We start from the raw sequence: 223294 nt of genomic DNA on the forward strand, positions 1-223294 counted from the left end.
GCCGCGCGAGGCCGGCTCGGGTGCGCTGTCGGACGTCACCTCAACCGGCAACTGCCCGCTGGCGTCGACGGCCGGCGCGAGCGTCTGCGGGTTGATCAGCTGCGACAGCGCCTGCACCGCAGCCTGCACGCCGCCGGCGAAGTCGCCGTTGCGAAAGCGCGGCGCCATCTCTCGGTCGATGATGCGCGCGGCCTGGATGTCGGTGACCGTGCCTTCCAGGCCGGTGCCCACCTCGATGCGCATCTTGCGGTCCTTCAGCGCCACCAGCAGCAGCACGCCGTCGTCCTCGCCCTTGCGCCCGAGCTTCCATTGCGCGAACACGCGGGTGGCGTACTGCTCGATGGTGTCTTCGCCCGTGGTCGGCACGATCAGCACCGCCAGCTGCGCCTGGGTGTCGGATTCGAGGGTGGCGATGTCGCCGCGCAACGCATCGGCTTCGTCCGCCTTCAGCGTGTTCGTGAGGTCGACCACGCGCGACTTCATGGCGGGCACCGGCACCTGCCTGGCCTGCGCGGGCACGGCCCACGCCAGCAGCGCCAGGCACAGGGACAGCCACACCAGTGCCGTTGCCGGCCATCGACGAGCATTCATTCGCATGTCTCTCCCTCTCTGTGCCTGGTTCTTTTCAGCGCCGCGCGCTCTTCGTGACCACGCCCGCGCCGCGCACCTCGATGCGGCGCTGGTCGGCCACCTTGCCGGTGGCGTCCACCAGCTCGATCACGTGCCGGCCCGGCCAGGGCAGCCACTGCGCGCTGTTGCCGCGCGCAAAGAACTTGCCGTCGATGCGCCACTGCACGCCGCGCCCTTCGGACTCGAAGCGCACGCGCTGGCGCAGCGGCGGAATGTCGGGGTCGACCGCGATGATGGTGCCGTCCGACGGCGCGGTGATGCGCGCGAAGCCGGCGTCCGCGGCCATGCCGGTGTCCAGCGCGAACAGCGGCTGCTCGGTGCCCTGCAGGAACCATTCGGCGCGCGCCGCTTCGAGCGGGGCACCGTCGGCGCCGGGGCCGAACTCGACGCGCGCCTCGACCAGGCCGGGCGGCGGCGCGGGCGCGCGGCTCGGTTCGCGCGCGTGCAGGAAGCGCATCACCTCGGCCCACACCGGCGCGGCGCCGCTGGTGCCGCTCACGTCCCACATCGATTCGCCGCTGGCGTTGCCCACCCACACGCCCACCGTGTAGCGCTGCGACCAGCCCACGGCCCAGTTGTCGCGCATGTCCTTGCTGGTGCCGGTCTTCACGGCCGTCCAGAAGCGGGTGGACAGAATGCTGTCGAGGCCGAAGGTGCGGGTGCGCGCGTTCGGGTCGGAGAGGATGTCGCCGACGATGAAGGCGGCGCGCGCATCGAGCAGCGGCGCCGCTGCGGCCTTGGTCTTGTCGGAGGGTGTGCTCGTGCGCACCGTCATGGTCGTTGTGCCGTAGCGCCCGCCATTGGCCAGCATGCGGTACGCGTTGGTGAGCGACAGCAGCGACACCTCGGCGCTGCCCAGTGCGAGGCTGTAGCCGTAGTAGTCGCCGCTTTCGCGCAGCGGCAGCCCGGCGGCGCGCAGCTCGCGCGCGAACGACTCGGGCGACACCATCACCAGCGTGCGCACCGCCGGCACGTTGAGCGAGGCGGCCAGCGCGGTGCGCGCCGACACCGGGCCCTTGAAGCGGCGGTCGTAGTTCTGCGGAATGTAGAGGCCGCTGGCGGTGCTGATCTGCGCCGACGAGTCCTCGATCAGCGAGGCCGCCGTGATGCGCCGCTCGGCAATGGCCTGCCCGTAGAGCAGCGGCTTGAGCGTGGAGCCCGGCTGGCGCAGCGCGGTCACGCCGTCGACCTCGGCCGCCTGGCTCAGCGGGCCCGAGGAGCCGACCCATGCGAGCACCTCGCCGGTGGCGTTGTCGAGCACGACCAGCGCGCCGTCTTCCACATGCCGCTCGCGCAGCTCGCGCAAGTGGCGCTGCAGCGTGTCGAGCGCAAAGCGTTGCAGCGGTGCGCGCAGGCTCGTTCTGACTGCGGCGTCCTTGTCTTTCTCTCTTCCCTTCTGGGGGAGCGCCGGGGTGGGGGCTGCCCCCGCATCCGCATCCCTTGTTTCCCGCAGCACCCGGCGCGCGGCATGCGGCGCAATCCCTTCATTCGCATCGAAGGCGCGCCGCTGCACCGCCGCGCTGGTGAACATGTCCAGCGCCTCGCAGTCGACCTTGTGCTGCGGCTCCATCACGCGCAGCACCTCGCAGGCGCGCTGCGCCACCACGGCGGGCTTGGCATTGGGCGCGCGCACCAGCGCCGACGCCACGGCCGCCTCGCGCGCATCGAGGCCGCTGGGCGCCTTGCCGAACAGCGTGCGCGAGAGCGCGTCGATGCCGACGATCTCGCCGCGGAACGGCACAGTGTTGAGGTAGGCCTCCAGGATCTGGTCCTTGCGCCAGCTGCGCTCCAGCTGCGCGGCCGCCACGGTCTGGCCGATCTTCTGGGTGAAGCTGCGCCCGCCCGAGTTGCGGCGCAGGTCGTCGTCGAGCAGGCCCGACAGCTGCATGGTGATGGTCGAGGCGCCGCGCGTGCGGGTGTTCCACAGGTTGCCCCACGCGGCGGCCGACACGGCGCGCCAGTCGATGCCGCTGTGTTCGTAGAAGCGCCGGTCCTCGCTCAGCACCATGGCCGTGCGCAACGCCGGGGACACGTCGGCCAATGCGGTCCACTGGCCGCGCCGCACGGTGGCGTCGGTGCGCACGCGTTGCAGCAGTTCGCCGTTGCGGTCGAGCACGGCGGTGTCGGACGAGCGGAACTCGCGCTTCACGTCCTCGAAGCTCACGAACGCCGCAATGGCCCAGGCCGGGTGCATGCAAACCGCGGCCAGCAGTGCCGAGGCGAGGATCTTGCGGGTAGGAAGGAAGGGCGCGAGCTGCATCGAGGAAAGGTGGATGTCCGGAGGTGGGGCCGTCGACATTCTCTGCGATGGGCCACGGGAACCGCGCCTACTCGGGGACGGGCCGAAGGCTGCCTCGGCGGGCGAAAACTTCACGCCAAAGTTCTCGCCAGGCCCCACAGACGGTAACGAACTTCACGCAAGGGCATTCATCCGGAAGCCTGATGCGTACCGGCGTGGCCTTCAATGCAATACCGGCTCGCAGGAGGCGATGCCCGGTTCCACAAACACTCCAAGGAGAACTCACATGACGAAGACTTTGGCAATCTTGCTGGCCGCATCGGCCTTCCTCGCAGGCTGCGTGGCCGTGCCTTACGACCGCCCGCCACCGCCGCGCGGCGGCTACGGCGACCGGGACCGCGACGGCGTGCCCAACCGTGCGGACCGGGACCGTGACGGAGACGGCGTTCCCAACCGCTACGACCGCAACCCGAACAATCCGAATCGCAACTGATCACTGCGCTCCTACTCAAAAGCCACGAAGCCAGGTGCTTCGTGGCTTTTTTGCTTTTTGGTTGTCTGTTTGCGGCGCTGCTGTTCGGGGCGCGTGCACAGGCCGCCCTGAACAGCGCTCTCCAACATCAACCCGCAGCAGTGCCAAAGCGCACGGCGTTGCGCGCCTTGGCCCGAGCAGCTTCGATCTCGCGGTCGCGCGGTTCAGCCGTGGTCACCAGCGACTCGAACAGCCGCGCGGCAACAGAGCTCACCTCGTCGACCGCGCGCTCGAAGGCTTCCTCGTTGGCGCGCGAGGGCACGCTGAAGCCGCTGAGCTTGCGCACGAACTGCAGGGCAGCCGCACGAATTTCCTGCTCGGTGGCAGGGGGCTCGAAGTTGTAGAGGGTCTTGATGCTGCGGCACATGGGCGCTCTCCGTTTCGACATGAAGCAGCGCGGCGCTGCACCGTCCAGTCTAGCCAAGCCGCTCCTGCAGCTGTTGCTTCACCTGCGGCCACTCGTCGTCGATGATGCTGAAGCGCACCGAGTTGCGCTTGCGGCCGTCCGGCATGATCCGCTCGTGCCGCACGATGCCTTCCTGCTTCGCGCCCAGCCGCAGGATCGCCGCACGCGACTTTGCGTTGATCTCGTCGGTGGTGAACTGCACCCGCACGCACCGCAGTTCTTCGAACGCATGGCGCAGCATCAGGAACTTGGCCTCCGTGTTCACGAAGGTCTTCTGCCACGACGCGGCGATCCAGGTGCTGCCGATTTCCAGCTTGCGGTTGATGCGGTCGATCTTCCAGAACCGCGTGGAGCCGATGACCTCGCCCGTTTCGCGCAGCACCGTGGCAAACGGCATCACCGTGCCCGCGTCTCGGCCCGCAAGGGCGTTGCCGATGTAGGCATCGACCGTGGCGGCCGAGGGCACGACGGTGAACGGCAGGTTCCAGAGCTCGCCGTCGGCGGCGGCATCCAGGAGTGCGGCCGCGTCGGACGCGAGCAGCGGGCGCAGCAGCAGGCGAGGGCCGGTGAGTGAAGGTTGCGCGAGGGACATGAAGCGGAAGATAGCCGATGGCGGCATGGCGCCGTCACCGGATACCGCCGGTCCCTCCTTGCGTCAGGCGGGCCGCACCACCCGCTCGGCGGCCAGCGCCACGGCGGCCAGGCGCGCATCGTCGCCGCGCACCGAAGACAGCATCAGCCCCACCGGCAGTTCGCCCGGCGCATGGCACGGCAGGCTGAACGCGCAGCCGTCGAACAGGTTGATCGCGAAGGTGTTGCGCAGCAGCAGGCCGTTGGCTTTGAAGAAGGCTGCGTCCTGCGCCAGCGCAGCGATGGGCGGCGCCACGATGGGCACGGTCGGGCACACGAGCGCGTCGAAGCCTTCGATGGCGCGCGCGACGCGGCCGGTCCAGTCGCGGCGGCGGTCCTGCATGGCGATGTAGTCGGCGGCGCGCACTTCGGTGCCCAGCGCAATGCGCGCGGCCACGCGGGCGTCGAAGCCGTCGCGTTTGCTTGCGAAACGCTCGCGGTGCACGGCCGATGCTTCCACGGGCGAGAAGCCGCCGGGCGCATTGACGGTCGCGATCTCCGCGAGTTCGGCCAGCGTGATGTCGACGACCTGCGCGCCGGCTGCGGAAAGCGACTGCAGCGCGCGGTCGAAGGCATGCGCCACGGCGGGCTCGATGTCGTCGAACATCAGCGTGCGCGGCACGGCCAGCCGCATGCCCTGCAGCGGTCGGCGGCGCACGGCGAGCGGTGCATCGGCAATCGCCGCGTCCGCTGTCAGGCAGTCTTCCACCGAGCGCGCCATGGCGCAGACGGTGTCGAGCGAGCGCGCCAGCTCGAAGGCGCCGGTGCGCGGCACGCGCGACTGCGTGCTCTTGAAGCCGACCAGGCCGCAGAGCGCGGCCGGAATGCGGATGGAGCCGCCCGTGTCCGAGCCCAGCCCGGCGACGGCCAGGCCCAGCGCCACCGACACGGCCGCGCCCGACGACGAGCCGCCCGGAATGCGCGGCGTGCCCGCATCCGCCGGGTTGTGCGGCGTGCCGTAGTGCGGGTTGATGCCCACGCCCGAGAACGCGAACTCGGTCATGTTGGTCTTGCCGACGATGGCCGCGCCCTGGGTGCGCAGCCGGGCCACGGCCACGGCGTCATGCAGGGCCGCCGGTTCGCCGACGCACACGGCGGAGCCTGCGAGCGTGGTCTCGCCGGCCACGTCGTAGAGGTCTTTCACCGTCACGGGCAGGCCGGCCAGCGCGCCGAGTTCGATGCCGGCCTTGCGTGCCGCGTCGGCATGGCGCGCCGCGGCGCGGGCACCGTCGGCGTAGAGCCGCGTGAACACATGCGCTGCGGCGGGCAGCGCTGCCGCGTCGAGCACCTGGTCGATCAGCGCTTCATGCGACAGCTCGCCGCGCGCGATGCGTGCGCGCAGGGCGCCAATGGTGAAGTCGTCGCCGTTCATCACGCCACCACCGGCAGTGCCTGCACCGCGTAGCGATGCACGATGCGCCGCTGCAGCTTCGGGTCGTGCAGCTCGATTTCCATCTGCGTGGCGGGGCGAATGCCTTCGCCCTTGGCGTTGGGCAAGGCGCCCAGCGTGCCGCAGGTCATGAACAGGCCCTCGGGTTCTGCGCCCATGCCGGGCATGCCGTCGCGCAGGGCGGCCAGCGGGCGGATCGATGCGAGCGTGCCGCGCTGGTAGTCGACCCAGCGGCCGTCTTCCAGGATGCGCGAGTGCAGCTCGATGGTGTCCTGGTGCGCCTGCACGTCGGCCCAGCGCCAGGCCGTGCCGGCCACGGGCTTGGCGCACATCTGCTTCGACACGGCCACCGAGTAGCTCTCGACCTTGCGGTCGGTGTGGTCGGAGCCCACGCTCAGCCACCACTCGCCCTGCGAGAAGAAGAACACGGGCTCGGCCTCGCCGGAGCTCTGGTCGCCCAGCGCCTCGATCTCGGGCGACTGCGTCAGCAACTGGGCGGCCACGCGGTAGTACAGCGGCACGCTGGACGGGCGCGGCACGCCGATGGCCGCGAGTTCCTCGATGTGGTGCTCGATGGCGGCCACGTCGCGGCCGGTCCAGCCCGCCACCACCAGCGCGCGGGGCGCCACGGTGTGCAGGGCGGTGGAGCGCGTGCCGTCGGCGGCAAGGCGCTCGCAGGCAAAGTTCAGTCGTTGCATGCTCATCTCAGGTCTCCAGCGGGCGCTTGGCGGTTTCGCGGGCCACCACCAGGGCGATCAGCGTCAGGCCCAGTGCGGCCACCACGTACAGCGACACGGCCAGCGTGCTGCCCCACGACTTGAACAGGCTCGCGATGATCAGCGGCGCGAAGCCGCCGCCCACGATGCCGGCCAGCGTGTAGGCCAGCGAAGCCCCCGCGTAGCGCACGCGGCCGGGGAACTGCTCGGTCACGAAGGCGGCTTGCGGGCCGTACATCATGGCGTGGATCAGCAGGCCGACCACCACCGCCGCGCAGATGGCGACCGGGTGCGCGCTGTCCATCAGCACGAAGAACACGAAGGCCCACACCATGCCCAGCAGCGCGCCGGCAATGTAGACCGGGCGGCGGCCGATGCGGTCGGACAGCCCGCCGAACCACGGCACCGCAATCGCGTTGCAGGCCGCGCCGATCATGGTGGCAGTGAGCGCCAGCGGACGCGACAGGTGCAGCACCGTCGTCACGTAGGTCAGCGTGAACACCACGACCAGCGCGTACAGCACGTCGGAGCCGATGCGCGAGCCGCCGGCCACCAGCAGGCTGCGCCAGTGCTGCGTGAACACTTCCTTGATGGGCGTCTTGGCAGTGGCCTTCTTCTGCTCCATCTCGAGGAACACGGGCGTCTCGTCCACGCCGCGGCGCAGCCACAGGCCGAACAGCACCAGCGCGACGCTGGAGATCAGCGGCAGGCGCCAGCCCCAGGCCTGGAATTCTTCCGGGCTCAGCCAGGCCGACACGATGGCGATGAAGCCGGTGCCGATCAGCGTGCCGCACGACGGGCCGACCTGCGTGAACGAGGCGTTGCGCCCGCGCTCGTCGGGCTTGCCGTGTTCCATCGACAGCAGCACCGCGCCGGCCCATTCGCCGCCGAGCGCCACGCCCTGCACGAAGCGCAGCGCCACCAGCGCCACGGGCGCCCAGATGCCCCATGTGGCATAGGTGGGCAGCAGACCCATCAGGCCGGTGGAAATGCCCATGATCACCAGCGTGGCCACCAGCACGAAGCGCCGGCCCAGCCGGTCGCCCAGGTGGCCGAACACCACGCCGCCCAGCGGTCGCGAGATGTAGCCGACCGCATAGGTCGAGAAGGCCAGGATGGTGCCGGTCAGCGGGTCGAACGACGGGAAGAACACCGCGTTGAAGACCAGCGCGGCCATGATGTTGTAGACCGTGAAGTCGTACCACTCGAGCGTGGTGCCGATGGAGCTGGCCATGGCCAGGCGGCCCATCTTGGGGGAGCCGGGGGCGCCGGGCTTGGCTGCCGGGGGCGCAGCGGGAAGAACATGTTCGGTCATTGGAAATACCTTTGTTCGGTGAAGTCGGAGGGACAAGGCGGAAGGGCGGAAAGGCGGAAAAAATCAGCGCAGCTCGGCCGCACCCAGCTTCCAGCCGAGCGCGAGCAGCCAGCCGGTGGCGGGGTCGGTGTCGAAGGCGGTGGCGGCCGTGGCACGCGCGGTGCGCGCGGCGGCGGCGTTGCTCGCCTCGATCACCAGCATCGGCTGCAGCACGCGGCCTTCGGTGGCTTCGCGCGGCAGCGGCGTGCTCAGCACGGTGTCGGGCACGAGCAGGTACGACTGCACGAAGCCTGCCTGCTCGGCCAGCGCCCGGCCCACGCGTGCGGCATGGGCAGCGAGCGCCTCGGCATCGGTGCTCAGGGGCAGCGGCAGCACGACCGCATGGCTGCCGCTGCCGAAGCCGGTGACGGCGCGCACGGCACACACGCGGCGGATCGGCTGGCGCATGCGATCGAGGTTGGCGATGGACCACGGCGTCTGCTTCTCGAACGCGGCGCGGTAGCCCGCCGAGCGGAACACCGCCAGCGATTCGGTGCGGTACAGGCCCAGGTACTTGCGCCCGCCCTCCAGCGACGAGTAGCGTGCGCCCGACAGGAAGCCCGGAATGCGCACGCGCTCTTCCACGTGTTCCCGGTCGTACCAGCGGTTGAAGTCGGCGTCGTCGGCGGCGTCGACGTCGGAGGCGACGAACAGCAGGCCGTTCACGGCCGCTGCGTCGATGTCGTTGTCAGGAAGGGAAGAAGCGTCGAGGTTGGAGACGGGTGTGGTCATGGCGGCGGAGGAGCGGGCGGGCCTTCGAAATTTGAAGGCGCGATCTTCCGTCGCAGGGTGCCGCTGTCACAAACGAGTTTTTGTGGGCGACAGGCACAAGAATTACTGGCCCCTTCGTGGGGCGGAAATGCACGATTTCGAGGGTTAACCCTCTGAAGTGCCGCTCCAGGTTGGTGCGATTGCCGAGGCCGTGAACTGGTCCGACGCCCGGCATGCCAGCTCGGCCACGAGGCGGATGGCATCGGAGTCGGCCGCCTCCAGGTGGCTCACCACCAGCCGCTGCGGCGAGATGAGCGCATCGCATTCGATGATGCGCACGTCGCCGCTGGCCACGTACTCGTACACCGGCGGCAGCGGCACCAGCGCGTTGCCGAAGCCCGACTTCACCAGCCGCGCCAGCGCGGAGATGGAGCTCACGCAGTGCACCTTGCCCAGCGGAATGCCCGCCGCGCGGTACAGGTTCTTCAGCGCCTCGTGCGGCTGCGAGCCGGGGCTCATGGTCAGCACGGGCTGGCGCAGCAGCTGGTCGACCGTCTGCGTCGCTTCGGCGCCCTGCGGCCCGACCCAGCCCATGGGCATCGGCAGGCACGGCGTGCTCACGATGCCCGCGCCGGCGATGTGGTCGGTCTGCAGCGCGATGTCGAGCGCCCCTTCGCGCAGGCCGCGGTGCAGGGCCAGCGTGGTCTCGGAGGTCAGCTGCACCTCGATGCCGGGGTAGGTGGAGCGCAGGTTGGTCAGAAAGCCGAGCAGCCAGGTGTGCACGACGGTCTCGATGGCGCCGATGCGCACCAGCCCCAGCAGGTCTTCGCGCGGGCGGCCGAGTGAGACGATCTCGCGGCGCAGCTCGAGCAGGCGCTCGCCGTAGTCCATGAGCCGCACGCCCACCGGCGTGAGCCGCAGTTCGCGCGCATCGCGTTCGAACAGGCGTGCGCCGATGTCTTCTTCGAGCGAGGCGACGCGGTTGGATACCGCCGCCTGCGTGATGTGCAGCCGGTCGCTGGCCGCGCGGAAGCTGCCCAGCCTGGCGGCCCAGAGAAAGGCTTCGACAAATCTTGTGTTCATGAGGGCACCTGCGGGGCATTTTGCCGGGGTTCGTGCCCGGGAGTGTGCCGTGGCGGGTGGGCCGGCCCCCGCGGTTGCCGCAACCGACGCCGCGCGCGCCGGTCTTCAGCCGCCCATCGAATAGAAGAACTCTTCGCGCACGATGGCCCCGTCCTTCACCGTGTACAGGCCCGCTTCTTCCATCGTGAAGCGCTGGCCCGTGGGCTTCATGGTCACGTCGAATTCGAAGCCGACGATGAAGCGGTCGTCGTGCGGCCACGGGCCGGTGATCTTGGCCGAGTGCACCTCGTGGTTGTCGGTCCACCACTTGCCCTTGGCCTCGATGGCCGCCAGGCCCACGGCCTCGCGCTGGCCGCCGGGCGGCGCGCCCGCCTCGACGCTCACGGCGTCGTCGGCGTAGAGCGCCCTGGCGTCCTGGAACTTTCCTTGCCGGCACAGCGCGACTAGCTGGTTCGCGATTTCCATCGTGGTCATGGCTTTCTCCTGAAGAAGAGGGGAGGGGCAGTTTAGGCCGATGCGTGCGCCGGAGGGCGTTCGACACTGCCTGCAGCGCGGTCAGCCGTAGAGAAAGCCGACCACCAGAAAGTAGATGACCAAGAGGACGCCGAGGATGCCCTTCACGTTCTTCATGGCGAGGCCGACGTAGTCAGCGATGGCTTCGTCGGTGAGCCGCGATTGCAGCGCATGTTGCCGAGGCAGGATCGCACGCAGCAGATAGCCGCCGAAGAGCACGACGGCAGCCAGGGGAAGCAAGAAAAGCAGGGGCAGCAGGTAGGCCATTGAGGGATCCTCGGGATCAACGGGACCGTGCCGGGCGCACCCAGCCCAGCGAGAACACATAGCGGCTGCCGCCCACCACCCGCGTCACGCTGTGCTCGCAGGCATCGGGCCTGAAGAGCTTGATGCGCCGCGTCTCGAAGATCGGGTCGGCGCACACGAACTCGCCGCCCGCGCGCGGCGACTTCAGCACGATGTTGAGCCGGTAGTGCCGCCCGGCCTGCACCGGGTCGGTGTGCGGCGGAATCTCCGAGCCTTCGGGGTAGCGCAGCAGGTAGCTGTCGAAGGGCAGCGGCCAGCGCGCGGTGGCCAGCAGCATCTTGTCGTAGCCCGTGCCCTGGCGACCGCGCTGCCAGCGGAAGGCCTGCGCGAAGTAGCTGTGCAATGACGCGAACCAGCGCATCGTCAGGCCGGGGCGGGCGCCTCGATGCCGAAGAGCGTGGCGGTGAACTCGCGGTCGTAGTCGCGGTCGCCGCCGAAGCTCAGCGCGATGCGCCCGGTCCAGGTGATGTCGAAGCGGGCGGTGCCCGCGATGCGTTCGAACCGGATGCGGTGGCGTGCCACCGCACCGTGGCTGAAGAGGTAGATGTGCAAGGCGTTGGTGCTCTGGTCCGTGGGCGGCGGGTCGTCCACGGTGGCTTCGAAACCGTCCAGGCTTTCGAGGCTGTAGCCGGCCACGGGCCCGACCGCGAAGCCGCGGTACCCGGGCCACTTCGTCGAGGAGATCGTGCAGCGGTGGTAGTTGGTCCACACGCCGGGGGCCTCCCAGTCCGAAGCGAAATCTTCGTCGTCGTCTTCTTCGTCTTCTTTGTCTTCTTCCTCGCCGGCCTCTTCGATCTCGCGCTCCGCGTCGCAGGCCGCGGTTTGCAGGTGCAGGTCGAACCACACCTGGCCGTCGCGCACGCTGGCCTTCCACTGGAACTCGTCGACCGCGTGGCCTTCGGGCCAGGGGTTGCCCGGGAAGAAGATGCGGTTGCGGGTCATGCGTCGCTCGGCTGGATCAGGTCCCACTTGTTGCCGCAGAGGTCCTGGAAGACGGCCACCGTGCCGTGCGGCTCATGGCGCGGCGCTTCGAGAAAGCGCACGCCATGCGACGTCATGTGGGCGTGGTCGCCGGCGAAGTCCGAGGTGTGGAGGAACAGGAAGACCCGGCCACCGGCCTGCTTGCCGATGCCGGCCGCCTGCTCGTCGGTCACGGCCTTGGCCAGCAGCAGCGCGGCGCCTGCGCCGTGCGTGGGTGCGACCACCACCCAGCGCTTGCCCGGTCCGCGTGGCGTGTCTTCGACAAGCTCGAAGCGCAGCGCCTCGGTGAAGAAGCGGATGGCTTCGTCGTAGTCGCGCACGAGCAGGGTGACGGTGGCCAGCCGGCGGGTCGTCATGGGGCGGGGCGCGCTCAGGAGAAGACGATGGCCGTCTTGTGCGCAATGCTCAGCCGCGCCATTTCATAAAGCAGCAGCCACGCGTCGTACTCGCGGTACAGCCCTTCGTCGCTCTCGCCTAGCGCGCCGATGCGCGCCGCTTCCGCGTCCGACAGCTGCCCGTCGGTCAGCGTGATGCCGAGCGCGGGCGCGACCTGCACGAGCTCGTCGCGCAACCGGTACGACGAGCCGAGCATGCCGCCGGTCAGCGCCTCGTCTTCCGACTCGGATTCGGAGAACAGCACCTCCTCGAAGTCGACCGGCACGTAGAAGCCTTCCGCGTCCGAGTGGCAGATCAGGTGGCTTTCCGCGATGTCGAGCGCTTCCTGCACGGCCGGGTCTTCCGACGGATCGTCACCTTCTTCCACCGGCGTCGCCGTCCAGCCGGGCGACACCACGCAATGCGCATAGGCGCGGCGCAGGTAGTGGATGAACGAGTACGGAAACCCGTCCAGCGAGGCCCGCGAATCCAGCGGCGGCAGCTCGCGCGGCTCGACGTGCGGCGGCAGGCCTGCTGCCGCCAGCACGGCGTTCACGATCTCGAAGTCGCCCTCGAACCACTCGGCGCCTTCGGGGTCGTTTTGCAGAAAGTCGGCAAGCGTGCCGACGCTGATGGCCAGTCCCATGTGGGTTCTCCCTTTTTTTCGTGTCGTGTCGTGTCGTGTCGTGTCGTGTGTGGCGTGCGGCTTACTTCGCCGCCTCCACCTTCACCCGCGCATTGGGCGTCTCGCCGAACATCTCCGGCGCGTACATCGCCTCGACGCGGCTGGGCGGCAGCGCGAAGTCGCCGACGTTGTTCAGGCGCACGGTGTATTCCATCTTCACCACGCCCTTGGGCAGGTACTCGTAGTAGCTGCGGAAGGCCTCGAAGCTGCGCTCCTCGAAAGCCGGCCAGCCCGCGCCCGACTTCTTCTCGCCCTGCGTGGCGATCTGCGAGTCGCGGCCCAGGCCGCCGCCCAGGATGGTGGCGCCGCCCGGAATCGGGTCGCTGATGACGACCCAGGTCATGTCGGCGCTGGCGTTCACCTCGATGGTCACGCGCAGCACGTCGCCGCGGGTGTACTTGCCCGCGGTGGCCTGCTCGACCGGAGTGATGGTCTTCTTGAGCGCGTAGCCGGCGGCGAACGGCGCCTTCAATTGCACGGCGGCAATCGACTGCAGCGTGAGCCACGGCTTGCCGGTGCCTTGCTGCGTCACCAGCAGCGTGTCGCGCACCGGGGCGCCCGAAGGGGACGCCGCCCACGGCAGGAACATCGTGTTGTTCTTCAGGTTGCCCGGCGAGGCGGGCGCGCCGAAGAAGGTGGTCTGGTTGGGTGCGCCGGCCGCGTCGCTGGTCTTCACGCGTTCGACGCGGCTCCAGTCGACCTGCGCCTTCACCGCGCCCAGCGTGGCGGCCGTGACGCCGGCCACCGGCGTGCTCTCGAACACCTTGCTGAACTTCTCCAGCGCCAGCCCGCCCCACAAGTTGGCGGTGGTGGTGTGCCAGGCGCCGTTCTGCTGGCGGCCGATGAAGCCGTTGGCCAGCTTGCCGATGTCGTCCTTCCAGGCCGGGTCGTCCATCACGCTGAGCAGCAGGCGGGCGGTGTTGACGTCGCCGTTGGTCATCAGCCACCACCAGTAGTCGTCCTGCTCGGTGCTGAAGATCAGCTTGGTGCCCTGGTACGACAGGCGCGCCTTCAGCACGTTGTTGGCCTCGTCCAGGCGCTGCTGGCGCTGTGGCACGTCGTTCACGCGCTTGAGGATGTTGAGCCAGTCGATCACCGCGCTGGTGGGCCACTGGTTCGGCGCGATGGTGATGCTGCCGAGCATGCTTCCCTTGGCCTTGCCGTAGCGCGAGAGCGCTTCGAGCGCTGCGAGCTTGCGCACGTCCAGGTCCTTGCGCGGGCTCCAGAACTCGCGCGTGATGCGGCCTTCGACGAAGGCGATCAGGCCCGACTCCATCGGCGCGCGCACGTCATCGGCGAGCGCGAAGGCCGGGTCGAGCGCGCTGGCTTCGCTGGTGGCCGCGAGCAGGTACGAGGTCAGGATGTCGCTGCCGCGGTTGGCCTCGCCGTCGCGCGGCGGGAAGTAGTTGGCCAGGCCGTCGCTGTCCAGGTAGGTGGGCAGCGTCGCCAGCACGCCCTGCCACATCTTCGCGTCGCGCAGGCCGACCGACTTGCTGGTCTTCTGTTCGAGGCAGATGAAGGGGTAGTTGGCGAACCAGTCGCGCACGCCCGGCAGGCCTTCGGCCAGCTTGGGTTGCAGCGACAGCTTCAAGCCGCCGCGGCCGGGGAGGGCGTCGGCGGGCGGGGCCACGTCGAGCGTGAAGGGGCCATCGACCTGCACCAGCGTCGCCTGCTGCACCGTGAGCGGCACCGAGGGCACGATGCGCTGGCGCACCTTGAGCGCATCGCGTGCGCCGCCCAGGGTGTCTTTCGCCTCGATCTCCCACAGGATGGCTTCGGCGCGCGTCTGCGCGAGCTGTGCGGGCGCGGTCACGGTCCATGCCACTTCACGCGCCTCGCCGGCCGGGATGTCCACGGTCTGCGGCTCCAGCGTGAGCAGGGTGGCGCGCGGCGTGGCTTCCACCTTCATCGGCTTTTGCGTGGTGTTGCGCAGCGTGATCTGGGCGCGGAACTGGTCGTCCTCGCGCACCAGCGGCGGCAGGCCGCTGATGATCTGCAGGTCTTGCGTGGCCTGGATGCTGGTCTGCCCGGTGCCGAACAGGCTGGTGCCCGAGTCGGCCACGGCCACGATCTTGAAGGTGGTGAGCGCGTCGTTCAGCGGCACCGTCACCACGGCCTGGCCGTTGGCGTCGAGCACCACCTTCGGGTTCCACACCAGCAGGGTGTCGAGCAGTTCACGCGTCTGGCCCTTGCCGCCGCCGCCGCCCGCGGGCACGGCCTTGCGCCCGTAGTGGCGCCGGCCGACGATTTCCATCTGCGCGGTGGAGGTGCTCACGCCCCAGCTGCGGCGTTGCAGCATGGCGTTGAGCAGGTTCCAGCTGTCGTTGGGCATCAGCTCCAGCAGGGCCTGGTCTACCGCGGCCAGCGCCACTTCGGCGCCAGCGGCCGGCTTGCCGTCGGGCAGCTTGGCGGTGATGGTGACCTGGGCCTTGCTGCGGATGGGGTAGCTGGGCTTGTCGCTGGTGACGGTCACGTCGAGCTGGTGGGCGCGCGTGCCGACGCGAATTTCAGCCATGCCGAGCCGGTAGGCCGGCTTGCTCAGGTCGACCATGGCGGTGGGCGCCACGTATTCCTTGCCTTCGTACCAGAAGGCCGTCCACCAGTCGCGCGGCGACTTGAAGCCCCAGGTGAAGAAGCTGTACCACGGCACTTCGCGCAGGCGCCCGCGCAGTGCGAGCACGCTGACGTAGGCGTTCGGGCCCCACTCAGGCTTGACCTGCAGGGTGACGGTCGGGTCCTTGCCGTCGAGCTGCACCACGTGCGTCTCGATGATGCCTTCGCGTTCCACCGCCACCAGCGCGGTGGCGAAGCGGAAGGGGCTGCGCACCTGGAACTTTGCGACCTCGCCGGGCTGGTAGCTCTTCTTCTCGGGCAGCACGTCGATGCGGTCGTTGTCCTCGCCGCCGAACCACAGCTCGCCCTGCTTGGTCACGTAGACCGAGCTCACGGCCTTGGCCTCGCGGCCTTCGCCGTCGGTGGCGCTGGCAATGAGCTCCACTTCGCCGGCTTCCTTCAGCTCCGACTCGCACAGCAGCAGGCCGCGCGCATCGCTCTTGCCGCTGCACACGGTGCCGATGTCTTTGGTCTCGGTCTTGTTGTCGTAGGTGTAGAAGCCGCCCACCATGCGCTTGCGGCTGGTGGTGGTGATGCGCGCCACGGCGCGCACGTTGAGCGTCACGCCGGCCTGGGGCTTGCCCGTGAGGTCGAGCGCGAGCGCCTGGAACTTCAGCTTCTGGCTGGTGGAGACCCAGCCTTCGGTCTTGATGCCGGCAATGACCGATGCGGGCCACAGCGTCTGCGTGCTGCGGATGGTCTGCACCTCGCCGTTCGGGTCGGCGTAGGTGGCTTCGAGCAGCAGTTCGCGCGCGGACTTGACCTTGGGCACCTTGTCGACGGTGACCTTGCCGGCGCCGTCCTTGTTCAGGGTGACGGGCAGCTTGTCGGCGATCACGCGGGTGTCGTTCACGCTGTTGAGGTCTTCCTCGCCGGTGTTCGAGTCCGACGCGGGCGCCGCGGCCTCGCTGCCGTCGCCCTGCGTGGCGCGCGGCGGGTTGAAGCTGAAGGCGTCGTAGTCGGAGAAGCTCAGGGCCTTGCCGCGCACCATGGCCGACACGCGCACCGGCAGGTTGGCCGCACCGCCGCCGGCCACGTAGTTGATCTGCACGTCGGTCGGCACGCTGGTCGCGGCGACCAGCGGCTTCTTCTCGGTGGGCGAGATGCGGCCTTCGAGCACGGGGAGGCGGAATTCCTCGACGCGGAACATGCCGGTGCTGAAGCTGCGGCTGTTGCCGCCATCTTCGCCGTCGCTGTCCCCGTCACCGTCGGCGTCCTTGCCGCCGCCGGTGCGCAGCATCACCTCGTACACGCCGAGCTTGGCGGCCGGCGGAATGGCAAAGCTGTTCTCCGCGCTCAGCCCGCCGGTGGCGGTCTTGCGCCAGGCGAGCGGCTGGGTGAAGCGCTGGCCGCTGCCGGTGTGGGTGATGACGAGCGTGTCGGGGCGCTGGTCCGGCAGGCCGAAGCCCTTGCTGGTCTGCGTGCGGATCAGGCTCTTCATCGACACCGTTTCGCCGGCGCGCAGCAGCGTGCGGTCGAAGACGGTGTGGGCGATGCGGTCGGGCTCGGGCTGCAGGTTGGTCGGCACGTTGAAGCGCCAGGGCTCGATGCCGCGCTGCCAGTCGCTCCAGGTGAAGGCGAGGTCTTCCACGCCCTTGTCGTCCTTGGCGCGGGCGCTGACGAACCAGGCGCCTTGCTCGTATTCGTTCGGGCCGTTGCATGACGGCGCCTGCGGCGAAACGCCGTTCAGCATCACGATGCCGTTCGCGTCGGTGGTGCCGGTGGCCACGGCCTTGCCGTCGCAGCTGGACACGCGCACTTCGGCGCCGGCCACGACCTTGCCCTTGTCCAGCGTGGTGACCCAGGCCATCGAGTTCTCGCGGCCCAGCTTGAAGTGCACGGCCAGGTTGGTGGCCAGCGCGGTGGTGCGCACGTACATCGTGCGACCGGCGTTGTAGCGCTCGTCGAGCAAGGCTTCACCGAGCTTCTGCGAGGCGATTTCCAGCACGTGGAAGCCGGGGGTCAGTGGAATGCCGATGACTTCGAAGGGGCGCGGGTCGCCGCCGTCCGACTTGGGCATGTCCAGCGCCTTCACGCCCGGCTGGCCGGCCAGCAGCGACAGCATGCGGGTCTGCAGCGAGGTGCGGTCGTCCTTGTCGATGACGGGGGGCAGCGGGCCCTTCACGTCCTTGCGCGCCTGTTCGCGCGAGATGCTGTAGCTGTCGTAGCGGCGCACCTTGCGGAACCACGCGACGATTTCCGCGTCGGTCTTCGGGTTCATGTCGCTCACCTTGCCGGGCGTGAGCGCCTGCACCATCAGCTGCGGCTCCACGCGGCGCACCGTCACCGGCATCATGGCCGGGGTGTCGGGCTCGGCCAGGCGCTCGACCACGCCGAAGGGCGAGGCGGCGAACTTGGCCAGCGGCGGCATCATGCCGGTCGCCACCTTCAGCGGAAAGCTGCCCGGCGAGGCCAGCGGGCGGCCCGAGGCGTCCTCGAACTTGGAGGGCAGCTCGATGCTGAACTGGGTGCTCTCGGCCAGCGGCGGGCCGAAGTACACGCCGTTGACCACGTCGTCGTCGCTCTGCGTGCCGCCGTCGTTTTCGAGCTGGGCCTTGACCGTCTTGTCGCCGCCCTTGAGCTGGATCTGCGAAGCCAGCTTGCGCGTGACCGGCGCGTTGAACGTCAGCTGCATCGGACGCAGCGGCAAACAGGCGGCCTGCGCGTTCTCGCGCTCGCAGGTGAACGACACCGCAAAGGGTTCGCGCACCTGGAACTCGAGGCGGCGCTCCACGTTGTTGGCCACACCCGAGGGCGTCGCGACGCCCTTGCCGTACACCACCTGCACCTTGGCGCCCGGCGTGAGCGTGCGGTTGCACTGCAGGGTGACGAAGCGAAGCGGGTCTTTCTCTGCGGCCTTGTCGCGGCCGAAGGCCTTGAGCAGGCCGGCGCGCTGGTCGCCGTCGAGCAGCTTGACCGGAATGCGCTCGCCCACGCCGTCGGCGGCGCACCAGATGTTCTGGCGCACGCTGTCCAGCGTGGCCGCACCGTTGAGCTCGAGCACGAACATCTGCTGTTCGTCGATGCGGCTGTAGCTGCCCGGCATGTAGCTGCGCACGAACGGGCCGCCGGTGTTGAACTGGTAGCGCTCCGGGCCGGTCAGCTCGCCGCCGGCGCTGGGCTTGAAGGTGGGAATGCGCGTGACCGTACAGCGCACGCCCGGGGGAAGGTCGTTCTCGAAGTCGTAGACCCAGGCCTTGGCGTCGGTCCAGCGGCCGGTGCCCTTGCCGGCCTGCGCGTCGGAGCAGCTCACCGAGAGCGGCGCGGGCGCCTTGGGGTCGCCGAAATTGACGGCGGCCTGGTCGAACTTGGCGACGATCTGCCGCACGCGCGCCACCTCGCCCTGCGGGCTCAGGCTGGTGATCTGAAGGGCAAAGCTCGGGCCGGCCAGCAGCACGCCGGCAGCAAAGAGCCATGTGGGAACGAAACGGGTCACGGGGAACTCCTCCTTGGGGCAGCGCGCAGCGTAGCCGATTTGCGCGTCAGTTCGGCAGTGCCAAGGGTCATATGTCGACCGGCTGCGGGCGGGGCTTACGCCACTCTTCTTACAATCGGGCGCTGTCTTGCGTGCGCCGCGCGGACCGCCACCAAGACCTTGCCGCCGACCGATGAAACGCTACTGGGAAATAGACGCCTTGCGCGGGCTGATGCTCGTGCTGATGACCGTCACCCACCTGCCCACGCGGCTGACCGACCCGCTGGGCCAGCCCTTCGGTTTCGTGTCGGCCGCCGAGGGCTTCGTGCTGCTGTCGGCCTTCGTGGCCGGGCTGGTGTACAGCCGCATCGGCTTTGCGCGCGGGGTGGACTCGATGCGCAAGGCCTTCTGGCGGCGCGTGGTGAAGGTCTATCTCTGCCAGGCGGCGATCCTGCTGTTCCTGTTCACGGTGATTGCCGCGGTGGGCCTGCACATCGACCAGCCGGCGGTGAAGAACCTGGTGTCCTACTACCTGGCCGAGCCGCGCGACGGCTTCCTGTACGGGCTGCTGCTGATCTACGAGCCGGCCCTGCTCGACATCCTGCCGATGTACATCTTTTTCATGCTTCTGAGCCCCTGGGTGCTGGCCTTTGCCATGCGCCATGGCTGGAACTGGGTGATGGTGGTGAGCGCCACCGTGTGGGCGGCGGCGCAGTTCGGCCTGAGCGAATGGGTCTACGGGCTGGCCGTGCATTACCTGGGCGTGCCGGTGCCGTTCCACGAGATGGGCGCGTTCAACACCTACGCCTGGCAGTTCCTGTGGTTCGCGGGGCTGTGCATCGGCGCCACCCGCAACGGCCCCGAGGCGAAGCCGCTGCGCTTTCCGTGGTGGCTGCTGGTGCTGGCCGCGGGCGTCGCGCTGTACGGGCTCTACTGGCGGCATCACGGCATCAACGGGCAGGCGCCGTTCGGCGGCGACGTCGAACTGAACCTGCTGTTCGACAAGTGGCAGCTGGGCCCGCTGCGGCTGGTGAACCTGCTGGCGCTGGGCATCCTGGCGGTGCGCTTCGGCCCCTGGCTGATGCGCCGCCTGCCGCGCATGCACTGGCTGGAGGCGATGGGCTCGGCCTCGCTGCCGGTGTTCTGCGCGCACCTGGTGGCGGTGCTGCTGGTGCTGGCCTTCTACGGCGACAGCCAGACCGCGCGGCCCTGGTGGGGCGACGGCCTGCTGCTGGTGGCGGTGTTCGCGGGGATGTACGGCGTGGCGCGCTTCACGCGCGGCGTCGACCTTCCGCCGCCGGCGGACGACATGCCGTCGCAGCCATCGGCCGCGTGATCCGGGGTTCTACGCTTCCTCGAACGAACCCGCGATGTGGTCGCGCCACTCGCTGCGCTGGACATCTTCCAGCGTCGCATCGGTGCTCTCGAAGTCGCTCAGTAGCGTGAGGAAGCCCTGGGCCACGTCGCCCAGGCCTTCGGGGTGCAGCCAGCCCCATTCACATTCCTCGCAATGCACGTACACGCGCTCGTTGGTGGTGTCGTTCTGGAACAGGAGACGGCCCTGGCGGCAGTTCGCGCAGGTGCTGGACCCATAGAGTTTTCTCATTTGACGGGGTAGGAAGTGATGATCTGGTTGGTGCCGGGCACGAGTTTCATCTCGACCCCGTAGAACATTTCGCCGCTGGCCGCGGCGCTGCCGCCCGCGCGTCCCACGATCTCGTTCATCGGCACCCTGAGCGTACCGTTGGGGAGGCGCTAAGCCGAAAGCGTGCGTTCAGGTGCGCAAGCGCATGGCGTGGCGCTTTGTCGAGGGGTCGGCGCGCCTCTAGATGCCTCGGAAGGCGTCCGAACGCGTCAGGGCGCCGTGGGAAGGTGCGAGGCGATCACCGAGTGCCACAACCGGTAGCCCTCGTCCGTCATGTGCAGCCTGTCGCCGCGAAACAGCTCCGGCCGCGGCCGGCCGTCGGCACCGAGCATCGGCGTGTAGATGTCGATGTACTCGCTGTTGGGCAGCAGGTTCAGGTAGGCCGAGATGATGTGGTTGGTCTCGCGGATCTGCGGCATGAGCTGCTCGCGCGACGGGCTGGGCTTGACCGACACGAAGCTGATGCGGGTGTCGGGCAACTCGGCGCGCACCGCGTTGGCAAAACGGGCAAAGCTGTCGAGCACCTGCAGCGGCGTGCGGCCTTCGGCCAGGTCGTTGTCGCCTGCATACACCACCACCTGGCGCGGCTTGTAGCGCACCACCAGGTCGCGCGCGAACAGGCTGCAGTCGTTCAGCGTGGAGCCGCCGAAGCCGCGGTTGACCACGCCGCCGGGCACGCGCGCAAAGTCCTGCTGAAGGCGCGTCCACATGCGCACCGTGGAGCTGCCGACGAACACCACGCCGCCAGCGGCCGGAAAGCGGTCCTGGTCGGCGCGCGCGAAGGCGGCCAGCTCGTTGTGCCAGCGCTCCTTGGCGGCCAGGTAGTCGCGGGCGGACGCAGCCTCGGCGGCGGCCGTCTCGGATTCCTGGGGAAAGAAGGAAGCGGACTGCGCATGCGCGCCCAGCGCCGCCACGAGCAGCACGGCCGCAGCCAACGCGGTTTTCATCGAAGTCATCGGGAAGACAGAGGACACAGCGGAGAAAAATCAGGTTTCTGGCATGGGACCGCGCGGCCGTTGTCGGCACGAGGCGGCTTGCAACCCTAGATTGTCTTCTCGATGAGGGCGCCCTTGAACACCACCGGGCCTTTGGGGCCGCTGCCCGCAGGCACGCCGCCCTTGGCCTCGAGGGTCACGGCCAGGGTCGGCACGGCATGCACGTCGGATTCCGAGGCGGCCAGGCGCAACGCCGGGGCCTTGTCCATCACGCCGAGCGAACGCGGCGCCGCACCGGGCGCCAGGGCCCACAGCTGCAGCGACTTGTCGGCGCCTTCGCTGTAGCTGCCCACGCGCTGCAGCGACAGCTGCTTCTTCCTGGGGTCGAAGGTCACGAGCATCGAGGCGGCGGACTGGTCGTCGGACAGCACGGCCACGTACTGCACCGTCGGCGCGTTCTGCAACTGGTCGCGCAGGTTGAGCCCCACCACCACGGCAAGCACGGTGGCCAGCGCGCCGGCCGCGGTGGCGCCGCGCCACAGCGCCAGGCTGCGCAGCCAGCCGCCGGGCTGCGGCCTGGCGGCGTCGCGGGCATTGGCCGCGTCGCGCTGGCGCTCGATGGCGGCCTTGGCCTGCTCGGCATCGATCATGTTGCGGATGCGGGTCCACACGGCGGGGTCGGGCACGACCGAGGGTTGCAGCTCGGTCATGCTGGCGAGCCGGCCTTGCCAGACCAGCGCGGCGGCGCGCACCGGCGCCTGTTCGCGGGCCAGGGCTTCGAAGCGGCGGCGGGCGCCGCCGCGCAGGGTGCCGAGCGCGTGGCTGGCGGCGAGGAGTTCGAGCAGTTCGGGGTGGGCAGTGAGTTTCATGGCAGGCCTGTCTTCTTCGTCGCGCTCAAGCGAAGCGTCCCATGCAGACGCGAAGTTTTTCCAGCCCGCGCCGGATCCATGTCTTGACCGTGCCCAGCGGCAGCTTGAGCTGCTCGGCCAGTTCGCCGTGGCTCATTTCGCGCAGGTAGGCCAGGCTGACCACCTCGCGCTGCTTGCCCTCGAGCTGGGCCAGGCACTGATGCAGCGCCCAGGCCTGCTCGCTGGCGTCGGCCGTGTCGACCGGGTTGGGCGCATCCGACTCCATCTGGTCGGCCATGAGCTCGTCGAATTCCTGGGTCAGCTGCGCCCGGTCGGCGGTGCGCCGGCGCAACAGGTCGAGGGCCCGGCTGCGCACGATCAGCCCCAGCCAGGCCAGCGGCGGGCTGAGCGACGAGCGATAGTCGCCGGCGACTCGCCAGACCGTCAAAAAAGCCTCCTGGATCACGTCCTCGGCCCATTCGCGTTGCCGCACGACGCGCATCGCCAGCCCCATGAGCTTGGGCGCGGTGCGGTCGTAGAGCTGCCGCAGGGCGGCTTCGTCGCGATGGCCGATCCTGTCGATCAGCGCCATCAGTTCGGCGTCGGGGCTGGGTGCAGTCATCCGCGGATTGTCGGGCATCGGTGCGCATGCCAGATATACGGGCGCTGCCGCCGGTCGGATTCAGGGCGTGCGGCGACCGTTCAGAAACATTTGCAAACACAAGTTGTAAACGTATACTGCGCCGCAAAACGAGTGGGGCGCACAGCGCGGGTGGAGAAGGAATGAAGCAAATTGCGATCGTCTTGGCGCTCTGCGTGGGCGCCTGGTATTTCTTTGTCGGCGGCCGCAAGCTCGACGAGCCGATGGTGCGCGACTACTACCGCAGCGAGGCGCGCGCCGTGGTCGAGCGCGACGCCGACCGGCTGTGCAAGCAGCTCAGCCGCAAGGTGGTGATAGAGACCAGGACGACGGTGATGGGGCGCACCGAGGAAAACACCCACGACCGCGACAGCGCCTGCCGCGGGGTGCACAAGACCTTCGAAAACCTGGCGCTGGTCGGCGAGCGCACCGGCAACATCCTGTCGGTGGACTACGACTATCACATCGACTCCGTCGAAGTCGCTCCCGACCGCAAGAGCGCGCTGGTCAAGGGCACCAGCGTGCTGAAGATGGGCGAATCGGCCCTCCAGCTCAAGACCAGCTTCAACCAGCGCCTGGAGCGCGAACTCGGCCAGATGCGCCTGGTGCACGCCGAGGACAGCACCGTGGTGCGCCTGGGCGGGCGCGGCGCCATGAGCCAGAGCGACTTCTTCCGCAAGTAACTCCCGACCCCCCGGAACCCACACAGAAAGCAGGCGCCGCCATGCTCGCCACCCGGGACTCGCTCCCGCCGCCTCCGCCGTTCTGGCATCGCCTGAACAGCTTCTTCGCCTTTCCGTTCCAGCTGCGGCCGCTGGCTTACGGGCTGGTGCTGTCGTTCTGCAGCCTGCTGTTCGAGGGCGTGTTCTTCCTGCCCGACATGCTGGCCCTGGCGCTGATCGAGATCGGCATCATGCTGGCGGCCAGCCGCTACGGCTTCAAGGTCATTGCGCTGGGCGCGCGCGGCATCCGCGACTCGGCCGACTTCGGCCGCGAGTCCAGCGACGAATGGACCTACCTGCCGTGGAAGCTGTTCGCCATTTCGCTGGTGCAGGCGCTGCTGATCGGCTGGCTCGCGTACTACGCGCCCATCTTGGGCACGGTCGGCCTCTTTGTCATGTCGTTCACCTTCCCGGCGGCGGTGATCGTGCTGGTGCAGTCGGGCAGCTTCTTCCAGGCCATGAACCCCGGCCACGTGATGGACGCGATGCGCACCATCGGCTGGCCGTACGCGCTGCTGTGCTTCTTCCTGTTCCTGCTGAGCACGGGCGCGCAGGTGGCGCTGCAGCTGGTGCTGCCGATGTTCGACGGGCGCATCGTGCTGCCGATCGTCAACTTCGCCTTCATCTACTTCGGCTGGGTGATGGCCAGCCTGCTGGGCTACGTGATGTTTCAGCACCACGAGGCTTTCGGCTTCGACGCCGTGCCGGGCAGCGAGCTCGACGGCGGCGGCCCGGTGGACCGCCGCACGCCCGAGCAGATCGCCGCGCAGCGCATCGACGCCGAGGTGGCGCAACTCGTCACCGAGGGCGACCTGCCCGCCGCGCTGGGCACCGCCTACGAGGCGCAGCGCACGGCCGCGTCGGACGACCTGGCGGCGCAGCGCCGCTACCACCGCGTGCTGGCGCTCATGCCCGACAAGAGCGCCACCATGCTCGACCACGCGCGGCGCTTCATTGCGCTGCTGATGCGGCGCGACCTGTCGTCCGAGGCGCTGAAGGTCTTCAAGGCCTGCAAGGAAAAGGACAAGGCCTTCGCGCTCGACGACGCGGCCCTGGTGATCGCCATGGCGCGCGCCGAGTGGCGCGGCCGCGATGCGCACGCCACGCTGGCGCTGATCTCGGGCTTCGACAAGCGCTTTCGCGGCCACGAGACCATTCCGCAGGCCTACGAGCTGGCCGCCCGCGCGCTGGTGCAGGGCCTGGGCCGCGCCGACATGGCGCAGCCCATCCTGGCCACGATGGAGGCGCGCTACCCGAACAGCGAGCAGACGCAGGAAGTGCGCTGGCTGCTGCGCCCGGCACCGGCCGCCGACGCTGCAACCACGGCGCCCTCGGCCTAGCTTTCCTTCCAGCCCCCGCCCAGCGCCTTGTAGATCGACAGCCGGTTGGTCTGCTCGGTGAGCTGCAGGCCGATCAGCGTCTGCTGCGCGGCGTAGTACGCGCGCTGCGCGTCGAGCACGTCGAGGTAGTTGCTCGCGCCGCTGCGAAACAGCGACTGCGACAGCGCGAAGCTGCGCGAGGTGGCGCCCAGCAGCGAGCGCTGCGCGGCCAGCCGTTCGGCCAGCGTGCGCCGCTCGGCCAGTGCATCGGCCACTTCGCGGAAGGCCGTCTGCACCGCCTTTTCGTACGTGGCGATCTCGATCTTCTGCTGCGCCTGCGCCACGCGCAGGTTCGCGCGGTTGGCACCGCCGTCGAAGATCGGCACGCTGACCGAAGGCGCGAAGCTCCAGGCCTTGCTGCCGCCCGAGAACAGGCCCGACAGCGTGCTGCTCGCCGTGCCCGCCGACGCGGTGAGCGCGATGCGCGGAAAGAACGCGGCGCGCGCGGCGCCGATGTCGGCGTTGCTCGCGCGCAGGGCATGTTCGGCGGCCAGCACGTCGGGGCGCTGCTGCAGCACGCTCGAAGGCAGGCCGGGCGGCGGCACCAGAAGTTGCGCAGCCGCGGCGGGTTCCGCCGTGTCGGACGCGGGCGGCACCGGCAGCAACTCGGCCGGCGGTGTGGCGCCGACCAGCAGCGTGAGCGCATTGCGCGCCTGCTCGACCTGGCTGTCGAAGGCCGCCGCGTCGGCGCGCGCGGCGTCGACCGTGCTCTGCGCCTGCGCGAGCGCCAGGCCCGACTGCGCGCCCAGCCGGTGGCTGCGCTCGATCAGGTCGAAGGACTTGCGCTGGCTGTCCAGCGTGTTGCGCGCCAGCTGCAGGCGCTGTTCGTCGGCGGCCAGTTGCAGCCACGCGGTGGCCACGGCAGCGACCAGGCTGATCTGCGTGCTGCGTTGCGTGGCCTCGGTCTGGAAGTAGCTCTGCAGCGCCGCCTCGCTCAGGTTGCGCACGCGCCCGAACAGGTCGATCTCGTAGTTCGTCAGGCCCAGGTCGGCGCTGTACTGCGAGGCGATGCGCGGCTCGCCGCTGTTCGACAGGCTGCCCGGCGTGCGCGAGCGGCTGCCGCCCGCGCCGGCGTCCACCGTGGGGAACAGGCCGGCGCGCGCAATGCCGTACTGGGCCCGCGCGCGCTCGATGTTGAGAGCGGCCACGCGCAGGTCGCGGTTGTTGGCCAGCGCGAGTTCGATCGTGCCCTGCAGCTTCGGCTCGACGAAGAAGCTGCGCCAGCCGACGTCGATCGGCGTCGGGGCCCCCACGCCGTCTATGCCGTCCACGCCGGAGGAGGGCAGGGCCTGCGGTACGGGCAAGGCCGGCGCCGCATATTCAGGTGCGAGGTTCACGCAGCCCGCGAGCACGGCGCACGCCAAGGCCGCGAGCGCGACCGAGCGAAGGGGGAAGGCGCGCTTCATCAGTGGCCTCCCTGTTCGGCTGTGGTGCCTGCAGTGGCCTCGGGCTTCGGCTGCGGCTTGCGACGCCCCTCCAACCAGCCCCGAATCAGCGCAAAGAACAGCGGCACGAAGAAGATGCCCAGCGCCGTGCCCACCACCATGCCGCCCAGCACCGCGGTACCGATCGACTGGCGCCCGCCCGCGCCCGCGCCGGTGCCCAGCGCCAGCGGCAGCACGCCGAAGCCGAAGGCCAGCGAGGTCATCAGGATGGGGCGCAGCCGCAGGCGCACCGCCTGCAGCGTGGCCTCGACCACGCCCTTGCCCTGCTCCTGCAGCTGCTTGGCGAACTCGACGATCAGGATGGCGTTCTTCGACGACAGCCCCACCGTGGTCAGCAGGCCGACCTGGAAGTACACGTCGTTGCTCAGTCCCCGGAAGCTCGTGAACAGCAGCGCCCCCACGATGCCCAGCGGCACCACCAGGATCACCGAGAACGGCACCGACCAGCTCTCGTACAGCGCGGCCAGGCACAGGAACACGAACAGGATCGAAATGGCGTAGAGCATGGGCGCCTGCGCGCCCGACAGGCGTTCCTGGAACGACGCGCCGGTCCATTCGTAGCCGATGCCAGGCGGCATCTGCTTCATCACCTCGTCCACCGCGGCCATGGCGTCGCCGGAACTCACACCGGCGGCCGCGTCGCCCACGAACTCGTAGCTCGGGCTGCCGTTGTAGCGCTGCAGCTGCGGCGAGCCGTAGCTCCAGCGCGAGCTGGAGAACGCGGGGAACGGCACCATCTGGCCCAGGCTGTTGCGCACGCTCCAGCGGTCGATGTCGGCGGGCAGCATGCGGAAGTCGGTGTCGCCCTGCATGTACACGCGCTTCACGCGGCCCTTGTCGAGAAAGTCGTTGATGTAGGTGCCGCCCATGGCGCTCGACAGCGTGCTGTCGATGTCCGACGTGGCCAGGCTCAGTGCGCCGGCGCGCGCGTCGTCGATGTCCACCGCGAACTCGGGCGTGTCGTCCAGGTTGTTGCTGCGCACATTCGCCACCTCGGGGCGCTTGCCCAGCAGCTCGACGGCCTGGTCGCGCGCCTTCACCAGCGCGTCGTGGCCCAGGCCGTTGATGTCCTTCAGGTGAAAGTTGAAGCCCGCATTGGCGCCCAGCCCGCGCACCGCCGGCGGCAGCAGCACGAACACGCGCGCATCGCGGATGGTCGACAGCTCCTTGTTGGCGCGCCGCGTCAATTTGGCCGCCGACTGGCCGGTGCCTGTGCGCTCGCCCCAGTCCTTGAGCTTGACGAAGGCGCGCGCCGAGCTCTGGTCGCCGTTCTGCCCGGTGATGACGTTCACGCTCAGCACCTCGGCCTGCTTGCTGAAATATTGCTGCACCTGCTCGACCACCGGCTGCAGCCGTGCATTCGACGCGCCCGGCGGCAAGCTCACCTGCACCTGCAGGAAGGCCTGGTCTTCGTCGGGCAGGAAGGAGGTGGGCAGCCGCAGGAACAGCAGCGCCATCACGCCCGCGATCAGCAGGTACACCACCATGCTGCGCTTGCCGCGCCGCACGATGCCGCCCACGATGCCTTCGTAGCGGTCGGCGCTCCGGTCGAAGCCGCGGTTGAAGGCCGCAAAGAAGCGGTCGACCCGGCCCAGCAGGCCGCGGCGCGGCACCGCATGCTCACCCTTCTTCACCGGCTTGAGCAGCGTGGCGCACAGCGCCGGCGTGAGCGTGAGCGCCACGAACACCGACAGCGCCATCGCCGAGACGATGGTGATCGAGAACTGGCGGTAGATCACGCCCGTGGAGCCGCCGAAGAAGGCCATCGGGATGAACACCGCCGACAGCACCAGCGCAATGCCGACCAGCGCCGGCGTGATCTCGGCCATCGACTTGCGCGTGGCCTCCTTGGGCGACAGGCCCTCTTCGTGCATCACGCGCTCGACGTTCTCCACCACCACGATGGCGTCGTCCACCAGCAGGCCGATGGCCAGCACCATGCCGAACATGGTGAGCGTGTTGATCGAGTAGCCCGCGATGGACAGCACGCCGAAGGTGCCCAGCAGCACCACCGGCACCGCAATCGCCGGGATCAGCGTGGCGCGCATGTTCTGCAAAAACACATACATCACCAGCACCACCAGCAGCATGGCCTCCAGCAGCGCCTTGACCACCTCGTCGATGGACGCGCTCACGAAAGGCGTGGTGTCGTAGCTCACGAAGGTCTGCAGCTGGTTGGGGAACAGGGGCTTGAGCTCCTCGACCTTGGCCTTCACGGCCTCGGCCACCTGCACCGCGTTGGCACCGTCGGCCAGCACCACGCCCAGGCCCGCGCCGGGCCGGCCGTCGAGCAGCGAGCGCACCGTGAGGTTTTCCGCGCCGAGCTCCACGCGGGCGACGTCCTTCAGGCGCACCACGGCGCCGTCGGGGGTGACGCGCAGCACCACGTTCTCGAACTGCTCCGCCGTCTTCAGCTTGCTGCGCGCCGTGATGGTGGCGGTGAGCTGCTGCTGCGCATTGGCCGGCAGCGCGCCCAGCTGGCCGGCCGAGACCTGCGCGTTCTGCGCGGTGATGGCGCTGTTCACGTCCGAGGGCATCAGCGCGTACTTGCGCAGCTTGTCGGGGTCCAGCCACAGGCGCATGGCGTAGCCGGTGCCCAGCGTCTGCACTTCACCCACGCCGTCGATGCGGCTGATGATGTCCACCAGGTTGCTGGAGATGTAGTCGCCCACGTCCACCGCCGAGGCGCTGCCGTCGCCGGAGTACATCGACACGATCATCAGGAAGTCGTTGCCGCCCTTGGTCACGGTGACGCCGCGGCTCTGCACCTGCTGCGGCAGGCGCGACATGGCCTGCTGCAGCTTGTTCTGCACCTGCATCTGGGCCACGTCGATGCTGGTGCCCGCATTGAAGGTGAGCGACAGGCGCGCCACGCCCGACGAGTTGCTGGTCGACTGCATGTACAGCAGGTTGTCCAGCCCCTTGAGCTGCTGCTCGATGACCTGCGTGACCGAGTCTTCCACCGTCTTGGCGGAGGCGCCCGTGTAGGTGGCGTTGATGGACACGCGCGGCGGCGCGATGTCGGGATACTGCTCCAGCGGCAGCGTGCGGATGGCCATCAGCCCCGCGAGCATGACGACGATGGAAAGCACCCACGCGAAGATGGGACGGTCGATGAAGAACTGCGCCATGTGGGTCGGTCCTCAGCGCGTCACGGGGGAGGTGGCGGCGTCGGCCGCGTCGGGTTGCGCGCTGGCCACGGGGCCGGGCGCGGCCTTGCTGCCCAGGTCGACCACCTTCACCTTGTCGCCCACCTTCACGCGCTGCGAGCCTTCGGTCATCACGCGGTCGCCCGCGGCCAGGCCGTCGAGCACCTGCCAGCGCGTGCCGACCGCGCGCCCGACGTGGATGGCGCGCTTGGCGACCTTGCTCTCCCCGTCGATCACCAGCGTGGAGGCGCTGCCGTCGGGCGCGCGCGTCACGGCCTGTTGCGGCACCAGCAGGGCGGTGGCGTTCACGCCTTCCTGCAGCACGGCGCGCACGTACATGCCGGGCATCAGCAGCCTGTCGGGGTTGGGCACCACCGCGCGCAGCGTGACGCTGCCGGTGCCGGCATCGACGGTGACGCCGCTGAACGTCAGGCGGCCGGGGTGCGGGTACTTGCTGCCGTCTTCCAGCACCAGCTGGATGCGGGCCTCGGCATCGCTCGCGCGCTGCAGGCGGCCGCTGGCGAGTTCGCGCTTCAGGCGCAGCAGCTCGCTGCTCGACTGCGTGACGTGCACGTGAATGGGGTCGAGCTGCTGCACGGTGGTCATCACCGCGGCCTGGTTGGCCGTGACCAGCGCACCGGGCGTGACGCTCGACAGCTCGGCCCAGCCCGTGATCGGCGAGGTGATGCGCGTGTAGCCCAGCTGGATGCGCGCGGTCTGCTCGGCGGCGCGCGCCACGGCGAGGTCGGCCTCGGCCTGCTGCTCGGCGGCCTGCGACTCGTCGAACACCTGGCGGCTGATGGCGTCGATCTTCACCAGCTCGGCGTTGCGGCGGGCCACGGTGCGCGAGGTGGCCAGGGCCGAATCGGCCTTGCGCACGCTGGCCTGCGCGCTGGCGTGGGCCGCCTGCAACGGCGCCGGGTCGAGCTGGTAGAGCACCTGGCCGGCCTTGACCTGCGAGCCTTCTGTAAAGAGCCGCTCCTTCAGGATGCCGCCGACCTGCGGCCGGATCTCGGCGATCACCGGGGCCATGGTGCGCCCGGGCAGTTCGGTGCTCAGCGCCAGCGTCTCGTGCTTCAGGGTGACGGTGCCGACCTCCTTTTCTGGTGCGGCGGCGGCTTTGGCCGTGCCTGGCGTCTCCACGCTGGTGCGCGAGCAAGCTGCGAGCGCGGCGATGGCCAGGGCCGTGAACAGCAGGGCGAAGCGGGAAGGGGTTTGGTCAGGCATCAGACAGGTTATGGAGGTAAGGAAGCGGGGATTGCCCCGGATGGAGCGAGTGAGCGCCCTCAAGTTCAACGAGGCATGGGGGGCGGGGGCGGCTTTACACGCTGTTTACTGCAATTGCAGTGCCATGGCGTGGAGATCGCGTGACAGCCATGTGAGGTGACGGCCGCAGCCGTCTGCCCATCTGCGTGTCTGCCCGTTTGCGCGTGGCCTTCAGGCGCGCTGCAGTGCGCGCGTGACCATGTCGTTGGGCGCGAGCCGCAGCAGGTGCGGCAGCAGCCCGACGGCCTTGTCGCGCTGGCCCGCATGCAGCAGGCCGTTGGCGCACACCGAGAGCGTGTCGGCCAGCTCGGGATGCTCGGGCGCGGTCTTCAGCAGGATGGCGCACAGCCGGTCGGCGTCGTCGAACTGGCGGATGCGCGAAAAGCGGCGCGCCAGGCGGGCCATGTCGTCGGGCTTCAGGCGCGCGCCGGGCTTGGCCTGGTCGAGGTAGGTCTTGTAGCTGGCGTGCTGCAGGGCGAGCGTGTCCGGCTCGGTCGCCGGCAGGCGGAAGATGCGGCGCGCGGCGTGGTGGAAGTCGTCGCTCGCGGGCTGCAGGCGGGCCGTGTGGAACCAGGCGCGCAGCGTGTCGGTGTCGCCGGGGCGCAGCGCGGCGGCGGCGCGCCACTCGGCGCAGGCCTTGTCGAAATTCATGGCCGCGCCGTACTTCTGGGCCGCGGCCACGTGCGCGTCGAAGCGGTCGGGCTCGGGGGCGGCGGCGGTCTCGGGGGCCTGCACGCGGCGCAGCATCAGGGCGCCTGCCATCAGCGCCGCGCCTGTCAGCAGGCCGCCCAGGTGGGCCATGTAGGCGATGCCCTGGCCGCCCAGCCAGTGCTGCATCAGCTCGTTGACGATCCATGCCGGCAGCAGCAGCAGGGCCGGTGCGGTGACGTAGTTGAAATAGAAGAACAGCTGGTAGAAGAAGCGGATGCGCTTCAGGCGGTACATCACCGCGTACATGCCCATCAGCGCCGAGATGGCGCCCGAGGCGCCCAGTCCGTAGGTGCCCTTGCCGGCATAGGCCCAGCCGGCCAGCAGCGAGGCACCGACGGCGCCCAGCAGGTAGAACGCCAGGTAGGTGCCGCGTCCCAGCGCCAGCTCGACCGAGAAGCCGAACAGGAAGAGGAACAGCATGTTGCCCAGCAGGTGGCCGGTGCTGCCGTGCAGGAAGGCGGCGGTGATCCAGGTCCAGGGCTTGAACTCGGCGTCGGCGGCGTAGCTCTGCGACCAGCGCTCGGTGAAGGGCGCGGGCAGCATGGCCTCGTACTGGCGGCGGTCACGCTTCCACTCGGTGTACTGCGGGTTCGCGGGCGTGACGACTTCGTCGGCCTGCAGCTTGCGCAGGAACTTGCTGTCGTTCTGCAGGCCTTCGAGCAGCCTGGGGTAGGCCTCCTCGTGCGGCAGCATGCGACGGGCCGCCTTGCCGCGCTTCGGGTCGGTCTTTTCGAGCCATTCCACGAACGGCGGCAGCTCCAGCTGGGGCAGCACGCTGTTCACGTAGTACTGGGCGGCACGCTCGCGCCCGTTGTCTTCGCTGCGCTGCGGCCCCCAGAACACGATCATGTTCAGGAGGATCAGCAGCACCGTCATCCACGGCGGGTTGCGCCAGCTCGGTCTGTTTTCGAGCGGGATGGCATAGAACACGGTGCGGCTGCCGTCGAGGCGTTCAGCCCAGGCGCGCGCGGTGGCGGGCCACTTGCGCCTTCACCTGCGCCGGGGCGGTGCCGCCCAGGATGTTGCGTGCGTTCAGCGAGCCGCGCAGGCTCAGCACGTCGTACACGTCCTTCTCGATGCTCGGGTTGAACTGCTGCAGCACGGCCAGCGGCAGCTCCGCCAGGTCGACCTTGTGCGAGGTGGCGGCCTTCACGGCATGGGCCACGGTTTCGTGCGCGTCGCGGAAGGGCAGGCCCTTCTTCACCAGGTAGTCGGCCAGGTCGGTGGCGGTGGCGTAGCCGCGCAGCGCGGCGGCCTCCATGGCCTCGGGCTTCACGGTGATGCCGCCGATCATCTCGGCAAAGATGCGCAGGGTGTCCTTGAGCGTGTCGACAGTGTCGAACAGCGGCTCCTTGTCTTCCTGGTTGTCCTTGTTGTACGCCAGCGGCTGGCCCTTCATGAGCGTGATCAGCGCCATCAGGTGGCCGACCACGCGGCCGGTCTTGCCGCGCGCCAGTTCGGGCACGTCGGGGTTCTTCTTCTGCGGCATGATCGACGAGCCGGTCGTGAAGCGGTCGGCGATCTGGATGAAGCCGAAGTTCTGGCTCATCCACAGGATGAGTTCTTCGCTCATGCGGCTGATGTGCACCATGCACAGGCTGGCCGCGGCGGTGAATTCGATGGCGAAGTCGCGGTCGCTCACGGCGTCCAGGCTGTTCTGGCACACGCCGTCCATGTTCAGCGTCTTTGCCACCAGCTCGCGGTCCAGCGGGTAGCTGGTGCCGGCCAGCGCGGCGGCGCCCAGCGGCAGGCGGTTCACGCGGCGGCGCACTTCGCCCATGCGCTCGGCGTCGCGGCTGAACATTTCCACGTAGGCCAGCATGTGGTGGCCGAAGCTCACGGGCTGGGCCACCTGCAGGTGGGTGAAGCCGGGCAGGATCACCTCGACGTTCTTCTCGGCGATGTCCACCAGGGCCTTCTGCAGTTCGACCAGCAGGTCGCCGATGAGGTCGATTTCGCCGCGCAGCCAGAGGCGCACGTCGGTGGCGACCTGGTCGTTGCGACTGCGCCCGGTGTGCAGGCGCTTGCCGGCGTCGCCGACCAGCTGGGTCAGGCGGGCCTCGATGTTCAGGTGCACGTCTTCGAGGTCGAGCTTCCATTCGAAGGCGCCGGATTCGATTTCGGCGCGAATCTGCGCCATCCCGCGTTCGATCGAGGCGTGGTCCTGCACGCCGATGATCCCCTGCGCGGCGAGCATGCCGGCATGGGCCAGCGAGCCCTCGATGTCGGCCTGCCACAGGCGCTTGTCGAAGAAGACGCTGGAGGTGTAGCGCTTCACGAGGTCGCTCATGGGTTCGGAGAACAGGGCCGACCAGGCTTCGGATTTCTTGTCGAGTTGGTTTTGGGTCATGGGAGCCGTCCAGGAGGCAATAATGGGTTGGTCACCCGATGGATCAGATGTCTGCGATGCGCAACCCGGCGATTTTATCGGCCAACGCCATGCCCACCCCCCCGTCCTCGCCGTCTTCGGAAAAGACGCGTGCGCCCTTGCGCGCCGAGCCTTCGATCTTCGACGCCTGCCAGATCGGGGTCGTGCTGCGCACCGTGGTGTTCGTCGAGGCGGTGGTTGCGATTGCCACGCTTTTCGGCGTGTCCGGCCCCGGCGAATGGCTGGTGCAGACGGCCACCGTCACCGGCGGGGCCTTGCCTGCGACGCTGCTGTGGCTGGTGGCGGCCTGCGGGCTCAAGAAGCCCTTGCGCCGCCTGCCCAAGCAATGGCAATACACGGCCGGTGCCGTGCTGGGCGCGTTGGCTGCGCTGTACGGCTGCGGCCTGCTGCGCCTCACGGGCGTGCTCTCCAGCGCGCCATGGCTGGCCAGCGCGCTGGCCGGCGCCCTGTTCGCGGGGCTGGTGATGGCCGCGATGGTGCTGCGTGCCCGCGGCCAGACGCCCGCGGCGACCACGGCCCGGCTCGAGGAGCTGCAGTCGCGCATCCGCCCGCACTTCCTGTTCAACACGCTCAACAGCGCCATTGCGCTGGTTCGCGAGGAGCCGGCCAAGGCCGAGACCATGCTCGAAGACCTGGCCGAACTGTTCCGCCAGGCGCTGGCCGACCCGAGCGAGTCGGGCACGCTGGCCGACGAGATCGCGCTGGCCGAGCGCTACCTGGCCATCGAGCAGGTGCGCTTCGGCAGCCGCCTGCGCATTCGCTGGGACCTGGACGCCGCCGCGAGCAGCGCGCGCCTGCCGCCGCTGCTGCTGCAGCCGCTGGTGGAGAACGCCATCAAGCACGGCGTGGAACCCAGCCCCGAGGGCGCCAAGCTGCGCATTCGCACCGAGCGGCGCGGCAGCATGGTGGTGATCGAGGTGGTCAACAGCCTGCCGCCGCTGCGCTGGGCCGACGAGCCGCTGCCGCGCGGCCACGGCATCGCGCTGGCCAATGTGCGCGACCGGCTGCGCCTGTTGCACGACATGCAGATGCAGTTCAGCGCCGGCATGGACCAGAAAAACTACCGGGTGCGCATCGCCATCCCCGCTGAATCATGACCCTGAGGACACTGATCGTTGACGACGAAGCCCTGGCGCGCTCCCGCCTGCGCACCCTGCTGCGCGACTGCAGCTCGCCCGCCGCCGAGGTGGTGGCCGAGGCCTCGCAGGGCGCCGAGGCGCAGCAGCACCTGGCCACGATGGCGCTCGACCTGGTGCTGCTCGATGTGCACATGCCTGGCGTCGACGGCATCGAGGTGGCGCGCGCGCTGCGCAGCCGCGCCGACGCGCCGGCGGTGGTGTTCGTCACCGCGCATGCCACGCACGCGGTGACGGCCTTCGAACTCGACGCGGTCGACTACCTCACCAAGCCCGTGCGCGCCGAGCGCCTGCAGCAGGCGCTGCAGAAGGCCGAGCGCTTCCTGAAGGAGCGCCGCGCGCTGCAGGACTCGCCGGCCGCGCCTGCCGCGCCGGAAACCGTGCTCATCCAGGACCGCGGCCGCGCCGAGCGTGTGCCGCTGTCCGAGGTGCTCTACCTCAAGTCCGAATACAAGTACCTCACCGTGCGCACCGCCACGCGCAGCCACATCCTGGACGGCTCGCTCAACGAGTTCGAGGAGCGCTACCCGCACCGCTTCCTGCGCGTGCACCGCAACGCGCTGGTCGCGCGCTCGGCCATCCGTGCGCTGGAGAAATACGACGACGGCGAGGACGCGGAGGGCTGGGCCCTGCGGCTCGACGCCATTCCCGAACCTGTGGCCGTGTCGCGTCGGCAGCTCGCCGCCGTGCGCGAAGTGCTGAAGGATGCGCGATGACCGACGACAAGAAAGACGGCAGCTCCGCCGACGTGCCGCAGCCCCACGCCGAGGGAGGCGAGCCGCCGGCTGCCGAGCCGCACCAGGCCGCCGCGGAAGAACCCGCCCCCGTGCCTGTGCCTGAACCCGAGGTGCTGGCGCCCGAGCCGCCCAGCCCCGAGCGTGAACGCATGCTGCTGCACATGCCGGTCGATGTGCGCAGCGCCTCGCTGGTGGTGCTCGCCGTGCTGGCCAGCGTGTTTGCGCTGCAGTGGGGCCAGGCCGTGTTCATTCCGCTGATGCTGAGCCTGCTGCTGACCTATGCGCTGTCGCCGCTGGTCGACATGCTGCATCGCTGGCGCACGCCGCGCTGGATCGGCGCGGCGGTCATTCTGGTGGGCCTGTTCGGCGGACTCGGCTGGACCGGCTATTCGCTGTCGGGCAATGCCTTGCAGTTGCTCGATGCGCTGCCCGTGGCCGCGCAGAAGCTCGGGCTGGCCATGCGCCGCGACAAGGGCGCCAGCGCCACGCCGCTCGAAAGCGTGCAGCAGGCCGCCGCGCAGCTCGAGAAGGCGGCCGAGGAAAACTCCGCCCGCGTGGCCTCGCGCCGCGGCGTGGCGCGCGTCATCATCGAGCGGCCCGGCTTCAATGTGCGCGACTACCTGCTCACCGGCACCGTCGGCCTGCTCAGCGCCATGGGTCAGCTCACGCTGGTGGCCTTTCTCACGTACTTCGCGCTGTGTTCGGGCGACACCTTCCGGCGCAAGCTCATCAAGATCACCGGGTCGAGCCTGCAGAAGAAGAAGGTCACGGTGCACGTGCTGGACGACATCACCCGCAACATCGAGCGCTATCTGCTGGTCCAGATTCTGGTGAGCGTCGTTGTGGGCGTGGCGACGGGGCTGGCGTTCTGGGTCATCGGGGTGGAGAACGCGGCCGTGTGGGGAATCATCGCGGCCGTGACCAACCTCATTCCGTACATCGGCTCGGTCATCGTGCTGGTGGCCGCGGGGCTGGTGGCCTTCCTGCAGTTCAACAGCCTGCAGATGGGCGTGGTGGTGGGCGGCGTGTCGCTGGCCATTCACACGCTCATCGGCAACCTGCTGATGCCCTGGCTCACCAGCCGCACCAGCCGCATGAACCCGGTGGCGGTGTTCGTGGGCGTGATCTTCTGGGGCTGGCTGTGGGGCATCTGGGGCCTGCTGCTGGGCATTCCGATCACCATGGTGATCAAGGCGATCTGCGACCGGGTGGAAGACCTGCAGCCGATCGGGGAGCTGCTGGGCGAGTAGCTCGCGCCGGGCGCGTGATAGAAATGCGCCGCGCCTGAATTCTTTTTCTGTTCCGGGGTAGTTCAGTGGCAGAACACTCGGCTGACCCGAGAAGGCGCTGGTTCAACCCCAGCCCCCGGACCCACTCATTTCGCATGGCCATGGACGACGATTCGACCTCGACCGATTCGCCCGGTGGTTACGCGGGCTTCCAGCTGGCCCGTGCGCTGGCCGCGAGCGGGCATCCCGACGCATCGGTGCGTGCGGGCGCCGCGAAGAGGCTGCGCCAATGGGCCGCTGTGATTCTTGGTCGCGGCGACGGCTCGATCCGCACGGGCTCGCGCACGCCGGTGAAAGACACACCCGCCTGGGCCACGCTCGAGGTGGTGACCGGCGGCTTTGCCACCGGTGCGCTGCTGGCGGGCGGACCGCTCAAGCCGCATGAGCGCGCATGGCGGGACGAACTCGCGCCCGGCGCGTCCGACGCGCAAGCGCGGCTCGCGCTGAACACTTTCTTTCTGACGGACACGGGGCTCGAGAAGCTCCAGGCGTTGCTGGCGTCCGGCTGCTTCGACGTCGAGGTGCCGGAAGAGGGCGCGTTGCTCGTGGTGGCCTGGCTCGTGCAGGCCGGGCAGGCCGACGATGCGTGGGCGCTGGTCGAGCAACTCTCTCCCTGGTTCTCGAAGCTGCGCTTCTATCCGGCCGAACTGCCGGAGGCACCCAGCTTCGGTGCGCAACTGTGGGTGGACGACGTGGCGACGGCCATGCAGCGCCTGCGCGCAGTGAAACCCAACGCGCAGATCCTGGCGCAGAAGGAAGCCGTCGACGTCTGGGCACCGCTCCACGACCGGATGGTCGCGCTGCTGCTCGACACCGTGACCGGTGAGGCGCCTGTTGCGCTTCGCACGGCCGACGGCGCCTGGCTGCGCACCGAGAGCGGCAAATTCACCGTGACCGGGGGCTGGCCCTGCGCGCACTATCCCCCGGGCTGGCGCGAACGCGCGTCGGCGCTGCTCGCGCAGTGCCGGCAGGCGCGGGCCGCACACACGCGGTGCGCGCGGCCCGAGCGCGAAGGCGACAGCTTCGCCACGCTGCGCGCGGGCCTGCAGCTTTGCGTCGACGCACCCGAGTCGTTGACGGGCAAGCAGGTGGGGCGCATGCGCCTCGTCCTTGCGCGCTACATCGCAAAGTGCGGGCCGCCGGCGTCGGCCGGGCGCGCGGCATGGCGGCAGCAGCAGCGCAGCCATGCCAGCGCCGCCACCTTCGAGCAGATCGCGCGGCAGGTTGCCGTGCGGCTCGAAGCCTTCCCGTCCCATGAAGGGCTGGAGGACATCGAGCCCGTCATCCGGCCCATCGATGCGAGCGAAGCTGCCGCAAGCGGCTTGCGCGAGGGGACGCGGTTGCCGCCCACGCTGCAGCGCAAGGTCGGCCGCGCCCGCAAGGGAACGGCGGCCGAATTGATCGAACGCGGCACCATCCCTTCGGGCGAGGTGCTGGCCAGGGTGCTGCCCCTGTGGAGCGCCGCGTTGCGCGCTGCGGATGTGCCCGACCCGATGCTGCGCCGGCTCCACGCCGCCATTGACCGCGCGTTCCGGCGCAGGCGCTCGCTGCTGCTCGTCGATCTGCAGAAACAGGTGCAGTTCGAAGAGCTGCCGTGGGTTGCCGCCATCGTGCGCTTCCGCGCGAACGACCAGGCCGCGCGCCGTGCCGCGCTGCAGGCATTGACGGAGGCATCGCAACTGGCACTGGTCGCGTTCCCTCAAACCATCGTTCCGAACAAGCTGCTGCAGGAACTGCGCACCCTGGGCGATGCAGCCGATTTGAAACTGCCGCTGGTCGAAGAGGTGGCGGCCGACATCTTCATGGGCCGTTTCTCACCCAGGTTCCTGGCGGCCGCGAAAGTGGCGGCGGGCCTCCTGCAGGGCAAGCTGTACGCGAGGTACTACGGCATCGACTGCGCTGCGCTCGCCGCCATGCCCGTGCCGCGCGAGGACGCGGGTGATCAGCCCGATGCGCTGGCTCGCCTGTGTGCGGCGCGCGCGGGCGTGCAACCGCGCGGTGGGGGCACGGCGCGCAACGGCATGGTGATCGAGCAGGCGCAGATTCTTACCACCCACAACCTCGCCGTGCTGTTCGCCGAGCTCGGGCTGGGCGAGCGCCTTGCGGCGCAGTTGCCCGACATGGCGCGCCGGTGCTTCACGCAGGTGTGCGCGCAGTTGCAGATTCGCGTCGACCACCGGCATGCGCGGCTCGTCCAGATCAAGAACTCGGCCTATGCCTGGCGGCAGATGGTCTTCTTTCTCTCGCAGTGTGGCGTGCAGGAGGTCGGTGCGTTCCTCGCCTGGGCGGCGGCGCACCTGGAAGCGCAGGGCCCAGACTTCCGGCGCGTCTTTGCGCCGGCGTTGACAGGCCTGGCGGTTGCCGCGCAGGGACACGGCCAGCAGGCACAGCCCTTCGTCGGCTGGAGCCAGGACACGCACTGGCTGATGCCGGACGACCTGGCGGCGCGTTAGCCGGGACTGGCTTTCGAGGCCGCCTTGGCGGCCGGCCGGGTCGCGGCCTTTGCCGGCAGCTTCTTCACGAAGGTCAGGTCCGCATCCAGCGGCTGCCCGTCGCGCGTGCGCAGCGCGATCTTGGGCACCGGCTTGCCGCTGTCGCGCTCCACCAGCACCGAATGCGGCTCGCCCTTGGCGTACAGGTGCGCCTCGCCCCATTGGCGCAGCCCGACCACCACCGGGAACAGGCCCTTGCCCTTGGCCGACAGCACGTACGCCTGGTACAGCGAGCCTTCTGCGGCGGGCACCACGTCGAGCACGCCTTCCTGCACCAGCCATTTCAGCCGCTCCGCCAGGATGTTCTTCGCCATGCCCAGGCTTTGCTGGAACTCGCCGAAGCGCTTCATGCCGTCGAAGGCATCGCGAACGATGAGCAGCGACCACTGGTCGCCGACGATGTCGAGCGCGCGGGCCATCGGGCACGCGTCGTTCTTCAGGCTTTTTCTCTGGGCCATGGCTTTTCCTTCGATGGGCGAGTGTAGACCGTGAATGCAGTTTGGTTGCAAAGTAAAACTGAAATGGCTAGCATCGATCTGGTTTTAAATTGAAACCTGAAAGCCCGATCTCCATGAAGCCACCCGTGTCCCAGCCATCCACCGTCGCCAGCAGCCCCGACGCCATCCCGGGCTTGCGCGCCAGCCCCGTGCGCGTGGCCGTCGTGCAGTTCGATCCGCAGGTCGGCGTGGAGAATCTCGAGCGCAATGCGCAGGCCGTGCAGCAACGCCTGACGGCCGCCGTCGAGAGCGGCGCCCGGCTCATCGTGCTGCCCGAGCTCGCCACCACCGGCTACTGCTTCAGCGGCCGGGAGGAGGCCTATGCGCATTCGCAACCGGTGCCCGGCGGGCCGACCGTGCAAGGCTGGGTGTCGTTCGCGGCGCAGCACAAGGTCTACATCGTCGGCTGCCTGGTCGAGCAGGATGGCCCGCAGCTGTTCGACACTGCCGTGCTCGTCGGTCCCGAGGGCTACATCGGCCGCTACCGCAAGACGCACCTCTGGAACAACGAGAAGCTCTGGTTCACGCCGGGCAACGAGGGCTACCCGGTGTTCGAAACGAAGATCGGGCGCATCGGCCTGCTCGTGTGCTGGGACATCTGGTTTCCCGAGGCGTCGCGCATCGTCGCGCAGCTGGGCGCCGACATCATCTGCATACCGACCGGCTGGGTGTGGACGCCGCCGCCGCTGTACGACGCGAGCGGCACCTGCATGCCGGCGTACCTGACGATCGCCGCCGCGCACCAGAACAACGTGTTCATCGCCACGGCGGACCGCGTGGGGCAGGAACGCGGCGCGGGTTTCATGGGCAACTCGTTGATTGCCGGCACCAATGGCTGGCCCGTGGGCCGCATCGCCGGGCCCGAAGAAGACACCATCCTCTACGCCGACGTGGACCTTGGCGCCGCGCGCAGCGCGCCGATCTGGAACCAGTTCAACGACCTGCACCGCGACCGGCGCACCGACCTGTACGACGCGATGCTGGGTTACCGTGGCGGCCAGGCCCTTCCCAGATAGCGCAGCCACACCAGGAGTCTTGCGACATGCCCTACCTTCAACTCGACGTGAACGGCCAGCACCCGGTGGCCGACAAGAAGCGCCTCGCGAAGCAGCTCAGCGAAACCTACGCACGGCTGATGAGCGTGGACATCCGCCGCATCAGCATCGCCATCCGCGAAACGGGCGAGGGCGGCGTATGGCGCATGGTCGACGGCGAACCCGAAGCGGTGTCGGTGCTGATGTGCGACATCCGCCGCGGCCGTTCCGCCGAGCTGCGGCTCGAGGTGGCCAAGGCGCTGTGCCGCGATTGCATCGACATCCTCGGGCTGCGCGAAGACCGGCTCAATGTCGAGTTCACGCAGCATTCGGGCGATGAGATGTACCACCCGACGCTCGGGGGCTACAGCCCCGAGTGGTCGGACAACGAGGCTCAGTGAGCCAGCGCGCGCTGCATCAGCACCGTGTCCACCCACTGCCCGAACTTGAAACCCACGTCGCGCAGCACGCCGACCCGTTCGAACCCCAGGCTGCGGTGCAACCCCTGCGAGCCCGCGTTGGCGCTGTTGCCCACGCACGCCACCATCTGCGTGAAGCCGCTGTCGGTGCAGCGCCGGATCACGCCCTGCAGCAGCGCCCGGCCGATGCCGTGGCCGTGCATGCCCTGCGCGACATAGACCGAGTCTTCCACCGTGTGCCGGTAGGCGGAACGGGCACGGTACGCGGTGGCATAGGCGTAGCCGACCACCTCGCCGTTTCTCGTTGCCACAAGGTAGGGCATGCCGCGCGCCGTCACTTCGTCGCGGCGCGCCTGCATCTGTTCGACCGTGGGCACCTGTTCCTCGAAGGAGCACAGGTCGTGCAGCACGTAGTGGCTGTAGATGGCCTGCACGGCGGCCATGTGGCGGGGCTCGGCGTCGGCGATCTCGACGTCGGTGGAGGCAGGAGGCTGGAGGCTTGGTGATGACATGGCCCCGATCTTGACCATCCCCCTTTGATAAGTGAAGCTTCGCTCACCTATACGCCGCATAAGAAATACTTTGGAAAAGACACTCAACCTCGACCAGCTCCGCACCTTCGGGCTGGTCATCGAAACGGGCAGCTTCTCGGCCGCGGCCGACCGGCTCGGCCTGTCGCAACCGGCGGTGAGCCTGCAGGTGCGCCAGCTGGAGCGGCGGCTGTCGGTGCGGCTGATCGAGCGGGTCGGCAAGCGCGCCAAGGCCACGCCTGCGGGCATGGAGTTGCTGCGCCATGTGCCGCACATCGACAGCGCGGTGGAGAACGCCATCGATGCGCTGGCCGACCATGCGAGCGGCGTCACCGGCCGCGTGCGGCTGGGCACGGGCGCGACGGCCTGCCTGCACTTCCTGCCGGGTGTGCTGCGCACGCTGCGCGAGCAGTTTCCGGGGCTGGGCGTGGTGGTGAGCACCGGCAACACCGAGGACCAGGCGCGCAAGGTGGAAGAGAACAGCCTCGACCTCGCGCTGGTCACGCTGCCGGCGGCGGGGCGTTCGTTGACGGCGATGCCGGTGCTCGATGACGAGTTCGTCGCCATCAGCTCGCTGGAGCGCGCACCGCTCAAGGCCAGGGTCGCGCCGGGCGACCTGGCCGGCGTGCCGCTGGTGCTCTTCGAGCCCGCAGCCAACACGCGCAAGCTGGTCGACCGCTGGTTCGCCGCCGACGGCCTTCAGCCGCAGCCGGTGATGGAACTGGGGAGCGTGGAGGCGATGAAGGAGATGGTGGCCGCGGGGCTCGGCTGCGCCATCGTGCCCGGCATGTCGATGGCGGGCCGCGGCGCCCACCCGGGGCTGAAGACCAGCCGCCTGAACCCGCGCATGCACCGCACGCTGGCGGTGGTGATCCGGTGCGACAAGCCGGTCAACAAGGCCTTGCGCGTGGTGCTCGACGCGATCGTGGCGGCCGGCAAGCCCGGCCGCCGCTGACCCGTCACCGAGCGGTCATTCCGGAATCACGCCCACCGGTGCGCGGCCGCGCGCGCGGCCCAGCGTGCCGACGATCAGCGCTGCGATCAGCACCAGCACGCCGCTGAGCACCATCGTGCTGGAGATGCCGAAGCTGTCGACCGTCACGCCGCCGATCAGTGCGCCGGAAGCAATCGCCACCTGGAAGCCGCTCACCAGCAGGGCCTGGCCGGCTTCGGGGGCATCGGGCACGGCTTCCATCATCCAGCCGGTGAGCGCCACCGGGATCAGGCCGAAGGCCACGCCCCAGATCACGACCACCACGGCGCCCGGCACGAAGCCGGTGCCGATCAGCGTGGACAGCAGCAGCGCCGTGGCCAGCATCAGCGCCGCCAGCAGGGTGGTGCCGCGCACGCTGCGCGCCACCAGGCTGCCGCCGAGGAAGGTGCCCACGAAGCCCACCGCGCCGTAGACCAGCAGCAGCGTCGACACCGCGTTCGGCGCCAGGCCGAACACCTGCTGCAGCAGCGGCTTGAGGTAGGTGTAGGCCGCGAAGTGGCCGGCAATGAAGAACAGCACCGCGAGCAGGCCCACCTGCGCCATGCGGCGCGTGAGCGGCGTGAGCAGGTCGCGTGCGCCGATGGCGCGCGCCGGCGGCATCGCGGGCAGCAGCCACAGCTGCACCAGCAGCACCACCGCGGCCAGCGCGCCGGTCACGGCGAACGACGCGCGCCAGCCGAACAGCGTGCCCAGGAACGAGCCGGCCGGCACCCCCAGCACGGTGGCGGCCGACACGCCGGCCAGCACGTACGACATGGCGCGCGCCTGCGAGGCGTGCGGCACCAGCTGCGTGGCGGCCGCCGGCGCAAAGGTCCAGAAGCCGCCCACGCACAGGCCCAGCAGCAGGCGCGCGACCAGCATGGTGGCGAAGTTGGGCGCGAACGCGGCCAGCACGTTCGACGCGATGAGCAAGGTGGTGAGCGCGATCAGCACGGTGCGCCGGTCGAGCCGGCCCGACGCCACGATGAGCGCGGGGCCGGCAAAGGCCGCCAGCACGCCGGGCATGGTGACCATCAGGCCGGCCGTGCCGTCGGACACGTTGAGCCCGCGCGCGATGTCGGTCAGCAGGCCGATGGGCATGAACTCGGTGGAGACCATCGCGAAGGTGCCGACGGCGATGGAGCCGACGGCGAGCCAGGCGGAGCGCGTGGCCGGCGACGGCGTGGCGTCCGGCGAGGCCACCGCCAGGTCGTCGGCGCACGGGTTGCTGCTGGGTGAATTCATCATGGGACTGTCCTGAAGGGCGTCGGCGATGCATGTGCACGCCGATGCCGGTGAAAGGGCATTGGAGTGTGCGAGCCGTCGCCTTGGCGACAAAGGGGTCCGCCAGCAGTAGTCAGTTTCCCTGCTGCGAACAATCGGGGCTTTGTTCCCCTTTTCCGTCGGTATTGAATGGCGATGGCCGTCAAAGCACCTGGCCGTCGGCGATGAAGGCCTCGCCGATCAGCACGCGAAATTGCGCGCCCTGCGCAAACTTCGGCTGTGCCACCGCCGGGGAGAGGAACTCCACGTCCAGCACGGCGGGCTTGCCGCGCTCCAGCGCCTCGCCCAAAGGCACCACCCAGCGCGCCGAGAAGCCTTCCTTGTCGACCACCAGCGCGCAGCGGTATTCGCCCGGGGCGATCGGCACGTCCTGCGAGGGCAGGCCCGGCTTGCGGAAGGTGAGCGCCACGCGCGCATGCGGCGTGAAGGCGCCGGCCGTGTCGAAGCTCGGCGGCGCGACGGCCGCCGCGCGCGGTGCACGGCGCGGGCGCTTGCTGACGAGCCAGGCGATGACGTTGCCGATGATCGGCACCCACAGCACCATCAGCAGCGTGGCGATGTCGCGCGTGGTGGTGCCGGGCGTGGCGTAGTGCCGCACGACGCCGCCGCCGACGGCCACGCACAGCAGGACGATGACGATGACCTTGCGGCGGAACTGGATCTTGGTGCTCATGAATGGAGGTTCGCGCTCCGCGCTGCGGTGCGAGCTTGCTGGGGCGGGTGGGGTTGCGAGTCTAGGGCCAGCCCGCTCCCCGCGGCCCGCACCTCTCATCCCACCCGCAGCACGGCATCGGCCGGCAGCGTCTGCCAGTCGATCCACTCGCCCACCGCCAGGTGGTGCGTCGGCGCGGCGGCGCCTTCCACGCGGCCCCACTGCAGCGTGAGCTGGCGCGCACCGAGCCGCAGCGCGATCTCGAAGCCCGGCCAGTGCGCGGGCACGCGTGGGGTCAGCGAGAGCTGGCGGCCCTTCACGGCCAGGCCCAGCAGGGTCTCGACCGCCGCGCGGTGCAGCCACGCGGCCGAGCCGGTGTACCAGCTCCAGCCGCCGCGGCCCACATAGGGCGCGGCGCCGTAGACGTCGCCCGCCATCACGTAGGGCTCCAGCTCGTAGACCGGCCCGCGCTCGGGGTGCCGGGCGCGGTGCGCGGGGCTCAGTCCTTCGAAGCTCTGCCACGCCGCGTCATGGTCGCCCTGCAGCGCCTGGGCCATCAGCGCCCACACCGCGCCGTGCGAGTATTGCCCGCCGTTCTCGCGCACGCCGGGCGGGTAGGCCTGGATGTAGCCGGGGTTGTTCGTCGAGTTGGCGAACGGCGGCGTCAGCAGCCGCAGAAGGCCGGCCGGTTCGTCGTGCAGCAGCTTCTTCACCGACGCCATCGCCGGGCCGGTGTGGGCATCGTCCGAGGCGCCCGACAGCACCGACCACGCCTGCGCGATCAGGTCGATGCGGCATTCGTCGTTGGCCGACGAGCCCAGCGGCGCGCCGTTGTCGAAGAAGGCACGGCGGAACCATTCGCCGTCCCAGCCGGCGTCGTGCAGTGCGGCGATCCAGCCGGCGCGCGCGGCCGTCCAGCGCGCCACGCGCTCGTGTTCACCTCGCGCCTGCGCCAGCGGCGCGAACTGCGCGACCACGCTGCACAAGAACCAGGCGAGCCACACCGATTCGCCGCGGCCTTCGTTGCCCACGCGGTTCATGCCGTCGTTCCAGTCGCCGGTGCCCATCAGCGGCAGGCCGTGCACGCCAGTCTTCAGGCTGCGGTCGATGGCGCGCGCGCCGTGCTCGAACACGTTGGCCATCTGGCCGCTGCGCTGCGGCGCGTAGTAGGCGTCCTCCGCGCCGTCGGGAATGGCCGGGCCTTCGATGAAGCCCGCCATCTCGTCGAGCAGCGAGGCGTCGCCCGTCACCTCGACGTAGTGCGCCACGGCATACGGCAGCCACAGCAGGTCGTCGGAGAAATGCGTGCGCACGCCGGCGCCGCCGGGCATGTGCCACCAGTGCTGCACGTCGCCTTCGGGGAACTGCCGCGCCGCATTGACCAGGATCTGATCGCGCAGCCGGGCCGGGTCGGTGAGGGCGAAAGCCATCGCGTCCTGCAACTGGTCGCGAAAGCCGAAGGCGCCGCCGGCCTGGTAGAAGCCGGCCTTCGACCAGAGCCGGCAGGCCAGCGTCTGGTACACGAGCCAGCGGTTGACCAGCGCATTGAACAGCGGGTCGGGCGTGCGCACCTGCAGGCGGCCGAGCAGTTCGTCCCAGAAGCCGCGCACCTGCGCCAGCGCCGCGGGCACGTCGCGCTGGCGCCAGCGCTGCGCGAGGTCCAGCGCGGCCTCGGTGCTGTCCGCGTGGCCCAGCATGAAGGTGAAGCTGGCGGTGTCGCCGGCCGCCACGACGAACTCGCCGCCGATGGCCGCGCAGGCGTCCAGCCCGCTGCCGGCGCGGCGCGCGAGCGTGTCGGGCACTTCGACGCCGCCGCGCCCGCCGAAGAATTCATTGCGGTCGCAGGTCCATTGCGTGGCGCCGGTGGTGGCGCCCTGCAGGCCCGCCAGCAGCAGGAAGGCCGTGGTTCCGCCGAAGCCCGCGCCTGATTCGCGCTGTTCGCCGAACACGGCCGGCTGGTCTTCCGGCTTCCAGCAGCGCACGGTGCGCCGCGTGCCGCGCGCGTCGCCGAGCTGCCATTCGGCCATGGCCAGTGCGCGCAGGCGGCGCGCGCCCGCGCCCTGGTTGTGTACGCGCACATGCACCAGCTTGACGGCCTCGTCGCGGTCCGCGAAGAAGGTGGTTTCCAGCGCGAGCGCGCCCGCCTGGTGCTCGAACACGGTGTAGCCCTGCCCGTGGCGCACGCGGTGGCGCGCGCCGGCGGTGGTGCCGCCCGCGGGGGTCAGCGGCAGCATCTCGCGCGACGCCAGGTCCTGCAGCAGGTAGTGCTCGAAGGCCGGGTCCTGCACCGGGTCGTTGGACCACGGCGTGACCTGGTGCATGCGGCTGTTGCCGGCCCAGGTGAAGCCGGTGCCCCATTCGGACACCTGGAAGCCGAAAGCCGCGTTGGCGATGACGTTGATCCAGGGCCGCGGCGTGCGCCGGTCCATGCCGACCTCGAAGCGGTACTCGCCGGTCTCTGCGTCGAAGTCGCCTTCGGGTGCGCTGTTCGGCGGCGTCGCGGCGGCACGCGGCAGCAGGGGAACGCCCCTCGGCGTGGCCGCCTCCTCGGCGGCCGGCGCGGCGTCGTTGCGGGCCTCGTGCAGCGCAGCCACCTGCACTTCGAGCGGGCGCCCGTCGGCCGTGAACACCGCGCGCGCCAGGCTGGAGAGCGCGGCCTTCTCCGAGGGCACCACGTCCTGGTCGCGCAGCAGGTAGAAGCCGGCCGTGTCGTTGCGCGGAAAGCTGTTCTGCGTCTGCTGCGTGACGCGTGCGCGCAGCACTTCGATTTCGCGCTGCAGCGGCATCAGGTACGAGTTGGGCTCGCTGTTGAGCACCACCAGGTCGCACGCCACGCCGCCGAAGCCCCACCAGGGCTGGGCGCGCAGCAGCGTGTTGATCAGCCCCATGCCGTTCATCGAATGGATGTGCACCAGCACGATGGGCTTGTCGCCCGAGATGCCGAAGCGCCAGATCTGCCGCAGGTCGATCAGCCCGCGGTCGCTCATGACGCGCGGCGTGGTGTACGTGAGGATGGTCGTCAGGTCCTGCAGCGCCAGGTTCTGCGCGGGCGCAATGCTCAGGTCGCGCAGGCGCACCTGCGCCAGCGTGGCGGCCATGCGGGTGGCGCGCTCCACGTGCATCGGCTGCATGTAGCGGTCGATGCCGGGCATCAGCGCCTCGATGTTGTCGTCGGCCGCCGTGGCAAAGCTCAGCCGTGCGGTGGTGCCCGGCGCAATCGACAGCCGCACGCGCAGGCAGGCGATGGGGTCGAGCCCGTTGACCTGCTTGCCCCGGGCGGTGAGCGGCTGGGCGTCGAGCGCGGGGTTGGCCAGCGTGCGGTTGCGCCCGATGAAGGCGCGCCGGTCGGTCATGCAGTCGATCGACAGCACGGTGGCGTCCGCGGAGGCCAGGAAGTGCGCGGCGGCCACCACCGCGTCGCCGTGCAGGCGCGGCTTGCGCGACAGCAGCAGCGCGCGCCATGCGGGTTCCCAGCGCGACTCCACGAACAGGTTGGCGAAGGCCGGGTGTGCCTCGTCGGCCTTGGGGTTCGACAGCACCGGCTCGAAGTACGACACCAGCTCCAGCGTGCGCGTCTGTTCGCCCGAGTTGTGCAGCGTGATGTTGCGCAGCTCGGTGTCGTCCTCGGGGCTGATGAGCACCGTGGTGCGCACCTGCAGGCCGGGGCCGGTGGCGTCGAACTGCACCTGGTCGGCCAGGAAGCGCGTTCGGTAGCGCCAGTCGGCGCCCGGCGCGGGCAGGGCGGTGAGCGAGGTGAAGGCCTGGGCCTCGCCTTCGGTCCTGACGTCGCGCACGAAGAAGAAGGTGCCGTAGCTGTCGCGCAGCGGGTCGTCGCGCCAGCGCGTCACGTTGAACGAATGCCAGCGGCTCACGCCGGCCCCGTTGGCGCGCAGGGCCACGGTGTAGCGGCCGTTCGACAGCAGGTGCGTGGGCTGGAAGCCCGCCGCCATCGGGTCGACCGTGCGGGGCTGGAACAGCGGCGCCAGTTCGGCCTGGCTGGGCTCGGGCGGCGTGCGCGGGTCGGCGCTGCCGATGATCTGGCGCGGCGTGCGCTCGTGCAGCAGCGTCTCGTGCGCCTGCACCAGCGCGGCACTGGCGAACCAGCGGCGCGGCGCGTCGGCGCACAGCACGTTGCACAGCGCCACCAGCGACATGCCCTGGTGGTGCGCCATGAAGTTGCGCACCACGGTGAATTCCTGGCCCTCGATCTGGCGCGACGCGGTGAAGTCCACCGCGTCGTGAAAGCCGAACTCGCCGCGCGCGCCGAGCGCTTCGAGCCGCTCCAGGTTGGCCACCGCCGCCACGGGGCCGAACGGCGCGGCCATGGCGCTGGCATAGGGCGCCACCACGCGGTCGGTGGGCGGCGTGCGCCGCAGCGCGAGACGCGGCACGCCGAAGGGCGAGTACTGGTAGGCCAGCGAGTGGTCCTGCGCGAAGTAGGCCGATTCGGACACGCCCCACGGCAGGTTCTGCGCGCGGCCGAAGGCCTGCTGCTCTGCGATGGCGGCGGTGTTGGCCACCTGCAGCAGGCCGTTGGTGGGCTCGGACATCACCAGCGCGGGCATCACGTACTCGAACATCGAGCCCGACCACGACTTCAGGCTGGGCTCGAAGCCGACCAGCAGGAAGGGCCGGCCCAGCGCCATCCAGTGGCGGCGGGGCACGTCGCCCTTGGCGATGGCCAGGAAGCTCAGCAGGCGCGACTCGGAGGCCAGCAGGTCGTAGTAGCTGGCGTCGAGCACGTTCTCCTCGACCCGCAGGCCGATGTGGAACAGGTGGCGCTTGGGGTCGTACAGGCCGCTGAAGTCCATGCCGTCGTGCAGCGCGTCGCAGCGTTGCGCCAGGGTCTCGAGCGCGGGCGCCTCGTGCGGCTCGCATCCTTGTGCGGCGAAGGCGCGGCAGGCCTGTGCCACGGCCACCAGGTGGCCCGCGAAGTTGCCGCTGTCCACGCTGGACACGTAGTCGGGCGGCAGCGGCTTCAGTGTCTGCGTGTCGTACCAGTTGAACAGGTGGCCCTGGTGCTTTTGCATGCGGTCCACGCTGTCGAGCGTGGCCGTGATGCGCGCGAGCAATGCGTCGGTGCCGATCCAGCCGAACTCGCGTGCGCAGCAGGTCGCCAGCAGGTACATGCCGATGTTGGTCGGCGAGGTGCGGTGCGCAATGGTGGGCTGCGGCTCCAGCTGCAGGTTGTCGGGCGGCAGGTGGTTGTCGTCGGAGCCCACCACGTGCTCGAAGAAGCGCCAGGTGTCGTGCGCAACGGTTTCCAGGTAGGTGCGCTGCGCGGTGCTCAGCGGCTCGGGCAGCTTCGCCTCGACGCGGCTGCTCCACCAGGCCGCGACCGGTGCCAGCGCCCACAGCACGAACAGCAGCGCGCCGATGACCGGGTACGCGCTCCAGTGCGCCGCCACGGCGAGCGCCAGGCACAGCACGCTGCTGGCAGCGGCGTTGCGCAGGAAGGGCAACAGGCGCTGGCTCGATTGCGCCTGCGCCTGCGCCGCGGTGGTCCATTCGAGCAGGTGGCGTCGGCTCACGACCAGCCGCCACGTCGCGCGAAACCAGGCGTCGAGCAGCAGCCGCGACTGCGCCGCGAGCTGCACGAACTGCCAGGCCGCGCCGGCCATGGCGCGCAGCAGCTCGACCGCGCCCACGTCGAAGAAATGGCGCAGCTCGATGGCGCGCCGCGTGGGCACCAGCCCGGCCAGCGCGCCGAGCATGGGCCCGAGCGTGAGGGCCGAGGCCACGGCCGCCAGCGCCCAGCCCAGCGGCATGGCCTGCGTGAAGATCACCAGCACCAGCAGCGCGAAAGAAGCCGGCGCCACCAGCGAGCGGCGCAGGTTGTCGGCCATCTTCCACAGGCCCAGCGCGTCGAGGCCGAAGCGGCGCGCGCGCCACATCAGCGGCAGCAGCTGCCAGTCGCCGCGCACCCAGCGGTGCACGCGCGAGGCCGACACGCCGGCGTGGTGCGGATGGTCTTCGACCAGCACCACGTCGCTCACCATCGCGCAGCGCGCGACAGTGCCTTCGAGCAGGTCGTGGCTGAGCACCGCGCCGTCGGGCAGGCGGCGGTCGAGCGTGGCGTGCAGCGCGCGCACGTTCAGCAGGCCCTTGCCGGTGAAGGAGCCGCTGCCGAACACGTCCTGGTAGATGTCGGACGCGCCGCTGCCGTAGGGGTCGAGGCCGCACTGGCCGGCGAATACCCAATGGAAGAACGAGCGCTCGTCCTGCATGGGAAACGGTGTGACGATGCGCGGCTGCAGGATGCCGAAGCCGGCGACCACGCGCCGGCTTTGCAGGTCGATCTCGGGTGCGTTGAGCGGGTGCGCGGCAATGGCCACCAGGTCGCGCAGGACGCCGGGCGGCAGGCCGGTGTCGCTGTCGAGCGTCAACACATAGGGCGTGCGGCCGGCGGCCAGGCGCAGGCCGTCTGCCAGCGGCAAAAAGCCGCTGCCATCGCCGGACGCGAGCAGGCGCACCAGCATTTCGAGCTTGCCGCGCTTGCGTTCCCAGCCCATCCAGCGCTGCTCGGTGTCGCTCCAGCTGCGCGGGCGGTGCAGCAGCAAGAAGCGCGGCGCGGCACCCGGTGCCACCGGGTACTTCGCGTTGAGCGCGGCTATGCGCAGCAGCGCATCGTCGAGCAGCGGCCCGTCGGCGGGCAGCGAGGCCTGCGCGGCGTCGGCCCAGTCGGTCAGCAGCGCGAACTGCGCATGCTCTTCGCGGTTGGCGAGCCAGTGCAGTTCGAGCCGGTGCACCAGCTGCGCGTTGTTTGCCACCGAAGCCAGCAGCGTGGGCATGACCACCAGCGCGCGGTGCCGCTCGGGGATGCCGTTCGCAAAGTCCAGCCGCGGCAGCGCCTGCACGCGCACCGACTCGGCCATGATGCGTTGGGCCAGCGAGAGCAGGGCTTCCGACGCGGGCCATGCGAGCAGGGCCATCGCCAGCACGGTGGTCCAGTCGCCGCGGTGCGGCAGGCCGTGCACCACGGCGGCCAGCAGCAGCGCGGTGCCCAGCGCCACGGAGCCGATGTAGACCGGCAGGCGCCAGCCGCGGTGGCTGCGGACCTGGCGCACGGGCGTCGCGCGCACGGTGCGGCCCGCACGGACCGCGCTCTGCCTGGCCTGCAGCGCCGCGACGAGCGCGGTGCGGCCCTGGCCGAAGAGGTAGTAGCCGGCGGTGCCGTCGGGGCGGTCGGTTTCGGCGCCGGCTTCGTCGGCGGGCGCGCCGGAGGCCAGTTGCACCACGGCCTGCGCCACTTCGCGCTCGGGCCGTTCGCTGGTGCGCGCCACCTGCTCCATGGCGTGCGTGATCTGCTGGCGCGTGAGTTCGCTCTCGTTGGCGAAGCTGGGCAGTTCGCGCAGCACGCGCAGCGAGCGGCTCACGGGCTCGATCAGGTCGCTCCATTCGACCTGGCCGATCATGCGCAGCGTGGTGATGATGTTGCCGACCGTGAGGTTGGCCGCGGCCTGCGCGTTCTGCGCGTCGCCGATCAGCGCCGGGCCGTTGGGGCAGTGCTGCTCGGTCCAGCGCACCAGCGCGGGCATGTCGCCGCCGTGCTCCACGGGCAGGCGCTGCCACAACTGCGTGAGGTAGCTGCCCTGCAGGCCGTGGCTCTGCAGCGCGCGGTAGAGCACGTCGAGGTCCTGCGACGACAGGTGCGGCGCGGCGTCCCAGGCGGCGTGCGCGATTTCGCGCGCCACCTTGTTCTCGGCAATGCTCTCTGCCACGCGGCGCAGGTTTTCCAGCAGCACCACGCGCAGGGTGGTGGGCAGGGCCCACAGTTCGCCCAGCGTGAGCTCGTCGACGTCCTGGTAGGCGTTCAGGAAGGCGGTGAACAGCGTCTTGTTGAGCACGCTGTCGGTGTGGGCCACGTAGGCCCAGGCAATGCCGTACACGCGCGGCAGGCCCGCCAGCGGCGGCGCCACCAGCTTGGGCAGGCGCGCGTAGTAACTGCGCGGCACACCGTCGTGAATCTGCTGGAGCTGTGCCTCCACCAGGTGGAAGTTGTCGAGCAGCCACTCGGCCGCGGGCGACACATAGCGCCCGCTGAGCGAGATCAGCGCGATGTAGTCGAAGGCGTTGCGCAGCGACTCGAGGTTCTCGTCCACCCGCGGGAAGAAGGGCGCGCCTTCGCGTGCGTGGTGCGTGTCGTCTTTCTCGACCACCTGGGCACGGGCGAGGCTGTGCCCGTGCTGCTCGAAGCGTTGGATGCCGAACAATTCGGCGCGAATCGGAGGGGCTACGGGGTCATGGGGACCCAGAAGCAGCGCCCGGGCGTAAGAACTCAGCCCCTGGAGGCGGTCGACGGCGGCTGCGGCGCTCAAGCGATGGCGAACAGGCCGATGCCCAGCACCATGGCCACGCAGGCCATCGTGACGATGCGGCCCGCCGCAAGTGCGCGCACCCGTTGCATGTGGCTTCGCAGCGAGAACCATCGCCCGTGGGCGCGTGCGCAGTGGCGCATGTGCGAGGCGAGCGCCTCGACGTCGTTACCGACGAAATCGATCTGCGAATGGGTGAGTGACTGCGGGACTGGCATGGCAACGGGCTCCTTGTAACAACTTCGAGCTGCCGCGCGATTGCGAGAACTGTTGTGAACGTGACCGACCGTACCCTTTTAATTGACCTTACGGGTTCCTCATTGCGGACAGAACATGTAGGAAAGGACGCACAAGGCGTCCTTTGGCTGCTGGAGTTGACGCAGATCAGCCCGTGTTGCGAAGCCCCGCGGCCACCCCGTTGATGGAAATATGGATGCCGCGCTGCAGCCGCTCGCCGCCGTCGCCCGCGCGGTAGCGGCGCATCAGTTCGACCTGCAGGTGGTGCAGCGGGTCGATGTACGGAAAGCGGTGGCGCACCGAGCGCTGCATCTCGGCATTGCCTTCGAGACGCTGCTTGGCGCCGGTGATGAGCGTGAGCGCGTCCGACGTGCGGTGCCATTCGGCGTCGATCATCGAGAACACCTTCTGGCGCAGCTTGCGGTCGGTCACCAGCTCTGCATAGCGCGAGGCCAGCGCGAGGTCGCTCTTGGCCAGCACCATGTCCATGTTCGACAGCAGCGTGCGAAAGAACGGCCATTGCTCGTACATGCGCTGCAGCAGCGCCACGCGTTCCTTCTTGCCCGCGGCGGTGCCGGCGGCGGCCAGGAACTGCTCCACGCCCGAGCCGAAGCCGAACCAGCCCGGAATGGTCAGGCGGCACTGGCCCCAGCTGAAGCTCCAGGGCACGGCGCGCAGGTCGTCGATCTTGTGGCTGGGGTTGCGCGACGCGGGGCGTGAGCCGATGTTGAGCTCGGCGATCTCGCGGATCGGCGTGGAGCCGAAGAAGTAGTCGCCGAAGCCCGGTGTCTCGTACACCAGCTTGCGGTACGCCGCCATGCTGGCGGTCGACAGCTCGCCCGCAGCCGACAGGAACGCGGCCGGCGCCGACTTGCCCTGCGGCAGCAGCGTGGCTTCGAGCGTGGCGGCCACCAGCGTCTCGAGGTTGCGCCGCCCGATCTCGCGGTTGGCGTACTTGGAGCCGATGACCTCGCCCTGTTCGGTCAGGCGGATCTGCCCGCGCACCGTGCCCGGCGGCTGCGCCAGGATGGCCTGGTAGCTCGGGCCGCCGCCGCGTCCCACGGTGCCGCCGCGGCCATGGAACATGCGCAGGCGAATCGGGTTGGCCTTCTTCTTGTTGAGCTCGTCGAACAGCGCCACCAGCGCGATGCCCGCGCGGTACAGCTCCCAGTTGCTGGTGAAGATGCCGCCGTCCTTGTTGCTGTCGCTGTAGCCGAGCATCACGTCCTGCTCGCCGCCCGAGCGTTCGATGAGTGCCTGGATGTTCGGCAGCGCATAGAAGGCGCGCACGATGGGCGCGGCATTGCGCAGGTCTTCGATGGTCTCGAACAGCGGCACCACGATGAGGTCGCAGGTCGCGTTGCTGTCCATCGCGCCGCGCAGCAGGCCCACTTCCTTCTGCAGCAGCAGGGCCTCCAGCAGGTCGCTCACCGTTTCGGTGTGGCTGATGATGTAGTGGCGGATGGCCGCCGCGCCGTAGCGCGCACGCGAGGCGCGCGCGGCGGCGAAGATGGCGAGCTCGCTCCTGGCGAGCGGGGAGTAGTCGGCGTCGGGCACGCGCAGCGGGCGGGCGTCGTCGAGCAGCCGCAACAGCAGCGTCTGCTTGGCGTCTTCGGCCAGCGAGGCGTACGAGGGCTCGATGCGCGCGGTGGCCAGCAGCTCGGCGATCACGGCTTCGTGCTTGTCGGAGCTCTGGCGCAGGTCGACGGTGGCCAGGTGGAAGCCGAACACTTCGACCGCGCGGATCAGCGGCAGCAGGCGCGGCGCGGCGAGCACGTTGCCGTGCTTTTCCTCGAGCGACTCGGCCACGGTGCGCAGGTCGGCAAGAAAGTCTTCGGCCTTGGCGTACGGGTTCTGGGGCGCGACGGCATGGCGCGCGGCCTCGCCGCCGGTGAGCTCGCGCAGCGTGGCGGCCAGGCGCGCGTACACGCCGGTGAGCGCGCGGCGGTAGGGCTCGTCCTTGCGGTGCTCGCTGGTGTCGGGCGAGCGCTCGGCCAGCGCCTGCATCTCGACCGACACGTCGACCAGCGTGGCCGAGAGCGACAGCTCGCCGCCCAGGTAGTGCACTTCGGTGAGGTAGTGGCGCAGCGCCAGCTCGCACTGGCGGCCCAGGGCGTATTCGAGCGTTTCGGCGGTGACGTTGGGGTTGCCGTCGCGGTCGCCGCCGATCCACTGGCCCATGCGCAGGAAGGGCGCGACCGACGGCGCGTGGCCGCCTTGCGCAAGGGCCTTCTCAAGGTCGGCGTACACGCGCGGAATCTCGCGCAGGAAGGTGGCTTCGTAGTAGCTCAGCGCGTTCTCGATCTCGTCGGCCACGGTGAGCTTGGAGAAGCGCAAAAGGCGCGTCTGCCAGATCTGCGTGACGCGCGTGCGCATCTGCGTTTCGTTGTCGGCGAACTCGATCGGGGTGAGTGTGTCCTTTCCGCCGGCATAGGCGCCCTGGCGCAGCCGGATCTCGTCGCGCACGGTCAGCAGTTGCGCGATGACGCGCTCGGCGTCCAGGATGCTCTTGCGCTGCACTTCGGTCGGGTGCGCGGTGAGCACGGGCGACACGTAGCTGTGGGCCAGCGAGGCGACGATGTCATCGGGCTTCACGCCCGCCTTGCGGATGCGGGTCAGCGCGGTCTGCAGGTCGCCGTCGACGCTTTCGCCGGCGCGTTCGGTCTCGGTGCGGCGGCGGATCAGGTGGCGGTCTTCCGCCAGGTTGGCCAAGTGGCTGAAGTAGGTGAAGGCGCGGATCACGCGCACCGTTTCCGCAGCGCTCAGGCCCTTGAGCAGGTTCTTCAGCGCACGATCGGCGGCATGGTCTGCATCGCGGCGGAAGGCCACCGACAGCGTGCGGATCTTCTCGACCAGCGCATAGGTCTCGTCGCCCTCCTGCTCCCGGATCACATCGCCGAGGATCCGGCCCAACAGCCGGATGTCGTCGATCAGTGGCTGGTCTTCGGCCTGGCGGCGCTTGGGTGGGGCAGGGGTCTTGCTGGCTTTCATTCGATGTTTGTCCTGGACTTCTTGAATGGATGCGCCGTCTGCGTTGCTGCGGCGCAACATGCTAGCATTCCTGCGGTTTGTAAACATGTACTTTTCGGGAACGGTCTTGAGCAATATCGTGATCGCCACGCGCGAAAGCCGGCTGGCCCTTTGGCAGGCCGAACACGTGCAGGCGCTTCTGCAGGAACGAGGCCACACGGTCAGCCTGCTGGGCCTCACGACCACCGGCGACCAGATCCTCGACCGCTCGCTCAGCAAGGTGGGCGGCAAGGGGCTCTTCGTGAAAGAACTGGAACTCGCGCTCGAAGAAGGGCGCGCCGACATCGCCGTCCATTCGCTGAAGGACGTGCCGATGGACCTGCCCGAAGGCTTCGCGCTGGCCTGCGTGCTGGAACGCGAAGACCCGCGCGACGCGCTCGTGTCCAACCGCTATGCCTCGCTCGACGAACTGCCGCAGGGCGCGGTGGTCGGCACCTCCAGCCTGCGCCGCGTGGTGCTGCTGCGCGCGCTGCGGCCCGACCTGCGCATCGAACCGCTGCGCGGCAACCTCGACACCCGGCTGCGCAAGCTCGACGAAGGGCAGTACGACGCCATCGTGCTGGCCGCGGCCGGGCTCAAGCGGCTGGGCCTGGAGAGCCGCATCCGCGTGGCCTTCGACCCCGACACCATGCTGCCCGCCGCGGGGCAGGGCGCATTGGGCGTCGAGGTGCGCGCGGACCGCACCGAGCTCATCGAACTGCTGCGCTCGCTGGCCCACCAGGGCGACTGGCTGTCCACCTCGGCCGAGCGCGCGGTGAGCCGCGCGATGGGCGGCAGCTGCTCGATGCCGCTGGCTGCGCACGCACGCTGGCAGGCCGATGGCGTGCTGCGCATCGATGCGGCCTGGGGCGACCCCGAAGGCGTCGCACCGCTGGTGAAGGTGCACGCGCTGGCACCGGCCGGCGACTTCGCCCAGGCCGATGCGCTCGGCGAGCGCGCCGCCGTGCTGCTGCGCGACGCCGGGGCGCACTGAACAGCCGTGGTCATCGCATGACCGCCCGCCCCGTCATCGTCACGCGGCCGGCACGCGAGGCGCAGCAATGGGTCAGCGACCTGCGCGCGGCTGGGGTGGATGCGGTGGCCTTGCCGCTCATCGCGATCGCGCCGGTCGCGGATGCCGAGCCCTTGCGCAGGGCATGGCGCCATCTCGCCGACCATGCGGCGCTGATGTTCGTGAGCGCCACCGCCGTCGAGCATTTCTTCCAGCACAGGGATGCTGCTGTTTCATTGATGGGCCGCCGCTTCTGGGCCACAGGCCCGGGCACCACGCGTGCCTTGCTTCGCGCCGGCGTGCCGCCCGAATCCGTCGATGCACCGCCGCCCGAGGCCACGCGCTTCGACTCCGAGGCGCTGTGGGAGCGCGTGCAGGCCCAGGTGTCGGCCGGCGTGCGCGTGCTGATCGTGCGTGGCGGCGACGAAGCCGGGCGCCCGACGGGGCGCGACTGGCTCGCGAACGAAATCGAGGCCGCGGGCGGCCTGCGCGACACCGTGGTCGCCTACCGCCGGCTGCCGCCGTTGCTGGACGCCGCGCAACGCCGGCTCGCCGTCGACGGCGCCGAAGGCCGTGCGATCTGGCTGTTCAGCAGCTCCGAGGCCATCGGCAATCTGCAGCGCGCGATGCCCGGCACCGACTGGCGTGCCGCCAGTGCCGTCGCCACCCACGTACGCATCGGCGAAGCCGCGCGGGCCGCGGGTTTCGGGGCGTTGCGTGTATGCACACCGCTGCAGGATGCACTGGTCGCGTCGATAGAATCCCTCGCATGAGCGCCGCGTCCCCGTCAGACGATCTTTCTTCTTCCGCCACCGCCGCCAACGCGCCGGTACCGGCCACCGTGGCACCGCACCAGACCCCGGCCGCCAAGGCCGCCGGCGCCTTGCTGCTCTCGCGCCTCGGCCTCGGCCTGATCGCACTCGTGGCCGTGGTGGCCCTGCTGATGGCCATCGCGCTGTGGCAGCGGGTCAGCGGCATGAAGGAGCAACTGGCGCGCCAGAGCGCCGATGCCCTGGCCCAGTCGATGGAAGCCCGCACGCTGGCACGCCAGGCCAGCGACACGGTGCGCGACGCCTCGGCCCGCGTGGCGCTGGTCGAAACGCGCGTGGCCGAAGTCGCGCTGCAGCGCTCGCAGCTCGAGGAACTCATTCAAAGCCTCTCGCGTTCGCGCGACGAGAACCTGGTGGTCGACATCGAGTCGGCCGTGCGCCTGGCATTGCAGCAGGCGCAGGTCACGGGCAGCGTCGAGCCGCTGCTGGCCGCGCTGAAAGCCGGCGACGTGCGCATCTCGCGCGCCGCCCAGCCCCGGCTGGCACCGCTGCAGCGCGCCATGCAGCGCGACGCTGACCGCCTGCGCAGCAGCGCCAGCACCGACAACGCCGAGGCGCTGCAAAAGCTCGACGAGCTCATGCGCGGCGTGGACGACCTGCCCACGCTCAACGCGGTGGCCGTGCGCGGCACCGGCACCAATGCCTGGCAGGTCGAGCCGATTCCCGCCGATGCGCCCTGGTGGCGCCGTGTGCTGCTGACCATCCGTGGCGAGGCGCGCTCGCTGGTGCGCGTGGGCCGCATCCAGAGCCCCGAGGCCATCCTGCTGGCGCCCGAGCAGTCTTACTTCCTGCGCGAGAACCTCAAGCTCAAGCTGCTCAATGCGCGGCTGTCGCTGCTGTCGCGGCAGATGGACGCCACGCGCAGCGAACTTGCGCAGGTGACGGCATCGCTCAACCGCTATTTCGACCCCGCATCGCGCCGCACCCAGGCCGCAGCCACGCTGCTGCAGCAGCTGCAGGCGCAGGTGAAGACGACCGAGGCGGTGCGCATCGACGACACGCTCGCCGCGCTGGCCACCGCCGCTGCAGGACGCTGACCACGAATGCGCGCAGCAATCTGGCTCCTTGCCCTGTTCGCCGTCGCCGCGGCAGTCGCCCTGTTCGCAGGCAACAACCAGGGCACGATCACCGTGTTCTGGCCGCCTTGGCGGGTCGATCTGTCGCTGAATCTGGTGCTGGTGATCCTGCTGGTGGCCTTCGTGCTGCTGCACACGGCGCTGCGCGCGCTGGCGGCGTTGTTCTCGCTGCCCAAGCAGGCCCGCCAATGGCGGCTGCAGCAGAAGGAGCGCACGCTGCACGCGGCATTGCTCGATGCGATGGTGCAGCTCGTTTCGGGCCGCTTCTCGCGCGCGCGCAAGGCGGCGCAAGCCGCGCTCACGCAGGAAAAGACCCTGGCCGCGCTCGGCGCCAGCCTGCCGCAGGCGCAGCAGGTGCGGGTGCTGTCGCACCTGCTGGCGGCCGAGAGTGCGCAGGCCCTGCAGGACAAGCCGGCGCGCGACGCGCATCTGCAGCAGGCCCTGAACGAAAGCGCCGACCGCGCCGTGCTCGCCAGCCCCGAAACGCGCGAAGGCGTGCAGTTGCGCGCTGCCCGCTGGGCGCTCGAAGACCGCGACGCCGCCGCGGCGCTGGCAAGGCTCGAAGAACTGCCGCAGGGCGCCCAGCGCCGCACGCTGGCCCTGCGCCTGCGGCTCAAGGCGGCGCGCCTGGACCGGCGCACGCTCGAAGCCCTCGAAACCGCGCGCCTGCTGGCCAAGCACCGTGCGTTCTCCGAGGCCGCCGCACAGAGCATCGTGCGCGGCCTTGCAACCGAGCTGCTGTCGGGCGCGCACGACCCGGCGCAGCTGCAGCGTGCCTGGACCGAGCTCGACGCCAACGAGCGCGGGATGCCCGAGGTGGCGATCCATGCCGCGCAACGCATGGTCGCGCTGCGTGGCGACCTGGCGCTGGCGCGCGGCTGGCTGCTGCCGGCGTGGGAGCGCATGGTGGCCAACCCGCGCGGCCTGGGCGACGCCCTGCGCGTGAAGCTGGCGCGCGCGCTCGAGGCGGGGCTCGATTCGGTGGACGCCGACTGGCTCGCCCGCATCGAGAGCGCGCAACGCAACAATCCGCGCGACCCCAACCTGCAGTACCTCGCGGGCATGGCGTGCATGAAGCGCCAGCTGTGGGGCAAGGCGCAGCAGTTGCTGACGCAGGCCGGCCTGGGCCTGCAGGACACCGAGCTCTACCGTCGCGCCTGGCTGGCACTGGCCCAGCTGGCCGAAGACCGCGACGACACCGCGCAGGCCGCCGAGGCCTGGAAGCGCGCGGCGCAGGTCGAGAACAGCTGAGCGGCTTCAGGGGCACGCGGGCCCCCGGGTCTTTTCGCCCGATGGCTGCGATGGGTGTGTCACCGACGGCTTGCCACTGCCGAAGATCAGCCAGCTGAGGCCGGCCAGCACCCAGACGCCGACACCCCCGTAGAGCATCACCCACCCGAAGCTGTGCACCAGCGCCGCATGCACCACGGCGCCGGACGGGTCCGCCTGCGGCAGCGCCGGAAAAGCTTCGGCGAGCGAGGCGAAGCTGCCCGCCGCGATCTTCTGCGCCAGCGCGTGCAGTTGCTGCGCATCGAGCGACGCCGACAAGGCGCCGCGCAGATGCGCATGAATGCCTTCGAGCAGGACGAAGCCCATCAGCGCGATGTTGACGGCCAGCGTGATCAGCCGCGCGCTCATGTCCATGCCCGAGGCCATGCCCGCGCGTGCACCCGGCACCGAGCCGGTGGTGGTGTTGGTCACGGGCGTGTTGGTCAGGCCCAGCCCGATGCCGGCCAGCAGGCAGCCCGGCAGCAGCGTCATCCAGCTCGCGCTGGCCATGCCGGCGCCGTGGCGCATGGCCATGAAGCCGAGCCCGATGACGAACAGGCCCAGGGGAATCACCACGCCGGGCCGGTAGCGCAGCGACAGCCGCTCCGCCAGCGGCGGCAGCACGAGCGTGGGCAGCGTGTAGGCCAGCAGCGCGGCGCCCGTCGTGACCGCGTCGTAGCCGAGCGCGCCCTGGAAGTAGATCGGCAGGTAGATCATGAACGGCCAGAAGCTGAAGTTCATGCCGATGGAGCCGACGAGCGAGCCCGAGAAGTTGCGGATGCGAAAGACCGAGAAATCGAACATCGGGTGCGGGTGGGTCTTCTCCACCCACACGAAGAGGGCGAAGCTCGCAGCCGACGCGGCCAGCACGCCGATGGACGTCGGGCTGGCAAAGCCGAGTGCCGGGCCTTGGGTGATGAAGCAGGTCAGGCCGAGCACCGCGAGCGACAGCGTGACCATGCCGGCGAGGTCGAGCTTCTGCGCGTCGGGGTCGCTGGACTCGTTCACGCTGCCCAGCACCATGGCCAGTGCGACCGCCGCCAGCGGCAGGTGGACCAGGAACACCCAGGGCCAATCGGTCAGCGCCGCGATCGCGCCGCCGACGATCGGCCCGAACCCCAGCCCCATGCCGAAGACAACGCCCCAGATGGCGAAGGCCCGGCTGCGCGCCGTGCCGCCGGGGAACCGGTGCGAAAGCACGGCGAGCTGGCAGATCAGCATGGTGCCGCCCGCCAGGCCCTGGAGGAAGCGGCTGGCGATCAGCACCTGCGCGCTCTGAGCCAGCCCGCAGGTGAGCGAGGTCAGGCCGAACAGCGCCACGGACGCGACCAGCACGCGCTTGCGGCCGTAGCGGTCGGCCAGCGTGCCGGCGGCCATCAGCACCGTGGTGCAGGCGACGGTGTAGGCGTTCATGACCCACTGCATGTCGCTGAAGTCGGCGTGCAATGCGGTTTCGAGCGTGGGAAGAATGACCGGCACGCTGGAGATTTCCAGTCCGAACATCAGGGCGATGAGGCAGATCGCGGCGAGCGCGATGCGGCTCTTGCCGGCGGGGGACAAAGACATGGGAAGGGCTTTCAGAATCGGTTTCGGGCGATTCTGTGGAAACCCTCTTCATGATGGAAATGATTTGATTTCCTAGAATTCATTAGGAAACATCATTTATCTATGGCCATGGACTTCGACCCCTCGCTTCTGCGCGCCTTCGTGGCCGTCAAGGAAACCGGTGGCTTCACGCGCGCTGCGGAGAAGCTGCACCTGACGCAGTCCGCCATCAGCCACCAGATCCGCAAGCTCGAGGCGCAGGTGGGCCGGCCGCTGCTGCATCGCACGACGCGCCGCCTGACCGTGACCGAGGACGGCGAAGACTTTCTTCGCTATGCGCGGCAGATCCTCGACACGCTCGACGCCATGACGCTGCGCTTTCAGCCGTCGCCGATCTCGGGCGTGGTGCGCTTCGGCGTACCTGACAACTTCATGGGCGACCGGCTCGCGCCCCTGCTCTCGCAGTTCGCCCGCGCATTCCCTGCCACGCGCATGGAGGTGAGCGTGAGCATGCACCTCGACCTGCGCGCGATGATCCGCACGGGCGAACTCGACCTGGCGGTGGTGATGTCGCCGCCCGGTTGCACGGAAGGCACGCGAATTCGGCGCACGCAGCTGGTGTGGGCGGCGGCCGGGACTTTCGAAGTGCCTGCCGGTGCATCGCTGCCGCTGGCCTTTTTTCCGAAGCCCTGCGTCCACCGGGAGGTGGCGGCTGCGGCGCTGGACGCCGCCGCAGCAGACTGGCATGTGGTCTTCACTTCGGCCAGCCAGCACGGCATTCGCGCCGCTGTGCTGGCGGGGCTGGCCGTGACGGTGCTCACGCGCGAGGAGGTGGAGCCCTGGATGAAGATCGTCGACGGCCGCCACGGCCTGCCGAGCTTGCCGAGCGTGGATTTCTCGCTGATCTGGAGCGAAGCCGGCAAGACGGAATGCGCCTGCCGCTTCGGCCAGCTGATCCTGGAAATGCCGGACCTGCCGGCCCACGGCAAGGCATAAAAAAAACGGCGCCGAGTGGCGCCGTTTTTCAGTTGCGAGCGTGTGCTGCTCAGAGCGTGCGTTGCTGCTCCGCCCCAGCGGCGGGTTGCTCGAACGGCAGCGACATCGCACCGAGGTCGCGGCGGGTTTCGACCAGCACCAGCGGGCCTTCGTCGAGCGTCACCACGGGCGGACGTTCGCGCGGCACATGCACGGGCTTGGGCTCGGCGGCGATCGCGGCACGCGCCTGCGCGATGCGCTCGGCGTCCGAGTTGACCCATTGCAGGCCCGAGCTCTCCGCGATCTGTGCGAGTTCGCCCAGCGGCAGTTCGAAGGACTGGACCTTCGGCAGCGCGCGGCCATTGGCGACCGAGGGAGCGGCTGCGGGCGCGGCGGCGGCAGGTGCCTTGGCGCTTTCGACCGCGATCGGCGCTGCAACAGGCGCTTGCACCGGTGCGGGTGCAGGGCGTTCGGCGCGAGGCTGCTGCGGTGCGGGTTCGCGCACTTGCGGCGCTGCGACGGCAGCCGCTTCTGCGCGTTCCGACACCTGCTGCACGGGCTCCTGGCGGGCGACCGGTGCTTGCTGCGTTTCGACGGCTTCCGCCGCGATGACGCCGAGCACGCCTTCCGCGACCGGTGCGTTGGCCGCGCCGGCTTCGCTCTCGTCGCGCGGACCGCGTTCGCGGCGGTCACGGCCGTAACGGTCACGCGAACGGCCGCGGCGCTCGTCGCCTTCGCGGCGCGGTGCCTGGTCGTTGTTGCCGTTGGCGGCGTCGTTGCCTTGATCGACATCGGCTGCCGCGGCTTCGGCGCCACGGGCGTCGGCTTCGGCTTGCGGTGCCTCGTCGCGGCGTTCGCGGCGGCCGTCGTTGCGGTCGCTGCGTTCGCCACGCGGTGCGCGCGGCTCGTCGCGGCCGTTGCGCGGCGCACGTTCGCCCTGCGCGGCGCCTTCGCCGGCTTCGGCGCTGCGTTCGCGCGGCGCACTGCTGTCGCCGTTGCGTTCGCCGCCACGTTCTGCGCGGTCGCCGCGCTCGCCACGTTCACGGCGGGCACGGGGTGCGCGCTCGGTCACGTTGCCTTCTTCGCCTGCGCCGGGAGCCAGTTGCTGGGCTTCGGGGTTCACGTTGCCGTCGAGTGCTTCCGCCGGCAGGTTGCGGCCTTCACGGCCTTCGCCTTCGCGGCGCTCGCCGCGACCACCGCGGCGTTGCTCGCCTTCGCGCGATTCACGCGGTGCGCGCGCTTCACGCGGCTCGCGGGGTTCGCGTTGCTCGCGTTGTTCACGCGGTGCGCTGGTGCCGTCGGCGCGCAGTTCTGCGGTGCGGCCTTCGCGACCCTCACGACCTTCACGGCGCTCGCCGCCGCGTCCGCCACGGCGTTCGCCGTCGCGACCGCCCGAACGTGCGCCGTTCTCGCCACGACCTTCACCGCCGCGGCTCTCGCCGCCGCGGCCTTCGCCGCGTCCGCCACGGCGCTGTTCGCCGTCACGTGCGCCGCGTGCTTCGCCATCGCGGCCCGGGCGACCGTCGCGGCGGGGCTTGGGCGGCTCGACCGGAATCACCGCCGGCGCCGGTGCCGGGGCAGGTGCCGGCGTGCCGCCGAACAGGCTCTTGATCCAGCCCATGAAGCCGGTCTGTGCCGGCACCGGTGCGCTCACCACGGGCGGCGCGACCACCGGTGCGGGTGCGGCTGCGACAGGCGCGCGCACGGCTTCCGGCTTGGGCGGCACCACGGGCGCGGGTGCGTCGGGCAGCACGCCCTTGATGACCGGCGTCTGCTTGTTGGTGGGTTCCTGCGAGCGGCGCGTGACGGCCGTCGGGTCTTCGATCTCGTCAGCCATCTTGTAGCTGGCTTCGATGTGGTCGAGGCGAGGATCGTCGTGCTTCAGGCGCTCGAGCTTGTAGTTCGGCGTTTCGAGCGTCTTGTTGGGCACCATCAGCACGGTGACGCGCTGCTTGAGCTCGATCTTGGCGATCTCGGGGCGCTTTTCGTTCAGCAGGAACGACGCCACCTCGACCGGCACCTGGACGTGCACGGCGGCCGTGTTGTCCTTCAGGCACTCTTCCTGAATGATGCGCAGGATCTGCAGCGCGCTCGATTCGGTGTCGCGGATGTGGCCCGAGCCGCCGCAACGGGGGCAGGGGATCGACGAACCTTCGCTCAGCGCCGGCTTCAGGCGCTGGCGGCTCATTTCCATCAGGCCGAACTTGCTGATCGAGCCGAACTGCACGCGGGCGCGGTCCTGGCGCAGCGCGTCGCGCAGGCGGCTTTCGACTTCGCGGCGGTTCTTCGACTCGTCCATGTCGATGAAGTCGATGACGATCAGGCCGCCCAGGTCGCGCAGGCGCATCTGGCGGGCCACTTCGTCGGCGGCTTCGAGGTTGGTGCGGGTCGCGGTTTCCTCGATGTCGCCGCCCTTGATGGCGCGGGCCGAGTTCACGTCGACCGAGACCAGTGCTTCGGTGTGGTCGATCACGATGGCGCCGCCCGAGGGCAGCTGCACGGTGCGGGCGTAGGCCGACTCGATCTGGTGCTCGATCTGGAAGCGGCTGAACAGCGCCGCGTCGTCGCGGTAGCGCTTCACGCGGGCGGCATGCTCGGGCATGACGTGCGCCATGAACTGCTGCGCCTGTTCGTAGATGTCGTCGGTGTCGATCAGGATGTCGCCGATGTCGTGATTGAAGTAGTCACGAATGGCACGGATGACGAGCGACGATTCCTGGTAGATCAGGAACGCGCCCTTGCCGCCCTTGCCCGCGCCGTCGATGGCGCCCCAGAGCTTGAGCAGGTAATTCAGGTCCCACTGGAGTTCGGGCGCCGAGCGGCCGATGCCGGCGGTGCGCGCGATGATGCTCATGCCCTTCGGGTATTCGAGCTGGTCCATCGCCTCCTTGAGGTCGGCACGGTCTTCGCCCTCGATGCGGCGCGAAACGCCGCCGCCGCGCGGGTTGTTGGGCATCAGCACCACATAGCGGCCGGCCAGCGAGATGAACGTGGTGAGGGCCGCGCCCTTGTTGCCGCGTTCTTCCTTTTCGACCTGGACGGTGAGTTCCTGGCCTTCGCGGATCGCGTCCTGGATGCGGGCCTGGCTGGCCGACACGCCTTCGGCGAAGTACTGCTTGGAGATTTCCTTGAACGGCAGGAAGCCGTGGCGGTCTTCGCCGTAGTCGACGAAACAGGCTTCGAGCGAAGGCTCGACGCGGGTCACGACCGCTTTGTAGATGTTGCCCTTGCGCTGTTCGCGCCCTTCGATTTCGATTTCGTAGTCGAGCAGTTTCTGCCCGTCGACGATGGCCAGGCGCCGCTCTTCGGCTTGCGTGGCATTGATCAGCATCCGCTTCATGATGCGTTGTCCTTATATGTATCGTTCTACCGGCCCGTGAAGGGCCAACGATGCACGGACGACGCCCGCGAAACCAGGGAATTGCCGCTTGGGCCCCGGATGCTGTCACTGCCGCGCCAGGCGCGAGCAGGCCTCTCGAGCGTTAACTCAAGAAGACAGCCGGGGTGGGGGCGCGTGGATGGGCGCGAGCCAGGTTCGGTGTTGAGTAGCTATCTTTTTGATAGCCGGTTGCGCAAGGGTGGCGCGCGCTACCGATAGTTCAATGCCTGAGGCCGCTGGTCGAAACCAGGCGGGCCAGCGCAGGCAAATTTGAATCAGCAGCATCAACACAACAAGGGACTCGCTTCGATCCGCCTGCAGCTGGATCAGCTGCAGGCTGGTATTCCGTATCGGTGTTTCGTGGGTGTCGGCTTGACTTGGGCGCCTGCTCTGCCACTTTGCGCAATTGCGCGGGGTTTGCAGCTGGGCGCCGAAGCGGCATCGACCTCACAGCGTGGTCCTGGGTGTTTGATGGCAGTGGACTAAACTTCTGTCTAATCAAGCACTTACATGACCGCGCTGGTGAAAAACATTATAGGTGCGAAGCAGGGCCCCACGGCTGCTCCAAATCCCGCAGACCGAAAAGCCCCGGATGACGCCGCAGCGCCCGCTTCGGCCATCAAATTCCTCACGGTCGACGCCGAATCCGCCGGGCAGCGGCTCGACAACTTCCTGTTCCGCCATCTGAAAGGCGTGCCGAAGACGCACGTCTACCGGATCATCCGCTCGGGCGAGGTGCGCATCAACAAGGGCCGGGTGCAGGCCGACACCCGCATCGAGGCCGGCGACGTGCTGCGGCTGCCGCCGATCCGGATTTCGGCGCGCGCGGAAGAGGGCGCCACCCCGCCAGCGCCGGCGCGCGAGTTCCCCGTGTTGCTGGAAGACGATGCCGTGCTGGCCCTCGACAAGCCCGCCGGCGTGGCCGTGCATGGCGGCAGCGGTGTGAGCTTTGGCGTGATCGAGCAGCTGCGCACCGCACGCCCGGGCGCCAGGTTCTTGGAACTGGTGCACCGGCTGGACCGCGAAACCTCCGGCATCCTGCTGGTCGCCAAGAAGCGCAGCGCGCTGGTCGCGTTGCAGGAGCAGTTTCGCGAGCGCGAGACCGGCAAGACCTATCTGGCGCTGGTCGAGGGCGCCTGGCCCGCCAACAAGAAGGTGCTCGACGCGCCGCTCGCCAAGTATTTGCTGCCCGACGGTTCCGGTGCGGGCGCCGGCGAGCGCCGCGTGCGCGTGGTCGCCAAGGACCACCCGGACGCCATGCGCGCCATCACGCTGGTGCGGGTGCTGGCGCGGCTCACGCTGGCGGGCGATGCCACGCCGCTGTCATTGCTGGCAGTCACGATCAAGACTGGCCGCACGCACCAGATCCGCGTTCACCTCGCGTCGGCCGGCCATCCGATTGCCGGCGACGACAAGTACGGCGAGTTCGAGCGCCAGCGCGCGCTGCAAAAGCTCGGGCTCAAACGCATGTTCCTGCACGCCTGGCGGCTGCAGTTCAACCATCCTGCCGGCGGTAACCGGGTGGCGCTGCAGGCCGACCTGCCGCCCGAGCTGCACGCGCTGATGCCGCCCGCCGCCCTCGAGGCGCTGGCCCAACACCCCACTTCCACGGCCCATGACTGAATCTTTAAGACCTCTTCGCTTCGACCTGATCGCCTTCGACTGGGACGGCACCCTCTACGACTCCACGCGCCTGATCGTGCGCTGCATCCAGGCCGCGGTGGTCGATGTCGGCGGCGCCAAGCCGAGCGAGAACGACGCCGCCTGGGTCATCGGCCTGGGCCTGGCCGAGGCGCTCGCGCGCGCGGCGCCTGATGTGCCGAAGGAAAAATACCCTGAGCTCGGCGCGCGCTACCGCTATCACTACCTGCAGCATCAGGACGACCTCGTGCTGTTCGACGGCGTGCTGCAGATGCTCGATGCCTTGCGCGCGCGAGGCCACAAGCTGGCGGTGGCCACGGGCAAGTCGCGCCGCGGGCTCAATGAAGCGCTCAAGTCGGTGGCGCTGCGCGACCGCTTCGAGGCCTCGCGCACGGCCGACGAAACCTTCGGCAAGCCGCATCCGCGCATGCTGCTGGAGCTGATGGAAGAACTCGACGTGACCGCGGAACGCACGCTGATGATTGGCGACACCACGCACGACCTGCAGCTCGCACAGAACGCCGGCGCCGCCAGCGTGGGCGTGAGCTACGGTGCCCATGAGCCCGCCAGCTTCGACGAATTCAAGCCGCTGCATGTCGCGCATTCGATTGCCGACCTTCAGGCGTGGCTCCTCGACAACGCCTGAGAATTGCGTCATGAGCGAAGAACGCATCCCGCTGTGCAATGCCGCGGACCTGGTCGAAGGCGGCCGGGCCGTGCCTTTCGATGTGGTCCACGGCGGCGAAACCTGCCGCGCCTTCGCGGTGCGTTTCGAGGGGCAGCCGCATGCGTTTCTCAATCGGTGCAGCCATGTCGCGATGGAGATGGACTTCCAACCCGACCGCTTCTTCGACGACACGGGGCAATGGCTGCTGTGCGCCACGCACGGCGCGGTCTACAGGCCCGACACCGGCGAATGCGCGGGCGGCCCGTGTCGCGGCGGCCTGGTGAAGATCGCCTTGAGCGAGCATGACGGCGTGGTGCACTGGCATACTGACTGGAACCTCCACCCCCTGAGCTTCTGACATGACCGACCCGACCCGAACAGAACCCGAAGGGTTCGAACCATTTGAGCCGGTGCCCCCCAAGAACATGGCCAAAGATCCCACGCAGCGCCCCGGATGGGAGCGCGCCACGCTCGAAAAGCTGGCCTTCGCCGCACTGAACGAACAGAAGGCCTCGCGCCGCTGGAAGACCTTCGTGCGGGTGTCCTGGCTCGCCTTCTTCATCTTCCTGGCCTGGCTCGCGCTGTCGCGCAGCGCGCCGAGCACGGCCAAGACCACGGCCCACACGGCTGTCGTCGAGATCAAGGGCGAAATTGCCAATGGCGGGGACGCGAGCGCCGAGTTCGTGGTGGCCGCCATGAAGACGGCCTTCGAGGACGAGGGCGCCAAGGGCGTGATCCTGCTGATCAACTCGCCCGGCGGCAGCCCGGTGCAGGCCGGCATCATCAACGATGAAATCAAGCGCCTGAAGGCCAAGTACAAGAAGCCGGTCTACGCGGTGGTCGAAGAAACCTGCGCCTCGGCGGCCTATTACATTGCCGCTTCTGCCGACAAGATCTTCGTCGACAAGGCCAGCATCGTCGGCAGCATCGGCGTGCTGATGGACGGCTTCGGCTTCACCGGCGTGATGGAAAAGGTCGGCGTCGAGCGCCGCCTGCTGACGGCCGGCGAGAACAAGGGCTTTCTCGACCCGTTCAGCCCCATGAGCGACGCACAGCGTGCCCATGCGCAGACGATGCTCAACCAGATCCACGCGCAGTTCATCAACGTGGTGAAGACCGGCCGCGGCGACCGCCTGAAGCTGGACACGCCCGGCCTGTTCAGCGGCCTGTTCTGGAGCGGCGAGCAAGCAGTTGAATACGGCCTGGCCGACCAACTGGGCAATGTCGACTACGTGGCCCGCGAAGTGATCAAGGCCGAAGAGGTGATCGACTACACGCGGCGCGACAACGTGGCCGAGAAGCTGGCCAAGAAGTTCGGCGCCGCCATGGCCGAGACCACGGTGCGCCTGATGCACACCGAGCCCGCCCTGCGCTGATCGCTTACTACTTGTTTTCGCCGCTGGCGGTGTAGCGCGCGGAGGCTGCCAGCGCCGCGGCGAAGACCACGACCACATAGAGCGCGGCGGTCAACGAGGTCGCCCGCGCAAGCAGCCCGATCACCGCCGGGCCTGCCATGAAGCCCACATAGGCCACGGCCGACACGGAAGCGATGCCCCGCGCCGGCGCCACGCCCGGTACCTTCGCTGAGGCCGAGAACAGGATCGGCACCACGTTCGCGAACCCCACGCCCACGCCCGCGAAGCCGACCAGCGCCAGCCAGGGCAGGTCGGTGTTCAGCACCAGCGTCATGGCAGCGGCCGCCAGCAGGCCGCTGCCGAGCAGCAGCGAGGTCGGTGCGAAGCGCGCGCGCATGGCGTCGCCGCCGAAGCGCGCCGCCGCCATCGCCGCCGAGAAGCTCGCGTAGGCCAGCGCGGCCTGCTGCTGCGGGCTGCCGACTTCCTGCTGCATGTAGAGCACGCTCCAGTCGTAGATGGCGCCTTCGGCGATCAGCCCCAGCGCGGCGAGCACGCCCAGCACGGCGAGCACGCCGCGCGGCACCAGAAAGCCATGGTTGGCTTCGGTGGCGCCGCTGGTGGCCGGCCGGGGCAGCATGCGCGTCGAGGCGACAGCCACCACGAGCACCATCACCGCGGAGACGATCAGCAGGTGCGCCTGCGCGCCGAGCCCGGCGGCGAGCGCCGCGCTGCCGCTCGCCGCGCCGGCCATGCCGCCCAGGCTGAACATGCCGTGCATGCCGCTCATCAGCGGGGTGCCACCGTGCAGTTCGAGCTGCGCCGCCTCGGTGTTGATCGACACGTCGAAGACGCTGGTCACGAGTCCGAAGGCGGCCAGCAGGCCGAGCAGGGCGGCGTAGCCGGGCATCGCGATCAGGCCGGCCAGCAGCAGTGCGTAGATGCAGCCGCACAGGCCGGCCACGCGGCGTGGCCCGTAGCGGCCGAGCCAGCGGCCCGCGCTGGTCAGCCCGATCATCGCGCCCGCGCCGGCCGCGAGCATCGCCAGGCCGAGCTGCGCCTCGTCGATGCCGTAGTGCGCCTTGACCGTGGGCACGTGCACGCCCCAGGTGGCGAAGATGAAGCCGGCGGAAAAGAACTGCGCGCGCGACGCCCAGCGCGTGCTTGCGGTGACGGCCAGCATGTTCAGCGGCCGATCGCGAACACGGCGGGCAGGCGCTCGTCTGTGGTGCCTTGCGGCTTGGCGCGCCAGGATTTCACGGTCTCGCTGCGCACGTGGGCGCTCGAGAGCGTCAGTCCGCGCGCCACCGCGAGCCGGGTGTTGTGCTGCAAGGTCTGCACGAGCGCTTGGAGCAGCGCCGCGTTGCGATAGGGGGTTTCGATGAACAGCTGCGTCTGGCCCGACTTGAGCGCAAGCGCCTCGAGCTCGCGGATGCGCGTCTGGCGCTCGACCGCGTCCTGCGGCAAGTAGCCGACGAAAGCGAAGTTCTGGCCGTTCAATCCGCTGGCGGCCAGCGCCAGCAGCAGAGAGACCGGGCCGGTCAGCGGCACCACCTCGATGCCCAGTTCATGCGCGGCGCGTGCCACCGACGAGCCCGGGTCGGCCACCGCCGGCATGCCGGCTTCGCTGAGCAGGCCGATGTCGTGGCCTTCGAGCGCGGCGGCCATCAAGGGGCGGGCGTCGAACTGGCCGGCGTGGTCGCCTTTTTTGTGCACTTCGCGCGGCAGTTCCTGGATGGTCTGCGCCTGCAGGGGGGCGGCCAGCGGCGCGACGGCGTCGATGCGCTTCAGATAGGCGCGCGCGGACTTCGCGTTCTCGCAGATCCAATGCGTGATGCTGGCGGCCGTTTGCAGCGTGCCCAGCGGCAGGGCGTCCTGCAGCGGGGCCTGCACGTCGCAGCCGAAATCGAGCGGCGCGGGCACGAGGTAGAGCTTGCCTTTGGCTTGTGTCACAGCAGGTCGACTCCCGCGGCGCGCAGCATCCGGCAGGTGCGGATCAACGGCAGGCCGACCAGCGCGGTCGGGTCGTCGCTGTCGATGGCGCTCAACAGCGCGATGCCTAGGCCTTCGCTCTTGGCGCTGCCGGCGCAGTCGTAGGGTTGTTCGGCTTGCAGATAGTGTTCGATGGCGGCGTCGGTCAGGTCGCGGAACACCACGCGCACGGGAGCGATGTCGCGCTGGACAAAGCCTGTGGCATGGCACACGACGGCCACGGCCGTCTGGAAGACCAGCGTCTGGCCGCGCATCCGGCGCAGTTGGGCGGTGGCGCGGGCATGGTCGCCGGGTTTGCCGAGCGCCTCGCCGGCCAGGTCGGCCACCTGGTCGGAGCCGATGACCACGGCTTGCGGAAAGCGGGCGGCCACGGCGTTGGCCTTTTCCAGCGCCAGACGCACGGCCAGGTCGTGCGGCGTTTCGCCGGGCAGGGGTGTTTCGTCGACTTCCGGCGACTGCACGTCGAAGGGCAGTCGCAGTCGGGTCAGCAGTTCGCGACGATAGCGCGAGGTCGAGGCGAGGATCACAGTGCATTGCATGGCCACGATTGTGCGTGAGCCCGCCTGGCCCCTCTGGCTTGTCCCGAACCAGTGAGGCGGCAGGCGCGATAGACTGGCGCGGATGAAGAGAGAATTTGCCCCCGAACGGCTCAATGTGCCCGGCTTCACCGCCGCCGCAGCCACCCTGGAAGCCGCCGACCCGGTTCCCAACTATGCACGCCTGGTCGCTGAACTGGCGGCTCCGGCGCCCGATGCCGTGGTCCGCTGGACGGCCAGCGGGGAAGAGCGCCCCGGCGCGGACGGCAAGCCCGTGGCCTGGATGCACGTGGAGGCCGAAGCTGTGGTGCCGCTGGTCTGCCAGCGCTGCCTGTCACCGGTCGACACCGAGATCTTCGCGGACCGCTGGTTCCGTTTCGTGGCGGACGAGGCCACTGCGGAGGCGGAAGACGATGATTCCGATGAAGATTTGCTCGTGCTGAGCCGGGATTTCGACCTCCACACGCTGATCGAGGACGAACTGCTGATGGAAATACCCGTCATGCCTGTTCATGACGTCTGCCCCGTCCCGGTCCAGCTCTCGTCCAGCGACGAAGACTTCAAGGCCGCCGAAGAAGCCAAGCCGAACCCCTTTGCGGTGCTCGGCGGATTGCGCGCCCGCAAGCCGGAAGATGGTTCGAAAGAGGGCAAGTAGCCCTTTCGCTCAGGCTGGGCTATAATCATGGGCTTCGCGCGCGCCGCCGTGAGCAGCAATGCAGGCAAGGACATTCCATACATGTCGCTGCATTGCCACCGCTTGAGCCCGCATCCTTTCACTCACATCACAGTCCAGGAGCCATCATGGCCGTCCAGCAAAACAAGAAGTCGCCTTCCAAGCGCGGCATGCACCGTTCCCACAATGCGCTGGTCGTGCCCGGCATCGCCGTGGAACCGACCACCGGCGAAACGCATCTGCGTCACCACATCAGCCCCAACGGTTTCTACCGTGGCCGTCAGGTGCTCAAGAACAAGTCCGAAGCCTGATCTCGCATCCCAAGGCCAAGGCCCGAAGCTACTTCTGCCGTAGCGTCGGGCCTTTGTTTTGATGGCTACGCCTTCTTCCCCCGAAAACACTGCTGCGCCTTCCGCAATCACGCTCGCCGTGGATTGCATGGGGGGCGACCATGGGCCGCGCGTCACGCTCGCGGCCTGCCGCGCATTTCTTGAGCGGCACAGCGAGGCCTCGTTGTTGCTGGTCGGTGCGCCGGCCGCACTGGCGGGCTTTGCCGCGCATCCGCGTGCCCGCATCGTCGCTGCCAGCGAAGTGGTGGGCATGGACGACCCGATCGAGATCGCGCTGCGCAAGAAGAAAGACTCTTCGATGCGCGTCGCGATCCAGCAGGTCAAGGATGGCGCCGCTCAAGCCGCCATCTCGGCCGGCAACACCGGTGCGCTCATGGCGATTGCGCGCTACTTGCTCAAAACGCTCGACGGCATCGATCGCCCCGCGATTGCCCCGCAGCTCCCCAACGCCAAGGGCGGGGCGACGACCGTGCTCGACCTGGGTGCGAACGTCGATTGCGACGCGGAAGACCTGCTTCAGTTTGCTGTGCTCGGCTCGGCGCTGGTCTCGGCGTTGACGGGCAATGAGTCGCCGTCGGTCGGTTTGCTCAATATTGGCGAAGAGGCCATCAAGGGCAGTGAAACGATCAAAAAAGCGAGTCAACTGCTGCGTACAGCTGCCAACTCCAAGGATCTCAACTTCTTCGGCAATGTGGAAGGCAATGACATCTTCAAGGGAACGACCGACATCGTCGTCTGCGACGGCTTCGTGGGAAATGTGGCACTGAAGGCCAGCGAAGGCGTTGCTTCGATGATTGGTGAGTTCATTCGCGTTGAGTTTTCGCGAAATATCTTCACCAAAGCGGCGGCAATTGTGGCTTATCCGGTGTTAAAAGCCTTTAAAAGCCGTCTGGATCACCGTCGCTACAACGGCGCGGCGCTGTTGGGACTGCGCGGCCTGGTGTTCAAGAGCCATGGTTCTGCGGACGAAGTGGCTTTTGGGCACGCGCTGGATCGCGCTTATGATGCCGCTCGCAACAACCTGCTCGATCGCGTGCGGGCCCGCATCGCCCACGCCGCGCCTTTGCTCGCGCGGCAGGAACCGGCGGCGCCGGTCGACGCGACGGCCCTTCACGTTTGATGACTCCTTATTCACGCATTACCGGCACCGGCAGCTATTTGCCCCCACGCCGCGTGACCAACGACGACCTCGCCAAGGAATTGGCGACGCGCGGCATCGAGACCTCCGATCAGTGGATCATCGAGCGCACTGGCATCCACGCACGGCACTTCGCCGCGCCGGACGTCACCAGCAGCGATCTCGGCTTCGAGGCTGCCAGGCATGCCCTGGAGTCCGCTGGCCGCAAGGCCAGTGACATCGACCTGATCATCGTCGCGACCTCGACGCCCGATATGGTGTTTCCGTCGTCGGCCGCGATTCTTCAGCACAAGCTCGGTATCGCGGGGTGCCCGGCGTTCGACGTCCAGGCGGTCTGCAGCGGTTTCGTCTATGCGTTGACCGTCGCCGACGCGATGATCCGCACCGGCACCGCGCGCTGTGCCCTTGTGGTCGGCGCCGAAGTGTTCTCCCGCATCCTCGACTTCAACGACCGCACGACCTGCGTGCTGTTCGGTGACGGCGCGGGCGCGGTGGTGCTTGAGGCCAGCGAGCAGCCCGGCATCCTGGCCAGCGACCTGCATGCGGACGGCAAGCACGTTGGCATTCTTTGTGTGCCCGGCCATGTGTCCGGCGGCAACGTGCTGGGCACGCCGCTGCTGCACATGGACGGCCAAGCCGTCTTCAAGCTCGCGGTTCGCGTGCTCGAAGAGGCCGCGCGTGCCACGCTGGCGAAGGCCGGCAAGACCGAGGCCGACATCGACTGGCTCATTCCTCACCAGGCCAACATCCGCATCATGGAAGGCACGGCCAGAAAGCTGAAGCTGCCGCGCGAGAAGCTGATCGTCACGGTCAACGAGCACGGCAACACCTCGGCCGCCTCGATTCCGCTGGCGCTCGACGAAGCCGTGCGTTCCGGCAAGGTGAAGAAAGGCGAAACCCTCATGCTCGAAGGCGTGGGCGGCGGCTTCACCTGGGGCGCGGTGCTCCTGAATCTGTAGTGTGCTGCGGCGGCCCGAAGGGGCGGCTGCATTCCAGACGACACATCCAAAATGAAATCCTTTGCTTTTGTCTTTCCGGGTCAAGGCTCGCAAGCGGTCGGCATGCTCGACGCCTGGGGCGATCACCCCGCCGTGGCCGAAACGCTGCGTGAAGCCTCCGATGCGCTGGATGAAGACATCGGCGCGCTGATCAAGAACGGCCCCAAGGAAGAGCTGGCGCTCACGACCAACACCCAGCCCGTGATGCTGGTGGCAGGCGTCGCCGCGTGGCGCGCCTGGCTCGCCGAAGGCGGGGCGACGCCTTCTGTCGTGGCCGGTCATTCGCTCGGCGAATACTCGGCGTTGGTGGCTTCGGGCGTGCTGACGCTCTCGCAGGCGGCGCCGCTTGTGCGTTTCCGCGCGCAAGCGATGCAACAGGCTGTGCCTGTGGGTGTCGGTGCGATGGCTGCGGTGCTCGGCATGGAGTCGGGCAAGGTGGTGGCGGGGTGTGCCGAAGCCACGGCCAGCTTTGGTGCAGGCAGCGTCGAAATCGTCGAGGCCGTGAATTTCAACGACCCGATGCAAACCGTGATCGCCGGCAGCAAGGCCGCGGTCGACAAGGCGTGCGAACTGCTCAAGGCCAATGGTGCCAAGCGTGCGCTGTTGTTGCCGGTGTCGGCGCCTTTCCATTCGAGCCTCATGAAGCCCGCGGCGCAAGCGCTGCGCGAAAAATTGGCCTCGATCGCGCTGGCCGCGCCTCGAATTCCCGTGCTGAACAACATCGACGTCACTGTCGAGACCGATGCGGATCGCATCCGCGACGCCCTGGTGCGCCAGGCGGCCGGCCCGGTTCGTTGGGTCGAGAGCGTGCAGGCCTTGAAACTGCGCGGTGTAGCCTCCATCATCGAGTGCGGCCCCGGCAAGGTGCTGGCCGGCATGGTGAAGCGCATCGCCCCCGATCTGGAGGCCGCGTCGGTATACGACCCGGCCACGCTCGCGGACACCCGACAATCGCTCGCCGGCTGAACGGCGCCAAGGCCTCGACACTTTTTTCTTTATGAGCATTCCCAAATTCGAAGGGCAAGTCGCCCTGGTCACCGGCGCAACGCGCGGGATCGGTGCGGCCATTGCGCTGGAACTGGCCCAGCGCGGCCTCAAGGTCGTGGGCACCGGCACCACCGACGATGGCGCCGCCAAGATCACTTCGGCACTCAGCGCCTTTGACGGACGCGGCCGTGCGCTCGACGTGAACGACGGCGCCGCCGTCGAAGCCCTGATCGACGAGATCGTGAAGGCCTACGGCGCAATCCACGTGCTGGTCAACAACGCCGGCATCACGCGCGACACCCTCGCCATGCGCATGAAGGACAGTGACTGGGATTCGGTGCTCGACACCAACCTCAAGGCGGTCTTTTGCCTCTCGCGCGCCGTGATCCGTCCGATGATGAAGCAGCGCTATGGCCGCATCATCAGCATCACCAGCGTTGTCGGTGCATCCGGCAATGCCGGGCAGGCCAATTACGCCGCCGCCAAGGCCGGTGTCGCGGGCATGACCCGTGCGCTGGCCCGCGAGCTCGGCAGCCGCAACATCACGGTCAACTGCGTCGCACCCGGCTTCATCGAGACGGACATGACGGCCAGCCTTCCCGAAGCCCAGCAACAGGCGCTGCTCCAGCAGATCCCGCTGGGGCACCTCGGCAAGCCGGCGGACATCGCGCACGCAGTGGCCTATCTCGCATCGCCCCAGGCGTCCTACGTCACGGGGCAGGAGCTGCACGTCAACGGCGGCATGCACATGTAGCCGCAAGGCGCAATCTTTTCCCGCACCGGGTGCACGGCAAATGCCACAATGCGCCCGGCTAAAATCCACAGATTACCTACAACCCTCAGAGGGAACCAAATGAGCGATATCGAAGCACGTGTCAAGAAAATCATCGCCGAGCAACTCGGCGTGGAAGAGTCTCAAGTGACGAATGAAAAGGCCTTCGTGGCCGACCTCGGCGCTGACTCGCTCGACACGGTCGAACTCGTGATGGCACTCGAAGACGAGTTCGGCATCGAGATCCCCGACGAAGACGCCGAGAAGATCACCACGGTGCAAAACGCCGTCGACTACGCCACCAAGAATCAAAAGGCCTGACAGGCCAGCTGACCACACTGCAACTGCGGCCGGCGGCTTTTCTTTAAACCGCTCGCGCCGACAGGCAACTGTTCAGCGCTTCCAGAAAGGTTTGCCGGCATGACCAAACGCCGCGTCGTCGTGACCGGGCTCGGTTGCATCGCTCCTGTCGGAAACACCGCAACCGAATCCTGGGCCAACCTGTTGGCCGGGAAGTCGGGCATTGCGAACATCACCGCGTTCGATGCAAGCGCCTTCGCCTGCAAGTTCGCAGGTGAGGTCAAGGGTTTCGACATCACCCAATACATCTCGGAGAAGGAAGCGCGTCACATGGACCGCTTCATTCATCTGGGTCTCGCCGCCGCCATCCAGGCGGTGCAGGACAGCGGACTGCCTACCGGCGAAGCGCTGCCCTATGAAAAAGCCGTGCGCATCGGCTGCAACATCGGCTCGGGCATCGGCGGTCTGCCAATGATCGAACAGACGCACGGCGAACTGGTTGCTCGCGGCCCGCGCCGCGTGTCGCCGTTCTTCGTGCCGGCGTCGATCATCAACATGATCTCCGGCCATGTCTCGATCAAGTACGGCTTCAAGGGCCCGAACATCGCGGTCGTCACGGCCTGCACCACGGGCCTTCATGCCATCGGCACGTCGGCTCGCATGATCGAGTACGGCGACGCCGACGTCATGATCGCCGGCGGTGCCGAGTCGACGATTTCTCCGCTCGGCATCGGCGGCTTCACCGCGCCTCGCGCGTTGAGCACCCGCAACGACGATCCCGCCACGGCTTCGCGTCCCTGGGACAAGGACCGCGACGGTTTCGTGCTCGGCGAGGGCGCCGGCGTGCTGGTGCTCGAAGAGTACGAACACGCCAAGGCGCGCGGCGCCAAGATCTACGCGGAAGTCGCGGGCTTCGGCCTGACCGGCGATGCGTATCACATGACTGCGCCTGACGTCGACGGCCCCCGCCGTTCGATGGCCATGGCGCTGTCCAACGCCGGCGTCAATGCCGACGAGGTTCAGTACCTCAACGCGCACGGCACTTCCACGCAGATCGGCGACCTCAACGAGACCAATGCGGTCAAGCTGGCGTTCGGCGATCACGCGAAGAAGCTCGTCGTGAATTCGACCAAGTCCATGACCGGCCACCTGCTGGGCGGCGCGGGCGGCATCGAATCGGTGTTCACGGTGCTTGCGCTGCACGAGCAGAAGAGCCCGCCGACCATCAACATCTTCAACCAGGATCCGGAGTGCGATCTCGACTACTGCGCCAACGAGGCGCGCGATCTGAAGATCGATGTCGCGGTCAAGAACAACTTCGGCTTCGGCGGCACCAACGGCACGCTGGTGTTCAAGCGCGCTTGAGCATTGCTTTTTCATGCACAGCGCACCGTCGGTGACTTATCCGGTGGGGCGCTCGCGAGGCGCAACCCGGATTCTCCTTGTCCTTTGGGCCCTGGGCGCTTGCTGCGCGGGCGCGTCCTGCTATCTGATTGATAGCGGCGGATGGCGCCAGCTGCTGCTGGTTTTCAGTGTCGTTTTCTCCGGCGTTGCCGCAGGCTTCGGGTTGCGGCGTGATGGCGTGGGCGTGCTGCATTTCGACGGGCTGCACTGGTCGCTGACGGGGGCTCATGCGTCCCGGGGCGTGCATGCCGCCCGGGTGCTGGTGGCGCTCGATTTCCAGTCCTTGATGCTGCTTCGGCTCAGCGAGCCAGGGCGTGCGCGTCGTTGGGTCTGGGCCGAACAGCGTGCCCTGCCCGAGCGCTGGCGCGATGTGCGCCGTGCGGTATATTCGCGCCCCCCGTCCGCCGCGCCTGCGGGCGACACCTGGCGCGCGACGGCCCCCGCCGACGCGCCCTGAACTTTCGTCGATGACCACTTCTCCGCCGCCCGTGCCGCCGGATTCCGGCCTGACCGAGGCGCCCGAAGGGGCGCCGCGCCCGGGCGAGGTCGACTTTCAACTGGTCCAGCGCACTGTCGCAGGTGATCAGAAGGCGTTCGAACTGCTGGTCATCAAGTACCAGCGCCGCATCGAGCGCCTGATCGGGCGGATGGTGCGCGATGTCGACCTGATCGAAGACATCGCCCAGGAAACCTTCATTCGCGCCTACCGCGCGCTGCACCAGTTTCGCGGCGATGCGCAGTTCTACACCTGGCTTTATCGGATCGCCGTCAACACGGCCAAGAAGGCGCTCGTGGACATGAAGCGCGATCCGACTGTCTCCGAAGCGGCATTGAGGCCGTCTTCTGATGACGACGATGAAACTTACCGTCCTGGAAACGAACCAACCACCGACGAAACCCCTGAATCCATCCTGGCGGCGAATGAAATCGCCAGCGCCGTCGAGGCTGCCATGGACGCCCTGCCTGCCGAATTGCGGCAAGCGGTGACGCTGCGTGAAATCGAGGGCATGAGTTACGAAGAGATCGCCGAGGTCATGAATTGTCCGATCGGCACGGTGCGTTCGCGTATTTTCCGCGCGCGTGAGGCCATTTCGGCCAGGGTCAAACCGATGTTGGACAACCAGTCCGGCAAGCGTTGGTAAGCAAGCAGGTGAATGAAATGAATCAGACGATGACGGTTCGTGAACAGGTGTCCGCACTTGCGGATGGTCATTTGCAGGGCGAGGCGTTCGCGCAGGCGATCGAATCGGTCTGTGCCGATGGCGAGGCGCGCGCGGCATGGCTGGCGTACCACGTGGCAGGCGACGTGCTGCGCTCGGGTTCCCACGCGCCGTGCAGCGACAGCTCGGCGTTTCTCGCGCGTTTCCAGCAGCGGCTGGCGGCGGAGCCTGTGGTGTCCGCGCCCGCGGCGGTGCCGGTTGTCACGCCACTGGCGCTGCCGGTTCAGCGCAGGGCGGAAGCGGCGAACGAACCGGTGTTCCGCTGGAAGCTGGTGGCTGGCGCCGCGTCGCTGATGGCCGTGGCCGCCATCAGCTGGACGCTGGTCGGCAACGGTGCCGCCGTGCCGCAAGTCGGTGCCCAGGTGGCGTCGGTGCAGCAACAACAGCAACCGGCGGTGAATTCGGTGCTGGCTGCGGCGGCCTTCGGGAGCGACCAGCCCGCTGCCAACACACTCACTCCGACCCGCGTGATCGTCGGCAACGGCAACCCGCAGGTCATGCTGCGCGACCCGCGCCTGGACCAGTTGCTCGAGGCGCACCAGCAAGCCGGCGGTGCATCGCAGATGCCTTCCGGTTTCCTGCGCAACGCGACCTTCGAGGGGCCGACGCGCTGACCGCGCGCGCCCGCAGCCACCCGCAATGACCGTTCAGATGCCGATCTCCGCACGTGCCTGCGTGCTCGTGTTTGCTGCCTTGTGCCTGGCGCAGGCCTCGACCGCGCAAACCCGCTCTGGTTCTGTGAATGCGAAGAGCCCGGCGGCAACGACCCAGACCGACGAGCCGCCGGCAATGAGCGTGACCGAGTGGCTTCAGCGCATGCATGCGGGCGCTCGCCAGCGCAATTACATCGGCACCTTCGTGGTGTCGGCGCCGGGCGGTGACCTGTCGAGCGCGCGGATCTGGCATGTGCGTGACGGCGAGCACCAGATCGAGCGCATCGAGGCCCTGTCGGGGCCGCAGCGCTCTACCTTCCGGCGCAATCGCAGCGTCATGACCTTCCTGCCGGAAGCGAAGGTCGTCAAGGTCGAGAAGCGCGAGAACCTCGATCTGTTCCCCAATCTGCCGGACAAGCCCGATCTGTCGATCGGCGACTTCTACGACGTGCGCGCCGTCGGCAAGGATCGCGTGGCGGGCTTCGACGCCGACGTGGTGCAGCTCGTACCGCACGACGGGCTGCGTTTCGGCTATCGCATCTGGAGCGAGCGCCGTTCGGGTCTCGTGGTGAAGCTGCAGACCCTCGACAGCGATTCGCGCGTGGTGGAACAGTCGGCGTTCTCCGAGCTGCAGCTCGACGCACCCGTCAAGGCGCAGGCGCTCTCGCAGATGATGGCCAACACCTCGGGCTACCGCGTCGAAAAGCTGGAGCTCGAGCGCAGCAATGCACAGGACGAGGGCTGGATGCTCAAGGCGCCCGTGGCGGGGTTCAAGCCCCGCAGCTTCTTCCGCCGACCGACGGCGGCCGGCGACAGCAGTGACAAGCCCAAGCAGGATGCGACCACCGTCCAGTGGACCTTCTCCGATGGCCTGGCCTCGGTGTCGCTCTTCATCGAGCGGTACGACGCGGCGCGCGCCCCGCGCGACGGCGTGCTGACGATCGGCGCGACGAATGCCATCCGCCGGCGCCTGCCCGAGCCGGCCAGCGACTGGTGGCTGACGGCCGTCGGTGAAGTGCCGCAGCAGACGCTCAACGCATTCGCCCAGAGTCTTGCGCGCACGCGTTGATGGCGGCAGGCTTGCGGACAGGCGCCCGTTCAGCACCCATGGCCGATTGCGCTGAACCAAGCACGCGACGCAGACTCACAACCATTGTTTCCAGCTGCTCTGTTCTTTTGAAAGAAAACCGATGATCTTCAAAGTCGAGGGACACAAGCTTCGTTCCGGTCTGCTGGCTGTCGCACTCGCGCTGACAGCGAGCGCGAGTTTCCTTCCGGTGGAATCGGCCCAGGCGCAGACGCGCACGCTGCCCGATTTCACCGACCTGGTCGATCAGGTCGGCCCGTCCGTGGTCAACATCCGCACCGTCGAGAAGGTCGCGCAGCGTGGCGGCAACGGCGAGATGGACGAGGAAATGCAGGAGTTCTTCCGCCGCTTCTTCGGCCAGCCCATTCCAGGCCAGCCGGGGCAGCCACGCCCGGGCCCGAAGCCGAACAAGCCCGCGCAGCCGCAGGAAGAGGAGCGCCCGCGCGGGGTCGGCTCCGGTTTCATCCTGACGGCAGATGGGTATGTGATGACCAATGCGCACGTCGTGGAAGACGCCTCCGAGGTGATGGTCACGCTGCCGGACAAGCGCGAGTTCAAGGCCAAGATCGTCGGTGCCGACAAGCGCACCGACGTGGCGGTGGTGAAGATCGAGGCCACGGGCCTGCCTGCGGTGAAGGTCGGTGACATCTCCAAGCTGCGCGTCGGCGAGTGGGTGATGGCCATCGGTTCGCCGTTCGGCCTCGAGAACACCGTCACGGCCGGCATCGTGAGCGCCAAGCAGCGCGACACCGGCGAGTACCTGCCGTTCATCCAGACCGACGTGGCCATCAATCCCGGCAACTCTGGCGGGCCGCTGATCAACATGCGCGGCGAGGTGGTGGGCATCAACAGCCAGATCTATTCGCGCTCGGGTGGCTTCATGGGCATCTCGTTCTCGATCCCGATCGACGAGGCGATCCGCGTAAGCGACCAGTTGCGCACCTCGGGACGTGTTTCGCGCGGGCGCATCGGCGTGCAGATCGACCAGGTCACCAAGGATGTGGCCGAGGCCATTGGCCTGGGCAAGGCGCAGGGCGCGCTGGTGCGCGGTGTCGAAGCGGGTTCGCCGGGCGAGAAGGCCGGCGTGGAGCCGGGCGACGTGATCACCAAGTTCGACGGCAAGGCCATCGAGAAGCCGAGCGACCTGCCGCGCCTGGTGGGTAACACCAAGCCGGGCACCAAGAGCACGCTCACGGTGTTCCGACGCGGCGCCTCGCGCGACCTGAGCGTGACCATCGCCGAGATAGAAGCCGACAAGCCTGCCAAGCGCGCGAGCGATCGCGATGAACCGGCTCCCAAGCCGCCGGCGTCTGCCGCAGCGAAGTCGCTGGGTCTGGCGGTGAGCGACCTGACCGATGCGCAGAAGAAGGAGCTCAAGATCAAGGGCGGTGTGAAGGTCGATGCCGCCAACGAAGCCGCAGCCCGTGCTGGTCTGCGCGAGGGCGACATCATCCTGGCCGTGGGCAACGCCGAGGTGTCGAACGCGCGGGACTTCGAGTCCGTGGTCGGCAAGGCGGACAAGAGCAAGGCGCTCAGCGTGTTGTTCCGGCGAGGCGATTGGGCGCAGTACGCACTGATCAGGCCTGCACGCTGATCTGGCGCTCGCGTCAAGTGGCCCCACCCGGCAGTCGGGTTTTGGGGCCGTTTTTTTGAGGTGTTTACGACGTTCTGCGGCAGCCCGTTAAAAAAATCTTGGGCACTGAAAGCACTGGCAAGTGTTAGTGAAAGCTAACTTATAAACTGGCTAAGGACGGATTTTGGTAGAATAGGGTGCTCGCGAAGGTCGGTCAGCGCATAAGGAGCGCCCTGACCTTCACGATGCGAGATGTTAGACAGCAGTCCACCGGTGCTCCACAGATCGCCCACAAGTTGTTCAGCAAGTGCTCCACCGATCCTGTTGATAACCTGTCTATATCTTTGATGTTGTGGACCTGCAACGACCCCTTTGGACCCTGTTCCCGGATGTACGCGTCTCCCTTTTTGCCTACAATGAAGTTCCAACTACTGCAGTTGCCATTGCTTGTTGGTTCAGGGCGCGTCTCCAGAAGACGCGCCCTTTTTTCTTGCCCGTCGCACTCTGCGGCTGAGCCAATTCAAGTACTTAAACGTTCCCGTTGATGAATCACATCAGAAATTTTTCGATCATTGCGCACATCGACCACGGCAAGTCGACGCTCGCAGACCGTTTGATCCAGCGTTGCGGCGGCCTCGCGGAACGCGACATGGAAGCGCAGGTGCTCGATTCGATGGACATCGAAAAAGAGCGTGGGATAACCATCAAGGCGCAGACCGCCGCACTGCACTACAAGGCACTCGATGGGCAGGTCTACAACCTCAATCTGATCGATACGCCGGGCCATGTCGACTTCTCGTATGAAGTGAGTCGTTCGCTGTCTGCATGCGAGGGCGCGCTGCTCGTCGTCGACGCATCGCAAGGCGTCGAAGCGCAGACGGTCGCCAACTGCTACACCGCGCTCGACCTCGGCGTCGAGGTGGTTCCGGTGCTCAACAAGATCGATTTGCCGAATGCGGATCTCGACAACGCGCGCACCGAAATCGAAGACGTGATCGGCATCGACGCGACCGACGCGATTCCTTGCTCGGCGAAGACCGGCGTCGGCATCGACGAGATTCTCGAAGCCATCATTGCCCGCATGCCCGCGCCGCGCGGCAACCCCGACGGTCCGCTGCGCGCGATGATCGTCGACAGCTGGTTCGACGCGTACGTCGGCGTCGTCATGCTGGTGCGCGTGGTCGACGGACGGCTCGTCAAGGGCGAGCGCATCAAGATGATGGCGTCCGGCGCGATGTACAACGCCGACAGCATCGGCGTGTTCACTCCCGGCAACGAACCGCGCCCTTCGCTCGAGGCCGGCGAGGTGGGCTACATCATCGCGGGCATCAAGGAGTTGCAGGCGGCCAAGGTCGGGGACACCGTCACGCTGATCAGGCCCGGCACCGGTGGCGCAGCGGCCACGGCCACCGAGGCGTTGCCCGGCTTCAAGGAAATCCAGCCGCAGGTGTTCGCGGGCCTGTACCCGACCGAAGCGAGCGAGTACGACTCGCTGCGCGACGCGCTCGAAAAGCTCAAGCTCAACGATTCGTCGCTGCGCTACGAGCCCGAGGTGAGCCAGGCGCTGGGCTTCGGCTTTCGCTGCGGCTTCCTCGGCCTGCTGCACATGGAAATCGTGCAGGAGCGCCTGGAGCGTGAGTTCGACCAGGACCTCATCACCACCGCCCCGAGCGTGGTCTACCAGGTGGTCCGCAACGACGGCGAAGTGATCATGGTCGAGAACCCGTCCAAGATGCCCGACGTCGGCCGCATGAGCGAGATCCGCGAGCCCATCGTCACCGTGCATCTCTACATGCCGCAGGAATACGTTGGCTCCGTCATGACGCTGGCCAACCAGAAGCGCGGCGTGCAGATGAACATGGCCTACCACGGCCGCCAGGTCATGCTGACCTACGAGATGCCGCTGGGCGAGATCGTGCTCGACTTCTTCGACAAGCTGAAGTCGGTGAGCCGCGGCTACGCCTCGATGGACTACGAATTCAAGGAGTACCGCGCGTCCGACGTGGTCAAGGTCGACATCCTGCTGAATGGCGAGAAGGTCGATGCGCTGTCCATCATCGTGCACCGCAGCCAGTCGCAGTACCGCGGCCGGGCCGTGGTGGCGAAGATGCGCGAGATCATTTCACGCCAGATGTACGACGTGGCAATCCAGGCGGCCATTGGGGTCACCATCATTGCGCGTGAGACAATCAAGGCGCTTCGCAAGAACGTGCTGGCCAAGTGCTACGGCGGCGACATCTCCCGCAAGAAGAAGCTGCTCGAGAAGCAGAAGGCGGGCAAGAAAAGAATGAAGCAGATCGGCTCCGTCGAGGTCCCGCAAGAGGCCTTCCTCGCGATTCTGCAAGTCGAAGACTGATCAAAAAATGGCACTCATCACCTCCCTGGTCCTTGCGGCTTTCGCTGCCTATGTCGGTTCGTGGTATTTCGGCGCGATCGAAGGCAACTTCGCATTGCTGCTGTTCCTGGCCACCGTGATCACCGGCCTCTACTGGGTGGCCGAGCGCTTCTATTTCCTGCCGAAGCGGCTGCAAGCGGCCGCCAAGCTGGAAGCCTCTCTGGCCGAGCGCAACGCGCGCCTGGCCGGGCAGGGCATCAAGCAGGTCGACACCGCCGATGCGAAGGCCAGCGAACGGCTGCTGATGCAGCCCTGGTGGCTCGACTGGACAGCCGGGCTGTTCCCCGTGATCCTGGTGGTGTTCCTGCTGCGCTCGTTCCTGTACGAGCCCTTCAAGATCCCGTCGGGCTCGATGATGCCCACGCTGCTGACCGGCGACCTGATCCTGGTCAACAAGTTCACCTACGGCCTGCGCCTGCCGGTCATCAACACCAAGATCACCGACGGTACGCCGCTGGCGCACGGCGACGTGGTGGTGTTCCGCTACCCGCCCAAGCCGAGCATGGACTACATCAAGCGCGTGGTCGGCCTTCCCGGAGACGAGGTCGCCTACCTGAACAAGAAGCTCACCATCAACGGCCAGCCGGTGTCCAAGCAGCCCGATGCCGATTACCTCGACAGCGAATCGATGCGTCTGCTCAAGCAGTTCGACGAGAAGCTGGGCGAGAAGCAGCACAAGATCCTGAACGACGACGCCGCACCATCCTTCGTGCCCGGCGCCAGCGATTTCCCGGGCCGCGAGAACTGCCGCTATTCGGTGGAGGGCGTGGTCTGCAAGGTGCCCGCAGGAAGCTATTTCATGATGGGCGACAACCGCGATAATTCGGCCGACTCGCGTTTCTGGGGTTTCGTGCCGGACGGCAACATCGTCGGCAGGGCGTTCTTTGTCTGGATGAACTTCGGCGATCTGGGTCGCATCGGTCCGTTTCAATAAACAATCATCAGCATTGTTCGAGGGGTAAGAGGGCATGAGAACACATCGGTCAGTTTGCAGCAGGGCTGCGCAGCAGCGCGGCATTTCGTTCATCGGGTTGGTGTTCGTCGCGGTGGTGCTCGCATGCGTGGGCGTCGTCGTCGCGCAGGTCATTCCAACGCTGATCGAATGGCAGGCGATCGACAAGGCCGCCAACAAGGCCAAGGAAGGCACGACCGTGCCCGAAGTGCGCGCCATCTTCGACCGGGCCCAGGCCATCGACGACTTCAAGTCGGTCAGCGGCAAGGACCTCGACATCAAGAAGGTCGGCGACAAGGTCGTCGTTTCGTACGCGTACGAGCGCGAGATTCCCCTGTTCGGCCCGGCCTACCTGACCCTCAAGTACAAGGGCGCGTCCCGCTGAACGCGGCGCTTAAAAAGGTGGACGGCAGCCTCGTCGCGCTGCAGGCGCGTCTCCAGCACACCTTCTCCGACCCGCGGCTGCTCCAGCTCGCGCTCACGCACCGCAGCTTTTCGTCCGACCACAACGAGCGCCTCGAGTTTCTCGGCGACTCGGTGCTGAACCTGGCGGTATCGCACCTGCTCTATATCCGGCTCTCGGCCTTGCCCGAGGGAGACCTGTCTCGCGTCCGGGCCAACCTGGTCAAGCAGGACACCCTGCACCGCCTGGCGGTCGGGCTGGCGCTGTCGCCGCTGCTGAAACTCGGCGAAGGCGAGGCACGCTCAGGCGGGCCCAGCCGTCCGTCGATCCTGGCCGATGCGCTCGAGGCGTTGATCGGCGCGGTCTACCTCGACGCCGGCTTCACGGCCGCCGAGGCGCTGGTTCGCCGGCTCTACGAGGCGGTCGAGATCAACCCGCGCATGGACGCGGCGGCCAAGGACCCCAAGACCGAATTGCAGGAATGGCTGCAGGGTCACAAAATGAAGCTGCCGTTGTACCGCGTGGCCGCCACACTGGGCGCCGCGCACAAGCAGACTTTCGATGTCGAGTGCGAAGTGTCCGAGTTGGGCCTTCGCGAACGCGGCATTGGCGGGTCACGCCGCGCTGGCGAGCAGGCGGCAGCCGCCGCCATGTTGATCCGCATCAAGGCACGCGGCGCCGCGTGAAATCAGAATGAACGATGCTATTAATCCCGTAGCGGGACCCGAAGACACCGCCGGCGATACAGCCGCAAACGGCCCTCAACATTGCGGCCTCATCGCCATCGTCGGCAAGCCCAATGTGGGCAAGTCGACGCTGCTCAATGCGCTGGTCGGCCAGAAGATCAGCATCACCTCGCGCAAGGCGCAGACCACGCGTCACCGCATCACCGGCATGCGCACGCGCGGCGCCACGCAGTTCGTGTTCGTCGACACGCCGGGCTTCCAGACCCTGCATGCCAACGCCCTGAACAAGTCGCTCAACAAGACCGTGCAGGGCGCGGTCGGCGACGTGGACCTGATCCTGTTCGTGGTCGAGGCCGGCAGCTTCACGCCGGCCGACGAACGCGTGCTCAAGCTGCTCGGCAAGGGCATTCCGACGGTGCTGTTGGCCAACAAGCTGGACAACGTGCACCGCCGCGGCGACATCGCGCCCTGGCTGCAGACCATGCAGGAGAAGCACGCCTTCGCCGAGTTCGTGCCGATGTCCGCCAAGAACGCCAAGGACGTCGAGCGCGTGTTCGGCATCTGCGAGAAGTACCTGCCCGAGCAGCCCTGGTTCTATGCCGAGGACGAACTCACCGACCGCAGCGAGAAGTTCCTCGCCGGCGAACTGGTGCGCGAGAAGCTGTTCCGCCTGACCGGCGACGAACTTCCCTACACCTCGACTGTCATCATCGACAAGTTCGAGGAAGAGCCGCCCCAGAAGAAGGGCCACAAGCGCCTGCTGCGCATTGCCGCCACCATCGTGGTGGAGCGCGACAGCCACAAGGCCATGGTGATCGGCGACAAGGGCGAGCGCATCAAGCGCATCGGCATGGAAACCCGTGTCGAGCTCGAGAAGCTGGCCGACGCCAAGGTGTTCCTCGAACTGTGGGTGAAGGTGCGCTCCGGCTGGGCGGACGACGAGGCCCGCGTGCGCTCCTTCGGCTACGAATGAAGTGGCCGCCGCCCACCGCGTTTCGCACGAACCGGCCTATGTGCTCCATCGCTACGACTGGAGCGAGTCGAGCCTGATCCTGGAGGTCTTCACCCGCCACCACGGGCGCATCGCGCTGGTGGCCAAGGGGGCGAAGCGGCCGAGTTCCAACTTCCGCCCGGTGCTGCTGCCGCTGCAGCCCTTACAGCTCAACTACGGCGGCGACGCCGAGATCCGCACGCTCAAGGGCGCCGAATGGATGGGTGGGCATGTCATGCCGACCGGCGAGGCGCTGCTGTCGGGCTACTACGTCAACGAATTGCTGCTGCGCCTGCTGGCGCGCGACGATGCGCACGAGGCGCTGTTCGACGCCTATGCGGGCGTCGTGCAGGTGCTGGCGGGCGACCATGCCGGCGCCCAGGCGGCCACGCAGGCGGCCGCGCTGCGGGCTTTCGAGCTGCTGCTGCTTCGCGGCGTGGGCCTGCTGCCGTCGCTCGACGTGCAGACCCTGACGCTGGAGCCGCTCGACGCCGCCACGCGCTACAGCCTCGTGCCCGAGGCCGGCTTGCGCCAGGCGGTCGACGGCGAACCCGCGCTGGCCGGCGCCGACTGGCAGGCGCTGCAGGACGTGCTTGACGACCGTGCGCCCTTCACCGCCACGCTGCGTGAAATTGCCGTCATGAACGCCGGCAGCAACAGCGCCCTGCGCAACCAGCTGCGCGCCTTGCTCAACTACCATTGCGGCGTGTCCACGCTGCGCACGCGGCAAATGATGAGAGATCTGCAAGCACTATGAGCACTTCAGGCCACGCTGGCACCACCACCGCACTGTCCGTCAACCTCAACAAGGTCGCCCTGGTGCGCAACACGCGCCACCTGGGCATTCCGAGCGTGGTGAAGGCCGCCCAGGCCTGCCTGGCGGCCGGCGCGCAGGGCATCACCGTGCACCCGCGCCCCGACGCGCGCCACATCCGCGCGCACGACGTGAGCGACCTCTCGGCGCTGCTCGCCACCGACTGGCCGGCCGTCGAGTTCAACATCGAGGGCAACCCCTTCCAGAACCTGATGGACTTCGTGCGCGCGCTCAAGCCGCACCAGGCCACCTTCGTGCCCGACAGCGAAACCCAGTCGACCAGCGACCACGGCTGGACCTTCCCCGACGACGCCGAGCGCCTGCGCCCGCTGATCGCCGAAGCCAGGGCACTGGGCGTGCGCGTCAGCCTGTTCATGGACCCTGTCCCCGAGATGATGGCCGCGGCCAAGGCCGTGGGCGCCGACCGCGTCGAGCTCTACACCGAAGGCTACGCCGCCTCGCGCGGCACGCCGAACGAGCAGGCCGTGCTGGCGCGCTACGCCGAAACCGCGCGCGCGGCGCTGGCCGCGGGCCTGGGCGTCAACGCCGGGCACGACCTGAGCCGCGACAACCTCACCGCGTTCCTGCGCGCTGTGCCCGGTGTGCAGGAGGTCTCGATCGGCCACGCCTTCGTGGCCGATGCGCTCGAGCTGGGCTATACGGGCGCCACGCGCGACTACCTGCGTTGCATCAGCGAGGCGCAGTGAAAGCCGGCGCCGCATGATCTACGGCATTGGCACCGACATCTGCGACCTGCGTCGCATCGCCGCCACCTTCGAGCGCCAGGGCGAACGCTTTGCCCGCAAGGTGCTGAGCGACGCCGAATTTGCCGTCTGGCAGACCCGCAGCGCGCGCTGGCCCAAGCGCGGCCTGAGCTACCTCGCCACCCGCTTTTCCGCCAAGGAGGCCTTCAGCAAGGCCATCGGCATGGGCATGCGCATGCCGATGAGCTGGCGCCTGTGCGAAATCGCCAACCTGCGCAGCGGCAAGCCCGTCATCGTGCTGCATGGCGAGCTGAAGGCGTGGTTCGAGGCGCAGGGGCTCACCGCCCACGTCACCGTGACCGACGAAACCGAATACGCCGCGAGCTTCGTGGTGGTGGAGAAGCTATGACCCCCGGGCTCGACCGCCCCCAGACCCTGCATTCGCCGCTGATCATCGACGTGGCAGGCACGGAACTCGACGCTGCCGACCGCCGGCGCCTCGCGAACCCATGGGTGGGCGGCGTGATCCATTTCGCCCGCAACTGGCGGGACCGCGCGCAGATGACCGCGCTCAACGCCGAGATCAAGGCGATCCGGCCCGATCTGCTGATCTGCGTCGACCATGAAGGCGGGCGCGTGCAGCGCTTTCGCACCGACGGCTTCACGCATCTGCCGTCGATGCGCGCACTGGGCGAACTCTGGATGCGCGATGCCATGCGTGCCACCCAGGCCGCGACGGCCGCCGGACAGGTGCTTGCCGGCGAGCTGCGCGCCTGCGGCGTCGACTTCAGCTTTGCGCCGGTGCTCGACCTCGACTACGGCGGCAGCAGCGTCATCGGCAACCGCAGCTTTCACCGCGACCCGCGCGTGGTGGCGCTGCTGGCCAAGAGCGTCATGCACGGCATGCTGCAGATGGGCATGCGCAACTGCGGCAAGCACTTTCCGGGGCACGGCTTCGTCACCGCCGACTCGCATGTGGAAATTCCGGTCGACAAGCGCGCGCTCAAGGACATCCTGGCCGACGACGCGCGGCCGTACGACTGGCTCGCCGGCACGCTCACCGCGGTGATGCCGGCGCATGTGATCTACCCGAAGGTCGACAAGCGGCCCGCGGGGTTTTCGCCGAAGTGGCTCCAGGCGATCCTGCGGCAGCGTCTTGCGTTCGACGGCGCGGTGTTCAGCGACGACCTGAGCATGGAGGCAGGGCGCTACATCGACGGTGAATTGCTCAGCTATACCGATGCGGCGCTGGCCGCGCTCGAAGCGGGCTGCGACCTGGCCATGCTGTGCAACCAGAGCATCGGGCAGGGGCTTGCGCTCGACGAGTTCCTCGATGGTTTCGACGCGGCGGCGCATGCCGGACGGTGGGTGCCGCACGCGGTCAGCGAGTTGCGTCGCCAGGCGCTGCTGCCGCGGGATGTTGCAACCGATTGGTCGTCGCTTGTCGCTTCGCGCGCCTATCGCGATGCCAGGCGAACGATGGACATCTGAGGCGCCTGTGCCGACCCGGCTATGGCCGGGGAGGGCGTTCAGGTGGCTCGATGCCTGAGCTTGCTGCAGTCCAGAGGCGCTCACCGCCCGTGTTCAGGTGGGTCAGGTACAGCCGCAGATCGAACTCGAACTGCGAGTAGTCCGGCTCCATGTGCGAGCACAGTGCATAGAACGCCTTGTCGTGGTCGCGCTCCTTCATGTGCGCGAGCTCGTGCACCACGATCATCCGCAGCCACGCCAGCGGCACGCCCTTGAACAGGCTGGCCACGCGGATCTCCCGCTTGGCCTTGAGCTTGCCGCCCTGCACGCGCGACACCGTGGTGTGCGTACCCAGCGCGTTGCGGATCACGTGCAGCTTGTTGTCGAACATCACCTTGGACAGCGGCTCGGCCTTGCGCATGAACTCGCTCTTGAGTTCGCTCACGTACTCGTAGAGCGCGCGGTCCGTCTGGATGCTGTGCGGACCGTCGGGGTAGCGCCGGGTCAGCAGCGCCGCGAGCTTGTCTTCGGCCACCAGCTGGCGGACCTGGTCCAGCAGGGACGCCGGATAGCCCGCCAGGTACTTCATGTACGGCGCTGCGTGCGGGCCGCGCAGGCCAGGCCGGTGGCCACGCCGCCGAACAGGTCGCCCTCGACCAGGTTCACGCCGACGAAGCTCTTGCGCAGCGCGTGCTGGAAGGGCCGCAGCGCGGACGAACCACCGGTGAGGTAGATGGCGTCGAGGTCGCCGCTGCGCAGACCCGCGCGCTTGACACAGGCGTGCGCGCAGGCGATCACGTTCTCCAGCGGGGTGGCCAGTTGCTGCGCCATGTCGGCGGGTGAGAGCGACGCCACGAGGCCGGCTTCCGCGCAAGAGAGGTCGATGGACGTTTCCGCGTCGCTCACCGAAGCATCGATCTTGGCCGCTTCCACCGCGCTCGCGATGCGATGCCCGTGCCGTTCCTCGAGCACGGCCATCAGCCGGTCATGCAGCCGCGTGTCGCTGTAGCTCGTGCGCAGGTCCTTCGCCTGGCGCACCGCCTTGGCGGCGTAGAGCCAGTTGATCAGGTGCCAGGAAGAGAGCTCGAAGAACACCTTGCTCGGCACCTCGCGCCCCTGCGGGCCGTGGTGGCGAAAGCCGAAGTGCGGCATCACGCGCTCGAGGTTCAGGCGCTGGTCGAAGTCGGTGCCGCCGATGTGCACGCCGCTGGTGGCCAGCACGTCGTCGCTGCGGTCGTCGCGCGCGGCACGCTCGGGCCCCACGCGCACGACGGTGAAGTCGGAGGTGCCGCCGCCGATGTCGACGATGAGCACGATCGATTCCTTGACGATGCGCTGCTCGTAGTCGAAGGCCGCGGCAATCGGTTCGAGCTGGAAGGCGATCTCGCGAAAGCCCGCCGCGCGCGCCGCGATGCGCAGGCTTTCTTCGGCCCGCTCGTCGCGTTTGGAGTCGTCGTCCACGAAGTGCACGGGCCGCCCGATCACCACGCGCTCGGGCAACTGGCCGAGCTCGCGGCCGGCGCGCACGGCCAGTTCGCGCAGGAAGCGCGCGATGATGTCCTCGAAGCTCACCAAGCCGTCATAGACGGCCGTCTTCTCCTGCATCAGCGCGCTGCCCAGCAGGCTCTTGAGCGAACGCATCAGCCGGCCTTCGGTGCCCGACAGGTACTGGGCGACGGCATCGCGGCCGAAATGCGTGGTGCGGTCTTCGGCGTTGAAGAAGATCGCGGTGGGCAGCGTGGTGGCCGCGCCTTCGATGGGCAGCAAGCGGGCCACGCCGTCGACCCGGCAGGCCACGGCGGAATTGGAGGTGCCGAAGTCGATGCCGATCGTCGGCAGCGACGACGGTGACGGCATGCTCAAGATTCCCTGCGCAGCGCGGGGAACAGGATCACGTCGCGAATGCTCGGCGAGTCGGTCAGCAGCATCATCAGGCGGTCGATGCCGATGCCGCAGCCGCCGGTGGGCGGCATGCCGTATTCGAGCGCGCGCACGAAGTCGTGGTCGTAGAACATGGCTTCGTCGTCGCCGCTGTCCTTGGCGGCCACCTGCGCGTTGAAGCGCGCGGCCTGGTCTTCGGCGTCGTTCAGCTCGCTGAAGCCGTTGCCGAACTCGCGGCCGGTGATGTAGAGCTCGAAGCGCTCGGTGACTTCGGGGCGCTCGTCGTTGGCGCGCGCCAGCGGCGAGATCTCGGTCGGGTGTTCCATGATGAAGGTCGGCTGCCAGAGCTTTTCTTCCACGGTTTCCTCGAAGTACATCACCTGCAGGCTGGCCAGGCTGCGCTGCGAGAGCTTGTCCTTTTCTTCGCTCAGGCCGATCTTGCGCAGGGCGCTGATGAGCCAGGCGCTGTCGTCGACACCCTCGCCGGCGTCGGTGTACTTCAGGATGGCCTCGCGGATCGTCAGGCGCTCGAAGGGCTGGGTCAGGTCGACGGGCTTGCCGCCGTAGGTGAGCTGCTGCGTGCCCACGGCCTTGTCGGCGATGGTGCGGATCAGCGTCTCGGTGAAGTCCATCAGGTCGCGGTAGTTCCAGTAGGCCGCGTAGAACTCCATCATCGTGAACTCGGGGTTGTGCCGCACCGAGATGCCCTCGTTGCGGTAGCTCCGGTTGATTTCGAACACCCGCTCGAAGCCGCCGACGATCAGGCGCTTCAGGTACAGCTCGGGCGCGATGCGCAGGAACATTTCCTGGTCGAGCGCGTTGTGGTGCGTCTTGAAGGGCTTGGCGTTCGCGCCGCCCGGAATCGGGTGCAGCATGGGCGTTTCGACTTCGAGGAAGTCGTTGGCCACCATGAACTCGCGCAGCGCGCTCACGGCCTTGCTGCGGGCGGTGAAGCGCACGCGGGCCGACTCGTCGGTGATCAGGTCGACATAGCGCTGGCGGTACTTCTGCTCCTGGTCGGCCATGCCGTAGAAGTCGCCGGGCAGGGGGCGCAGGCTCTTGGTGAGCAGGCGCAGCTTCGTGACCTTGACCGACAGTTCGCCCGTCTTCGTCTTCATCAGCGTGCCTTCGGCACCAAGGATGTCGCCGAGGTCCCAGCGCTTGAATTCGGCATAGGCCTCTTCGCCCACCGCGTCGCGGGTGACGTAGAGCTGGATGCGGCCCGTGGCGTCCTGCAGCGTCGCGAAGCTGGCCTTGCCCATCACGCGCTTGAGCATCATGCGGCCCGCCACGCTGACGGCAACGGCCTGCGCCTCGAGCGCTTCGGCCTCGGTGGCGGCGTGTGCTTCGCCGAGCGCGGCGGCGCGATGGCCCGGCTTGAAGTCGTTGGGGAACGCGACGCCCTTGCCCTCGGCCTGCGCGGTGCGCAGCAGCTTGAGCTTCTCGCGGCGTTCGGCGATGAGCTTGTTGTCGTCGACGGCAGGCACGGTGGATGCCGGTGCCGCTGCGGGCGTGGGGATGTGGGGGGTCAGGTGATCGGACATGGGAGGCGGGTGGCGCATGGCGCGCAACAGGGAGCGTGCGCGGGGCTGGGCATTTTAGCCCATCGAATTTGAATAAAAGCGGCCCCTAGCGCCCGTCCATCCTGCGCCACATGCTACAAAAAACGTAGCAAGCTATTCAGTGATGCCCGTGCGTGCCAGCAGATCGCTGACCAGCTCCAGCCGCATCAACGGGCTGTCGAGCGCCATCATGCGCTGGCGCAGTTCGGCCTGCATCGGCACCAGCTCGCACCAGCGGTTGGCCACCCAGCCGCAATCGTCGAGCCGGTAGGGCGCTTCGATGGGCAGCCGCACCGACTCGCCTTGTGCGTGGCGCCGCTCCTCCAGCGTGTCGATCAGGCGCCGCAGCGCGGTGGCGGTGTGCTTCAGGTCGTCGGGGATTTCGAGCGCGATGTCGTCGGGCACGGCCTCGACCTCGGCGACCCACAGGCCATGCTTCTGCAGCTCGGTGGTGCGGATGCGAAAGCGTTGCGTGCCCACGCACTCGATCTGCAGCAGGCCGCTCTGCGGCGACTCGAACTCGCGAATCTGAGCCAGCGTGCCGACGGAGGCAAAACGCTCGGCTTCAGCGCCGGCCTTGCGCACTTCGGCTCCGCTGGTGAGGGTGACCACGCCGAAGGGCGCGTCGGCCTTGCGGCACTTGCCGATCATGTCGAGGTAGCGGACCTCGAAGATGCGCAACGGAAGAAGGCCACCCGGGAACAGGACCGTTCCGAGCGGGAACAATGGCAGTGAATGCAAAAGGGGTTGAGTCGTCATCGAAGAGCCTTGCGTCGCTATCATCGCATTCCGTTCACGGCTGCGCCTCATGCTCTATCAGATTCCCTCGTTCCTCCTCGACGTGATCGTCGGACTGCTCGGCGGCGCCTGCCTGCTGCGCCTCTACATGCAGTACCACCGGGTGCCTTTCGGCAACCCGCTCGGGCGCTTCATCTTCGCCATCAGCGACTGGATCGTGCTGCCGCTGCGGCGCATCGTGCCGTCGGTGAAGCGCTGGGACCTGGCCAGCCTGATCGCTGCCTGGCTGCTGGTGATGGTGAAGTTCCTGCTCCTGTGGCTGCTGATCGGCAACCTGGGTCACATCGCCACGCTGCCGCTGGTGTCGCTGGTCGGGCTGATGCAGCTGGCCGTGTCCGGCCTGACCGCGCTGCTGGTGGTTTACGCGGTGCTCTCCTGGATTCCGAACGCCTCGCCGATGCTGCTCGACCTGATCGCGCGCCTGGCCGAGCCGCTGGTGCGGCCGTTTCGCCGCTTCATTCCACTGATCGGCGGGGTCGACCTGTCGCCGCTGGCGGCGATCGTCGTGCTGCAGATCGTTGCGATCGTGCTGAGCAACCTGCTGGTGTTCGCCTACCAACTGACGTTCTGAGTCTGAACGCACAAGCAAAAGGGCCCGGGTGCAATGCACCCGGGCCCTTTTGCGTTGGCTTGCAGCCCGTTTCGCTCAGCTGACCGCGTCGGCCGGCTGGCGCAGCAGCATGGCCAGCGTGCTGGCGATGGTCTTGCGCAGCTCGCGGCGGTCGCTGATGAAGTCGATGGCGCCCTTGGTCTGCAGGAACTCGGCGCGCTGGAAGCCTTCGGGCAGCGTCACGCGCACCGTCGATTCGATCACGCGCGGGCCGGCAAAGCCGATCAGCGCCTTGGGCTCGGCGATCACCACGTCGCCCACGAACGCGAAGCCGGCCGACACGCCACCCATGGTCGGGTCGGTCAGCACGCTGATGTAGGGCAGGCCCTTCTTCGCCAGGCGCGTGAGCGCGGCGTTGGTCTTGGCCATCTGCATCAGCGAGAGCAGGCCTTCCTGCATGCGCGCGCCGCCGGTGGCGGTGAAGCAGATGAAGGGCACCTTCTGTTCGATGGCGGTCTCGACGCCGCGCACGAAGCGCTCGCCGACCACGCTGCCCATGCTGCCGCCCATGAATTCGAACTCGAAGCAGGCCACGACCACGTTGATGCTGTGGACCGAGCCGCCCAGCACGACCAGCGCGTCGGTCTCACCGGTGTTTTCCAGGGCTTCCTTCAGCCGCTCGGGGTACTTGCGGCTGTCCTTGAACTTCAGCGCATCGACCGGGAGCACTTCCTGGCCGAGTTCGTAGCGGCCCTCGGGGTCGAGGAACGCGTCGAGCCGCGCGCGCGCGCCGATGCGGTGGTGGTGGCTGCAGCTGGGGCAGACGTTCTGGTTGTGCTCGAGGTCGGTCTTGTACAGAACGGTCTCGCAGGCGGGGCATTTGATCCACAGGCCCTCGGGCACCTGGCGGCGCTCGGACGGGTCGGTTTGTGCGATCTTGGCGGGTAGCAGTTTTTCAAGCCAGCTCATGGGCAATCCTTGGTTCTCGCGACAGGCGGACCTTCGCGACGATTAGCTCCCCTGTGCCGCGTGCGGGACGCGGCACAGGGGCCGGAGGCAACAGCGATTATCGGCCAGCCGCGTTCTTGGCGGTAGCCGCGGGCAGGGCGTCGAGCGCCTCGCGGATGCCCGCCAGGAATTCGCGCACCGCCGGCACCACGCGTTCGCGCGGCTGGTCTTCGACGAGTTGAATGATCTTCGTGCCGATCACGACCGCATCGGCGGCCGAGCCGACCGCCTGCGCTGTGCGCGCGTCGCGGATGCCGAAGCCCACGCCCACCGGAATGCTCACATGCTGGCGAATGCGCGGAATCATGCGGCCGACCGCCTCGGTGTCGAGGTGGCCGGCGCCGGTCACGCCCTTGAGCGACACGTAGTACACGTAGCCGCTGGCAATGCGCGCCACCTGGGCCATGCGCTCGTCGGTGCTGGTCGGGGCCAGCAGGAAGATCAGGTCGATGCCCGCTTCCTTCAACTCGGCGGCGAAGGCCTCGCATTCCTCGGGCGGATAGTCGACCACCAGCAGCCCGTCGACACCGGCCGCGGCCGCGTCACGGATGAAGGCCTTCTTGCCGTGCACGAGGTCGTAGCGCTCGACCGGGTTGGCATAGCCCATCAGCACCACGGGCGTGGTCGTGTCCTTCTGGCGGAAGGCGGCCACCATGGCCAGCACCTGCGTCATGCCCACACCCAGCGCCAGCGCGGCCTCGCCGGCCTTCTGGATCACGGGGCCGTCGGCCATGGGGTCGGAGAAGGGCACACCCAGTTCGATCACGTCGGCACCGGCCTCGACCATGCCGTGCATCAGCTCGGGCGTGATGTCGGCGAAGGGGAAGCCGGCGGTGACGTACGGAATGAGGGCGCGGCGGCCGTCGTTTTTCAGCGCGGCGAAAGTTGCGGCAATGCGGCTCATCACTTGCCTCCCTTCACGCTCAGGCCGCGCATCGAGGGGCGGTCGTAGAAATCGACCCCCGACAGGTCGGCCACGGTGCCGATGTCCTTGTCGCCGCGGCCCGAGAGGTTGACCAATATCGATTGGTCGGGACGCATGGTCTTGGCGAGCTTCATGGCATAGGCCACGGCGTGGCTGGATTCGAGCGCGGGAATGATGCCCTCGGTTCGGCACAGATAGTGGAAGGCCTCGAGCGCCTCCACGTCGGTGACGCCGACGTACTCGGCGCGGCCGATGTCGGCCAGGTACGCATGCTCGGGGCCCACGCCCGGGTAGTCGAGGCCGGCGCTGATGCTGTGGGTCTCGGTGATCTGGCCGTCTTCGTTCTGCAGCAGGTAGGTGCGATTGCCGTGGAGCACGCCGGGGCTGCCCCGCAGGATCGAGGCCGAGTGCTTGCCGCTGTCCAGGCCTTCGCCCGCCGCCTCCACGCCGATCAGGCGCGTGCCCGCGAACGGAATGTAGGGGTGGAAGATGCCCATCGCGTTGCTGCCACCGCCCACGCAGGCCACCACCACGTCGGGCTGCTTTCCTTCTGCCTCGCCCGTGATCCCGTCGGCCGCGAGCATGGCCGGCATCTGCGCGATGCACTCGGTGCCGATCACGCTCTGGAAGTCGCGCACCATGGTCGGGTAGGGGTGCGGGCCGGCGACGGTGCCGATGATGTAGAAGGTGTCCTCCACATTGGTGACCCAGTCGCGCATGGCTTCGTTCAGAGCGTCCTTCAGCGTCTTGCTGCCGGATTCCACCGGCACCACGGTCGCGCCGAGCAGGTTCATGCGGTAGACGTTGGGGCTCTGGCGCTTCACGTCCTGGCTGCCCATGTAGACCACGCATTCGAGGCCGTAGCGCGCGCAGATGGTGGCGGTCGCCACGCCATGCTGGCCGGCGCCGGTCTCGGCAATGACGCGGGGCTTGCCCATGCGGCGCGCGAGCATCGCCTGGCCGATCACGTTGTTGATCTTGTGCGCGCCGGTGTGGTTCAGGTCTTCGCGCTTCAGGTAGATCTGCGCGCCGCCCATCTCGCGGCTGGTGCGCGCAGCGTGGTAGACCGGCGAGGGGCGCCCTACGAAGTGCTTCAGTTCGTAGTGGAATTCGGCCAGAAACGCCGGATCGTCCTTGAACCTGGCATACGCATCGCGCAGTTCGTTGATGGCGTGGGTGAGCGTTTCGCTCGCGAAGGTGCCGCCGTAGTTGCCGAAGTGGCCGGTGGCATCGGGTTGCTGGTAGTTGCTTTGCATGGTTCTCGATCGGTGGGCCGCAGCCCGACCAACGATCGGGGTGCGGCGGCTAACTGGAGAAGGACGCGTCGGCTGCTCTGACTGCTGCGACGAACTGCCGGATCTTTCCGGCGTCCTTGAGGCCCTTGTTCCCGGGACCGTCGATTTCGACGCCCGAGCTCACATCAACGGACAGCGACTTGCAGCGCGTCCGCAGGATGCGAATGCCATCGCTCACGTTTGCAGGTGTGAGCCCACCACTCAAGACGAGGTGAGCGTCGACGGCGGGTGGAAGAAGTGACCAATCGAAAGCCTTGCCGCCACCGCCATAACCTTCGACATGGGCGTCGAGCAGGATGGCCTGGGCGTGGGAGTAATCGGACGCGTATTTTACGAGGTCGAAGCCGGCTCCGGCAGCCCCCAGTGGAATGCGCGCGGCACGCAGGTAACGAAAGCGTCCGGGTCCGCTGGCTTCTTCGCACTGTGCGGGCGATTCTTCGCCATGAAATTGAGCGATGGCGCCCTTCACACGTGCGAGTGCTGCTATTGTTTTGGGAGCATCCTCGTTCACGAACAGCAGCACGGGCGTGACAAAGGGCGGCAGGCGCGCGGCCAGCTCGGCGGCGCGTTCGGCCGTTACGGCGCGGGGGCTTTTCGGGTACAGCACGAAGCCGATGGCATCCGCGCCGGCATCGACCGCCGCATCGACGTCGGCCTCACGCGTCAGGCCACAGATCTTGATGCGGGTGCGGGGGAGGGTGGGCGCGGTCATGGCGGGCCATCATACGGAGCCCCGCCGGCCTGCAGCGCGGCTTCCGCCGGCAGACCCCACTTGGCGTCGTACAACGGGCCCAGGAAGTACAGGCCGTCCGCGGAGAAGGTGGGAGCCGCCACCTTGCGGCTGCGTGCCGCGAGCACCTCGGAGATCCATTCGACGCGCTCGTCGCCCCGGCCGATACGCACGAGGCAGCCCATCAGGTTGCGGATCATGTGGTGCAGAAAGGCGTCGGCCTCGAACTCGAAATTCCAGCGGCAACGTTCGCCGTCGCCGACGCGCGTGATCGCTATGCGCCGCAGGTCCTTGACCGGCGAGCGCGCCTGGCAGGCCGAGGCGCGGAACGAGCTGAAGTCGTGCCGGCCGACAAGCAGCGCGGCGGCTGCGCGCATGGCGTCGCCGTCGAGCGCATGCATGGACCAGCCCACCCGGCCCGTATCGAGGCTGGGCCGCACGGGCGATTGCGAGAGCACGTAGAGGTAGCGGCGCGCCAGGGCGCTGGCGCGGCAGTGGAATTCGTCGGGCACCCGCTGGGCCCACTGCACCGCGATGTCGTCGGGCAGGAAGCGGTTGGTGCCGCGCATCCAGGAGAAAGGGTCGCGCTCGATGAGGGTGTCGAAGTGCACCACCTGCATCAGCCCGTGCACGCCGGCATCGGTGCGGCCGGCGCACAGCGTGCTGATGGTGCCCGGGGGCTGCGCGGTGAATTTCGCGAGGGCCGCTTCGAGCTTGTCCTGCACCGTGCGGCCCGAGCGCTGGCTCTGCCAGCCCTCGTACGCCTGGCCGTTGTAGCGGATGCCGAGCGCCAGCCTCACGAATTCAGGAACAGGGACAGCAACAACCGCTCAGCGCAGCTCGGCGAGCAGTTGACGCGCCTGCGTCTTGAGCTCGCCGGCGCTTTCGGCTTCGACTTCTTCGACCAGCGAACGGGCGCCTTCGACGTCGCCGATGGCCTGCAGTTCGCGTGCGAGCGAGAGCTTGACGGCATGCGGGCTCTCGTCGCCGTTGTCGTCGTCGTGGGCGATCGGCGAGGGACGCGTCGTCTCGGCCGAGCGCGTCGCAGGCAGGCCGGCCAGTGCACTCATGTCGAACTCGATGAAGCCCGAGTCGGCCGGCAGCGCATTGCGCAGCATGGCAGGGCGGGTGTTGTCCACGTCGCTCAACGAACCGGGCAGGGTGTTGGCAGTGAGTGCGCCGGGAGCGGTGTCGAAATCGTTCTCGAGATCGACAGGCGTTTCAAGGTGGCCGTTCGACAGCGAGGCGGCGGGACGTGCCGTGGTCGGTGCGGGTGCGTAGGCCGACTTCGGCAGGCTGGCGCCGACCGGTGCGTGGTTCTGGAGCGGGGCCGGCGCGGGCGCGGGGGGCGGCGGAGCGATCAGGTCGAGGTCGAAGTCCAGCGGGGCGACCGACGGCACGAACGCAGGCGGTGCCGAAGCGGCCGGCGGCGTGGCGGGCGGTGCGGCGACCGGCTTGGCCGCTGCGGCCAGCGCGCCTGCGAAGGCGGCCGTTTCGGCGGCGCTGGCGCCACCGCTGCTGCGGGGTGCGCCCGATTCGTACAGCGGGTTGCCTGGATCGAGGTCCTTGCCCATGTCGACCACGCGGTTCCAGTCGGAGCCGGAGCCGCCGGTCAGCTTGTGCACTTCCGTGGCGAGGCTTTCGAAGGCGCGCACGTCGCGGCGTTTGGCGTGGATTTCGAGCAGCTTCAGGTGAATGGCGGTGCGGTCCGGGTTCAGGCGCAAGGCTTCACGCAGGATTTCCTCGGCCTGCAGGTCGCGGCCGTAGGCCAGGTAGACGTCGGCTTCGGCCACGGGGTCTACATCGCCCGCGTCGAGCTGGCTCGGCGAGTACGACAGCGACGAGACGGTGGAGTCGCCGCGGTTCTTGGTGTCGACCGATTCGCCACCGCTGGCGCCGAAGAACGAATCCTTGGGAATGCGGCTCTCGAGGAACACGCTTTCGCTCATTTCCTCGCGCCGGCGACCCAGCACGCGGTACAGCAGGAAACCGATCAGCAGCGCGATCAGCGCGCCGCCGGCGAGCATCAACGGGTTGTCGAGCAGTTCTTCGAGGAAAGTGGGCTCCGGCGGGGGCGGCGGCGCTGCGACGACCTTCTTGGCGGCCGGTGCAGGTGTCACAGGTGCGGCGGCTGCGGCGCTGGCTGCAGCCGTTGCTGGCACGGCAGCGGCGTCGGCGGCCGATGGCGTTGCGGCGACCGCGGCGGCAGCGGCCCCAGGCGCAGCGGCTGTCGCTTCAGGCGTGGGCGCGGCGGGTGCCACCGCAGGGGCTGCCGGTGCAGCCGCAACGGGTGCCGGGCTGGCGGGTGCGGATGCGGTCGTCGCGCTGGTGGAGGGCGCTGGCACCGGAATGCCCGGGGCGGTCGACGGGGTCGACGCCGCGGCAGGTGCCGACGAGCCCGTGCCCGAACCTGCGCCTGTGGCGGCCTTGAGCTTGTTCAGGTCCTCGATGTTCTTCGACAGTTCCGCCACGCGGTTGCTGCTGTCTTGCGCCTGGCGTGCCTGCGCGACCTTTTCGTCGGCGGCGCGGGCGGCGCCGCCGCCTTGGGAGATGGTGAGCTTGTCGGGTGCACTGGCTGCGGCATTGCGGTCTTCGACATTGGCTTGCAGCTTGCCCGAGGCGTTGCGGCTGGCAGCCGCAACGTTCGCGGTCGGTGCGTTCTCTGCCAGGCGTTGGCGGTACGACCCGAAGTCGCGGCTTTGCGCGGTGACCGTGCGGCGCGCTTCGGCAGGCGTCACGGCCGAGGCTTCGGCGGCGCTGGGAAGGTCGAGCACGGCGCCTGCGCGCATGCGGTTGACATTGCCGCCGACGAATGCGTCGGGGTTGGCCAGCAGGAGTGCCACCAGCATCTGGTCGAGCGACACGTCGGCCGGCTTGTGGGCGCCAGCAATCTTGCTTGCGGTGTCGCCGCGCTGCACGGTGACCTGCTCGCCACCACCGCCGCCGGCACGGGCCGGTGCGGCTGCGGTCACGGGTGCGGGGGCCGCGGCAGGCGCCGAGGGCGCCGTCGCAACCGGCGGTGCGGCGCGCTCACGTCGAACACGCGGCGCGGGGGCTGCGCGCTCGACGGGCGTGGCAATCTGGGGTGCGATGGGCGCGGCCGGCGTGCTCGTGGCCGCCTGGCGCGTGGCCGGCGGATCGAGCAGCACGGTGTAGTCGCGCACGATGCGGCCCGACGAGCCGTTGGCTTCCAGCAGCAGATCGATGAACGGGTCGTTCAGCGGGCGGTTGCCGTTCAGGCGCACCACGTACTGGCCGCCGGCGCGACGTTGCAGCGTCGCCTTGACGTCGCTGAGTGCCGCGTTGTATGGAACGCCGGCGCTCTTGAAGGCTTCGGCGGTCGCGATATTGATCTTCAGACCCTCCGCCTCGTTGGCGGCCATTTCGGTCACGTCGATCTCCGCGCGCAACGGCTCGCCCAGCGCCGATTGCACCTTCAGCTGACCCAGCGTGAAGGCGCTGGCGTCGGCGCTGGCGATTCCCAGCGCCACGGCTGCCGCCGCGCCCAAGAGGGAAAGGCGCCAGCCATTCGATGGCAGGGGCAGGTGAACGGCCGAAGGGCTGGCCGCGGGCAACAGATGTCTTGTCATGCTGATAGGGGGCGGCTCAGGCCCAGAATTTGTAAGAGGACGTTAGCATCATCACTGGACACTGACAAGGCACTGCGCCCGTTCTACCCAGTGCGCGCATACTTACGATCACATGGAGCGTTGCCATTTGGCAACGATTCATGTTTCAAAAGGCGCTGAGCACCCCATATCAGGCTTCGAGCAGGATGCGCAGCATGCGGCGCAGCGGTTCTGCGGCACCCCACAGCAGCTGGTCGCCGATGGTGAAAGCGCCGACATACTCCGGGCCCATTGCCAGCTTGCGGATGCGGCCGACCGGAATGTTCATGGTGCCCGTCACCGCCACCGGCGTCAGGTCCTTCACGGTCGCTTCGCGGGTGTTCGGCACGACCTTCGCCCACGGGTTGTCGGCGGCGATCAGCGCTTCGATGTCGGCGACCGGCACATCCTTCTTGAGCTTGAAGGTCAGCGCCTGGCTGTGGCAGCGCATCGCGCCGATGCGCACGCAGAAGCCGTCGACCGGCACGGCGGCGGTGCCGAAGCCCGCGCCCTGGCCCAGGATCTTGTTGGTTTCGGCGCCGGCCTTCCATTCTTCCTTGGACATTCCGTCGCCCAGGTCCTTGTCGATCCAGGGGATCAGCGAGCCGCCCAGCGGTGCGCCGAAGTTCGCCGTTTCAGCGGCGCTCAGGTTCTGCTGCTTGTGCAGCACCTTGCGGTCGATTTCGAGGATGGCCGACTTCGGGTCGTCCAGCAGGGCGCGCACTTCGGTGTTCAGGGTGCCGAACTGGGTCAGCAGCTCACGCATGTGCTGCGCGCCGCCGCCCGAGGCTGCCTGGTAGGTCATGCTGGTCATCCATTCGACCAGGCCGGCCTTGTAGAGGGCGCCCACGCCCATGAGCATGCAGCTCACGGTGCAGTTGCCGCCGATCCAGTTCTTGCCGCCGTTGGTGAGCGCGTTCTGGATCACCGGCAGGTTGACGGGGTCCAGCACGATGACCGCGTCGTCCTGCATGCGCAGGGTGGAGGCGGCGTCGATCCAGTGGCCGTTCCAGCCGGCGGCGCGCAGCTTGGGGAACACCTCGCTGGTGTAGTCGCCGCCCTGGCAGGTAATGACGATGTCGCACTTCTTCAGTGCGTCGATGTCGTTCGCATCCTTCAGCGCGGTTTCGTTCTTGGCCATCGCCGGGGCCTTGCCGCCGGCGTTGGAAGTCGAGAAGAAGACCGGTTCGATGAGACCGAAGTCGCCTTCGGCCTGCATGCGGTCCATCAGGACCGAGCCGACCATGCCGCGCCAGCCCACGAGGCCGACCAGAGGTTGTTGGGATGCGTTCGCCATTTCAGTTTGCCCTTGTGAAAAAAGAAAGAAGTTGTCTTTTTTTGCCCCCGACTCGTCGAGCCGGGGAGGGGCGTGACGAAGCGGGCTGCGGTTAGCCGGTAATCGTCTTTTTGGTGATTGCTGCTACGACCGCGTCGCCCATTTCGCGGGTGCCGACGCGCTTCGTGCCTTCCGACCAGATGTCGCCCGTGCGCAGCCCGGAGGCAAGCACGTGCTTCACCGCCGACTCGATTCGGTCGGCAGCCTCGGGTTGGTTGAGTGAGAAGCGGAGCATCATGGCAGCGGACAGGATTGTAGCCAAAGGATTGGCAACCCCTTTGCCGGCAATGTCGGGCGCGCTGCCATGGCTGGGCTCGTACAGGCCCTGGTTGCTCGAATTGAGCGACGCCGAGGGCAGCATGCCGATGGAGCCGGTGAGCATCGCGGCCTCGTCCGAGAGGATGTCGCCGAACATGTTGCCGGTGACCACCACGTCGAATTTCTTGGGTGCCTTCACGAGTTGCATGGCCGCGTTGTCGACCAGCATGTGGTCGAGTTCGACGTCCGGATACTCCTTCGCGATGTCGAGCATCACGTCTTTCCACAGCTGCGAGGTTTCCAGCACGTTGTTCTTGTCCACGCTGGTCACGCGCTTGCTGCGCTTGCGGGCGGCCTCGAAGGCCACGCGGGCGATGCGTTCGATCTCGGGGCGCGAGTAGCGCATCGTGTCGAAGGCCTCTTCGGCGCCCGGGAAGTGCCCGTCCGTCGCGATGCGGCGGCCGCGCGGCTGGCCGAAGTAGATGTCACCGGTCAGCTCGCGAATGATCAGGATGTCGAGGCCCGCGATCAGCTCGGGCTTCAGGCTCGAGGCGTCCACCAGCTCTTCGTAGCAGATCGCCGGACGGAAATTGGCGAACAGCCCGAGGTTCTTGCGCAGCCCCAGGATAGCCTGCTCGGGCCGCAGCGGCCGGTCGAGCTTGTCGTACTTCCAGTCGCCGACGGCGCCGAACAGCACCGCGTCGGATTCCTTGGCGAGCTTGAGCGTCGCTTCGGGCAGCGGATGGCCGTGCGCCTCGTAGGCCGCGCCGCCGACCAGCGCCGATTCCATCTCGAACTTCAGGTCGAGCACCTCGAGCACCTTGACGGCTTCCGCCACGATTTCGGTGCCGATGCCGTCACCCGGGAGAACTGCGATTTTCATTTTTGTCGTGTGTTGAAGAGAAAAATCAGAGACGCGCTCAGGCGTTGGCGAGCATCGTATGCGCGAGCCACGGCTTCTGCGCCAGGCGCTCGGCTTCGAAAGCCTTGATCTTGTCCTTGTGGCGCAGCGTGAGGCCGATGTCGTCCAGGCCGTTGATCAGGCAGTACTTGCGGAACGCCTGCACGTCGAACGCCAGCTCGCCGCCGTCCGGCTTCACCACCACCTGGCGTTCCAGGTCGATGGTCAGGGTGTAGCCCGGGAACGCGAAGGCTTCGTCGAACAGCTGCGCCACCTGGGCTTCGGGCAGCACGATCGGCAGCAGGCCGTTCTTGAAGCTGTTGTTGAAGAAGATGTCGGCGTAGCTCGGCGCGATGATCGCGCGAAAGCCGTACTGGTCGAGCGCCCACGGCGCATGTTCGCGCGACGAGCCGCAGCCGAAGTTCTTGCGCGCCAGCAGCACCGAGGCGCCCGCGTAGCGCGGCTGGTTCAGCACGAAGTCGGGGTTCGGCTTGCGACTGGCCGGGTCCTGGCCCGGAAAGCCGGCGTCCAGGTAGCGCCATTCGTCGAACAGGTTCACGCCGAAGCCGGTCTTCTTGATCGACTTGAGGAACTGCTTCGGAATGATTGCGTCGGTGTCGACGTTCTCGCGGTCCATCGGGGCCACGAGGCCCTTGTGCACGGTGAATTTCTGCATGTGAATCTCTTGTGTGTTCAGGCGAACGTACGGACGTCGACGAAGTGGCCGTGCACCGCGGCGGCGGCGGCCATGGCCGGGCTCACGAGATGGGTGCGCCCGCCGGCGCCCTGGCGGCCTTCGAAGTTGCGGTTGCTGGTGGAGGCGCAGCGCTCGCCCGGCTCGAGCCGGTCGGCGTTCATCGCCAGGCACATCGAGCAGCCGGGCTCGCGCCATTCGAAGCCTGCGGCCTTGAAGATCACGTCGAGGCCTTCGCGCTCGGCCTGTTCCTTCACCATGCCCGAGCCGGGCACGACCATCGCGAGCTTCACGTTCTTCGCCACCTTCTGGCCGAGCTTCTTCACCACGGCAGCGGCTTCGCGCATGTCCTCGATGCGGCTGTTGGTGCACGAGCCGATGAACACCTTGTCGATGAAGATGTCGTTCATGGCCTTGTTGGGTTCCAGGCCCATGTAGACCAGTGCGCGCTCGATGGCGCCGCGCTTGCTGGCGTCCTTTTCCTTGTCCGGATCGGGCACGCGCCCGTTGATGTCGACCACCATTTCGGGCGAGGTGCCCCAGGTCACTTGCGGCGGGATCTGCGTGGCGTCGAGCTCGACAACGGCGTCGAATGCGGCGCCCGGGTCGGACTGCAGCGTGCGCCAGTAGGCGGCTGCCTGCTCCCATTCCACGCCGGTGGGCGCGAGCGGGCGGCCCTTGACGTAGGTGATGGTCTTTTCATCGACCGCCACCAGCCCGGCGCGCGCGCCGGCCTCGATGGCCATGTTGCAGACCGTCATGCGGCCTTCCATGCTCAGGTCGCGAATGGCCGAGCCTGCGAACTCGATGGTGTAGCCCGTGCCGCCGGCCGTGCCGATCTTGCCGATGATGGCCAGCACGATGTCTTTCGCCGTGCAGCCCAGGGGCAGCTTGCCCTCGACCTTCACGAGCATGTTCTTCGCCTTCTTGCCCAGCAGCGTCTGGGTGGCCATCACGTGCTCGACCTCGCTGGTGCCGATGCCGTGCGCCAGCGCGCCGAACGCGCCGTGCGTGGAGGTGTGCGAGTCGCCGCACACGACAGTCATGCCCGGCAGCGTTGCGCCGCTCTCGGGGCCGATCACGTGCACGATGCCTTGGCGCTTGCTCAGGAACGGAAAGAACGCGGCGGCGCCGAATTCCGCGATGTTGTTGTCCAGCGTGGTGACCTGTTCCTTGCTGGTCGGATCGGCGATGCCCGCATAGCCGCGCTCCCAGCCGGTGGTCGGCGTGTTGTGGTCGGCCGTGGCCACGACCGAGCTGATGCGCCACAGCTTGCGGCCGGCTTCGCGCAGGCCTTCGAAGGCCTGCGGGCTGGTCACTTCGTGCACCAGGTGGCGGTCGATGTAGAGGATCGCGGTGCCGTCTTCCTCGGTGTGGACGACGTGTTCGTCCCAGATCTTGTCGTAGAGCGTGCGTGCCATGTCGGTCTCTTTGTCTTTCGTGGGGAAATGGATTGTCTTGTCTGCGCAGCTTCGAATTCGTTTCAAGCCGCAAGTTGTTCCGTGCCGTCCGCCGCGGCGTGCAGGTGGTTCACCAGCGAGCGCGCCGCCACCGGCAGCGTGGAGAAGTCGCGGGCCACCAGGCGGATTTCGCGCGCGGCCCAGGCGTCATTGAGTGCCACGCTCACGAGGCCGCGGCCGATGCCGTTGCGCATGAGCTCGAAGGCGCGCTGCGGCATCACGCCGATGCCCAGGCCGTTCTCGATCATCCTGCACATGGCGTCCAGGCCGGTGACGTGGATGCGCAACTTGACGCTGCGGCCCGCGTTCAGTGCGGCCTCGTGCATCGCGACGTAGATCGAGCTGTTGGTGTGCAGGCCGACGTGGTCGAAGGCCAGCGAGTCGATGAAGTCGATCGCGCCCTGCGCGGCCAGCACATGGCCTGTGGGCACGATCAGCGCGAGGCGGTCGTGCCGGTACGACAGGCTCTGCAGCTCGCCCGCGCCGCCGGCCACGTGGCACACGCCGAGGTCGGCCGCGCCCTCCTGCACCGCGCGGATCACCTCGCTGCTGAGGTGCTCTTCCAGGTCGATCTTGATGGCCTCATGCGCCCGCGTGAACACGCCCAGGTCTTCCGGCAGGAACTGCACGATGGCCGAGATGTTCGCGTGCACCCGCACGTGGCCGCGCACGCCGTCCGCGTATTCGCTGAGCTCGCCCTGCATCTTTTCGAGGCTGTAGAGCACCGAGCGCGCATGGTGCAGCAGGCTTTCGCCGGCCGGTGTCAGGTCGACGCCGCGCGCATGGCGGTAGAGCAGCGTGGTGCCCAGCGTGGCTTCGAGGTCCGACAGCCGCTTGCTGATGGCCGACGCCGCGATGAACTCGCGCTCCGCCGCGCGGCCGATGCTGCCCAGCTCGCAGACGGCCACGAACAGCTGCAGCGACGTGAGGTCGATGCGGCGGGCAAAGTTGCGTTCGGACGTGCTCATGGGGCTGGATCGAGGCTTGGGCATCGCGTCTGGCGATGAGTTGGCTATTTTCTTACTGTTTTCATGTCATTGCCATCGTGATCTGAGATGGCATTGCTGCCCGCTGGCGAAGAGGGGCCTGCCGAACGGGCAATAAAAAAGCTGCCCGGAGGCAGCTTTCTTGGGGGTGCGAAAGGTTAGCGAATCGATCAGCGGGCCGAGATCGGCTTCACATCACGCTTGGGCGAGCCTTCGAACAGCTGGCGCGGGCGGCCGATCTTGTACTCGGGGTCGCCGATCATCTCGTTCAGCTGGGCGATCCAGCCGACCGTGCGGGCCAGCGCGAAGATCGCGGTGAACAGCGGCACCGGGATGCCGATGGCGCGCTGCACGATGCCCGAGTAGAAGTCGACGTTCGGGTACAGCTTGCGCGACACGAAGTACTCGTCTTCCAGGGCGATCTTTTCCAGTTCCTTGGCGAGCTTGAACAGCGGGTCTTGTTCCAGGCCCAGCTCGGTCAGCACTTCGTTGCAGGTTTCCTGCATCAGCTTGGCGCGCGGGTCGTAGTTCTTGTACACGCGGTGGCCGAAGCCCATCAGCTTGACGTTCGAGTTCTTGTCCTTGACCTTCTTGATGAACTCGCCGATCTTCTCGACGCCGCCTTCCTTCTGGATGTCGTACAGCATGTTGAGTGCTGCTTCGTTGGCGCCGCCGTGGGCCGGGCCCCAGAGGCAGGCCACGCCGGCTGCAATGGCCGCGAAGGGGTTCGTGCCCGACGAGCCGCACAGGCGCACCGTCGAGGTCGAGGCGTTCTGCTCGTGGTCCGCGTGCAGGATGAAGATGCGGTCGAGCGCGCGCTCGAGCACCGGGTTCACCTTGTACTCTTCGCACGGCGTGGCGAACATCATGTGCAGGAAGTTGCCTGCATAGCTCAGGTCGTTCTTCGGGTACATGTACGGCTGGCCGATCGTGTACTTGTAGGCCATGGCCACCAGCGTGGGCATCTTCGCGATGAGGCGGATCGCGGCGATCTCGCGGTGCTCCGGATTGTTGATGTCCGTGCTGTCGTGATAGAAGGCCGACAGGGCGCCCACGAGGCCGGTCATGATGGCCATCGGGTGGGCATCACGGCGGAAGCCGCGCAGGAAGAACTGCATCTGCTCGTTCACCATGGTGTGGTTCGTCACGACCTTGGTGAAGTCTTCCTTCTTGGCCTGGTCCGGCAGTTCACCGTACAGCAGCAGGTGACAGGTCTCGAGGAAGTCGCAGTTGGTCGCGAGCTGCTCGATGGGGTAGCCGCGGTACAGCAGCTCGCCCTTGTCGCCGTCGATGTACGTGATGGCCGACTGGCAGGCAGCGGTCGACATGAAGCCCGGGTCGTACGTGAACATGCCGGTCTGTGCGTACAGCTTGCGGATGTCGATCACGTCGGGGCCCACGGTGCCCTTGTAGATCGGCAGGTCGACGCTGTCGCCGCCGTTGCTGAACGACAGCGTGGCCTTGGTATCGGATGCTTTCATTTCGGTTTACTTTCAGAGGTGGATTCAGGACGAAGGAGAGATGACGGGGCGCTGCGCGCCGTCGGTGCGCATCAGCTGCAGCAATGCGACCACCTCGGCCCCGGCCCATTCGGGCTCGGGCTCCTTTCTACGGAGAAGGAGGTCGAGGAGGTCGTTGTCCGACAGGTCCATCAGTGTCTCCATCGCTCCCGCCTGACCGTTGGTCATGTGGGATTCGTGCCGCTCGAAGAAGCGGGCGATGAACAGGTCGTTCTCGAGCAGTCCGCGCCGGCAGCGCCATTTCAGCTTGCTCAGCGCACGTTCGCTGAGCGGCTGGTCGGGGTCGGCGGCGGTTTGCATGGTGGCGTCTCTAGGCAATGAGTCAGGGCTTAGATGGCGCGGCGCACCATCAATTCCTTGATCTTGCCGATGGCCTTGGTCGGATTCAGGTTCTTCGGGCACACGTCCACGCAGTTCATGATCGTGTGGCAGCGGAACAGGCGGTACGGGTCTTCCAGGTTGTCCAGGCGCTCGGCGGTGGCTTCGTCGCGGCTGTCGGCGATGAAGCGGTAGGCCTGCAGCAGGCCGGCCGGGCCCACGAACTTGTCGGGGTTCCACCAGAAGCTCGGGCAGCTCGTGGAGCAGCTCGCGCACAGGATGCACTCGTACAGGCCGTCGAGCTCTTCGCGCTCTTCGGGCGACTGCAGGCGTTCCTTCTCGGGCGGCACGCTGTCGTTCTGCAGGTACGGCTTGATCGAGTTGTACTGCTTGAAGAACTGCGTCATGTCCACGATCAGGTCGCGAATGACGGGCAGGCCCGGCAGCGGCTTGAGCACGACCGTGCCCTTGAGCGTGTTCATGTTGGTCAGGCAGGCCAGACCGTTCTTGCCGTTGATGTTCATCGCGTCGGAACCGCAGACGCCTTCACGGCACGAGCGGCGGAACGACAGCGTCGGGTCCTGCGCCTTGAGCTTCATGAGCGCGTCGAGCAGCATGCGTTCGTGGCCGTCGAGTTCGACCTCGATGGTCTGCATGTAAGGCTTGGCGTCCTTGTCCGGGTCGTAGCGGTAGATCTGGAATGTGCGCTTCATCGTGGTGACCTTGTGATGCTTTTACTTGGCTGACGGTTAGCCGTGGCTTAGAACGTGCGGACCTTCGGGGGAATCGAGGCCACGGTGAGTGGCTGCAGCTTGACCGGCTTGTACGAGAGGCGGTTGTCCTGGCTGTACCAGAGCGTGTGCTTCATCCAGTTGGCGTCGTCGCGGCCCAGCGGTGCGACCGGATCGTCCGAGGGGCGCTCGTAGTCTTCCACCGTGTGGGCGCCGCGGCACTCCTTGCGGGCAGCCGCCGAGACCATGGTGGCCTGCGCCACTTCGATCAGGTTGTCGACTTCCAGCGCTTCGATGCGGGCGGTGTTGAACACCTTGGACTTGTCCTTCAGGCCGATCGCCTTGACGCGCTCGCGCACGGCGGCGATCTTGACCACGCCTTCGTCCATCGACGCCTGCTTGCGGAACACGGCGGCGTGCTGCTGCATGACGGCGCGGATCTCGCCCGCCACGTCCTGCGCGTATTCGCCGCCGGTGCTGGCTTCGAGTTCGTTCAGGCGTTGCAGCGTGCGGTCGGCGGCGTCGGCCGGCAGCGCCTTGTGTTCCTTGAGCTTGTCGTTGAACTGGACGATGTGGTTGCCCGCCGCGCGGCCGAACACCAGCAGGTCGAGCAGCGAGTTGGTGCCCAGGCGGTTGGCGCCGTGCACGCTCACGCAGGAGCATTCGCCCACGGCGTAGAGGCCGTTCACCACGGCGCTGTTGTCTTCACCCTGCTGGATGACGACCTGGCCGTTGATGTTGGTCGGAATGCCGCCCATCTGGTAATGGATGGTGGGCACCACCGGGATCGGCTCCTTGGTGACGTCGACGTTCGCGAAGTTGATGCCGATCTCGTAGACCGACGGCAGCCGCTTGTGGATGGTGTCGGCGCCGAGGTGGTCCAGCTTCATGTGGATGTAGTCCTTGTTGGGACCGCAGCCGCGACCTTCCTTGATTTCCTGGTCCATCGAGCGCGACACGAAGTCGCGCGGTGCCAGGTCCTTCAGGGTGGGAGCGTAGCGCTCCATGAAGCGTTCGCCGTTGCTGTTCAGCAGGATGGCACCTTCGCCGCGGCAGCCTTCGGTCAGCAGCACGCCCGCGCCGGCCACGCCGGTGGGGTGGAACTGCCAGAACTCCATGTCCTGCAGCGGAATGCCCGAGCGGGCCGCCATGCCCAAGCCGTCGCCGGTGTTGATGAAGGCATTGGTGGACGCGCCGAAGATGCGGCCTGCACCGCCCGTGGCCAGCAGCACGGTCTTGGCCTGCAGGATGTGCAGGTCGCCGGTTTCCATTTCGAGCGCGGTCACGCCGACCACGTCGCCTTCGTCGTCGCGGATGAGGTCGAGCGCCATCCATTCGACGAAGAACTGCGTGCGGGCTTCGACGTTCTTCTGGTAGAGCGTGTGCAGCATCGCGTGGCCGGTGCGGTCGGCCGCGGCGCAGGCGCGTTGCACGGGCTTCTCGCCGTAGTTGGCCGTGTGGCCGCCGAACGGACGCTGGTAGATGGTGCCGTCGGGGTTGCGGTCGAACGGCATGCCGAAGTGTTCGAGCTCGTACACGACCTTCGGGGCTTCACGGCACATGAACTCGATCGCGTCCTGGTCGCCGAGCCAGTCGGAACCCTTGATCGTGTCGTAGAAGTGGTAGTGCCAGTTGTCCTCGCTCATGTTGCCCAGCGATGCGCCCACGCCGCCTTGCGCAGCGACGGTGTGCGAACGGGTGGGGAACACCTTGGAGAGCACGGCCACGTTGAGGCCGGCGCGTGCGAGCTGCAGCGAGGCGCGCATGCCGGAGCCGCCGGCACCGACGATCACGACGTCGAACTTGCGCTTGGTGATTTGTTCTTTTGTATAGGTCATGGTGGGGATGTCAGGTCAGATCTTCCAGAGCACTTGAATGGCCCAACCCGCACAACCGACCAGCCAGACGATCGTGAAGATTTGCAGCACGAGACGGATGCCGACAGGCTGGACGTAGTCCATCCACACGTCGCGCATGCCGACCCACACGTGATAGAGCAGGGCGACGATGACGGAGAAGGTCAGCACCTTCATCCACTGGGCGGCGAAGATGCCGGCCCACAGGTCGTAGCCGATGGGGCCGCGGGTGAAGATCAGTTGCGCGAGCAGGATGATCGTGAAGAGCGCCATCAGGCCGCCCGTGATGCGCTGGCTGAGCCAGTCGCGCAAACCGTAATGCGCGCCGACGACGATGCGCTTGGAGCCGTAATTCACAGACATGGGGTGGCTCCTTCTCAGTACAGGCCGAACAACTTGGCGCCGAGCACCACGGTGAGCAGGATGCTCAGGGACAGCGTGACCAGGGCGGAGCTGTGACCGAATTCCTTGGTGACCGCGGCGTGGCTCACGTCCATCCAGAGGTGGCGCAGCCCGGCGATGAAGTGATGCAGGTACGCCCAGATGAGTGCCAGCGCAACCAGCTTGAAGAACCACCCCGGAGCGAAACCGATGCCTGCGTTGAATGCGCCCTTGAACCTGGCGAACGAGTAGTCGGATGACAGCGAGGTGTCGAACATCCAGATGATGAACGGCAGCAGCAGGAACATGATCACGCCGCTGACGCGGTGCAGGATCGACACGATGCCGGCCGGCGGGAGCCGGTAGGTCCTGAGATCGGTGAAGGCGTTGATGTTGCGGAATTCGCGGCGCGGCGGCCTGGGGGGAGTTGCAAGCTCTGTCATGGGGGGAAGTGCTTTCGTGGCTTGGAGACTTGTTGGCTTGTTCTGAGAGCGAACGCTTTTGTTTCTTATGCGGAAATGCAAACAACGCAAAATTCTATTGCAATGCACCATCGGACAGCGGACGCGCCCAAGTCAGCGCACCGTTGCAGTCGGATGCTATTGACTTCGTAGCACGCTGCACAGCTTGTGTGCGCAAGTCGGCGTGCCGGATTCCGGCCTTCTTCTTCTGCATCGGCTCAGCCCAGCTGGTTCCTGTAGTGGCGCGTGTCGGTGCGATAGAGCCCGCGGCGCAGTTCCATCGGCATGTCATGGTAGGTGTGTGCGACGCGCTCCACACTCAGCAGGGGCATCTGCAGCGTCACGTCGAGCAGCGCGGCCTGTTCGGTATCGGGCAGCACGGCTCGGATTTTTTCTTCGGCCCGCACCATGCGCACGCCGAACTCTGTTTCGAACAGCGCGTACATCGGCCCCGGCCATGCGCGCAGCCGCTCGGCCGTGAGTCCCTTGAAGGGCGTGCCGGGCAGCCAGAGGTCTTCGAGGATGGTCGGCACGCCGGCATAGGCCAGCACGCGGCGCACCTGCAGCACCGCATCGCCGGTTCGCAGGCCCAGGGCGCGCGCCACGTCGGCCGAGGCGCGCAGGCGCTTGCAGTCGACGATGGTGCGCACCGCGGGGCCTTCGGTGCTCGGGTCGCCCGCGTCGGGCACGAGCTTCAGGAACCGGTACTGCACGTGCTGTTCGGCATGCGTGGCGACGAAGGTGCCCTTGCCCTGGCGGCGCACCACCAGGTTTTCGGCCGCGAGTTCGTCGATGGCCTTGCGCACGGTGCCCTGGCTCACGCGGTAGCGCGCCGCCAGGTCCATCTCGCTCGGGATGGGCTCGCCCGGCTTCCACTCGCCCGCCTGCAGGCTCTGCAGGATCAATGTCTTGATCTGCTGGTAGAGCGGGCTGAAGGACGGCGTCGTGGGCTCGTCGAGGGTGGTGGGCGTGTTCATGGCAGCGGTGGGGTGCGCCTTTGCGGGCCCGTGGAGGATATCTTATATAAGACATAAGACGGCCCTCATTGAATCGGCTTAAAATATTGCGGGTCTCGCGCTGCGGGAAGGTATTTCGTCCCGCAGGACCCCTGGCGCCCCACGAGAGCGCCAACACCGTTTTCATTACCTTCTGGAGTCTTCCCATGAGCAAAAAGCCCGTTCGCGTTGCCGTCACCGGTGCCGCCGGTCAAATCGGTTACGCCCTGTTGTTCCGTATCGCTTCCGGCGAAATGCTCGGCAAAGACCAGCCGGTCATCCTGCAACTGCTCGAAATCCCCGACGAGAAGGCCCAGAAGGCGCTCAAGGGCGTGATGATGGAGCTCGACGACTGCGCCTTCCCGCTGCTGGCCGGCATGGAAGCCCACGGCGACCCGATGACCGCCTTCAAGGACGCCGACTACGCCCTCTTGGTCGGTTCGCGCCCCCGCGGCCCCGGCATGGAACGCGCCGAGCTGCTGGCCGTCAACGGCGCCATCTTCACCGCGCAAGGCAAGGCCCTGAACGCCGTCGCCAGCCGCAACGTCAAGGTGCTGGTGGTCGGCAACCCGGCCAACACCAACGCCTACATCGCGATGAAGAGCGCGCCTGACCTGCCGCGCAAGAACTTCACCGCCATGCTGCGCCTGGACCACAACCGTGCCGCCAGCCAGATCGCCGCCAAGACCGGCAAGGCCGTGGCCGACATCGAAAAGCTCACCGTGTGGGGCAACCACTCGCCCACGATGTACGCCGACTACCGTTTCGCCACCATCAACGGCGAAAGCGTCGCCAAGATGATCAACGACCAAGAATGGAACGCCAACACGTTCCTGCCGACCGTCGGCAAGCGCGGCGCGGCCATCATCGAGGCACGCGGCCTGTCGTCGGCTGCTTCGGCTGCCAATGCCGCCATCGACCACATGCGCGACTGGGCCCTGGGCACCAACGGCAAGTGGGTCACCATGGGCATCCCGTCGGACGGCCAGTACGGCATTCCGAAGGACACCATGTTCGGCTTCCCCGTCACCTGCGAAAACGGTGAGTACAAGCTGGTCGAAGGCCTCGAGATCGACGCATTCAGCCAGGAACGCATCAACAAGACGCTGGAAGAGCTGCAAGGCGAGCAAGCCGGCGTCGCTCACCTGATCTGAGCGAATCCGACCGCATGCTCGACTGGAATCCCGCGCTCTACCGTCGCTACGAGGACGAGCGCACCCGGCCCGCACAGGAACTCCTGGCGCGGGTGCCGCTCACCGGGGCGGCCCGCGTGGTCGACCTGGGCTGCGGACCGGGCAATTCCACCGAGCTGCTGGTCAGGCGGTTCCCGGCGGCGCAAGCCGTCGGGACCGACAACTCCGAGGCCATGCTGGCCAGCGCGCGCGAGCGGCTGCCGCAGGCGACCTTCGAGTTGAGCGATATCGCGACCTGGGCGCCGCGTTCCAAGGAAGAAGCGCCCGATCTCATTTACGCCAACGCGTCCCTGCAATGGGTGCCCGATCACGCAACGCTGATCCCGCGCCTGTTCGACGCGCTGGCCCCGGGTGGCGTGCTCGCCATCCAGATGCCCGACAACCGCCAGGAGCCCACGCACCGGCTGATGCGCGCGGTGGCCGCCGAAGCCCCCTGGGCCGAGGCCATCGGCGATGCCGACCGGCTGCGCACCCTGTTGCTCGACCTGGGTGGCTACTACGACCTGCTGGCGCCGCGCGCGGCCCACGTGGACGTCTGGCACACCATCTACCAGCACCGCATGGCGGATGCCGCATCCATCGTCGAATGGGTGCGCGGCACGGGGCTGAAGCCCTTCGTCGACCGCCTGCCGGCAGACCTGCAGGCCAGCTACCTGGCCGAGTACCTGCGCCGCGTGGACGAGGCCTACCCGCCCCGGGCCGACGGCAAGCGGCTGCTAGCCTTTCCGCGCATGTTCATCGTGGCGCAAAAGGGCGACAAGGCATGACGAACGCAGTCCATCCCGCCCAGGTGCTGCTCGGTGCGCAGGCCGGCGCGGTGACGCTGCCCGTGTGCGACCACTACAGCGGCGTCGAAGCGCGCATGAGGAAGAGTCTCGCGCTCCAGGCCGAAATGGCCGAGGAGTTCGGCGCCTGCGTGTTCGACGTCACCCTCGACTGCGAAGACGGCGCCCCCGTGGGCGGCGAGGCCGAGCATGCCGCGCTCGTCACCGAACTGGCGCTGGCCGCCGCGCCCGGCATGCGTGTCGGCGTGCGCGTGCACCCGGTCGACCACCCGGCGTTCGTCGGCGACGTGATCACCATCGCCGGGCGTGCCGCCGAGCGCCTGAGCCACCTGATGGTGCCGAAGGTCGAGTCGGTGGCCGACGTGTTGCAGGCCGTCGCGGCGCTCGACGCGGCCGATGCCGGCACGCTGCCGCTGCATGTCCTCATCGAATCGCCGCTGGCCGTTCACAACGCCTTCGACATCGCCGCCCACCCGCGCGTGCAGTCGCTGAGCTTCGGCCTGATGGATTTCGTGTCGGCCCACGCCGGCGCCATTCCGGCCGACGGCATGGGCGCGGCGGGACAGTTCAGCCACCCGCTGGTGGTGCGCGCCAAGCTGGCCATCGCGTCGGCGGCGCATGCCTGGGGCAAGGTGCCGTCGCACTGCGTGGTCACCGAGTTCAACGACACCGATGCCATGCGCATCGCGGCCCGCAGGGCGGCGACCGAATTCGGCTATACGCGCATGTGGAGCATCCACCCCAGCCAGATCCGCCCGATCCTCGAGGCTTTCGCGCCCGACGAGGCTCAGATTCAAATTGCCACAAAAATCCTTGTAAAGGCGGCAGCGGCGGATTGGGCGCCGACACAAATTGATGGCACATTGCACGACCGCGCGAGTTATCGCCATTTCTGGCAAGTTCTGACGCGCGCCCACGCAACAGGGCGCGCATTGCCCTCCGAGGCGAAAGCCTGGTTTGCATTCGCGGCCTCCTGAAACCATCCAAACCCAGCCTCAAGGAAACCCACACATGAAGAAAATTGCCCTGATCGCCGCTGTTGCGCTGGCGTTGCCGTTCGCCGCCATGGCGCAGAACGCCACCCCGGCCGCAAAGCCTGCCGCCAAGACCGCAAAGGCCGACGCCAAGAAGGCGCCTCCCAAGCGCCAGGTCACCCGCAAGGCTGCCAAGGCTGTCGAGGAAGTCACCCCCATCGCCGACGAGACCAACATCGTGCTCACCGACGCCGACCTGGCCGTCGCCCAGCGCGTGTCCATCGGCAAGGCCCAGTGCGAACTCGGCGCCGACGTGACCGTGACGCCCGACGAGAAGAAGCCCGGCTTCTTCAACATCACCACCAAGGGCCTGAAGTACCGCATGCACCCGGTCGAAAGCCGCACCGGTGCCATCCGCCTCGAAGACCCGCGCGCCGGCGCCATGTGGCTCCAGCTGGGCAACAAGTCGATGCTGATGAACCAGAAGGCCGGCCTGCGCATTGCCGATGAATGCCAGACCGACGCGCAAGTCGCGTTCGCCGCCGAAATGAAGAAGAACCCGCCGAAGGCCCTTTTTGAAGGTGCGGACGGCGCGAAGTAAGCGTACCGACCAAAACGGGGTGCGGCGCGGCTCTTGCTTGACCGCTGGAGCCGCCTCGCTCGCCCGTCAGACCAGTTTCCGGAGAAAAAAAGATGTTGCAAGCCTACGTTGACCATGTTGCCGAACGCGCCGCGCTCGGTATCCCGCCGCTGCCCTTGAGCGCGAAGCAGACCTCTGAAGCCATCGAGCTCCTCAAGAGCGCGAACGCCAAAGACGGCGCCTTCCTGCTCGATCTGCTCACCCATCGCGTGCCCGCCGGTGTCGACGACGCCGCCAAGGTCAAGGCGAGCTACCTCGCGGCCGTGGCCCACGGCACCGAGAAGAGCGAGTTCATTTCGCGCGCCCGCGCCACCGAACTGCTCGGCACCATGCTCGGCGGCTACAACATCAGCCCCATGATCGACCTGCTCGACGACGCCGAAGTCGGCGCCGTGGCAGCAGAAGGCCTGAAGAAAACCCTGTTGATGTTCGACCAGTTCCACGACGTCAAGGAAAAGGCCGACAAGGGCAACGTGCACGCCAAGGGCGTGCTGCAAAGCTGGGCCGACGCCGAGTGGTTCACCAGCCGCCCCGAAGTGCCCGAAAGCATCACCGTCAGCATCTTCAAGGTGGCTGGCGAAATCAACACCGACGACCTGTCGCCCGCGCCCGACGCGACCACGCGTCCCGACATTCCGATGCACGCCCTGGCGATGCACAAGAACGCGCGCCCCGGCATCGTCCCTGAAGAAGACGGCAAGCGCGGCCCGGTGAAGTTCATCGAAGACCTGCGCGCGCGCGGCCACCTCGTGGCCTACGCCGGCGACGTGGTCGGCACGGGTTCGTCGCGCAAGAGCGCCACCAATTCGGTGCTGTGGTTCACCGGCGAAGACATTCCCTTCGTTCCCAACAAGCGCTTCGGCGGCGTCTGCCTGGGCGGCAAGATCGCCCCCATCTTCTACAACACCATGGAAGACTCGGGCGCACTGCCCATCGAGCTCGACGTGGCGCAGATGAACATGGGTGACGTGGTCGAACTGCGCCCCTACGAAGGCAAGGCGCTGAAGGACGGCAAGGTCATCGCCGAATTCACCGTCAAGAGCGACGTGCTGTTCGACGAAGTGCGCGCCGGCGGCCGCATTCCGCTGATCATCGGCCGCGGCCTCACCACCAAGGCGCGTGAAGCGCTGGGCCTGCCCGTGTCGACCCTGTTCCGCCTGCCGACCAGCCCGGTCGACACCAAGAAGGGCTTTTCGCTCGCACAGAAGATGGTCGGTCGCGCCTGCGGCCTGCCCGAAGGCCAGGGCGTTCGCCCGGGCACGTATTGCGAACCCAAGATGACCTCGGTCGGCTCGCAGGACACCACCGGTCCGATGACGCGCGACGAGCTGAAGGACCTGGCCTGCCTGGGCTTCTCGGCCGACCTCGTGATGCAGTCGTTCTGCCACACGGCGGCGTACCCGAAGAAGGTCGACGTCAAGATGCACCACGAACTCCCCGAGTTCATGGCCAACCGCGGCGGCGTGTCGCTGCGACCGGGCGACGGCGTGATCCACTCGTGGCTCAACCGCCTGCTGACGCCCGACACCGTCGGCACCGGCGGCGACAGCCACACCCGTTTCCCCATCGGCATCAGCTTCCCCGCAGGTTCCGGCCTGGTCGCCTTCGCGGCCGCCACCGGCGTGATGCCGCTGGACATGCCTGAATCGGTGCTCGTGCGCTTCAAGGGCAAGATGCAGCCCGGCGTGACGCTGCGCGACCTGGTCAACGCCATTCCGCTGTACGCCATCAAGGCGGGCCTGCTGACCGTGGCCAAGCAAGGCAAGAAGAACATCTTCTCGGGCCGCATCCTCGAGATCGAAGGCCTGCCCGACCTGAAGGTGGAACAAGCCTTCGAGCTGAGCGATGCTTCGGCCGAACGTTCGGCCGCCGGTTGCACGGTGCACCTGAACAAGGAGCCGATCGCCGAGTACATCAACAGCAACATCACGCTGATGAAGTGGATGATTGCCGAAGGCTACGCCGACGCGCGCACGCTCACACGCCGCATCGCCGCCCAGGAAGCCTGGCTGGCCGACCAGCAACTGCTTCAGGGCGATGCCGACGCCGAGTACGCTGCCGTCATCGAGATCGACCTGGCCGAGATCCACGAACCCATCGTGGCCTGCCCGAACGACCCCGACGACGTGAAGACGCTCAGCGACGTGGCCGGTGCCGTGATCGACGAAGTGTTCATCGGTTCGTGCATGACCAACATCGGCCACTTCCGCGCAGCCTCCAAGCTGCTCGAAGGCAAGCGCGACATCCCGGTCAAGCTGTGGATCGCGCCGCCGACCAAGATGGACGCGCAGCAACTCACCGAAGAAGGCCACTACGGCGTGTTCGGCAATGCCGGTGCCCGCACCGAAATGCCGGGCTGCTCGCTGTGCATGGGCAACCAGGCCCAGGTGCGCGAAGGTGCCACGGTGATGTCGACCAGCACGCGCAACTTCCCCAACCGCCTGGGCAAGAACACCAACGTGTACCTCGGCTCGGCCGAGCTGGCCGCCATCTGCTCGCGCCTGGGTCGCATCCCGACCAGGGAAGAGTACATGGCCGCCACGGGCGTGCTCGATGCCTCCAGCGCGCAGATCTACCAGTACCTGAACTTCGACAAGATCGACGACTACAAGGTGAGCGAAACCGCAGCGGCCTGCTGATCCGCCCGGTGCCTTTGCCAAGAAAAAGCCCCGCTTTGCGGGGCTTTTTCTTGGGCGCAAGCCTGTGCCGGCGCCTCAGGCCGGCGGGTCGTTGGACTTCAGGTACTCCTGGCCCTTGAGCACCATGGAGGCCCCGACCGGGCCGCCCACCGCATGCGGCAGCGAGGCCACCAGGGAGCTGGCGAAGTCGCCCCCGTAGAGCTTGGAGCCCTGGTGCGTCAGGTTCGAGTTGGCATCGATGTACACCGACTCGCTCAGCCCCGACCACAGGCGGCAGAACCCATAGTCTTCCGAGAGGTAGCGCCGCGTCTGCGGATCGACCATGACGTCGAAGAAGCGGTAGTGCAGGCCCAGGTCGGCGTCGCCGATGCCGTCGGGCACGTAGCGCAGGTCGGGGTAGCTCGCCATGAGCCTTTCGAACATGCCGCGCTTGATGGCCATGAAGCCGGTCGGCGCCTCGGTCATCTTCATGAAGCCGTCGGGCTGCACGTCGAGCTCGACCTTCGCGCTGGTCTCCGACGCCTTTGCATTGACCGTGTAGCGCGTGAACGTGGCTTCGAACTGCTGGCGCGTGGTGCCCGCGGCCACGCCCTCGGCGGGCCAGTTTTCCCGCTTCAGCGGGTACACGCCGGCGGCGATGTCGTAGTCGGCCAGCAGCAGCCGGAACGCCGCCTGCGCCGAGAACCCGATGTCGGCGTCGATCCAGAACAGATGGGTCCAGTGCGGGTTGGCCAGGAACTGCGCCACGCAGTTGTTGCGCGCCCGGGTCACCAGGCTTTCGCCCTGGTGAAAGAGCACCTGCAGGCGCATGCCGGCGCGCTCGGCCTCGATGGCGAAGTTCATCATCGATACGACGTAGTTCTGGAAGAACTTGCCGTCGTGGCTCGGCGTGACGACCACGGGAAAGAACTGGGCGAGCGCGGCGGGTTCAAGCATGAAAAGGTCCGGTTAGCGGGCGGGGCGCTGCAAGAGGGCGAGCAGCAGGGCGTTGTAGAGCTCGGTGGCTGCCGGGTTGCCGGGCAGGTAGCGTGCGATCAGGCCGCGCTGGCGTTCGCGGTAGGCCAGGGCCTGCGCATCGTGCGTGTCGATGGCTTCGAGCAGGCGCGCGCAGCCCCCGGCCACGTCGTTGTCGGCGTAGTAGTAGCCCAAGTCCGCGCACAGGTGTGCGTTGTGCACCAGCGCATAGCCCTGCCAGCAGGTTTCCAGGTAGAAGTAGTTCAGCGGGTTCTCCCACTGGTGCGAGACCACGATGTCGGTGTTCTGCGCCAGGAAAACGGGCGTCTCGTGCCGTCCCAGGAACACCGCCTTGTGCTGGCGCACCAGGTCGAGCTGGTTCATCAGCGAGATGAATTCCATGTTGCCTGTTGCCATGCGTTCGGTGTTGGTGACCTGCAGCAGTTCGATGGCCTCGGGCCGCGCGCGATACGCCAGTTCGGCGATGAGCACCGGGTAGAGGCAGAACTTCACCACGTCGATGTTGGGCTCCATGACGCTGAGCCTGCGCGGGCCGCTGCGCGGCTGGTAGACGCCGGCGCCGGGCAGGGTGCGGGCGCGTTCGTCCAGGAACACCGGGCTCCAGACGAAGGGCACGGCGCGTGCCTGGGCGCGGCGCAGCACCTCGAAGTAGGGCTGGCTGATGTGCGCCACCTGCGGAACCATCCAGATGTCGTCGTAGCGCTGGTTCACGAAGAGGTTGGAACCCCAGAGGGGCCGGTCGAACAGCATGGACTCCATCGCATGCACGTACTCGAAGCCGCAGCAGTAAGACACCAGCCGCGCACCGCGGCGCTTGAGGTGGTCGGTTTGCGCTGCATCGATCTGGCCGCCGAGCTCGATCAGCACGTCCACGCTGTCCTTGGCCGATTCGAAGCTCAGGGTGGGCCAGCGTGCCTGGTCCCAGGGCAGGGCGGGGGTGATGGGGGTTGCGGTGGTGTTGACCAGAACCACGGACTCGACAGCGGGACAATGCTTCAGCGCTTCTGCCAGGAACACGGCGTTCTGCTTGATGCCGTTGTTCCACAGGGTTTCGGCTTCGTGGTGGAGGCCGATGGTGACGCCGACTCGAAGCCTGGCTGCGGAATTCATCTCTTTGCCTTGCAATTGTTAATTGATGGCGGCGATGGCGGCGATGGCGCGGCTTGAATTGAAACGGTGGAAATTCACTTCCCGGCAGCCGGCGAATTCTTGGATCTGCAAGCTGCAATGCCTGCCCGCGCCTGCAAAAGTGTAGGCGCAGCAGCAGGTGGGCGAAATCTGTTTCTTCGGGAGAAATTGGCGGAACGAGCTGCCGCTTCCATCGGCGAACTCAATCCTCGGCATGCATTGCCGAATTGCGCGCGACTCTTTTTTGGGTACACACTGCGCGACCATGCGAATTGGCATCTCGGTCCTCACCCACGCCGGCCAGAACATCTGGGAAAACGGCATGGGCCAGAACGTGCTGTTCCTGGCCGAGTTGCTGCAGCGCATCGAATTCGTCGAATCGGTGACCTTGGTCGACGCCGGTGATCAGCCGAACATGCCGCCCCAGGTCGACCTGGCCGCGAGGGGGCTGGCTTTAGGGCGCGCCCGGGAGCTGACCGACGCGTTGGACGTGGTCATCGAAATGGCCGGCGCGCTCAACGTGCAATGGCTGTCCTACTTCCGCGCCTGCGGCGGCCGTGTCGTTTTCCACTGTGTGGGCCAGCCCTTCGTGGCGCTCGCAGAGCCCATCGTGTTCACCGACAAGGGCCACTTCAGCCGGCCCGACCGCTGCGACGAGGTGTGGCTGCTGCCCAAGGACGAGGTGTTCACGCCGATGATGCGCACGCTGCACCGGTGTCCCGTGTTCGAGGTGCCCTACCTCTGGTCGTCCCAGTTCCTGGCCCAGCGCATCGCGGAGGTCGAGACCGCGGGATGGCGCTTCGGCTATACGCCGCGCACACCCGCGCAGCCCGGGTTTCGGGTGGCGATCTTCGAGCCCAACATCTCGGTGGTGAAGTCCAGCAGCATCCCCATGCTGGTCTGCGACGGTGCCTACCGGGCCGAGCCGGCCGCAGTGACGTCGATGCAGGTGCTCAACACCCTGCACATCAAGGACCACCCGACCATGCTGTACCTGGCGAACTCGCTGGACCTCGTGCGCGCGCACAAGGCGGTCTTCCACGGCCGCAACGACTTCGCAGGCTTCATGGTGCAGTATGCCGACGCGGTGGTCTCGCACCAGTGGCAGAACGAGCAGAACTACAGCTATCTCGATGCGCTGTACGGCGACTACCCGCTGGTGCACAACTCGCCCTGGCTGCGCGACGCGGGCTACTACTACCCGGACTTCGACATCGCCGCCGGTGCGCAGCAATTGCTGCAGGCCGTGCGCACGCACGACGCGCAACTCGACGACTACCGCGCGCGCTCGCGGCGCGTGTTCGCGTCGGTCGACCCGCTCAGCCCCGCGAACGTCGACGGCTATGCGCAGCGCCTGCTGCACCTCGTGGGCGGCAATGCCGCGTTCCGCGCCGACAAGGCGAGCGCGGCATGAGCGAAACGGCACGCACCGCCATGCCGGCCAGGCTCAAGGTCGGCGTTTCGATCTTCATCCGCAAGGGCGAGCAGAGCCTGTGGGAGAACGGCGTCTACCAGAACTGCCTGTTCCTCGTGATGCTGCTGCTGCGTTCGCCGCGCGTGCAGAGCGCCGTGCTGGTGGCCGGCGGCGGCGACGGCGGGCCCGCGGACGCCACCGGCTTCCTGGCCGATTCGCCGGTGCCCATCATCGACATGGCCACCGCCGCCCAGGAACTCGACCTGATGATCGAGATGAGCGCGCAACTGGCGCGCGAATGGTCGGTGGCGTTCCGCGGCAAGGGCGGCAAGATCGTCTCGATGCGCGTGGGCAACGACTACGTGATCGACATCGAACGCATGATCTTCGACAAGCCGCACGGCCTGCTGATCTCCGGTGCGCCGTACGACGAGGTCTGGACCATTCCCGAGTACGAAAGCTCGTGCAAGCCCTACTTCGAGGCCACCTTCCGCGCGCCGGTGCGGCTGATGCCGCACCTGTGGAGCCCGATGGTGCTGGAGCGTGCCATGGCCCGTGCGCCCGAGGGCGCGGCCTTCGCCTACGAGCCCGGACGCCAGCAGTGGCGCGTGGCCATCTTCGAGCCCAACATCTGCCTGGTGAAGACCAGCTTCATTCCCATGCTCGGCTGCGAGGCGGCGCACCGCGCGCAGCCGCGGCTGATCGAAAAGATGTGGGTCTACAACAGCTTCCACCTGAAGGAGAAGCCGCTGTTCGTCGGTTTTGCGCAGAGCCTGGACATCGTGCAGCACGGGCTGGCGACCTTCGAGGGGCGCTATCCGGTGTACCAGGTCATGCCGGGCAAGATCGACGCGGTGTTTGCGCACCACTGGGAGAACGCGCAGAACTACCTCTGCTACGAAGCCCTGTACGGCGGCTACCCGCTGGTCCACAACTCGCACCTCATCGGCGGCTGCGGCTACCGCTATCACGGCTTCGACTGCGAAGAGGGTGGGCGGGCGCTGCAGCGCGCCTTTGCCGAGCACGACGCCGACCTGCCGGCCTACCGTGAGCGCGCACGCCGGTTCATTGCCACGCTGGCCCCCGAGGGCGAGGAGAACGTGCGCGTCTACACGGCCGCCATCGAGAACCTCTACGCGCAAGGATCGCAATGAAACCCACCCAGACATTGCAGCGACTGCTGTCCGCCGTTCTCGCGGGGGTCGCCGCCGGCGCCGCGCTTGCGCAGGGCGTGCTCGTGCCGCAGGCGCCCCCGGCGGCGGCGCAGGACACGCTCACGCGCGCCGCCACCAGCGTGGGTGTCAAGCGCTGCCTGCCTGCCATCTCCCGGCTGTCCGCGCTCACGGTGCAGGGCAGCCGAAGCCACGACGTGCTGCTCGACTGGGACCGCAGGCGCCCGGATGCGGGGCCGATGTTCTCGCTCATCGGCATCCAGTACCCGAACGCCGGCGTGGCGGCGTCGATCACGGCGATTCCCGACGACAGCGGCAACTGCACCGTGTCGGCGGAGCGCATCTCGGTGGCGCCCTTCACTTGCGAGAGCGTTGCGCAGCAGGAACTGGCCGGCTACCGCATGACCCGGCTGCTGCCCAACTTCGCCGTGTACACCGACGACCGGGAGCCCACTTCGTCGGTCTCGCTGATCGACTCGCCGCCGGGCTGCCTGGTCATCCGGCGCTATGTGGAGTACGGCTGGAAAGACCCCGGCACGGTGCCGGCTGCGGCCACCGCGGCCCCTTCCGCCCCCCAGACGGGGCAGACGCCCAGGAAGCGCTGATCGCGCCTGTCCGACACGCAGGGACGTCCTTGACCGGCCCGCGGGGCCGGTAACAAGTCCCAACAATGATGACAATCCGCGCGCCTTGCCGCGGAAGGAGACGCACCATGCTTCTGGCGACACTCATCGGTCGATGGGCCATGCAGCCATTTTCCAAGGCGCTCCCGCCGCTGGGCGACACCGAGCGTGCGGCGCTCGAGGCCGGCACCGTCGGTTTCGAAGGGCGGCTCTTCTCAGGCAATCCCGACTTCGACGTGCTGGCCGAGATGGGACCGAACCAGCTCACCGGCCGAGAGCAGGCCTTTCTGGAGCGCGAGGTGCGCGAACTCTGCCGCATGCTCGACGACCATGCCATCGACCAGGCGCGCGACCTGCCGCCCGAGGTGTGGCGCTACCTGCGAGAGAAGCGCTTCTTCGGAATGATCATTCCCGAAGACTTCGGCGGGCTGGGCTTCAGCCATTTCGCGCATGCCACCGTGGTCACGCGCATCGCCACCGTCAACACGGCCACTGCCGTCACGGTGATGGTGCCCAACTCGCTCGGCCCCGCGGAGCTGCTGCTGCGCTACGGCACCGACGCGCAGAAGGACCACTACCTGCCACGCCTGGCGGACGGCCGGGAGTTGCCGTGCTTCGGCCTGACCTCGCCCTATGCGGGCTCCGACGCGGCATCGATTCCCGACCGCGGCGTGGTGGTCGAGCGCGAGTTCAATGGGCGCATGACGCGCGGCTTTCTGGTCGATTTCGACAAGCGCTACATCACCCTGGCCCCGGTCGCCACCGTGGTCGGCCTGGCCTTCCATGCGGTCGACGAAAGCAGGCCCGAGGGCAAGCGCGAACTCGGCATCACCTGCGCGCTGATTCCCGTGCCGCATGAAGGCATGGAGATCGGCCGGCGCCACCGCCCGATGGACAGCGCCTTCATGAACGGCCCCATCCGCGGCCGGCAGGTGTTCGTGCCGATGGAATGGATCATCGGCGGCGAGAAGCAGGTCGGCCAGGGCTGGCGCATGCTGATGGAGTGCCTGGCCGCGGGCCGCGCCATTTCACTGCCCGCGCTGGGCTCGGCCATGCAGCAGACCGCGCTGTACGTGAGCAACGGCTACGGCCAGATCCGCGAGCAGTTCGGCATGCCGGTGGGCAGGTTCCATGCCATTGCGGGGCTCGTCGCGCGGATGTCCGCCGAGCTGTATGCGACCGATGCCGCCCGGCGCTTCACCGCCGCCGCGCTCGACAAGGGCGAGCAGCCCAGCGTGGCCAGTGCCATCCTGAAGGTGCAGCTGACCGAGGCGGGGCGACGCGCGGTCAACCACGGCATGGACATCCTCGGGGGCAAGGGCATCATCGCCGGCCCTTCGAACCTGCTGGGCGTGTCGTACCGGCAGGCGCCCATCGCCATCACGGTGGAGGGCGCGAACATCCTCACGCGCGCGCTCATCGTGTTCGGGCAGGGCGCGGTGCGCTGCCACCCGCATGTGCTCGACGAAATGGCCGCGGTGCAGGCCCATGACGAGGCCGCGCTGGGCCAGGCGCTGATCGCGCACGGCAAGCACGTGGCGGCGAACCTGTGGCACAGCCTGTTCGGCGCGCCGGTGCTCGGCGAGCCGCCCGAAGACCTGATGCACGAGGCGAAGCTGCTGGCGCGCATGAGCGCGAAGTACGCGTTCACGGCCGACCTGGCCATGGGCATGCTCGGCGGCAAGCTCAAGCGCATGGAGCTGCTGTCCGCACGGCTGGGCGACGTGCTGGCGCACCTCTACCTGGCCAGTTCCTGCATCTGGCGCTACCGCGTGGACGCGGCGCCCGAGATGCTGCCTTTCGCGCGGGCCGCCATCCGCCTGCAGCTGGACGAGGCCGGCAAGATTCTGCGCGACCTGTATGCCAACCTGCCGACGGCCGGCCGGCGCGTGATGGGCGCGCTGGTGCTGCGCGGCACCGCGCACCTGGCGCCGCTGCGCGATGTGCAACTGCTCGAACTGGCCGAGCTGCTGCGCAAGAACCCGCGCACCATGGCGCGCCTGGCGCCCGACCTCAGCGAGCCCGCCCCGGGCGGACTGCGCGACCTGATGCATGCGATGGAACTCGGCGAGCAACTCGGCGACACGACGGCCGCGCTCAACAAGGTGCTGCGCCGCACGAACTCGCTCGAAGCGGCGGCCCGCTCGGCGCCCGACCCGGCGCTGGCACTGGCCTACCTGAAGGCGGCCGACAAGGTGATCCAGGTGGACGACTTCGAGGGCCCCGCGCAGCAGCGTGCGGAACTCAGCCGTTCGACTGCGCCGCCAGTGCCGTCAGCGCCGCCGCCGTCCGTTCGTCCGCCGGAAAGAACGACTCCACCGCCAGTTCCTGCAATGTGACGTCCACCGGCGTGCCGAAGATGGTGATGGTGCTGATGAAGCTCAGCACCCCGTTCGGCGTGACCAGCTGGAACGGCACCGCCACGGCCGACAGCGCCGTGTCGATGGCTGGCGCGTCGTGGCTCACCTTGGGCGCGGGGTAGGCCGCCAGTTCGTCGTGCAGCGCCTGAAGCGTGGCGTCGCCCGTGGCGGCAATCTGCTGCTGCAGCCGCTCGAGCAGGTGGGTGCGCCATTGCGCGAGGTTGGCGATGCGCGGTGCCACGCCATCGGGGTGCAGGCTCAGGCGCAGCACGTTGATGGGCGCGCGCAGCAACTCGGGCGCGGCGCCTTCCATCAGCATCGGCACCAGCGCGTTGTGCGCCACCAGGTTCCAGTGGCGGTCCACGGCCAGCGCGGGGAAGGGTTCGTGGCCCTTGAGCACCAGGTCGACCGCGCGGCGCGCGGCCGCCATGGCCGGGTCGTCCAGCGAGCGCTGGCGGTACATCGGCGCGAAGCCGGCCGCCACCAGCAGCGCATTGCGTTCGCGCAGCGGCACCTCCAGCCGCTCGGCCAGGCGCAGCACCATCTCGCGGCTGGGCGCGGCGCGCCCGGTTTCCACGTAGCTCAGGTGCCGGGTCGACACGTCCGCCTCCTGCGCCAGGTCGAGCTGGCTCAGGCGACGGTGCGTGCGCCAATGGCGCAGGTGCGCGCCGAACGGATCGCGCGCGCCGGGCAGGCCGGGCTTGGTCGGGTGGGGGCGGGGGGTGTTCATGAGGCTGCATTCTGTCGCGGCGGCGGCGCGCCGCCATGACCTCCCAGGTCATCGACGACATACCCGGCGGCCGGAATCATTGGCTCCAACGCGGCAGGACTGGCTTGCGGCGTATCCACCCGGTGACCACCCCCAGGAGATTCACATGTCCGTCTTTGCTTCCCCCCGCTTCCTGCCCCACGTGATGTGGGCCGACGCCGCCTCCTGCGCCGTGACCGGCGCGCTGCAGGTGGCCTTCACCGGCGCGCTGGCCGCGCTCACCGGCCTGCCGGCGCCGCTGCTCATGGGCACGGGCGTCTTCCTGCTGGTGTATGCGGCCGCCGCCGCGTTCATGGCCGGCCGCCGCACGCCGCCGCGCACGCTGATCGGCCTGGTGGTCTTCGGCAACATCGGCTGGGCGGCGGCCTGCATCGCGCTGCTGGTGAGCGGCATGTTCGCGGTCACCGCCGTGGGCGTGGCCTGGGTGCTGGCACAGGCGGTGTGCGTGATCGTGCTCGCCGAGCTGCAATGGACCGGCCTTCGCCGCGCCCGCAGCCGCGCCGGCATGGCGCTGGCCTGAACGCAGGCGACGCGAGAGGTGCCGGCAACGCCCGTCTACCCGGCATTTCTCGCTATGAGGAACATGGCGCGGAGGGAGCGCGAGAGGGAAGACCGACTACAACAGCTGACATTGTTCCCCGCTATCCTTGAGGAGCTTCCACGAACAAACAGGAGTTCCTCTATGGCCAAAGCACCGGCTCACGCCTTTGCGTCCACCCTCAAGACCTTCAAGACCGCATCGGGCAAGTCCGGCAAGTACTGGTCCCTGAAGGAGCTGGCCAAGCAATACCCGACCATCGAGCGCCTGCCGGTCTCCATTCGCATCGTGCTCGAATCCGTGCTGCGCAACTGCGACGGGCAGAAGGTCTTGCCCAAGCACGTCGAAGAGCTGGCGCACTGGGCCCCCAATGCAGAACGCACCGACGAAATTCCCTTCGTCGTCACCCGCGTGGTGCTGCAGGACTTCACCGGCGTGCCACTGCTGGCCGACCTGGCTGCCATGCGCAGCGTGGCTGCCAAGCTGGGCAAGTCGCCCAAGACCATCGAGCCGCTGGTGCCGGTGGACCTGGTGGTCGACCACTCGGTGATGGTCGACTACTACGGCACGCCCAAGGCGCTCGACCTGAACATGAAGCTGGAGTTCCAGCGCAACAACGAGCGCTACCAGTTCATGAAGTGGGGCATGCAGGCCTTCGACACCTTCCGTGTCGTGCCGCCGGGCTTCGGCATCGTCCACCAGGTCAATCTCGAGTACTTTGCACGCGGCGTCTATACGAGCCCGCACGACAAGGCCGAGGTGCCCACCTACTACCCCGACTCGCTGGTCGGCACCGACAGCCACACCACCATGATCAACGGCGTGGGTGTGGTCGGCTGGGGCGTGGGCGGCATCGAGGCCGAGGCGGCCATGCTGGGCCAGCCGGTCTACATGCTCACGCCCGACGTGGTGGGCTTCGAGCTCACCGGCAAGCTGCGCGAAGGCGTGACCGCCACCGACCTGGTGCTGTTCGTCACGGCCATCCTGCGGGCTGAAAAGGTGGTGGGCAAGTTCGTCGAGTTCTTCGGCCCCGGCGCCGCGTCCATCGCCGTGCCCGACCGCGCGACCATCGGCAACATGGCGCCCGAGTACGGCGCGACCATGGGCTTCTTCCCGGTCGACGACATGACCGTGGCGTACTTCGAAGGCACCGGCCGCACCAAGGAAGAGGTCGAGCGCTTCGCCGCCTACTACAAGGCGCAGGGCCTGTACGGCATGCCCGCGCCCGGCGACATCGACTACACCAAGATCGTGCGCCTCGACCTGGGCACCGTGTCGCCCAGCCTGGCCGGCCCGAAGCGCCCGCAGGACCGCATCGACCTGGGCCACCTGGCCACCAAGTTCTCGGAGCTCTACAGCAAGCCCAACGACGCCAACGGCTTCAACCAGCCGGCCGACAAGCTCAAGCTGCGCTACCCGCTGGTCACCGCGCCCCAGGGCAGCGACGACGAAGCCGCCGCGCTGCCCGCCGGTTCGCCGCGCGACGTGGTCGAGATGGTGGCCAACCGCTCGACCAAGGCTGCCGCGCACACCAGCGCCACCGCACCGAGCGCCCCCAAGGGCCAGGTCACCATCGGCAATGGCGACGTGCTGATCGCGGCCATCACCTCGTGCACCAACACCTCGAACCCGAGCGTGATGCTGGCTGCCGGCCTGCTGGCCAAGAAGGCGGTGGAGGCGGGCCTGACGGTCAAGCCGCACATCAAGACCTCGCTGGCGCCGGGTTCGCGCATCGTCACCGAATACCTCGAGAAGGCCGGCCTGCTCACGTACCTGGAAAAGCTCGGCTTCTACCTGGCCGGCTACGGCTGCACCACCTGCATCGGCAACGCCGGCGACCTGACGCCCGAGATCAACGAGGCCATCACCAAGAACGACCTCGTCGGCGCGGCCGTGCTCTCGGGCAACCGCAACTTCGAGGCGCGCATCCACCCGAACCTGAAGGCCAACTTCCTGGCTTCGCCGCCGCTGGTGGTGGCCTTTGCCATCGCCGGCAACGTCATGACCGACCTGATGACCGAGCCCGTGGGCAAGGGCAAGAACGGCAAGGACGTGTACCTGGGCGACATCTGGCCCACGCCGAAGGAGATCGACGACAACCTGCGCTACGCCATGAACGCCAAGTCGTTCCGCGCGAACTACGACAAGGTCAAGACCGACCCGGGCAAGTTCTGGAGCAGCATCAAGGGCACCGACGGGCAGGTCTACGACTGGCCCAAGTCGACCTACATCGCCGAGCCGCCGTTCTTCGAGGGTTTCAAGATGAAGCCGCACGCCAGCGACGCGGGCTTCAAGAGCGCGCGCATCATGGCGCTGTTCGGCGACTCGATCACCACCGACCACATCTCGCCGGCCGGCTCCATCAAGGACAGCTCCCCTGCGGGCATCTGGCTCAAGGCGCATGGCGTGCCCAAGGCCGACTTCAACAGCTACGGCTCGCGCCGCGGCAACCATGACGTGATGATGCGCGGCACCTTCGCCAACGTGCGCATCAAGAACCTCATGATTCCGCCGGACGCCAACGGCACGCAGGAAGAGGGCGGCGTCACGCTGTTCCAGCCCGGCAACCAGAAGATGTTCATCTACGACGCCGCCATGAAGTACATGGAAGAGGGCACCCCCACGGTGGTGTTCGGCGGCGAGGAGTACGGCACCGGCTCGTCGCGCGACTGGGCCGCCAAGGGCACCCAGCTGCTGGGCATCAAGGCCGTGGTGGCGCGCAGCTTCGAGCGCATCCATCGCGCCAACCTGGTCGGCATGGGCGTGCTGCCGCTGCAGTTCCGCGGCGCCGATTCTTGGCAGACGCTGGGCCTCACCGGCGACGAGAAGATCGACGTGGTGATCGGCAGCGAGCTCAAGCCGCAGATGGACGTGAAGCTGGTCGTGCACCGCCCCGACGGCACCCACCAGGAGGTGACGGTGCGCCTGCGCATCGACACGCCGATCGAGGTCGACTACTACAAGCACGGGGGCATCCTGCCGTTCGTGCTGCGGCAGCTGCTGTCGGCTTGACGCCTTGATCCTTTGCTGCGGATAGGGCTCATCTCCGACACCCACGGCCTGCTGCGCCCGCAGGCCGTGGCAGCCCTGCAGGGCAGCGACTTCATCGTGCACGGCGGGGACATCGGCGATGCCGGCATCCTCGACGCGCTGCGCGCCATGGCGCCGCTGACGGTGGTGCGCGGCAACAACGACCGCGGACCCTGGGCCGAGGGCATTGCCGAGACCGAGCGCGTGGCGTTCGGCGGCATGCATCTTCATGCCCTTCATGACCTTGCGCTGCTCGACATCGACCCGGCCGCCGCCGGCGTGCGCGTGGTCGTCTCGGGCCATTCGCACAAGCCGAAGATCGAGGAGCGCGGCGGCGTGCTCTACGTCAATCCGGGCAGCGCGGGACCGCGCCGTTTCACCTTGCCCATCGCGGTGGCCGAGTTGCTCATCGACGGCGACGCCGTCAGCGCGCGCATCGTCGAACTCGCCGTCTGAGCGGTCGGTGAGCGAGGCCGGGCAATCATTACCATTCGGCAAGCAAAGACCACAAATGAGAATGCATCTTATTTGATGGGTTATCCTCGTTCGCTCCTCCGTGGAGCCAACGCCAAGCGCTGCTGAACGTGCCGGCTCCGGAGGGCTTTTTCTGCCCTGGATCCCGAAGCCGATGCTCATTCCCTTTCTCATCATGCTGCGCGAAGGCATCGAAGCCGCGCTGATCGTCGGCATCGTTGCCAGCTACCTCAAGCAAAGCGGACGCGGCGCGCTGATGTCCGCGGTGTGGGTCGGCGTGCTGCTGGCCACCGCGCTGTCTTTGTTCGCGGGCGCGGGCCTGCAATTGCTGGCGGCGGAGTTTCCGCAGAAGCAGCAGGAACTGTTCGAGGGCGTGGTCGGGCTCATCGCCGTGGTCATGCTGACCTCGATGGTGTTCTGGATGCGCAAGGCCGCGCGCTCCATCAAGGGCGAGCTGCAGGCCTCCATCGACAAGGCGCTCACCCGGGGCGCGGACGGGCAGGGCTGGGCGCTCATCGGCATGGTGTTTCTCGCCGTGGCGCGCGAAGGGCTGGAGTCGGTGTTCTTCCTGCTGGCCGTGTTCCAGCAGAGCAGCGGCTGGGAAGCGCCCGTGGGCGCGCTGGCCGGCATCGCCGTGTCGGTGGCGATCGGCTGGGGCCTGTATTCGGGCGGCGTGCGGCTCGACCTGCGCCGCTTCTTCCGCTACACGGGCCTGTTCATTCTTCTGGTGGCCGCGGGCCTGCTGGCCGGCGTGCTGCGCAAGCTGCACGAGGGCGGCGTGTGGAACCACCTGCAGGCCGTGGTGTTCGACATGAGCGAGACGCTGCCGATGGACAGCCCCGTGGGCGCCGTGCTCTCGGGCCTGCTGGGCTACCAGGCCGCGCCCGTGGTGGGCGAGGTGATCGTCTACCTGGCCTTCCTGGCCGTGGCCCTGTTCTTCTTCCTGCGCCCGGCCCCCGCCGCGGCGCCACGCGCGGCTGCGGCCGGCTGAAACGCTGTCATGTCCTCTCCCGAAACCAAAGCCCCTTCGTCCACCCTCATGCGCGTGGCGGTGGCCGCGTCGGCCCTGCTGGTCGTGGCCGGCCTCGCCGCCTTCTGGTACGCCTCGAACGAGGCCAGGAAGGCGCCGGCCAAGGCCGCCGACAACGCCGTGACCGTCACCATCCAGGGCAACGCCTGCGACCCCAACGAGATCACCGTGCCCGCGGGGCGCACCACCTTCACCATCGTCAACAAGTCGAACCGTGCGCTGGAATGGGAAATTCTCGACGGCGTGATGGTGGTGGAAGAGCGCGAGAACATCGCGCCGGGCTTCTCGCAGACCATGACCGTGAAGCTGCAGCCGGGCGAGTTCGCCATCACCTGCGGCCTCCTGAGCAACCCGCGCGGCAAGCTGCGCGTCACGCCCTCGGCCGCGTCCGACGCAGAGGCGGCGCGGCCGTCGCTGGTCAACTACGTGGGCGCGCTGGCCGAGTACCAGGTGTTTCTGCGGCTGGAAGCCGGCTCGCTCGACGACGCGGTGCGCGCACTGGCCGACGCGGTGAAGGCGGGCGACCTTCAACAGGCGAGGGCGCTCTACGCGCCGGCGCACCAGGCCTACAAGCGCATCGAGCCGATGGCCGAGCTGTTCGCCGACCTGGACACGCGCATCAATGCGCGCGCCGACTACTTCGAGAAGCGCGAGGCCGATGCCGGCTTCACCGGCTTCCACCGCATCGAGTACGCGCTGTACAGCCAGAACGACGTGAAGTCGCTGGCGCCCGTGGTCGAGCAGTTGCTGGCCGACATCGGCGTGCTGAAGGAGCGCCTGCGCGCGCTGAACATGCCACCCGAACGGCTGGCCGGTTCGGCGTCGAAGCTGCTGCGCCGCGTGGCCGACAACCTGCCTGCAGGCGGCGAAGACCACTACGGCCATGCCGAGCTGGTGAACCTGCAGGGCACCTACGAAGGCACGAAGAAGATTTCCGAACTGCTTCAGCCGCTGCTGGTGAAGGCCGCGCCCGCGCTGCAAAAGAGCGTGGACGAACGCTTCGCGGCCTTCGACGCCGCACTGGCGCCTTACCGCGAAGGCGAGGGCTTCAAGCCCGCGCCGCTGGACGAGGCGCAAAGAAAGGCACTGGCCGAACCCGTGCGCGCGCTGGCCGAGGAACTCGGCAAGGTGAATGCCGCGCTCGGGCTGGAATGAGTCGAAAGCGAGACCGCAAGCAAGAACCCCCCATGGAAAAGTCGAAGAACGCAACCGTCGCCCCCCAAGGGCAACCCGCCTCCCCGCACCGCCGCCGCATGCTCGGCGCCGCCGGCGTGGCATTCGCAGGCCTGGCCGCCGCGGCCCACTCGGCCCACTCGGCCCCTGCAGCCGGCACGCCCGACAGCGGCGCCCAGGTCACCGACGCGCCCGAAAGCACCCACACGCAAGACCGCGTGCCCTTCCGCGGCAAGCACCAGGCGGGCATCGTCACGCCGCGCCCGGTGGCCGGCATGGTTGCCTCCTTCTTCGTGCTGGCCGAGAACCGCGCCGACCTGGAGCGCCTGTTCCGAACGCTCACCGAGCGCATCGCCTTTCTCACGCAGGGCGGCCCGCAGGCCGACCCCGATCCCAAGCTGCCGCCCGCGGGCTCCGGCATCCTCGGGCCGGTGGTGCAGCCCGACGGGCTGACGGTGACGGTATCGGTCGGCACCTCGCTGTTCGACGAGCGCTTCGGCCTCGCGAAGAAGAAGCCGGTGCGCCTCAACCAGATGCAGCGCCACCCGAACGACGCGCTGGACGCCGCGCTGTGCCACGGCGACCTGTCGATCCAGTTCTGCGCCAACACACCGGACACCAACATCCACGCGCTGCGCGACATCATCAAGAACACGCCCGACCTGCTGGTGCTGCACTGGAAGCAGGAAGGCACCGTGCCGCCGATTCCGGCCGTGCCCGGCAAGCCTTCGGAGAGCGCGCGCAACTTCCTGGGCTTTCGGGACGGTTCGGCCAACCCCGACTCGGCCGACAACAAGCTCATGGACAGCATCGTGTGGGTGCAGCCCGGCGGCGACGAGCCGGCCTGGGCCGTGGGCGGCAGCTACCAGGCGGTGCGCATCATCCGCAACTTCGTGGAGCGCTGGGACCGCACGCCGCTGCAGGAGCAGGAGGCCATCATGGGCCGCCTGAAGCCCACCGGCGCGCCGATGGACGGCGGCAAGACCGAGCACGACGTGCCCGACTACGCCAAGGACCCCGAAGGCAAGCGCACGCCGATGGACGCGCATATCCGCCTGGCGAACCCGCGCACCAAGGCCTCGGACAAGAACCTCATGCTGCGCCGGCCCTTCAACTACTCGAACGGCGTCACCAAGTCGGGCCAGCTCGAAATGGGGCTGCTGTTCATCTGCTACCAAGCCAACCTGGAGAACGGCTTCATCGCCGTGCAGACGCGCCTGGACGGCGAGCCGCTCGAGGAATACATCAAGCCCATCGGCGGCGGCTTCTTCTTCACGCTGCCGGGCGTGCAGGACGCGCAGGACTGGCTGGGCCGTTCGCTGCTGGCTGCCTGAGCGGCATTCGCTCGCCGCCCCCAAGTTTTTTTCACGACCTCGAACATTCAGGAGATCCATGACCGTGCAGTTCCGCCGCCACTTCCTCGCCACTTTCGTCGCCGGTTTCGCCGGGCTCTACGCCGTGGGCGCACAGGCCGCCGTGTCGCCGCTCGAGTTGGTCGGACCGATCTCCGACTACAAGATCTACGTGGCCGAGAACGTGCGCAAGCTGGCCGCGGACGTGCGCGCCTTCACCGCCGCGGTGAAGGCCGGCGACATCGAGAAGGCGAAGAAGCTGTACGCGCCGACGCGCACGAGCTACGAGCGCATCGAGCCCGTGGCCGAGCTGTTCAACGACCTCGACAAGGCGATCGACTCGCGCGCCGACGACCACGAGAAGGCCGAGAAAGACCCGGCCTTCGGCGGCTTCCACCGCATCGAGTACGGCCTGTGGACGCAAAAGAGCACCAAGGACCTGAACCCCGTGGCCGACAAGCTGCTGGCCGACGTGCTGGAGCTGCAGAAGCGCCTGGTTGCGCTGACCTTTCCGCCCGAGAAGGTGGTGGGCGGCGCCGCGGTGCTGATGGAGGAGGTGGCCGCCACCAAGATTTCGGGCGAGGAGAACCGCTACAGCCACACCGACCTGTGGGACTTCCAGTCGAACTTCGAGGGTGCCTTCAAGATCGTCGAGCTGCTGCGCCCGCTGGTGGTGAAGGAAAACAAGGCCTTCTCGGACAAGACCGACGCCAACTTCAAGGTGGTGTTCGACACCCTGGCCAAGTACAGGACGGCCGACGGCGGCTTCGAAACCTACGCGAAGCTCACCGAACGCGACCGCAAGCTGCTGGCCGGCCGCGTCAACACGCTGGCCGAAGACCTGTCGAAACTGCGCGGCATGCTCGGGCTGAACTAGGCTCGCCCCCAGGCTTCGCGCACTTCGAGTCGCTGCTCCTACCCCCTGCCGGGGGCAACACCAGAGGCCCGGCAAAGCCGGCTCCTCGGTGTTTCTGGCCTTGCAGCCCCCTTTTTTGCGGGTTTGGTCAGGTTTGTGCGATTGAGAATTGATAGCATCCGGGTATTGCTTACTGGCGTGCCCGATATTCCTGGCGCCCTCTCACCGTGCAAACCAAAGACCTCGGCGCAGTGCCGGCCTCCGCCGCCCTGCGCCTCGACCAGCTTCCGAACAACCAGTGGGCCACCGTGCTCGACGTGGCCCGCCCCGAGGGGGCGGACGACCGTGAACTCGTGCTGCGCCTGACCGAAATCGGCTTTGTCCCAGGCGAAGCCGTGCGCATCGTCGCAAGCGGCATCCCGGGCCGCGAGCCGTTGGCGGTTCGCCTGGGCCATACCACCTTCGCCTTGCGCCGCCACGAGGCCGCGCTGATCCATGTCACGCCGGGAGCCGCCAACCATGGTTGAAGCCGTCATCCAGGGCCCGGGTCGCCTCGCCGCCACTGCGCAGCCGGGCCGCATCGCCTTGCTGGGCAATCCCAACTGCGGCAAGACCGCGCTGTTCAACCTGCTGACCGGCAGCCGCCAGAAGGTGGCCAACTACGCCGGCGTGACGGTCGAGCGCAAGGAAGGCACGCTGCGCACCGCCTCGGGCCGCCGCGTGTTCGTGCTCGACCTGCCGGGCGCCTACAGCCTGAATGCGCTGAGCGCCGACGAGGCCGTCACGCGCGACGTCGTCACCGGCCAGAGCAAGGAGGCCCTGCCCGACCTGCTGGTGTGCGTCACCGACGCCACCAACCTGCGGCTGAACCTGCGGCTGGTGCTCGAGGCCAGGCGGCTCGGCCTGCCGATGGTGATGGCGCTCAACATGACCGACATGGCCAGGAAGCAGGGCATCGTGGTCGACACCGCCGTGCTGTCGCGCGAACTCGGCATACCCGTCATCGAGACCGTCGGCGTGCACACCGGCGGCGCAAAGGGCCTGCTCGAAGCGCTCGACACGCCCGTGGCCGCCGCCGTGCCGCAGCCCTGGCAGGCGCCGGGGCTCGACGACGTGCTGGCCACGCAGCGCGAGGTGCGCCGCATTCTGGGCCTGGCGGTGCGGGAGCCGGTCGGCAGCCTGGCCACCAGCGACCGCATCGACCGCGTGGTGCTGCACCCCGTGTGGGGCATGCTGGTGCTGGCCGTCACCATGTTCCTGATGTTCCAGGCCGTGTTCAGCTGGGCCAACGTGCCGATGGACGCCATCAAGGCCGGCACCGAGGCGCTCGGCGGCCTGCTCAAGGCGCACATGCCCGAAGGCATGCTGCAGAGCCTGCTGGTCGACGGCGTGATCGCGGGCGTGGGCGGCGTCATCGTCTTCCTGCCGCAGATCCTGATTCTGTTTCTCTTCATCCTGGCGCTGGAAGACTCGGGCTACCTGCCGCGCGCGGCCTTCCTGCTCGATCGCGTGATGGGCACCGTGGGGCTGTCGGGCCGCTCGTTCATTCCGCTGCTGTCGAGCTTTGCCTGCGCCATTCCGGGCGTGATGGCCACGCGCACCATCAGCAACTGGCGCGACCGCATCACGACCATCATGATCGCGCCGCTGATGACCTGCTCGGCGCGGTTGCCGGTGTATGCGCTGCTCATCGCGGCCTTCATTCCGGCGCGCACCGTGGGCGGCGTCTTCAACCTGCAGGGCGTGGTGCTGTTCGCGCTGTATGTGTTCGGCATCGTCTCGGCCATGGCCGTGGCCTGGGTGATGAAGCGCTTCCGCGACAACACCTCGCATTCGCCGCTGCTGATGGAGCTACCGGCCTACCGCTGGCCGAACCCGCGCAACCTGGCGCTGGGTTTGTACGAGCGGGCCTGGATCTTCATCCAGCGCGTGGGCACGATCATCCTCACGCTGACCATCCTGCTGTGGTTCCTGTCGACCTTTCCGTCGCCGCCCGAAGGCGCGACGGGGCCGGCCATCCAGTACAGCCTGGCCGGCATGATCGGGCGCGGGCTGGAGCACATCTTCGCGCCCATCGGCTTCAACTGGCAGATCTCGATCGCGCTGGTGCCGGGCATGGCGGCGCGCGAGGTGGCGGTGGGGGCGCTGGGCACGGTGTACGCGCTGTCTTCCACCGGTGACGACGTGGCGGGCCAGCTCGAGCCGCTGATCGCGGGCAGCTGGTCGCTGGCGACGGCGCTGTCGCTGCTGGTCTGGTATGTGTTCGCGCCGCAGTGCATCTCGACGCTGGCGGCCGTGAAGCGCGAGACCGGCTCGTGGAAGTACGTGTGGATCATGGCGGGCTACCTGTTCGCGCTGGCCTACGCCGCCTGCTTCATCACCTACCGCGTTGCGGTGGCACTCGGCGCAGGTTAAAACCGACAGCGAAAGGGCTAAACAAGAAATGGCACAGCAACTGATCGTCGGATTGATCGTCGCGGCGGCCGCGTTCTACGCGGTCTGGCGCTGGATGCCTGCGGGCTGGCGGCGCGGCGCCGCGCAGAAGCTCGCGGCCGGCACGCACCGCGCGGGCTGGGTCGACGAAGAGCGCGCCAGGGAGCTCGCCGCCTCGCTGGCCAAGACCTCGGGCTGCGGCTCGTGCGACAGCTGCGGCAGCTGCGCGCCCAAGGCTCCCGTCAAGCAACCGGAAGCCGGCCAGGCCACCCCCCACACAGCCAGCGCGCAGTCGTCCACGCACAGCCGCTGAGACCGATGCCCGCGCACATCCTGGTCGCCGGCGGCGGCATCGGGGGGCTGGCCACTGCGCTGGCGCTTTCACGTCGGCATCACCGCGCCGACGTTTTCGAGCAGGCCGCGGCCTTCGGTGAAATCGGCGCTGGCGTGCAGCTGGGCCCCAACGCCACGCGGCGTCTTCAGCAACTCGACCTGGGCGCGGGGCTCGCGGCCATCGCGGCGCAGCCCGATGCGCTCGTGGTCCACAGCGCCGACAGCGGTTCCGAGCTGGCCCGCATGCCGCTGGGAGACACCATGCGCCAGCGCTACGGCGCGCCTTACTTTTGCGTGCACCGCGCCGACCTGCACGGGCTGCTGCTCGACGCCGTGCGCGCACGGGGCAACGGCACCCTGGTCACTTCTGCCCGCATCCAGCAGGTCGAGACCGGCGACGAGCTCGTCTGCCTGTCGAGCACCGACGCCCGCGCCTGGGAAGGCGAGGCGATCGTCGGGGCCGATGGCCTGTGGAGCATGGTGCGCCGGCAGCTCGACACGCCAACGGCCGACGAGCCGCCCCGCGTCACCGGCCACACGGCATGGCGCGCCATGGCCGAGCAGTCGCGCCTGCCCGCCGCGCTGCGGCGCACGCAGGTCCATGTCTGGCTCGGCCCGCGGCTGCATGCGGTGGCGTATCCGGTGCGCGGCGGGGAGTGGCTCAACGTGGTGGTGATCGCCGAATCGGCACCCGCCGGCGATGCGCGCGACTGGGACCAGTCCGGCAGCATTGCCGCACTGAAGCAGGCCATGGGCCGCAGCTGCGCGGGCCTGCAGGCCTTGCTGGATGCGATGCCCGGCTGGCGCGCATGGTCGCTCGGCGACCGTGTACCCATGACGAGCGCCGCCGACATGGCGAACGAGCGCGTGGCGCTGGTGGGCGACGCCGCGCACCCGATGGTCCCGTACCTCGCGCAGGGCGCGGGCATGGCGATCGAGGACGCGGTGGCGTTGGCCGATGCACTCGGCGATGGCGGCGCGGTCCAGGTGCCGGCCGCGTTCGCGCGCTATGCCGAGTCGCGCTGGGCGCGCAACGCGCAGGTACAGGCGCGGGCCCGCCGCAATGGCGAGATCTTCCATGCGACGGGCGCTGTGCGCCTGGGGCGCGACACGGCGATGCGCCTGCTGGGTGCGAAGCTGCTAGACCAGCCCTGGCTGTACGGCGGCTGAGCGAAAGACGAGCGCGCGCTGAACCACGCGCTCAACGCACAGCGGAGCTAAAGACTTCAGAGCCTGAAGGTCTGAAGATGCTCGATGCGCTCCGCGATCCCTTCCTGCCCGAGGTAGTGGCCGTACGCGCCCTCCTGCATCTTGGAGAGCGTGCTTTCCAGGTCGATCAGCATCGCGTCGCGGTCCTCGATGAAAGCGGGTGGCACGTCGATGCCCGCTTTCGCACAGGCCTCTGCGATGAGGTGCGCGCTCGCGGGCGCACCGCAGGCCGCGCACTTCACGATGGCCGCCACGCTGGGCTCCGCGCCGTTGTCCAGCAACGCCTTCGTGAGCTCGGGCGAGATCTGACCGTCGATGTTGCCCAAGGCGTCGGCCGCCACCGGGGCGCCCGCACGCACCAGCGCGGCGGCTGCGGCAAAGGCGCCATGTCCCACGGCCACATCGGTGGCCAGCGCGCTGCCTTGCTGCGGCCCGTCGAAGCCCACGCCCGCGGCGGCAAGCTCGGCGACAAGCTCGGCATCGTCCGTCCCGATGGCATGGTTCAAGGCCACGCGCGCGAGCGAGGAGTGATGGCGCAGCGTGCCCTCGGCCAGCGGCGTGCGCCAGTCGACCACGGCGCGGCTGTAGAAGGTCACCAGCCGGTCCATCAGGTCGAGGTCGAGCCCGTGTTCCTCGTGCCGGTCGTCCAGGTATTCGAGCAGCGTCTGCCCGGAGAAATAGTCGCTCGTGGGCGCCAGCGGGTCTTCGTCGAGGTGCAGCGCTGCAAGGGCGCCGTGCACGTCGGTGGCGACGGTGTTCACGCTGTCTTCATGCAGCGCGTGCGTCCATGCGGGTGGGAGGCCCTTCTTCCAGGCGACCACCTGGCCCTGCTCGGCACCCGGCTCCACCACCACGTAGATGCGGTCGGTGTACTCGAAGCCGCCGAAGGGCAGGTGCGTGAGCTTGCCGCTCCACGGCGTGCCGTTGTCCCGCGCGGCTTCCCCGGCCAGTTCCAGCTCGTGGTCGATCCAGCCCTGCAGGTCGTGGTAGCCGTCGCTGCCGTTCCAGAACAGCTCGCTCCAGCTGATGGCTTCGAGGTTGCCGTTCATCTCCAGCGACAGGTCGTAGTCGAGCCGGCCGCCCGCCGTGGTCTTCCACAGCGTGCGCAGCGCCTCGGGAACAGGGCCCGCGCACTGCGCCTGCACGGCTTCGATCTGCAGCTCGGTCATCGGTGGCTGCGCATCGAAGATCACGCGGTTGGCGAACAGCACGATGCCGTGTTCGCGAAGGGTGGAGAGCTCGTCGGGTGTGAACCGGGTGTCGTGCATGCGGGTCTCCGTTGTTTGCAAAACTGTAGCGCTTTGCTTCGACGGGGCAATCCGTGCCACCCCAGGTTCATGAGGGACGTTGGCGCGACCCGGCTACAGATCGGTGCGAATCTTCCAGATCTCCGGAAACAACACCACGTCGAGCATCTTGCGCAGGTAGCTCACGCCGCCCGTGCCGCCGGTGCCGCGCTTGAAACCGATCACGCGTTCGACGGTGGTCACATGGCGGAACCGCCAGAGGCGGAAGGCGTCCTCGAGGTCGGTGAGCTTCTCGCCGAGCTGGTACAGGTCCCAGTGTGCATGCGGATCGCGGTAGACCGCGAGCCATGCGGCCTCGACGCCCTCGCTCGATTCGTAGGGCTGCGTCCAGTCGCGCTCCAGCCGGTCGGCCGGCACCGGCACGCCGTGTCGCGCCAGCAGGCGCAGCGACTCGTCGTACAGCGAGGGTGCGCGGTAGGCCTCTTCGACCTGCGCGAGCAGGTCGGCGCGGTGCTGGTGCGGCTTGAGCATGGCGGCGTTCTTGTTGCCCAGCGCGAACTCGATGCAGCGGTACTGCGCGCTCTGGAAGCCGCTGGAGTTGGCCAGGTACGGGCGCATCGCGGTGTACTCGGGCGGCGTCATGGTCGACAGCACGGTCCATGCGCTCACCAGCTGTTCCATGATGCGGCTCACGCGCGCGAGCATCTTGAAGGCGTCGGCCAGCTTTTCTTCGGCGATGCAGCGCATGGCGGCGCGCAGCTCGTGCAGCATGAGCTTCATCCAGAGCTCGCTGGTCTGGTGCTGCACGATGAACAGAAGCTCGTCGTGCGCGGGCGAGAGCGGGTGCTGTGCGTTGAGGATCTCGTCCAGGTGCAGGTAGTCGCCGTAGCTCATGGACTTGCTGAAGTCCAGCTGCGCCTTCTCCTCGTGGACGATGCTCTCGGGGCTCTTGTCGGTGCTCATGTCACTGCGTTCTTGCGGTTGAATTCGGCGCGTCGCCACTCGCCCGTTTCGAGCACCTGCGCCAGATGCTCGACCGAGTTCCACACGTCCTCGAAGCCGATGTACAGCGGCGTGAAGCCGAAGCGCAGGATGTCGGGCATCTGCGAGTCGCCAGCGCGGAAGTCGCCGATGACGCCGCGCGCGATCAGCGCCTGCACGATGGCGTAGGCGCCCGAGCCGCCTTGCGGATCTTCCGGGTTCTTGCGGCTCAGGCACACCTGCGAGCCGCGTTGTGCGTGATCGCGCGGGGTGACCAGCGAGAGGCCTTGTCCGGCGCAGCGCTCTTCGACCAGTGCGATGAACAGGTCGGTGAGCGCGAGCGACTTGGTGCGCAGCGCAGCCATGGCGCCGTTCGTGCCGTTGAAGGCTTCGGCGGCCAGCACGGTGTCGAGCCCGCATTCGAGTCCGGCCAGCGCAATGATGGGTTGCGTGCCGCACAGGTAGCGGCCCACGCCCGGGGCAGGGCGGTAGTGCGGCGTGAACTCGAACGGCGCCGCGTGGCCCCACCAGCCGGACAACGGCTGCTCGAACTGGCCCGCATGTTTCGTGTTCACCCATGCGAACGCCGGTGCGCCGGGGCCGCCGTTCAGGTACTTGTAGCCGCAGCCGATCGCGTAGTCGGCATTGCTGTCGTTCAGCGCGACGGGCACGGCGCCTGCGCTGTGCGCGAGGTCCCATACCGTGAGCGCGCCCACGGCATGCGCGGCGGCGGTGACGGCCTTCATGTCGTGCATCGCGCCGGTGCGGTAGTTGACGTGCGTCAGCATCAGCACGGCCACTTCGTCGGTCAGCACCGAATCCGGGCCTTGCAGTTCGCTCGCGTCGATCAGTTTCAGCGTGAAGCCGCGCTCGCGGCACAGCGACTCGGCAATGTAGAGGTCGGTCGGGAAGTTGCTGCGCTCGCTCACCACCAGCTTGCGTCCACTTTCCTTCTGCTGCGACAGCGCTGCGAACAGCACCTTGTAGAGGTTGACCGAGGTGCTGTCGGTGCACACCACCTCGCCGGGCGCGGCGCCGATCACGCGGGCCACCTTGTCGCCCAGGCGCTGCGGCAGGTCGAACCAGCTCGCGGTGTTCCACGAGCGGATCAGGCCTTGGCCCCATTCCTGGGTCACCACTTCGGCGATGCGCGCGGGCGCGGCGGCGGGCATCACGCCGAGCGAATTGCCGTCGAGGTAGAGCACGTCGGCGGGGATGGTGAATTGCGCGCGCAGGGCGCGCAGCGGGTCTTGCGCGTCGAGCGCGCGGCAGTCTGCAAGGGTCGTCATGGTGGAGGTTTCAGCGAGAAAGTTCGCGCAGCACGGCGCGTACGGGGGAGGCATCGGCGCTGACCAGCTTCAGCGGCAGCGCGATGAGTTCGTAGTCGCCTTCGGGCACGTCGTCGAGCACCAGGTTCTCGAGCACGCGCAGGTCGAGGCGGCGGATGCGCTGGTGGCTTTCCAGCGTCTTGCTGTCGGCCGGGTCGATGCTGGCGGTGTCGATGCCGATGAGCTTCACGCCCATGGCCGCGAGGCGCTCGACCGTCTCGGGCGCGTAGGCCGCGAGTTGCGGGTCCCACTGGCCCACGGGCATGGTGGTGTAGGTGCGCACCAGCACGCGCGGCGGCAGCTGGCTGTCCACGGCGTGGGCAATGTGCTCCCACTCGATCAGCGCTCCCTTGCCGATCGCGTGGATCACGCGGCACGGGCCGAGGAAGGGCGTGAGGTCGACGTGGCCGATGGTCTGGCCTTCTGGGTCGTAGTGCAGCGGTGCGTCGGCATGCGCGCCGACGTGGGGCGAGAGCTTGATCTCGCTGACGTTCACCGGGCAGCCCGGCGAAATGGTCGCCGCCCAGCGCTGCTGGTAGGGCGTGTCGCCGGGAAAGACCGGCGTGCCTTCATGCACGGGCGGCGAAATGTCCCAGATGCGTTGCGAGTGTGAAGAAGCCATGGCGCGAAGTTAGCGCCGGCCGAGGGGTCGTGGTGTCGGTTATTTCCAACACAGCACGTGACGAGTTGAACTGGTCAGTGCAACGAAGACAGCGCGGGCAGGCCGTGCCGGGCGCGTGCACGCTCGCAGGCGTCGCTGCCGGCCTGCAACTCGTGGCAGGGGTTGGGTCGCCATTCGTAGATGCCGCAGCCCACGGCCTGGCCGATCTTGCCGGTGAGCGCGGCGCAGCGCATGGGCGTGTGGTCGGTGCCGCGCATGCGGCAGATGGCGTCGTTCACGTCGACGGCAAGGCCGGAGGGCACCTTGCCGCCGTTGTCGTCGAGCTCGTGCACGCTGAAATCGACGCGGTAGCTGGCGCAGCAGGCGCCGCATTGCTGGCAATCGGACATGCGGCGGCTGCTCCGGGCGCTCAGAGCCTGCCGAGCAGCAGGAACTCCATCAGCGCCTTCTGGGCGTGCAGGCGGTTCTCGGCCTCGTCCCACACCACCGACTGCGGCCCGTCGATGACTTCGGCCTGCACCTCTTCGCCGCGGTGGGCGGGCAGGCAGTGCATGAACAGGGCGCCGGGCTGGGCGATGCGCATCATGTCTTCGTCGACGCACCAGTCGGCGAAGGCCTTGCGGCGCGCCTCGTTCTCGGCCTCGTAGCCCATGCTGGTCCAGACGTCGGTGGTGACGAGGTCGGCGCCGCGGCAGGCTTCCATCGGGTCCTTGAAGACCTTGTAGCTGTCGCCCGAGCGGATGCCCGCGATCGACTGGTCGACCTCGTAGCCGCTGGGCGTGCTCACGTGCACGGTGAAGCCCAGGATCTCGGCCGCCTGCAGCCAGGTGTTGGCCATGTTGTTGCCGTCGCCCACCCAGGCCACCGTCTTGCCCTGGATGGAGCCGCGGTGCTCGATGTACGTGAAGATGTCCGCCAGGATCTGGCAGGGGTGGAACTCGTTGGTCAGCCCGTTGATGACCGGCACGCGCGAGTGCGCCGCGAAGGTGTCGATCTTGGTCTGCTCGTAGGTGCGGATCATCACGATGTCGACCATGCGGCTGATGACCTTGGCGCTGTCCTCGATGGGCTCGGCGCGGCCCAGCTGGCTGTCGCCGGTGGTCAGGTGCACCACGCTGCCGCCGAGCTGGTACATGCCCGCCTCGAAGCTCACGCGGGTGCGCGTGCTGGCCTTCTCGAAGATCATGGCCAGCGTGCGGTCGGTCAGCGGCTGGTGTTTTTCGTAGGTCTTGAACTTCTTCTTGATGACCGCCATGCGGTCGAAGAGGTAGGTGTATTCGTCGGCCGTGAGGTCGGAGAACTGCAGGTAGTGCCGGATGGCCGCGGGTGTGGCTGTTGTCGTGGCGGTCGTCATTGGGCGGCAGGCTCCGACAGGAAGTTTTTGACGATGGGCGCGAGGATGGCGACGATTTCGTCGGCCTCGGCAATGCTCAGGATGAGCGGCGGCACCAGGCGGATCACCTTGTCGGCCGTCACGCTCAGCAGCAGGCCGGCGTCGCAGGCGCGGTTCAGGATCACGCCGCAGGACCGGTCGAGCTCGATGCCCAGCATCAGGCCCTGGCCGCGGATGTCGGTCACACCGGGCAGTTCGCCGATTTCGCGTTCCAGCGCGGCCTTCAGGTGGGCGCCCACGGTGGCCGCGTTTTCGAGCAGCTTGTGCTCTTCCATGATGCGGATGGTTTCCACCCCGGCGCGCATGGCCAGCGGGTTGCCGCCGAAGGTGGTGCCGTGGTTGCCCGGGCCGAAGATGTGGGCGGCCTTGGGGCCGGCCACCACGGCGCCGATCGGCACGCCCGAGCCCAGGCCCTTGGCCAGCGGCATCACGTCGGGCTTGATGCCGGCCCACTGGTGGGCGAACCACTTGCCGGTGCGGCCCATGCCGCACTGCACCTCGTCGATCATCATGAGCCAGTCGCGCTCGTCGCACAGGGCGCGCACCTGCTTGAGGTATTCGACGCGCATCGGGTGGATGCCGCCTTCGCCCTGGATGGTCTCGAAGAACACGGCGACCACGTTGGGGTTGCCTTCGGTGGCCTTCTTCAGTGCCTCGAGGTCGTTCAGCGGCACGCGGATGAAGCCTTCCACCAACGGGCCGAAGCCGGCCTGCACCTTGGGATTGCCGGTGGCCGACAGGGTGGCGATGCTGCGGCCATGGAAGGCGGCTTCGTACACCACGATCTCGGGGCGCTCGATGCCCTTGTCGTGGCCGAACTTGCGGGCCAGCTTCAGGGCGGCTTCGTTGGCCTCAAGGCCGGTGGAGCAGAAGAAGGCGTTGGTGAGGCCCGAAAGCTCGGTCAGCTTGGCAGCGAGCTGTTCCTGGCCGGGCACGTGGTAGTAGTTGGAGCTGTGGATCAGCTTGGTCAGCTGGTCCTGCAGCGCGGGCACCAGCTCGGGGTGGTTGTGGCCCAGCGTGTTCACGGCGATGCCGCCCAGGCCGTCGATGTAGGCCTTGCCCGCGGTGTCCCAGACTCGGCAGCCCTGGCCGTGCGACAGCGCGATCGGCAGGCGACCGTAGGTGTTCATGACGTGGGGCGAGGTGGGCTGGGCAGTGGCGCTCATTCGGTATCTCCAGAAAGGGAACGCGAATTCTAGGCGCGCGATTTGACGGCTTCGTTGAGGATTGCGCATCACAGCAATGCCCCATGTTCAGGATGCAAAAAGTGGCGCGGATAGAATCGCTTGCTGCACCGCAGCACCTGTTCCGGTCGCCTCAATCAACGATGATTTCCCCCACCGCCAAAGAAATCTTCATCCAGGGCATCACCAAGGATGGCCGGACCTTTCGCCCGAGCGATTGGGCCGAGCGCCTTGCCGGTGTCATGAGCTCCTTCCGCCCTGGCGGTGCCTTTCCGGGCAGCTACCTGAGCTATTCCCCCTGGTGCGTGCCGACCTCGATCAACGGCGTGAAGTGCGTGATCGTCAACCGCGACCTGCGCGATGCCGAACCCATGGCCTGGGATTTCTGCGTGAACTTCGCCAAGGACAACGACCTGCAGGTGTCCGAGATGTCGCCGGCGCCCCCCGCACCGGCTGTGCCGAGGGCTGCGCAGACCCCGGTGGCCGCCGTGGTGCGCTCCGACCCCGTCGCGCCTGTGATCCCCGTCGAGCAGCCCAAGACCGACCGCCCATGAAAAAACCGCCCGAAGGCGGTTTTTACACTTTGCTGCAGCGCACCCCGATCAAACGGCGGACCGGAGAATTCCGGTCCGGGCTTGCCTGACAGGTGTCAGGCGGCTGCGGCCTTTTCAGGCGCGAGGGCGAGGGCCTTGACCTTGGCCGACAGGCGGCTCTTGTCGCGGGCTGCCTTGTTCTTGTGGAAGATGCCCTTGTCGGCGACGGTGTCGACGATGCTCTGGGCCTTCGCGAACAGTTCGCTTGCCTTGGTCTTGTCGCCGGCCAGAACAGCCTTTTCGACGTTCTTAACCGCGGTACGGTATTTGGAGCGCAGCGAGGTGTTCGCAGCGTTGAGCTTGGTGTCCTGGCGGACGCGCTTACGGCCGGAGGCGAGGCGCGGGTTCTTTTTCTTGGGCTTGGCGGATGCCATGATTTATTCCTTAGGTGTCTGAGGATGATGCAGCAAAGCCCTCCATTATAGGCTGGGTTGGAGGTTTCGCCCAATCCGGCCACGGGTCGGCCCGTTCCGGCCTTGGGCGGGGCCTACACTCGGCCCCCGTGTCACTGCTCAAATCCGCCTCCACCGTCTCCCTGCTGACCCTCGCATCGCGGATCACGGGCCTCGTGCGGGACGTGCTGTTCGCCTCGGTTTTCGGCGTCAGCGCGCTGACCGACGCCTTCAACGTCGCCTTCCGCATTCCCAACCTGTTTCGCCGGGTGTTCGGCGAAGGCGCCTTCAGCCAGGCCTTCGTGCCGGTGCTGGCCGCGCGCAAGACAGAAGCCGGCGAAGAGGGCGCCCAGCAGCTGATCGACCATGTCGCCACGCTGCTGACCTGGACGCTGGTGGTCGTGTGCGTGGCCGGCGTGGCCGGGGCGCCGCTCCTGGTCTTGGCCATGGCCAGCGGGCTGCCTGGCTTCGACGCGGCCGTGGTCATGACGCGCTGGATGTTCCCGTACATCGGCTTCATGTCGCTGGTGGCGCTGGCGGGCGGCATTCTCAACACTTGGCGCAGGTTCGCGGTGCCGGCCGCGTCGCCGGTGCTGCTCAACATCGCGCTGATCCTGTCGATCTCGGTCGGCGCGCCGCTGTTTCGCCGCTGGGGCATCGAGCCGATCTATGCCCAGTGCGTGGGTGTGCTGGTGGGCGGCGTGCTGCAGCTGGCCCTGCAGGTGCCGGCGCTGCGCAAGCTCGGGCTCATGCCGCGCATCGGCGCGAGCTTCAAGGCGCTGCGCACCGCCTGGACCGACCCGACCACCCGCAAGGTGCTCAAGCTGATGCTGCCCGCGCTGCTGGGCGTGAGCGTGGCGCAGATCTCGCTGCTCATCAACACGCAGATCGCCTCGCACCTTGCCGTGGGCAGCGTGACCTGGGTGACCAATGCCGACCGGCTGATGGAGTTCCCCACCGCCATGCTCGGCGTGGCGCTCGGCGTGGTGCTGATGCCGCAGCTGGCCGGTGCGCGCGCCGCCAAGGACGACGCCCGCTATTCGTCGCTGCTCGACTGGGGCCTGCGCCTGGTGGTGATGCTCTCAGCCCCTTGCGCCGTCGCGCTGCTGCTGTTCGCCAAGCCGCTGGTGGCCGTGCTGTTCCACAACGGCGCCTACACCGGCGAGGACGTCGGGCGCACCACCCTGGCGCTGATGGGCTACGGCGTCGGGCTGGTCGGCATCGTGGCCGTGAAGGTGCTGGCGCCGGGTTACTACGCCAAGCAGGACACCCGCACGCCGATGCTGATCGCCGTGGGCGTGCTCGTCCTGACCCAGGTCCTCAATGTCTTTTTGGTGCCGGTGCTCCAGCACGCGGCGCTGACCCTGACGATTGCCATCGGCGCGCTGGTCAACGCGACCTGGCTGCTGGTCGGCCTGATGCGCCGCGGCAGCTACAAGCCCGAGCCCGGCTGGGGCAAGTTCGCGCTGCAGGTGCTGGTGGGCACGGCGGTGCTGGCGGCCCTGCTGGCCTGGGGCTCGCAGCATTTCGACTGGGTCGGCCTGCGCGAGCAGCGGCTGCTGCGCATCGGCCTGCTCGCCGCGCTCATCGCCGCTGCCGCGCTGCTCTATTTCGCCGTGCTGGCGGCGGTGGGCGTGCGGCTGCGCAGCTTCCTTCGCCGCTGAATGCGCCCGCAGGGCGCCGGCACCCTGCATCCGCCCCGCCTTGACGCTCCGGGCGGGCTCCTCTACAAAGACACATGACGTTCAGCTTTCAGCTTCCCACCGCACTGGAGTATTTCGAATCGCTGGTGCGCAGCGACGATCACTTTCCGCTGCTCGAAGCCGCCGCCAGCCTCGCGCAGGACGAGTACCCCGAGCTCGACGTGCAGCAGGTGCTCGGCGACGTCGACCAGCTCCTGGCCCGCCTCAAGCGCCGCCTGCCGCCCGACGCCGCGCCGCTGGCCCGGCTGCGAGCCCTGAACCAGTTCTTCTTCAACGACCTGAACTTCGGCGGCAACGTCAACGACTACTACGACCCCGACAACAGCTACCTGAACGCCGTGCTGCGCACCCGCCGCGGCATTCCGATCTCGCTGGCCGTGCTGTGGATGGAGCTGGCGCAGGGCCTGGGCCTGCAGGCGCGCGGCGTCGGCTTTCCGGGGCACTTCATGCTGAAGGTGACGCTGCCCAAGGGGCAGGTGGTGATCGACCCGTTCACCGGCAAGTCGCTCTCGCGCGAGGAGCTGGGCGAGCGGCTGGAGCCCTACAAGCGCAGCAACGGGCTGGTCGGCGACTTCGACGTGCCGCTGGGCCTGTACCTGCAGCCCTCCAGCTCGCGCGAGATCATCGCTCGCATGCTGCGCAACCTGAAGGAAGTGCACCAGGCGCAGGAAGACTGGCAGCGCGTCATCGCCGTGCAGGACCGCCTGGTCGTGCTGCTGCCCAGCGCCTGGGGCGAGTACCGGGACCGCGGCATCGCCCATGCCGAGCAGGGCAACACCGCGCAGGCGGTGCGCGACCTGGAGACCTACCTGGCCAAGGCCGAAGACGCGCTGGACATCGACCTGATCGCCGAGCGCGTCGCCGCATTGCGTCGAATGGCCAGCTGATGAACGCCAAGGCCGGTGTGAGCCCGGCGCCCGACCTGGGCACCCTGCATGAATTCCATGGCGTGCAGCCGGTGCTGCCGGTGTCGGATGTGTCGCGCGCCGCGCGCTGGTTTTGCGACGTGCTGGGCTTCGAGCTCGATTTCATCGCCGGAGAACCGCCCAGCTACGCCCGCGTGAAAAAGGGCGATCGCAGCTACGGCGACCCGGTCTACCTGCGCCTGTGGCAATGCAACGCGCGCGACGCGAAGCCCTGGCGCGGCGAGATCGTGATCCATGTGGGCAAGGACATCGACGGCCTGCACGCCGCCTATGTGAAGCGGGGCGTCGCGGTCATCGAGCCGCCTGTGTCACAGCCTTGGGGCCTGCGGGAATTCGCGATCCGCGAGCCCGACGGGCATGTGCTGCGCTTTTGCGGCTACCTGGCCTGAACGCCCTCTCTCGGGCTTGGAAGCAAAAAATTACAAGTAGATCGATGCGATCGTGTCGATCCGGCCTCCGCTCGGCCGACGTGTGAACAGGAGCAGGCAGTTTCCAGTGGCTCCCAGCCTCATCAACTTCAGGAGAAAAGACATGCGATTCATGATTCTGGTCAAGGCCAACGCAGATTCCGAAGCCGGCGTGATGCCCAGCACCGAAATCCTCACCGCCATGGGCAAGTTCAACGAAGAACTGGTCAAGGCCGGCGTGCTGCTGGCCGGCGAGGGCCTGCACCCCAGCTCCAAGGGCGCGCGCGTGCGCTGCGAAGGCCCGACCAAGCGCACCGTCATCGACGGCCCCTTCGCCGAGACCAAGGAACTGCTGGCCGGTTTCTGGCTGTTCCAGGTCAAGTCGAAGGAAGAAGCCATCGAGTGGATCAAGCGCAGCCCCTTCCAGGAAGGCGAGATCGAGATCCGCCAGGTGTTCGAGGCCGCCGATTTCGGTGATTCGATGACGCCCGAGCTGCTCGCCCAGGAAGACCGCCTGCGCGCCGAGACCGAGGCGCGCGGCAATACCGGCGGCTGACGCCTCCCGGCGCATCGCGGGAGCCGCCGTGACCGCAGAAGAGGGCCGCGAAGACGCCATCCGCCGCACCGTCGAGGCGGTGTGGCGCATGGAGTCCGCGAAGATCATCGCCACCGTCGCGCGCAGGGTGCGCGACGTGGGCCTGGCCGAAGAACTGGCGCAGGACGCGCTGGTCTCGGCCCTGGAGCAGTGGCCGGGCGAAGGCGTGCCCGACAACCCGGCCGCCTGGCTCACCGCCGTGGCCAAGCGCCGCGCGCTCGACCGCCTGCGCCACCTGCAACTGGCAGAGCACAAGGCCGGCGAGATCGGCCGCGAGCTCGATGCGCAACACGAAATGGCGCGGGCCGACTTCGCCGACGCGGTCGATTCGGCGCTGGACGACGACATCGGCGACGACCTGCTGCGGCTGGTGTTCACCGCCTGCCACCCGGTGCTGTCGACCGAGGCGCGCGTGGCGCTCACGCTGCGTCTCATGGGCGGCCTCGCGACCGACGAGATCGCCCGCGCGTTCCTCGTGCCCGAGGCCACCGTGGCGCAGCGCATCGTGCGCGCCAAGCGCACGCTGGCCGAGGCGCGCGTGCCTTTCGAGGTGCCGCGCCGCCACGCGCTGGAAGGCCGGCTCGCTTCGGTGCTCGAAGTGATCTACCTGATCTTCAACGAAGGCTATTCGGCCACCGCCGGCGACGACTGGATGCGCCCCGCGCTGTGCGACGAAGCCCTGCGCCTCGGCCGCATCCTGGCCGAGCTGGTGCCCAAGGAGGCGGAGGTGCACGGCCTCGTCGCGCTGATGGAAATCCAGGCCTCGCGCACCGCCGCGCGCGTCGGCGCCTCGGGTGAGCCGGTGCTGTTGCTCGAGCAGAACCGCGCGCGCTGGGACCACATGCTGATCCGCCGCGGCCTGGCCGCGCTCGCGCGCGCCGAATCGCTCGGCGGCGCGCTCGGCCCCTATGCCCTGCAGGCCGCCATTGCCGCCTGCCACGGCCGTGCGCGCACCGCCGATGAAACCGACTGGGCGCGCATCGCCGCGCTCTACGACGCGCTGGCCGAGCTCGCGCCGTCACCCATCGTCGAACTCAACCGGGCGGTCGCGCTGTCGATGGCCTTCGGGCCGGCGGCGGGGCTGGAGGTGGTTGACGCGCTCATGGACGAACCCGCGCTCAAGGGCTACCACCTGCTGCCGACGGTGCGCGGCGACCTGCTGTTCAAGCTAGGCCGCCACGACGAGGCCCGCAAGGAGTTCGACCGCGCCGCAGCGCTCACGCGCAACACGCGCGAGCGTGCGTTGCTGCTGGCGCGCGCGCGTGCCTGCATCGCCGAGTGAACGTCCGGCACTGAGCGCCACTGCTCAGGCCGTGGCTCAGGCCTTGAAAGCCTGGCCGGCCTCCGAGGGCGAGCCCGGCAAGCCGAACTGGTGCCACGCGCGGCGCAACTGCGTGTCGGAGCCGAAGCCCGACTGTTCCGCCGCCCGCGTGACGCTCGCACCCGAGGCCAGCGCGAGCTGCGCCACCGCCAGACGCAGCCTGCGCAGGTAGGCCAGCGGTGCGACGCCCGCATGCTCCATGAACAGCCGCGTGAGATGCCGCGCCGAGGTGTGCGCCACCTCGGCCATGCGCGGCACGTTCCAGTCGGCCTGCGGCTGCTCGCTGACCGCGTCCTGCACGCGGTGCAGCGCGGCATGCAGGTGGTTGCGGTAGGCGAGAAAGGGCGACAGCTCCGGGTCTTCGGGGCCGCGGCGCAGCGCCACCACCATGGTCTGCGCGACCTGCGCCGCGAGCGCCTCGCCGCAGAGCTCGGCGATGCGGTGCAGCACCAGGTCGATGCCGGTCGTCACGCCCGCGCTGCTGTACAGCGGCGGGTCGATCACGAACACGCGGTTGCTCACCACGTCGCAGCGCGGCTCCACGGCGCGCAACTCGGCCAGGTGGTGATGGTGCGTGGTGGCGCGCCGGCCCGCGAGTGCGCCGGCATGCGCGGCGAGCAACGCACCGGCGCAGATGGTCACCAACTCGAGCCGCCCGCGCCCGAAGCGCAGGCCGCGCAGCCAGTGCAGCAGGTCCTGCGCCTCGGGGTTGTCGATGGCAATGGTGTCGCCGGGCAGCCCGACCAGCACCACCCAGCCGGGGCCGTCCCACTGAGTCGGCAACGGGGACAGCCCGGCCAGCGCCACGCCGACCGAGCCGATGGACGTGGGCCGCGGGCTCGCGAACTCGATCGCGAAGCGCTCGGGCTGGCCCATGGCGCGCAGCCGCTGGTTGGCGATGCGCAGCGCCTCGGCAGGGCCCGCCCAGTCGAGCACGAGGCTGCCGGGCAGCAGCGCGAAGACTACGCGGATGGCTGGATGACGGGGTTGCGGTTCCATGCGTAGTCCATCTGGCGCGCGGTGCGCTCGGCCAGCTCGCGCCCGGCCAGCCGCGCCACGAGGTGCAGGCTCATGTCGATGCCGGCGCTGATGCCCGCCGAGCTGACGATGCGGCCGCTGTCGACCCAGCGCACGCCCTCGCGCACGTCGAGCGCCGGGAACTGCCCGCGCAGGTCGGCAATGTCTTCCCAGTGCGTGGTAACGGCGTGGTCGGTCACCACCCCGCTTGCCGCCAGCAGGAAGGCGCCGGTGCAGACCGAGGCCACGACCTGCGCCCCGGCGGCCTGATCGGCGATCCAGCGCAGGGTGCCGGGGCTGGCCAGTGGCGCATCCACCACGCCGCCGGGAACGACGAGCACGTCGGCCTGCGGGCCGTCCGCCAGCGTGTGGCCGGCCAGCAGCTGCAAGCCGGCCCGGGCCTGCACGGGCTGGCCGGCGGCCGCCTCGGCGACCGAGGCCACGTCGAACGGCGCCGCGCTGCCGGGCTGCATGCGCTGGGCGACGCGGCTGGCGGTGGTGAACACCTCGAAGGGGCCGGCGAAGTCCAGCGCCTCGACGCCGTCGAAGGCCAGGATGAGCACGCGCAATGCCGTCATGCAGCGGCCCGCTGCAGCGCCTGCGCCACGCTGCACAGGGTGGCGAAGCGGCCCTGCAGCACGGTGGCGGTGCGGGCCTTGATCTCGGCGGCCGGCAGCGGGCGGCCGTCGGGCTGCACCATGTCGAAGGTCAGCGTGGCGTCGGTCACGTAGTCGACCTCCCAGCCCAGGTCAGAGGCGTGGCGCGCGGTGGTTTCGCAGCACTGCTCGGTGCGGATGCCGCTCACGATCAGCCGGCCGATGCCGTTCTGCGTGAGCCAGACGTCCAGTCCGGTATTGACCAGCGCGCTGTGGCGGCGCTTGGTGAAGGTGGCCGCGGCCTCGAAGGGCGCCAGGCCCTCGAGGGGCCGCACATGGCCCGACTCGACGGCGAACGGATTGCCGGCGTCGGCCGGCCCGTCGGTGTGGAAGATCCGCACGATCGGCACGCCGGCAGCGGCGCAGCCGGCGATCAGCGCGTTCTGTTCGGCGAGGTAGGGGGCCGCGAGGCGCGGGTCCCAGTAGGAGCGCTGGCGGAAAGACTCCTGCACGTCGATCACAATCAGACAGGTTTTCATGGCGGGTCTCGCTGGGGCGGAGTGGATGATGCCGCCTATTCTTCTGCGTTACCAGCCCATGGTCCGTTCGGGGACGGACCGGAACCGATCAGATCCGGACATTGCAGCCCGGGAGTCGATCAGACCAGCGCCGCCGCCTGGAGTTCTTTCTTCAGGTACGCGTAATACAGCGGCGCCGCCACCAGCCCGGCCGGCCCGAACACCGCCTCGGCCACGAACATCACGGCCAGCAGCTCCCACACGCTCATCTGCGTGCGCGCGCCCACCACCTTGGCGTTGATGACGTACTCGGCCTTGTGGATCACGATCAGGAAGATCAGGCAGGCCAGCGCCGTGACCGGCGACACCGACAGGCCCACCAGCGTGATCACCGAGTTGCACACCAGGTTGCCGACGATGGGCACCAGCCCGGCCAGGAAGGTCAGGGTGATCAGCGCCGGCGTGTACGGCAGGTGCGCGCCCCACATCGGCATGACGAACAGCAGGAAGATGGCGGTCAGCAGCGTGTTGAAGGCCGCGATCCAGAACTGGGCCGCCACGATCTGCCCGAAAGCCTCGCCGAAGGTCTGCACGCGCTGGTGCAGCTGCTCGGCCAGCGGACGGCGGCGCAGCGGCGCGTGCGCCACCGCGGCCAGTGCGCCGACGATCAGCCCCACGTAGGAAAAGAGCAGCCCGTGCAGCCAGGCCCGGCCCGCCATGGCCAGCGAGCCGGCCTGCGCGCGCAGGTAGTTGGCGATCACGCGCTGGATTTCGGCCGCGCCTTCCGGCAGGTAGGCCGCGATTTCGACCGGCAGCTTGGAGCGCAGCTCGAGCACGGTGCGCGCCGTGTAGTCGAGCAGCTCGCGGTACTGGTCGGGCGCGTCGACGATGTATTCACGCGCCTGCGACAGCAGCAGCGTGACCAGGGCGATAGGGCCCAGCAGGACCAGGATGACGGCCAGCACGTTGGCCCAGCCCTGGGTGCGGTCGGCGCGCCTGGCGAGTGCCGGCATGCGCAGCAGGCCGCCGGTCAGCACGCGCGCGAACCAGCGCGTCGCCAGGAAGCCGATGCACACGCACAGCAGCCCCGGCAGCAGGTGCTCCCACATCACCAGCAGCAGGGCCGCCAGCATCAGCAGGTAGCTGGCGACCATCACGCCGCGCGAGGCGGTGGGGCGGTAGGCGGGGGCCGCGGGGGGCGGGATCGCGGCGGAGGTGGTGGGTTGCGGCTTCTTGGCCATCCGGGGTGTCGGTGCTCTGCTCAGGACTTGTGGACGGAGCAGCCGGCGTTCAGCCGACGACCACCGCGGCGCCTTCGCCGCGCGCGGCGATCACGCCGATTTCATGCACCGATTCGCCGGCCGCGCGCAGCGTGGCGGCGCAGGCGGCGGCTTCGGCCGCGTCGAGCACCACCACCATGCCGATGCCGTTGTTGAAGGTGCGGTTCATCTCGATGTCGTCGATGCCGGCCACCTTCTGCAGCCAGGCGAACAGTTCGGTCTGCGGCCAGCTGCCCTTTGTCAGGTGGGCGGCCGTGCCTTCGGGCAGCACGCGGGGAATGTTCTCGAGCAGGCCGCCGCCGGTGATGTGGGCCAGCGCCTTGATCGGGTGCTTGGCCAGCGCATCGAGCACGGGCTTCACATACAGGCGGGTGGGCGCCATCACGGCTTCGCGGAAGGGCTTGCCGTCCAGCGTGGCGGGCAGGTCGGCGCCGGCACGTTCGATCACCTTGCGCACCAGGCTGAACCCGTTGGAGTGCACGCCGGCCGAGGCCAGGCCCAGCACCACGTCGCCGGGCTTGACGTTCTGGCCCGTGAGGATTTTCGATTTTTCGACCGCGCCGACCGCGAAACCCGCCAGGTCGTACTCGCCGGCGGGGTACATGCCGGGCATTTCAGCGGTTTCGCCGCCGATCAGGGCGCAGCCCGAGAGCTCGCAACCGCGGGCGATGCCGCCGATCACGGCGGCTGCCGTGTCGATGTCCAGCTTGCCGCAGGCGAAATAGTCCAGGAAGAACAGGGGCTCGGCGCCCTGCACCAGCACGTCGTTCACGCTCATGGCCACCAGGTCGATGCCGACGGTGTCGTGCATGTTCCATTCGAAAGCCAGCTTGAGCTTGGTGCCCACGCCGTCGGTGCCGCTCACCAGCACCGGTTCCTTGTAGCGCTTGGGCACCTCGAACAGGGCGCCGAAGCCGCCGATGCCGGCGAGCACCCCTTCGCGCAGGGTCTTCTTCGCCAGCGGCTTGATGCGGTCGATCAGGGCGTCGCCTGCGTCGATATCGACACCGGCATCCTTGTAGCTGAGCGGGGTGGGCGTAGGGGAGGTCATAGATGGTCGAGGTCGGGAAGAGCGCGAAAGGCCGCGAAAGGACGCGAAAGTATGCGAAGAGGAGGAACTGAAGAGGGTGCCGGCAACCATGTTGGCCGGGCCGATAGAATTCCTCACGATTTTAAGGGCCCTCGTGGCCCCCTCCATGAACCTTCCCGGGATGAAACAGCTCGCGCTCGATATCGGCATTGCGACGGGCCCCAGCTTCGACGCCTTTTTTGCCGGCCCCAACGAGGCGGCGCTGCGCCACCTGCAAGTGTGGGTGGGCGGCGCCGGCAGCCCTGCGCTGCACTCGCCGGTGCCGACCTACCTGTGGGGCGAAGGCGGCAGTGGCAAGACCCATCTGCTCGAATCGGTGCGTGTCGCACTGAGGGAGCAGGGCGCCAGCGTGGGCTGGCTGCACGCCGGCCTGCTGGAGCCGCCCGAGTTCGACGAGCGCTGGGGCGCCGTGCTGCTCGACGACGTGCACCTCTACACCGCCGTGCAACAGCACGCGGCCTTCAACTGGTTCGTCAACGCCCAGACTCTGCAGCGCGGCGTGGTGGCCGCCGGCGCCTTGCCGCCGGCCGATCTGGCGCTGCGCGAGGACCTGCGCACCCGCCTGGGGTGGGGCCATGTGTTCCACCTGCAGGTGCTCAGCGAAAGCGAACGCCGCGCGGTGCTGCGCCAGGCGGCCGATGCGCGCGGCGTGATGCTGTCCGACGACGTGCTCGACTACATGCTGCACCGCTTCAGCCGCGACCTGGGCAGCCTGATGGAGCTGCTCACGCAGCTCGACGGCTATGCCCTGCAGACCCAACGCGCGATCACCATTCCGCTGATCCGCTCCATGCTTGAGAACGAATAAGAGCTTCCAACCAAACAATGATCAAGAAATTCATCGACAAGCTGCTCGGCAAATCCGCTGGCGGCACACAGGGCAAGAGCCGCTTCGGCAAGCGCCAGGAGGTGCCGGCGGAGGTTCACGGGATCGATCCGGCCCTGGTCGACGAACGCGCGAAAAACGTGGTCACCACGCTGCAGCAGGCGGGGTACGAGGCCTATGTGGTGGGCGGCGCGGTGCGCGACCTGCTGCTGGGGCTGCGCCCCAAGGACTTCGACGTGGCCACCAACGCCACGCCCGAGCAGGTCAAGTCGCTGTTTCGCCGTGCCTTCATCATCGGGCGGCGCTTTCGCATCGTGCACGTGGTGTACGGCCGCGGGCGCGAGCATGAGGTGATCGAGGTCTCGACCTTCCGTGCCTACATGGACAACACCGCGGCCGAGCAGGTGGCGGGCAACGAGCGCACCAGCAAAGGCGAACTCGCGAGCATGAAGCACGCCGTGGACGCCAGCGGCCGCGTGCTGCGCGACAACGTCTGGGGCCCTCAGGAAGAAGACGCGGCGCGCCGCGACTTCACAGTGAACGCCATGTACTACGACCCGGCCAACCAGGTGGTGGTCGACTATCACAACGGCATCAAGGACGCGCAGAAGCTCACGCTGCGCATGATCGGCGACCCGGCCACGCGCTACCGCGAAGACCCGGTGCGCATCATTCGCGCCATCCGCTTCTCGGCCAAGCTCGCCGCGCTGGGCTTCAAGATGGAAGCCAAGACGGCGGCGCCGCTGATCGATTCGAGCAAGCTGCTGGCCGACGTGCCGCAGAGTCGCCTGTTCGACGAAATGCTCAAGCTGTTGCAGACCGGCCATGCCATCGCGACCATCGAGCAGCTCAACAAGCTCGGCCTGGCGCGCGGCATCTACCCGCTGCTCGACGTGGTGGTGGAGCGCGCCGACCAGCCCTTCGTGAAGGCCGCCCTGCAGGACACCGACCGCCGTGTGGGCGAGGGCAAGCCCGTGGCGCCCAGCTTCCTGCTGGCCTGCGTGCTGTGGGCCGACGTGCGCGACGGCTGGGCCCAGCGCCAGGAAGGCCGCCACGGCCAGCGCCCGCAGCCGCCGTTCCCGGCGCTGCAGGACGCCATCGACGACGTGTTCAATTCGCGCATCGGCGACGTGTCGGGCCGCGGCAAGCTGGCCGCCGACATGCGCGAGATCTGGATGATGCAGCCGCGCTTCGACAAGCGCACCGGCTCCACGCCCCACAGCCTGGTCGAGCAGGCGCGCTTTCGTGCGGCCTTCGACTTCATGCGCCTGCGCGCCGACGTGGGCGAGGTGAGCGAGGCCATTGCCGAGTGGTGGCAGGAGTTCAGCACCGCCGACGACGTGCGCCGCCAGGACCTGCTGGAGCAGGTGCGCGAAGACCAGAAGGTGCGCCAGCGCGTGCGGGTGCGCGAGAACCCGCCGCCCAAGCCGCGCAGCGAGCCTGTGGTGCGCCAGGCCCAGGGCGCCGAGACGGACTCGGACGAAGAGGTCGAAGTCGAAGCCGGTGCCGTGCCCCCCGACGGCGAAGCAGCCGCGCCGCGCAAGCGCCGGCGCCGTCGCAAGCCGCGTCCTGCGGGCGGTGGCGACGGCGGTGGTGAGGGCGGCGGCCACGCCGCAGGCGAATGAGCGCGCCTGACCGGCCGGACGGCGGCAGGAAGAGCCCCGCGGCCAAGGCCATTGCCAAGGTAAGCAAGGTGAGCAAGGTCCCCAAGGCCGCACCACCGCGCAGCACCGGGGGCAAGCCCCCGACGGCCGGCGCCCGAAGCGGCCCGCCCGCGCGCCGTTCGCCCGCCCGCGCGCCCACGAGCCGCCCGCGCGGTCCGCGCGAGGACTACCCGACCGTGCAGGCCTTCGTCGCCATCGGCGCCAACCTGGGCGATGCCGAGGCGGCGGTGAAGGCGGCCATGGCCGCCATCGGCGCGTTGCAGCGCACCCAGGTGACGGCCCGTTCGTCGCTCTACCGCAGCGAACCGGTGGATGCCGAAGGCCCCGATTTCGTCAACGCCGTGGTGGCCGTGCGCACCGGCCTGGATGCCGAGCAGTTCCTCGTGGCGTTGCAGCGCCTGGAAACGCAGGCCGGCCGCGAACGGCCTTTTCCCAATGCACCGCGCACGCTCGACCTCGATTTGCTGATGCACGGCAACTCGGTGATGGACACGCCCACGCTGACCCTGCCGCATCCCCGCATGCGCGAGCGCGCCTTCGTGCTGAAGCCGCTGGCTGAAATCGCACCCGACAAGGTGCCGCGCGCGGCGCTGGCACGCGTCACGGGCCAGGTGGTCAAGCGCATCGTCTGACGCGGCCGCGCTGCTGATCGTGGCGCTGCGACTGGGCGGCATCCACGGCGGCTGGCACTTGCCGGTGCTGCGCTTGCCCGGCTGAACGACCGGCTGAATTCGAGGGCAGCGGGGCGTGCGCGCAGCGCTTCAAAAGCCGGTCCGTGCGGGCCGGGCCGTCATGCCCGTTAAACTTCGCCGGTTTTTCATGAAGGCGTCATACCGTTGTGGTTGTGGCGCACCCCAGGAGTTTCCATGTTCGGCAAGCTGCTGCCCCGCGAGGGCAATTTCTTCGAGATGTTCAACCAGCACGCCGATCGCATCGTCGAGGCGGCGAGGGCTTTCGAGCAACTCGTCGCCAACTACAACGACGTGCACCTGCGCGAGCAGTACAACCGCGATGTCGACAACGCCGAGCGCGCCGCCGACCGCGTGACGCACGACGTCAACCGGCTGATCCACAAGACCTTCATCACGCCCATCGACCGCGAGCAGATCCACAAGCTCATCAACACGATGGACGACGTGGCCGACCTGATCCAGGACTCGGCCGAGACCATGGCGCTGTACGACGTGCGCCACATGACCGACGAGATCGTGCGCCTCACGGCCCTGAGCGTGAAGTGCTGCGACCGACTGAAGGACGCCGTCAAGTTCCTCGGCAAGATCGCCGATCCGGCGGTGGCCGAGGCGGTGCTCAAGACCTGCGAGGAAATCGACCGCCTCGAATCGGACGCCGATCGCGTGATGCGCAGCGCCATGAGCAAGCTGTTCCGCGAGGAGCCCGATGTGCGCGAGGTGATCAAGCTCAAGGCGATCTACGAGCTGCTCGAGACGATCACCGACAAGTGCGAGGACGTGGCCAACGTGATCGAGGGCATCGTCCTCGAGAACTCCTGAGCGGGTAGCAACCGATGGCAACGGTTCAGGTCGCCCTCTGGGTGGTGATGGTGCTGGTCGCGCTGGCGATCCTGTTCGACTTCATGAACGGATTCCACGACGCCGCGAACTCGATCGCGACGGTGGTCTCCACCGGCGTGCTCAAGCCGGGGCAGGCCGTGGTGTTCGCGGCGTTCTTCAACCTGATCGCGATCTTCATCTTCCACCTGAGCGTGGCGGCCACGGTGGGCAAGGGCATCGCCCAACCCGGCGTGGTCGACGTGCACGTGGTGTTCGGCGCGCTCGTCGGCGCCATCAGCTGGAACCTGGTCACCTGGTACTACGGCATTCCGAGCAGCTCGTCGCACGCGCTCATCGGCGGCATCGTGGGCGCGGTGATCGCCAAGACCGGCACCGGCGGGCTGGTGGCCTCGGGCATCTGGAAGACGGTGGCCTTCATCTTCGTGTCGCCGCTGCTGGGTTTCCTGCTGGGCTCGATGATGATGATCGCGGTGGCCTGGGGCTTCAGGCGCGCCACGCCGTCGCGGGTGGACCGCTGGTTCCGGCGGCTGCAGCTGGTTTCGGCCGGCGCCTACAGCCTGGGCCATGGCGGCAACGACGCGCAGAAGACCATCGGCATCATCTGGATGCTGCTGATCGCCACCGGCTACGCCTCGGCCAGCGACGCCGCGCCGCCGCTGTGGACCATCGTGAGCTGCTACACCGCGATTGCGCTGGGCACCATGTTCGGCGGCTGGCGCATCGTGAAGACGATGGGCCAGAAGATCACCAAGCTCAAGCCCGTGGGCGGGTTCTGCGCCGAGACGGGCGGGGCGCTGACCCTGTTCCTGGCCACCGCGCTGGGCATTCCGGTGTCGACCACGCACACCATCACGGGCGCCATCGTCGGCGTCGGCTCCACGCAGCGCGCGAGCGCGGTGCGCTGGGGCGTGGCGGGAAACATCGTGTGGGCGTGGATCTTCACGATCCCGGCGTCGGCCTTCGTGGCGGCGATCGCCTACTGGATCAGCATCCAGCTGTTCTGATCGCTATTGCGAAATCTTCCGGCCTTCTTCGATCTGGTGTTCGAAGTAGCGCTGGAAGCTGAACACGATGCTGGCCATCAGGATCGTGCTGCCGAAGAACAGCGACATCACCACCGCGCCGATGGTGAACCAGTTGGTCTGGCCCGGCTTGGCATCCGACGGCGCGCTCGCGTTGAAGCGCGCATTCCACTTCTCGGGTGTCATCAGGCCGTAGACGATGGCCACCAGCGCGCAGCCCGCGATGGTGAAGCCCAGCAGCGGAATCAGCGCCCAGCTCAGGCCGTCGTCCACGCCGTACAGGCGCACACGTTCGATGCCGTAGACGCCCAGCGCCGTGGGAATGGGCAGCAGCCAACCGAGCCAGTCGCCGATGCCCCGCAGGTAGAAGCGGTGCAGGCCCAGCGGGCCGCCCAGGAAGGTGAGCCAGGCGGCGGTGGTCTTGTTTTTCATTCGGGTGTCATTCAGAGGTCATTCGGGCTTGGTGGTGCTGCCTTCGCCGAGCACCTTCTCCATCAGGACCACGTCGCGCCATTCGCCGAACTTCCAGCCGCAGTCCTTCAGCACGCCGACGTGGGTGAAGCCCTGGCTGCGGTGCACGCCGACGGAGCCGGCGTTGGCCGAGTCGCCGATCACCGCGATCAGCTTGCGCACGCCTGCTGCTTCGGCTGCTTGCGACAGCGCCGCCAGCAGCTTCGCGCCCAGACCCTTGCCGCGCGCTGACTCCGACATGTAGATCGAGTCCTCGGCCGAAAAACGGTAGGCCGGGCGCGGCTTGAACCAGTTGCAGTAGGCAAAACCCAACACTTCGCCGTTTTCTTCGGCGACCAGATACGGCAGTTTCTTGCCAAGCACGTCGGCGCGCCGGGCCGCCATGTCGGAGGGGGAGGGAGGCTCTGTTTCGAAGGTGCCGGTGCCGTTCAGCACGTGGTGGGCATAGATGGCCGTGACGGCTGCAACGTCTTCGTCGCGGCTGGGGCGGATGGTGAGGGGCATGCGGATGGAACAGGTGGCGCGAGGCCGGAATTCGGAGAAAACGCGTGTCGGGCTATAATCGCAGGCTTTTCAGCGTGTCGCTGGCCGGGTGGCCATGTCGCGTGTCTCGACGCTGGAAGAACATTGTGAGCGGGCCTCTTCTTCATCCATAAGGCCTGCTGACCACCCAAGGATAAATCATGGTCGTCATTCGACTCTCCCGCGGCGGCTCCAAAGGCCGTCCGTTCTTCAACATCGTCGTGTCGGACAAGCGCGTTCGCCGCGATGGCCGTTTCATCGAGCGTCTGGGCTTCTACAACCCGACCGCCAAGGAAAACGAAGAAAGCATCCGTATCGCCCAGGACCGCCTGGCCTACTGGAAGAGCGTCGGCGCACAAGCTTCGCCCACCGTTCTGCGCATCATCAAGCAAGCTGCTTCGGCAGCACCCAAGGCGGCGGCCTAAGCCGTCCCGCACGGCGATGCTGCCCGCACTCGAAACCGCCGAATTGCCGGCGGACGCGATTGAAGTAGGGCGCATCGCCGATGCATGGGGCATCAAGGGCTGGTTCAAGGTCCTGCCCCACAGCGCCCAGCCCGAGGCGCTTTTTTCTTCCAAGCGCTGGTTCCTGCAGGCCCCCGGGGCTGCGGCGAGCGCCGCTTTCCGGCTCGCGATCCGCGAAGCCAAAGAACATTCCAGCTGCATCGTCGCCACGTCCGACGATGTGCCCGATCGCAACGCGGCCGAAGCGCTGCGCGGCGCACGCGTGTTCGTATCGCGTTCTAGCTTTCCAACGGCCGGCGACGACGAGTACTACTGGGTCGACCTGATCGGCCTGTCGGTGGTCAACCGTGAAGGCGTCGTGCTCGGCGAGGTGCGCGAGCTGCTCGCCACCGGTCCGCAGACCACGCTGGTTCTCGCCGCCGAAGAAGGCGGCAAGGCCGTCGAGCGCATGGTGCCTTTCGTCTCCGTCTTCGTCGACAAGGTCGACCTGCCCGGCCGCCTGATCACGGTCGACTGGCAACCCGACTACTGACCGGCGACTGCGCGCATGCGCTTCGACGTCCTTACGCTGTTTCCCGAACTGTTCGCGCCTTTCATGGCCAGCGGCGTGACGCGCCGTGCCTACGAGTCGAAGCAGGTCGAGGTGGTGCTGTGGAATCCGCGCGATTTCGCCCCTGGCAACTACAAGCGCGTGGACGACCGCCCGTTCGGCGGCGGCCCCGGCATGGTGATGATGGCGCAGCCGTTGTCGGCTTGCCTCGACGCGGCGCTCGCGGCCCGCGGCGCAGAGGCACCCGTCGTGCTGTTTTCCCCCATCGGCGAGGCGTTGCGGCACGCATCGGTCGAGCGCTGGTCTGCCAGCGAGGGCGCGGTGCTGGTCTGCGGGCGCTATGAAGGTATTGACCAGCGTTTCATCGACACGCGCGTGACGCACCAGATCAGCCTCGGCGATTTCGTTCTCTCCGGCGGAGAGATCGCGGCCATGGCGCTGCTCGACGCGGTCGCACGGTTGCAGCCGGGAGTGCTCGGCGACGAAGCCAGCCACGTGCAGGACAGCTTCAATCCCGCCCTCGACGGCCTGCTCGACTGCCCGCACTACACCCGGCCCGAGCAGTGGAGCGGGCAGGGCGTGCCGGCACCGTTGCTCTCGGGCCACCATGTGCAGATCGAGCGCTGGCGGCGCGACCAGCGCCTGGCCATCACGGCCGCGCGGCGCCCCGAACTGATCGACGCGGCCCGCGCGGCGGGACGTCTTGCCAAGGCCGATGAGGCCGCGCTGAAAAAAAAGCTATAATCTCGGGCTCCCCGATCCTCTGCCCGGCCGCGCCGGACTTTTCGCCGGTACTTCCGATGAAAGCCCAGGCGCCCTTTGTGTAGCCCGACACGATCGACTATCAGGAAATCATGAACCTCATCCAGACCCTCGAGCAGGAAGAAATTTCCCGCCTCGGCAAAACCATTCCCGATTTCATGCCCGGTGACACGGTCATCGTCAGCGTGAGCGTCGTCGAAGGCACCCGCAAGCGCGTGCAGGCCTACGAAGGCGTCGTGATCGCCAAGCGCAACCGTGGCCTCAACAGCGGCTTCACCGTGCGCAAGATCTCCAGCGGCGAAGGCGTGGAGCGTACGTTCCAGACCTACAGCCCGCTGATCGCCGGCATCGAAGTCAAGCGCCGCGGCGATGTGCGCCGCGCCAAGCTGTACTACCTGCGCGAGCGCAGCGGTCGTTCGGCACGCATCAAGGAAAAGCTGCCGAGCAAGTCGACGGCCGCTGCCAAATAAGCAGCCCTGTCGTGCAAGAAAAGCCGCCGCTCTGGCGGCTTTTTGCATTGGTGTTCCGCACAAAAAGACAGCTTGGCTTTTTTACGCTCTACTCGAAGCCTCTTGACCTCTTTCTCCTCCACCGTCGCCTCCATGCAACCCGCTCCCCTCGAACCCATCAATGCCGTGGTGCCGCCCACGCTGCTGCAGTTCGATCCGCGTGAGGCGCCGTTCGTGGACGGCAGCGACGGCCTGCCTGCGGTGGCGGCCGACCAGTTGACGGCGCAGGCGTTGCGCGCGCGCTTCGCCGCGCCGCCCGTGTGGGAGCCCGAGCTCAGGCGCGAGCCCCGCATGATCGACCGCCCGCCCGCGCAGGCCGCCGTGCTGGTGCCGATCGTGCAGCGTCCCCACGGCGCGACCGTGCTGCTCACCGAGCGCACCACGCACCTGTCGAACCACTCGGGCCAGGTGGCGTTTCCGGGCGGCCGCGTCGACCCGGAAGACGCCAACATTTCCGCCGCCGCATTGCGCGAGGCATGGGAAGAGGTCGGCCTGTCGGCGCAGTTCATCGAAGTGCTCGGCAGTCTTCCGACCTACACCACGGTGACTTCTTTCATCGTGACGCCGGTCGTCGCGCTGGTGCAGCCCGACTTCGAGCTCACCATCAATCCCTACGAAGTGGCCCATGCCTTCGAGGTGCCGCTGGCCTGGTTGATGGACCCTGCCAACCACCGCCGCCATTCGGTGAGCGCGGTGGACGGCCGCCGGCGCGAGTGGTATTCGATGCCCTACCAGGACGGGCCCGACGAGCGCTTCGTCTGGGGCGCGACCGCAGGCATGCTGCGCAATCTCTACCGCTTCCTCGCTGCCTGAGCCTCTTGCGCGCAGGGCCGGAATCTTCGGGCGGTCTCGCTATCATCGAAGGATGAGCTTTTTTGCCATCCTGTGCGCGCTGCTGATCGAGCAGGTGCGGCCGCTGGGCCCGCACAACCCCGTGTACGGCGGGGTTCTGGCGTGGACACGCTGGACCAGCCGCAACTTCGACGCGGGCAAGCCGCATCACGGATGGATCGCCTGGGGGCTCGCGGTCTTCGTGCCCACGCTCTTGTCGCTGGGCGTGCACTGGCTGCTGGTGCTCACGCTCGGCTTGCCGTTCGCGGTGCTCTGGAGCATTGCGGTGCTCTACGTCACGCTGGGCTTCAGGCAGTTCAGCCATCACTTCACCGACATCCGCGATGCGCTCGACGAGGGCGACGAGCCGCTCGCGCGCTCGCTGCTCGCGCACTGGCAGGGAGTGGATGCGGCCGACCTGCCGCGCAGCGAAATCGTGCGCCACGTCATCGAGCATTCGGTGATCGCCGCGCACCGCCATGTGTTCGGCGTGCTGGCGTGGTTTTCGGTCATTGCGGCCATCGGACTCGGGCCGGCCGGCGCGGTGTTCTACCGCATGAGCGAGTTCGTCTCGCGCTACTGGGCGCACAAGAACGGCGCCGCGGTGCAACCGTCGAGTGTCGCGGTGCAGGAGGCCGCGGGGCGTGCCTGGCACGCGATCGACTGGCTCCCCGCGCGCATCACCGCGCTGGGCTTCGCGGTGGTCGGCAGCTTCGAGGAAGCCATCGACTGCTGGCGCAACGACGCGCAGCGCTTCCCCAACGAAAACGACGGCGTGATCCTCGCAGCGACGTCGGGCGCGGTCAACGTGCGCCTGGGCGGCGGTTCGCTGAGCCCGATTCCCGTCGCCGATTCGCTGTCACGCGCCCAGGCCGGCGAATCGATGGCCGACGGCCGTCGCACAGACAGCGGCAGCACGCCTGGGCGCGAGCCCGAGCCTGGCCACCTGCGCAGCGTCGTGGGCCTGGTCTGGCGCTCGGTCGTCATGTGGATGGTGCTGCTGGCCTTGCTGACCCTGGCTCGCCTGCTGGGCTGAGCCGCAGGAGAATTTCATGACTACCGCAGTGCCGGCTTTCTGGAGCCCGCGTATCGGCGCGCTCGAACCCTACGTGCCCGGCGAGCAGCCGCGCATCGAGAACCTCGTCAAGCTCAACACCAACGAGAACCCGTACCCGCCGTCGCCGATGGCCGTCGAGGCGATCCGGCGCGCGGCCGAGCACGGGCTGGAGCGCTACCCGGACCCGACCTCGCTCGCCTTGCGCGAAGCGGTCGCGCGGCGGTACGGGCTGCGTGCCGACCAGGTGTTCGCAGGCAACGGCTCCGACGAGGTGCTCGCGCACGCCTTCTTCGCGTTCTTCCAGCAGGCCGCGCCGCTGCTCATGCCTGATGTGAGCTACAGCTTCTACAAGGTCTATGCGCAGCTGTACGGCATCGATTGCGACCTGCAGCCGGTGGACGACGGCCGGCGCATCGACATCGACGCCCTGGCGGCGCGTGCCCGCGAAGGCTGCGCGGGCGTCGTCATCGCGAACCCCAACGCGCCCACGGGCATCGGCCAGCCGCTGTCGCGCATCGAGCAATTGCTGCAGGCCTGTCCGGAGCGCGTGGTGCTGGTCGACGAGGCGTACATCGACTTCGGCGGCGAAAGCGCGCTGCCGCTGATCGACAAGTATCCGAACCTGCTGGTGGTGCAGACCCTCTCCAAGGCGTACTCGCTGGCGGGCCTGCGGGTCGGTTTCGCCTGCGGGCAGGCCCACCTGATCGACGCCCTGGTGCGCGTGAAGGACAGCTTCAACTCCTACCCGATCGACCGGCTGGCCTCGGCCGGCGCGGTGGCCGCGCTCGACGACGAGGCCTGGTTCCGCGGCACGCGCGACAAGATCGTCGACACCCGCGAAGGCCTGTGTCTCCAGCTCGAAGACCTGGGTTTCGAGGTGCTGCCCTCGCAAGCCAACTTCGTCTTTGCACGCCATCCGCAGCGCGACGCCGCGGAACTCGCTGCACTGCTGCGCGAGCGCGCCGTGCTAGTGCGGCATTTCAGGCAGGCGCGCATCGCGCAGTACCTGCGCATCAGCATCGGCACCCGAGAGCAGTGCAGCACGCTGGTGCAGCGGCTGCAGGACATCCTCGGCCCCCATCTTTGAAGGAACCCCGGCCATGCCGACCCATGACTCCGACCCGCGCTCAGCGGCCTGCGCAAGCTTCTGGCAAGCGGTGAGCGCCCAGCTCGACAGCCTTCGCACCCTGCCTGGGCACGAGCTGGTGCCGGCGTTGAACGCACTGCTGCAGCCCCTCTTTCCACGCCTGGCCGCGGAAGTGGCGGGTGAGCCGCCCGCATTCAAGCTCGTGCTGACCGCCCACGGCTCGATGGACGACTTCGACGACGTCATGGCGCTGGTGCAGAGCAGCCCCGCGTTGCCGCAGGTCGAGGTGGAGGCTTTCCGTCAGCGCACGGGCCAGGGCTTCGGCATTCGCATGGGCGACTTCGAACTGGCGAGTTCCGACATCCTCGTGAAGCACGAGCCCTACGACGGCCTCGTGGCGCTGGAGATCGGCTTCGCCAAGCCCATTCCCATGGACATGCGGGATCACGCGCGCCACATGAGCCTCATCATGCTCGACCACATCCTGGGCGAGTACGACACGGCGGTGAAGGTCGGCCCGGTCGACTATGCCGACGCCGGCGACAGCGCGGGTTTCGACGGCGTGTCGCTCGACGACTTCGTGCCTGTGTTCGACGCCTGCTGGCGCGACGAACTCGGTCACACCGGTGTGTTCCCCACGGGCGAGCACGCCTGGTCGGGCCTGACCGCCACGCGCGAAGCCGAGGACGGCAGCGAGATCGAGATGGTCGTGATGCGCAACGACACGGCCGCCGCGCTGCTGGGCCGCGCTGACCTGGGCCACCACCTGTCGGCCGCGATCCCGGTGGAATCGGGCGAAGAACTGGAAGCGGCCCGCGTCTACGAAGACCGGCTGACCGCGCTGCTGCAGACGCACGAGGCGGGCTGCTGCACGCACGTCGTGCTGGAAGAGGGCGTGCGCACCGTCAACTTCCAGGTGGCCGATGCCGCTGCGGCGATCGCGCATGCGCAGTCGCTGCAGGAGGACATGGACCTTCCGGTCACGCTGGACCTTGCCTTCGACCCGACCTGGAAGTCCTACCGCGTCTGGCTCGGCTGAAGCCGGCGCTTCAGTAGCGCTTCTGGCTCAGCTCGGCGAACAGCTCGCCGTAGATCTTGTAGCGGCTCGGGCTGATGCCGTTGCCCGTTTCGTTGCCCGCCCCCACGTTGGCGATCACGCCGCAGCCCGGCTCGTGCAGGTGGGTGCAGTTGTAGAACTTGCAGTCGCCCATGTGTTCGGCGATGTCGGGCATCAGGCCGGCGAGCTGCATCGGTTCGATGTGGTTCAGGCCGAATTCCTGGAAGCCCGGCGAATCGATCAGGCCTGTGGTGCGGGCTTCGTCGATCCAGTACCAGGTGGTGCTCGTGGTCGTGTGCTTGCCCGAATTCAGCGCCTGCGAGATCTCCTGCGTCAGCACGGTGGCGCCCGGCACCAGCAGGTTGGTCAGCGTGCTCTTGCCCGAGCCCGAAGGGCCCAGCACCAGCGTGCACTTGCCCGCGAGCAGCTTCATCAGCGAGGCGTAGTCGGCCTCGCCCGATGCCTTCAGCGACAGCGGCAGCACGCCGTGGTGCATGCGCCGGTAGGGCGCCAGCTTGGCCCAGGCGCGCGCGAAGGGCTCGACCAGGTCGCTCTTGTTGAGCGCGATGATGGGTGTGATGCGCTCGGCCTGGGCCGCGATCAGCGCACGTGCCAACTGATGCTCGGAGAACTCCGGCTCGGCGGCGATCAGGATCAGCACGTGGTCGAGGTTGGCCGCGAACGACTTGGTGCGGATCTCGTCCTGCCGGTAGAACAGGTTGCGCCGCGGCAGCACCTGCTCGATGGTGCCTTCGTCCTCGCTGGCCTGCCAGAGCACACGGTCGCCGACCACGGCCTGGCTCTTCTTGCCGCGCGGGTGGCAGATCAGGCGCCCGCCCGCGGGCGTTTCGACCAGGCAGTGACGCCCGTGGCTGGCGACAACGAGACCGTCGTTCAGCGTCTTCGCAGTGGATGCTGCGGAAGCGGCGGTGCGGCTCGGCTTAGCCAAGGGCGCGGTCCGTCATGCGGCGGGACCGGGGCTTGCGACCAGCGCGTCGGCCTGGCGCGCGCAGTCGAAGTCGGTGACCGAGAGGCCGCCCACGTCGTGCGTGTTGAAGCGCACCACGCAGCGGTTGTAGTGCACCGACAGGTCGGGGTGATGGTCCTGCGTGTGCGCCACGAAGGCCAGCGCATTCACGAAGGCGATGGTCTCGAAGTAGTTGGCGAAGGTGAAAGTCTTTTCGATGGCGACGTCGGCGCCGTCGCCGGTGAGCTTCCAGCCGTCGAGGCGCGCCAGGGCGGCCACGATTTCGGTGGCGCTCAGCGCTTTGCGTGCGGGAAGGTTCTTCCAGTCTTTGGGCTTGAACATGCTGCTCATGAGGGGTTTCGCGAAGAAATGAAAAGTGGATGCATCACGCCGGGGCCGTCATGCGCGCAAGGCGCTCGGAAGCGGGCGGATGGGAGTAGTAGAAGCTCACGAACAGCGGGTCCGGCGTGAGCGTCGAGGCGTTGTCCTGGTAGAGCTTGAGCAGGGCGGCCGACAGGTCGGCGCCGCTGGTCTGCGCCACGGCGTAGGCATCGGCTTCGAACTCGTGCTTGCGCGACAGGCGGGCGGGCAGCGGTGCAATGAAGAAGCCGAACACCGGCACCGCCAGCATGAACAGCAGCAGCGCCAACGCGCTGTTGGGTGCGGCGAGGTTGGGTTGCACGCCCAGTCCGGCATAGAACCACACCTGCGTCGACACCCAGCCCAGCAACGCGAAGCCCGCCAGGCTCAGCGCGAACATGGCAACGAGCCGCTTGACGATGTGGCGGTGCTTGAAGTGGCCGAGTTCGTGGGCGAGCACTGCTTCGACCTCGCTGGCGTTCAGCTGCCGCAGCAGCGTGTCGTAGAACACCACGCGCTTGCTGGCACCGAAGCCGGTGAAATAGGCATTGGCGTGCGCGCTGCGCGTGCTGCCGTCCATCACGAACAGGCCCTTGGCCGCGAAGCCGCAGCGCTTCATGAGTGCCGTGACGCGCGCCTTCAGCGTGGGATCGTCCAGCGGCTTGAATTTGTTGAACAGCGGGGCGATGAAGGTCGGGTAGATCAGCATGAGCAACAGGTTGAAGCCCATCCACGCACCCCAGGCCCACAGCCACCACAACTGGCCGGCGGCGCCCATGAGCCAGAGGATCAGCGCGGCGATCGGCAGGCCGATCACGGCGCCGAGCAAGGTCGACTTGAGCGTGTCGGCCAGCCAGAGCTTCCAGGTCATCTTGTTGAAGCCGAAGCGCTCCTCGAGCCGGAAGGTCTGCCAGAGCGTGAAGGGCAGTTCCAGCAGCCCGCCGATCAAGGCGAAGGCGCCCAGCAGCACCAGTTGCTGCACCATGCCGCCGCCGATCCACAGGAGCAGCAGCTTGTTGAGCACGTCGAGCCCGCCGAGCAGCGTCCAGCCCAGCAGCAGTGCTGCGCTCCAGGCCATTTCGATGAGGCCGAAGCGCGCCTTGGCGATGGTGTAGTCGGCCGCCTTCTGATGGGCGGCGAGGGTGATGGTCTGCGCGAAGGCGGGCGGGACCGTGCCGCGGTGCTGCGCCACGTGGCGCACCTGCCGCGAGGCCAGCCAGAACTTCACGAGCAGCCCCGCAACCAGCGCAACCGCAAAGGCAATGGTGAAGATGAGCGAATAGGACATGGAGCGGCGAGTTTAGTCCCCGGTATCTGGGGCCGCAGGCCTTCGACGACAATCCCGCGATGCCCGAATCCATAGCCCCGACACCCCCGGCCGCCGTGCCCACCCTGAAGAAGAGCGACCAGAACCTGGTCTGGCTGGACTGCGAAATGAGCGGCCTGGACCCCGACAAAGAGTTCCTGCTCGAAATTGCCGTGGTCGTGACCGGTCCCGACCTCACGCCTCGCATCGACGGTCCCGTGCTGGTCATTCACCAGAGCGACGCCGTGCTCGACGCCATGGACGCCTGGAACAAGGGCACCCATGGCCGCAGCGGCCTGATCGACAAGGTGAAGGCCTCCACGCTGGACGAAGCCGCCGCCGAGCAGCAGTTGCTGGAATTCATCGCCAAGTACATCCCGCGCAGCGGCTCGCCCATGTGCGGCAACACCATCGGGCAGGACCGGCGCTTCCTGGTCAAGTACATGCCCAAGCTGGAGGCGTACTTCCACTACCGCAACCTCGACGTCAGCACCCTCAAGGAGCTGGCCAAGCGCTGGAAGCCTGCCGCCTACAGCAGCTTCAAGAAGCAGCAGGCGCATACCGCGCTGGCCGACGTGCACGAGTCCATCGAGGAACTGGCGCACTACCGCGAGACGTTCCTGAAGCTGACCGACTGAATAAACAAAGTCAGCGGACAAAGGATTAGGTAAAACCCCGAGTTCGTGCCATAATCGCAGGCTTCGCTGATCAGGCAGGTATTTCAAGCCCGGCCAGCGACTCTTGCATCTCCCTATCTTGCACACCGCGCCCGATCGCATTCGCTGATCAAAAAGGGCCACAGCCTCAGGCGTCAGCCCGAAGTTGAATGTCGTTGGATGGTTGATGTTTTTAACCACCAACGGGGCGCCGCCTACGGCAGCGCTCGCGTTTGAGATTGATATTCATGACCGACGCTTTTGAAGCGCAGGGCGAATTCGCGCCTGTGCAATCCTCTACCCATAACGAATTCACCGCTCCGGTGGACACCATGTCCGAGACCCCCATTCTCGAGGCGCTCGACGCAGCCGCTCCCGAAGTGGCCGCAGTGGAAGAACCCGCTCTGCCCAACGGCTTTGTCCGCCTGGGCCTCGCCCCTGAACTGATCGCCGCCGTGGCCGACCTGGGCTTCACCCAGCCCACGACCGTGCAAGACAAGGTGATCCCGCTCGCCATGGGCGGTGAAGCCGGCCAGGACGGCAAGGCCCGTTTCGTCGACCTGATGGTCTCCAGCCAGACCGGTTCGGGCAAGACCGCAGCCTTCCTGCTGCCCGTGCTGCACACGCTGCTCAAGCGCCAGGCCGAAGCCGAAGCCGAAGCCAAGGCCGAGTTCCAGCGCCTGGCCGCCGAAGCTGCCGCCCGCGGCGAAGCCGCGCCGAAGAAGCCCAAGCGCAAGGACCCGACCAACACCCGTCATTTCAAGGCTGCCACTCCCGGCGCCCTGATCCTGTGCCCGACGCGCGAACTCGCGCAGCAAGTCGCGCACGACGCCATCGAACTTGTCAAGCATTGCCGCGGCCTGCGCATTGCCAACGTGGTGGGCGGCATGCCTTACCAGTTGCAGATCGCCAAGCTGCAAAACGCCGACCTCGTGGTTGCCACGCCCGGCCGTCTGCTCGACCTGCAACGCTCGTCGCAGCTCAAGCTCGACCAGGTCAAGTTCCTGGTGGTCGACGAAGCCGACCGCATGCTCGACCTCGGCTTCTCCGACGACCTGGCCGAAGTCAACCAGCTCACCATCGAGCGCCAGCAGACCATGATGTTCAGCGCCACCTTCGCGCCGCGCATCCAGCAGCTGGCCCAGCGCGTCATGCGCGAGCCGCAACGCATCACCATCGACAGCCCGCAGGAAAAGCACGCCAACATCAAGCAGTCGCTGTACTGGGCCGACAACAGCCAGCACAAGCGCAAGCTGCTCGACCACTGGCTGCGTGACACCACCATCAACCAGGCCATCGTGTTCGCGAGCACGCAGGTCGAGTGCGACGGCCTCGCCGCCGACCTGCAGCAAGACGGCTTCAGCGCCGTGGCACTGCACGGTGCCCTGAGCCAGGGCCTGCGCAACCGCCGCCTGATGGCGCTGCGCCAAGGCCAGGTCCAGATCCTGGTGGCCACCGACGTTGCCGCCCGCGGCATCGACGTGCCGACCATCACCCACGTCTTCAACTTCGGCCTGCCGATGAAGGCCGAGGACTACACCCACCGCATCGGCCGCACCGGCCGTGCAGGCCGCGACGGCCTGGCCATCACCTTCGCCGAGTTCCGCGATCGCCGCAAGATCATGGACATCGAGCAGTACAGCCGCCAGCAGTTCAAGGCTGAAGTGGTTGCCGGCATGGAGCCGCAGCAACGCATGCCGCAATCGCGTCCGCCGATGGGCGAGTACCGCGGTGGCCGTGGCGACAACCAGTCGCGCGATCGCAAGTTCGGTGGCGCTCCGCGTGGCAATGGCGGCGGCTTCGGCGGCGGCAATGGCGGCGGCAACTATGCAGGCGCCAGCGGTTTCAACGACCGTAGTTCGCGTCCTCCGGCACCCCGTGGTGGCGGCTTCGGCGGCCAGGGTGGTGGCGGCCATAACGCCGGTTTCGGCGGCGGCCGTGACGAAGGCGGCAACAACGGCGGCGGCTTCGGTCGCAAGCCGGGCTGGGGCGACAGCGCCCCGCGCGGTGGCAGCAACCATGGCGGCCGTGGCGACTTCGCTCCCCGCGAAGGCTTCGCACCGCGTGAAGGCTTCGCACCCCGCGAGGGCTTCGCTCCCCGCGGCAATGGCGCAGGCCATGGCGGCCCGGGCAAGGTGTTCGTGCCCCGTGACGCGCAAAAGCGCAGCTTCAAGCCCACGCGCTGATCCCCTGCGAACGGCCTGACAGCCGCTTCGCCCCCCAAAGCCCGCGCTTCTCACGAACGCGGGCTTTTTCATTTCGGGTTTCCGAGCAGGCCGGCGCAGTCGAATTTTGATTGACACCTGAATCGATGAAAAGTAATGTAATAGCGCATTGCTTCCCCGGGTCCGTCCTGCGGCCACCGGTTCATCGACACCTGCTTTTCGACTTTCGACATGAAAATTGCGATTCTTGGGGGTGGTCATGGCGCCTACGCGGCCGCCGCTGACCTGTCTGAAACCGGCCACGAAGTGCGCCTGTGGCGTCGCGATGCCGCGGCGCTCGCGCCGCTCGTGCACGCTGGCGCCATCACGCTGAAAGATGCCGACGGTGTGCGCGAGGTGCCCATCGCGCTGGCCACCGCCGACATCGGCGCAGCCCTGAAAGGCGCCGAGCTCATCGTCATTCCCACGCCCGCCATTGCCCAGCACGACATCGCGCTCGCCATGGCGCCGCACCTGGTCGACGGCCAGGTCGTGTTCCTGCCGCCGGGCACCTTCGGCAGCTACGTGATGGCGAAGACCGTCAAGGAGGCCGGCAGCCGCGCCGACGTCGCCTGGGCCGAGACCGGCACCTTGCCCTACCTGGCGCGCAAGCACGGCGAGCGCGAGGTGAACGTCACCATCCGCGCGATCCGGCTGCCCACGGGCGTCTATCCGGCGCGCAGGGAGGCGCAGGCCATCGAGGTGATTCGCCAGGCCTACCCGGCTGTGCACGGCTGCGGCGACGCACTGTCGGGCGCGCTCATGAACGCCGGCCCCGTCATCCACCCGCCGCTGATGGTGATGAACGCCGCGCCGCTGCAGCACTTCGAGCGCTGGGACATCCACAACGAAGGCACCCAGCGCGCCGTGCGCGACGTGACCGACCGCCTCGACCAGGAGCGCATTGCGGTGCGGGAAGCCTTCGGGCAGGGCGCGCCGCACTATCCGCTGGCCGACCACTACGATAACGACCGGTGGATGTACGGCGACGCGCACAAGCAGCTCGTGAAGTCGGGCGACTGGCGCGAGAACATCGACCTGCACACGCACCGCTACATCACGGAAGACACCGAGCTCGGCCTGGCGTTTCTCGCATCGGCTGCGCGCCATGCCGGCGTCGACGCGCCCATCGCGCACGGCCTGCTGGCCATCGTCGGCGGCTTTCTCGGCCGCGACCTGCGACGCGGGCCGCGCACCTTCGAAAGCCTGGGCCTCGCCGACCTGAGCGCGTCGCAACTGCGCCAGAGGCTGCACGATGGCGAATGACGCCGCGCTGCCCCGTTTCGCCGCGGTCGGCGCGGGCCGCATGGGGCGCGGCATCGCCATCGCGTTCGCGTATGCGGGGCACCGCATCTCGCTGATCGATCTGCGCCAGCGCAGCGGCGATGCGTGGCAACGCCTGCGCGACGAGGCGAAGGCCGAAATCGAGGCCAGCCTGTTGGGCCTGGCGCAGCTCGGCGTGATCGATGCGTCGCAGGTCGAACGCATTGCCGCGCGCGTGGATTTCGTCGACGCAGCCGCGGCGCCGCAAGCGCTCGCCGCGGCCGATCTCGTGTTCGAAGGCGTGCCCGAGACCATCGAAGCCAAGCGCGAGGCGTTCGAGCACATCAACCGCCACTGCCGCGACGATGCCATTCTCACCTCCACCACCAGCAGCATCCTCGTGACGCAGCTGGCCGCGTTGGTGCGGCTGCCGGAGCGCTTCCTCAACATGCACTGGCTCAACCCGGCCTACGTGATTCCCGTGGTCGAACTGAGCTGCCACCCCGGCACCGACCCCGCCGTGCTCGCGCGCACCAAGGCGCTGATGGAGGCCATCGGCAAGCTCCCCGTGGTTTGTGGCGCCTCGCCCGGCTACATCGTGCCGCGCTTGCAGGCGCTGGTGATGAACGAGGCCGCGCGAATGATCGAGGAGGGCGCCGCCACCGCCGAGGAAATCGACAAGGCCACGCGCTACGGGCTGGGCCTTCGCTTCGCCGCGCTCGGCGTGGTCGAGTTCATCGACTTCGGCGGCTGCGACATCCTGCACCACGCCAGCCGCGAGATGTCGGTGTCGCTCGACAAGGGCCGCTACACCGCGCCGGCCATCGTCGCACGCATGGTCGAGGAAGGGCGGCTCGGCCTGAAGAGCGGCAGCGGCTTCTACGACTACGCCGGCCGCGACATCGCCGCCTACCGGCGCGACGTGCTCTCGCGCACGCTCGGTGAATTGCAGCATGCGGGCCTGTGGCGCGCACCCACCGACGAGACGCTGTCATGAACATTCGCCGCGCTTTCGCCGACCTGTCGGTGGGGCAGGTGCACTACGCGGCGTGCGGCGATCCGCAGGCGCCGGCGGTGCTGCTGCTGCATCAGTCGCCGCGCAGCTGGGCCGAGTACCGTGCGGTGCTGCCGCTGATCGGTGCGCGGCGCCGCGCCATCGCGATGGACACCGCCGGCTTCGGCGACTCCGCGGATGGCGGCGTGCCCGCGAGCATCGCGCAATGGGCGCGCGTGGCCTGCGAGCTGCTCGACGTGCTGAACATCTCGCAGGTGGATGTCGTGGGGCATCACACAGGCGGTGTCGTGGCCGTCGAGCTTTCAGCGGCTTTCCCCGATCGCGTGCGCAGCCTCGTGCTGTCTTCGACGCCGTACACCGACGAAGCCTTTCGCCGCGCGCGGGCACAGCGCCCGCCCATCGACGAAGTTGCGCCCAGCGAAGACGGCTCGCATTTCGCCGCGCTGTGGCAGAAGCGCCAGGGCTTCTATCCGCCGGGCCGGCCCGACCTGCTCGAAGCCTTCGTGCGCGACGCGTTGAAGGTCGAGCGCGTGGAAGATGGGCATCGTGCCGTCGCGTCGTACCGCATGGAAGACCGCATCGGCCATGTCACGCAGCCCGCGCTCATCGTGCGCGCCACCGAAGACCCGTTCGCCGCGCCGCATGCGCAGGAGCTTCGGCACCACCTGCCGCATGCGCGCATGGTCGACATCGAGGGTGGCATGGTGCCCTTGCCCGACCAGATGCCCGAGGCCTTCGCGCGCACCGTGCTCGACTTTCTGGAGACCTTGCCATGAAGGCCGTGCGCATCCACGGCTTCGACGCCGTGCCCGTGCTGGAAGACGTTGCCGATCCGGTGGCGCGGCCTGGCCGCACCCTGGTGCGCATGGAGGCCGCGACGGTCGGGCACATCGACCGCACCGTGTGGCGCGGCAGCTTCCTGCGCTATCCGCCGCTGCCCTATACGCCGGGTGTGGAGGCTGCGGGCGTCGTCATCGCGAGCGGGCAGTACGCCAGCGGCCAGCGCGTGTGGCTGCGCGGCAGCGGACTGGGCACGCTGTTCGACGGCACCTGGAGCGAGCTGATTGACGCGCCCGATGAAGCGCTCGGCGTGCTGCCTGACGACGTGCCGATGCAGTTGGGCGCCGCATTCTTTTCGCCCTGCACGTCGGCGTGGGTTGCGCTGCACGAGGTCGCGAAGCTGCAGGCCGGTGAGCAGGTGCTGGTGACCGGTGCGAGCGGTGCCGTCGGCTCGCTCGTGATGCAGCTCGCACGCGACGCCGGCTGCACGGCGACGGCCGTCGATCCGAACGCCGAGCCGCCCGCCGCTGCCAGCGCCGACCTGCTGATCGACACCGTGGGCGGCGATGTGCTCGCGAAGGTGTTGCCCGCCGTGCGCGCTGGCGGGCGTGCGGTGCTGGTCGGCTACACCGCCGGGCCGACGCTGCAACTCGACATCTCACACTTTTTGCAACGCGATGTGGCGCTGCTGCCGCTCAACATGTTTCGGCGTGAAGCAGCCGGCCGTGCCGCCGCGCCCGAGCTGCTGGCAAGGCTGGCCGACGGGCGACTGCACCTGGCCGTGCAACCCTTCGCGCTCGCCGATGCGGCCCGCGCGCTCGACTGGATCGCGCAGCGCGGCCACCGCGGCCGCGCAGTCCTCGTGCCTCGCCTCTGAGCGAGCGGGCCACGGGGACGCAGGGTCAGTCTTCCTCCGGCTCCCCCACCGGCACATGCACGTGCAGGTCGATCATCTGCCGCAGGGTCTGCTTGAGCTCTTCGGCGCGCCGCAGGCCGAAGGGTTCGAGCACGCGCCGCTCATGCTCGCGTGCGAGTTCCATCAGGTGTTCCACCGCTTTGAGGCCCTTGCGCGTGATGCGCACCAGCGTGATGCGGCGATCACTTTCATGGGGCAGGCGCTCGACCTGTCCGCGCGCTTCCATGCGGTCCAGCAGCCGCGTGACCGTGGGCTGCTTGGTCACCGTCACCTGCGCGAGCTGGCCGATGCTGACGGCGTCGCTGCCCGCGAGCGAGGCCATCACGCGCCACTCCGAAATGGAGAAGCCCTGCTGCCGCGCCACCTCGTGGAACTCCGAGGAAATCAGCTGGCTGGCCTGCGCCAGCAGCGCGGGCAGGTAGTCATCGACGAAGCGATGCGGTGCCGCCGGCTCAGCCATGAACGCACCCGGTGCATGAGGCGGGCACGCTGTTTGCATGTCTAGGGTAATTCATGATTGTGGATACATTCATTTGTCAACATTATAGAAAGCATGATGTGGCAGCTGAAGCGCATCGTCCCACGATAGACAACAAGGACCCAAATGGCTGAGCGTTCGTTCGTCGAAGAAGTCAAGAAGCTGCGGCTTTCCGGTGGTGATGTGTTTCGTGGCGAGGGCATTCTGGCCGTCACCAAGGCCTTGCTGGAGTCCGGAGTGTCTTATGTGGCCGGCTACCAGGGCGCGCCCATCTCGCACCTGATGGACGTGCTGGCCGATGCGCAGGACATCCTCGCGGAGCAGGGCATCCGCTTCGAGAACAGCGCCAGCGAGGCCACCGCCGCCGCCACGCTCGCCGCCTCCGTCAACTACCCGCTGCGCGGCGCCGTCACCTTCAAGGCCACCGTGGGCACCAACGTGGCGTCCGACGCGCTGGCCAACCTGGCCTCCGGCGGCGTGACCGGCGGCGCGCTCATCATCGTGGGCGAGGACTACGGCGAGGGCTCGTCGATCATGCAGGAGCGCAGCCATGCGTTCGCCATGAAGTCGCAGATCTGGCTGCTCGACCCGCGTCCCAACCTGCCGAGCATCGTCGATGCGGTGAAGCAGGGCTTCGACCTTTCGGAGGCCAGCAACACGCCCGTGATGCTGCAGCTGCGCATCCGCGCCTGCCACGTGCACGGCCACTTCATCGCCGGCGACAACAAGCGCGCCAAGTTCACGCTGCAAGAGGCGATGGAGAACCCGCAGCGCGACGTGAGCCGCATCGTGCTGCCGCCCGCGAGCTTCGTGCATGAACAGGAGAAGATCAAGGACCGCTGGCCTGCCGCCGTGCGCTTCATCGAGGAGCGCAAGCTCAACGAGTTCTTCTCCGAGGACGCCGACGACATCGGCATCATCGTGCAGGGTGGCAGCTACAACACGCTGCTGCGCGCATTGGAGCGGCTCGACCTCGCCGACGTGTACGGCAACACCAAGGTGCCGCTCTATGTGATGAACGTGGCGTACCCCGTCATCGAAAGCGAAGTCATCCGCTTCTGCGAAGGCAAGCGCGCGGTGATGATCGTGGAAGAGGGACAGCCCAACTTCGTGGAGCAGAACCTCGCGACCATCCTGCGCCAGGCCGGTTCGACCACCGCGCTGCACGGCAAGGACATGCTGCCCGTGGCCGGCGAGTACACGTCGTCCGAACTGCTCAAGGGCGCGCGCACCTTCTGCGAGCGTTACGACCGCCTGGCACCGCTGCCCGTGCCGGTGCCGGTGCGCAAGGTGATTCCGCTCAAGGAGGTGGCCGCCATCGGCGTCGATGCCGCGCCGGAGCCGGCCGTGCCTTCCACCGCGCTCGGCGAAGTCGTGCATGCCCGCCCGCCCGGTTTTTGCACCGGCTGCCCCGAGCGCCCGATCTTCAGCGCAATGAAGCTGGTCGAGCGCGAACTCGGCGCGCACCACGTGAGCGCCGACATCGGCTGCCACCTGTTTTCCATCCTGCCGCCCTTCAACATCGGCAACACCACCATGGGCTACGGCCTGGGCGGCGCGGGCGCGTCGGCGCTCAATGCACCGGCCGGCAAGCGTGCGATCTCGATGATGGGCGACGGCGGTTTCTGGCACAACGGCCTCACCAGCGGGGTGGCGAACGCGGTCTTCAACAAGAGCGACAACCTCACCATCGTCGTCGACAACAACTACACCTCGGCCACCGGCGGTCAGGACATTTTGTCGTCGCATGCCCTCAACAAGACGCGCAGCACCGGCCACGCCATCGAGCGCGCCGTGCGCGGCGTGGGCGTGGAGTGGGTGAAGACGCTGCGCCGCACCTACGACGTGGCCGGCATGCGCGACGCGCTGAAAGACGCACTCACCACCAAGACCCGGGGCCCCAAGGTGCTCATCGCCCAGTCGGAGTGCATGCTCAACAAGCAGCGCCGCGAGAAGCCGCTGGTGCGCAAGGCCATCGCGGACGGCAAGCGCATGGTGCGCGAGAAGTTCGGCGTCGATTCGGACACCTGCACCGGCGACCACTCGTGCATCCGCCTGTCGGGATGCCCGTCGCTGTCGATCAAGCCCAACCCCGATCCGCTGCGCACCGACCCGGTGGCCACCGTGCTCGACAGCTGCGTAGGCTGCGGTGTGTGCGGCGAGGTGTCCCATGCCGCGGTGCTGTGCCCTTCGTTCTACAAGGCGCAGATCGTGAGCAACCCCAACCGCTGGGACGTGCTGCGCGAACGCGTGCGCGCCGCCGTCATCGGCTGGCTGCAGCGCGGCGACGCGCGCCGCCGCGAAACCTATGCCTTCTGAAGCGATGACGACCAAGGCCCAACCCATCAAGATCGCGATCCTCGCCATGGGCGGGGAAGGCGGCGGCGTGCTCGCCGACTGGATCGTCGACATGGGCGAGGCCAACGGCTACGTTGCCCAGACCACCTCGGTGCCGGGCGTGGCGCAGCGCACCGGCGCGACCATCTACTACGTCGAGCTGTACCCGACGGCGCAAGCCGAAGCGGACGGCGACAGGCCCGTGCTGGCGCTGATGCCCCTGCCGGGCGATGTCGACGTGGTGCTTGCATCGGAGCTCATGGAAGCGGGCCGCGCGGTTCAGCGCGGGCTCGTCACCCACGACCGCACCACGCTGATCGCATCGACGCACCGCGTCTTCTCCATTGCGGAGAAGAGCGCGCTGGGCGATGGCCGCGTCGACAGCACCCAGCTGCTTGCGCACACGGCCAAGGCCGCCAAGCGCTTCATCCGCTTCGACATGGAGAAGGCCGCCGAGGCCTCGGGCAGCGTGATCAGCGCCGTGCTCTTCGGTGCGCTCGCGGGCTCGGGCGTGCTGCCGTTCAGCCGCGCGCAGTTCGAGGCTACCGTCGAGCGCGGCGGCGTGGGCGTCAAGCCCAGCCTCAAGGCCTTCGGTGCGGCGTTCACTCGCGCGCAGGGCGGCGACGATGGCGAGCCGGCGGTGGAAGCCCCGCTCGCCACGCCCACGCCGCAACCGCGCCACCCTGCCGTGCGCGCGCTGGTGGAGCGCGTGCAGCGCGACTTTCCGGCGCAGGCGCAAGACTTTCTGCTCGAAGGCGTGCGCCGCCTCATCGACTACCAGGACGTGGCCTACGCCGGCCTGTACCTCGACCGCTCGGCTGCTATCGCGGCGCTGCCGGCCCAGGCCGACCACCGCCTGCTGCGCGAGACTGCGCGCCACCTGGCGCTGTGGATGTCCTACGAAGACACGGCCCGCGTCGCAGCCCTGAAGACCCGGGCGACCCGCTTCGAGCGCGTGCGCGGCGAGGCGCGCGTGCAGCCCGGGCAGGTGCTCGCCATCAACGAATACATGCACCCGCGCCTGCAGGAGATCTGCGAGACGCTGCCCGGCGGCATCGGCCGCTGGCTCATGGGTTCCACGCTGCCCAAGAAGCTCGTCGAGCGCTTCACGCAGCATGGCCGCGTGATCCAGACCAGCTCGCTGCGCGGCTACCTGATGCTGCGCGCCGTGGCGGCCTGCAAGCGCTGGCGCCTGTCCACCATGCGCTACGCCGAGGAAAACCGCCGCATCGAGGAATGGCTGCAGCGCATCGCCGCCACCGCGCGGCGCAACCCTGAGCTTGCCGTGGAGCTGGCCCAGTGCCAGCGCCTGGTCAAGGGCTACAGCGACACGCACGAGCGCGGCATTCGCAACTACGACACCGTGATGCGCGCCTTCGAGCGCGCCGGCGCGGGGCTGGCACCGGCCACGCTGCGCGAGCTGCGCGATGCGGCGCTGGCCGACGAACACGGCCACAAATTGCAGGCTGCATTGGCGCAGCACGCACTGGCCTGAAGAGACAACGCACGATGACCGCTCCCACCGCCACGCTCCAGCTTCGCGTTACCGAAGTGCGCGAACTCAACCCGCTGATCCGCATGCTGCGCCTGCGCGCTGAAGACGGCCGCCCGTTGCCGGGTTTCGCGGCTGGCTCCCACATCCGCGTGCAGGTGTCGCTGCCCGACGGCAAGGCCGACTGGCGCCACTACTCGTTGATCAACTTCGCCACCGCACGCAATGCCACCAACGCGCCGACGGAGTACGTGATCGCCGTGCGCAAGGAAGCCGAAGGCCGCGGCGGCTCGCGCTTCATGCACGAGCGGCTGAAAGAAGGCGACATGCTCGCCGTCGAAGCACCGAAGAACGACTTTCCCCTGCACACCGGCCCGGGCGGCACGGTGCTGGTGGCCGGCGGCATCGGCGTGACGCCGCTCGCCACCATGGCCGCGCGCCGCCGCGCCGAAGAGGCCCCCGTGCGCATGCACTACGCCGGCCGCAGCCGCGAGCTGATGGCCTTCCTGCCGGAACTGCAGGCGCTGCTGGGCGACGACCTGCGCGTGCATGCCGACGACGAAGCCGGTGCGCCGCTGGACATCGATGCGCTGCTCGACGGCGTGCCGGCCGGCGACCGCCTCTACGTGTGCGGCCCCAAGGTCATGCTCGACGCCGTGCTCGCCCGCACGCAGGCACGCGGTTGGGACCATGGCCGCGTGCACTTCGAGCTGTTCACCGAGCCGGTCGCCGAAGCAGGCGACCAGCCCTTCGAGGTCGAGCTCGCCCAGTCGGGCCAGCGCTTCACCGTGGCGGCCGACCAGAGCATCCTCGACTGCCTCATCGAGAACGGCTGCGACCCCATGTTCGACTGCAAGCGCGGCGAATGCGGTGTGTGCGCCGTGCCCGTGATCGAAGGCGAGATCGACCACCGCGACTACGTGCTCACCGCCCGCGAGAAGGCCGAGGGCACCGTCATGCAGATCTGCATCTCGCGCGCCAAGGGCGAGCGGCTGGTGCTCGACCTCTGAAGCAAGGAGCGACTCCACCCATGACTTCGTACCGAGACAACCCCGATGCCGTGCGCGCCCTGGTGCAGCACGACCGCGTGCACCGCGACCTGTACACCAGCCAGGAGCTGTTCGAGCTGGAGCAGGAACACTTCTTCGCCAACACCTGGAACTACGTGGGCCACGAGAGCCAGCTGACCAAGGCGGGCGACTGGATCAGCAACGAGATCGCGGGCCGCCCGCTCATCATCGTGCGCCATACGGACGGCAGCGTGCGCGCCATGATGAACCGCTGCGCCCACAAGGGCTCGCGGCTGGTGAACGGGCCCTGCGGCAACACCGGCAAGTTCTTTCGCTGCCCGTACCACGCCTGGACCTTCAAGACCGACGGCGCGCCGCTGGCGATTCCGCTGAAGACCGGCTACGAGCACACGCAGCTGCACGAATGCGAGTCGGGCAAGGGCCTCACCACGCTGAAGCACGTGCGCAGCCACCGCGGCTTCATCTTCGTGAAGATCAACGACGCGGGCCCCGGCTTCGACGACTACTTCGGCGACTCGCTGAGCTCTATCGACAACATGGCCGACCGCTCGCCCGAAGGCGAACTCGAAATCGCGGGCGGCTGCCTGCGCTTCATGCACCAGTGCAACTGGAAGATGTTCGTGGAGAACCTCAACGACACCATGCACCCGATGGTGGCGCACGAGTCCTCGGCCGGCACCGCCAAGCGGATGTGGGCCGACAAGCCCGAAGACGCGCCCAAGCCCATGGCGGTGGAACAGTTCGCGCCCTTCATGTCGGACTACAAGTTCTTCGAGGACATGGGCATCCGCACCTACGACAACGGCCACAGCTTCACGGGCGTGCACTTCAGCATCCACAGCAAGTACAAGGCGATTCCCGCGTACGACGAGGCCATGAAGGCGCGCTACGGCGAAGAGAAGACGGCGCAGATCCTCGGCATGGCGCGGCACAACACGGTGTACTACCCGAACCTCACGATCAAGGGCGCGATCCAGGCCATTCGCGTGGTGAAGCCGATCTCGGCCGACAAGACGCTGATCGAGAGCTGGACCTTCCGCCTCAAGGGCGCGCCGCTCGAGCTGCTGCAGCGCACCACCATGTACAACCGGCTCATCAATTCGCCATTCTCGGTGGTGGGGCACGACGACCTGCAGGCCTACCGCGGCATGCAGGCCGGGCTGCACGCGAGCGGCAACGAGTGGGTGAGCCTGCACCGCGACTACCACCCTTCGGAGCTGAAGGGCGGCGAGATCACCACGGGCGGCACCAACGAGCTGCCGATGCGCAACCAATATCGCAGCTGGGTCCAGCGCATGACGGAGACCATGTAATGGCCGGCACCGACGTCACCCGCCAGGACCTGATCGACTTCGTCGTGAACGAAGCGCACCTGCTCGACACGCGCCGCTACGAAGACTGGAACGCGCTCTTCACCGACGACGCCTTCTACTGGATTCCGCTGGTGCCCGACCAGGAGGACGGCCTGAACCACACCTCGCACCTCTACGAGGACAAGCTGCTGCGCGACCTGCGCATCGAGCGCCTCAAGAGCCCGCGCGCCTTCTCGCAGCAGCCGCCCAGCCGCTGCCACCACCTGCTGCAAGTGCCGGTGGTCGAACAGTTCGACACCGAGGCCAACCGTTTCGTGGTGCGCACCGAGTTCCACTACACCGAGTCGCAGGGCGACGAGCTGCAGTTCTACGTGGGCACCTTCTATCACCACCTCACCGTGCACGATGGCGCGCTGCGCATGACGCTCAAGCGCGTGAACCTGCTCAACTGCGACGCGGCCCTGCCGGCCGTGCAGCTTTTCATCTGAAGGACGAGATGGCACACGACACCGTCCACCAGGTCTTCACAGCGACTGCCAGGCGCACGCCGCAGGCCGAGTTCCTGTTCACCGAATCGGTGACCGCAGCCGCCTATGGCATCGCGCCCGGCGCGATCCGCTGGGGCGAGGCGGCGGCAGAGGTCGAGCGCCTGCGCGCGGCCTATGCCCAGGCCGGCTACGGCCACGGCCACCGCGTCGGCCTGCTGCTGGAGAACAGGCCCGCCTTCATCTTCCACTGGCTCGCGCTGAACGCACTGGGCGCGAGCGTGGTGCCCATCAACGCCGACATGCGCTCGGCCGAACTGGTCTACCTGATCGGGCACAGCGAAATCGGCCTGGCCGTGACGCTGCCGGGCCGCGCGGCCGACCTGCGCGCCGCGGCGGCGCTGGCGGGCGTGGCCTTCGAGACGATGGGCCCCGACGATGCGGTGCCGAGCGCGAAGACACCCGCACCGCGTGCCCATGAGCCCGTGGGCGCCGATACTGAGTGCGGCCTGCTCTACACCTCGGGCACCACGGGCCGGCCCAAGGGCTGCATCCTCGCCAACGCCTACTTCCTGCGTGCCGGCGAGTGGTATGCCGCGCTGGACGGCGTGTGCGGCATTCGCCCCGACGCCGAGCGTGTCATCACGCCGCTGCCGCTCAACCACATGAACGCGATGGCGTTTTCCACCATGGTGGTGCTGGTGGCGGGCGGCTGCCTGGTGCAACTCGACCGCTTCCATCCGAAGACTTGGCTGGCCAGCGCCAAGGAGAGCGGCGCCACCATCGTGCATTACCTGGGCGTGATGCCGGCCATGCTGCTGTCGGCGCCCGCGTCGGCGGCCGACCGCGACCATGCGATTCGCTGGGGCTTCGGCGCCGGCGTGGACCGCAAGAACCACGCACCTTTCGAAGCGCGCTTCGGCTTCCCGCTGGTCGAAGCCTGGGCCATGACCGAGACCGGCGCAGCCGCCTGCATCATGGCCAACCGCGAGCCGCGCCTGGTGGGCACCAGCTGCTTCGGGCGGCAGGAAGACTTCGTCGAGATCCGCCTCGTGGGCGAGGACGGCGGCGAAGTCGGCGTCGATGCACCGGGCGAACTGCTGGTGCGCTCGGCCGGCAACGACCCGAAGCGCTACTTCTTCTCCGGCTACCTGAAGGACGAGGAGGCCACGCGCGAAGCCTGGGCCGACGGCTGGTTCCACACCGGCGACCTGGTGCGCCGCGATGCCGAGGGTAACTTCTTCTTCGTCGACCGCAAGAAGAACGTGATCCGCCGCAGCGGCGAGAACATCTCGGCCGTCGAGGTCGAGAGCGTGCTCAACCAGCACCCGGCCGTGAAGACCTCGGCCGTGGCCGCCACGCCCGATGCGGTGCGCGGCGACGAGGTGCTGGCCTGCATCGTGATGCGCGAAGACGCGGACGCCTCGCAGCCCGCGCAAACCGCGGCCAGCATCGTTCAACATGCGCTGGACCAGTTGGCCTACTACAAGGCGCCCGGCTATGTGGCCTTCGTGGACGCGCTGCCGCTCACGCCGTCGCAGAAGATCCAGCGCGGCCAGCTGCGCGAAATGGCGCAGTCGCTGCCGGGGCAGGGCCACTGCATCGACACGCGCGCCATGAAGAAAAGACAGGCAGGGCACGCATGACGGCACGCCGGCTCTCCTACGAAGGCGTCGCGGTCGCGGTGCCCGTCACCGTGCCCTACGTGCGCTATTCCACGCGCACCGCGCACTGGTTCATCGGGCAGGCCGTGCAGGCGCTGGTCGAAGCCAGCGGCGTGCCGAAGGAACAGATCGACGGCCTGTGCCTCAGCAGCTTCTCGCTCGCGCCCGACACGGCCGTGGGCGTCACGCAGCACCTGGGCCTGTCGCCGCGCTGGCTCGACCACGTGCCCACAGGCGGTGCGTCGGGCGTGATGTGCCTGCGCCGCGCCGCGCGCGCCGTGCAGGCGGGCGATGCCGACATCGTGGCCTGCGTGGGCGCGGACACCAACCATGTCGACTCCTTCCGCCAGACGCTGGGCAGCTTCAGCAACTTTGCGCGTGACGCGAGCTACCCCTACGGCTCGGGCGGGCCGAACTCGATCTTCGCGTTCATCACCGCCAACTACATGCGGATCTACGGCGCGCGGCGCGAAGACTTCGGCCGCATCTGCGTGGACCAGCGCACCAACGCGCTCGGCAACCCGAACGCGATGTTCAAGAAGGCGCTGACCCTCGACGAGTACATGGCGGCGCGCCCCATCTCCGACCCGATCCACCTGTTCGACTGCGTGATGCCCTGCGCCGGTGCCGAGGCCTTCCTGGTGATGAGCGAGGAGCGCGCACGCGACCTGGGCCTGGCGCACGTGGTGATCCGCGGCGCCATCGAACGCCACAACGCCTATGCCGAAGACCCGGTGATGGTGCAGGGCGGCTGGCGCAAGGACCGCGACGACCTGTACGCGCAGGCTGGTGTGCCCCCTACCGCGCTGGACTTCGTGCAGACCTACGACGACTACCCCGTCATCGCAATGATGCAGTTCGAGGACCTGGGCTTCTGCGAGAAGGGCGAGGGCCCGGCCTTCGTGCAGTCGCACACCATGACCTTCGACGGCAGCTTTCCGAACAACACCAGCGGCGGGCAGCTGTCCGCTGGCCAAGCGGGCGCGGCCGGAGGCTTCCTCGGCATGGTCGAGGCGATCCGCCAATTGACAGATGAAGCTGGGCCGCGTTCGGTGCCCGATGCCCAACTGGGCCTGGTCGCCGGCTTCGGCATGGTGACCTACGACCGCTGCCTGTGCACAGGCGCCGTCATCCTCGGGAGAGCCGCATGACCATGCCCCTGATGCGCCCCCCGCGCAAGAACCCGGTGCTGCGCACCCGGCAGATGAACCTGCCGCCCGGCGCGCGCGGCCGCGTGGCGCTCGGCCTCACGGCGGCTGCCGCCGAGGGCCGCTTCGAACTGCAGACCTGCGAGGACTGCGGCACGGTGCAGTACCCGCCGCGCGAGGTCTGCCACAAGTGCCTGTCGGCCGCCCTGCGCTGGCGTGCGCAGAGCGGCGAGGGCGAACTGCTCGGCAGCACCACGCTGCACCACAGCAACGACCTGTTCTTTCGCGAGCGGCTGCCCTGGCGGCTGGGGCTGGTGCACCTCGATGCAGGCCCCACGCTCATGGTCCACCTGCACGGCGAGGTGGGCGATGCGCCCACCTGCGGGCATTCAGACGGGGACGCGCTTCCGCGCGTCCGTGTCGGCGCCCGGCTCGACCGCTCCGGCCAGGCCGTTCTCATTGGTTTTCCGAATGAAGGGAGTCCCCACATGGCCGACGACAAGATGCTGCGCGAGATGACCAGCGACCCCAAGTTCCGCAAGGCGCTGGTGACCGACGGCAAGACCGAGACCGGCCAAGCCATCGTGCGCGCGCTGGTGAAGGCTGGCGCAGACATCGTCTGGGTCGGCCATGCCGAGCCCTGGAAGAAGATGGGCGACGGGCTGGACGACATCTCCGCGCTGCCGCAGGTCACGCTGGTGCCGCTGGACCTGACCAATGGCCGCCAGGTGACGGAGCTTGCGGGCTCCATCGGCGGCAAGGTCGACATCGTGATCAACAACGCCGAGGTGCACCGCACCTTCGGCATCGGCGCGCGCCGTGGCACCGACGTGGCCAAGGCCGAGATGGACATCAACTACTTCGGCCTGCTGCGCCTGGCGCAGGAATTCGGCCCCGCGCTCAAGGGCCGCTCGGCCGACGGCACGACGGGTGCGACGGCCTGGGTCAACCTGCTGTCGATCTACGCGCTCAGCAACTTTCCGCCGCACGGCACCTTCAGCGCCTCGAAGGCGGCAGCGCATTCGCTCGCGCAATGCCTGCGTGCGGAGATGCGGCCGGCCGGCATCCGCGTGATCAACGTGTTCCCGGGGCCCATCGACGACGAATGGAACCAGCACACGCCGCCGCCCAAGCTCGCACCCGCCGCGCTGGCCAATGCCATCGTGAAGGCGCTGCGTGACGGCGTGGAGGACATCTACCCGGGCGACGTGGCGCAGGAATGGCTGGAGCGCTGGCGCGACAACCCCAAGGTGCTCGAACGCGAGCTGGCCGCAGGCGGCTGAGACAGGAACACACGATGACGACAACCACCGATCTGATGTCCGCGGCAGAAATCCTCGGCGGCCTCGTGGGCGCGATGGCCACCGGCCGCATCCGCGTGATCGACCTCACGCAGACGCTCACGCCCGAGTTCCCGCAGATCGCGCTGCCGCCCGAGATGGGCCAATGCTGGCCTTTCCGCATCGAGGAAGTGTCGAAGTACGACGAGCGCGGCCCGGGCTGGTACTGGAACAACTTTTCCTGCGGCGAGCACACGGGCACGCACTTCGACGCACCGATCCACTGGATCTCGGGCCGCGACCTGCCGAACAACTCGGTGGACACCATTCCTGTGCAGAACTTCGTGGCACCGGCGTGTGTGATCGACTGTTCGGCGGACGTGCAGTCGAACGACGACTACCTGCTCAGCGTGGCCGACATCGAGCGCTACGAGGCTGCGCACGGCCGCATCCCCAAGGGCGCGTGGGTGCTGATGCGCACCGACTGGTCCAAGCGCAGCGACCCCGAGGCGTACCAGAACTTCGACGAGACCGGCCAGCACACGCCGGGGCCGAGCACCGAGGCTGTGCGCTTCCTGGTGGAGCAGCGCGACGTGCTGGGCTTCGGCTCGGAGGCCATCGGCACCGACGCGGGCCAGGGCTATCACCTGCGGCCGCCGTATCCGTGCCACTACTACATGCACGGCGCGGGGCGCTACGGGCTGCAGTGCCTGAGCAACCTCGACCTGCTGCCGCCCGCCGGCGCGGTGCTGATCTGCCCGCCGTTGAAGATCGAGAAGGGCAGCGGGAGCCCACTGCGCGTGCTGGCCCTGGTGGGAGCGTCGGCATGAGCGCACCGAAGGTCGCGGCCGTCACCGGCGGCAGCGCCGGCATCGGCAAGGCCATCTGCGAAGACCTGCTCGCGCAGGGCTACGAGGTGATTTCGCTCGCGCGCCGCAAGGCCGAGATCGATCATCCAAAGCTGCACAGCATGGAGGTCGACCTGAGCGACCGCGCCGCCACCGGCGAAGCCGTGCGCGAACTGGTCGCGCGGTTTGCGCCGACCACCATCGTGCACAACGCCGGCGTGATCCGTGCGGCCCTGTTGCCCGACGTGAAGCTCGACGACCTCGACATGCTGGTCGATCTGCACCTGGGCTGCGCCGTGCAGCTCGTGCAAGGCGCATTGCCCGCCATGCGCGCACAAGGTTTCGGTCGCGTGGTGCTGCTATCGTCGCGCGCCGCGCTCGGCCTGGCCACACGCACCAGCTACTCGGCCACCAAGGCCGGCATGCTCGGCATGGCCCGCACCTGGGCGCTGGAGCTCGCGGCTGACGGCATCACCGTGAACGTGGTCGCCCCAGGGCCCATTCGCACGGACATGTTCTACGACGTGGTCGAGGCCGGCAGCGAGAAGGAACGCGCGCTCGCCGCTTCGGTGCCCGTCAGGCGCCTGGGCGAATCGGCCGACGTGGCACGCGCCGTGCGTTTCTTTGCCGACGCCGACAACAGTTTCGTCACCGGGCAGGTGCTGTATGTCTGCGGCGGCACCAGCGTCGGCAGCCTGGCGCTCTGACTTTTCTTTTTTGCTTTCCTCACGTTCATCCAAACCACTCTGGAGCATCGCCATGAAAGTCCTGAACCGAATTCGCACACTCGCGGCCATTGCCGCGGGCCTCGGCGCGTTGAGCGCCGCGGGCGCGTGGGCCGCTGACCTGAAGGTCGGCTTCATCACGTCGATGTCGGGACCGGTGTCGTCGCTCGGCATTCCGTACGACAAGGGCATGAAGGCCGCGCTGGCCTACAAGTCGGAGGTGGGCGGGCGCAAGGTGCAGGTGATCCAGCTCGACGATGCATCGGATCCGTCCACGGCCGCGCGCAATGCGCGCAAGCTGATCGAGGAGGACAAGGTCGACGTCATCATCGGCACCGCCGGTGCGCCCGGTTCGCTGGCCATTGCCGGGGTGGCGCGTGAAATGAAGACGCCGCTGATCTCCATCGCCAACGCCGACCTTGCGGGCGAGGAGGGCGCGTGGATGGTGACGCTGCCGCAGCCCGCGCCGCTGATGATGGGCGCGATGGTCGAGAAGATGAAGCAGGCCGGCGTGAAGACGGTGGCCTACATCGGCTACTCCGATGCCTGGGGCGACCTGGTGTACGACGCGCTGATGAAGGCCACGCCCTCGGCCGGCATCAAGGTGGTGTCGAACGAGCGCTACGCGCGCAGCGATTCGTCGGTGGCCGGCCAGGTGCTGAAGATCGTGGCGCTGAAGCCCGACGCGGTGATCACCGGCGCCTCGGGCACGCCGGGCGCGCTGCCGTACCTGGCGCTGACCGAGCGCGGCTACAAGGGAAAGATCTACGGCATGCATTCGCTGATCAACCCCGACTTCATTCGCGTGGGCGGTCCGTCGGTCGAAGGCCTGCTGGCGCCCACGGGTCCGGTGGTGGTGGCCGAGCAGCTGCCCGACACCAACCCGATGAAGAAGATCTCGATGGACTTCCGCGCCGCCTACCAGAAGGCCAACGGCGCGGCGCCCACCGACACCTTCTCGGCCTACAGCTTCGATGCCTGGCTGATCTGCCTCGATGCCGCGCAACGCGCCCTGGCCACCAAGACGGAGCCGGGTACGCCGCAATTCCGCCTGGCCATGCGCGATGCCATCGTGAGCACCAAGGAGCTGGTCGGCACGCACTCGGTCTACAACTTCAAGCCGACGGACCGCTATGGCTCGGACGACCGCTCGCGGGTTGTCGTGAAGCTTGAAAAGGGTCAGTGGAAGCTGTTGCCCTGAGCACCAGCCCGGCATGACAAACACCACGGAAACCTGAGATGAAGAACAAACTCACCCACATCCTCGGCGCCACGGTGCTTGCGCTGGCAAGTTCGCAGGCCCTGGCGGCCGACCTGAAGATCGGCTTCATCAGCTCGCTGTCGGGCCCGGTGGCCGCGCTCGGCATTCCCTACGAGAAGGGCATTCGTGCAGCGATTGCGGAGCACCCCGAGATCGCCGGCCGCAAGGTCCAGCTGATCGTGCTCGACGACGCCTCCGACCCCACCACCGCCGGGCGCAATGCGCGCAAGCTGGTGACCGAGGACAAGGTCGACGTGCTCATCGGCACCTCGGGCGTGCCCGGCGCCATGGCCATCGCCGCGGTGGCCCGCGAGCTGAACACGCCGCTGATCTCGCCCACCCCGGTGACCATCGCCGGCCCCGAAGGCGCATGGACGGTCACGGTGTCGCAACCGTTTCCGCTCATGGTCGCGGGGGTGGTCGATCGCATGAAGAAGTCGGGCGTGAAGACCGTGGCCTTCATCGGCTTTTCCGACGCGCTGGGCGACCTGGCCTACGACTCGCTCGTGAAGAGCGCCGACGCCGCCGGCATCAAGGTGGTGTCCAACGAGCGCTATGCGCGCAGCGATTCGTCGGTGGCCGGGCAGGTCCTGAAGATCGTCGCGACACGGCCCGACGCAGTGTTCGCCGGCAACTCGGGCACGCCCGGCGCGCTGCCGTACCTTGCGCTGGCCGAGCGCGGCTACAAGGGAAAGATCTACGGCACGCACGGCCTCATCAACGCCGACTTCGTGCGCGTGGGCGGTGCCTCCATCGAAGGCCTGCAGGTGCCCAGCGGCCCGGTGCTGGTGGCCGACCAGCTGCCCGACAGCAACCCGATCAAGAAGGTGTCGATGGGCTTTCGCAACGCCTACCAGAAGGTCAACGGCGCAGTGCCGACGGATGCCTTCTCGTCGTACACCTACGACGCCTACCTGCTGCTGGCCGATGCGGCCTCGCGCACCAAGGGCGAGCCGGGCACGCCGCAGTACCGCACGGCGCTTCGCGACGCGATCGTGAGCACGAAGGAGCTGGTGGGCACGCACGGTGTCTACACCTTCAAGCCGGACGATCGCTACGGCTCCGACCAGCGCGGCGTGGTCATCGTGCAGATGACCAAGGGCCAGTGGAAGCTGGTGCCCTAGTCGTCGTCCAGTCTCCGAGCACACCGCCATGACCACCTACCGCAATCGCCCCGATCTTGTCGCGGCGCTGGTTCGGGACGACCGTGTCCACCGCGACCTGTACCTCAGCGAAGAGATCTTCGCGCTGGAACAGGAGCGGCTGTTCGCCAACACCTGGGTCTTTCTCGGCCATGCGAGCCAGGTGCCCGAGCCCGGCGACTTCGTCACGCAGGACATCGCGGGTCGGCCGCTGCTCATGGTGCGCCAGCCCGACGGCGCGGTGCATGTGCTCTACAACCGCTGCGCCCACAAGGGCACGCAACTGGTCACGGACGAAAGCGGCAACACCGGCCGCTTCTTTCGCTGCCCGTACCACGCGTGGACCTACAAGCTCGACGGCGCGCCGCTCGGCGTGCCGCTGAAGAACGGCTACGAGGGCACGCAGCTCAAGGCCTGCGAATCGGGGCAGGGGCTGTCGGTGGTGAAGCATGTGAAGGTGTACCGCGACTTCGTCTTCGTGCGGCTGTCCGACACCGGCCCCGCCTTCGAGGAATATTTCGGCGAGGTGCTGGGCGCGATCGACAACATGGTCGACCGCTCCCCCGAAGGCAAGCTTGCCGTGGGCGGCGGCGTGCTGCGCAACATCGTGCATTGCAACTGGAAGATGTACCTTGAGAACATCAACGACACGGTGCACCCGATGTCCACGCACGAGTCGGCCACCAAGGCGGCCGAGGCGCTGTGGGAAGGCCATGCGCCCACCGACCCCAAGCCCATGGCGATGGAGCAGATACTGCCCTTCGGCTCGGGCTATGAGTTCTTCGACAAGATGGGCGGGCGCGTGTTTGCCAACGGCCACAGCGTGCTGGGGGTGAACTTCAGCATCCACTCCAACTATGCGCAACTGCCCGAGTACGAGGCCGCGATGCGCGCCGCGCACGGCGAGGCGCGCGCCACCGAAATTCTGCAGCGCTCGCCGCAGAACTCGGTCTTCTATCCGAGCCTGTCGGTCAAGGGTTCGCCGCAGGCCATCCGCGTGATCCGGCCGCTGGCCGCCAACCGCACGCTGATCGAGGCCTGGAGCTTCAGAGCGGCCGGCGCGCCCGCGCTGCTGTTCGAGCGCGCCATGAGCTACAACCGCCTCGTGTTCTCACCCATGTCGGTGGTGGCGCATGACGACTTGCACCTGTTCGAGAGCATCCAGCAGGGCCTGCGCGCGGGCGGCAACGAATGGGTGAGCCTGCACCGCAACTTCGATGCGGTCGAGCTCACGCAATCGACGATCACCACCAACGGCACCAACGAGCTGCTGATGCGCAACCAGTTCCGCGCCTGGGCGAAGTCCATGGCGGCGGGCGTGGAGGCTGCGCCATGAACGATCCGCGCGATGTCGTCGCCCACGAGGCGGCCCTGCTCGACGAGCGGCGCCTGGACGAATGGCTGGCCCTGTTCGCCGAAGACGGCCACTACTGGGTGCCGCTGCTCGGCGCGGCGCAGGCCGATCCGTTCTCGCACAACTCGCTCGCCTACGAAGACCGGTTGCTGCTGCAGCTGCGCGTGGAGCGGCTGAAGAACCCGCGCGCGCATTCGCAGCATCCGGCCAGCCACAGCCAGCATGTGCTGCAACCCTCGCGCATCGAGCACGAGAGTGCAGACGAGGTGCGGCTGCGCACGCCTTTCCTTTACGTCGAGGCACGCGGCGACGACCAGGTGTTGCTGAGCGGCACCGTCCGCCACCACCTGGTTCGCACGCCCGCGGGCTGGCGCATCCGCGAGAAGCGCGTCGACCTGCTCAACGCGGCGCGCGCGCTGCCGGCCATCCAGTTGTTCATCTGAGTTACCTGTCCATTCCAACCATCCTCACCGGAGCTACGACATGAAGAGCCTGTTGCAGACCTTGACACGCGGCGCACTCGCCGCGGCGCTGACCGCCTGTGGTGTTGCGAGCGCGCTGGCCGCCGACCTGAAGGTCGGCCTCAGCGTGTCGCTGTCGGGGCCGAACTCCTCGCTGGGCGTGCCCTATGCCAAGGGCATGCAGGCGGCGCTGGCCTACAAGCCCGAGATCAACGGCCGCAAGGTGCAGCTCATCGTGCTGGACGACGGCTCCGACCCGACCACGGCCGGACGCAACGCGCGCAAGCTGGTCGAGGAAGAAAAGGTCGACGTGCTCATGGGCACCTCGGGCGTGCCGGCCGCCATCGCGATGGCGCAGGTGGGCCGCGACGCGAAGACGCCGATGATCGGCCTCACGCCCATCCTGCTCGACCCCGCGGAGAACCCGTGGGTCATGACGGTGGCGCAGCCCACGCAGCTGATGATCGACGCGGTGGTCGAGCGCATGAAGCGCAACAACGTGAAGACGGTGGGCTACATCGGCTTCACCGACGCCTGGGGCGACCTGGTGTACGACGCGCTCATGAAGGCCGCGCCCGGCGCCGGCATCAAGGTGGTGAGCAACGAGCGCTATGCGCGCGCCGACGCCTCGGTGACGGGCCAGGTGCTCAAGATCGTGGCGCTGCGCCCCGACGCGGTGATGACCGGCGGCGCCGGCACGCCGGGCGCGCTGCCGTTCCTGGCGCTGCAGGAGCGCGGGTTCAAGGGCGGGGTGTACGGCCAGCACGGGCTGATCAACCCCGACTTCGTGCGCGTGGTCGGCGCCGCCGGCCAGAACGCGCTGATGCCAACAGGCCCGGTGATCGTCGCCGAGCAGTTGCCCGACGGCTACCCGACCAAGAAGATCGCGACCGAGTTCCGCGCGGTGTTCCAGAAGGTCAACAACGCACCGACCAGCGACGCCTTCTCGGCCTACTCGTTCGACGGCTGGCTGGTGTTCGCCGATGCGGCCTCGCGCGCCATGAAGAAGGCCGAGCCGGGAACGCCCGAGTTCCGCGTGGCGCTGCGCGACGCCATCTTCAGCACCAAGGAAGTGGTGGGCACGCACGGCGTGTACACCTTCAAGCCCGGCAGCCTCTACGGCGTGGACGAACGCGCCCGGGTGATCGTCAAGCTCGACAACGGCCAATGGAAGCTCGCACCTTGAACCGCACGCCTTCGTTCTTCGGGAGGGCCGCGCGATGACATGGGACGTGGCCCTCATTCTTCTCACCGACGGCCTGGCCAACGGCGCCGTCTACCTGCTGGCCGGCCTGGGGCTGGTGCTCATCTTCTCCGTCACGCGGGTGGTGTTCGTGCCGTTCGGCGACATCGCGGCCTTCGCGGCCCTGTCGCTGGCGGCCTTCGAGACCGGCCGCGTGCCGCCGACCATCGGCATGGTGGCCGTGCTGGCCGCGCTGGCGCTGGCCACCGAAATCGGCAGCCTGCTGCGGCGTGGCGAGGCCGCGCGCATTCCCAAGGCGGTGCTGATGTGGGGCGTGCTGCCGGCCATTCCGTGCGTGCTCGCATGGCTGGCCGCGCGGCCCGGCGTGCCGGTGGCGGTGCACATCGCGGTGGCCGTGCTGCTGGTGGTGCCGATCGCGCCGCTGCTGGCGCGGGTGGTGTTCCAGCCGATCGCCGATGCGTCGGTGCTGGTGCTGCTGATCGTGTCGCTGGCGCTGCATTTCCTGCTGTCGGGCCTGGGCCTGCTGTTCTTCGGGCCCGAAGGCTCGCGCACCACGCCGCTCACCAGCGCCGTGTTCACGCTGGGCGACGGCTTCACGGTCAGCGGCCAAGTGGTGCTGATGGTGGGTGCGGCCATCGTGCTGAGCGGCCTGTTCTTCCTGGTGTTCGAGCGCACGGTGGCCGGCAAGGCGCTGCGCGCCACGGCCGTGAACCGGGTGGGCGCGCGGCTGGTGGGCATCCGGCCGGTGCGCACGGCCTTGCTTGCCTACGGCTGCGCCTCGCTGCTGGCGGGGCTCATCGGCGTGCTGATCGCGCCGGTGACGACCATGTACTACGACTCCGGTTTCATCATCGGCCTGAAGGCCTTCGTGGCCGCGATCATCGGCGGGCTGGTGAGCTACCCGATGACGGCCGTGGGCGCGCTCGCGGTCGGCGTGGTGGAGAGTTTTGCCTCGTTCTGGAGCGGCGCGCTGAAAGACGTGATCGTGTTCAGCCTGCTGATTCCGGTGCTCATGCTGCGCTCCTTCATGGCCGCGCACGCCGAAGAGGAAGAAGACGAGGTGGACCAATGAACACGAACCGCAAACGCATGGCGTGGATCGCCGCGGTGGTCGCGGTGCTGGCACTGGTGCCGGCGGTGGCGGGCAGCTTCACGGTCTCGCTGCTCAACGACATCGGCATCGGCGCGCTGGTGGCGCTGGGCCTGGTGCTGCTCACGGGCGTTGGCGGCGCCACCTCGTTCGGGCAGGCGGCCTTCGTGGGCATCGCAGCCTATGCCACGGCCTGGCTCACGACCACGCAGGGCATGTCGCCGTGGATCGGGCTGCTGTTCGCACTGCTGCTCACGGGGCTGTCGGCGCTGGCCATCGGCATGCTCACGCTGCGCCTCGGCGGGCACTTCCTGCCGCTGAGCACCATCGCGTGGGGCCTGTCGATCGCCATGCTGTTCGGCAACGTCGATGCGCTCGGGCGCCACACGGGCCTGTCGAACATTCCGGCGCTGCAGGTCGCGGGCTGGTCGCTGGCCGAGCCGCGCGCGATGTACTACCTGATCTGGGTGATCGTCGGGCTGGCCTGCCTGTTCAGCCACAACCTGCTGCAGTCGCGGCCGGGGCGTGCAATTCGCGGCTTGCGCGGAGGCGCCACGTTGCTGGCCAGCGTGGGTGCGGATGCGTACCGCGTGCGGCTGTCGCTGTTCGTCACGGCCGCGCTGTTCGCGGGGCTGGCGGGCTGGCTCTATGCGCACATGAACCGCTTCGTGAGCCCCTCGCCCTTCGACGTGCGTGCCAGCATCGAGTACCTGCTGATGGCGGTGGCCGGCGGGCTCGGCCAGTTGGCGGGCGCGCTGGTGGGCGCCGCGCTGGTGCTGGTGCTGAAGAACGGCCTGCAGGACGTGCTGCCGATGCTCACGCAGCGCGCCGGCCAACTGGAGGCCGTGGCCTTCGCCGCGCTGTTCATCCTGCTGCTGCACTTTGCGCGCGGCGGCGTGATGGGGCTGCTGCGCCGCTGGACGCGCCGTCGAGGCAGCTCGCAAGGGCCGTCGCGCCACGACGCCGCGCCGGTCGCGCCGCTGGCGCATCGCACGCTGCCCGCGCGCGGGGCGCAGGTGCTGTCGGTGAACGGCGCGGTCAAGCGCTTCGGCGGACTGGTGGCGGTGAACGACGTGAGCTTCGACGTGAAGGCCGGCGAGATCGTCGGGCTGATCGGGCCGAACGGCGCGGGCAAGTCGACCATGTTCAACCTGCTGACCTGCACGCTGCCGATGAGCGCCGGCCAGGTGCGCTTCCTGGACCACGACATCGCCGGCATGCCGCAGCGGCAGGTGGCGCGGCTGGGCCTGGCGCGCACCTTCCAGCACGTGAAGCTGCGCCCGCGCATGAGCCTGCTCGACAACGTGGCGCTGGGCGCGCATTCACGCACGCGCTCGGGCATCCTGAAGGCGGGCCTGCGGCTGGACCGCGCGGAAGAAAGCCAGATCCTGCAGGAGGCGCAGCGGCAACTCGACCGCATCGGGCTGGGCGACCGCGCGCACGAACTGGCGGGCAGCCTGCCGCTGGGCACGCAGCGCATCCTGGAGATTGCGCGCGCGCTGGCCGCCGACCCGGTGCTGCTGGTGCTCGACGAGCCAGCGGCCGGCCTGCGCCGCAAGGAAAAGATGGCGCTCGGCGACCTGCTGCGCAAGCTGCGCGAGGAGGGCGTGACCATCCTCATCGTCGAACACGACATGGACTTCGTGATGAAACTGGTGGACCGGCTGGTGGTGATGAACTTCGGCTCCAAGCTCGTGGAGGGCGTGCCGTCGGCGGTGCGCGCCGACGAGCGGGTGCAGGCGGCTTACCTGGGGAGCGTTGTATGAGCGCCGCACGGCCGCCCGAAGGCGCGGGCCCCCTTCAGGGGGCAGGAGAAGTACACGAAGTGACAAGCCTGGGGGTAGCGAAATGACCGCGATGCTGGAGATTGGCGATCTGCATGTGTCTTATGGACAGGTGGAGGCGGTGCGCGGTGTGTCGCTCGACCTGCAGCACGGGCAGATCATCTCGGTGATCGGCCCGAACGGCGCGGGCAAGACCACGCTGCTGGCCGCGGCCATGGGCCTGCTGCCCTGCAAGGGCACGCTGCGCTTCGAAGGCGAAGACCTGCAGGGGCTGGACGTGGAGGCGCGCGTGGAGCGCGGCCTGTGCCTGGTGCCCGAGAAGCGCGAGCTGTTCGGCGAACTCACCGTGCTCGACAACCTGCAGCTCGGCGCCTACGCCAAGCGGCTGCGCGGCGACGCGATGAAGAAGCGGCTGCAGTCGGTGTACGACCGCTTTCCGCGGCTGGCCGAGCGCCGCTCGCAGCGCGCCGACACGCTCTCGGGCGGCGAGCGGCAGATGCTGGCGGTGGGGCGCGCGCTGATGTCGGCGCCGCGCCTGCTGATGCTCGACGAGCCCAGCCTGGGCCTGGCGCCGCTGATCGTGCGCGACATCCTGACCATCGTGCGCAAGCTGCGCGAGGACGGTGTGTCGATCTTGCTGGTGGAGCAGAACGCGCGCGCCGCGCTCGAAAGCTCCGACCAGGGCTATGTGCTCGAGACGGGCGAGATCGCGCTCTCGGGCGCTTCGGCCGAACTGGCGAGCGACCCGCGGGTGCAGGCGACGTACCTGGGCGGAGGCACGCACGATGACGAGTGACCCGCGCGCCGTGCCGCCCGCGCAACGCACGCTGCCGGCCATGCTGCAGCGCCAGGCCGGGCTGTTCGGGTCGCGCGCGCTGCTGCGGATCGCGGGGCGCGCCTGGGCGCACCGCGATGCGGCGCAGGCGGCGGCCGTTCGCGCCGGGGCCTTGGCGCTCGCCGGTGTGGCGCGCGGCGACCGCGTGGCGGTGATGTGCGGCAACCGCATCGAGTTTCTCGAGAGCTTCCTGGGCGCGGGCTGGCTGGGCGCGTCCGTGGTGCCCATCAACTCGGCGTCGATGGGGCCGCAGATCGAATACTTCCTTGCCAACAGCGAGGCGAAGCTGCTGGTGATCGAGGCGGCCTTCCTGGAGCGCCTCGCCACGGCCGACCTGGGGCGCACTGCGTTGCGCGAGATCTGGGTGGTCGGCGAGGCGCAGGCGGCGCCATGGCCGGCGCCTGCCGGCGTGCGTGTGGTGCCGTACCCCGAAGGCGCCGAGCCCATTGCGCCGGCGCCGGTGCAGCCCGGCGATCCGCTGGCCATCCTGTACACCTCCGGCACCACCGGGCCGGCCAAGGGCGTGATCTGTCCGCACGCGCAGTATTTCTGGTGGGGCGTGAACAGCGCGGAAGTGCTAGTCGTGGGTGCCGACGACGTGCTGTGCACCACGCTGCCGCTGTTCCATATCAACGCGCTGAACACCTTCGCACAGGCGGCGCTGACGGGGGCCGAGGTGGTGTTCGAGTCACGCTTCTCTGCGTCGGGCTTCTGGCCGTCGATGCGCGCCAGCGGCGCGACTGTGGTCTACCTGCTGGGCGCGATGGTGCCCATCCTGCTCGCGCAACCCGAAGGGGAGGGCGAACGGGATCACCGTGTGCGCATCGGGCTCGGGCCGGGCGTGCCCTCGGCCGCCGGCGCCGCATTCAAGGCGCGCACGGGCGTGGCACTGCTCGAAGGCTACGGCTCGACCGAGACCAATTTCGCCATCGCCACCGCGCCCGATTCGCCGCGCGGCGGTGTCATGGGCTGGCTGCGCACGGGCTTCCAGGCGCGCGTGGCCGATGAAGACGATGCGGCGCTGCCGCCCGGCGAGGCCGGCGAACTGCTGCTGCGCGCCGACGAGCCCTACGCCTTCGCGAGCGGCTACTTCAACATGCCCGGGAAGACGGTCGAGGCCTGGCGCAACCTCTGGTTCCATACCGGCGACCGCGTGGTGCGCGATGCCGACGGCGCGTTTCGTTTCGTCGACCGCATCAAGGACGCGATCCGCCGGCGCGGCGAGAACATCTCGTCGTTCGAGGTGGAGCAGGTGCTGCTGAGCCATCCGGGGGTGGCTTCGTGCGCGGTGTACCCGGTGCGCTCCGAACTGGCCGAGGACGAGGTGATGGCCGCGCTGGTGGCGCGCGAGGGCACGACGATCGACCCCGTCGAACTCGCACGCTTCTGCGAAGGCCGCCTGCCGTACTTCGCCGTGCCGCGCTACATCGACCTGCTGGCCGACCTGCCGCGCACCGAGAACGGCAAGGTGCAGAAGTTCAAGCTGCGCGAGCGCGGCGTGGGGCCGCAGACCTGGGACGGCCGGCCCGTGCGGGGCTCGGGCAGCTGAAGAATGCGTTTCATGCGCTCACAACCCGGGCCGACGCATGCCGCTAAAATGATTCAGAACTAAAACATTCAGGCATGCACTCAAATTCACTGACTGGCCGCCACGCACTCGTCACGGGCGCTGCGCGCGGCATCGGCGCCGAAATCGCCCGCACCCTGGCCGCCGAGGGCGCCGTTCTGACACTGCTGGGCCGCGACCGCGAGGCGCTGCAGCGCGTGGCCGACACGCTCGCGGGCAGTGGGCACGGCGTGGCCACGGCCGACGTCGCCAACCCGGAGGCGGTGCAGGCGGCTTTCGCCGAAGCCCGCGCCGCGCGCGGCCGCATTGCCGTTCTGGTGAACAACGCGGGCGCGGCCGAGAGCGCGCCGTTCCTCAAGACGTCCTTCGAGCTCTGGCAACGCATGCTGTCGGTCAACCTCACGGGCAGCTTCCTGTGCACGCAGGCCGCGCTGCCCGACATGCTCGACACCGGCTGGGGCCGCATCGTCAACATCGCCAGCACGGCGGGGCAGAAGGGTTACGCCTACGTGGCGGCCTATACCGCGGCCAAGCACGGCGTGGTCGGGCTCACGCGTTCGCTGGCGCTGGAAGTGGCACGCAAGGGCATCACGGTGAACGCCGTGTGCCCGGGTTACACCGACACCGACATCCTGCGCAACAGCGTGGCCAACGTGGTCGGCAAGACCGGCCGCAGCGAAGCCGATGCGCTGGCGGAGTTCTCGAGCGTCAACCCGCAGAAGCGCATCGTGCAGCCGTCGGAAGTGGCCGACACCGTGCGCTGGCTGTGCGGCGCGGGCGCCGCATCGGTCACCGGGCAGTCGATCTCGGTCTCAGGGGGGGAAGTGACATGACACGCAACGACGCTTCGCATGCGGTGCTGAGCGATGCCGAAGAGCTGGGGCACGAGGGGCGCGCCGGTCACGAAGACCACGCGATGCTCAAGCTCTGGCTGCGCATGCTGGCCAGCACCACGCAGATCGAGGCCGAAATCCGCCGCCGGCTGCGCGAGCGCTTCGGTATTTCGCTTGCGCGCTTCGACTACATGGCGCAGCTCTACCGTTACAAGGACGGCCTGAAGATGCGCGTGCTGTCGCGCTACCTGATGGTGACCGGCGGCAACGTCACGGGCCTGACGGACGAGCTCGAGCGCGAAGGCATGGTGGCGCGCGCGCCCAGCCCCGACGACCGCCGCGCGTGGATCGTGAGCCTCACGCCCGCGGGCCGCCGCACCTTCGAGACCATGGCCAGCGAGCACGAGCAATGGATCCTCGAGATGTTCTCGGGGCTCGACATGAAGACGGTCAAGCAGATGCACACGCAGCTCGGGTTGCTGCGCGTGCATGTGATGCGCGGCGAGCCCGCGGGCGAAGAGGGCTGACGATGGGCGAAGCCAGCCATGTCGACCTGACGGTCGCGAGCGACGAGTTCCGCCGGCCGCGGCTGATCCGCTTTTCCGATTGCGACCCGGCGGGCATCGTCTTCTATCCGCAGTACTTCGTGATGCTCAACGGGCTGGTCGAGGACTGGGTCAATGAAGGCCTGGGGCTCAGCTACCACGGGCTGGTGGCGCAGCGCCGCATCGGCCTGCCGACCGTGAAGCTCGACGTCGATTTCCGCGCCGTGAGCCGCATGGGCGACCAGGTGGTGCTCGGCCTTTGCGTGCAGCGGCTGGGCTCGCGCTCGATGACGCTGGCGGTGCGCTGCTTCGGCGCGCAGACCGGCGAGGTGCGCATGCAGATGACGCAGGTGATCGTGACCACGTCGCTCGAGACGCACCGCTCTGTCGCCATTCCGGACGACATGCGCACGGCCATCCTGCGCAACGCGCCCGCGCCGGGCTGAGCGGCCGGTCAGGGCGCCAGCGGGTTGCCGGCAGCGTCCTGCGCGCGCTTCTTCAACCAGCCGCTCAACTCCTTCTTGCCCTTGGCATTGGCCATGCGCCAGGCCTTGCGCGCAGACGCAATGAAGCGCTCTTCCGCCGCGTCGGGCACCTCGGAGGGACGGTCTTCCTTGTCGAGCCAGCCGGCCTCCACGTTGCAGTGCCTTTCGATCTGCCGTGCGAGGTTGTCGCCGATGGGGCGGGCGCTCTTGACCTGGCTCCACATGCTGGGAGAGATTTCAATCTTCCTGGCGAACGCCTGGTCCAGGCCCTTGGCCGGGAGGCCGGCGGCCACGGCCTCTTCGAGAAAGCGGCGATGCAGCGCGAGGGCATTGCAACGGCGCGCGACGGTGATATTGGGCACTGTTCAAAAACAACAACAAGACAAGAAAAGATTGTCCGGGTTGTTGACGCCTCCGTAAACACTATTTACAGTTGCCTTCACTCGCGGCACAAGCCGCACCATTTTTCCTACCCTTGACGGCCGGCATTGGCAATTTTTGACCCAGGAACCATCGTGAACACCGCATTGCACCTCACCAGCATTCGACCCGCCTCGGGCCGATCGCTCGTGCGCGTCTGGGCGTGCGGTGGTTTTGACGGCATGCCGTCGGTCCGACCGAATCAGCACCAGAGCCACGTGTATTCCGCGAAAGCCGCAGCCAGCCTGCGTGTCGAAAAAAACGAGGATCAGGTGCTACCGGGTGGAGGTTGCGCATAGGCGCATACCTTCCAAGCTCTCTCATGCAGAGGCCCGGACACCGAAAGGTTCCGGGCCTTTTTGTTTGCCATTTCGGGTGTGCCTTCACCACACCGCCAGGGCCCACCGCGTAGACGGTCTGGCGGGATGTGCAGGATTTGATCACTCCTGTGCAGCGACGTCGTACGGGACAGCGCCCAGCGCGCTGTCCGTCGCGTGAGGACACAACCGAAATGGAAAGCACCGCAGTGTTTTTCAGACCCGCGTTAGCTCAATGGATCAGAGCACTTGCCTACGAAGCAAGGGGTTGCACGTTCGAGTCGTGCACGTGGGGCCACTTTTTACTGTTTGCTGTCACACACCCAAGGAGAACCACCATGCGCAAGCGCAACACCCCGATCCGGATGATCACCGTGCGCCCGGCACAGCCGCGCAGGCGCCTGGTGCTCGCCCTGGCCCGGCGCTTCGGCATCGTGACAGATGCGCGGCGCGAGGCACAGGGCGGTGAATTGCAGCGCGACGGGCTCGACCTCGATCAACGCGTGCGTGCATCGGGCGAGTGGTAGCGCGCCTCGTGCCTCGTTGTTTTTCATTCATTTTTTCAACTTCACAACCATCGCCCATGAAGGAGGCGACACATGCAATCTCACGTCCTGCAACTCGACATTCAGGGCACGCCGCAGGCCTGGATCTCGCTGGAGCAGGCGGTGTTGCACTACGCCACCGATTCCGTCGCGTGGGAAGACGGCGGCCTGCCGCTGGCCACGCTGCGCGGCGGCTTCAATGTGGCACGCGGTGCGCAGTCGCGCATCGAGGTGGCGCCCATCATCGCGCTGCGCGGTGCCTCGAAGATCAACCTGTTCGACGTGGTTCCGAGTGTCACCAAGAGCAAGCTGCTGCGACGCGACCGCCACACCTGCGCGTACTGCGCGGATGTGTTCCACGAGCGCGATCTGCAGTGCGAACACGTGCTGCCAGAGTCGCGCGGAGGCCCCTGGACCTGGACCAACCTCGTGAGCGCATGCGCGGTCTGCAACAACCGCAAGGCTGCGCGCACGCCGGAGGAGGCGGGCATGCCGCTGGTCTACCTGCCGTATGTGCCGAGCCGCTTCGAGAACTTTCTGCTCGAAGGCCGCAACATCCGCGCGGATGTGCACGAGTGGCTTGCGAGGCGCCTGCCCAAGGGCTCGCGGCTGCAGTGAGTGCGTGGTCGTGACGACGCTCCGCGCACATGAAAAGAGCCCGCTGTCTTTCGGACAGCGGGCTCTTTGCGTTGGCGTTAGGGAGAGGGGTAAGTTGTCAGCGTCCCACGCCGAAGAAGCGGTAGGCGATCACGCCTGCTGCTGCAATCCCGCCCACCACGGCGAGCAGCAACTTGGTTGCCTTGCCGCCGCCGCGCTTCGAGCGCGGCCAGTGATCCGGCCCGATCAGGTCGATGGGTACAGTGGGTTTGCCTATGTCGGACGCGTTTTCCATGGGAGGAAATATAGCTCACGCCTGGATTCATACCGCTGGGCCCGTTCATTCCGTGGCCTTCGAACATCAACGCCGGTTCTGGCTTTTCGGCCAGGCAGAAAACTGTGAAAGATTCACGCATGAACAAACAAACGATTCTCGAGAGCTTGACGCGTGCCCTCGAAAGCTGGGTTCGCAATGCGTCCGCCGCGCAACTCTGGCAGGTGCATCGGTCGGGCGGCCTCGGCGCGGTCATCGAAGCCGACGAGGAGATCGTGAAAGTTCGCATCGCGCTGGACGGGCCGCGCGATGCGCTGTCGGCCCTCGGCAAGACGGATGGACGCCTACCGGTGACCGAGGCTTTTCTCGGTGCCCGCAACGCGGCCTGGGGCACGCCGCCTGCGCAAGGCAGCCGCGAGCGGGAGCAGTGGTTCCTGTCGAGCGATCTGGCGCAAACGCACGCGCGGCAGTATCTGATGGCGGAGGTGAGCGAGCGCCGTGATCTGCTTGCACGCTGCGTCGACGACTGGATCGCAGGGGCGGCCGAGGCGCAATGAAAAAAGCCCGCTACCGGTGAGGTAGCGGGCTTTTCAGCGTTTCCGCGATGTTGGTTGGTGGGCCCTGAGTGACTCGAACACTCGACCTACGGATTAAGAGTCCGCTGCTCTACCAACTGAGCTAAGAGCCCTTGCTTAGAAAGCGTTTGCTGCTATCTGGCAAGACCACGAGTATATCCCAGTTTTTGAGCTCTTCCAAAAAATTTGCAGTCGCGCCGTTAGGATTCGTCATCACCGACGGGGGAACCGCCCTCGAGCAGGTTCAACCAGGAGAATTTCGATGAGCGACGCAAGCACCAACCCCCATGTCTTGATCACCGGCGCCGCGGGCGCATTGGGCCGCGCCGTGGCCCAGCATTTCCTGGAGCAGGGCGCGCGCCTTGCGTTGGTCGATCACCACGCAGGCCGGCTCGCCGAAGTTTTTCCGGGCCTCGACAACTCGCAGCATCTGCTGCTGGCGGGCGACGTGACCTCGGCGCCAGAGATGGCAGGCCTCGCGCAACAGGTGCTCACGTCCTTCGGCCGCATCGATGCGCTCGTTCACATCGCGGGCGGCTTCGAGATGGGCGAGGCGACGCACGCGCTCACCCGCGCGAGCTGGGACCGCATGATGAATCTCAACGCATGGTCGTTCGTGGCCGTGACGCAGGCGGTGCTGCCCTCGATGATCGAGCGCCGCGCGGGCAGCATCATTGCGGTGACGGCAAAGGTGGCGGCGCGCGGCCTGCCGGCCATGGCTGCGTACATCGCGTCGAAGAGCGCATTGCAGCGCCTGGTGGAAGCCATGGCGGCCGAGTCGGCGCCGCACGGCGTCAACGTGAACAGCGTGGCGCCGAGCGTGCTCGACACGCCGGCCAACCGGCAGGCGATGCCCGATGCGAACCCCGCGGAGTGGGTATCGACCTCGGTCGCGGCGCAGACCATCGGTTTTCTGGCATCGCCCGCAGCGGCCGCGCTGCATGGGCAGCACCTGGCGCTGGACGCCTGAGCCTGAAAAAGAAAAGGCCCTGGCGGATGCCAAGGCCTTTTCCATATCGGTTGGTGGAGAGGATGAGGATCGAACTCACGACCTCCGCATTGCGAACGCGGCGCTCTCCCAGCTGAGCTACCCCCCCAACACCACGCGAATTTAACGCAGAACCGCGGTCTTGGCACGCACCGTCGTGCCAAGATGCGCGCCTCTAGAAACACGGAGCACAACGCCGCATGGCCTCGTTCGACCCCGCCTGGCTGGAAGGCATGTACAACAACCTCGCACGGGTGAAGGACCATCCCGCGTACTTCGCGCGCTGGGCCCGCGACTCGGCCGCCGCGCGCGACAGCCTGCCGGCCCGCATCGACCTGCCGTACGGCAACGGCGTGAATGAAACGCTGGACGTGTTCCCCGCGCCAGTGCCCGACGCGCCGGTGCTGGTGTTCATCCACGGCGGCTACTGGCGCGCCATGGACAAGAAGGACCACTCGTTCATCGCGCCCGCTTTCAACGATCGCGGCATCTGCGTGGTCCAACCCAACTACGCGCTGTGCCCGGGTGCGCCCGGGCAGCCCGTGACGGTGCCCGGCATCCTGCTGCAGATGGTGCGCGCGCTCGAATGGACCTGGCGCCACATTGCGGCATACGGCGGCGACCCTTCGCGCATCACCGTCGCGGGCCATTCCGCCGGCGGGCACATGGCGGCGGCGCTGCTGGCGTGCGACTGGCAAGCCGTCGCGCCCGACCTGCCCGCGCAGCTGGTGCGCAATGCGCTGTCGATCTCGGGCCTGTACGACCTGCGTCCGCTGCAGCGCACGCCGTTCCTGGAGCACACGCTGAACCTCACCGACGCCGATGCCCTGCGCGCGAGCCCGGCGCTGTGGCCGGCACCGAAGCGCGGCCAGCTCTATGCCGCCGTCGGCGGCAAGGAAAGCGAAGAGTTCATCCGCCACAACGCGATGATCCGCGACGCGTGGGGCCGCAACACCGTGCCGGTGTGCGAGGTGCTTGCGGGGCTCGACCACTTCAGTGTGGTCGACGCGCTGGCCGATCCGGCCCACACGCTGCACCGCCACGCGGTGCAACTGCTGGAAGCCTGACCTCGGGCGCGGGCGGCACAGGGCTTACATCAGCAGGTGTTCGCCCGCGTTGTCGCCGCCCAGCGTGACGTAGTTGACCTTGCGGATGTCCATGAGCGCGCGGCCGCCCGCGTAGCTGATGGAACTCTGCACGTCCTGCTCCATCTCGACCAGCGTGTCGGCCAGCTTGCCCTTGACGGGTTCGAGGATGCGCTTGCCCTCGACGTGCTTGTACTCGCCCTTGTTGAAGTCGCTGGCCGAGCCGTAGTACTCCTTGAACAGCGCGCCGTCGACCTCGACCGTCTTGCCCGGCGATTCTTCATGTCCGGCGAACAGAGAGCCGATCATGACCATCGACGCGCCGAAGCGCACGCTCTTGGCAATGTCGCCGTGGTCGCGGATGCCGCCGTCCGCAATGATCGGCTTGGTCGCCACGCGCGCGCACCACTTGAGCGCCGACAGCTGCCAGCCGCCCGTGCCGAAGCCGGTCTTGAGCTTGGTGATGCAGACCTTGCCCGGGCCGATGCCGACCTTGGTCGCGTCCGCGCCCCAGTTCTCCAGGTCGATCACCGCTTCGGGCGTGCCGACGTTGCCGGCAATGACGAAGGTCTTGGGCAGCTTTTCTTTCAGGTAGCCGATCATGTTCTTCACGCTGTCGGCATGGCCGTGCGCGATGTCGATGGTGACGTACTCGGGCACCAGGCCCTCGGCCACCAGCGTGTCGACGGTGTCGTAGTCGGGCTTCTTCACGCCCAGCGAGATGGAGGCGAACACGCCCTTGCCCTGCATGTCTTTCACGAACTGCACGTTGTCGAGGTCGAAGCGGTGCATCACGTAGAAGTAGCCGTTCTGTGCGAGCCACAGGCAGATCGACTCGTCGACCACCGTCTTCATATTGGCCGGCACCACCGGCAGGCGGAAGCTGCGCTCGCCCAGCGTCACGCTGGTGTCGCACTCGGAACGGCTCTCCACGCGGCACTTGCGCGGGAGCAGAAGAATGTTGTCGTAGTCGAAAATCTGCATGACCAGGCTCCTGAAAGGAATCGTTGAAAGGAACGAAAGAGCGCTTGGTCCGGCCGGTTTGGGCGGTGCGTCTTGCCAGGAAGACGCCCACAAAAAACCGGGCGCAAGAATCTTGGGCCCGGTGATTGAGTCTACGCGGTCTGTCGAAGGCGGGTCTTCCGATTCTTCGTATAACCCGCATACGCCGTGGTTTCTACAATCGGACCATGTTGTTTAACGATCCCGCGGCTGACGCCCACTCCCCGAATCATTCGGACATGCCGCTGCTCCAGAACCTGAATGCGGAGCAACTCGCCGCGGTCACGCTGCCTGAAGGCAACGCGCTCATCCTGGCGGGCGCGGGCTCCGGCAAGACGCGCGTGCTCACCACCCGCATCGCGTGGCTGCTGCAGACCGGCCAGGTCTCCGCCGGCGGCATCCTCGCCGTGACCTTCACCAACAAGGCGGCCAAGGAAATGATGACGCGGTTGACGGCGATCCTGCCCGTCAACGTGCGCGGCATGTGGATCGGCACCTTCCACGGCCTGTGCAACCGCCTGCTGCGCGCGCACTGGAAGCTGGCCAACCTGCCGTCCACGTTCCAGATCCTCGACACGCAGGACCAGCTCTCGGCCATCAAGCGCCTGATGAAGCAGTTCAACGTGGACGACGAGCGCTTTCCGGCCAAGCAGACGCAATGGTTCATCGCCGGCGCCAAGGAAGACGGTCTGCGCCCCGACGCGATCGAAGCGCGCAGCGACGACGACCGCAAGAAGGTCGAGCTCTATCGCCTGTACGAGGAGCAGTGCCAGCGCGAAGGCGTGGTCGACTTCGGCGAGCTCATGCTGCGCAGCTACGAACTGCTGCGCGACAACGACCCGGTGCGAGAGCACTACCAGCGGCGCTTTCGCCACATCCTGATCGACGAGTTCCAGGACACCAATCGGGTGCAGTACGCCTGGATCAAGATGCTCGCGGGCAACACGGTGGCCGGGCAGTTCACGCCGGGCCAGAACAGCGTGATCGCCGTGGGCGACGACGACCAGAGCATCTACGCCTTTCGCGGCGCGCGCGTGGGCAACATGACCGACTTCGTGCGCGAGTTCGACGTGCGCCACCAGATCAAGCTGGAGCAGAACTACCGAAGCTACAGCAACATCCTCGACTCGGCCAACGAACTCATCAGCCACAACAAGAAGCGCCTGGGCAAGAACCTGCGCACCGACCAGGGCCCCGGCGAGCCCGTGCGCGTGTACGAGTCGCCCACCGACCTGGCCGAGGCGCAGTGGATGGTCGAGGAAATGCGCCAGCTCGTGCGCGACGGCTTCGACCGCAAGGAAATGGCCGTGCTCTACCGCAGCAACGCGCAGAGCCGGGTGATCGAAACGGCGCTCTTCAATGCCTCGGTGCCGTACCGCGTGTACGGCGGCCTGCGCTTCTTCGAGCGCGCCGAAATCAAGCATGCGCTGGCCTACCTGCGCCTGATGGAGAACAAGGACGACGACACCAGCTTCCTGCGCGTCGTCAACTTCCCGCCGCGCGGCATCGGTGCGCGCACGCTCGAATCGCTGCAGGACGCGTCGCGCGCGGCCGGGCGTTCGCTGCACGACGCGGTCAGCGCGGTCGGCGGCAAGGCGGGCTCGAACCTCACCGGCTTCGTCGCCAAGATCGACGTGCTGCGCGAGCAGACCCAGGGCTTGAGCCTGCGCGAGATCATCGAGCTGGTGCTCGACCACAGCGGCCTGGTCGAGCACTACAAGGCCGACCGCGAAGGCGCCGACCGCCTGGAGAATCTGGGCGAACTGGTGAACGCGGCCGAAAGCTTTGTCACGCAGGAAGGCTTCGGGCGCGACGCCGTGGCCTTGCCGGGCGACGAGTTGCGCCAGTCGCCGGTGAGCCAGGGCATCGACCTGACCCGCCCGGTGGTCGACGAGCCGCTCGCGCCCGACGCCGAGACCGGCGAAACGATGAGCCCGCTGGCCGCCTTCCTCACCCACGCCGCGCTCGAATCGGGCGACAACCAGGCGCAGGCCGGGCAGGACGCGGTGCAGCTCATGACGGTGCACGCCGCCAAGGGCCTGGAGTTCGACTGCGTGTTCATCACCGGCATGGAAGAGGGCCTGTTCCCCCACGAGAACTCGATGAGCGACTTCGAGAGCCTCGAGGAAGAGCGCCGCCTGATGTACGTGGCCATCACCCGCGCCCGCAAGCGCCTGTACCTGAGTCATTCGCAGACGCGCATGCTGCACGGCCAGACGCGCTACAACGTCAAGAGCCGCTTCTTCGACGAACTGCCCGAGGGCGCGCTGAAGTGGCTCACGCCCAAGAACCAGGGCTTTGCGCCCTCGGCCTTCGGCTACGGCGGCGGCTACGGCAGCACGCGCGGCGGGGCAGGGGCCTATGGCGGCGGCAACGCCTACGGCGGCGGAAGCAGCAGCCGCGACAAGGACACCTTCGCCAGCCCGCCCGTGCCGCCGCAGAAAACCGCGCCCTCGCACGGCCTGCGCTCGGGCATGCAGGTGTTCCACAACAAGTTCGGCGAAGGCACGGTCACCGCGCTGGAAGGCTCCGGCGACGATGCGCGCGCGCAGGTCAAGTTCGCGCGGCATGGCGTGAAGTGGCTGGCGCTGTCGGTGGCCAAGCTCACGCCGATCTGAGGTTGCTACTAAAGCTATAGCGAACAACGCAGGCAGGACGTGCGTAACCGGCACTTTTTGCCCTGAACCACCGTACACTCCGCACTCGCCAAACAAGGGGAGTCAGGGATGTGGTTCATAGGCATCATTGCCGGCCTGTTCATCGGTGCGCTGTTCCAGTCGGTGCCAGTGGCGCTGGTGCTTGCGGTGGTCGGCGCGTTCGCGCTGCCGCAGATGTTCGGCAGGAAGAACAAGGCGGAACCGCATCGCACCGAGGCTGAGCGCACGGCGGGCGCGACGGCGGCGCCGGTCGCCGCCACGCCGGCCCCGGCGGGCGGCATGCTGAAGCTGCAGCAGCGCGTGTCGGAGCTGGAGCAGCGGGTTGCTTCGCTCGAGCGCCGGCTGGCGCTGGGCGCGCAGGCCGAGCCTGAAGGCTCCGTCATTCCCGAACTGGCTTCCGGCGACCTCGCCACGTCGATGGCACGCACGCCGCTCGCCGAGGCGCCATCGCTCCCGGTGGCCACGCTCGAAGGCCGGGCCGCGGAGATCGCGCAAGCCCGCCTGTCCCGGATGCAGGCCACGGTGGTCGTGGCCAAGGAGGAGGCTGCGGCCGACGCGCCCGCCGCGCCCGCCGCCGCGCCAACGCCGCCCGCGCCTGTCGTCCCGGCAGCCCAGCCACCGGTTGCCGCACCGGCACCGGCACCGGCACCGGTTCGCCGCCCACCCCCGCCGCCCCCACCGCCGCCGGTCCCGCTGCGCGACCGCCTGCCCGCACCCCTCGCCAACCTGATCTTCGGCGGCAACATGCTGGTCAAGCTGGGCGTGCTGATCCTGTTCCTGGGGCTGGCCTTCCTGCTGCGCTACACGGCCGAGCGCGTCACCGTGCCCATCGAGCTGCGCTATGCGGTCGTGGCGCTGGTCGGCGCGGGCCTGCTCGTGCTGGGCTGGCTGCTGCGCCACAAGCGCGCGGGCTACGCGCTGATCCTGCAGGGCGCGGGCATCGGCGTTTTCTACCTGACCACGCTCGCGGCCATGAAGCTCAGCGGGCTGCTGCCGGCGAGCATCGGCTTTGCCTTTCTGTTCGGCGTGGCGGTGCTCAGCGCCGCGCTGGCCGTGCTGCAGAACGCGCCACTGCTGGCCATCGTGGCCGCGCTCGAAGGCTTTGCGGCGCCGGTGCTCGCATCCACCGGGTCGAACCAGCCGGTGGGGCTCTTCACCTACCTGCTGGTGCTCGACGTCGGCATCGTGCTGATCGCCTGGTTCAAGGCCTGGCGCGTGCTCAACCTGATCGGCTTCGTCGGCACCTTCACGCTGGCGGCCGGCTGGGCGCACAAGTACTACACCGACGACCAGTTCGCCACCGTGCAGCCCTTCCTGGTCGTGTTCTTCCTGCTGTTCACCGCCATCGGCCTGCTGTTCGCACGCCGCACGCTGTTCGACGCGCCGGTGCAGCCCGCGCAGCCGCTCGCCAGCCGCGCGCTGGACACGCTGCGCCGCGCGGGCCGGGTCGACAGCTCGCTGGTGTTCGGCACGCCGATGGTCGCGTTCGGCATGCAGGTGCTGCTCATGCGCCCGTGGGAGTACGGCGCCGCGTTCTCCGCGATGGCGCTGTCGGCCTTCTACCTGGTGCTCGGGCGGCTGGTGTTCGCCACGCAGCCCAAGGGATTGGCGCTGCTGGCGGAGGCCTACGCCATCGTCGGCGTGATCTTTGGCACGCTGGCCATTCCGCTGGGCCTCGAAGGGCAGTGGACCGGCGCGGCCTGGGCCGTCGAGGCGGCGGGCATGTACTGGCTGGGCGCGCGGCAGCAGCGCACCTATGCGCGCGCCTTCTCGCTCCTGGTGTTCGCCGGGGCGGTGCTCAAGCTGCTGGAAGCCACGGGGCTCGATGCCGCGCCGGGGCATCCGCTGCTCGAAGGCTCCGTCATCGGCCCGGTGCTGGTGGCGGTGAGCGCCTTCGCGATGTGGGCCATCCACCGCCGCGCCAGGCTGGACGACGGCAAGGGCGTGGAGGCCATGGCCGGCACCGCCTTGCCGTGGCTCGGCATGGCCGCGCTCACGCTGCTGCTGTGGCAGTGGTGCACGCCGCCCTGGGCCGCCGCGGCCACGTCCGTGCTGGCCTCGGCCACCTTCGCCGTGGCGATCCGCTTTGCGTTGCTGCCGCTGACCTACGTGAGCTTCGGCATGCAGGCGCTGGCAGTGGCGGGCTTCATCGCCACGCTGCACAGCACGGGTGAAGTGGTCGACGGCAAGGTGCTGCAAAGCGGCTGGCAGGGCGCAGCCGTGGCCTGCCTGATCGCGCTCAGCGTGCTCGGCAACGCAGGCTGGTCGATGCTGCAGGCGCACCGCGCGGCGCTGGCGCGCGGCGTGCAGCCGGTGTGGTCGGTGGGCAATGTCGTTGGCGTGCTCGCGGGCGTGGGCCTGCTGCACCTGGCGATGCTGTTCCAGCTGACCCTGGCACAGGCCGCGCTGCTGTGGCCGCTGACGGCCATGGCGGTGCTGTGGGTGGGGCTGCGCATGGCGCACTTTCCGCTCGCGGCGCTGGCGGGTGTGCTGCAGGTCGTCGCCGCCGTGGCGTTCGGCATCAGCGCCGCGGATGACGCGGGCGCGGTGCGCCCGGCCTTTGCCCACCTCGGGTTCTGGACGCCGGTGGTGCTGGGCCTGGCCGCCTTGCTGGCGGGCGACTGGCTGCGCGACGAGGCGCGCTCGCATCTTTCGGGCACGAGCGAGCCGGCGGGCACGTCGCGCAAGCGCTGGGCCAATGCCTGGTGCGCCAACCCGGTCGTGCTGTGGGTGCCGGTGGTCTGGGGGCTCGGCTGGTGGTTGTTCGGCACGCTGGACGAAAGCGTGCGCGTTCTGAACCGCCAGGGTCTGGCGAGCCACATTCCGGCCGGGGCGATGGCCGTGTTGCTCGTCACCTCGGTGCTGGCAGCCGCCGTGGCGCACCGCCGCGACTGGGCGCAGCTCGGCAAGGCGACGCTCGCCACGCTGCCGGCCTTCGGCCTGATCGCGGCCTACGGCATTGCAGGCGGCGCCACGCTGTTCTACGTGCCGTCGAGCGCGCTGGGCTGGCTGGCCTGGCCGCTCGCGTTGGTGTGGCATCTGCGCCTGCTGCGCGCGCAGAAGCGGTGGTTCGATGGCTCGGCCCTGACGCCGTTCCATGTCGCCGGCTTCTGGCTCTTCCTGCTGCTGGCCGCGCGCGAATGCCAATGGCAGCTGGGCCGCGTCGGCGCCGAGTGGTCGAGCTGGCAATTGCTGGGCTGGGCGATCGTGCCGGCGCTGGTGCTGTGGGCGCTGCGTTCGCGCGTGCTGCTGCAGCGCTGGCCGCTCGCGGAGTTCCGCAGCGCCTACCTCGAGTTCGCCGCCACGCCGGTGGCGGTGTACCTGTTGGCGTGGGTGTGGGTGACCAACGCGGTCAGCCCGGGCGATGCGTCGCCGCTGCCCTATGTGCCGCTGCTGAACCCGCTCGAGCTTGCGCAGTGGCTGGTGCTGTTCGCGCTGGTGCTCTGGTGGCGTGCGTTGCCGCCGGGCTCGTTCGCGCGCGTGCAACCGATGGTCGCCAAGGGTGCGGCCGGCCTCACCGGGCTGGCGCTGCTCACCGGCATGGTGCTGCGCACCTGCCATCACTACGCCGGTGTCGCGTGGGCTTTCGATGCGCTGTATGCCTCGTGGCTCACGCAGGCGGCGCTGTCCATCACCTGGGCGGTCTGCGGCGTGGTCGCGATGGTGCTCGGCCATTCGCGCCGGGTGCGCACGCTGTGGGTGGCCGGTGCGGCGCTGCTCGGCGTGGTGGTGCTGAAGCTGTTCTTCGTGGAGCTGGCCGACCGGGGCGGGTTGTTCCGCATCGTGTCGTTCATCGCGGTGGGGGCCTTGCTGCTCCTGGTGGGGTACTTCGCACCCGTGCCGCCGAAGAAGGAAGAGGCGTCGAAGGCTCCGGCCGAAGGCGGTGCGGCATGAGCGCGCCGTCGATGCGGGCCGTTCGCGCGGGCGTGGTGCTGGTGGCCGCGGCCAGCGGATTCGCCTTGGCACAACCCGTGACCACCGGGACCACCGCGCCGATCGCACTGCAGGGCGCGGGCCCTTACCACCGGCTCACGCTGCCCCTGGCCCTCTACGGCCGCGCGGCTTATGCCGACTTGCGCGACCTGCGGGTGCGCAACGCCGCCGGGCATGCGGTGCCCTACGCCTGGCTGCGCAACGAAGCCGCCGCACCGCAGACGGCCTCGCGCAATGTGCCGATCTTTGCGCTGCCGGGCGCAGCCGCTGCTGCCTCGGGCGACACGGCGCTTGCATTCACGGTGCGGCCCGACGGCTCGCTGGCACTCGCCTCCAAGGCTGCCGCCAAGGCCGACGGCGCGACGCCATGGCTCATCGACGTGAGCCAGGTCAAGGGCAGCCTGCTGCAGGCCCGGTTCGACATCGCGCCCGACACGCGCGGCCTGTTCGCCTTCCGCCTGGAAGCCAGCGACGACCTGCGCCAGTGGCGCCCGGTGGGCGGTGAGGAGCAATTGATCAGGCTCGCCCACGGCGGCCAGACCATCGAGCGCCTCGCGGTCGATTTGAACAACGTGCGCGCGCGCTTCCTGCGGCTGCGCTGGAGCGATCCGGCGCACGGCGCGGTGCTGGCCGGCGTGGGCATCGACAGCGTGCAGGAGGTGGAGCCCGTCGCGCCGATCGAGTGGTCCGCTGCGCTGAAGCCCGAGCGCTGCGCCACCGACTATTGCGACTACCTGCTGCCGCGCGGCCTGCCCGTGCAGAGCCTGCGCATCGACCTGGCCGACGTCAACACGCTGGCGCAGGTGAGCGTCTCGGGGCTGCGCGACCCCGTGCCTGCGTCGGCCGTGCCGCCGCAGCCGGTGCCGCGCAACCCGCTTTACGCCTTGCGGCATTCGCAGCGCCGGTCCGTGGTGCGCACCGAGGGCCCGGACGAGGCGCTGCTGGTCGACACCGTGGTGTACCGCCTGGCGCAGGCCGGCGGCGAGGCGCGCTCGCCGGTGCTGGCGCTTGACGGCGCGGTGCACGCGCGGCTGCGCCTGCGCACCTCGGGCCCGGTCAGCGTGCTGGGCGCGACGCCGCCCAACATCGCGGTGGGCGCCGTGCCGCGCACGCTGGTGTTCCTGGCGCAGGGCGCGGCGCCGTTCGCGCTGGCATGGAGCGCCGCACCCGAGGCGAATGCGGTCGAAGGCAGCGTGCCGGGCGCGCCGCTGGCGCTGTCCACCCTGATTCCGGGTTACGCCGCGGACAGGCCCGTGGTGGCCGACGATGCGACCGTGGCACTGCCGGTGGCGGCCGTCACCGCGGCGGTCGCGGCGGCGGTGCAGGCGCCGCTTCCCATGCAGGAGCCGTCGCGCAAGTGGTGGCTGTGGGGTGCGTTGGGTGTCGGCCTGCTGCTGCTGGCCGGCATGGCGTGGTCGCTGTTCGCGAGCCTGCGCAAGGACGCGGCGAGCCCGCCCCGTTGAGCGGGAGGGCCGGGCGGGGCCGTCAGTTCGGCTCGAAGGTGTCGCGGAAGGTGAACCAGGTCGAGCTCAGCGACATGGCTGCGAGCACCAGCGCCGTGCCGATGATCAGCACATTGCCCACCGCCAGCGCCGCGCCGCCCGAGCCCAGGGCGCCCACGCCGATCAGCAGGGTGGCGACCAGGCCCATGCCGATGCCGGCGATCAGGAACACGCCGAACCACGCCACGCCGAACAACGCATAGGCGCCGAAGTTGCGAAACAGCGCCACGATGCTGAAGAAGATGCTCTTCACCGGCGCCACGCCATGCCAGTGCACCAGCGCCGGGGCGTGCCACATGGCCAGCGACAGCGGCAGGTTCAGGCACATCAGCAGCGTGCGGGCGACCTGGAAGTCGCTGCCGGCAATGATTTCGGGCGTGAGCGGGTCGTCCAGCAGGTAGGCGCGGGCGAGTTGGCCGCCGTCGACCAGCGTCGTCACCAGCACCGCCAGCACGAAGTAGACGGCCGAGATCACGCCCAGCACCACCAGCGAGCGCCATTCGGTGCGCATGGCGTTGAACACCGCCACGAACATCGCCGAGCCCGTGGGCCGCTGCGTGTCGCCCGCGCGGCCGACGCCTTCGGCGTTGTCCGTGTAGGCCACGGATGTGGCGACCATCAGGCCCAGCGTCAGGAACGGCACCAGGCCCGGCGCCAGCAGGCTGCCGAGGATGGGCACCATCGACAGCGTCGAGATGACCGCCATCAGCAGGAAGAACAGCGAGATGAAGGCCAGCGGTTGCCGCCAGAAGGTCTTGAGCCCGAGGCGGACCCAGACGGCGCCGGTGCGCGCCGGCACGAGGTTGAGTTTCATGTGTGAGGGTCAGGCCGCCAGGGCGGGCGCCAGCGCCTGGGCCATGGCATGCGGGTGGGACGCGCGGTCGCGCAGCACGCGCTCGAAGTGCGTGGGGTCGTGGGGCGTGAGCATGCTCGCTTCGCGCGGCAGGTGGAAGTCCCACAGGCGGGAAATCCAGAAGCGCAGCGCTGCGGCGCGCAGCATCGCGGGCAGCAGGGCGCGCTCGGCCGCGTTCAGCGGGCGCACGGTTTGGTAGGCCGACAGCAGGGCGTCGGCGCGTTCGTCGTCGTGCCGGCCGCTGGGCAGGTCGATGGCCCAGTCGTTCAGGCACACGGCCAGGTCGAACAGCCAGGTGTCGGTGCCGGCGAAGTAGAAGTCGAACACGCCGGTCAGGCGGGGGGCATCGGCATCGGCATCGGCGCCGGTGGCGAACATCACGTTGTCGCGGAACATGTCGGCATGCACCGGGCCGCGCGGCAGGGCGGCGTAGGCGGAGGACTCGGCCACGTGGTTCTGGTAGGCCAGCTCGGCACGCAGCAGGGCGGCCTGGGCTTCCTCGATGTACGGCAGCACCACGGGCACGGTTTCGTTCCACCAGGGCAGGCCGCGCAGGTTGGGCTGGGTGCGCGGGTAGTCGCGCCCGGCCAGGTGCATGCGCGCCAGCATGGCGCCCAGCTCGGCGCAGTGCGCGGCGCCGGGGGCGAGCTCGCTGCGGCC

Annotated in this window: 206 protein-coding genes and 4 tRNA genes (2 of these 210 running past the window's edge); 120 read left to right on the forward strand and 90 right to left on the reverse strand. The window is 68.2% G+C overall.

Features of this window, described 5'->3' with window-relative positions:
- Positions 1 to 591 carry the start of a TPM domain-containing protein gene (locus ACSFBM_RS02580; protein WP_435482999.1) on the reverse strand. 858 nt of this gene lie to the left of the window's left edge, so only the first 591 of its 1449 coding nucleotides appear in the window; its start codon is at positions 589 to 591; the stop codon falls past the left edge of the window.
- Between the two features lie 34 nt (positions 592 to 625).
- The gene (pbpC, locus tag ACSFBM_RS02585) at positions 626 to 2890 is read right to left on the reverse strand and encodes a penicillin-binding protein 1C (protein WP_435483000.1); all 2265 of its coding nucleotides are present in this window, start codon (positions 2888 to 2890) and stop codon (positions 626 to 628) included.
- Positions 2891 to 3155: 265 nt separating this feature from the next.
- On the opposite strand from pbpC, the gene ACSFBM_RS02590 reads away from it, so the two are divergent.
- Positions 3156 to 3362: a hypothetical protein gene (locus ACSFBM_RS02590; RefSeq protein ID WP_435435199.1), complete on the forward strand. Its 207-nt coding sequence runs from the start codon at positions 3156 to 3158 to the stop codon at positions 3360 to 3362.
- Positions 3363 to 3489: 127 nt separating this feature from the next.
- Here the strand turns inward: ACSFBM_RS02590 and ACSFBM_RS02595 are convergent, their stop codons facing one another.
- From ACSFBM_RS02595 to ACSFBM_RS02660, 14 genes are all read right to left on the reverse strand, one after another.
- The gene (locus ACSFBM_RS02595; protein ID WP_435483001.1) at positions 3490 to 3768 is read right to left on the reverse strand and encodes a DUF2277 domain-containing protein; all 279 of its coding nucleotides are present in this window, start codon (positions 3766 to 3768) and stop codon (positions 3490 to 3492) included.
- Positions 3769 to 3817: 49 nt separating this feature from the next.
- Positions 3818 to 4399, reverse strand: coding sequence for a GNAT family N-acetyltransferase (locus ACSFBM_RS02600; RefSeq protein ID WP_435483002.1), 582 nt, complete (start codon positions 4397 to 4399; stop codon positions 3818 to 3820).
- 63 nt (positions 4400 to 4462) lie between these two features.
- A complete protein-coding gene (locus tag ACSFBM_RS02605) occupies positions 4463 to 5809 on the reverse strand; it encodes an amidase (protein WP_435483003.1) in 1347 nt (448 codons plus the stop codon).
- Complete coding sequence (locus ACSFBM_RS02610; RefSeq protein ID WP_435483712.1) at positions 5809 to 6525, reverse strand: DUF2848 domain-containing protein; 717 nt, start codon at positions 6523 to 6525, stop codon at positions 5809 to 5811. The genes ACSFBM_RS02605 and ACSFBM_RS02610 overlap by 1 nt, the downstream gene beginning before the upstream one ends.
- A 7-nt stretch (positions 6526 to 6532) precedes the next feature.
- The gene (locus tag ACSFBM_RS02615; protein WP_435483004.1) at positions 6533 to 7858 is read right to left on the reverse strand and encodes an MFS transporter; all 1326 of its coding nucleotides are present in this window, start codon (positions 7856 to 7858) and stop codon (positions 6533 to 6535) included.
- 63 nt (positions 7859 to 7921) lie between these two features.
- A complete protein-coding gene (locus ACSFBM_RS02620) occupies positions 7922 to 8629 on the reverse strand; it encodes a hypothetical protein (RefSeq protein ID WP_435483005.1) in 708 nt (235 codons plus the stop codon).
- A 144-nt stretch (positions 8630 to 8773) separates the two neighbouring features.
- On the reverse strand, positions 8774 to 9691 hold the full coding sequence (locus ACSFBM_RS02625; RefSeq protein ID WP_435435204.1) for a LysR family transcriptional regulator: 918 nt from the start codon (positions 9689 to 9691) through the stop codon (positions 8774 to 8776).
- A gap of 105 nt (positions 9692 to 9796) precedes the next feature.
- Positions 9797 to 10165: a SnoaL-like domain-containing protein gene (locus ACSFBM_RS02630; protein ID WP_435483006.1), complete on the reverse strand. Its 369-nt coding sequence runs from the start codon at positions 10163 to 10165 to the stop codon at positions 9797 to 9799.
- An 81-nt stretch (positions 10166 to 10246) separates the two neighbouring features.
- Complete coding sequence (locus ACSFBM_RS02635) at positions 10247 to 10471, reverse strand: hypothetical protein (RefSeq protein WP_435483007.1); 225 nt, start codon at positions 10469 to 10471, stop codon at positions 10247 to 10249.
- A 16-nt stretch (positions 10472 to 10487) separates the two neighbouring features.
- Positions 10488 to 10871 carry a 2OG-Fe(II) oxygenase family protein gene (locus ACSFBM_RS02640; RefSeq protein WP_435483008.1) on the reverse strand — a complete coding sequence of 128 codons (384 nt, stop codon included), beginning with the start codon at positions 10869 to 10871 and terminating at the stop codon, positions 10488 to 10490.
- 2 nt (positions 10872 to 10873) lie between these two features.
- Complete coding sequence (locus ACSFBM_RS02645) at positions 10874 to 11452, reverse strand: hypothetical protein (RefSeq protein ID WP_435483009.1); 579 nt, start codon at positions 11450 to 11452, stop codon at positions 10874 to 10876.
- Positions 11449 to 11847 (reverse strand): VOC family protein, encoded by a 399-nt coding sequence (locus ACSFBM_RS02650; protein WP_435483010.1) that lies wholly within the window; start codon positions 11845 to 11847, stop codon positions 11449 to 11451. The genes ACSFBM_RS02645 and ACSFBM_RS02650 overlap by 4 nt, the downstream gene beginning before the upstream one ends.
- A 14-nt stretch (positions 11848 to 11861) precedes the next feature.
- A complete protein-coding gene (locus ACSFBM_RS02655; protein WP_435483011.1) occupies positions 11862 to 12512 on the reverse strand; it encodes a hypothetical protein in 651 nt (216 codons plus the stop codon).
- A gap of 61 nt (positions 12513 to 12573) precedes the next feature.
- The gene (locus ACSFBM_RS02660) at positions 12574 to 18600 is read right to left on the reverse strand and encodes an alpha-2-macroglobulin family protein (protein ID WP_435483012.1); all 6027 of its coding nucleotides are present in this window, start codon (positions 18598 to 18600) and stop codon (positions 12574 to 12576) included.
- 172 nt (positions 18601 to 18772) lie between these two features.
- Between ACSFBM_RS02660 and opgC the strand changes: the two genes are divergently transcribed.
- Complete coding sequence (opgC, locus tag ACSFBM_RS02665; protein ID WP_435483013.1) at positions 18773 to 19915, forward strand: OpgC domain-containing protein; 1143 nt, start codon at positions 18773 to 18775, stop codon at positions 19913 to 19915.
- A gap of 9 nt (positions 19916 to 19924) precedes the next feature.
- Here opgC and ACSFBM_RS02670 read toward each other — a convergent pair whose 3' ends face one another.
- From ACSFBM_RS02670 to ACSFBM_RS02690, 5 genes are all read right to left on the reverse strand, one after another.
- Positions 19925 to 20185, reverse strand: a complete 261-nt coding sequence (locus ACSFBM_RS02670; protein WP_435483014.1) for a hypothetical protein — start codon at positions 20183 to 20185, stop codon at positions 19925 to 19927.
- The gene (locus ACSFBM_RS02675; RefSeq protein WP_435483015.1) at positions 20182 to 20304 is read right to left on the reverse strand and encodes a hypothetical protein; all 123 of its coding nucleotides are present in this window, start codon (positions 20302 to 20304) and stop codon (positions 20182 to 20184) included. Before ACSFBM_RS02675 ends, ACSFBM_RS02670 begins: the two co-directional genes overlap by 4 nt.
- A 129-nt stretch (positions 20305 to 20433) precedes the next feature.
- Positions 20434 to 21171: an SGNH/GDSL hydrolase family protein gene (locus tag ACSFBM_RS02680; protein WP_435483016.1), complete on the reverse strand. Its 738-nt coding sequence runs from the start codon at positions 21169 to 21171 to the stop codon at positions 20434 to 20436.
- 95 nt (positions 21172 to 21266) lie between these two features.
- Positions 21267 to 22028 carry an anti-sigma factor gene (locus ACSFBM_RS02685; RefSeq protein ID WP_435483017.1) on the reverse strand — a complete coding sequence of 254 codons (762 nt, stop codon included), beginning with the start codon at positions 22026 to 22028 and terminating at the stop codon, positions 21267 to 21269.
- Positions 22029 to 22053: 25 nt separating this feature from the next.
- Positions 22054 to 22629: an RNA polymerase sigma factor gene (locus ACSFBM_RS02690; RefSeq protein ID WP_435483018.1), complete on the reverse strand. Its 576-nt coding sequence runs from the start codon at positions 22627 to 22629 to the stop codon at positions 22054 to 22056.
- A gap of 161 nt (positions 22630 to 22790) precedes the next feature.
- Between ACSFBM_RS02690 and ACSFBM_RS02695 the strand changes: the two genes are divergently transcribed.
- Together ACSFBM_RS02695 and ACSFBM_RS02700 are read left to right on the forward strand one after the other, a co-directional pair.
- Positions 22791 to 23330, forward strand: coding sequence for a hypothetical protein (locus tag ACSFBM_RS02695; RefSeq protein WP_435483019.1), 540 nt, complete (start codon positions 22791 to 22793; stop codon positions 23328 to 23330).
- Positions 23331 to 23371: 41 nt separating this feature from the next.
- A complete protein-coding gene (locus tag ACSFBM_RS02700; RefSeq protein ID WP_435483020.1) occupies positions 23372 to 24709 on the forward strand; it encodes a hypothetical protein in 1338 nt (445 codons plus the stop codon).
- Here ACSFBM_RS02700 and ACSFBM_RS02705 read toward each other — a convergent pair.
- The 5 genes from ACSFBM_RS02705 to argH form a co-directional block, all read right to left on the reverse strand.
- A complete protein-coding gene (locus tag ACSFBM_RS02705) occupies positions 24706 to 26154 on the reverse strand; it encodes an efflux transporter outer membrane subunit (protein ID WP_435483021.1) in 1449 nt (482 codons plus the stop codon). The two genes, ACSFBM_RS02700 and ACSFBM_RS02705, sit on opposite strands and share 4 nt — an antisense overlap.
- Complete coding sequence (locus ACSFBM_RS02710) at positions 26154 to 29324, reverse strand: efflux RND transporter permease subunit (protein ID WP_435483022.1); 3171 nt, start codon at positions 29322 to 29324, stop codon at positions 26154 to 26156. The genes ACSFBM_RS02705 and ACSFBM_RS02710 overlap by 1 nt, the downstream gene beginning before the upstream one ends.
- Before the next feature lie 12 nt (positions 29325 to 29336).
- Positions 29337 to 30569, reverse strand: coding sequence for an efflux RND transporter periplasmic adaptor subunit (locus ACSFBM_RS02715; RefSeq protein ID WP_435483023.1), 1233 nt, complete (start codon positions 30567 to 30569; stop codon positions 29337 to 29339).
- A gap of 210 nt (positions 30570 to 30779) precedes the next feature.
- Complete coding sequence (locus tag ACSFBM_RS02720) at positions 30780 to 32249, reverse strand: rhomboid family intramembrane serine protease (protein WP_435435224.1); 1470 nt, start codon at positions 32247 to 32249, stop codon at positions 30780 to 30782.
- Positions 32250 to 32271: 22 nt separating this feature from the next.
- Positions 32272 to 33669, reverse strand: coding sequence for an argininosuccinate lyase (gene argH, locus ACSFBM_RS02725; protein ID WP_435435225.1), 1398 nt, complete (start codon positions 33667 to 33669; stop codon positions 32272 to 32274).
- 56 nt (positions 33670 to 33725) lie between these two features.
- Here argH and ACSFBM_RS02730 point away from each other — a divergent pair, with 56 nt between their 5' ends.
- The 5 genes from ACSFBM_RS02730 (at position 33726) to ACSFBM_RS02750 (ending at position 39323) form a co-directional block, all read left to right on the forward strand.
- Positions 33726 to 34805 (forward strand): sensor histidine kinase, encoded by a 1080-nt coding sequence (locus tag ACSFBM_RS02730; protein ID WP_435483713.1) that lies wholly within the window; start codon positions 33726 to 33728, stop codon positions 34803 to 34805.
- Complete coding sequence (locus tag ACSFBM_RS02735) at positions 34802 to 35560, forward strand: LytR/AlgR family response regulator transcription factor (RefSeq protein ID WP_435483024.1); 759 nt, start codon at positions 34802 to 34804, stop codon at positions 35558 to 35560. The genes ACSFBM_RS02730 and ACSFBM_RS02735 overlap by 4 nt, the downstream gene beginning before the upstream one ends.
- Positions 35557 to 36831 carry an AI-2E family transporter gene (locus ACSFBM_RS02740; protein WP_435483025.1) on the forward strand — a complete coding sequence of 425 codons (1275 nt, stop codon included), beginning with the start codon at positions 35557 to 35559 and terminating at the stop codon, positions 36829 to 36831. The genes ACSFBM_RS02735 and ACSFBM_RS02740 overlap by 4 nt, the downstream gene beginning before the upstream one ends.
- 51 nt (positions 36832 to 36882) lie before the next feature.
- A tRNA-Ser gene (locus ACSFBM_RS02745) sits at positions 36883 to 36955 on the forward strand.
- A gap of 16 nt (positions 36956 to 36971) precedes the next feature.
- Positions 36972 to 39323 (forward strand): hypothetical protein, encoded by a 2352-nt coding sequence (locus ACSFBM_RS02750; protein WP_435483026.1) that lies wholly within the window; start codon positions 36972 to 36974, stop codon positions 39321 to 39323.
- Here ACSFBM_RS02750 and ACSFBM_RS02755 read toward each other — a convergent pair.
- Positions 39320 to 39820, reverse strand: coding sequence for a winged helix-turn-helix transcriptional regulator (locus ACSFBM_RS02755; protein ID WP_435483027.1), 501 nt, complete (start codon positions 39818 to 39820; stop codon positions 39320 to 39322). The two genes, ACSFBM_RS02750 and ACSFBM_RS02755, sit on opposite strands and share 4 nt — an antisense overlap.
- Positions 39821 to 39945: 125 nt before the next feature.
- On the opposite strand from ACSFBM_RS02755, the gene ACSFBM_RS02760 reads away from it, so the two are divergent.
- Complete coding sequence (locus tag ACSFBM_RS02760) at positions 39946 to 40875, forward strand: nitrilase family protein (RefSeq protein WP_435483028.1); 930 nt, start codon at positions 39946 to 39948, stop codon at positions 40873 to 40875.
- A gap of 26 nt (positions 40876 to 40901) precedes the next feature.
- Positions 40902 to 41294, forward strand: a complete 393-nt coding sequence (locus ACSFBM_RS02765) for a tautomerase family protein (RefSeq protein ID WP_435483029.1) — start codon at positions 40902 to 40904, stop codon at positions 41292 to 41294.
- Here ACSFBM_RS02765 and ACSFBM_RS02770 read toward each other — a convergent pair.
- A complete protein-coding gene (locus ACSFBM_RS02770) occupies positions 41288 to 41824 on the reverse strand; it encodes a GNAT family N-acetyltransferase (RefSeq protein WP_435483030.1) in 537 nt (178 codons plus the stop codon). The two genes, ACSFBM_RS02765 and ACSFBM_RS02770, sit on opposite strands and share 7 nt — an antisense overlap.
- Before the next feature lie 49 nt (positions 41825 to 41873).
- Here ACSFBM_RS02770 and ACSFBM_RS02775 point away from each other — a divergent pair, with 49 nt between their 5' ends.
- Positions 41874 to 42797 (forward strand): LysR family transcriptional regulator, encoded by a 924-nt coding sequence (locus ACSFBM_RS02775; protein WP_435483714.1) that lies wholly within the window; start codon positions 41874 to 41876, stop codon positions 42795 to 42797.
- 15 nt (positions 42798 to 42812) lie between these two features.
- Here the strand turns inward: ACSFBM_RS02775 and ACSFBM_RS02780 are convergent, their stop codons facing one another.
- The 5 genes from ACSFBM_RS02780 to ppc form a co-directional block, all read right to left on the reverse strand.
- Positions 42813 to 44063, reverse strand: a complete 1251-nt coding sequence (locus tag ACSFBM_RS02780) for an MFS transporter (protein ID WP_435483031.1) — start codon at positions 44061 to 44063, stop codon at positions 42813 to 42815.
- A gap of 178 nt (positions 44064 to 44241) precedes the next feature.
- Positions 44242 to 44772: a hypothetical protein gene (locus ACSFBM_RS02785; protein WP_435483032.1), complete on the reverse strand. Its 531-nt coding sequence runs from the start codon at positions 44770 to 44772 to the stop codon at positions 44242 to 44244.
- 95 nt (positions 44773 to 44867) lie between these two features.
- Complete coding sequence (locus ACSFBM_RS02790; protein WP_435483033.1) at positions 44868 to 52964, reverse strand: glycoside hydrolase family 94 protein; 8097 nt, start codon at positions 52962 to 52964, stop codon at positions 44868 to 44870.
- Between the two features lie 101 nt (positions 52965 to 53065).
- Positions 53066 to 53284 (reverse strand): hypothetical protein, encoded by a 219-nt coding sequence (locus ACSFBM_RS02795; protein WP_435435236.1) that lies wholly within the window; start codon positions 53282 to 53284, stop codon positions 53066 to 53068.
- Positions 53285 to 53450: 166 nt separating this feature from the next.
- The gene (gene ppc / locus ACSFBM_RS02800) at positions 53451 to 56294 is read right to left on the reverse strand and encodes a phosphoenolpyruvate carboxylase (protein ID WP_435483034.1); all 2844 of its coding nucleotides are present in this window, start codon (positions 56292 to 56294) and stop codon (positions 53451 to 53453) included.
- 85 nt (positions 56295 to 56379) lie between these two features.
- Here ppc and hemC point away from each other — a divergent pair, with 85 nt between their 5' ends.
- The 4 genes from hemC to ACSFBM_RS02820 are packed head-to-tail and all read left to right on the forward strand — an operon-like array spanning position 56380 to position 60481.
- Positions 56380 to 57306 carry a hydroxymethylbilane synthase gene (gene hemC / locus ACSFBM_RS02805; RefSeq protein WP_435483035.1) on the forward strand — a complete coding sequence of 309 codons (927 nt, stop codon included), beginning with the start codon at positions 56380 to 56382 and terminating at the stop codon, positions 57304 to 57306.
- 17 nt (positions 57307 to 57323) lie between these two features.
- Positions 57324 to 58097 (forward strand): uroporphyrinogen-III synthase, encoded by a 774-nt coding sequence (locus ACSFBM_RS02810; protein WP_435483036.1) that lies wholly within the window; start codon positions 57324 to 57326, stop codon positions 58095 to 58097.
- Complete coding sequence (locus tag ACSFBM_RS02815; RefSeq protein ID WP_435483037.1) at positions 58094 to 59191, forward strand: uroporphyrinogen-III C-methyltransferase; 1098 nt, start codon at positions 58094 to 58096, stop codon at positions 59189 to 59191. The genes ACSFBM_RS02810 and ACSFBM_RS02815 overlap by 4 nt, the downstream gene beginning before the upstream one ends.
- A 6-nt stretch (positions 59192 to 59197) precedes the next feature.
- Positions 59198 to 60481 (forward strand): heme biosynthesis protein HemY, encoded by a 1284-nt coding sequence (locus ACSFBM_RS02820; RefSeq protein ID WP_435435241.1) that lies wholly within the window; start codon positions 59198 to 59200, stop codon positions 60479 to 60481.
- 6 nt (positions 60482 to 60487) lie between these two features.
- On the opposite strand, the gene ACSFBM_RS02825 is transcribed toward ACSFBM_RS02820, so the two are convergent.
- Complete coding sequence (locus tag ACSFBM_RS02825; RefSeq protein ID WP_435483038.1) at positions 60488 to 62065, reverse strand: MFS transporter; 1578 nt, start codon at positions 62063 to 62065, stop codon at positions 60488 to 60490.
- Positions 62066 to 62173: 108 nt separating this feature from the next.
- On the opposite strand from ACSFBM_RS02825, the gene ACSFBM_RS02830 reads away from it, so the two are divergent.
- The gene (locus ACSFBM_RS02830; protein WP_435483039.1) at positions 62174 to 63040 is read left to right on the forward strand and encodes a LysR family transcriptional regulator; all 867 of its coding nucleotides are present in this window, start codon (positions 62174 to 62176) and stop codon (positions 63038 to 63040) included.
- Between the two features lie 49 nt (positions 63041 to 63089).
- On the opposite strand, the gene ACSFBM_RS02835 is transcribed toward ACSFBM_RS02830, so the two are convergent.
- Entirely contained in the window at positions 63090 to 66359 is a 3270-nt protein-coding gene (locus ACSFBM_RS02835) for an Rne/Rng family ribonuclease (RefSeq protein ID WP_435483040.1), read from the reverse strand.
- A 561-nt stretch (positions 66360 to 66920) separates the two neighbouring features.
- Here ACSFBM_RS02835 and ACSFBM_RS02840 point away from each other — a divergent pair.
- Genes ACSFBM_RS02840 through ACSFBM_RS02855 form a run of 4 tightly spaced genes read left to right on the forward strand, consistent with a single transcriptional unit; the run spans position 66921 to position 70082 of the window.
- Positions 66921 to 68021 carry an RluA family pseudouridine synthase gene (locus ACSFBM_RS02840; protein ID WP_435483041.1) on the forward strand — a complete coding sequence of 367 codons (1101 nt, stop codon included), beginning with the start codon at positions 66921 to 66923 and terminating at the stop codon, positions 68019 to 68021.
- Positions 68014 to 68685 carry an HAD family hydrolase gene (locus tag ACSFBM_RS02845; RefSeq protein ID WP_435483042.1) on the forward strand — a complete coding sequence of 224 codons (672 nt, stop codon included), beginning with the start codon at positions 68014 to 68016 and terminating at the stop codon, positions 68683 to 68685. The genes ACSFBM_RS02840 and ACSFBM_RS02845 overlap by 8 nt, the downstream gene beginning before the upstream one ends.
- Positions 68686 to 68695: 10 nt before the next feature.
- Positions 68696 to 69064 (forward strand): Rieske (2Fe-2S) protein, encoded by a 369-nt coding sequence (locus ACSFBM_RS02850; RefSeq protein WP_435483043.1) that lies wholly within the window; start codon positions 68696 to 68698, stop codon positions 69062 to 69064.
- A gap of 1 nt (position 69065) precedes the next feature.
- Positions 69066 to 70082 (forward strand): S49 family peptidase, encoded by a 1017-nt coding sequence (locus tag ACSFBM_RS02855; RefSeq protein WP_435483044.1) that lies wholly within the window; start codon positions 69066 to 69068, stop codon positions 70080 to 70082.
- 7 nt (positions 70083 to 70089) lie between these two features.
- Here the strand turns inward: ACSFBM_RS02855 and ACSFBM_RS02860 are convergent, their stop codons facing one another.
- Genes ACSFBM_RS02860 through ACSFBM_RS02870 form a run of 3 tightly spaced genes read right to left on the reverse strand, consistent with a single transcriptional unit; the run spans position 70090 to position 72589 of the window.
- A complete protein-coding gene (locus tag ACSFBM_RS02860) occupies positions 70090 to 71241 on the reverse strand; it encodes an MFS transporter (protein WP_435483045.1) in 1152 nt (383 codons plus the stop codon).
- Positions 71242 to 71243: 2 nt separating this feature from the next.
- Entirely contained in the window at positions 71244 to 72011 is a 768-nt protein-coding gene (locus tag ACSFBM_RS02865) for an SAM-dependent methyltransferase (RefSeq protein ID WP_435483046.1), read from the reverse strand.
- Positions 72008 to 72589: a Maf family nucleotide pyrophosphatase gene (locus tag ACSFBM_RS02870; RefSeq protein WP_435483047.1), complete on the reverse strand. Its 582-nt coding sequence runs from the start codon at positions 72587 to 72589 to the stop codon at positions 72008 to 72010. The genes ACSFBM_RS02865 and ACSFBM_RS02870 overlap by 4 nt, the downstream gene beginning before the upstream one ends.
- 82 nt (positions 72590 to 72671) lie before the next feature.
- On the opposite strand from ACSFBM_RS02870, the gene ACSFBM_RS02875 reads away from it, so the two are divergent.
- The 22 genes from ACSFBM_RS02875 (at position 72672) to nagZ (ending at position 92177) form a co-directional block, all read left to right on the forward strand.
- Entirely contained in the window at positions 72672 to 73241 is a 570-nt protein-coding gene (locus ACSFBM_RS02875; RefSeq protein WP_435483048.1) for a YceD family protein, read from the forward strand.
- Between the two features lie 146 nt (positions 73242 to 73387).
- Positions 73388 to 73570: a 50S ribosomal protein L32 gene (gene rpmF / locus ACSFBM_RS02880; protein ID WP_007830466.1), complete on the forward strand. Its 183-nt coding sequence runs from the start codon at positions 73388 to 73390 to the stop codon at positions 73568 to 73570.
- A 61-nt stretch (positions 73571 to 73631) separates the two neighbouring features.
- Entirely contained in the window at positions 73632 to 74729 is a 1098-nt protein-coding gene (gene plsX / locus ACSFBM_RS02885; RefSeq protein WP_435483049.1) for a phosphate acyltransferase PlsX, read from the forward strand.
- Positions 74729 to 75706: a beta-ketoacyl-ACP synthase III gene (locus tag ACSFBM_RS02890; protein ID WP_435483050.1), complete on the forward strand. Its 978-nt coding sequence runs from the start codon at positions 74729 to 74731 to the stop codon at positions 75704 to 75706. The genes plsX and ACSFBM_RS02890 overlap by 1 nt, the downstream gene beginning before the upstream one ends.
- Before the next feature lie 51 nt (positions 75707 to 75757).
- A complete protein-coding gene (fabD, locus tag ACSFBM_RS02895; protein WP_435483051.1) occupies positions 75758 to 76711 on the forward strand; it encodes an ACP S-malonyltransferase in 954 nt (317 codons plus the stop codon).
- A 31-nt stretch (positions 76712 to 76742) separates the two neighbouring features.
- Positions 76743 to 77486: a 3-oxoacyl-ACP reductase FabG gene (gene fabG, locus ACSFBM_RS02900; RefSeq protein ID WP_435483052.1), complete on the forward strand. Its 744-nt coding sequence runs from the start codon at positions 76743 to 76745 to the stop codon at positions 77484 to 77486.
- Between the two features lie 99 nt (positions 77487 to 77585).
- On the forward strand, positions 77586 to 77825 hold the full coding sequence (gene acpP, locus ACSFBM_RS02905; protein WP_007830471.1) for an acyl carrier protein: 240 nt from the start codon (positions 77586 to 77588) through the stop codon (positions 77823 to 77825).
- A gap of 99 nt (positions 77826 to 77924) precedes the next feature.
- Positions 77925 to 79169, forward strand: a complete 1245-nt coding sequence (gene fabF / locus ACSFBM_RS02910) for a beta-ketoacyl-ACP synthase II (protein ID WP_435435255.1) — start codon at positions 77925 to 77927, stop codon at positions 79167 to 79169.
- A 13-nt stretch (positions 79170 to 79182) separates the two neighbouring features.
- Positions 79183 to 79665 (forward strand): hypothetical protein, encoded by a 483-nt coding sequence (locus ACSFBM_RS02915; RefSeq protein ID WP_435483053.1) that lies wholly within the window; start codon positions 79183 to 79185, stop codon positions 79663 to 79665.
- A gap of 10 nt (positions 79666 to 79675) precedes the next feature.
- The gene (rpoE, locus tag ACSFBM_RS02920) at positions 79676 to 80350 is read left to right on the forward strand and encodes an RNA polymerase sigma factor RpoE (protein WP_435483054.1); all 675 of its coding nucleotides are present in this window, start codon (positions 79676 to 79678) and stop codon (positions 80348 to 80350) included.
- A 17-nt stretch (positions 80351 to 80367) separates the two neighbouring features.
- On the forward strand, positions 80368 to 81042 hold the full coding sequence (locus tag ACSFBM_RS02925) for a sigma-E factor negative regulatory protein (RefSeq protein ID WP_435483055.1): 675 nt from the start codon (positions 80368 to 80370) through the stop codon (positions 81040 to 81042).
- A gap of 25 nt (positions 81043 to 81067) precedes the next feature.
- Positions 81068 to 82150, forward strand: coding sequence for a MucB/RseB C-terminal domain-containing protein (locus ACSFBM_RS02930; protein ID WP_435483056.1), 1083 nt, complete (start codon positions 81068 to 81070; stop codon positions 82148 to 82150).
- Between the two features lie 121 nt (positions 82151 to 82271).
- On the forward strand, positions 82272 to 83762 hold the full coding sequence (locus ACSFBM_RS02935; protein WP_435483057.1) for a DegQ family serine endoprotease: 1491 nt from the start codon (positions 82272 to 82274) through the stop codon (positions 83760 to 83762).
- Positions 83763 to 84285: 523 nt separating this feature from the next.
- Positions 84286 to 86097: a translation elongation factor 4 gene (gene lepA / locus ACSFBM_RS02940; RefSeq protein WP_435483058.1), complete on the forward strand. Its 1812-nt coding sequence runs from the start codon at positions 84286 to 84288 to the stop codon at positions 86095 to 86097.
- A 7-nt stretch (positions 86098 to 86104) separates the two neighbouring features.
- Positions 86105 to 87070 (forward strand): signal peptidase I, encoded by a 966-nt coding sequence (gene lepB / locus ACSFBM_RS02945; protein ID WP_435483059.1) that lies wholly within the window; start codon positions 86105 to 86107, stop codon positions 87068 to 87070.
- A 34-nt stretch (positions 87071 to 87104) separates the two neighbouring features.
- On the forward strand, positions 87105 to 87473 hold the full coding sequence (locus tag ACSFBM_RS02950; RefSeq protein WP_435483060.1) for a DUF4845 domain-containing protein: 369 nt from the start codon (positions 87105 to 87107) through the stop codon (positions 87471 to 87473).
- Between the two features lie 17 nt (positions 87474 to 87490).
- A complete protein-coding gene (gene rnc / locus ACSFBM_RS02955) occupies positions 87491 to 88177 on the forward strand; it encodes a ribonuclease III (RefSeq protein WP_435435264.1) in 687 nt (228 codons plus the stop codon).
- A 7-nt stretch (positions 88178 to 88184) separates the two neighbouring features.
- Positions 88185 to 89150 carry a GTPase Era gene (era, locus tag ACSFBM_RS02960; protein ID WP_435483061.1) on the forward strand — a complete coding sequence of 322 codons (966 nt, stop codon included), beginning with the start codon at positions 88185 to 88187 and terminating at the stop codon, positions 89148 to 89150.
- A gap of 1 nt (position 89151) precedes the next feature.
- Positions 89152 to 89925 (forward strand): DNA repair protein RecO, encoded by a 774-nt coding sequence (recO, locus tag ACSFBM_RS02965; RefSeq protein ID WP_435483062.1) that lies wholly within the window; start codon positions 89152 to 89154, stop codon positions 89923 to 89925.
- Entirely contained in the window at positions 89922 to 90689 is a 768-nt protein-coding gene (locus ACSFBM_RS02970; RefSeq protein ID WP_435483063.1) for a pyridoxine 5'-phosphate synthase, read from the forward strand. Before recO ends, ACSFBM_RS02970 begins: the two co-directional genes overlap by 4 nt.
- Before the next feature lie 13 nt (positions 90690 to 90702).
- On the forward strand, positions 90703 to 91095 hold the full coding sequence (gene acpS / locus ACSFBM_RS02975; RefSeq protein WP_435435268.1) for a holo-ACP synthase: 393 nt from the start codon (positions 90703 to 90705) through the stop codon (positions 91093 to 91095).
- On the forward strand, positions 91092 to 92177 hold the full coding sequence (nagZ, locus tag ACSFBM_RS02980) for a beta-N-acetylhexosaminidase (protein ID WP_435483064.1): 1086 nt from the start codon (positions 91092 to 91094) through the stop codon (positions 92175 to 92177). The genes acpS and nagZ overlap by 4 nt, the downstream gene beginning before the upstream one ends.
- Before the next feature lie 19 nt (positions 92178 to 92196).
- Here nagZ and ACSFBM_RS02985 read toward each other — a convergent pair whose 3' ends face one another.
- From ACSFBM_RS02985 to ACSFBM_RS03000, 4 genes are all read right to left on the reverse strand, one after another.
- The gene (locus tag ACSFBM_RS02985; protein ID WP_435483065.1) at positions 92197 to 92745 is read right to left on the reverse strand and encodes a M48 metallopeptidase family protein; all 549 of its coding nucleotides are present in this window, start codon (positions 92743 to 92745) and stop codon (positions 92197 to 92199) included.
- The gene (locus tag ACSFBM_RS02990) at positions 92742 to 94013 is read right to left on the reverse strand and encodes an Hsp70 family protein (protein WP_435483066.1); all 1272 of its coding nucleotides are present in this window, start codon (positions 94011 to 94013) and stop codon (positions 92742 to 92744) included. The genes ACSFBM_RS02985 and ACSFBM_RS02990 overlap by 4 nt, the downstream gene beginning before the upstream one ends.
- A 2-nt stretch (positions 94014 to 94015) precedes the next feature.
- Positions 94016 to 95581 (reverse strand): lysine--tRNA ligase, encoded by a 1566-nt coding sequence (gene lysS / locus ACSFBM_RS02995; protein ID WP_435483067.1) that lies wholly within the window; start codon positions 95579 to 95581, stop codon positions 94016 to 94018.
- Positions 95582 to 95713: 132 nt separating this feature from the next.
- Complete coding sequence (locus tag ACSFBM_RS03000) at positions 95714 to 96382, reverse strand: LON peptidase substrate-binding domain-containing protein (protein WP_435483068.1); 669 nt, start codon at positions 96380 to 96382, stop codon at positions 95714 to 95716.
- Positions 96383 to 96407: 25 nt separating this feature from the next.
- Here ACSFBM_RS03000 and ACSFBM_RS03005 point away from each other — a divergent pair, with 25 nt between their 5' ends.
- Entirely contained in the window at positions 96408 to 96968 is a 561-nt protein-coding gene (locus ACSFBM_RS03005) for a YggT family protein (RefSeq protein WP_435483069.1), read from the forward strand.
- Positions 96969 to 97043: 75 nt separating this feature from the next.
- Here the strand turns inward: ACSFBM_RS03005 and accD are convergent, their stop codons facing one another.
- The 18 genes from accD to ACSFBM_RS03095 form a co-directional block, all read right to left on the reverse strand.
- A complete protein-coding gene (accD, locus tag ACSFBM_RS03010; protein WP_435435275.1) occupies positions 97044 to 97916 on the reverse strand; it encodes an acetyl-CoA carboxylase, carboxyltransferase subunit beta in 873 nt (290 codons plus the stop codon).
- 97 nt (positions 97917 to 98013) lie between these two features.
- Entirely contained in the window at positions 98014 to 98859 is an 846-nt protein-coding gene (trpA, locus tag ACSFBM_RS03015; protein WP_435483070.1) for a tryptophan synthase subunit alpha, read from the reverse strand.
- Entirely contained in the window at positions 98859 to 100136 is a 1278-nt protein-coding gene (trpB, locus tag ACSFBM_RS03020; RefSeq protein ID WP_435483071.1) for a tryptophan synthase subunit beta, read from the reverse strand. The genes trpA and trpB overlap by 1 nt, the downstream gene beginning before the upstream one ends.
- A gap of 49 nt (positions 100137 to 100185) precedes the next feature.
- On the reverse strand, positions 100186 to 100887 hold the full coding sequence (locus ACSFBM_RS03025) for a phosphoribosylanthranilate isomerase (RefSeq protein ID WP_435483072.1): 702 nt from the start codon (positions 100885 to 100887) through the stop codon (positions 100186 to 100188).
- Entirely contained in the window at positions 100884 to 101705 is an 822-nt protein-coding gene (gene truA, locus ACSFBM_RS03030; RefSeq protein WP_435483073.1) for a tRNA pseudouridine(38-40) synthase TruA, read from the reverse strand. Before truA ends, ACSFBM_RS03025 begins: the two co-directional genes overlap by 4 nt.
- A 30-nt stretch (positions 101706 to 101735) precedes the next feature.
- The gene (locus ACSFBM_RS03035) at positions 101736 to 104495 is read right to left on the reverse strand and encodes a FimV/HubP family polar landmark protein (protein WP_475544619.1); all 2760 of its coding nucleotides are present in this window, start codon (positions 104493 to 104495) and stop codon (positions 101736 to 101738) included.
- 169 nt (positions 104496 to 104664) lie between these two features.
- Entirely contained in the window at positions 104665 to 105810 is a 1146-nt protein-coding gene (gene asd, locus ACSFBM_RS03040) for an aspartate-semialdehyde dehydrogenase (RefSeq protein WP_435435281.1), read from the reverse strand.
- Between the two features lie 91 nt (positions 105811 to 105901).
- Positions 105902 to 106990: a 3-isopropylmalate dehydrogenase gene (gene leuB, locus ACSFBM_RS03045; RefSeq protein WP_435483075.1), complete on the reverse strand. Its 1089-nt coding sequence runs from the start codon at positions 106988 to 106990 to the stop codon at positions 105902 to 105904.
- Between the two features lie 37 nt (positions 106991 to 107027).
- Positions 107028 to 107684: a 3-isopropylmalate dehydratase small subunit gene (leuD, locus tag ACSFBM_RS03050; RefSeq protein WP_435483076.1), complete on the reverse strand. Its 657-nt coding sequence runs from the start codon at positions 107682 to 107684 to the stop codon at positions 107028 to 107030.
- 17 nt (positions 107685 to 107701) lie between these two features.
- Positions 107702 to 109123: a 3-isopropylmalate dehydratase large subunit gene (leuC, locus tag ACSFBM_RS03055; protein WP_435483077.1), complete on the reverse strand. Its 1422-nt coding sequence runs from the start codon at positions 109121 to 109123 to the stop codon at positions 107702 to 107704.
- Positions 109124 to 109185: 62 nt separating this feature from the next.
- Positions 109186 to 110130 carry a LysR substrate-binding domain-containing protein gene (locus ACSFBM_RS03060; protein WP_435483078.1) on the reverse strand — a complete coding sequence of 315 codons (945 nt, stop codon included), beginning with the start codon at positions 110128 to 110130 and terminating at the stop codon, positions 109186 to 109188.
- Positions 110131 to 110318: 188 nt separating this feature from the next.
- Positions 110319 to 111629 (reverse strand): citrate synthase, encoded by a 1311-nt coding sequence (gltA, locus tag ACSFBM_RS03065; RefSeq protein WP_435443190.1) that lies wholly within the window; start codon positions 111627 to 111629, stop codon positions 110319 to 110321.
- Positions 111630 to 111653: 24 nt separating this feature from the next.
- The gene (locus ACSFBM_RS03070; protein WP_435483079.1) at positions 111654 to 111968 is read right to left on the reverse strand and encodes an FAD assembly factor SdhE; all 315 of its coding nucleotides are present in this window, start codon (positions 111966 to 111968) and stop codon (positions 111654 to 111656) included.
- A gap of 29 nt (positions 111969 to 111997) precedes the next feature.
- Positions 111998 to 112699, reverse strand: a complete 702-nt coding sequence (locus tag ACSFBM_RS03075; RefSeq protein WP_435435287.1) for a succinate dehydrogenase iron-sulfur subunit — start codon at positions 112697 to 112699, stop codon at positions 111998 to 112000.
- Positions 112700 to 112746: 47 nt separating this feature from the next.
- Positions 112747 to 114555: a succinate dehydrogenase flavoprotein subunit gene (sdhA, locus tag ACSFBM_RS03080; protein WP_435483080.1), complete on the reverse strand. Its 1809-nt coding sequence runs from the start codon at positions 114553 to 114555 to the stop codon at positions 112747 to 112749.
- Positions 114556 to 114570: 15 nt separating this feature from the next.
- Positions 114571 to 114936, reverse strand: a complete 366-nt coding sequence (sdhD, locus tag ACSFBM_RS03085; protein WP_206177819.1) for a succinate dehydrogenase, hydrophobic membrane anchor protein — start codon at positions 114934 to 114936, stop codon at positions 114571 to 114573.
- Positions 114937 to 114950: 14 nt separating this feature from the next.
- Positions 114951 to 115397 carry a succinate dehydrogenase, cytochrome b556 subunit gene (gene sdhC, locus ACSFBM_RS03090; RefSeq protein ID WP_435483081.1) on the reverse strand — a complete coding sequence of 149 codons (447 nt, stop codon included), beginning with the start codon at positions 115395 to 115397 and terminating at the stop codon, positions 114951 to 114953.
- A gap of 236 nt (positions 115398 to 115633) precedes the next feature.
- Positions 115634 to 116392 carry a GntR family transcriptional regulator gene (locus ACSFBM_RS03095; protein WP_435483082.1) on the reverse strand — a complete coding sequence of 253 codons (759 nt, stop codon included), beginning with the start codon at positions 116390 to 116392 and terminating at the stop codon, positions 115634 to 115636.
- A gap of 185 nt (positions 116393 to 116577) precedes the next feature.
- Here ACSFBM_RS03095 and ACSFBM_RS03100 point away from each other — a divergent pair, with 185 nt between their 5' ends.
- The 5 genes from ACSFBM_RS03100 (at position 116578) to ACSFBM_RS03120 (ending at position 122641) form a co-directional block, all read left to right on the forward strand.
- A complete protein-coding gene (locus ACSFBM_RS03100; RefSeq protein WP_296780172.1) occupies positions 116578 to 117564 on the forward strand; it encodes a malate dehydrogenase in 987 nt (328 codons plus the stop codon).
- 14 nt (positions 117565 to 117578) lie between these two features.
- Complete coding sequence (tam, locus tag ACSFBM_RS03105) at positions 117579 to 118370, forward strand: trans-aconitate 2-methyltransferase (protein WP_435483083.1); 792 nt, start codon at positions 117579 to 117581, stop codon at positions 118368 to 118370.
- On the forward strand, positions 118367 to 119365 hold the full coding sequence (locus ACSFBM_RS03110) for an HpcH/HpaI aldolase/citrate lyase family protein (protein WP_435483084.1): 999 nt from the start codon (positions 118367 to 118369) through the stop codon (positions 119363 to 119365). The genes tam and ACSFBM_RS03110 overlap by 4 nt, the downstream gene beginning before the upstream one ends.
- A gap of 34 nt (positions 119366 to 119399) precedes the next feature.
- Complete coding sequence (locus tag ACSFBM_RS03115; RefSeq protein ID WP_435483085.1) at positions 119400 to 119963, forward strand: hypothetical protein; 564 nt, start codon at positions 119400 to 119402, stop codon at positions 119961 to 119963.
- Positions 119964 to 120055: 92 nt separating this feature from the next.
- The gene (locus ACSFBM_RS03120) at positions 120056 to 122641 is read left to right on the forward strand and encodes a bifunctional aconitate hydratase 2/2-methylisocitrate dehydratase (protein ID WP_435483086.1); all 2586 of its coding nucleotides are present in this window, start codon (positions 120056 to 120058) and stop codon (positions 122639 to 122641) included.
- 75 nt (positions 122642 to 122716) lie between these two features.
- Here ACSFBM_RS03120 and ACSFBM_RS03125 read toward each other — a convergent pair whose 3' ends face one another.
- From ACSFBM_RS03125 to ACSFBM_RS03135, 3 genes are read right to left on the reverse strand one after another with little or no spacing between them, the layout of a single operon-like run.
- Positions 122717 to 123577, reverse strand: a complete 861-nt coding sequence (locus tag ACSFBM_RS03125) for a hypothetical protein (RefSeq protein WP_435483087.1) — start codon at positions 123575 to 123577, stop codon at positions 122717 to 122719.
- 12 nt (positions 123578 to 123589) lie between these two features.
- The gene (locus ACSFBM_RS03130; RefSeq protein ID WP_435483088.1) at positions 123590 to 124726 is read right to left on the reverse strand and encodes a DUF2827 domain-containing protein; all 1137 of its coding nucleotides are present in this window, start codon (positions 124724 to 124726) and stop codon (positions 123590 to 123592) included.
- An 18-nt stretch (positions 124727 to 124744) separates the two neighbouring features.
- A complete protein-coding gene (locus ACSFBM_RS03135) occupies positions 124745 to 125023 on the reverse strand; it encodes a hypothetical protein (protein WP_435483089.1) in 279 nt (92 codons plus the stop codon).
- Between ACSFBM_RS03135 and ACSFBM_RS03140 the strand changes: the two genes are divergently transcribed.
- The 4 genes from ACSFBM_RS03140 (at position 125010) to ACSFBM_RS03155 (ending at position 130292) form a co-directional block, all read left to right on the forward strand.
- Entirely contained in the window at positions 125010 to 126158 is a 1149-nt protein-coding gene (locus ACSFBM_RS03140; RefSeq protein WP_435483090.1) for a DUF2827 domain-containing protein, read from the forward strand. The genes ACSFBM_RS03135 and ACSFBM_RS03140 overlap by 14 nt on opposite strands.
- Positions 126155 to 127312, forward strand: a complete 1158-nt coding sequence (locus ACSFBM_RS03145; RefSeq protein ID WP_435483091.1) for a DUF2827 domain-containing protein — start codon at positions 126155 to 126157, stop codon at positions 127310 to 127312. The genes ACSFBM_RS03140 and ACSFBM_RS03145 overlap by 4 nt, the downstream gene beginning before the upstream one ends.
- On the forward strand, positions 127309 to 127935 hold the full coding sequence (locus tag ACSFBM_RS03150) for a hypothetical protein (RefSeq protein WP_435483092.1): 627 nt from the start codon (positions 127309 to 127311) through the stop codon (positions 127933 to 127935). The genes ACSFBM_RS03145 and ACSFBM_RS03150 overlap by 4 nt, the downstream gene beginning before the upstream one ends.
- A 107-nt stretch (positions 127936 to 128042) precedes the next feature.
- Positions 128043 to 130292, forward strand: a complete 2250-nt coding sequence (locus ACSFBM_RS03155; protein ID WP_435483093.1) for an acyl-CoA dehydrogenase — start codon at positions 128043 to 128045, stop codon at positions 130290 to 130292.
- Here the strand turns inward: ACSFBM_RS03155 and ACSFBM_RS03160 are convergent.
- Positions 130198 to 131043 (reverse strand): helix-turn-helix domain-containing protein, encoded by an 846-nt coding sequence (locus ACSFBM_RS03160; RefSeq protein WP_435483094.1) that lies wholly within the window; start codon positions 131041 to 131043, stop codon positions 130198 to 130200. The genes ACSFBM_RS03155 and ACSFBM_RS03160 overlap by 95 nt on opposite strands.
- Positions 131044 to 131188: 145 nt before the next feature.
- On the opposite strand from ACSFBM_RS03160, the gene ACSFBM_RS03165 reads away from it, so the two are divergent.
- The 11 genes from ACSFBM_RS03165 (at position 131189) to ACSFBM_RS03215 (ending at position 143471) form a co-directional block, all read left to right on the forward strand.
- A complete protein-coding gene (locus ACSFBM_RS03165; RefSeq protein WP_435483095.1) occupies positions 131189 to 131602 on the forward strand; it encodes a hypothetical protein in 414 nt (137 codons plus the stop codon).
- A gap of 162 nt (positions 131603 to 131764) precedes the next feature.
- A complete protein-coding gene (acnA, locus tag ACSFBM_RS03170) occupies positions 131765 to 134632 on the forward strand; it encodes an aconitate hydratase AcnA (protein WP_435483096.1) in 2868 nt (955 codons plus the stop codon).
- Positions 134633 to 134644: 12 nt separating this feature from the next.
- Entirely contained in the window at positions 134645 to 135106 is a 462-nt protein-coding gene (locus tag ACSFBM_RS03175) for a metallophosphoesterase family protein (protein WP_435483097.1), read from the forward strand.
- Between the two features lie 172 nt (positions 135107 to 135278).
- Positions 135279 to 136115 carry an iron uptake transporter permease EfeU gene (gene efeU / locus ACSFBM_RS03180; RefSeq protein WP_435483098.1) on the forward strand — a complete coding sequence of 279 codons (837 nt, stop codon included), beginning with the start codon at positions 135279 to 135281 and terminating at the stop codon, positions 136113 to 136115.
- Between the two features lie 9 nt (positions 136116 to 136124).
- Complete coding sequence (gene efeO / locus ACSFBM_RS03185; protein ID WP_435483099.1) at positions 136125 to 137309, forward strand: iron uptake system protein EfeO; 1185 nt, start codon at positions 136125 to 136127, stop codon at positions 137307 to 137309.
- A gap of 32 nt (positions 137310 to 137341) precedes the next feature.
- Positions 137342 to 138661 (forward strand): iron uptake transporter deferrochelatase/peroxidase subunit, encoded by a 1320-nt coding sequence (gene efeB, locus ACSFBM_RS03190; RefSeq protein WP_435483100.1) that lies wholly within the window; start codon positions 137342 to 137344, stop codon positions 138659 to 138661.
- Between the two features lie 58 nt (positions 138662 to 138719).
- Positions 138720 to 139556, forward strand: a complete 837-nt coding sequence (gene efeO, locus ACSFBM_RS03195) for an iron uptake system protein EfeO (RefSeq protein WP_435483101.1) — start codon at positions 138720 to 138722, stop codon at positions 139554 to 139556.
- Between the two features lie 206 nt (positions 139557 to 139762).
- A complete protein-coding gene (locus ACSFBM_RS03200; protein ID WP_435435310.1) occupies positions 139763 to 140062 on the forward strand; it encodes a FeoA family protein in 300 nt (99 codons plus the stop codon).
- Positions 140055 to 141950 carry a ferrous iron transporter B gene (feoB, locus tag ACSFBM_RS03205; protein WP_435483102.1) on the forward strand — a complete coding sequence of 632 codons (1896 nt, stop codon included), beginning with the start codon at positions 140055 to 140057 and terminating at the stop codon, positions 141948 to 141950. The genes ACSFBM_RS03200 and feoB overlap by 8 nt, the downstream gene beginning before the upstream one ends.
- A 28-nt stretch (positions 141951 to 141978) precedes the next feature.
- Positions 141979 to 142281: a DUF6587 family protein gene (locus ACSFBM_RS03210; RefSeq protein ID WP_435483103.1), complete on the forward strand. Its 303-nt coding sequence runs from the start codon at positions 141979 to 141981 to the stop codon at positions 142279 to 142281.
- A gap of 5 nt (positions 142282 to 142286) precedes the next feature.
- Positions 142287 to 143471, forward strand: a complete 1185-nt coding sequence (locus ACSFBM_RS03215; RefSeq protein WP_435483104.1) for an FAD-dependent monooxygenase — start codon at positions 142287 to 142289, stop codon at positions 143469 to 143471.
- A gap of 56 nt (positions 143472 to 143527) precedes the next feature.
- On the opposite strand, the gene ACSFBM_RS03220 is transcribed toward ACSFBM_RS03215, so the two are convergent.
- The 7 genes from ACSFBM_RS03220 to ACSFBM_RS03250 form a co-directional block, all read right to left on the reverse strand.
- The gene (locus tag ACSFBM_RS03220; RefSeq protein WP_435483105.1) at positions 143528 to 144778 is read right to left on the reverse strand and encodes an SMI1/KNR4 family protein; all 1251 of its coding nucleotides are present in this window, start codon (positions 144776 to 144778) and stop codon (positions 143528 to 143530) included.
- Positions 144779 to 144871: 93 nt separating this feature from the next.
- Entirely contained in the window at positions 144872 to 145720 is an 849-nt protein-coding gene (gene kynA / locus ACSFBM_RS03225; RefSeq protein ID WP_435483106.1) for a tryptophan 2,3-dioxygenase, read from the reverse strand.
- Positions 145717 to 147027 (reverse strand): kynureninase, encoded by a 1311-nt coding sequence (gene kynU, locus ACSFBM_RS03230; RefSeq protein ID WP_435483107.1) that lies wholly within the window; start codon positions 147025 to 147027, stop codon positions 145717 to 145719. The genes kynA and kynU overlap by 4 nt, the downstream gene beginning before the upstream one ends.
- Before the next feature lie 10 nt (positions 147028 to 147037).
- Positions 147038 to 147688 carry an arylformamidase gene (gene kynB / locus ACSFBM_RS03235; RefSeq protein ID WP_435483108.1) on the reverse strand — a complete coding sequence of 217 codons (651 nt, stop codon included), beginning with the start codon at positions 147686 to 147688 and terminating at the stop codon, positions 147038 to 147040.
- A 74-nt stretch (positions 147689 to 147762) separates the two neighbouring features.
- Positions 147763 to 148077, reverse strand: coding sequence for a YkgJ family cysteine cluster protein (locus tag ACSFBM_RS03240; RefSeq protein WP_435483109.1), 315 nt, complete (start codon positions 148075 to 148077; stop codon positions 147763 to 147765).
- A 20-nt stretch (positions 148078 to 148097) separates the two neighbouring features.
- The gene (gene argF, locus ACSFBM_RS03245) at positions 148098 to 149042 is read right to left on the reverse strand and encodes an ornithine carbamoyltransferase (protein WP_435483110.1); all 945 of its coding nucleotides are present in this window, start codon (positions 149040 to 149042) and stop codon (positions 148098 to 148100) included.
- Complete coding sequence (locus ACSFBM_RS03250; RefSeq protein WP_435483111.1) at positions 149039 to 150247, reverse strand: aspartate aminotransferase family protein; 1209 nt, start codon at positions 150245 to 150247, stop codon at positions 149039 to 149041. The genes argF and ACSFBM_RS03250 overlap by 4 nt, the downstream gene beginning before the upstream one ends.
- A 161-nt stretch (positions 150248 to 150408) precedes the next feature.
- Between ACSFBM_RS03250 and ACSFBM_RS03255 the strand changes: the two genes are divergently transcribed.
- Positions 150409 to 150819, forward strand: coding sequence for a DUF3579 domain-containing protein (locus ACSFBM_RS03255; protein WP_435483112.1), 411 nt, complete (start codon positions 150409 to 150411; stop codon positions 150817 to 150819).
- A gap of 95 nt (positions 150820 to 150914) precedes the next feature.
- Here ACSFBM_RS03255 and rpsT read toward each other — a convergent pair whose 3' ends face one another.
- Complete coding sequence (gene rpsT / locus ACSFBM_RS03260; RefSeq protein ID WP_409166639.1) at positions 150915 to 151232, reverse strand: 30S ribosomal protein S20; 318 nt, start codon at positions 151230 to 151232, stop codon at positions 150915 to 150917.
- Between the two features lie 128 nt (positions 151233 to 151360).
- Between rpsT and murJ the strand changes: the two genes are divergently transcribed.
- From murJ to ACSFBM_RS03285, 5 genes are all read left to right on the forward strand, one after another.
- A complete protein-coding gene (murJ, locus tag ACSFBM_RS03265; RefSeq protein ID WP_435483113.1) occupies positions 151361 to 152914 on the forward strand; it encodes a murein biosynthesis integral membrane protein MurJ in 1554 nt (517 codons plus the stop codon).
- Positions 152915 to 152988: 74 nt separating this feature from the next.
- Positions 152989 to 153840 (forward strand): SirB1 family protein, encoded by an 852-nt coding sequence (locus tag ACSFBM_RS03270; RefSeq protein WP_435483114.1) that lies wholly within the window; start codon positions 152989 to 152991, stop codon positions 153838 to 153840.
- Positions 153840 to 154268, forward strand: a complete 429-nt coding sequence (locus ACSFBM_RS03275) for a bleomycin resistance protein (protein ID WP_435483115.1) — start codon at positions 153840 to 153842, stop codon at positions 154266 to 154268. The genes ACSFBM_RS03270 and ACSFBM_RS03275 overlap by 1 nt, the downstream gene beginning before the upstream one ends.
- Positions 154269 to 154410: 142 nt before the next feature.
- A complete protein-coding gene (locus ACSFBM_RS03280) occupies positions 154411 to 154842 on the forward strand; it encodes a YciI family protein (protein WP_435483116.1) in 432 nt (143 codons plus the stop codon).
- A gap of 28 nt (positions 154843 to 154870) precedes the next feature.
- The gene (locus tag ACSFBM_RS03285; protein WP_435483117.1) at positions 154871 to 156163 is read left to right on the forward strand and encodes an RNA polymerase sigma factor; all 1293 of its coding nucleotides are present in this window, start codon (positions 154871 to 154873) and stop codon (positions 156161 to 156163) included.
- 36 nt (positions 156164 to 156199) lie between these two features.
- On the opposite strand, the gene ACSFBM_RS03290 is transcribed toward ACSFBM_RS03285, so the two are convergent.
- The 5 genes from ACSFBM_RS03290 to purM all read right to left on the reverse strand — a co-directional run bounded on the left by ACSFBM_RS03290 (position 156200) and on the right by purM (position 160664).
- Entirely contained in the window at positions 156200 to 157201 is a 1002-nt protein-coding gene (locus ACSFBM_RS03290; protein WP_435483118.1) for a GlxA family transcriptional regulator, read from the reverse strand.
- Entirely contained in the window at positions 157165 to 157797 is a 633-nt protein-coding gene (locus tag ACSFBM_RS03295) for a DJ-1/PfpI family protein (protein WP_435483119.1), read from the reverse strand. The genes ACSFBM_RS03290 and ACSFBM_RS03295 overlap by 37 nt, the downstream gene beginning before the upstream one ends.
- Complete coding sequence (locus ACSFBM_RS03300) at positions 157794 to 158354, reverse strand: isochorismatase family protein (protein WP_435483120.1); 561 nt, start codon at positions 158352 to 158354, stop codon at positions 157794 to 157796. The genes ACSFBM_RS03295 and ACSFBM_RS03300 overlap by 4 nt, the downstream gene beginning before the upstream one ends.
- Positions 158355 to 158473: 119 nt before the next feature.
- Positions 158474 to 159574, reverse strand: coding sequence for an AI-2E family transporter (locus tag ACSFBM_RS03305; protein WP_435483121.1), 1101 nt, complete (start codon positions 159572 to 159574; stop codon positions 158474 to 158476).
- Between the two features lie 49 nt (positions 159575 to 159623).
- Positions 159624 to 160664 (reverse strand): phosphoribosylformylglycinamidine cyclo-ligase, encoded by a 1041-nt coding sequence (purM, locus tag ACSFBM_RS03310; RefSeq protein WP_435483122.1) that lies wholly within the window; start codon positions 160662 to 160664, stop codon positions 159624 to 159626.
- A 160-nt stretch (positions 160665 to 160824) separates the two neighbouring features.
- Here purM and hda point away from each other — a divergent pair, with 160 nt between their 5' ends.
- The 5 genes from hda to ACSFBM_RS03335 all read left to right on the forward strand — a co-directional run bounded on the left by hda (position 160825) and on the right by ACSFBM_RS03335 (position 165729).
- Positions 160825 to 161511, forward strand: a complete 687-nt coding sequence (gene hda / locus ACSFBM_RS03315; protein ID WP_435435332.1) for a DnaA regulatory inactivator Hda — start codon at positions 160825 to 160827, stop codon at positions 161509 to 161511.
- A 17-nt stretch (positions 161512 to 161528) separates the two neighbouring features.
- On the forward strand, positions 161529 to 163154 hold the full coding sequence (gene pcnB / locus ACSFBM_RS03320) for a polynucleotide adenylyltransferase PcnB (protein ID WP_435483123.1): 1626 nt from the start codon (positions 161529 to 161531) through the stop codon (positions 163152 to 163154).
- The gene (folK, locus tag ACSFBM_RS03325) at positions 163151 to 163825 is read left to right on the forward strand and encodes a 2-amino-4-hydroxy-6-hydroxymethyldihydropteridine diphosphokinase (RefSeq protein ID WP_435483124.1); all 675 of its coding nucleotides are present in this window, start codon (positions 163151 to 163153) and stop codon (positions 163823 to 163825) included. The genes pcnB and folK overlap by 4 nt, the downstream gene beginning before the upstream one ends.
- 234 nt (positions 163826 to 164059) lie before the next feature.
- Positions 164060 to 164704 carry a DUF47 domain-containing protein gene (locus ACSFBM_RS03330; RefSeq protein WP_435435335.1) on the forward strand — a complete coding sequence of 215 codons (645 nt, stop codon included), beginning with the start codon at positions 164060 to 164062 and terminating at the stop codon, positions 164702 to 164704.
- A 14-nt stretch (positions 164705 to 164718) separates the two neighbouring features.
- Positions 164719 to 165729: an inorganic phosphate transporter gene (locus ACSFBM_RS03335; protein WP_435435336.1), complete on the forward strand. Its 1011-nt coding sequence runs from the start codon at positions 164719 to 164721 to the stop codon at positions 165727 to 165729.
- Between the two features lie 3 nt (positions 165730 to 165732).
- Here ACSFBM_RS03335 and ACSFBM_RS03340 read toward each other — a convergent pair whose 3' ends face one another.
- Together ACSFBM_RS03340 and ACSFBM_RS03345 are read right to left on the reverse strand one after the other, a co-directional pair.
- Positions 165733 to 166179 (reverse strand): TM2 domain-containing protein, encoded by a 447-nt coding sequence (locus ACSFBM_RS03340; protein WP_435483125.1) that lies wholly within the window; start codon positions 166177 to 166179, stop codon positions 165733 to 165735.
- An 18-nt stretch (positions 166180 to 166197) separates the two neighbouring features.
- Positions 166198 to 166722, reverse strand: coding sequence for a GNAT family N-acetyltransferase (locus ACSFBM_RS03345; RefSeq protein ID WP_435483126.1), 525 nt, complete (start codon positions 166720 to 166722; stop codon positions 166198 to 166200).
- A gap of 179 nt (positions 166723 to 166901) precedes the next feature.
- Between ACSFBM_RS03345 and rpsP the strand changes: the two genes are divergently transcribed.
- The 8 genes from rpsP (at position 166902) to ACSFBM_RS03385 (ending at position 173039) form a co-directional block, all read left to right on the forward strand.
- Positions 166902 to 167165, forward strand: a complete 264-nt coding sequence (gene rpsP / locus ACSFBM_RS03350) for a 30S ribosomal protein S16 (RefSeq protein WP_093124286.1) — start codon at positions 166902 to 166904, stop codon at positions 167163 to 167165.
- Positions 167166 to 167181: 16 nt separating this feature from the next.
- Positions 167182 to 167736 carry a ribosome maturation factor RimM gene (gene rimM, locus ACSFBM_RS03355; protein ID WP_435483127.1) on the forward strand — a complete coding sequence of 185 codons (555 nt, stop codon included), beginning with the start codon at positions 167182 to 167184 and terminating at the stop codon, positions 167734 to 167736.
- A gap of 15 nt (positions 167737 to 167751) precedes the next feature.
- Complete coding sequence (gene trmD, locus ACSFBM_RS03360; RefSeq protein WP_435483128.1) at positions 167752 to 168498, forward strand: tRNA (guanosine(37)-N1)-methyltransferase TrmD; 747 nt, start codon at positions 167752 to 167754, stop codon at positions 168496 to 168498.
- A 110-nt stretch (positions 168499 to 168608) separates the two neighbouring features.
- A complete protein-coding gene (gene rplS / locus ACSFBM_RS03365; RefSeq protein WP_116908189.1) occupies positions 168609 to 168986 on the forward strand; it encodes a 50S ribosomal protein L19 in 378 nt (125 codons plus the stop codon).
- A 132-nt stretch (positions 168987 to 169118) separates the two neighbouring features.
- Positions 169119 to 169838 (forward strand): CoA pyrophosphatase, encoded by a 720-nt coding sequence (locus tag ACSFBM_RS03370; RefSeq protein ID WP_435483129.1) that lies wholly within the window; start codon positions 169119 to 169121, stop codon positions 169836 to 169838.
- Between the two features lie 52 nt (positions 169839 to 169890).
- Complete coding sequence (locus ACSFBM_RS03375; protein ID WP_435435342.1) at positions 169891 to 170892, forward strand: CobD/CbiB family protein; 1002 nt, start codon at positions 169891 to 169893, stop codon at positions 170890 to 170892.
- A 16-nt stretch (positions 170893 to 170908) separates the two neighbouring features.
- A complete protein-coding gene (gene hisC, locus ACSFBM_RS03380) occupies positions 170909 to 172000 on the forward strand; it encodes a histidinol-phosphate transaminase (protein ID WP_435483130.1) in 1092 nt (363 codons plus the stop codon).
- A 13-nt stretch (positions 172001 to 172013) separates the two neighbouring features.
- Entirely contained in the window at positions 172014 to 173039 is a 1026-nt protein-coding gene (locus ACSFBM_RS03385) for a hypothetical protein (RefSeq protein WP_435483131.1), read from the forward strand.
- Positions 173040 to 173049: 10 nt separating this feature from the next.
- Here the strand turns inward: ACSFBM_RS03385 and rsgA are convergent, their stop codons facing one another.
- The 3 genes from rsgA to ACSFBM_RS03400 are packed head-to-tail and all read right to left on the reverse strand — an operon-like array spanning position 173050 to position 175672.
- Positions 173050 to 174006 (reverse strand): ribosome small subunit-dependent GTPase A, encoded by a 957-nt coding sequence (gene rsgA, locus ACSFBM_RS03390; protein WP_435483132.1) that lies wholly within the window; start codon positions 174004 to 174006, stop codon positions 173050 to 173052.
- A 12-nt stretch (positions 174007 to 174018) separates the two neighbouring features.
- A complete protein-coding gene (locus tag ACSFBM_RS03395; RefSeq protein ID WP_435483133.1) occupies positions 174019 to 174375 on the reverse strand; it encodes a 4a-hydroxytetrahydrobiopterin dehydratase in 357 nt (118 codons plus the stop codon).
- A 34-nt stretch (positions 174376 to 174409) separates the two neighbouring features.
- Positions 174410 to 175672, reverse strand: a complete 1263-nt coding sequence (locus ACSFBM_RS03400) for a M48 family metallopeptidase (RefSeq protein WP_435483134.1) — start codon at positions 175670 to 175672, stop codon at positions 174410 to 174412.
- A 59-nt stretch (positions 175673 to 175731) separates the two neighbouring features.
- Between ACSFBM_RS03400 and orn the strand changes: the two genes are divergently transcribed.
- The 6 genes from orn to ACSFBM_RS03430 all read left to right on the forward strand — a co-directional run bounded on the left by orn (position 175732) and on the right by ACSFBM_RS03430 (position 182485).
- Complete coding sequence (orn, locus tag ACSFBM_RS03405; RefSeq protein WP_435483135.1) at positions 175732 to 176328, forward strand: oligoribonuclease; 597 nt, start codon at positions 175732 to 175734, stop codon at positions 176326 to 176328.
- Positions 176329 to 176594: 266 nt separating this feature from the next.
- On the forward strand, positions 176595 to 178532 hold the full coding sequence (locus tag ACSFBM_RS03410) for a DEAD/DEAH box helicase (protein WP_435483136.1): 1938 nt from the start codon (positions 176595 to 176597) through the stop codon (positions 178530 to 178532).
- A gap of 210 nt (positions 178533 to 178742) precedes the next feature.
- On the forward strand, positions 178743 to 179816 hold the full coding sequence (locus tag ACSFBM_RS03415) for an NAD/NADP octopine/nopaline dehydrogenase family protein (protein WP_435483137.1): 1074 nt from the start codon (positions 178743 to 178745) through the stop codon (positions 179814 to 179816).
- On the forward strand, positions 179806 to 180810 hold the full coding sequence (locus ACSFBM_RS03420; protein WP_435483138.1) for a 3-hydroxybutyryl-CoA dehydrogenase: 1005 nt from the start codon (positions 179806 to 179808) through the stop codon (positions 180808 to 180810). Before ACSFBM_RS03415 ends, ACSFBM_RS03420 begins: the two co-directional genes overlap by 11 nt.
- Complete coding sequence (locus tag ACSFBM_RS03425; protein WP_435483139.1) at positions 180807 to 181604, forward strand: alpha/beta fold hydrolase; 798 nt, start codon at positions 180807 to 180809, stop codon at positions 181602 to 181604. Before ACSFBM_RS03420 ends, ACSFBM_RS03425 begins: the two co-directional genes overlap by 4 nt.
- Positions 181601 to 182485 (forward strand): quinone oxidoreductase family protein, encoded by an 885-nt coding sequence (locus tag ACSFBM_RS03430; protein WP_435483140.1) that lies wholly within the window; start codon positions 181601 to 181603, stop codon positions 182483 to 182485. The genes ACSFBM_RS03425 and ACSFBM_RS03430 overlap by 4 nt, the downstream gene beginning before the upstream one ends.
- A 25-nt stretch (positions 182486 to 182510) precedes the next feature.
- Here ACSFBM_RS03430 and ACSFBM_RS03435 read toward each other — a convergent pair whose 3' ends face one another.
- Positions 182511 to 182984, reverse strand: coding sequence for a MarR family winged helix-turn-helix transcriptional regulator (locus ACSFBM_RS03435; RefSeq protein WP_435483141.1), 474 nt, complete (start codon positions 182982 to 182984; stop codon positions 182511 to 182513).
- A 144-nt stretch (positions 182985 to 183128) separates the two neighbouring features.
- Between ACSFBM_RS03435 and ACSFBM_RS03440 the strand changes: the two genes are divergently transcribed.
- The 22 genes from ACSFBM_RS03440 (at position 183129) to ACSFBM_RS03545 (ending at position 207847) form a co-directional block, all read left to right on the forward strand.
- The gene (locus ACSFBM_RS03440) at positions 183129 to 185321 is read left to right on the forward strand and encodes a thiamine pyrophosphate-dependent enzyme (protein ID WP_435483142.1); all 2193 of its coding nucleotides are present in this window, start codon (positions 183129 to 183131) and stop codon (positions 185319 to 185321) included.
- 4 nt (positions 185322 to 185325) lie between these two features.
- Complete coding sequence (locus tag ACSFBM_RS03445; RefSeq protein ID WP_435483143.1) at positions 185326 to 186834, forward strand: indolepyruvate oxidoreductase subunit beta family protein; 1509 nt, start codon at positions 185326 to 185328, stop codon at positions 186832 to 186834.
- A gap of 14 nt (positions 186835 to 186848) precedes the next feature.
- On the forward strand, positions 186849 to 187841 hold the full coding sequence (locus ACSFBM_RS03450; RefSeq protein WP_435483144.1) for a PDR/VanB family oxidoreductase: 993 nt from the start codon (positions 186849 to 186851) through the stop codon (positions 187839 to 187841).
- A gap of 20 nt (positions 187842 to 187861) precedes the next feature.
- On the forward strand, positions 187862 to 189175 hold the full coding sequence (locus ACSFBM_RS03455) for an aromatic ring-hydroxylating dioxygenase subunit alpha (RefSeq protein WP_435483145.1): 1314 nt from the start codon (positions 187862 to 187864) through the stop codon (positions 189173 to 189175).
- Positions 189175 to 189663, forward strand: a complete 489-nt coding sequence (locus ACSFBM_RS03460; RefSeq protein WP_435483146.1) for an aromatic-ring-hydroxylating dioxygenase subunit beta — start codon at positions 189175 to 189177, stop codon at positions 189661 to 189663. The genes ACSFBM_RS03455 and ACSFBM_RS03460 overlap by 1 nt, the downstream gene beginning before the upstream one ends.
- Positions 189664 to 189671: 8 nt before the next feature.
- A complete protein-coding gene (locus ACSFBM_RS03465) occupies positions 189672 to 191306 on the forward strand; it encodes an AMP-binding protein (RefSeq protein ID WP_435483147.1) in 1635 nt (544 codons plus the stop codon).
- Positions 191303 to 192475 carry a thiolase family protein gene (locus tag ACSFBM_RS03470; protein WP_435483148.1) on the forward strand — a complete coding sequence of 391 codons (1173 nt, stop codon included), beginning with the start codon at positions 191303 to 191305 and terminating at the stop codon, positions 192473 to 192475. Before ACSFBM_RS03465 ends, ACSFBM_RS03470 begins: the two co-directional genes overlap by 4 nt.
- Entirely contained in the window at positions 192472 to 193755 is a 1284-nt protein-coding gene (locus ACSFBM_RS03475) for an SDR family NAD(P)-dependent oxidoreductase (RefSeq protein ID WP_435483149.1), read from the forward strand. Before ACSFBM_RS03470 ends, ACSFBM_RS03475 begins: the two co-directional genes overlap by 4 nt.
- Before the next feature lie 14 nt (positions 193756 to 193769).
- Positions 193770 to 194582 carry a cyclase family protein gene (locus ACSFBM_RS03480; RefSeq protein WP_435483150.1) on the forward strand — a complete coding sequence of 271 codons (813 nt, stop codon included), beginning with the start codon at positions 193770 to 193772 and terminating at the stop codon, positions 194580 to 194582.
- The gene (locus ACSFBM_RS03485) at positions 194579 to 195307 is read left to right on the forward strand and encodes an SDR family oxidoreductase (protein ID WP_435483151.1); all 729 of its coding nucleotides are present in this window, start codon (positions 194579 to 194581) and stop codon (positions 195305 to 195307) included. The genes ACSFBM_RS03480 and ACSFBM_RS03485 overlap by 4 nt, the downstream gene beginning before the upstream one ends.
- Positions 195308 to 195359: 52 nt before the next feature.
- On the forward strand, positions 195360 to 196526 hold the full coding sequence (locus tag ACSFBM_RS03490; RefSeq protein WP_435483152.1) for an ABC transporter substrate-binding protein: 1167 nt from the start codon (positions 195360 to 195362) through the stop codon (positions 196524 to 196526).
- Positions 196527 to 196564: 38 nt separating this feature from the next.
- Positions 196565 to 197710, forward strand: a complete 1146-nt coding sequence (locus ACSFBM_RS03495; protein ID WP_435483153.1) for an ABC transporter substrate-binding protein — start codon at positions 196565 to 196567, stop codon at positions 197708 to 197710.
- A gap of 28 nt (positions 197711 to 197738) precedes the next feature.
- Entirely contained in the window at positions 197739 to 199064 is a 1326-nt protein-coding gene (locus ACSFBM_RS03500) for an aromatic ring-hydroxylating dioxygenase subunit alpha (RefSeq protein WP_435483154.1), read from the forward strand.
- Positions 199061 to 199525, forward strand: a complete 465-nt coding sequence (locus ACSFBM_RS03505; RefSeq protein WP_435483155.1) for an aromatic-ring-hydroxylating dioxygenase subunit beta — start codon at positions 199061 to 199063, stop codon at positions 199523 to 199525. The genes ACSFBM_RS03500 and ACSFBM_RS03505 overlap by 4 nt, the downstream gene beginning before the upstream one ends.
- Positions 199526 to 199565: 40 nt before the next feature.
- Positions 199566 to 200729, forward strand: a complete 1164-nt coding sequence (locus ACSFBM_RS03510) for an ABC transporter substrate-binding protein (RefSeq protein WP_435443270.1) — start codon at positions 199566 to 199568, stop codon at positions 200727 to 200729.
- Positions 200730 to 200763: 34 nt separating this feature from the next.
- A complete protein-coding gene (locus ACSFBM_RS03515) occupies positions 200764 to 201819 on the forward strand; it encodes a branched-chain amino acid ABC transporter permease (protein WP_435435370.1) in 1056 nt (351 codons plus the stop codon).
- On the forward strand, positions 201816 to 203603 hold the full coding sequence (locus ACSFBM_RS03520) for a branched-chain amino acid ABC transporter ATP-binding protein/permease (RefSeq protein ID WP_435483156.1): 1788 nt from the start codon (positions 201816 to 201818) through the stop codon (positions 203601 to 203603). The genes ACSFBM_RS03515 and ACSFBM_RS03520 overlap by 4 nt, the downstream gene beginning before the upstream one ends.
- A gap of 82 nt (positions 203604 to 203685) precedes the next feature.
- A complete protein-coding gene (locus ACSFBM_RS03525) occupies positions 203686 to 204417 on the forward strand; it encodes an ABC transporter ATP-binding protein (protein WP_435483157.1) in 732 nt (243 codons plus the stop codon).
- Positions 204407 to 206005 (forward strand): ATP-dependent acyl-CoA ligase, encoded by a 1599-nt coding sequence (locus tag ACSFBM_RS03530; protein WP_435483158.1) that lies wholly within the window; start codon positions 204407 to 204409, stop codon positions 206003 to 206005. The genes ACSFBM_RS03525 and ACSFBM_RS03530 overlap by 11 nt, the downstream gene beginning before the upstream one ends.
- Before the next feature lie 74 nt (positions 206006 to 206079).
- Positions 206080 to 206856 (forward strand): SDR family NAD(P)-dependent oxidoreductase, encoded by a 777-nt coding sequence (locus tag ACSFBM_RS03535; RefSeq protein WP_435483159.1) that lies wholly within the window; start codon positions 206080 to 206082, stop codon positions 206854 to 206856.
- Positions 206853 to 207383 carry a MarR family winged helix-turn-helix transcriptional regulator gene (locus ACSFBM_RS03540; protein ID WP_435435374.1) on the forward strand — a complete coding sequence of 177 codons (531 nt, stop codon included), beginning with the start codon at positions 206853 to 206855 and terminating at the stop codon, positions 207381 to 207383. Before ACSFBM_RS03535 ends, ACSFBM_RS03540 begins: the two co-directional genes overlap by 4 nt.
- Before the next feature lie 2 nt (positions 207384 to 207385).
- Positions 207386 to 207847: an acyl-CoA thioesterase gene (locus tag ACSFBM_RS03545; RefSeq protein WP_435483160.1), complete on the forward strand. Its 462-nt coding sequence runs from the start codon at positions 207386 to 207388 to the stop codon at positions 207845 to 207847.
- Positions 207848 to 207855: 8 nt separating this feature from the next.
- Here the strand turns inward: ACSFBM_RS03545 and ACSFBM_RS03550 are convergent, their stop codons facing one another.
- Positions 207856 to 208248: a hypothetical protein gene (locus ACSFBM_RS03550; RefSeq protein WP_435483161.1), complete on the reverse strand. Its 393-nt coding sequence runs from the start codon at positions 208246 to 208248 to the stop codon at positions 207856 to 207858.
- Between the two features lie 596 nt (positions 208249 to 208844).
- Here ACSFBM_RS03550 and ACSFBM_RS03555 point away from each other — a divergent pair.
- The 3 genes from ACSFBM_RS03555 to ACSFBM_RS03565 all read left to right on the forward strand — a co-directional run bounded on the left by ACSFBM_RS03555 (position 208845) and on the right by ACSFBM_RS03565 (position 209786).
- A tRNA-Arg gene (locus ACSFBM_RS03555) sits at positions 208845 to 208921 on the forward strand.
- 40 nt (positions 208922 to 208961) lie between these two features.
- Positions 208962 to 209150: a short-chain dehydrogenase gene (locus ACSFBM_RS03560; protein ID WP_435483162.1), complete on the forward strand. Its 189-nt coding sequence runs from the start codon at positions 208962 to 208964 to the stop codon at positions 209148 to 209150.
- Positions 209151 to 209222: 72 nt separating this feature from the next.
- Positions 209223 to 209786, forward strand: coding sequence for an HNH endonuclease (locus ACSFBM_RS03565; protein ID WP_435483163.1), 564 nt, complete (start codon positions 209223 to 209225; stop codon positions 209784 to 209786).
- 97 nt (positions 209787 to 209883) lie between these two features.
- Here the strand turns inward: ACSFBM_RS03565 and ACSFBM_RS03570 are convergent, their stop codons facing one another.
- A complete protein-coding gene (locus ACSFBM_RS03570; protein ID WP_435483164.1) occupies positions 209884 to 210060 on the reverse strand; it encodes a hypothetical protein in 177 nt (58 codons plus the stop codon).
- A 119-nt stretch (positions 210061 to 210179) separates the two neighbouring features.
- Here ACSFBM_RS03570 and ACSFBM_RS03575 point away from each other — a divergent pair, with 119 nt between their 5' ends.
- Positions 210180 to 210596: a hypothetical protein gene (locus ACSFBM_RS03575; protein ID WP_435483165.1), complete on the forward strand. Its 417-nt coding sequence runs from the start codon at positions 210180 to 210182 to the stop codon at positions 210594 to 210596.
- A 55-nt stretch (positions 210597 to 210651) separates the two neighbouring features.
- On the opposite strand, the gene ACSFBM_RS03580 is transcribed toward ACSFBM_RS03575, so the two are convergent.
- Positions 210652 to 210727: transfer RNA gene (locus ACSFBM_RS03580), tRNA-Lys, on the reverse strand.
- Between the two features lie 149 nt (positions 210728 to 210876).
- On the opposite strand from ACSFBM_RS03580, the gene ACSFBM_RS03585 reads away from it, so the two are divergent.
- Positions 210877 to 211584, forward strand: a complete 708-nt coding sequence (locus ACSFBM_RS03585; protein WP_435483166.1) for an SDR family NAD(P)-dependent oxidoreductase — start codon at positions 210877 to 210879, stop codon at positions 211582 to 211584.
- Between the two features lie 51 nt (positions 211585 to 211635).
- Here ACSFBM_RS03585 and ACSFBM_RS03590 read toward each other — a convergent pair.
- Positions 211636 to 211711 (reverse strand) — tRNA-Ala (locus tag ACSFBM_RS03590).
- Between the two features lie 91 nt (positions 211712 to 211802).
- On the opposite strand from ACSFBM_RS03590, the gene ACSFBM_RS03595 reads away from it, so the two are divergent.
- Positions 211803 to 212669 (forward strand): alpha/beta hydrolase, encoded by an 867-nt coding sequence (locus ACSFBM_RS03595; protein WP_435483167.1) that lies wholly within the window; start codon positions 211803 to 211805, stop codon positions 212667 to 212669.
- A gap of 24 nt (positions 212670 to 212693) precedes the next feature.
- On the opposite strand, the gene ACSFBM_RS03600 is transcribed toward ACSFBM_RS03595, so the two are convergent.
- Complete coding sequence (locus tag ACSFBM_RS03600; protein ID WP_435435383.1) at positions 212694 to 213671, reverse strand: GMP reductase; 978 nt, start codon at positions 213669 to 213671, stop codon at positions 212694 to 212696.
- Between the two features lie 206 nt (positions 213672 to 213877).
- Here ACSFBM_RS03600 and ACSFBM_RS03605 point away from each other — a divergent pair, with 206 nt between their 5' ends.
- The 3 genes from ACSFBM_RS03605 (at position 213878) to ACSFBM_RS03615 (ending at position 221742) form a co-directional block, all read left to right on the forward strand.
- Positions 213878 to 216307 (forward strand): UvrD-helicase domain-containing protein, encoded by a 2430-nt coding sequence (locus ACSFBM_RS03605; RefSeq protein WP_435483168.1) that lies wholly within the window; start codon positions 213878 to 213880, stop codon positions 216305 to 216307.
- A gap of 108 nt (positions 216308 to 216415) precedes the next feature.
- Positions 216416 to 220240 (forward strand): DUF2339 domain-containing protein, encoded by a 3825-nt coding sequence (locus ACSFBM_RS03610; protein WP_435483169.1) that lies wholly within the window; start codon positions 216416 to 216418, stop codon positions 220238 to 220240.
- Positions 220237 to 221742, forward strand: coding sequence for a DUF3999 domain-containing protein (locus ACSFBM_RS03615; RefSeq protein ID WP_435483170.1), 1506 nt, complete (start codon positions 220237 to 220239; stop codon positions 221740 to 221742). Before ACSFBM_RS03610 ends, ACSFBM_RS03615 begins: the two co-directional genes overlap by 4 nt.
- Before the next feature lie 22 nt (positions 221743 to 221764).
- Here the strand turns inward: ACSFBM_RS03615 and ACSFBM_RS03620 are convergent, their stop codons facing one another.
- On the reverse strand, positions 221765 to 222595 hold the full coding sequence (locus ACSFBM_RS03620) for a BPSS1780 family membrane protein (protein ID WP_435483171.1): 831 nt from the start codon (positions 222593 to 222595) through the stop codon (positions 221765 to 221767).
- 9 nt (positions 222596 to 222604) lie between these two features.
- On the reverse strand, positions 222605 to 223294 hold the 3' portion of the coding sequence (locus tag ACSFBM_RS03625) for a homoserine kinase (RefSeq protein WP_435483172.1). The gene runs 387 nt beyond the window's last position; the window shows 690 of its 1077 coding nt (coding positions 388-1077); the start codon falls outside the window, past its right edge; it ends in the stop codon at positions 222605 to 222607.

Source organism: Variovorax pasteuri (assembly GCF_051216435.1).
Lineage (GTDB): Bacteria > Pseudomonadota > Gammaproteobacteria > Burkholderiales > Burkholderiaceae_C > Variovorax.

Bases quoted from the DNA above. Each gene is read 5' to 3' on its own strand.
- pbpC (WP_435483000.1), bottom strand. From the start codon at position 2,890: ATGCAGCTCGCGCCCTTCCTTCCTACCCGCAAGATCCTCGCCTCGGCA.
- ACSFBM_RS02590 (WP_435435199.1), top strand. From the start codon at position 3,156: ATGACGAAGACTTTGGCAATCTTGCTGGCCGCATCGGCCTTCCTCGCA.
- ACSFBM_RS02595 (WP_435483001.1), bottom strand. From the start codon at position 3,768: ATGTGCCGCAGCATCAAGACCCTCTACAACTTCGAGCCCCCTGCCACC.
- ACSFBM_RS02600 (WP_435483002.1), bottom strand. From the start codon at position 4,399: ATGTCCCTCGCGCAACCTTCACTCACCGGCCCTCGCCTGCTGCTGCGC.
- ACSFBM_RS02605 (WP_435483003.1), bottom strand. From the start codon at position 5,809: ATGAACGGCGACGACTTCACCATTGGCGCCCTGCGCGCACGCATCGCG.
- ACSFBM_RS02610 (WP_435483712.1), bottom strand. From the start codon at position 6,525: ATGCAACGACTGAACTTTGCCTGCGAGCGCCTTGCCGCCGACGGCACG.
- ACSFBM_RS02615 (WP_435483004.1), bottom strand. From the start codon at position 7,858: ATGACCGAACATGTTCTTCCCGCTGCGCCCCCGGCAGCCAAGCCCGGC.
- ACSFBM_RS02620 (WP_435483005.1), bottom strand. From the start codon at position 8,629: ATGACCACACCCGTCTCCAACCTCGACGCTTCTTCCCTTCCTGACAAC.
- ACSFBM_RS02625 (WP_435435204.1), bottom strand. From the start codon at position 9,691: ATGAACACAAGATTTGTCGAAGCCTTTCTCTGGGCCGCCAGGCTGGGC.
- ACSFBM_RS02630 (WP_435483006.1), bottom strand. From the start codon at position 10,165: ATGACCACGATGGAAATCGCGAACCAGCTAGTCGCGCTGTGCCGGCAA.
- ACSFBM_RS02635 (WP_435483007.1), bottom strand. From the start codon at position 10,471: ATGGCCTACCTGCTGCCCCTGCTTTTCTTGCTTCCCCTGGCTGCCGTC.
- ACSFBM_RS02640 (WP_435483008.1), bottom strand. From the start codon at position 10,871: ATGCGCTGGTTCGCGTCATTGCACAGCTACTTCGCGCAGGCCTTCCGC.
- ACSFBM_RS02645 (WP_435483009.1), bottom strand. From the start codon at position 11,452: ATGACCCGCAACCGCATCTTCTTCCCGGGCAACCCCTGGCCCGAAGGC.
- ACSFBM_RS02650 (WP_435483010.1), bottom strand. From the start codon at position 11,847: ATGACGACCCGCCGGCTGGCCACCGTCACCCTGCTCGTGCGCGACTAC.
- ACSFBM_RS02655 (WP_435483011.1), bottom strand. From the start codon at position 12,512: ATGGGACTGGCCATCAGCGTCGGCACGCTTGCCGACTTTCTGCAAAAC.
- opgC (WP_435483013.1), top strand. From the start codon at position 18,773: ATGAAACGCTACTGGGAAATAGACGCCTTGCGCGGGCTGATGCTCGTG.
- ACSFBM_RS02670 (WP_435483014.1), bottom strand. From the start codon at position 20,185: ATGAGAAAACTCTATGGGTCCAGCACCTGCGCGAACTGCCGCCAGGGC.
- ACSFBM_RS02675 (WP_435483015.1), bottom strand. From the start codon at position 20,304: ATGAACGAGATCGTGGGACGCGCGGGCGGCAGCGCCGCGGCCAGCGGC.
- ACSFBM_RS02680 (WP_435483016.1), bottom strand. From the start codon at position 21,171: ATGAAAACCGCGTTGGCTGCGGCCGTGCTGCTCGTGGCGGCGCTGGGC.
- ACSFBM_RS02685 (WP_435483017.1), bottom strand. From the start codon at position 22,028: ATGAAACTCACTGCCCACCCCGAACTGCTCGAACTCCTCGCCGCCAGC.
- ACSFBM_RS02690 (WP_435483018.1), bottom strand. From the start codon at position 22,629: ATGACTGCACCCAGCCCCGACGCCGAACTGATGGCGCTGATCGACAGG.
- ACSFBM_RS02695 (WP_435483019.1), top strand. From the start codon at position 22,791: ATGAAGCAAATTGCGATCGTCTTGGCGCTCTGCGTGGGCGCCTGGTAT.
- ACSFBM_RS02700 (WP_435483020.1), top strand. From the start codon at position 23,372: ATGCTCGCCACCCGGGACTCGCTCCCGCCGCCTCCGCCGTTCTGGCAT.
- ACSFBM_RS02705 (WP_435483021.1), bottom strand. From the start codon at position 26,154: ATGAAGCGCGCCTTCCCCCTTCGCTCGGTCGCGCTCGCGGCCTTGGCG.
- ACSFBM_RS02710 (WP_435483022.1), bottom strand. From the start codon at position 29,324: ATGGCGCAGTTCTTCATCGACCGTCCCATCTTCGCGTGGGTGCTTTCC.
- ACSFBM_RS02715 (WP_435483023.1), bottom strand. From the start codon at position 30,569: ATGCCTGACCAAACCCCTTCCCGCTTCGCCCTGCTGTTCACGGCCCTG.
- argH (WP_435435225.1), bottom strand. From the start codon at position 33,669: ATGACCCAAAACCAACTCGACAAGAAATCCGAAGCCTGGTCGGCCCTG.
- ACSFBM_RS02730 (WP_435483713.1), top strand. From the start codon at position 33,726: ATGCGCAACCCGGCGATTTTATCGGCCAACGCCATGCCCACCCCCCCG.
- ACSFBM_RS02735 (WP_435483024.1), top strand. From the start codon at position 34,802: ATGACCCTGAGGACACTGATCGTTGACGACGAAGCCCTGGCGCGCTCC.
- ACSFBM_RS02740 (WP_435483025.1), top strand. From the start codon at position 35,557: ATGACCGACGACAAGAAAGACGGCAGCTCCGCCGACGTGCCGCAGCCC.
- ACSFBM_RS02750 (WP_435483026.1), top strand. From the start codon at position 36,972: ATGGACGACGATTCGACCTCGACCGATTCGCCCGGTGGTTACGCGGGC.
- ACSFBM_RS02755 (WP_435483027.1), bottom strand. From the start codon at position 39,820: ATGGCCCAGAGAAAAAGCCTGAAGAACGACGCGTGCCCGATGGCCCGC.
- ACSFBM_RS02765 (WP_435483029.1), top strand. From the start codon at position 40,902: ATGCCCTACCTTCAACTCGACGTGAACGGCCAGCACCCGGTGGCCGAC.
- ACSFBM_RS02770 (WP_435483030.1), bottom strand. From the start codon at position 41,824: ATGTCATCACCAAGCCTCCAGCCTCCTGCCTCCACCGACGTCGAGATC.
- ACSFBM_RS02780 (WP_435483031.1), bottom strand. From the start codon at position 44,063: ATGATGAATTCACCCAGCAGCAACCCGTGCGCCGACGACCTGGCGGTG.
- ACSFBM_RS02785 (WP_435483032.1), bottom strand. From the start codon at position 44,772: ATGAGCACCAAGATCCAGTTCCGCCGCAAGGTCATCGTCATCGTCCTG.
- ACSFBM_RS02795 (WP_435435236.1), bottom strand. From the start codon at position 53,284: ATGCCAGTCCCGCAGTCACTCACCCATTCGCAGATCGATTTCGTCGGT.
- ppc (WP_435483034.1), bottom strand. From the start codon at position 56,294: ATGAAAGCCAGCAAGACCCCTGCCCCACCCAAGCGCCGCCAGGCCGAA.
- hemC (WP_435483035.1), top strand. From the start codon at position 56,380: ATGTACTTTTCGGGAACGGTCTTGAGCAATATCGTGATCGCCACGCGC.
- ACSFBM_RS02810 (WP_435483036.1), top strand. From the start codon at position 57,324: ATGACCGCCCGCCCCGTCATCGTCACGCGGCCGGCACGCGAGGCGCAG.
- ACSFBM_RS02815 (WP_435483037.1), top strand. From the start codon at position 58,094: ATGAGCGCCGCGTCCCCGTCAGACGATCTTTCTTCTTCCGCCACCGCC.
- ACSFBM_RS02820 (WP_435435241.1), top strand. From the start codon at position 59,198: ATGCGCGCAGCAATCTGGCTCCTTGCCCTGTTCGCCGTCGCCGCGGCA.
- ACSFBM_RS02825 (WP_435483038.1), bottom strand. From the start codon at position 62,065: ATGTCTTTGTCCCCCGCCGGCAAGAGCCGCATCGCGCTCGCCGCGATC.
- ACSFBM_RS02830 (WP_435483039.1), top strand. From the start codon at position 62,174: ATGGACTTCGACCCCTCGCTTCTGCGCGCCTTCGTGGCCGTCAAGGAA.
- ACSFBM_RS02835 (WP_435483040.1), bottom strand. From the start codon at position 66,359: ATGAAGCGGATGCTGATCAATGCCACGCAAGCCGAAGAGCGGCGCCTG.
- ACSFBM_RS02845 (WP_435483042.1), top strand. From the start codon at position 68,014: ATGACTGAATCTTTAAGACCTCTTCGCTTCGACCTGATCGCCTTCGAC.
- ACSFBM_RS02850 (WP_435483043.1), top strand. From the start codon at position 68,696: ATGAGCGAAGAACGCATCCCGCTGTGCAATGCCGCGGACCTGGTCGAA.
- ACSFBM_RS02855 (WP_435483044.1), top strand. From the start codon at position 69,066: ATGACCGACCCGACCCGAACAGAACCCGAAGGGTTCGAACCATTTGAG.
- ACSFBM_RS02860 (WP_435483045.1), bottom strand. From the start codon at position 71,241: ATGCTGGCCGTCACCGCAAGCACGCGCTGGGCGTCGCGCGCGCAGTTC.
- ACSFBM_RS02870 (WP_435483047.1), bottom strand. From the start codon at position 72,589: ATGCAATGCACTGTGATCCTCGCCTCGACCTCGCGCTATCGTCGCGAA.
- ACSFBM_RS02875 (WP_435483048.1), top strand. From the start codon at position 72,672: ATGAAGAGAGAATTTGCCCCCGAACGGCTCAATGTGCCCGGCTTCACC.
- rpmF (WP_007830466.1), top strand. From the start codon at position 73,388: ATGGCCGTCCAGCAAAACAAGAAGTCGCCTTCCAAGCGCGGCATGCAC.
- plsX (WP_435483049.1), top strand. From the start codon at position 73,632: ATGGCTACGCCTTCTTCCCCCGAAAACACTGCTGCGCCTTCCGCAATC.
- ACSFBM_RS02890 (WP_435483050.1), top strand. From the start codon at position 74,729: ATGACTCCTTATTCACGCATTACCGGCACCGGCAGCTATTTGCCCCCA.
- fabD (WP_435483051.1), top strand. From the start codon at position 75,758: ATGAAATCCTTTGCTTTTGTCTTTCCGGGTCAAGGCTCGCAAGCGGTC.
- fabG (WP_435483052.1), top strand. From the start codon at position 76,743: ATGAGCATTCCCAAATTCGAAGGGCAAGTCGCCCTGGTCACCGGCGCA.
- acpP (WP_007830471.1), top strand. From the start codon at position 77,586: ATGAGCGATATCGAAGCACGTGTCAAGAAAATCATCGCCGAGCAACTC.
- fabF (WP_435435255.1), top strand. From the start codon at position 77,925: ATGACCAAACGCCGCGTCGTCGTGACCGGGCTCGGTTGCATCGCTCCT.
- ACSFBM_RS02915 (WP_435483053.1), top strand. From the start codon at position 79,183: ATGCACAGCGCACCGTCGGTGACTTATCCGGTGGGGCGCTCGCGAGGC.
- rpoE (WP_435483054.1), top strand. From the start codon at position 79,676: ATGACCACTTCTCCGCCGCCCGTGCCGCCGGATTCCGGCCTGACCGAG.
- ACSFBM_RS02925 (WP_435483055.1), top strand. From the start codon at position 80,368: ATGAATCAGACGATGACGGTTCGTGAACAGGTGTCCGCACTTGCGGAT.
- ACSFBM_RS02930 (WP_435483056.1), top strand. From the start codon at position 81,068: ATGACCGTTCAGATGCCGATCTCCGCACGTGCCTGCGTGCTCGTGTTT.
- ACSFBM_RS02935 (WP_435483057.1), top strand. From the start codon at position 82,272: ATGATCTTCAAAGTCGAGGGACACAAGCTTCGTTCCGGTCTGCTGGCT.
- lepA (WP_435483058.1), top strand. From the start codon at position 84,286: ATGAATCACATCAGAAATTTTTCGATCATTGCGCACATCGACCACGGC.
- lepB (WP_435483059.1), top strand. From the start codon at position 86,105: ATGGCACTCATCACCTCCCTGGTCCTTGCGGCTTTCGCTGCCTATGTC.
- ACSFBM_RS02950 (WP_435483060.1), top strand. From the start codon at position 87,105: ATGAGAACACATCGGTCAGTTTGCAGCAGGGCTGCGCAGCAGCGCGGC.
- era (WP_435483061.1), top strand. From the start codon at position 88,185: ATGAACGATGCTATTAATCCCGTAGCGGGACCCGAAGACACCGCCGGC.
- ACSFBM_RS02970 (WP_435483063.1), top strand. From the start codon at position 89,922: ATGAGCACTTCAGGCCACGCTGGCACCACCACCGCACTGTCCGTCAAC.
- acpS (WP_435435268.1), top strand. From the start codon at position 90,703: ATGATCTACGGCATTGGCACCGACATCTGCGACCTGCGTCGCATCGCC.
- nagZ (WP_435483064.1), top strand. From the start codon at position 91,092: ATGACCCCCGGGCTCGACCGCCCCCAGACCCTGCATTCGCCGCTGATC.
- ACSFBM_RS02985 (WP_435483065.1), bottom strand. From the start codon at position 92,745: ATGAAGTACCTGGCGGGCTATCCGGCGTCCCTGCTGGACCAGGTCCGC.
- ACSFBM_RS02990 (WP_435483066.1), bottom strand. From the start codon at position 94,013: ATGCCGTCACCGTCGTCGCTGCCGACGATCGGCATCGACTTCGGCACC.
- lysS (WP_435483067.1), bottom strand. From the start codon at position 95,581: ATGTCCGATCACCTGACCCCCCACATCCCCACGCCCGCAGCGGCACCG.
- ACSFBM_RS03000 (WP_435483068.1), bottom strand. From the start codon at position 96,382: ATGATAGCGACGCAAGGCTCTTCGATGACGACTCAACCCCTTTTGCAT.
- ACSFBM_RS03005 (WP_435483069.1), top strand. From the start codon at position 96,408: ATGCTCTATCAGATTCCCTCGTTCCTCCTCGACGTGATCGTCGGACTG.
- accD (WP_435435275.1), bottom strand. From the start codon at position 97,916: ATGAGCTGGCTTGAAAAACTGCTACCCGCCAAGATCGCACAAACCGAC.
- trpA (WP_435483070.1), bottom strand. From the start codon at position 98,859: ATGAGCCGCATTGCCGCAACTTTCGCCGCGCTGAAAAACGACGGCCGC.
- trpB (WP_435483071.1), bottom strand. From the start codon at position 100,136: ATGCAAAGCAACTACCAGCAACCCGATGCCACCGGCCACTTCGGCAAC.
- ACSFBM_RS03025 (WP_435483072.1), bottom strand. From the start codon at position 100,887: ATGACCGCGCCCACCCTCCCCCGCACCCGCATCAAGATCTGTGGCCTG.
- ACSFBM_RS03035 (WP_475544619.1), bottom strand. From the start codon at position 104,495: ATGACAAGACATCTGTTGCCCGCGGCCAGCCCTTCGGCCGTTCACCTG.
- asd (WP_435435281.1), bottom strand. From the start codon at position 105,810: ATGGCGAACGCATCCCAACAACCTCTGGTCGGCCTCGTGGGCTGGCGC.
- leuB (WP_435483075.1), bottom strand. From the start codon at position 106,990: ATGAAAATCGCAGTTCTCCCGGGTGACGGCATCGGCACCGAAATCGTG.
- leuD (WP_435483076.1), bottom strand. From the start codon at position 107,684: ATGCAGAAATTCACCGTGCACAAGGGCCTCGTGGCCCCGATGGACCGC.
- leuC (WP_435483077.1), bottom strand. From the start codon at position 109,123: ATGGCACGCACGCTCTACGACAAGATCTGGGACGAACACGTCGTCCAC.
- ACSFBM_RS03060 (WP_435483078.1), bottom strand. From the start codon at position 110,130: ATGAGCACGTCCGAACGCAACTTTGCCCGCCGCATCGACCTCACGTCG.
- gltA (WP_435443190.1), bottom strand. From the start codon at position 111,629: ATGAAAGCATCCGATACCAAGGCCACGCTGTCGTTCAGCAACGGCGGC.
- ACSFBM_RS03070 (WP_435483079.1), bottom strand. From the start codon at position 111,968: ATGCAAACCGCCGCCGACCCCGACCAGCCGCTCAGCGAACGTGCGCTG.
- ACSFBM_RS03075 (WP_435435287.1), bottom strand. From the start codon at position 112,699: ATGAAGCGCACATTCCAGATCTACCGCTACGACCCGGACAAGGACGCC.
- sdhA (WP_435483080.1), bottom strand. From the start codon at position 114,555: ATGACCTATACAAAAGAACAAATCACCAAGCGCAAGTTCGACGTCGTG.
- sdhD (WP_206177819.1), bottom strand. From the start codon at position 114,936: ATGTCTGTGAATTACGGCTCCAAGCGCATCGTCGTCGGCGCGCATTAC.
- sdhC (WP_435483081.1), bottom strand. From the start codon at position 115,397: ATGACAGAGCTTGCAACTCCCCCCAGGCCGCCGCGCCGCGAATTCCGC.
- ACSFBM_RS03095 (WP_435483082.1), bottom strand. From the start codon at position 116,392: ATGAACACGCCCACCACCCTCGACGAGCCCACGACGCCGTCCTTCAGC.
- ACSFBM_RS03100 (WP_296780172.1), top strand. From the start codon at position 116,578: ATGAGCAAAAAGCCCGTTCGCGTTGCCGTCACCGGTGCCGCCGGTCAA.
- tam (WP_435483083.1), top strand. From the start codon at position 117,579: ATGCTCGACTGGAATCCCGCGCTCTACCGTCGCTACGAGGACGAGCGC.
- ACSFBM_RS03110 (WP_435483084.1), top strand. From the start codon at position 118,367: ATGACGAACGCAGTCCATCCCGCCCAGGTGCTGCTCGGTGCGCAGGCC.
- ACSFBM_RS03115 (WP_435483085.1), top strand. From the start codon at position 119,400: ATGAAGAAAATTGCCCTGATCGCCGCTGTTGCGCTGGCGTTGCCGTTC.
- ACSFBM_RS03120 (WP_435483086.1), top strand. From the start codon at position 120,056: ATGTTGCAAGCCTACGTTGACCATGTTGCCGAACGCGCCGCGCTCGGT.
- ACSFBM_RS03125 (WP_435483087.1), bottom strand. From the start codon at position 123,577: ATGCTTGAACCCGCCGCGCTCGCCCAGTTCTTTCCCGTGGTCGTCACG.
- ACSFBM_RS03130 (WP_435483088.1), bottom strand. From the start codon at position 124,726: ATGAATTCCGCAGCCAGGCTTCGAGTCGGCGTCACCATCGGCCTCCAC.
- ACSFBM_RS03140 (WP_435483090.1), top strand. From the start codon at position 125,010: ATGCGAATTGGCATCTCGGTCCTCACCCACGCCGGCCAGAACATCTGG.
- ACSFBM_RS03135 (WP_435483089.1), bottom strand. From the start codon at position 125,023: ATGCCAATTCGCATGGTCGCGCAGTGTGTACCCAAAAAAGAGTCGCGC.
- ACSFBM_RS03145 (WP_435483091.1), top strand. From the start codon at position 126,155: ATGAGCGAAACGGCACGCACCGCCATGCCGGCCAGGCTCAAGGTCGGC.
- ACSFBM_RS03150 (WP_435483092.1), top strand. From the start codon at position 127,309: ATGAAACCCACCCAGACATTGCAGCGACTGCTGTCCGCCGTTCTCGCG.
- ACSFBM_RS03155 (WP_435483093.1), top strand. From the start codon at position 128,043: ATGCTTCTGGCGACACTCATCGGTCGATGGGCCATGCAGCCATTTTCC.
- ACSFBM_RS03160 (WP_435483094.1), bottom strand. From the start codon at position 131,043: ATGAACACCCCCCGCCCCCACCCGACCAAGCCCGGCCTGCCCGGCGCG.
- ACSFBM_RS03165 (WP_435483095.1), top strand. From the start codon at position 131,189: ATGTCCGTCTTTGCTTCCCCCCGCTTCCTGCCCCACGTGATGTGGGCC.
- acnA (WP_435483096.1), top strand. From the start codon at position 131,765: ATGGCCAAAGCACCGGCTCACGCCTTTGCGTCCACCCTCAAGACCTTC.
- efeU (WP_435483098.1), top strand. From the start codon at position 135,279: ATGCTCATTCCCTTTCTCATCATGCTGCGCGAAGGCATCGAAGCCGCG.
- efeO (WP_435483099.1), top strand. From the start codon at position 136,125: ATGTCCTCTCCCGAAACCAAAGCCCCTTCGTCCACCCTCATGCGCGTG.
- efeB (WP_435483100.1), top strand. From the start codon at position 137,342: ATGGAAAAGTCGAAGAACGCAACCGTCGCCCCCCAAGGGCAACCCGCC.
- efeO (WP_435483101.1), top strand. From the start codon at position 138,720: ATGACCGTGCAGTTCCGCCGCCACTTCCTCGCCACTTTCGTCGCCGGT.
- feoB (WP_435483102.1), top strand. From the start codon at position 140,055: ATGGTTGAAGCCGTCATCCAGGGCCCGGGTCGCCTCGCCGCCACTGCG.
- ACSFBM_RS03210 (WP_435483103.1), top strand. From the start codon at position 141,979: ATGGCACAGCAACTGATCGTCGGATTGATCGTCGCGGCGGCCGCGTTC.
- ACSFBM_RS03215 (WP_435483104.1), top strand. From the start codon at position 142,287: ATGCCCGCGCACATCCTGGTCGCCGGCGGCGGCATCGGGGGGCTGGCC.
- ACSFBM_RS03220 (WP_435483105.1), bottom strand. From the start codon at position 144,778: ATGCACGACACCCGGTTCACACCCGACGAGCTCTCCACCCTTCGCGAA.
- kynA (WP_435483106.1), bottom strand. From the start codon at position 145,720: ATGAGCACCGACAAGAGCCCCGAGAGCATCGTCCACGAGGAGAAGGCG.
- kynU (WP_435483107.1), bottom strand. From the start codon at position 147,027: ATGACGACCCTTGCAGACTGCCGCGCGCTCGACGCGCAAGACCCGCTG.
- kynB (WP_435483108.1), bottom strand. From the start codon at position 147,688: ATGGCTTCTTCACACTCGCAACGCATCTGGGACATTTCGCCGCCCGTG.
- ACSFBM_RS03240 (WP_435483109.1), bottom strand. From the start codon at position 148,077: ATGTCCGATTGCCAGCAATGCGGCGCCTGCTGCGCCAGCTACCGCGTC.
- argF (WP_435483110.1), bottom strand. From the start codon at position 149,042: ATGACGACCGCCACGACAACAGCCACACCCGCGGCCATCCGGCACTAC.
- ACSFBM_RS03250 (WP_435483111.1), bottom strand. From the start codon at position 150,247: ATGAGCGCCACTGCCCAGCCCACCTCGCCCCACGTCATGAACACCTAC.
- ACSFBM_RS03255 (WP_435483112.1), top strand. From the start codon at position 150,409: ATGATTTCCCCCACCGCCAAAGAAATCTTCATCCAGGGCATCACCAAG.
- rpsT (WP_409166639.1), bottom strand. From the start codon at position 151,232: ATGGCATCCGCCAAGCCCAAGAAAAAGAACCCGCGCCTCGCCTCCGGC.
- ACSFBM_RS03270 (WP_435483114.1), top strand. From the start codon at position 152,989: ATGACGTTCAGCTTTCAGCTTCCCACCGCACTGGAGTATTTCGAATCG.
- ACSFBM_RS03275 (WP_435483115.1), top strand. From the start codon at position 153,840: ATGAACGCCAAGGCCGGTGTGAGCCCGGCGCCCGACCTGGGCACCCTG.
- ACSFBM_RS03280 (WP_435483116.1), top strand. From the start codon at position 154,411: ATGCGATTCATGATTCTGGTCAAGGCCAACGCAGATTCCGAAGCCGGC.
- ACSFBM_RS03290 (WP_435483118.1), bottom strand. From the start codon at position 157,201: ATGGAACCGCAACCCCGTCATCCAGCCATCCGCGTAGTCTTCGCGCTG.
- ACSFBM_RS03295 (WP_435483119.1), bottom strand. From the start codon at position 157,797: ATGACGGCATTGCGCGTGCTCATCCTGGCCTTCGACGGCGTCGAGGCG.
- ACSFBM_RS03300 (WP_435483120.1), bottom strand. From the start codon at position 158,354: ATGAAAACCTGTCTGATTGTGATCGACGTGCAGGAGTCTTTCCGCCAG.
- ACSFBM_RS03305 (WP_435483121.1), bottom strand. From the start codon at position 159,574: ATGGCCAAGAAGCCGCAACCCACCACCTCCGCCGCGATCCCGCCCCCC.
- purM (WP_435483122.1), bottom strand. From the start codon at position 160,664: ATGACCTCCCCTACGCCCACCCCGCTCAGCTACAAGGATGCCGGTGTC.
- hda (WP_435435332.1), top strand. From the start codon at position 160,825: ATGAAACAGCTCGCGCTCGATATCGGCATTGCGACGGGCCCCAGCTTC.
- pcnB (WP_435483123.1), top strand. From the start codon at position 161,529: ATGATCAAGAAATTCATCGACAAGCTGCTCGGCAAATCCGCTGGCGGC.
- folK (WP_435483124.1), top strand. From the start codon at position 163,151: ATGAGCGCGCCTGACCGGCCGGACGGCGGCAGGAAGAGCCCCGCGGCC.
- ACSFBM_RS03330 (WP_435435335.1), top strand. From the start codon at position 164,060: ATGTTCGGCAAGCTGCTGCCCCGCGAGGGCAATTTCTTCGAGATGTTC.
- ACSFBM_RS03335 (WP_435435336.1), top strand. From the start codon at position 164,719: ATGGCAACGGTTCAGGTCGCCCTCTGGGTGGTGATGGTGCTGGTCGCG.
- ACSFBM_RS03340 (WP_435483125.1), bottom strand. From the start codon at position 166,179: ATGAAAAACAAGACCACCGCCGCCTGGCTCACCTTCCTGGGCGGCCCG.
- ACSFBM_RS03345 (WP_435483126.1), bottom strand. From the start codon at position 166,722: ATGCCCCTCACCATCCGCCCCAGCCGCGACGAAGACGTTGCAGCCGTC.
- rpsP (WP_093124286.1), top strand. From the start codon at position 166,902: ATGGTCGTCATTCGACTCTCCCGCGGCGGCTCCAAAGGCCGTCCGTTC.
- rimM (WP_435483127.1), top strand. From the start codon at position 167,182: ATGCTGCCCGCACTCGAAACCGCCGAATTGCCGGCGGACGCGATTGAA.
- trmD (WP_435483128.1), top strand. From the start codon at position 167,752: ATGCGCTTCGACGTCCTTACGCTGTTTCCCGAACTGTTCGCGCCTTTC.
- rplS (WP_116908189.1), top strand. From the start codon at position 168,609: ATGAACCTCATCCAGACCCTCGAGCAGGAAGAAATTTCCCGCCTCGGC.
- ACSFBM_RS03370 (WP_435483129.1), top strand. From the start codon at position 169,119: ATGCAACCCGCTCCCCTCGAACCCATCAATGCCGTGGTGCCGCCCACG.
- ACSFBM_RS03375 (WP_435435342.1), top strand. From the start codon at position 169,891: ATGAGCTTTTTTGCCATCCTGTGCGCGCTGCTGATCGAGCAGGTGCGG.
- hisC (WP_435483130.1), top strand. From the start codon at position 170,909: ATGACTACCGCAGTGCCGGCTTTCTGGAGCCCGCGTATCGGCGCGCTC.
- ACSFBM_RS03385 (WP_435483131.1), top strand. From the start codon at position 172,014: ATGCCGACCCATGACTCCGACCCGCGCTCAGCGGCCTGCGCAAGCTTC.
- ACSFBM_RS03395 (WP_435483133.1), bottom strand. From the start codon at position 174,375: ATGAGCAGCATGTTCAAGCCCAAAGACTGGAAGAACCTTCCCGCACGC.
- ACSFBM_RS03400 (WP_435483134.1), bottom strand. From the start codon at position 175,672: ATGTCCTATTCGCTCATCTTCACCATTGCCTTTGCGGTTGCGCTGGTT.
- orn (WP_435483135.1), top strand. From the start codon at position 175,732: ATGCCCGAATCCATAGCCCCGACACCCCCGGCCGCCGTGCCCACCCTG.
- ACSFBM_RS03410 (WP_435483136.1), top strand. From the start codon at position 176,595: ATGACCGACGCTTTTGAAGCGCAGGGCGAATTCGCGCCTGTGCAATCC.
- ACSFBM_RS03415 (WP_435483137.1), top strand. From the start codon at position 178,743: ATGAAAATTGCGATTCTTGGGGGTGGTCATGGCGCCTACGCGGCCGCC.
- ACSFBM_RS03420 (WP_435483138.1), top strand. From the start codon at position 179,806: ATGGCGAATGACGCCGCGCTGCCCCGTTTCGCCGCGGTCGGCGCGGGC.
- ACSFBM_RS03425 (WP_435483139.1), top strand. From the start codon at position 180,807: ATGAACATTCGCCGCGCTTTCGCCGACCTGTCGGTGGGGCAGGTGCAC.
- ACSFBM_RS03430 (WP_435483140.1), top strand. From the start codon at position 181,601: ATGAAGGCCGTGCGCATCCACGGCTTCGACGCCGTGCCCGTGCTGGAA.
- ACSFBM_RS03435 (WP_435483141.1), bottom strand. From the start codon at position 182,984: ATGGCTGAGCCGGCGGCACCGCATCGCTTCGTCGATGACTACCTGCCC.
- ACSFBM_RS03440 (WP_435483142.1), top strand. From the start codon at position 183,129: ATGGCTGAGCGTTCGTTCGTCGAAGAAGTCAAGAAGCTGCGGCTTTCC.
- ACSFBM_RS03445 (WP_435483143.1), top strand. From the start codon at position 185,326: ATGACGACCAAGGCCCAACCCATCAAGATCGCGATCCTCGCCATGGGC.
- ACSFBM_RS03450 (WP_435483144.1), top strand. From the start codon at position 186,849: ATGACCGCTCCCACCGCCACGCTCCAGCTTCGCGTTACCGAAGTGCGC.
- ACSFBM_RS03455 (WP_435483145.1), top strand. From the start codon at position 187,862: ATGACTTCGTACCGAGACAACCCCGATGCCGTGCGCGCCCTGGTGCAG.
- ACSFBM_RS03460 (WP_435483146.1), top strand. From the start codon at position 189,175: ATGGCCGGCACCGACGTCACCCGCCAGGACCTGATCGACTTCGTCGTG.
- ACSFBM_RS03465 (WP_435483147.1), top strand. From the start codon at position 189,672: ATGGCACACGACACCGTCCACCAGGTCTTCACAGCGACTGCCAGGCGC.
- ACSFBM_RS03470 (WP_435483148.1), top strand. From the start codon at position 191,303: ATGACGGCACGCCGGCTCTCCTACGAAGGCGTCGCGGTCGCGGTGCCC.
- ACSFBM_RS03475 (WP_435483149.1), top strand. From the start codon at position 192,472: ATGACCATGCCCCTGATGCGCCCCCCGCGCAAGAACCCGGTGCTGCGC.
- ACSFBM_RS03480 (WP_435483150.1), top strand. From the start codon at position 193,770: ATGACGACAACCACCGATCTGATGTCCGCGGCAGAAATCCTCGGCGGC.
- ACSFBM_RS03485 (WP_435483151.1), top strand. From the start codon at position 194,579: ATGAGCGCACCGAAGGTCGCGGCCGTCACCGGCGGCAGCGCCGGCATC.
- ACSFBM_RS03490 (WP_435483152.1), top strand. From the start codon at position 195,360: ATGAAAGTCCTGAACCGAATTCGCACACTCGCGGCCATTGCCGCGGGC.
- ACSFBM_RS03495 (WP_435483153.1), top strand. From the start codon at position 196,565: ATGAAGAACAAACTCACCCACATCCTCGGCGCCACGGTGCTTGCGCTG.
- ACSFBM_RS03500 (WP_435483154.1), top strand. From the start codon at position 197,739: ATGACCACCTACCGCAATCGCCCCGATCTTGTCGCGGCGCTGGTTCGG.
- ACSFBM_RS03505 (WP_435483155.1), top strand. From the start codon at position 199,061: ATGAACGATCCGCGCGATGTCGTCGCCCACGAGGCGGCCCTGCTCGAC.
- ACSFBM_RS03510 (WP_435443270.1), top strand. From the start codon at position 199,566: ATGAAGAGCCTGTTGCAGACCTTGACACGCGGCGCACTCGCCGCGGCG.
- ACSFBM_RS03515 (WP_435435370.1), top strand. From the start codon at position 200,764: ATGACATGGGACGTGGCCCTCATTCTTCTCACCGACGGCCTGGCCAAC.
- ACSFBM_RS03520 (WP_435483156.1), top strand. From the start codon at position 201,816: ATGAACACGAACCGCAAACGCATGGCGTGGATCGCCGCGGTGGTCGCG.
- ACSFBM_RS03525 (WP_435483157.1), top strand. From the start codon at position 203,686: ATGACCGCGATGCTGGAGATTGGCGATCTGCATGTGTCTTATGGACAG.
- ACSFBM_RS03530 (WP_435483158.1), top strand. From the start codon at position 204,407: ATGACGAGTGACCCGCGCGCCGTGCCGCCCGCGCAACGCACGCTGCCG.
- ACSFBM_RS03535 (WP_435483159.1), top strand. From the start codon at position 206,080: ATGCACTCAAATTCACTGACTGGCCGCCACGCACTCGTCACGGGCGCT.
- ACSFBM_RS03540 (WP_435435374.1), top strand. From the start codon at position 206,853: ATGACACGCAACGACGCTTCGCATGCGGTGCTGAGCGATGCCGAAGAG.
- ACSFBM_RS03545 (WP_435483160.1), top strand. From the start codon at position 207,386: ATGGGCGAAGCCAGCCATGTCGACCTGACGGTCGCGAGCGACGAGTTC.
- ACSFBM_RS03560 (WP_435483162.1), top strand. From the start codon at position 208,962: ATGCGCAAGCGCAACACCCCGATCCGGATGATCACCGTGCGCCCGGCA.
- ACSFBM_RS03565 (WP_435483163.1), top strand. From the start codon at position 209,223: ATGCAATCTCACGTCCTGCAACTCGACATTCAGGGCACGCCGCAGGCC.
- ACSFBM_RS03570 (WP_435483164.1), bottom strand. From the start codon at position 210,060: ATGGAAAACGCGTCCGACATAGGCAAACCCACTGTACCCATCGACCTG.
- ACSFBM_RS03575 (WP_435483165.1), top strand. From the start codon at position 210,180: ATGAACAAACAAACGATTCTCGAGAGCTTGACGCGTGCCCTCGAAAGC.
- ACSFBM_RS03585 (WP_435483166.1), top strand. From the start codon at position 210,877: ATGAGCGACGCAAGCACCAACCCCCATGTCTTGATCACCGGCGCCGCG.
- ACSFBM_RS03595 (WP_435483167.1), top strand. From the start codon at position 211,803: ATGGCCTCGTTCGACCCCGCCTGGCTGGAAGGCATGTACAACAACCTC.
- ACSFBM_RS03600 (WP_435435383.1), bottom strand. From the start codon at position 213,671: ATGCAGATTTTCGACTACGACAACATTCTTCTGCTCCCGCGCAAGTGC.
- ACSFBM_RS03605 (WP_435483168.1), top strand. From the start codon at position 213,878: ATGTTGTTTAACGATCCCGCGGCTGACGCCCACTCCCCGAATCATTCG.
- ACSFBM_RS03610 (WP_435483169.1), top strand. From the start codon at position 216,416: ATGTGGTTCATAGGCATCATTGCCGGCCTGTTCATCGGTGCGCTGTTC.
- ACSFBM_RS03615 (WP_435483170.1), top strand. From the start codon at position 220,237: ATGAGCGCGCCGTCGATGCGGGCCGTTCGCGCGGGCGTGGTGCTGGTG.
- ACSFBM_RS03620 (WP_435483171.1), bottom strand. From the start codon at position 222,595: ATGAAACTCAACCTCGTGCCGGCGCGCACCGGCGCCGTCTGGGTCCGC.